Annotated in this window: 142 protein-coding genes, 2 pseudogenes, 3 CRISPR repeat arrays and 2 riboswitches (1 of these 149 running past the window's edge); of the genes and pseudogenes, 51 read left to right on the top strand and 93 right to left on the bottom strand. The window is 48.8% G+C overall.

Annotation, left to right across the window (positions count from 1 at the left end; all coding sequences use genetic code 11):
* Positions 1 to 67 precede the first annotated feature (67 nt).
* Positions 68 to 461: a CRISPR direct-repeat array (repeat unit 37 nt; unit sequence GTTTCAATCCTCTCCCGGAGGTTTTGCTCCGGGAGAC).
* A gap of 166 nt (positions 462 to 627) precedes the next feature.
* The 13 genes from cas2 to B8987_RS12535 form a co-directional block, all read right to left on the bottom strand.
* Positions 628 to 909 (bottom strand): CRISPR-associated endonuclease Cas2, encoded by a 282-nt coding sequence (gene cas2, locus B8987_RS12600; protein ID WP_020373626.1) that lies wholly within the window; start codon positions 907 to 909, stop codon positions 628 to 630.
* Positions 910 to 1,034: 125 nt separating this feature from the next.
* Positions 1,035 to 2,057 carry a type I-C CRISPR-associated endonuclease Cas1c gene (cas1c, locus tag B8987_RS12595; protein ID WP_020373625.1) on the bottom strand — a complete coding sequence of 341 codons (1,023 nt, stop codon included), beginning with the start codon at positions 2,055 to 2,057 and terminating at the stop codon, positions 1,035 to 1,037.
* A 45-nt stretch (positions 2,058 to 2,102) separates the two neighbouring features.
* Positions 2,103 to 2,693: a CRISPR-associated protein Cas4 gene (cas4, locus tag B8987_RS12590; protein WP_026040507.1), complete on the bottom strand. Its 591-nt coding sequence runs from the start codon at positions 2,691 to 2,693 to the stop codon at positions 2,103 to 2,105.
* 2 nt (positions 2,694 to 2,695) lie between these two features.
* Positions 2,696 to 3,664, bottom strand: a complete 969-nt coding sequence (gene cas7c / locus B8987_RS12585; protein ID WP_020373623.1) for a type I-C CRISPR-associated protein Cas7/Csd2 — start codon at positions 3,662 to 3,664, stop codon at positions 2,696 to 2,698.
* A 14-nt stretch (positions 3,665 to 3,678) separates the two neighbouring features.
* Positions 3,679 to 5,370, bottom strand: a complete 1,692-nt coding sequence (gene cas8c, locus B8987_RS12580; protein ID WP_020373622.1) for a type I-C CRISPR-associated protein Cas8c/Csd1 — start codon at positions 5,368 to 5,370, stop codon at positions 3,679 to 3,681.
* On the bottom strand, positions 5,367 to 6,083 hold the full coding sequence (cas5c, locus tag B8987_RS12575) for a type I-C CRISPR-associated protein Cas5c (RefSeq protein ID WP_100217825.1): 717 nt from the start codon (positions 6,081 to 6,083) through the stop codon (positions 5,367 to 5,369). Before cas5c ends, cas8c begins: the two co-directional genes overlap by 4 nt.
* Positions 6,084 to 6,234: 151 nt before the next feature.
* The gene (locus tag B8987_RS12570; RefSeq protein ID WP_020373620.1) at positions 6,235 to 8,469 is read right to left on the bottom strand and encodes a CRISPR-associated endonuclease Cas3''; all 2,235 of its coding nucleotides are present in this window, start codon (positions 8,467 to 8,469) and stop codon (positions 6,235 to 6,237) included.
* A gap of 1,178 nt (positions 8,470 to 9,647) precedes the next feature.
* Positions 9,648 to 11,030 (bottom strand): dihydropyrimidinase, encoded by a 1,383-nt coding sequence (gene hydA / locus B8987_RS12560; protein ID WP_084661659.1) that lies wholly within the window; start codon positions 11,028 to 11,030, stop codon positions 9,648 to 9,650.
* Positions 11,031 to 11,059: 29 nt separating this feature from the next.
* Complete coding sequence (preA, locus tag B8987_RS12555; protein ID WP_020373617.1) at positions 11,060 to 12,316, bottom strand: NAD-dependent dihydropyrimidine dehydrogenase subunit PreA; 1,257 nt, start codon at positions 12,314 to 12,316, stop codon at positions 11,060 to 11,062.
* Positions 12,317 to 13,651 carry an NAD(P)-dependent oxidoreductase gene (locus tag B8987_RS12550; protein ID WP_020373616.1) on the bottom strand — a complete coding sequence of 445 codons (1,335 nt, stop codon included), beginning with the start codon at positions 13,649 to 13,651 and terminating at the stop codon, positions 12,317 to 12,319.
* Positions 13,652 to 13,808: 157 nt separating this feature from the next.
* A complete protein-coding gene (locus B8987_RS12545; RefSeq protein WP_020373615.1) occupies positions 13,809 to 14,696 on the bottom strand; it encodes a nitrilase-related carbon-nitrogen hydrolase in 888 nt (295 codons plus the stop codon).
* Between the two features lie 265 nt (positions 14,697 to 14,961).
* A complete protein-coding gene (locus tag B8987_RS12540; RefSeq protein WP_020373614.1) occupies positions 14,962 to 16,335 on the bottom strand; it encodes an aspartate aminotransferase family protein in 1,374 nt (457 codons plus the stop codon).
* A gap of 132 nt (positions 16,336 to 16,467) precedes the next feature.
* Positions 16,468 to 17,184: a maleate cis-trans isomerase family protein gene (locus B8987_RS12535; protein WP_020373613.1), complete on the bottom strand. Its 717-nt coding sequence runs from the start codon at positions 17,182 to 17,184 to the stop codon at positions 16,468 to 16,470.
* A 131-nt stretch (positions 17,185 to 17,315) separates the two neighbouring features.
* Between B8987_RS12535 and B8987_RS12530 the strand changes: the two genes are divergently transcribed.
* The 3 genes from B8987_RS12530 (at position 17,316) to B8987_RS12520 (ending at position 21,340) form a co-directional block, all read left to right on the top strand.
* Complete coding sequence (locus B8987_RS12530; protein ID WP_020373612.1) at positions 17,316 to 18,782, top strand: NCS1 family nucleobase:cation symporter-1; 1,467 nt, start codon at positions 17,316 to 17,318, stop codon at positions 18,780 to 18,782.
* The gene (locus B8987_RS12525) at positions 18,782 to 19,603 is read left to right on the top strand and encodes an SDR family NAD(P)-dependent oxidoreductase (RefSeq protein ID WP_020373611.1); all 822 of its coding nucleotides are present in this window, start codon (positions 18,782 to 18,784) and stop codon (positions 19,601 to 19,603) included. Before B8987_RS12530 ends, B8987_RS12525 begins: the two co-directional genes overlap by 1 nt.
* Positions 19,604 to 19,759: 156 nt before the next feature.
* Positions 19,760 to 21,340 (top strand): PucR family transcriptional regulator, encoded by a 1,581-nt coding sequence (locus B8987_RS12520; protein WP_081503151.1) that lies wholly within the window; start codon positions 19,760 to 19,762, stop codon positions 21,338 to 21,340.
* Positions 21,341 to 21,855: 515 nt separating this feature from the next.
* On the opposite strand, the gene B8987_RS12515 is transcribed toward B8987_RS12520, so the two are convergent.
* Positions 21,856 to 22,896, bottom strand: a complete 1,041-nt coding sequence (locus tag B8987_RS12515) for a LacI family DNA-binding transcriptional regulator (protein ID WP_020373609.1) — start codon at positions 22,894 to 22,896, stop codon at positions 21,856 to 21,858.
* Between the two features lie 129 nt (positions 22,897 to 23,025).
* On the opposite strand from B8987_RS12515, the gene B8987_RS12510 reads away from it, so the two are divergent.
* Positions 23,026 to 24,528, top strand: a complete 1,503-nt coding sequence (locus tag B8987_RS12510) for a cytosine permease (RefSeq protein ID WP_081503149.1) — start codon at positions 23,026 to 23,028, stop codon at positions 24,526 to 24,528.
* Positions 24,529 to 24,804: 276 nt separating this feature from the next.
* Positions 24,805 to 25,176: a hypothetical protein gene (locus tag B8987_RS19410; RefSeq protein WP_139793552.1), complete on the top strand. Its 372-nt coding sequence runs from the start codon at positions 24,805 to 24,807 to the stop codon at positions 25,174 to 25,176.
* A 372-nt stretch (positions 25,177 to 25,548) separates the two neighbouring features.
* On the opposite strand, the gene B8987_RS12500 is transcribed toward B8987_RS19410, so the two are convergent.
* From B8987_RS12500 to B8987_RS12480, 5 genes are read right to left on the bottom strand one after another with little or no spacing between them, the layout of a single operon-like run.
* Entirely contained in the window at positions 25,549 to 26,382 is an 834-nt protein-coding gene (locus B8987_RS12500) for a carbohydrate kinase family protein (RefSeq protein ID WP_020373606.1), read from the bottom strand.
* Positions 26,375 to 27,271 (bottom strand): pseudouridine-5'-phosphate glycosidase, encoded by an 897-nt coding sequence (locus B8987_RS12495; protein ID WP_020373605.1) that lies wholly within the window; start codon positions 27,269 to 27,271, stop codon positions 26,375 to 26,377. The genes B8987_RS12500 and B8987_RS12495 overlap by 8 nt, the downstream gene beginning before the upstream one ends.
* Positions 27,272 to 27,282: 11 nt before the next feature.
* On the bottom strand, positions 27,283 to 28,206 hold the full coding sequence (locus B8987_RS12490) for an ABC transporter permease (protein WP_020373604.1): 924 nt from the start codon (positions 28,204 to 28,206) through the stop codon (positions 27,283 to 27,285).
* Positions 28,203 to 29,318 carry an ABC transporter permease gene (locus B8987_RS12485; protein ID WP_020373603.1) on the bottom strand — a complete coding sequence of 372 codons (1,116 nt, stop codon included), beginning with the start codon at positions 29,316 to 29,318 and terminating at the stop codon, positions 28,203 to 28,205. The genes B8987_RS12490 and B8987_RS12485 overlap by 4 nt, the downstream gene beginning before the upstream one ends.
* Entirely contained in the window at positions 29,315 to 30,838 is a 1,524-nt protein-coding gene (locus tag B8987_RS12480) for an ABC transporter ATP-binding protein (RefSeq protein ID WP_020373602.1), read from the bottom strand. Before B8987_RS12480 ends, B8987_RS12485 begins: the two co-directional genes overlap by 4 nt.
* A gap of 201 nt (positions 30,839 to 31,039) precedes the next feature.
* Here B8987_RS12480 and B8987_RS12475 point away from each other — a divergent pair, with 201 nt between their 5' ends.
* The gene (locus B8987_RS12475) at positions 31,040 to 32,230 is read left to right on the top strand and encodes a transposase (protein ID WP_020375712.1); all 1,191 of its coding nucleotides are present in this window, start codon (positions 31,040 to 31,042) and stop codon (positions 32,228 to 32,230) included.
* A 187-nt stretch (positions 32,231 to 32,417) separates the two neighbouring features.
* Here the strand turns inward: B8987_RS12475 and B8987_RS12470 are convergent, their stop codons facing one another.
* A complete protein-coding gene (locus B8987_RS12470; RefSeq protein ID WP_020373601.1) occupies positions 32,418 to 33,455 on the bottom strand; it encodes a BMP family lipoprotein in 1,038 nt (345 codons plus the stop codon).
* 455 nt (positions 33,456 to 33,910) lie between these two features.
* Between B8987_RS12470 and B8987_RS12465 the strand changes: the two genes are divergently transcribed.
* A complete protein-coding gene (locus B8987_RS12465) occupies positions 33,911 to 35,773 on the top strand; it encodes an alpha/beta hydrolase family protein (RefSeq protein ID WP_020373600.1) in 1,863 nt (620 codons plus the stop codon).
* Between the two features lie 333 nt (positions 35,774 to 36,106).
* Entirely contained in the window at positions 36,107 to 36,616 is a 510-nt protein-coding gene (locus B8987_RS12460; protein WP_020373599.1) for a PilZ domain-containing protein, read from the top strand.
* 124 nt (positions 36,617 to 36,740) lie between these two features.
* Here B8987_RS12460 and B8987_RS12455 read toward each other — a convergent pair whose 3' ends face one another.
* Positions 36,741 to 37,970, bottom strand: a complete 1,230-nt coding sequence (locus B8987_RS12455; RefSeq protein WP_020373598.1) for an MFS transporter — start codon at positions 37,968 to 37,970, stop codon at positions 36,741 to 36,743.
* A 402-nt stretch (positions 37,971 to 38,372) separates the two neighbouring features.
* Positions 38,373 to 39,548: a M20 family metallopeptidase gene (locus tag B8987_RS12450; protein WP_026040503.1), complete on the bottom strand. Its 1,176-nt coding sequence runs from the start codon at positions 39,546 to 39,548 to the stop codon at positions 38,373 to 38,375.
* Positions 39,549 to 39,871: 323 nt separating this feature from the next.
* Between B8987_RS12450 and B8987_RS12445 the strand changes: the two genes are divergently transcribed.
* Complete coding sequence (locus B8987_RS12445; protein WP_020373596.1) at positions 39,872 to 40,732, top strand: hypothetical protein; 861 nt, start codon at positions 39,872 to 39,874, stop codon at positions 40,730 to 40,732.
* Positions 40,733 to 40,984: 252 nt separating this feature from the next.
* On the opposite strand, the gene hutU is transcribed toward B8987_RS12445, so the two are convergent.
* The 4 genes from hutU to B8987_RS12425 are packed head-to-tail and all read right to left on the bottom strand — an operon-like array spanning position 40,985 to position 46,211.
* A complete protein-coding gene (gene hutU / locus B8987_RS12440) occupies positions 40,985 to 42,682 on the bottom strand; it encodes a urocanate hydratase (protein WP_020373595.1) in 1,698 nt (565 codons plus the stop codon).
* Positions 42,683 to 42,732: 50 nt separating this feature from the next.
* Complete coding sequence (locus B8987_RS12435) at positions 42,733 to 44,058, bottom strand: amidohydrolase family protein (RefSeq protein WP_084661658.1); 1,326 nt, start codon at positions 44,056 to 44,058, stop codon at positions 42,733 to 42,735.
* Positions 44,052 to 45,326 (bottom strand): Zn-dependent hydrolase, encoded by a 1,275-nt coding sequence (locus B8987_RS12430; protein ID WP_020373594.1) that lies wholly within the window; start codon positions 45,324 to 45,326, stop codon positions 44,052 to 44,054. The genes B8987_RS12435 and B8987_RS12430 overlap by 7 nt, the downstream gene beginning before the upstream one ends.
* A 6-nt stretch (positions 45,327 to 45,332) precedes the next feature.
* A complete protein-coding gene (locus tag B8987_RS12425) occupies positions 45,333 to 46,211 on the bottom strand; it encodes a MurR/RpiR family transcriptional regulator (RefSeq protein ID WP_020373593.1) in 879 nt (292 codons plus the stop codon).
* A gap of 513 nt (positions 46,212 to 46,724) precedes the next feature.
* Here B8987_RS12425 and B8987_RS12420 point away from each other — a divergent pair.
* From B8987_RS12420 to hutI, 7 genes are all read left to right on the top strand, one after another.
* A complete protein-coding gene (locus B8987_RS12420; protein WP_020373592.1) occupies positions 46,725 to 48,131 on the top strand; it encodes a purine-cytosine permease family protein in 1,407 nt (468 codons plus the stop codon).
* A 145-nt stretch (positions 48,132 to 48,276) separates the two neighbouring features.
* Positions 48,277 to 50,184, top strand: a complete 1,908-nt coding sequence (gene hisD / locus B8987_RS12415) for a histidinol dehydrogenase (RefSeq protein ID WP_020373591.1) — start codon at positions 48,277 to 48,279, stop codon at positions 50,182 to 50,184.
* Positions 50,185 to 50,349: 165 nt separating this feature from the next.
* Positions 50,350 to 51,126, top strand: a complete 777-nt coding sequence (locus tag B8987_RS12410) for an SDR family NAD(P)-dependent oxidoreductase (protein WP_020373590.1) — start codon at positions 50,350 to 50,352, stop codon at positions 51,124 to 51,126.
* A 67-nt stretch (positions 51,127 to 51,193) separates the two neighbouring features.
* Entirely contained in the window at positions 51,194 to 52,405 is a 1,212-nt protein-coding gene (locus tag B8987_RS12405) for an aconitase X catalytic domain-containing protein (RefSeq protein WP_020373589.1), read from the top strand.
* A gap of 5 nt (positions 52,406 to 52,410) precedes the next feature.
* The gene (locus B8987_RS12400) at positions 52,411 to 52,827 is read left to right on the top strand and encodes an aconitase X swivel domain-containing protein (RefSeq protein WP_040767037.1); all 417 of its coding nucleotides are present in this window, start codon (positions 52,411 to 52,413) and stop codon (positions 52,825 to 52,827) included.
* Positions 52,824 to 55,388 carry an FAD-binding oxidoreductase gene (locus B8987_RS12395; protein ID WP_084661657.1) on the top strand — a complete coding sequence of 855 codons (2,565 nt, stop codon included), beginning with the start codon at positions 52,824 to 52,826 and terminating at the stop codon, positions 55,386 to 55,388. Before B8987_RS12400 ends, B8987_RS12395 begins: the two co-directional genes overlap by 4 nt.
* Before the next feature lie 51 nt (positions 55,389 to 55,439).
* Positions 55,440 to 56,675 (top strand): imidazolonepropionase, encoded by a 1,236-nt coding sequence (gene hutI, locus B8987_RS12390; RefSeq protein WP_020373586.1) that lies wholly within the window; start codon positions 55,440 to 55,442, stop codon positions 56,673 to 56,675.
* Between the two features lie 573 nt (positions 56,676 to 57,248).
* Here the strand turns inward: hutI and B8987_RS12385 are convergent.
* Complete coding sequence (locus B8987_RS12385; RefSeq protein WP_020373585.1) at positions 57,249 to 58,730, bottom strand: PucR family transcriptional regulator; 1,482 nt, start codon at positions 58,728 to 58,730, stop codon at positions 57,249 to 57,251.
* Positions 58,731 to 58,887: 157 nt separating this feature from the next.
* Here B8987_RS12385 and B8987_RS12380 point away from each other — a divergent pair, with 157 nt between their 5' ends.
* Positions 58,888 to 60,174, top strand: a complete 1,287-nt coding sequence (locus B8987_RS12380; RefSeq protein WP_084661656.1) for a cytosine permease — start codon at positions 58,888 to 58,890, stop codon at positions 60,172 to 60,174.
* Positions 60,171 to 60,902, top strand: a complete 732-nt coding sequence (gene biuH, locus B8987_RS12375) for a biuret amidohydrolase (RefSeq protein WP_020373582.1) — start codon at positions 60,171 to 60,173, stop codon at positions 60,900 to 60,902. The genes B8987_RS12380 and biuH overlap by 4 nt, the downstream gene beginning before the upstream one ends.
* A gap of 204 nt (positions 60,903 to 61,106) precedes the next feature.
* On the opposite strand, the gene B8987_RS20255 is transcribed toward biuH, so the two are convergent.
* The 3 genes from B8987_RS20255 to B8987_RS12360 are packed head-to-tail and all read right to left on the bottom strand — an operon-like array spanning position 61,107 to position 64,903.
* Entirely contained in the window at positions 61,107 to 61,523 is a 417-nt protein-coding gene (locus B8987_RS20255; RefSeq protein ID WP_157782315.1) for a GtrA family protein, read from the bottom strand.
* Positions 61,524 to 61,534: 11 nt separating this feature from the next.
* Entirely contained in the window at positions 61,535 to 62,983 is a 1,449-nt protein-coding gene (locus B8987_RS12365; protein WP_020373580.1) for an NAD(P)/FAD-dependent oxidoreductase, read from the bottom strand.
* Between the two features lie 51 nt (positions 62,984 to 63,034).
* The gene (locus B8987_RS12360) at positions 63,035 to 64,903 is read right to left on the bottom strand and encodes a DUF2079 domain-containing protein (RefSeq protein WP_139793550.1); all 1,869 of its coding nucleotides are present in this window, start codon (positions 64,901 to 64,903) and stop codon (positions 63,035 to 63,037) included.
* 321 nt (positions 64,904 to 65,224) lie between these two features.
* On the opposite strand from B8987_RS12360, the gene B8987_RS12355 reads away from it, so the two are divergent.
* On the top strand, positions 65,225 to 65,569 hold the full coding sequence (locus B8987_RS12355) for a VOC family protein (protein WP_020373576.1): 345 nt from the start codon (positions 65,225 to 65,227) through the stop codon (positions 65,567 to 65,569).
* Between the two features lie 78 nt (positions 65,570 to 65,647).
* Here the strand turns inward: B8987_RS12355 and B8987_RS12350 are convergent, their stop codons facing one another.
* Together B8987_RS12350 and B8987_RS12345 are read right to left on the bottom strand one after the other, a co-directional pair.
* Complete coding sequence (locus tag B8987_RS12350) at positions 65,648 to 66,679, bottom strand: hypothetical protein (protein WP_139793549.1); 1,032 nt, start codon at positions 66,677 to 66,679, stop codon at positions 65,648 to 65,650.
* Positions 66,680 to 66,727: 48 nt separating this feature from the next.
* Positions 66,728 to 68,587, bottom strand: a complete 1,860-nt coding sequence (locus B8987_RS12345; protein WP_020373574.1) for a DUF3696 domain-containing protein — start codon at positions 68,585 to 68,587, stop codon at positions 66,728 to 66,730.
* 409 nt (positions 68,588 to 68,996) lie between these two features.
* On the opposite strand from B8987_RS12345, the gene B8987_RS12340 reads away from it, so the two are divergent.
* The 4 genes from B8987_RS12340 to B8987_RS12325 all read left to right on the top strand — a co-directional run bounded on the left by B8987_RS12340 (position 68,997) and on the right by B8987_RS12325 (position 70,925).
* Positions 68,997 to 69,365, top strand: coding sequence for a hypothetical protein (locus tag B8987_RS12340; RefSeq protein WP_020373573.1), 369 nt, complete (start codon positions 68,997 to 68,999; stop codon positions 69,363 to 69,365).
* A gap of 38 nt (positions 69,366 to 69,403) precedes the next feature.
* Positions 69,404 to 70,045: a hypothetical protein gene (locus B8987_RS12335; protein ID WP_020373572.1), complete on the top strand. Its 642-nt coding sequence runs from the start codon at positions 69,404 to 69,406 to the stop codon at positions 70,043 to 70,045.
* A gap of 95 nt (positions 70,046 to 70,140) precedes the next feature.
* Positions 70,141 to 70,587 (top strand): hypothetical protein, encoded by a 447-nt coding sequence (locus B8987_RS12330; protein ID WP_020373571.1) that lies wholly within the window; start codon positions 70,141 to 70,143, stop codon positions 70,585 to 70,587.
* Positions 70,588 to 70,685: 98 nt separating this feature from the next.
* A complete protein-coding gene (locus tag B8987_RS12325; protein ID WP_020373570.1) occupies positions 70,686 to 70,925 on the top strand; it encodes a hypothetical protein in 240 nt (79 codons plus the stop codon).
* A gap of 171 nt (positions 70,926 to 71,096) precedes the next feature.
* Positions 71,097 to 72,135: a CRISPR direct-repeat array (repeat unit 30 nt; unit sequence GTTTCAATTCCTCATAGGTAGGCTACAAAC).
* A gap of 318 nt (positions 72,136 to 72,453) precedes the next feature.
* Here the strand turns inward: B8987_RS12325 and cas1 are convergent.
* The 4 genes and pseudogenes from cas1 to tnpA all read right to left on the bottom strand — a co-directional run.
* Positions 72,454 to 72,703, bottom strand: a pseudogene (gene cas1, locus B8987_RS12320) (CRISPR-associated endonuclease Cas1); the annotation flags it as partial.
* Positions 72,704 to 73,194: 491 nt separating this feature from the next.
* On the bottom strand, positions 73,195 to 77,790 hold the full coding sequence (locus B8987_RS12310; RefSeq protein WP_020373566.1) for a DEAD/DEAH box helicase: 4,596 nt from the start codon (positions 77,788 to 77,790) through the stop codon (positions 73,195 to 73,197).
* A gap of 5 nt (positions 77,791 to 77,795) precedes the next feature.
* Entirely contained in the window at positions 77,796 to 78,737 is a 942-nt protein-coding gene (locus B8987_RS12305; protein WP_020373565.1) for a hypothetical protein, read from the bottom strand.
* 30 nt (positions 78,738 to 78,767) lie between these two features.
* A pseudogene (tnpA, locus tag B8987_RS12300) lies at positions 78,768 to 79,127 on the bottom strand (IS200/IS605 family transposase); the annotation flags it as partial.
* A 141-nt stretch (positions 79,128 to 79,268) separates the two neighbouring features.
* On the opposite strand from tnpA, the gene B8987_RS12295 reads away from it, so the two are divergent.
* A complete protein-coding gene (locus B8987_RS12295; RefSeq protein ID WP_084661653.1) occupies positions 79,269 to 80,726 on the top strand; it encodes an RNA-guided endonuclease InsQ/TnpB family protein in 1,458 nt (485 codons plus the stop codon).
* On the opposite strand, the gene B8987_RS19405 is transcribed toward B8987_RS12295, so the two are convergent.
* Positions 80,715 to 81,455 (bottom strand): hypothetical protein, encoded by a 741-nt coding sequence (locus B8987_RS19405; RefSeq protein WP_139793548.1) that lies wholly within the window; start codon positions 81,453 to 81,455, stop codon positions 80,715 to 80,717. The genes B8987_RS12295 and B8987_RS19405 overlap by 12 nt on opposite strands.
* A 699-nt stretch (positions 81,456 to 82,154) precedes the next feature.
* Entirely contained in the window at positions 82,155 to 82,622 is a 468-nt protein-coding gene (locus B8987_RS12285; protein ID WP_020373561.1) for a GNAT family N-acetyltransferase, read from the bottom strand.
* Between the two features lie 468 nt (positions 82,623 to 83,090).
* Between B8987_RS12285 and B8987_RS12280 the strand changes: the two genes are divergently transcribed.
* Together B8987_RS12280 and B8987_RS20025 are read left to right on the top strand one after the other, a co-directional pair.
* Positions 83,091 to 83,948, top strand: coding sequence for an MBL fold metallo-hydrolase (locus B8987_RS12280; protein WP_020373560.1), 858 nt, complete (start codon positions 83,091 to 83,093; stop codon positions 83,946 to 83,948).
* 47 nt (positions 83,949 to 83,995) lie between these two features.
* Entirely contained in the window at positions 83,996 to 86,563 is a 2,568-nt protein-coding gene (locus B8987_RS20025; RefSeq protein ID WP_020373559.1) for an amino acid permease, read from the top strand.
* A 242-nt stretch (positions 86,564 to 86,805) separates the two neighbouring features.
* On the opposite strand, the gene B8987_RS12265 is transcribed toward B8987_RS20025, so the two are convergent.
* The 19 genes from B8987_RS12265 to B8987_RS12175 form a co-directional block, all read right to left on the bottom strand.
* Positions 86,806 to 87,195, bottom strand: coding sequence for an allophanate hydrolase-related protein (locus B8987_RS12265; protein ID WP_020373558.1), 390 nt, complete (start codon positions 87,193 to 87,195; stop codon positions 86,806 to 86,808).
* A 69-nt stretch (positions 87,196 to 87,264) separates the two neighbouring features.
* Positions 87,265 to 90,882, bottom strand: a complete 3,618-nt coding sequence (uca, locus tag B8987_RS12260) for an urea carboxylase (protein ID WP_020373557.1) — start codon at positions 90,880 to 90,882, stop codon at positions 87,265 to 87,267.
* 19 nt (positions 90,883 to 90,901) lie between these two features.
* Complete coding sequence (locus B8987_RS12255) at positions 90,902 to 91,543, bottom strand: urea amidolyase associated protein UAAP2 (protein WP_020373556.1); 642 nt, start codon at positions 91,541 to 91,543, stop codon at positions 90,902 to 90,904.
* 35 nt (positions 91,544 to 91,578) lie between these two features.
* Positions 91,579 to 92,298, bottom strand: coding sequence for an urea amidolyase associated protein UAAP1 (locus B8987_RS12250; protein ID WP_020373555.1), 720 nt, complete (start codon positions 92,296 to 92,298; stop codon positions 91,579 to 91,581).
* Between the two features lie 81 nt (positions 92,299 to 92,379).
* Positions 92,380 to 92,476: riboswitch (guanidine-I (ykkC/yxkD leader) on the bottom strand.
* Between the two features lie 101 nt (positions 92,477 to 92,577).
* Positions 92,578 to 96,560: direct repeats of the CRISPR family, unit length 30 nt; unit sequence GTTTCAATTCCTCATAGGTAGGCTACAAAC.
* Between the two features lie 311 nt (positions 96,561 to 96,871).
* Positions 96,872 to 97,543, bottom strand: a complete 672-nt coding sequence (locus B8987_RS12245; protein ID WP_202802119.1) for a VIT1/CCC1 transporter family protein — start codon at positions 97,541 to 97,543, stop codon at positions 96,872 to 96,874.
* Between the two features lie 142 nt (positions 97,544 to 97,685).
* Positions 97,686 to 98,897: an RtcB family protein gene (locus tag B8987_RS12240; protein WP_020373553.1), complete on the bottom strand. Its 1,212-nt coding sequence runs from the start codon at positions 98,895 to 98,897 to the stop codon at positions 97,686 to 97,688.
* A 176-nt stretch (positions 98,898 to 99,073) separates the two neighbouring features.
* Positions 99,074 to 99,934, bottom strand: a complete 861-nt coding sequence (gene purU / locus B8987_RS12235; protein ID WP_020373552.1) for a formyltetrahydrofolate deformylase — start codon at positions 99,932 to 99,934, stop codon at positions 99,074 to 99,076.
* 573 nt (positions 99,935 to 100,507) lie between these two features.
* Entirely contained in the window at positions 100,508 to 101,923 is a 1,416-nt protein-coding gene (locus B8987_RS12230; protein ID WP_242940672.1) for an HD domain-containing protein, read from the bottom strand.
* Between the two features lie 369 nt (positions 101,924 to 102,292).
* Positions 102,293 to 102,688, bottom strand: a complete 396-nt coding sequence (locus tag B8987_RS12225) for a YidH family protein (protein WP_020373413.1) — start codon at positions 102,686 to 102,688, stop codon at positions 102,293 to 102,295.
* 43 nt (positions 102,689 to 102,731) lie between these two features.
* Entirely contained in the window at positions 102,732 to 103,112 is a 381-nt protein-coding gene (locus B8987_RS12220) for a YidH family protein (protein ID WP_020373414.1), read from the bottom strand.
* 336 nt (positions 103,113 to 103,448) lie between these two features.
* Positions 103,449 to 103,754 (bottom strand): NIPSNAP family protein, encoded by a 306-nt coding sequence (locus tag B8987_RS12215; protein WP_020373415.1) that lies wholly within the window; start codon positions 103,752 to 103,754, stop codon positions 103,449 to 103,451.
* A gap of 362 nt (positions 103,755 to 104,116) precedes the next feature.
* Complete coding sequence (locus B8987_RS12210) at positions 104,117 to 105,937, bottom strand: putative bifunctional diguanylate cyclase/phosphodiesterase (RefSeq protein WP_084661652.1); 1,821 nt, start codon at positions 105,935 to 105,937, stop codon at positions 104,117 to 104,119.
* A gap of 278 nt (positions 105,938 to 106,215) precedes the next feature.
* Entirely contained in the window at positions 106,216 to 106,761 is a 546-nt protein-coding gene (locus B8987_RS12205) for a hypothetical protein (protein WP_020373417.1), read from the bottom strand.
* Positions 106,758 to 107,684: a hypothetical protein gene (locus B8987_RS12200; RefSeq protein WP_028962141.1), complete on the bottom strand. Its 927-nt coding sequence runs from the start codon at positions 107,682 to 107,684 to the stop codon at positions 106,758 to 106,760. The genes B8987_RS12205 and B8987_RS12200 overlap by 4 nt, the downstream gene beginning before the upstream one ends.
* 21 nt (positions 107,685 to 107,705) lie before the next feature.
* Positions 107,706 to 109,394: a redoxin domain-containing protein gene (locus B8987_RS12195; RefSeq protein ID WP_084661651.1), complete on the bottom strand. Its 1,689-nt coding sequence runs from the start codon at positions 109,392 to 109,394 to the stop codon at positions 107,706 to 107,708.
* Positions 109,391 to 110,458 (bottom strand): hypothetical protein, encoded by a 1,068-nt coding sequence (locus B8987_RS12190; protein WP_084661937.1) that lies wholly within the window; start codon positions 110,456 to 110,458, stop codon positions 109,391 to 109,393. Before B8987_RS12190 ends, B8987_RS12195 begins: the two co-directional genes overlap by 4 nt.
* 354 nt (positions 110,459 to 110,812) lie before the next feature.
* Positions 110,813 to 111,451: a hypothetical protein gene (locus B8987_RS12185; RefSeq protein WP_084661650.1), complete on the bottom strand. Its 639-nt coding sequence runs from the start codon at positions 111,449 to 111,451 to the stop codon at positions 110,813 to 110,815.
* A gap of 64 nt (positions 111,452 to 111,515) precedes the next feature.
* Complete coding sequence (locus tag B8987_RS12180; RefSeq protein WP_028962138.1) at positions 111,516 to 112,142, bottom strand: hypothetical protein; 627 nt, start codon at positions 112,140 to 112,142, stop codon at positions 111,516 to 111,518.
* Between the two features lie 448 nt (positions 112,143 to 112,590).
* Positions 112,591 to 112,914, bottom strand: coding sequence for a nucleoside triphosphate pyrophosphohydrolase (locus B8987_RS12175; RefSeq protein WP_028962137.1), 324 nt, complete (start codon positions 112,912 to 112,914; stop codon positions 112,591 to 112,593).
* Between the two features lie 181 nt (positions 112,915 to 113,095).
* Between B8987_RS12175 and B8987_RS12170 the strand changes: the two genes are divergently transcribed.
* Positions 113,096 to 114,838 (top strand): class I adenylate-forming enzyme family protein, encoded by a 1,743-nt coding sequence (locus tag B8987_RS12170; protein WP_084661649.1) that lies wholly within the window; start codon positions 113,096 to 113,098, stop codon positions 114,836 to 114,838.
* A gap of 86 nt (positions 114,839 to 114,924) precedes the next feature.
* On the opposite strand, the gene B8987_RS12165 is transcribed toward B8987_RS12170, so the two are convergent.
* The 3 genes from B8987_RS12165 to B8987_RS12155 form a co-directional block, all read right to left on the bottom strand.
* Positions 114,925 to 115,104 carry a hypothetical protein gene (locus B8987_RS12165; RefSeq protein WP_084661648.1) on the bottom strand — a complete coding sequence of 60 codons (180 nt, stop codon included), beginning with the start codon at positions 115,102 to 115,104 and terminating at the stop codon, positions 114,925 to 114,927.
* Positions 115,105 to 115,160: 56 nt separating this feature from the next.
* On the bottom strand, positions 115,161 to 115,652 hold the full coding sequence (locus B8987_RS12160; RefSeq protein WP_084661647.1) for a GNAT family N-acetyltransferase: 492 nt from the start codon (positions 115,650 to 115,652) through the stop codon (positions 115,161 to 115,163).
* Positions 115,653 to 115,987: 335 nt separating this feature from the next.
* Positions 115,988 to 116,857 (bottom strand): acyl-ACP desaturase, encoded by an 870-nt coding sequence (locus tag B8987_RS12155; protein ID WP_020373426.1) that lies wholly within the window; start codon positions 116,855 to 116,857, stop codon positions 115,988 to 115,990.
* A gap of 161 nt (positions 116,858 to 117,018) precedes the next feature.
* Between B8987_RS12155 and B8987_RS12150 the strand changes: the two genes are divergently transcribed.
* The 4 genes from B8987_RS12150 (at position 117,019) to B8987_RS12135 (ending at position 121,988) form a co-directional block, all read left to right on the top strand.
* Positions 117,019 to 117,912, top strand: coding sequence for a DUF2268 domain-containing putative Zn-dependent protease (locus B8987_RS12150; protein ID WP_084661646.1), 894 nt, complete (start codon positions 117,019 to 117,021; stop codon positions 117,910 to 117,912).
* 55 nt (positions 117,913 to 117,967) lie between these two features.
* On the top strand, positions 117,968 to 119,530 hold the full coding sequence (locus B8987_RS12145; RefSeq protein WP_242940671.1) for an acetate--CoA ligase: 1,563 nt from the start codon (positions 117,968 to 117,970) through the stop codon (positions 119,528 to 119,530).
* 35 nt (positions 119,531 to 119,565) lie between these two features.
* A complete protein-coding gene (locus B8987_RS12140; protein ID WP_020373433.1) occupies positions 119,566 to 119,772 on the top strand; it encodes a hypothetical protein in 207 nt (68 codons plus the stop codon).
* Positions 119,773 to 120,743: 971 nt separating this feature from the next.
* On the top strand, positions 120,744 to 121,988 hold the full coding sequence (locus B8987_RS12135) for an MFS transporter (RefSeq protein WP_084661645.1): 1,245 nt from the start codon (positions 120,744 to 120,746) through the stop codon (positions 121,986 to 121,988).
* Between the two features lie 203 nt (positions 121,989 to 122,191).
* Here B8987_RS12135 and B8987_RS12130 read toward each other — a convergent pair whose 3' ends face one another.
* From B8987_RS12130 to B8987_RS12110, 5 genes are all read right to left on the bottom strand, one after another.
* Positions 122,192 to 123,682, bottom strand: a complete 1,491-nt coding sequence (locus tag B8987_RS12130; protein WP_020373437.1) for an MFS transporter — start codon at positions 123,680 to 123,682, stop codon at positions 122,192 to 122,194.
* 37 nt (positions 123,683 to 123,719) lie between these two features.
* Positions 123,720 to 124,664 (bottom strand): dimethyl sulfoxide reductase anchor subunit family protein, encoded by a 945-nt coding sequence (locus B8987_RS12125; protein WP_020373438.1) that lies wholly within the window; start codon positions 124,662 to 124,664, stop codon positions 123,720 to 123,722.
* Positions 124,661 to 125,326, bottom strand: a complete 666-nt coding sequence (locus B8987_RS12120) for a 4Fe-4S dicluster domain-containing protein (RefSeq protein WP_020373439.1) — start codon at positions 125,324 to 125,326, stop codon at positions 124,661 to 124,663. Before B8987_RS12120 ends, B8987_RS12125 begins: the two co-directional genes overlap by 4 nt.
* Positions 125,327 to 125,329: 3 nt before the next feature.
* A complete protein-coding gene (locus B8987_RS12115) occupies positions 125,330 to 128,200 on the bottom strand; it encodes a molybdopterin-dependent oxidoreductase (protein WP_020373440.1) in 2,871 nt (956 codons plus the stop codon).
* Positions 128,201 to 128,941: 741 nt separating this feature from the next.
* The gene (locus B8987_RS12110; protein WP_084661644.1) at positions 128,942 to 129,343 is read right to left on the bottom strand and encodes a cupredoxin domain-containing protein; all 402 of its coding nucleotides are present in this window, start codon (positions 129,341 to 129,343) and stop codon (positions 128,942 to 128,944) included.
* A gap of 415 nt (positions 129,344 to 129,758) precedes the next feature.
* On the opposite strand from B8987_RS12110, the gene B8987_RS12105 reads away from it, so the two are divergent.
* The gene (locus B8987_RS12105; protein ID WP_020373442.1) at positions 129,759 to 129,974 is read left to right on the top strand and encodes a hypothetical protein; all 216 of its coding nucleotides are present in this window, start codon (positions 129,759 to 129,761) and stop codon (positions 129,972 to 129,974) included.
* A 7-nt stretch (positions 129,975 to 129,981) separates the two neighbouring features.
* Here B8987_RS12105 and B8987_RS12100 read toward each other — a convergent pair whose 3' ends face one another.
* The 3 genes from B8987_RS12100 to B8987_RS12090 all read right to left on the bottom strand — a co-directional run bounded on the left by B8987_RS12100 (position 129,982) and on the right by B8987_RS12090 (position 132,326).
* On the bottom strand, positions 129,982 to 130,758 hold the full coding sequence (locus B8987_RS12100) for a nucleotidyltransferase domain-containing protein (RefSeq protein ID WP_176213244.1): 777 nt from the start codon (positions 130,756 to 130,758) through the stop codon (positions 129,982 to 129,984).
* Positions 130,759 to 130,792: 34 nt separating this feature from the next.
* Positions 130,793 to 131,731 (bottom strand): D-2-hydroxyacid dehydrogenase, encoded by a 939-nt coding sequence (locus B8987_RS12095; protein ID WP_020376178.1) that lies wholly within the window; start codon positions 131,729 to 131,731, stop codon positions 130,793 to 130,795.
* A gap of 220 nt (positions 131,732 to 131,951) precedes the next feature.
* Positions 131,952 to 132,326, bottom strand: a complete 375-nt coding sequence (locus tag B8987_RS12090; protein WP_020376179.1) for a hypothetical protein — start codon at positions 132,324 to 132,326, stop codon at positions 131,952 to 131,954.
* A gap of 737 nt (positions 132,327 to 133,063) precedes the next feature.
* On the opposite strand from B8987_RS12090, the gene B8987_RS12085 reads away from it, so the two are divergent.
* On the top strand, positions 133,064 to 134,806 hold the full coding sequence (locus tag B8987_RS12085) for an ABC transporter ATP-binding protein (RefSeq protein ID WP_020376180.1): 1,743 nt from the start codon (positions 133,064 to 133,066) through the stop codon (positions 134,804 to 134,806).
* Entirely contained in the window at positions 134,799 to 136,598 is a 1,800-nt protein-coding gene (locus tag B8987_RS12080; RefSeq protein ID WP_020376181.1) for an ABC transporter ATP-binding protein, read from the top strand. The genes B8987_RS12085 and B8987_RS12080 overlap by 8 nt, the downstream gene beginning before the upstream one ends.
* A gap of 166 nt (positions 136,599 to 136,764) precedes the next feature.
* Here B8987_RS12080 and B8987_RS12075 read toward each other — a convergent pair whose 3' ends face one another.
* Positions 136,765 to 137,607, bottom strand: a complete 843-nt coding sequence (locus B8987_RS12075) for a HEAT repeat domain-containing protein (RefSeq protein ID WP_020376182.1) — start codon at positions 137,605 to 137,607, stop codon at positions 136,765 to 136,767.
* A 559-nt stretch (positions 137,608 to 138,166) separates the two neighbouring features.
* Here B8987_RS12075 and B8987_RS12070 point away from each other — a divergent pair.
* Both B8987_RS12070 and B8987_RS12065 read left to right on the top strand, forming a co-directional pair.
* Complete coding sequence (locus B8987_RS12070; protein WP_020376183.1) at positions 138,167 to 138,946, top strand: nucleotidyl transferase AbiEii/AbiGii toxin family protein; 780 nt, start codon at positions 138,167 to 138,169, stop codon at positions 138,944 to 138,946.
* Positions 138,943 to 139,278 carry a DUF6922 domain-containing protein gene (locus tag B8987_RS12065; RefSeq protein ID WP_020376184.1) on the top strand — a complete coding sequence of 112 codons (336 nt, stop codon included), beginning with the start codon at positions 138,943 to 138,945 and terminating at the stop codon, positions 139,276 to 139,278. Before B8987_RS12070 ends, B8987_RS12065 begins: the two co-directional genes overlap by 4 nt.
* A gap of 380 nt (positions 139,279 to 139,658) precedes the next feature.
* Here B8987_RS12065 and B8987_RS12060 read toward each other — a convergent pair whose 3' ends face one another.
* Complete coding sequence (locus B8987_RS12060; RefSeq protein ID WP_020376185.1) at positions 139,659 to 140,399, bottom strand: M48 family metallopeptidase; 741 nt, start codon at positions 140,397 to 140,399, stop codon at positions 139,659 to 139,661.
* 284 nt (positions 140,400 to 140,683) lie between these two features.
* On the opposite strand from B8987_RS12060, the gene B8987_RS12055 reads away from it, so the two are divergent.
* Positions 140,684 to 141,778, top strand: coding sequence for an AI-2E family transporter (locus B8987_RS12055; protein WP_020376186.1), 1,095 nt, complete (start codon positions 140,684 to 140,686; stop codon positions 141,776 to 141,778).
* A 287-nt stretch (positions 141,779 to 142,065) separates the two neighbouring features.
* Here B8987_RS12055 and B8987_RS12050 read toward each other — a convergent pair whose 3' ends face one another.
* Positions 142,066 to 142,806, bottom strand: a complete 741-nt coding sequence (locus tag B8987_RS12050; RefSeq protein ID WP_084661642.1) for a sulfite exporter TauE/SafE family protein — start codon at positions 142,804 to 142,806, stop codon at positions 142,066 to 142,068.
* A gap of 411 nt (positions 142,807 to 143,217) precedes the next feature.
* On the opposite strand from B8987_RS12050, the gene B8987_RS12045 reads away from it, so the two are divergent.
* A complete protein-coding gene (locus B8987_RS12045) occupies positions 143,218 to 144,837 on the top strand; it encodes a GAF domain-containing sensor histidine kinase (protein ID WP_051005460.1) in 1,620 nt (539 codons plus the stop codon).
* Entirely contained in the window at positions 144,821 to 145,462 is a 642-nt protein-coding gene (locus tag B8987_RS12040; RefSeq protein WP_020376188.1) for a response regulator transcription factor, read from the top strand. The genes B8987_RS12045 and B8987_RS12040 overlap by 17 nt, the downstream gene beginning before the upstream one ends.
* Positions 145,463 to 145,519: 57 nt before the next feature.
* Here the strand turns inward: B8987_RS12040 and B8987_RS12035 are convergent, their stop codons facing one another.
* The 7 genes from B8987_RS12035 to B8987_RS12020 all read right to left on the bottom strand — a co-directional run bounded on the left by B8987_RS12035 (position 145,520) and on the right by B8987_RS12020 (position 149,717).
* Entirely contained in the window at positions 145,520 to 145,864 is a 345-nt protein-coding gene (locus tag B8987_RS12035) for a DsrE family protein (RefSeq protein WP_020376189.1), read from the bottom strand.
* 53 nt (positions 145,865 to 145,917) lie between these two features.
* Positions 145,918 to 146,073, bottom strand: a complete 156-nt coding sequence (locus tag B8987_RS19680) for a hypothetical protein (RefSeq protein WP_020376190.1) — start codon at positions 146,071 to 146,073, stop codon at positions 145,918 to 145,920.
* A 219-nt stretch (positions 146,074 to 146,292) separates the two neighbouring features.
* A complete protein-coding gene (locus B8987_RS20165) occupies positions 146,293 to 146,433 on the bottom strand; it encodes a hypothetical protein (RefSeq protein ID WP_020376191.1) in 141 nt (46 codons plus the stop codon).
* Between the two features lie 234 nt (positions 146,434 to 146,667).
* The gene (locus tag B8987_RS19670) at positions 146,668 to 146,817 is read right to left on the bottom strand and encodes a hypothetical protein (protein WP_020376192.1); all 150 of its coding nucleotides are present in this window, start codon (positions 146,815 to 146,817) and stop codon (positions 146,668 to 146,670) included.
* Between the two features lies 1 nt (position 146,818).
* Entirely contained in the window at positions 146,819 to 147,553 is a 735-nt protein-coding gene (locus B8987_RS12030) for an ArsR/SmtB family transcription factor (RefSeq protein ID WP_020376193.1), read from the bottom strand.
* Between the two features lie 14 nt (positions 147,554 to 147,567).
* Positions 147,568 to 148,752, bottom strand: coding sequence for an MFS transporter (locus B8987_RS12025; RefSeq protein WP_020376194.1), 1,185 nt, complete (start codon positions 148,750 to 148,752; stop codon positions 147,568 to 147,570).
* Positions 148,749 to 149,717 carry a DNA-3-methyladenine glycosylase 2 gene (locus B8987_RS12020; protein ID WP_084661641.1) on the bottom strand — a complete coding sequence of 323 codons (969 nt, stop codon included), beginning with the start codon at positions 149,715 to 149,717 and terminating at the stop codon, positions 148,749 to 148,751. Before B8987_RS12020 ends, B8987_RS12025 begins: the two co-directional genes overlap by 4 nt.
* A gap of 454 nt (positions 149,718 to 150,171) precedes the next feature.
* Here B8987_RS12020 and B8987_RS12015 point away from each other — a divergent pair, with 454 nt between their 5' ends.
* The 6 genes from B8987_RS12015 (at position 150,172) to B8987_RS19390 (ending at position 155,233) form a co-directional block, all read left to right on the top strand.
* On the top strand, positions 150,172 to 152,592 hold the full coding sequence (locus B8987_RS12015) for a TIM-barrel domain-containing protein (protein WP_020376196.1): 2,421 nt from the start codon (positions 150,172 to 150,174) through the stop codon (positions 152,590 to 152,592).
* Between the two features lie 32 nt (positions 152,593 to 152,624).
* Positions 152,625 to 153,149, top strand: coding sequence for an MFS transporter (locus B8987_RS12010; RefSeq protein ID WP_084661640.1), 525 nt, complete (start codon positions 152,625 to 152,627; stop codon positions 153,147 to 153,149).
* 339 nt (positions 153,150 to 153,488) lie between these two features.
* Entirely contained in the window at positions 153,489 to 153,848 is a 360-nt protein-coding gene (locus tag B8987_RS12000; RefSeq protein WP_139793543.1) for a hypothetical protein, read from the top strand.
* A 244-nt stretch (positions 153,849 to 154,092) separates the two neighbouring features.
* Positions 154,093 to 154,362, top strand: coding sequence for a transposase (locus tag B8987_RS11995; protein WP_084661040.1), 270 nt, complete (start codon positions 154,093 to 154,095; stop codon positions 154,360 to 154,362).
* Complete coding sequence (locus B8987_RS19395; protein ID WP_242940670.1) at positions 154,359 to 154,886, top strand: IS3 family transposase; 528 nt, start codon at positions 154,359 to 154,361, stop codon at positions 154,884 to 154,886. The genes B8987_RS11995 and B8987_RS19395 overlap by 4 nt, the downstream gene beginning before the upstream one ends.
* On the top strand, positions 154,883 to 155,233 hold the full coding sequence (locus B8987_RS19390) for an integrase core domain-containing protein (protein ID WP_139793541.1): 351 nt from the start codon (positions 154,883 to 154,885) through the stop codon (positions 155,231 to 155,233). The genes B8987_RS19395 and B8987_RS19390 overlap by 4 nt, the downstream gene beginning before the upstream one ends.
* A gap of 277 nt (positions 155,234 to 155,510) precedes the next feature.
* On the opposite strand, the gene B8987_RS11985 is transcribed toward B8987_RS19390, so the two are convergent.
* Positions 155,511 to 156,755: a M14 family metallopeptidase gene (locus tag B8987_RS11985; RefSeq protein WP_084661639.1), complete on the bottom strand. Its 1,245-nt coding sequence runs from the start codon at positions 156,753 to 156,755 to the stop codon at positions 155,511 to 155,513.
* Positions 156,756 to 157,244: 489 nt separating this feature from the next.
* Between B8987_RS11985 and B8987_RS11980 the strand changes: the two genes are divergently transcribed.
* Positions 157,245 to 157,502, top strand: coding sequence for a hypothetical protein (locus tag B8987_RS11980; protein WP_020373864.1), 258 nt, complete (start codon positions 157,245 to 157,247; stop codon positions 157,500 to 157,502).
* Positions 157,503 to 158,086: 584 nt separating this feature from the next.
* Complete coding sequence (locus tag B8987_RS11975; RefSeq protein ID WP_020373865.1) at positions 158,087 to 158,707, top strand: rhodanese-like domain-containing protein; 621 nt, start codon at positions 158,087 to 158,089, stop codon at positions 158,705 to 158,707.
* A gap of 70 nt (positions 158,708 to 158,777) precedes the next feature.
* On the opposite strand, the gene kdpC is transcribed toward B8987_RS11975, so the two are convergent.
* Genes kdpC through kdpF form a run of 4 tightly spaced genes read right to left on the bottom strand, consistent with a single transcriptional unit; the run spans position 158,778 to position 163,223 of the window.
* A complete protein-coding gene (gene kdpC, locus B8987_RS11970) occupies positions 158,778 to 159,365 on the bottom strand; it encodes a potassium-transporting ATPase subunit KdpC (protein WP_084661638.1) in 588 nt (195 codons plus the stop codon).
* A gap of 14 nt (positions 159,366 to 159,379) precedes the next feature.
* On the bottom strand, positions 159,380 to 161,392 hold the full coding sequence (kdpB, locus tag B8987_RS11965) for a potassium-transporting ATPase subunit KdpB (protein ID WP_084661637.1): 2,013 nt from the start codon (positions 161,390 to 161,392) through the stop codon (positions 159,380 to 159,382).
* 28 nt (positions 161,393 to 161,420) lie between these two features.
* Entirely contained in the window at positions 161,421 to 163,115 is a 1,695-nt protein-coding gene (gene kdpA, locus B8987_RS11960) for a potassium-transporting ATPase subunit KdpA (protein WP_084661636.1), read from the bottom strand.
* Positions 163,116 to 163,142: 27 nt separating this feature from the next.
* Entirely contained in the window at positions 163,143 to 163,223 is an 81-nt protein-coding gene (kdpF, locus tag B8987_RS20250) for a K(+)-transporting ATPase subunit F (protein ID WP_076007339.1), read from the bottom strand.
* Positions 163,224 to 163,494: 271 nt separating this feature from the next.
* On the opposite strand from kdpF, the gene B8987_RS11950 reads away from it, so the two are divergent.
* The 4 genes from B8987_RS11950 (at position 163,495) to B8987_RS11935 (ending at position 168,302) form a co-directional block, all read left to right on the top strand.
* The gene (locus tag B8987_RS11950; RefSeq protein WP_084661635.1) at positions 163,495 to 164,862 is read left to right on the top strand and encodes a GAF domain-containing sensor histidine kinase; all 1,368 of its coding nucleotides are present in this window, start codon (positions 163,495 to 163,497) and stop codon (positions 164,860 to 164,862) included.
* Positions 164,863 to 164,911: 49 nt separating this feature from the next.
* Entirely contained in the window at positions 164,912 to 165,580 is a 669-nt protein-coding gene (locus B8987_RS11945) for a response regulator (RefSeq protein WP_028962451.1), read from the top strand.
* Positions 165,581 to 165,628: 48 nt separating this feature from the next.
* Positions 165,629 to 165,729: riboswitch (SAM riboswitch) on the top strand.
* Positions 165,730 to 165,819: 90 nt separating this feature from the next.
* Complete coding sequence (locus B8987_RS11940; RefSeq protein WP_084661634.1) at positions 165,820 to 167,127, top strand: O-acetylhomoserine aminocarboxypropyltransferase/cysteine synthase family protein; 1,308 nt, start codon at positions 165,820 to 165,822, stop codon at positions 167,125 to 167,127.
* 29 nt (positions 167,128 to 167,156) lie between these two features.
* Positions 167,157 to 168,302, top strand: coding sequence for an MFS transporter (locus tag B8987_RS11935; protein WP_084661633.1), 1,146 nt, complete (start codon positions 167,157 to 167,159; stop codon positions 168,300 to 168,302).
* Here the strand turns inward: B8987_RS11935 and B8987_RS11930 are convergent.
* The 10 genes from B8987_RS11930 to cobI all read right to left on the bottom strand — a co-directional run.
* Positions 168,214 to 169,224, bottom strand: a complete 1,011-nt coding sequence (locus B8987_RS11930) for a class I SAM-dependent methyltransferase (RefSeq protein WP_084661632.1) — start codon at positions 169,222 to 169,224, stop codon at positions 168,214 to 168,216. The two genes, B8987_RS11935 and B8987_RS11930, sit on opposite strands and share 89 nt — an antisense overlap.
* Before the next feature lie 175 nt (positions 169,225 to 169,399).
* On the bottom strand, positions 169,400 to 170,062 hold the full coding sequence (locus B8987_RS11925; protein ID WP_084661631.1) for a hypothetical protein: 663 nt from the start codon (positions 170,060 to 170,062) through the stop codon (positions 169,400 to 169,402).
* Positions 170,059 to 170,766: a type II secretion system F family protein gene (locus tag B8987_RS11920; protein WP_084661630.1), complete on the bottom strand. Its 708-nt coding sequence runs from the start codon at positions 170,764 to 170,766 to the stop codon at positions 170,059 to 170,061. The genes B8987_RS11925 and B8987_RS11920 overlap by 4 nt, the downstream gene beginning before the upstream one ends.
* Entirely contained in the window at positions 170,759 to 171,976 is a 1,218-nt protein-coding gene (locus tag B8987_RS11915; RefSeq protein ID WP_084661629.1) for a TadA family conjugal transfer-associated ATPase, read from the bottom strand. Before B8987_RS11915 ends, B8987_RS11920 begins: the two co-directional genes overlap by 8 nt.
* Positions 171,977 to 172,082: 106 nt before the next feature.
* Entirely contained in the window at positions 172,083 to 173,222 is a 1,140-nt protein-coding gene (locus tag B8987_RS11910; RefSeq protein WP_084661628.1) for a cobalt-precorrin-5B (C(1))-methyltransferase, read from the bottom strand.
* 186 nt (positions 173,223 to 173,408) lie between these two features.
* The gene (cobJ, locus tag B8987_RS19665) at positions 173,409 to 174,953 is read right to left on the bottom strand and encodes a precorrin-3B C(17)-methyltransferase (protein WP_176213243.1); all 1,545 of its coding nucleotides are present in this window, start codon (positions 174,951 to 174,953) and stop codon (positions 173,409 to 173,411) included.
* A 13-nt stretch (positions 174,954 to 174,966) separates the two neighbouring features.
* A complete protein-coding gene (locus B8987_RS11900; RefSeq protein WP_084661627.1) occupies positions 174,967 to 175,836 on the bottom strand; it encodes a sirohydrochlorin chelatase in 870 nt (289 codons plus the stop codon).
* 44 nt (positions 175,837 to 175,880) lie between these two features.
* Positions 175,881 to 176,978 carry a cobalt-precorrin 5A hydrolase gene (locus B8987_RS11895; protein WP_084661626.1) on the bottom strand — a complete coding sequence of 366 codons (1,098 nt, stop codon included), beginning with the start codon at positions 176,976 to 176,978 and terminating at the stop codon, positions 175,881 to 175,883.
* Positions 176,975 to 177,781, bottom strand: a complete 807-nt coding sequence (cobM, locus tag B8987_RS11890) for a precorrin-4 C(11)-methyltransferase (RefSeq protein ID WP_020373880.1) — start codon at positions 177,779 to 177,781, stop codon at positions 176,975 to 176,977. The genes B8987_RS11895 and cobM overlap by 4 nt, the downstream gene beginning before the upstream one ends.
* Positions 177,778 to 178,406: the 3' portion of a precorrin-2 C(20)-methyltransferase gene (gene cobI / locus B8987_RS11885; RefSeq protein WP_084661625.1), read on the bottom strand. It continues 112 nt past the right edge of the window; the window shows 629 of its 741 coding nt (coding positions 113–741); its start codon lies off the right edge, out of view; the stop codon is at positions 177,778 to 177,780. Before cobI ends, cobM begins: the two co-directional genes overlap by 4 nt.

The following is a 178,406-nucleotide window of genomic DNA, read 5'->3' as shown; positions in this document are numbered from 1 at the left end:
CAATCCTCTCCCGGAGGTTTTGCTCCGGGAGACCAAAGACCCGCAAAACCCTGAAACCCTCCAACTGGTTTCAATCCTCTCCCGGAGGTTTTGCTCCGGGAGACGGCAACGCCGCCGCCCGAAACCAAACCGGACAAGGGTTTCAATCCTCTCCCGGAGGTTTTGCTCCGGGAGACCGCAAACCCCTCCTTGCCTTCGCATCGCCCCTCCGTTTCAATCCTCTCCCGGAGGTTTTGCTCCGGGAGACTGCGCAAGGGCTTTGGAGAGGTAAGCTGCGGCAAGTTTCAATCCTCTCCCGGAGGTTTTGCTCCGGGAGACCCCTTTAGCATGACCGGTTACCATGTGACCACCTAGTTTCAATCCTCTCCCGGAGGTTTTGCTCCGGGAGACGCCAATACGGGAGGGGCAGGTCCGCATCCGGGGTGTTTCAATCCTCTCCCGGAGGTTTTGCTCCGGGAGACGCCGTATCCGCTAATGGTTGCGGCGTATGGTTTCCAGGGTCGCATTTCGCGAACCCGATTGCAAGAGAATTTTTTAACCCATCAAAAAGTTTTTCATCGCCCAGAAGGATGACGGTCGTTCTGGCGCGAACCTCCCGTCCCCATATCGTCACTTGGGATCCGCGCATCAAAAAATTAAGGGCTCATCGAAATCCACGTACCGATCGATTCCCTTGACCCATGTCTTAGAAGGGTTAACGTGATAGATTCGAATACTGTCTTCATCGGGTTCGACAATCGCTTCAAGTGCGGTCTGCAATTTGTATAACGTCATCTCGTTGACCTGACATTCAAAAACCGAATATTGTACTCGCTGCCCGTAATTCAAACATTGTTGAGCAACTTTCCTAAGGCGCCTTCGTCCCTCCACCGTCTCTGTTTTGACATCGTAAGCCACTAAAATGTGCATGGTTCGCTCCTTTATCATCATTTCACATGTCCTGTTCCGGACCACGTGCCACATCGACTCTAAGAATGATCCCACAGGAATACCTTTTATTTAACTGTCAAAGTACGATACTCTCCTCTTCAGGGTTAACGATACAGAAACGGCTGATAAGATGAAATATCCCCGCGCAGTGCGCGGGCCAATATTCTTGTCTGAATCAGCGGCAGTAACCCAAACGGTACCGTCTGATTGATAGCGGTATGGTGCACGGTTTCTTTTTTGCGTTGCTGATAGGCTGCTAAAAATGTCCGACGAGCTCGGTCCGTCATCTCAACGCGGCCTCCCACTCGTGTATCAAAATCCCCGGGACGAACCTGTCCCCGATTGACTAAGGACAACACTAACCGATCTACAAAATGCGCTCGATGCTCCTCCATGAGGTCTAAAGCCAGTGCGGGACGCCCCGGTCTGAGAACATGAAGATAGCCTTCTTGCGGATCGAGGCCAACCACCTCACAAGCACTTTGACACTCTGTTCGCAATAGAGCATACCCAAACGATAAGAGCGCATTAATCCCATCGCGTGGGGGACGCCGATTACGCCCTGTCATTCCCCAGTCTTCCGGATTCTTTAGAATGAGAAACGGAAAATTTCGAAAATAGATACGAGCCGCCATCCCTTCGACACCTCGTAACCGATTTATTTCTTGAGTTTTGGGCACCATTTTTGCTAGCATTCGTAGGCTTTTCGTCACCACGGTAAATCGCTCTTTACGCTGAGGATCGGTTGCCTCCCGACTCGCCCGCATGTAGACCTGACGCTGATTTAAGATTTTTCCCCATACCATTCGTTGGGCAATGGCGATACCGGCTTCTTCGACCGCCCTGTGCTGCGCCATTCTCAGAAGGACATTACCCGTCGTCGCGCCACGCACTTGCGCTTTGAACCGACCATATTCCGTCATCCAGCTAACCGACTTACCCGTCTCTGCCAAACGATGAATCAAATAGGGACTGAATAAGACATTGCCAAAAGCGACAATTCCTCCTAAGTGGTGTAGCGGCACGCGAATAAGCACAGACCCCTCCGCTTCCACGACAATCGTTTCATGATCGAGATGGGCATAGGAGCCCTGAGTCGTTAAGAATAACGTATTTTGAATAATCATTAGTCGCCTCCCTTGGCCCGGCTCATCGGTTAGACAACCATCGTATTATTCCCCATCCCATGTTAAGGGGCCTTGACCATACAAGGCCGGAAGACACAGATCTATCAGCGAACAATTTGGACACCGTTCACGATGATCCGTTGGCGGCGGAATACGGCCCGAATCCAGCAATGCACGTGTCTCTTCAATCGCTTGCCGCGTCGCATCCCGAAGCGTCGCCGTGAACACCACCTCGCGGCGGCGTCGACTTTCCACATAATAAATGGCTCCCGCCGGAACGACACAATGCAGCATATCCTCCAAACACAGGCCCTGAGCACAGACTTGAAACTCATCGTTTATCCACGCATGCCGGGCGCCACGTTTGTACTCGATCGGATACGGAACATCCCCATGCCACTCGACGACATCGGCGATCCCAGTGAGTGCCAACGGTTCGGACCACAGGTGGACAGCGGTTTCCATCCGGATAGGCCCGTCTCGGACGAATCCCGCATCCACGCGCTGGTGGTGATCGCGTCCTTCGAGCGTGAATTGATTTTCTTCAAACACCTGCTCTTGATGAATCAAGGCACACCGTCGAGGGCAATACGCGAAATGGTTGAGAGCCGATAGAGGAATTCGTGTTTGCCGCATCGTCATCCGCCGAGAACCATTAATTCCACTCCCGCGGGTACCCGGGAAGCATCGACACGAATCTCATAGTCAGCGAATCGCCGCGGATACTCAACCCCATCTTGTCGCTGAATCGTCACCACGTTTCCTAACTCTAACAACGATTGCGCTGGTGCGCACCCTAACATCGCTTGACGTGCCCGTTGATCGGGGTTGGAATCCGTGCCGACATGTTTGAAAATAAAGAGACGCCGAGTCGTCATAACGCCTTTACTGGCTGACCGATCCTGTTCAAACATGTTCAGGAATGCCTCCCACAACAAGGTTAAGTCTTCCTCAGAAAATCCCGTTCCCCCTCGCGAACGTGCGGCAAAATGAGGGCTAACGAATCCCTTTCCGACATAGAGTCCATATGGCACGACGGCTTTGCGGCCCATTGTTCGCAGCTTGTCTTCGTCTTGCTCTTGCTCCCATTGGGCCAGTCCTTGAGCCGTTTGGATATCTTTAACGGGATCGGCCACAGCAACCCGGGTTACTGTTATGTCCATGGTCATAATGGGATCCACGGACCGAGCAAACGATATCTGCACGGGACCACGCACCTGTCCGGCATTGGCGCCAGTACTCATCACGGCCCCAAATGTGCGGACGTCAAAAAAGGTTTGACACATCCAATCGCGGGCCTCATGGACTCGGTGTTTGGAACTTTCTTTTAGTCCTGAATTGCCGTTTGCGGTTGCTTCGTGCGCAAGCTGAATTTTTGTGTTGAGATTCGTGGCGTGTTCTACAAAAATAGCATAAGGCGGCTGGTTTCCGCGCGCGATTTGGACATAATTGCGAATGCGACGTTTAATCGCCACATCAGAGACCAAACCTTGCAGTGTCTCCGGGTCAATCCGTGGTAAGTTGGCCGCATCGGGATCCCCATTCGGATTGCCGTTTTCGACATCAAACACATAGAGAAAGTCATACCGGTTCTGAATTTCAGCCATGATCAATGCTCCTCTCAGTTTTTTCCCCCACGCAATTGAGCTAGTTGGTGATAATATCCCAAGGCAAAGATGGCCTGGTCCTCGAAGGACAGGGACCGTGGGATGGCTGTGATGCGATTGGTCACTTCCATCAAGTGATTCCGAAACCACTGCTTCAGCTGGTTAGATTCTAACCGAGCCAAGTAATATTCCGCGAGGCTCAGCAAACGCCCGAAGACCACGAGAGGCGTTGTACTGGCCGCGCGAAAATAGCGACTCGCCAGCAGGCCTCGGGCGTCTCGGTCATCGGCAGCATATAGCTGATCCATGATCGCTAATAATCGTCCAAGATGGTACGAAACCTCAGGACGATTGGGATCGAGTGCACGATTCATTATCCGGTTCCCTCCTCTGTTTCGATTGAGATAACTTTTCATCACGGCAATCACATCAGGATGTGGCACATTGCCCAACACGATATCATGGCGGATCCGGTTGAGTCCGCGATGGGCGATCGCGAGCGGGATAGGCCGATTAAACACTGCTGCTTCCCAGAGCCCGCGAACGTCTGGCGCCGGCACCTCTTCGTCTTTGCGGACGGTCAATTGCCGCAGAAGAGCGGAAAACGGAGGCAAGCGCGGCAGCCCGCCATCGGGGCGCACCGTTTCGAGGTCCGAAAACCATTGGACAATGTTCTGTTGGAGATTTTCGTAGGATCCCTCATACCAGGATCGCACCATGACACGTCCAGCCACTCCAGAGAGTAATAGCATATAGAAGCGATTGGTCATTGCGACCGGTTCTCCACCCGTCAACACTTGGCGCAGCCCGCGCTCAGCCTCGAACAAGGCCTGCCGTTCCCGATCCTCGTTACGAGGTTGACCGAGAAAAGCCAGCAAATCCTGATCGGCCGAGACAGGCTCTCGATACCAATAGACGACCCGGATCCCGGACAACGTGAGACCTCGCTGAATCAGGGCGTTCAACGCATTTTGGTAGGCCACAGCAACATGTCGTCCAATCGCTGCATTGTTTCCCTGTACTAATCCATACGAAGAAAAGGCATCTTTATCAAAACTTACTAACGCACTGCCCGCGGAATTTCCGCCAACCGCCGCCAGCCCCATAATTTTCGGATGGGTTTGAGCGATCGGGCCCTGCTCTCCTGTCACCAAACAGGTTCCGATGGACTCTTCCCCAGGTGACTGCAACGAACGGCGATAGGCATCCCACCAGGGATGCCAGTCTCTTCGCTCCACCAAAAACTTGCCAGCCATCCGTACCGTAATCCGATCTGTCCCCTTCGCACGTTGGTGCTTTAAGTCGGCCCGAATTTTCTCCAAGATCCAGGGATCTTGTAAACATCGCTCCCACTCGGCCAGTTCCGGTACCTCCGGCTTAGCCTTAGCCAGTAGCTGAAGAAAGGCTCGGTGTTTGGCCGCGTTTTTTCCCTTCTCATCCGGCCAATTCGTCACAACGGCAACTGTTTCAATTAGAAAATGACACCGAGGCTGGCCACCCGCGATCAATTCGGGTTGCTCGAGGTGGGGAGCTTCCGAAAACGTCACGCCGCGATGATTCCGCCCAGAAGGGTCCCCGAGCGCCGTGACTCCTAAATACCGCCCGTCCGGAGCGATATCAATGGCCCAGTGAACTGCTTTCTGGGTATATCCCGGTTGGGTGATGAGATTATGCGTGCGCGCATAATCGACCAATTCACGGATCATGATGACACAACCTCCTCGGATGTATAATGCGGTACCTCGACGACACCCGACCGCACAACACACCGAAACAGTTGGATCTGAGGCGATGCCTCGGGCGTTCCGGGAATTTGCCGTGAGAACACATCGTAGAGCATCCATCCCCAATCAGCATCAAGCGCGATGGGCTTGACTGGGTTATCGACGCGGTCGTCCACCCAAGCGAAATACGCGGGAAACTCGCGACATCCGAGATACGGTTGATAGATACATTGCCCGTGTTTGGCACGTCGCTCAAACTGCGCTTCAAATTTCCGCTGGTAGGATTCATAACCGGGCCAGGGTTCAATATGCGCGAAGACGCGGTAATGCGGCTGTTGTAATGCCATGGTTTGGCGTTGGGTTCGCCCTTTTTGATCGGTCCCGAGCCAGAAAGCATCGCCATCGGCCCAGATCGGTTCAATGTTGGTTTTGCCCGTCATCCATTGACGAATGGTGCGCTCACTTGGCGCTTTGTCTTTGACTTCATTCCGTCGGAGACCGATCCAGCGGGGCATCGTTAAAAGCTCGATCCGATCGACTACCCAGCGGAATTCGGGTTTCCAATAGACCGCTTCGAAGATACCGCGGGCTGCGGACGGCGTGATGACCGGATAGGAAAAGCGTTCGACTTTAAGTTCCGGTCGCGTGAAGCACGCAAAGTCCCCCCAGATTTCGAGTCCCGTCAATCGTCCCACCCCTTAAATTAATTGTACTTTTAAAGTACTTCGATATACTCACATTGTCAATCATTGTAAAAAATAATCCCGTCGTTAAGAGCGGGATTATTGATTTAAATCAATTGGTTTCAATCCGCGGCCGTGCCGTTATCACCTAATGGCAATCGGCTCAACTATACCATAAGCTCCATTGATTGGGCACACGAAGCCCATAACGTGCCGAGTAATACGCCCGATCCCGAAAGATCCACCACCCACTTTCCTGGCCTTGGTCGGACAATACAGGCTCGAGATAAGACCAGAGAGAGGAATCCGGAGACGGGCGAAACAGTCCGATCGAAAGGGGTTGTGCTCGACGGCTCCATCCCCGAGTAAGGCCACGCTGCCGCGCTTCCAAAACTAAGGATTCATAAAGATCGAATGCCTCCGCATAGGGCACCACGACTTGTAGGGTGGTTTCCGGAATGAGCCGATATCGTTCCCCTACACCCGCAAAGTCCCAAACTTGAATCGCCTCTAAGAGTTCGGAATAGGTTTCATGGGGACGTGTCGTCCCATAGACACGCTCCCAATAGAGACGCATCGCCTCCGGTTCATCAAGATGAAAAACGTCCTCACGCCATAAGGCCTTGGCAATTTGCGTCGCTTGTTGATAGGGACCCGTCGGATAGGCATCATCTTGAGGTTGAAAAATCACTACGCGCCCGGGATAGGGCAACCCTCCTTCGCGATTGCACCGACCCGCAGCTTGCACTAGCGAGTCGAGCGGGCCCCACGCCCGGTACACCACAGGAAAGTCGACATCGACACCGGCCTCCACACATTGGGTTGATACGACGTGTGTCCGTAAGCCGTCCTTTAACCGTTTGCGAATTTGGTCAAGCACATGAGACCGATGCAACGAACACATATTAGTTGACAGATGAAAAAACGAGTCATCATCCTCTTCTCCCAACGCCTCCGCCAGTTCTAAGGCATGGCGTTTTAAATTCACGATGGCCAAAAAGGACGGATAATCGCGCAATTCAACGGCCATAGCTTCCCATGATTGAGGCTCATCCCGAAGTTCCCAGTGCACGCGCACGGGCAGCGGCGGCAGAGTGGGCACAATTTCTTGAGGGTCATATTGTGCCTGAGTAATGGACTCGAGAGCCGGCTGTAAACAGCCGAACGCTGGCTGAGTCGCGGTTCCCAGCACCACTGTCGCGTGATACACTTTGCCCAACGCCGCCAGAGCTGCCACTGTTGGCACAACAACAGGCAATGGCAGCGTTTGAATTTCGTCTAACACGATCACGCTATCCACCAGATTATGAAGTTTTCGGGCCTTGCCGGGCCGATTGGCAAACAACGACTCAAACAATTGGACCGTGGTCGTCACAACAATCGGCGCGTCCCAGTTGTCGGACGCTAATCGGCCGCTCCCCTCCTGATCGTCAGCATTCCGCTCCGCAAGACTATGATGTTCAACCACATAATTGACGCCCATTTCCGCCAGTACCGCGCGATAGACCATCGCAGTTTGTTCAATGATATTCAGGTAGGGTAACGCCACGATCACGCGGCGCTTTCGGAATTGCTGGGCATGATTTAACGCAAAAGCCAGCATGGCCAGAGTTTTTCCCGACCCGGTTGGTGCCGTCATTGTCCATAAGTTCCCCGGACGCTCACTCGCCGTCAAGGCCGCGGACCACACCGCGTTTCGGAGCTTTTGAATAGCGGGACTCGCCGTAGAGATTTCCGTGAGACGTGTCACATGTTGTTTAACCAATTCGAGAGCACGTGCGGGATTCAGGTTCGGCGGCCGCTCTCGAAAGGTTTTATGTCCGTCGGGCGTCTGGTTAAAGTGAGCCTCCGTGTCCAAGAAATCGGCATCAACGAGGCACGAATAGATAAAGCGAATGGTTAGCATGAATTCAATGGCCTTGCGGGAGTCCGGGTAGGAGTTAATCACTGGGCGTGTAGGCGCGTTGATGGCAAAACCATCCTCGATAAACCGCGTTAACGTGTCTGTTGCGTCACCTGCCATCACGAATCCCGCCGCGCTCCGGCCTTGGTTTTCTATCAAGTCACGCAGGCTTTGAAAGAATGGGGACGAAAATTGTTGTAACCCCACATGATGTCCCTGAATCGCCAATGACGCGGCCAAGGCTCGCACGGTGAAAGCCCAGTACGCCCCAAGAGTCCAATGGTCGACATGTGCCATCTTCCCCTGCAGTCGTTGTTGGAAACGATCGCCGTACTTCCCGCAATCGTGCAGTAATCCGGCCAAGCCGGCTTCATCCTCGTAACCTAACGGTTTCGCAAATTGGGCCGCCAAATCACGAACCGTCCTCAGATGATCATTCAAGGGCTGTGGATGCCCGCCATGCTTCGGCGCCGTATGTGCTAGATAGATTGCCATCAAATCACCCCCGAGTCTATCGATTCTACAAGTTAGCTCACATCTAAAGAACAAATTCGTGAGGAACTAAGTTGGACTGGAACATAACCAACTAAGTCCATGCATTTTTCACCACACTGGGCAAAAAGTTGTGTACAAGCTCGTCCTTTGGATTTTAATCTATGAGCCCGGCAGTTGCGTAGGGATATAATTCATTCTCAAATCAAAATCTGAATCAATATCGTTTCTGGTCCATTAAAGCATTTGCAGAATGGAAACACGCCGACATAGTGCAAAACCTCTAACTAGTTCCGAGCGAACCGTTTTTCCCGACTGATGCCAACATCGGTGTCATAGAGGACCTGGTAGGTCTTAAGTTATCTATCAGTGTAAATTGTCGTTAGCATTTGCAATGTCATTTCAATTGGAGAATAGAACGAATCGAACAGTTTTCATAGAGATTCGATGCACATTCTTCAAAATTCTGCTCGGATGAAAATATGTGCTCTATTGTCGGTTACACATTTAGACCATGGTCTATGTCAGACACATCAACTAGAATAAACTACGACTATTGTTTAGGAGGTCTCACTCCATTGATACCCAAGCCGCATCATCTAGCTATGGGACACGTTCTGGATCATTGGTTTCACCATTTACATACCTATCACCACTATTCCGCGGAGGACTGTCGGCGTATCCCGACGTATCGGTTTAATCCCTATTCGCATGATCTTTCAAATGATGTCGATAATAGGGTTGAAAATTCCAATAAATTCGGTGGGCTTTCCTCTGTTCGCTCGCCGCAAGGATACCGCCATGGGGTTTCAATTCCTTATAGGTAGGCTACAAACCAATATACTTGCGGAGAAAATTCTGTAAGACTTGCTCTTGTTTCAATTCCTCATAGGTAAGCTACGAACTCTGCTGCATGCTGTTATAAATGGCGGCTTGAATCGTTTCAATTCCTCATAGGTAAGCTACGAACCCTATTTTGCGGCTCTAGGAAAGGATTGTCAATTGGATATTTAATGGAAAGTATTGTAAGTTTATAATGATAAAATCCCTATACCTTTGCTACATAAGGGTTTCGGGATTTTTGGGATTGTCGTCGATCCCCGGGGTTTTTTGCGCTACTGGCGATCGACGACAACAAATGGGGCTGTGGAAGAGTAAAAATCTGAAATTCACATTGTTTCTTAAGGTTTTACGAAATGGTTACGGACGAGAAATTGACCACGACCTGGTTTCCCAAAATATTGCCCGTTGTCTACGATTTTCTCTCCGCGAGAATACACATAGCGAATAGCCCCTTGGGTTACGCGTCCCTCATAGGGATTGTAATCGACACGCATATGATGGGTTTTCGCACTCCAGAGCATACTGCCCTCGGGATCGAATATGACAAGATCGGCATCAGAACCCACCGCGATAGTGCCTTTTCGGGGAAACAATCCAAAGATTTTTGCCGGTGACGTGGAGGTAATTTCCACAAAACGATTTAAGGACATGCGTGATTGACGCACTGTTGCATCATAAAGAAGGCTCAGCCGTGTCTCTACCCCAGGGGCCCCATTAGGAATTTTGGAAAAATCATCGCGTCCTAAGATTTTTTGTTCCTTCATGCAAAACGGACAATGATCCGTCGATACGACTTGCAAATCATTCCCTGCAAGCCCACGCCATAAATGTGGGGCATGTTCGTGAGTGCGTAATGGCGGCGACATCACATATTTAGCCCCGTTAAATCCTTCTTCTTCATAATTGGTATAATCCAAAAATAGATATTGAGGGCAAGTTTCTGCAAAAACGGCCTGTCCCTTGTCTCGGGCCATTGTCACTTCATCTAATGCCTGAAGTGCCGACAAGTGGACAAAATATACCGGGCTGTTCGCCATCTCTGCTAGCGCGATGACCCGGTGTGTGGCTTCCGCTTCTGCTTGTGGGGGTCTGGTCAATGCATGATATTTGGGTTCGGTATGTCCCTTAGCCAATGCTTGTTGGACTAAGACATCAATGACGCTGCCGTTTTCGGCATGCATGGCAATTAATGCTCCAATTTCCCCCGCTCGTTGCAAGGCTTGAAAAATTTCCCCATCACTCACCATAAAAACACCGGGATAGGCTGTAAACAATTTGAAGCTTGTAACCCCTCGGTCCACCAGCCATCCCATATCGGCTAATGTGGCGGGGGTCACTTCACTTAAAATCATGTGGAACCCATAATCAATGGAAGCTTTACCTTCGGCTTTGCCCAACCAGGTTTCAAAGGCTTCTTGGGCACTATGCCCACGCTGTTGAATGGCAAAATCAATAATGGTCGTCGTGCCACCAAAAGCTGCAGCCCGTGTGCCCGTTTCAAAATCATCCGACGATGTCGTGCCACCAAATGGCATATCAAAATGTGTATGCACATCAATGCCACCAGGCAATATCAATAATCCCTGGGCATCCAGTACGTCATCAGCCTGAGCGCTCAAGTTTTTCCCAATCTGCATGATGACACCATCGTCAATCAATAAATCCGCATGATAGTCATCGACAGCAGTCACGATATGCCCGTTTTTGATTAATGTTTTCATCCCACAGTCCCTCCATTCCCCAATAGTTGTTACGACAACGACGTGAGCCGGTCTTGGCGCTGGCGCCATGTTTCCACAATACCCAAATCATGCTCCTGCATTTCAATACACCCCGGCACGGGACACACTAGAGCACACAGATTACAACCGACACAATCTTCTTCCCGTACCACAGGGGCCTTCATCTCCTGGCCCTTGTCGATACATTGATGACCCCCATCATCACAGGCCACATAACACAGATTGCAGCCGATACACTTGTCTTCATGGATCTTGGCCACCACTTTATAGGAATAGGACAGGCGTAAATCGTTCCAATCGCCCACTTTATTGGCAGAACGACCGACAATATCCTGGACTCGGGCTATCCCCTTATCGTTCAAATAATCATTGAGCCCCTCTATCATCGAATGAATAATGCGAAAGCCATAATGCATCGCCGCGGTACAAACCTGAACGGCCTGTGCCCCCAAAAGCAAATATTCCACGGCATCTTGCCATGACTCAATGCCGCCAATGCCCACCAAAGGCACTTTCACTTTCAAATCGTTGGCCAAAGCGGATACCATATAGAGCCCAATGGGTTTTACCGCCGGTCCACAATATCCTCCGTGAGATCCACGGCCATCAATTTGGGGACGGGGTAACCATGTGTCGAGATCGACCCCCATCACACTGTTTATGGTATTGATTAGGGACAGGGCATCGGCCCCACCTTGCACGGCGGCCCGTCCGGGATTTCTAATATCGGTAACATTGGGGGTCAATTTGACTATCACGGGTAAATGGGAATCGGCCTTGGCATAGGCCGTAATTTGCTCCGTGTATTCTGGTACTTGCCCAATCACAGAGCCCATTCCGCGCTCATTCATGCCGTGTGGACATCCAAAATTCAGTTCCACACCATCGGCCCCGGTATCTTCAACCCGGTGCATCATGTCTTTCCATACCTCAGGGACTGAAGGAAGCATTAACGAAACCACAACGGCATGTTTGGGAAAGCGTCGTTTCACTTCCGCAATTTCCCTCAAGTTATCCTCAATCGGCCGATCGGAAATTAATTCCACGTTATTGAGCCCCATCATCCGGCGATTGCCATAATCGATGGACGCCAAACGGGAACTCACATTAATGACCGGCTCCCCAACAGTTTTCCAGACGGCCCCACCCCATCCCTCATCAAAAGCCTTCATCACTTGATAAGCCGTGTTGGTTAACGGGCCTGATGCCAACCAAAAAGGATTGGGCGAGGAAATACCGGCAACATTGACAGATAAGTCGGCCATTTATGCGCTTTCCCCCTTTGCATAACGCTTAACAATATCCCAGGCCGCTTGCTTACCTTGTTGCACCGCACTCACAACGGTGGCCTCGCTGGGCGCTAAACAATCGCCAATGGCGTAAACACGAGGTCGGGATGTTTCGAAGGTGAGGGGATGAACCATGGGAACGTCCCCTTTTTGCTGAATGCCTAAAGCCGCCCAAGGACTCCTCAAACGACTTTGTCCGGTGGCAATAATCACGCTATCACACGCTATCTCAAAATCACTGTCCTCTTTCACCACTAAGGGCTGATGACGTAAGGATTCGCCTGAGGTGTTGGTTTGCGCTAAAGCCGATTGCCTACAGTGCACCCCTTTAACCTGGGTCTCTCCAAGAATCGATGTGACAACCGTCCACCATTTGTAATTGACGCCTTCCAGTTTTGCAAAAGCGTATTCATACGCATACGCTGGCATAGCGTCTTCTCCACGCCGGTATAAAATGGTGACCTCAAGAGCGCCGAGGCGTTTGGCACATGTGGCGGCATCCACCGCCGTATTGCCTGCCCCAATCACGACGACTCGGGTCCCCAAATCGACGGACTGATCCTCTCCCATTTTGGTGAGGGCAATCAGTTCAAGCGCGTTATAGACCCCCTTCAACTGCTCTCCAGGAATTCCCAGGGGTGGAACGGGCCCAAGACCCACAGCAATAATCAGGACATCGTGACGCGATTTCACCTCTTCCCAGCTCAGGTCTTGGCCCACCTTTACGCCATAGTGGAACTGCACCCCTAGCGCCTCAACTTGCTGGACCTCCCATTCGCTCACCGCCAAAGGCTCCCGGAATTCGACAATGCCGTAGGTATCAAGACCTCCCGCCTGTTCACGCGCTTCGTACACCGTCACCGGACATCCATACCGCCGTAATTCGGCAGCCGCGCCTAATGCCGCCGGACCGGCCCCGACAATGCCAACATCAGCATGCGCTTTTATGGATTTAGCAGGCAAAGTGGGAAACCCCTGTATCATGGCATAATCCGTAGCTACGCGCTGTAAACGGCCAATACTGACCGCACGCGAGTCCTTCGTCCTGACACAAGCCCCTTCACATAACACTTCGGTTGGACAGATGCGAGCACAGGTACTGCCCAAAATGTTGGCATCGAAAATGACCCGCGCCGCCCCTTGTAAATGGCCTTCGGCAATATGCCGGATAAATTCAGGGATATTAATCCCCGTGGGACAATGGGCCATACACGGCGCATCATAACAGTAATAACAGCGTAACGCTTCATCTTGCGCTTCCTGACGCGATAACGGCGGAACGACTTCTTCAAAACCCAAATGGGTCGGCATCAATGCACAAACCTCCTCTCCTAAGATGTTGACCCGTTTTCTTACGGTTGTGGGGTTAACCTTTTCCCCACAAAGCTTGCTAGCCAAACATGGGGTGTGTGCCATGATTGACGCAGGGCATATAAGGTCACGTTATAACGATAAAGAGAGTAGACACTTACAAGGCGGTTAAGGGATCATACGTTTCGGGACGGCGATCACGGAAAAATTGCCAGGTGTTGCGCACTTCGCGAATCAAATCGAGATCGGCATCGCCAATCACCACTTCGGACTGATCTGAGCTGCCTTGGGCGACAAATTGTCCCCGGGGATCCACCAAATAGCTTTCACCATAAAATTCTCCCATGTTCCACGGGGCTTCGACCCCTACCCGGTTAATCGCTCCCACAAAATAGCCATTCGCCACGGCATGCGCGGGTTGTTCTAACTTCCAGAGATACTTGGAGAGGCCAGCGACGGTGGCGGAGGGGTTAAAGACGATTTCGGCTCCATGAAGGCCTAGGGCCCGAGCCCCTTCAGGAAAATGACGATCATAACAGATATAAACCCCAATCCGGCCGACCGCGGTTTCAAACACGGGATACCCCAAATTGCCGGGACGGAAATAAAATTTTTCCCAGAATCCGGTATCGGGACTTGGTCCCGCCTGCACCTGGGGAATATGACTCTTCCGGTATTTGCCGAGGTATTGACCATCGGCATCGATGACAGCCGCTGCATTATAGTACACGCCTGGTTGCTCTTCTTCGTAGAGCGGCACAATTAACACCATTTGGGTTTCTTTGGCGACACTTTGCATCATCTTTGTGGTCGGGCCATCTGGAATCTTTTCCGTCAGCTCATACCATTTCGGGTTCTGTTCCGCACAAAAATAGGGACCGACAAACAATTCTTGTAAGCACACAATTTGTGCCCCGCGCGATTTGGCTTCGTAAATCATGCCAAGATGTTTATCCACCGCATAGGCTTTGTGCACCGAAACCGGTTCTTCACCCGGTACTTCGTGGTGGGATTGGATGAGGCCCACGCGGACAATATGACTCATGATCTGATTCCCCCCATCGACTGTTGTCAATTTTTTGGTTTAAATCTTCTCACCCGCTTTAAAAGGGGCAGACAATGACTAAGGGCTAAGACTTTGTGCGAATGTCAAAACGTGTTAAGAAGGCAGCATAAAGACTAATGCTTTCGAGAGGGCCATGCTCTTCTTTCACTATACGGACTCATCACGCGAATAACAGCTGACACGAGAACGAATTTTGGTGAATAAAACGCGACGTTTTGTCTGGGCCAATTGCACAAAATACCGTCTAACGATAATGAATGCGGGTTGGTGGTAGGCTTTTAAGTTGGGGATATTGTTCCGTTAGGTGCTTGAGAGACGTTTTTAACAGGAGAAGGGCGTCTTGGACTTCAGTGCGCGTGACCGATAAGGGCGGAGCAATCCGGAGCACATTGTGATAGAGGCCACCTAACCCTAGCAACAAGCCCTCTTGGCGCGCTAATTCATGGATGGATGACGCCAATTCCGGCGCCGGTATTTTGTTTTCTCGCACAATTTCGATCCCCTGCATGAGCCCCATCCCGCGCACATCGCCCAGCACCGGATATTGATCCGACAGGTCTTCGAGCCCTGTGCGAAGGATTGTCCCAACATCCCTGGCATTCTCCACTAAATGTTCTTCGTCAATCACGCGCAAGGTGGCTAAAGCGGCTTGCATCGAGACGGGATTGCCGCCAAAGGTGGAAATCGTAGGTCCCCGGTAGCTCTGAGCGACTTCGGGCGTCGCAATCGTTGCCCCAATGGGCATACCATTAGCTAATCCTTTGGCAAAGGTCATGATATCCGGAGTCACCCCATAATGTTCAATACCAAAAGGTTTACCGGTACGCCCAAAGCCTGTTTGCACTTCATCGTCGATAAAGAGCCCCCCATGGCGGCGAGTGATCTCGACGGTTTTTTCAAAGAAGCCCACGGGTGGAGTAATAAATCCCCCTACCCCCTGAATGGGTTCAGCAATTAACGCGGCAATCCGGCCTGATGTGCTGGTTTGAATAAACTCCTCAAGATCCTGGGCGCAGTCGATGGCACACATATCGGGAGTTTTACCAAATGGGCAACGGTAACAATAGGCATTGTGGGTATGGCGGATCGGTAAATGCATCCCGCCTCCGGCCAATTTCCAATCCGCCTGTCCCGTGAGACCCATAGTCATATGAGAACGGCCCGAATAACTATGGCGCAACGCGATGATATCGTGATTTCCGGTGGCTAATTGCGCCATCACCAAAGCGGTTTCATTGGCTTCCGTACCACTCGTGGTGAAAAAGCTTTGACTTAAGGGGCCAGGGGTGATCTGTGCCAGACGCTCAGCTAAATCCACCATCGGCTTGGTTAAATAAAGCGTAGAGGTATGAAGAAATTGCTGGGCTTGCTCGACAATTGCTTGCACGACTTTGGGGTGACTATGGCCCACAGAGACAGTCAATATTCCTCCAAAAAAGTCCAAATAGCGCTCGCCGTTGGCACCATAAACATATCGGTCTTGCCCGCGCACAATGGTGAGCGGGTTTTGGTAATATAAACTGATTCCAGGGACTAGATAACGTTTTTGCCGCTCAATGAGATCCATTCCACCCGTATCAACGGGAGTTTCGGCAACCTTGGACGCGTCGTGGGTCATCTTTTGGCCCCTCCTTTTGACATCATCAGCTCATCAATGAACTGAGGATTATGCTAGCAAACGGCTGTCTTCAAAACATTAGACAATCTGTCATGATTTTTTCCTTCTCGGTTATTCCCTCTGCAGATTTAACTACCTCCCAAAAAGCTGTCCATAACGGGTTAAAGACGTCGTCGACACGTCAAGCCGCTTTAACCCCCACCACAACGTGGCCTGGACCGAGTCAATCACGGGTTTGTGGCTCTGTCTTTCCCATGTTCTCACCACCACACTGCCATTCATATTGGTGCAAAAAATCACGGAAGCCTGGGCGTTATCATCATCAACCTCTTGAAGGCAGGTGAGAATCGTATTCGAGCTAATGCGGGCAAAATCGGTATTTTGAGTTAAATTCAAATGACACTCTTTGATCACGTCGATAGCCATGGCGGCAAAATTTCGCATAATACGCTGGTTAAGTTCTTCAATGTATGGCGTCACGAGGCTAACGGTCCTGACACATAAAGCCTTTGTGGCTTCTATCGTCGCCTCAAACGCCGTAATCACCGGACGCTTGGCGACAGATGTTAAATGTTCGCTGAGCGTCTGATCCCAATCGACTCCAAGCCATCCTCCGCTCGTTCCATTCCAGATCAGTTCATCGACCTCGGCACTTAAAAGCTCATCACAGGCCCGGTCAAACGCTTCCCATGCAAACTGCCGAAAGGATGTCTCGTTGGCCTCAATTCTCACCACCGGCAGTCTGGCAAAATGAAGACTCACCCCGGGTACCCAGGAAATGAGCTCATAACTGCGCGGCTCCACAATGGTATTCGATGATGGCAGGATTATGCCGATTTTCCTCTGCATCTCTGACACAATGTCTGCATATTCCCCCTAAATTTCTGACATTTTGTCCATAATGTTCGGACATATTTTCGATTATTGTGGAATTGATTCTAACACATTTTAAACCTCAACTGTGAAGGGAGCGATGATTAATGGCGGCGATGGAAAATGATTCGCGGTTAATGAATCCCGATTTACTGCCGGTTCCCGCGGAGAAACAAACGTGGAACATGTATAATTACGCAGCCCTGTGGATTGGGATGTCGCACAACGTGGCGACCTATCTCTTGGCCGCAGGCTTCATTGCCCTCGGCATGACCTGGTGGGAGGCCATTTTAACCATTGTGCTGGGTAATCTCATTGTCTTAATCCCTATTCTGTTGAATTCCAACCCCGGAACCAAATACCGTATCCCGTTTCCGGTTTTAGCCCGGGCCTCGTTTGGCGTATATGGTGCGACCATTCCCTCCATACTCCGAGGACTGGTGGCGGCAGGATGGTTTGGGATTAATGCCGCTATTGGGGGTTCAGCCGTCAACTCCTTATTTGGCCTCATAATCCCTGGATGGAATCACTGGGCCCAACATGGCACATTCGTGGGATTAACCTTGGGCGGCTGGATCGCTTTTTTGTTGTTTTGGTTTCTCAATGTCTGGGTCATCTATCACGGGATGGACGCGGTGCGTCGTTTCGAAAATTGGGCCGGTCCTTTAGTATTAATCTTGGGGCTGCTGTTACTATTCTGGGCCCATCATGCCGCTCATGGCTGGGGGCCTATGATTAATGAAAAGGGCAGTTTGCATACGTTTTCTCAATTTTTTGTGGTGTTTATCCCCTCGTTGACAGGGGTCATTGCGTTCTGGTCGACATTGTCTTTGAATATTCCTGATTTTACCCGCTTTAGCCGCTCGCAAAAAGACCAGTTATGGGGACAAACCTTAGGTCTTCCCACGACCATGACCCTATTTTCCTTAATCGGGATCTTGGTCACCTCGGCATCCATTGTCATTTACGGCAAAGCCATTTGGGATCCAGTGTCCTTAATCATGATGTTCAAAAACCCCCTTACCGAAGTAATTGGACTCGGTGCGGTGATTATCGCCACCTTATCCGTCAACGTTGCAGCTAATATTGTCGCCCCGGCCTATGACTTGTCTCAAATCTTTCCCCGGATGACATTTGAGCGCGGGGGCTTGATTACCGCCATCATTGGCATATTGATGTTTCCCTGGCTTCTCCTCTCCAATCCCCACATTTATATTTTTAGCTGGTTAGGCATTTACTCAGGATTTCTCGGTCCCATTGCCGCGATCTTAATCGCCGATTACTGGGTTTACCGCAAGAAAATCCTGAATGTCGCCGATCTTTATCACACCCATGGCGATTACACCTACACGGGAGGCTATAACCTTAATGGCATGATTGCCATGGCAGCCGGGATTCTGATTGCGCTGATTGGACTGGCTGTCCCTGCACTCAAATGGCTTTTCAGTTATGCCTGGTTTTCTGGATTTGCCGCTTCATTTATTGTCTATTTAATTCTGATGAACCGCTCGCAGGCGTCCTTAGCGACAACCGAATCGACCCCGGTCATCGCGTTGGACCGAGGTGGCCAATAATGGATCTTGAGCTCACCAATCAAATTGTTGTGATTACTGGAGGCAGCCGCGGCATTGGCTACGCGGTTGCCGAAGGTTTTTTGCAAGAAGGGGCCCATGTTGCCTTAATCGCGCAAAACCGCGACCGATTAAAGGCAGCACAAAACCGCTTGCAGGCACAATTCCCTCATCAAGACATTTTGGCGGTTGTGGCCGATTTATCCGCTGAAGATGAAGCAGCAGGGGCCGTGTCACACATTCTTTCCCACTTTGAGCATATCGACGTGCTGATTAATAACGCGGGCAATGCCCCGGGCCGACTCCTTGAGGATTTAACGGATGAAATGTGGGAAAAAGCGCTCTCCGTCAAGTTTTTAGGTTATGTGCGCATGATGCGCCAAGTGCTGCCCATCTTCCAAGAACAGGCCCACGGCGTGATTGTCAATGTGATAGGCAATGACGGCACCAAATACCCGTATTGGGAAATTACGGGAACAGCCGCCAATGCCGCCGATTTAGCCGTGAGCCAGGCTCTCGCCAAACAATATGGGCGCTATCATATCCGGATTAATTCCGTCAATCCGGGACCCGTGGAAACCGACCGCTGGTGGAACTTAATGGCAGACTTCGCCCGCGATCATGCCATGACTCCACAAGAAGCCCATGCCCTGTTTTGCCAGTCGATTCCCATAGGCCGCATTGCCACGCCCCAAGAAGTAGCCAACGTGGTCCTCTTTCTAGCATCACCCCGGGCCAGTTTTGTGCATGGCACGGTCATCGCGGTCGATGGGGATCAAGATAAAAGTGTCATTGATTGGCTGTCTTTTCACAAAGGATCCTGATCCATCATCAATGCCGGCTTTTGTGCGCTGGACTGAATTCCTTGGGTTTCATCAGGTTTTCGTCCATGTTCCTCTCTATGCATGCCTATAATGTCTCATATCCATCATGTCCCATGACTCAAACGGTACACAGGACGTTTTAGAAAGGGGGCCAAAATGATGTTACGCGTCCGGGATGTGTTAGCGAGGAATCTCTTCATGCCCGCGTATGTGGTCGCGGGCCATCAGGGGCTCGAACGCCCTGTCAAATGGGTGCACGTCGGAGAAATCCCTAACATCGGCAATTATCTCCGAGGCGGGGAGCTGGTTTTGACCACAGGCTTAGGTCTTGGCACACCCGAAAATCGGAAGATGTTTATGGATGGGCTCATCGGGGCGCAAGCCGCTGGTCTCGTCGTGGAACTTGGCACCTACTTTGAGGAACTTCCCCCCGATTTGCTCGAAATGGGGAACCAGCATGATTTCCCTTTAATTGTTTTCCCTCACTCCGTGCGTTTTCTCGACTTATCCCAAGAAGTGAATAGTCTCTTATTGAGCCAGCATCATAAGATTTTAGAAGATCTCGATGCCTTGTCGAGTTGTCTTCGTAAAGTGCTACTAAATACCGAAGGGCTTCCCAGCTTATTTGGCACGAGCTACGATACCCTAAAACGCCCCATCGCTTATATTCCTCGTGATCATGGTACGCCCATGCTTTGGGGTGAGTGGCCCTTTGCCGTACTACCGTATCACGATGAGGCCCCACATCCCATTTTCTGTCCCCATCCCCTGCCTCATTTACGTCAATCGATCACGGTGTTTGGCCACACCGTCGGCGATGTATTGTTTTTACTCCCGTCGTTACAGGTCGATGAATACTGGTATTTAGCTCTAGACCGGGTCACGACGGCTGCCGCTCAGGAAGTCATTCGCGCCGACACATTAGAAAAACGCAAACGGCACGAGGAAGGAGTCTTGCTGGAACAGTTGCTCTTTAATCAAAATCCGGCACCCGAACTGATTAGACGATTTCGCTCCCGTTACAATTATGGACATCATAAAAGCTTTCGCGTCATGCTCATGGAGAGTACCGCCCGTGAGGCAGCTGGTACCCTGGCGGGTTTGCTCCGGGACTTATCTACCCTATTCACAACCGCGGTCATGGAACACGAAGAGCGCCTGGCTACCGTCGTGATGGGACGTACTCGGGATATCGAACGCTTACCCGAACGAATCCGGGCATTTTTTACCGTTCATCCCACCTTATCCGTGCCGTCCACGGGGATATCAAGTACGCATCACCCCATTGAAGACATTCACCAGGCCTTTGGGGAGGCTCATGACGCGGCCACCATAGCGCGCCTCAGCCCGCCTGGCCCCGCCATTCGGTGTTATGAAAAATTGGGCGCCTACCGCTGGATTTTGTCGACCCCCATTACCGAACTGGAACAACGGGTGATTCATCCAGAACTCGATCCCTTGTTAAACTCGTCAAAGAAACATACCCATGGACTGTTAGAAACCCTGGAAGCACTTCTCATGCTCCAAGGTTCCAAAGTCGATGTCTCCCAAGTCTTAGGAATTCACCGCCAAACTCTTTATGCCCGTATCCGTTCCCTGAAAATGTTATTAGGGGATGACTTTATGGCCTTTGAACGCCGGGTGGCCTTGGAAAATGCTATTTTGGCCTACCGTTATGTGCGCCTGCATAAACATATTACAATCCCGATTTCATCAAATATTCGTCATTCGATGTAAAATTTCTGTTTCATAGAAAAAACTTATGTCAACTTAAGAGAATTAGAATAAATTCAAAACATGTAATTTCAGGTCAGACTTGTCTATATATAGTCAGATCGCAATCGGTTAACAAAGTTATAAAAATGGCCGACGTTTGCCTTAATTAGTGAGTTCGAACGCGTAACCATAGTGTGGAATACCTCTCCGTCATTGGCCCGAGGACCGTCCGCGTGCACGGACGATGCAATATCCATAAATTTGTTCACGACCATTGCCGTGCTCACTGGATATGAGTATCGTACGTCTAAATCATTATAGGTCCTCAGTTCTTATTCATCTTATTAAAATGAGAGTATTCCTTGCACGTTCCTATTGTCATTAAATTCAATGATTGAGTTACGTCAACGTGCAAGACTATCCAAACAAGCATTCATTGCTAAGACAGTTGCCCACCGACTCACTTCATCAAGTATCAACAATCTTCCATAGTTATTTCATGACAGTGATTTAATGACCACGACCTAGAGCAAAGTTCATATGGTGTTATGCGGCACTTCGATGAACTTTGATCCTCGTGGTCTATAGGTCGATTCTCGAACAACTACATGTGGCGCCAATACCTCAGGATTATTATGTGCCATAGGATCTTGCATCAACTCGTATATCATAGTCCATGCTTGATGTGCTAGTTTGTCTATTTCACCATCAATAGTCGTTAATGCAGGACAGAGAAATTGACTCATTTTTACATTGTCAAATCCAAAAACCGACATATCCCTTGGAACGTTCAAACCTAAGTTATATAAACCATGCAGTACACCAATAGCAACATAATCGCTTGCAGCCACAATCGCCGTAATAAGAGGAGAAGAACTTACTAGTTCACGGACTATTTGGGAGGCTCTCTTGGGAGAGCCATAGGATGAAAAAACTAAGGCCTGCTCAATTCCTAGCGTTCGAGTGGCTTCAATAAAACCCTGTCGACGAAGACGTGAAGTTTCTGTCTCGTGAGCTCCACTTATAAATGCGATATGTTTATGTCCGAGTTGATAGAGATAGTCAACTGCTTTTCGAGTTCCACCATAATGATCAACAGCAATTGATGGCACCGACTGAAGAATGTTTCCAACTATAATTGTTGGAATTCCATTTCGTTGAAGAATTCCACACTCAACTGCCAATGGTTCAGGATCCTTATCCCATCCCGCGGCAAATAGTATGCCGTCGACCCCGCGCTGAGCTAACATACGAAGCATCGCAGGCCCATGCTGTGATTGACGCTCCGTATCTGCCAGAATAAGTTGATAGCCAGCCTGAGATAGATGCGCGGTTAATGCTTGACTTAATTCTGCAGTAAACGGATTGTCCAATGTGTCGACGATGAGGCCAATAACATGACTAGATTGCCGCCGCAAGGACCGAGCTACCAAGTTAGGCTGATAACCCATAGCTGCCATAACACGTTCCACACGGGCTCGTGTATCCGCTTTGACACGACTATCCCCATTGAGAACTCGCGACACAGTTGTCACAGACACATGTGCGCGCTTCGCTACATCTTGCATTGTCGACATGCCCAAATATCCTCCAAACATAATGAAATCGATTGCATTTCATGAAAATATTAGTATTATGAACATATCGTCCCATAAACCCATGATTTTCAAAAAGTATATGGTTATCACCAACTAATTGGAGGGCTGATGATGAATAATGAATCGAATTCTGGCCCATCTCCCTTATTGTACAACGCGGATATAGCCCCAGTCTCGCCAGAGCGAAAGACGTGGAACGCATGGGCCTTGTTTGGAGTTTGGGCGTCAATTGCTTCCCCAAGCTCGATGTTAGTTGGAAGCGCAGGGATTGTATTCGGTTTTAATTGGTGGCAAGTGGTTACCATTGCTCTTATTGGGGATCTCGTTACACTTGTTGCATTGATTGTGCAATCTCATGGTGCAATCATATATGGGCTAGCTGAACCTCAGTTAGATCGCACCCGCTTCGGTATATGGGGAACCTTTATACCCTCATGGGCTCGATTTCTCGTCGGGCTCGGTTTTTGGGGCGTGCAGACTTTTTTAATTACTGAGGCCCTTGTTAGTCTGTGGATTATAGCAATGGGTCACCGGACTGCTTTACTCGCACTCCATTCACTAAGCCCAGGTATGTTAGTAACTCACTATCCACTTCTATTCTGGACAATGTTTGTCATTGCTACCAGTGCACAATATGTCATTTTGCTTAAGGCTCAACCTATATTATCTGCCCCTTCATTAAAGTGGCTGAGTCGTTGGATGCCATTACTATCAATCGCGGTATTAACTTTCGTGTTTATTGATTTTGTGAGCCGTTATCCGATTGCCTTAACACAAGCAATGAATCAACCTGCCGCACCACTCACATCAGCCATTATCCCAGTTTTACTTGTATTCCTTTCATCAAACATTCATGCTACCCAGGTAATTAGCTGGCCTGATATGATGCGATTCGGTACATCCGTCCGTGCGATGTTATTAGGCCAATTGGGTCTTCCGATCATTTACACTATGACAATTATTTATGGTGCTTTAATGACAGGTGTAGTTCATTCCCTTACCGGTCATACAGTATACGACCCTATTTTGTTAGTGGCTGGTTTCTTACATCCCAATTGGCTTACTATCATTGTCCTATTTTTCTACGCAGCACTACTTATGAATACTAATATTTTCAGTAATTCCATACCGCCGGTCTATGATTTGAATAATACGTGGCCTAAACACTTAACATGGACTCGAGGTGTTACAATAGTTACTATTCTTGGAATAGCAATTGGAGCGTGGTCCTTGTATGCACAAGGAGCGTATAAATATTTTAACACTTGGATTCTCTTTGTTGCTTCACTGTTGGGACCCTTCGCTGGCGTGATTATCGTTGACTATGTATTGATTCAACGTGGTCATCTCAATGTTTCGGACATATATCGTCTTGACGGTCGATATTATTTTTATCGGGGATTCAATATTCGGGCCATTATTGCAGTAGCCGTCGCTTTATTCGTAGTTTTTATGGGCCATTTTGGATTGTCATTTCCCGGATGGACTTATTTAAGTAAAGCTTCTTGGCTAACCGGAGCGGTCATAGCTGGACTGTGTTATATGATTATAATGCCTCGACAACAAATCGATGTATCGAAGTCCAAAATCAAGTCGAAAGGACTCGTATAGTAAATGATAAAAATATTAGTGTTAAGATCGTCCGAAAATACTACGTTATTCTCTGATTTATGTACTGCCTATCCAAACATCGAGTGGGTTGATATTGTGATGCCCTTTCTTCCAGGACGAGGGGAATCGATTGAAGAACGCACGAAACTTCTAAAAACAGTTAAGGAACTAATTCAACCATTTAAGAATTGGGATGTGATTTTTTATGCACGTGCTTATGGTGCCTTTTCTCCATCTGGACGAAGTGCTCTCCATCAAACGGTAGGTGGCCCTATTGTGACTGCACCCGGCTCGGTACTTGAATTTGGGACTGAACATCAATGGACATCGTGGTTTATTCTGACGCCCTATGGGCAATCACGACATGATTTCGAAGTGCAGTGGGCCATGTCGCATGGTCTTCAAGTTGATGCCTCTGCTTGCTTAGGCTATGATAATGGTGTAGATATTGCACGGTTAACTGTCGAAGACTTAATTCCTGCCGTATTAACAGGGAATCGATCACCGGCCGACGGAATTTATTTGGCTTGTACGATAACACGAACTATAATTATGGGAAATGATTTACGTAAGCACACGACGAAGTCGTTTGTTTCCGCTACAGATGCCATGCTCTGGTCCTTACAACAAAAATACCATATAAGATAGCCCTAATAAAAATTGGCAGTAGGGCCGAGATGCCTCGCAAGGCAATATTGCCAATGTTCGGTAACAAATTTTTGTAAAATTGGCCTAAATCCCCTGTTCTAGGCAGAACACGCTTTGAAACCCTTTAAAGGTCTAAAAAACCATGACCGCTAGCAATCTTAAAGATCTGCCCTCGGATTAAAATGACTCGGCCACAGGCATAAAACCGGATTGACTGATAGGCAGAGGAACCGTCACTCACTGCCAGCTTCGTGATATGTTATGGGAACAACGAATTGGGTAGAACGATCCCGCATAGCCCTGAGTATAGTTAAGCAAAGTTACAGATCGAATCCACGAAAAGCCCCACAATCTGTTTCTTGCTCGAGGATATCAGTCATTAACATGATTCCAAAAAACCGCACCCAAATGGCCACAGACTTCAACCCCGCGTAAAATAGCGTGTGTGGCGGCTTCAATAGGGCTATAATTTTTGGCTAACATTGCGGCAAAACTTCCAGCAACCGCATCGCCAGCGCCTGTGGTATCGATAATATCGCCCGGGGGAGAAGGAATCTGCCGTCTCTCAGAGGGTAAGATAATATCTATCCCTTCCGCCCCGCGTTTTAATAAGACAGCGGGAGAATGAGGAGCCCCTAAGGCATCCCACTCCTCTTCATTGGCTAACAGCCAATCGGCATATTCCAACACCGCAGTGAGTTGCGGAGCAAGGCGAGGGTGGGAGGCATCAAGCAAGATCGTCGCTTCCTGGTCGCGGGCCCATTTCATCCAGGCTATCACCCGCTCGACTCCGTCATCACGGGCCAGAAGATATCCCGAGACGAGCATAATACAGGGTCGTAACGAAGACGGCGGCCATGACAACGGTCCGCTTCCGGCATCCGTTAATAACGCGCGTTCCCCGTCATCTCGTACCACCGCGACGACCTGCGTCAACGGGTCTTGTTCAGTCAAAAGAGGGAGGATAATGTCTTGTTGGAGGATCCAATCTCGTAAAAATTGGCTGCGTTCATCGTGACCGATTTGGGTAATTAAAGCGGTCCGTACACCCTCTTTGTTTGCACTGACCGCCATGTTTAACCCCTGACCCCCAGGCCCCGCAAAAATCCGTGCGGGCACATCGTGGCCAAAGGCCAGCGGTTTGGTGATGCGCACCACGGTATCCCATGCTGTATCGCCTAAAACCAAGACATCGATATTAGCCATGAAGGGCTCCAGCCACTTTTCCGGCTAGGGCCGCATTGGCTTTCAATAATGCCATATTGGCTTTTTGCAACTGCTCTCCAGCCCTCCTATTTAAATAATCCAACAAAAAGGGCGTGGTGGCCTTCCCCGAAATTCCTTGAGCCCTGGCGTGTTCCAAGGCCTCTTGCACAAGATGTTCCACAAAATCCGGATCGACTGGCGAAGGCCCAGGCTGCACTAGCAGTAAGGCTTGTGGCAATTTCAAATCCCGCATGGTGTATACCATGCCAGCGACTTCGTGGACATCATGGACCGTCCCGGATAGCCGAAGACCCGTGGAGGCGACATAAAAACCGGGGAAATCACGGGTCTGGTAGCCAATGACAGGAATCCCTAAAGACTCAAGAAATTCCATAGTTTTTGGCAAATCCAAAATACTCTTGGCCCCCGAAGACACCACCACGATGGGACAAGACGCCATCGCATAAAGGTCTGCAGAAACATCCCAGGTTTCAAAAACCCCGCGGTGGACGCCCCCAATGCCCCCCGTGGCAAACACGTCGATGCCCACATGATGGGCGATATAGGCCGTGGCCGCCACGGTTGTTCCTCCATTTTTACGACGGAGGATGGCCGGAGCTAAATCACGAATCGAGCACTTTTCGGCGTCCACCAACATCTCTTCCCACTCAGAAGGCGCGAGCCCCACCACCACGTCACCATGAAGAAGGCCGATGACCGCTGGAATGGCCCCGGACGAGCGCACGGCTTGGGTCATATCCTGAAGTGTTTCAACATTCGCCGGATAGGGCAACCCGTGCGTTAAAACCGCAGTTTCCAACGCCACCACCGCACTTTTGTTTGCCAAGGCCTCTTGCACTTCGGGATGAAGCCTCATATGTTCCAACATGCCCCTCACCTCTATAAGGACTCATCTTGATAGGGAATGCCGTCAGCGGCTGGGGGCGTTGTACGGCCCACAAATCCCCCTACGGCGACCACTGTTAATAAATAGGGTACCATGAGAACAATGTCCGAAGGAATGACCGTGCCTTGCAGTTGAATACTGGCCGCCGATAAGAAGCCAAACATGAGAGCCGCCCATAACACGCCTTTGGGACGCCAATTCCCAAAAATCATCGCCGCTAAGGCAATGTACCCGCGTCCTGCCGTCATATCCACATTGAAGCTGTTCAAGACGCCAATTGATAGATAGGCTCCCTCTATTCCCGATAAAATGCCGGATAACACAATTCCCGACAAGCGGTAACGACTAACACTTAAGCCGGCACTGCGCCCCGCTTGGGGTTTTTCTCCCATGGCTCGCAACCGAAGCCCCCAGGGTGTATAAAACAGCAGATATTGTGCCGCGAACAAGACGGGGACTAATAAAAACGTCAACACATTCTCTTGCGCCAAAGCCGGCCCGATGACAGGAATCCCCCCAAGCCAGTGAATGTCAATCGTTGGTAATGAGGGCGTATTAGTCGGTGTGCCATTATACCCATAAAAGGCATCTAACAGGTACCCCGTAATGCCTAAAGCCAATAAATTGATGGCCATGCCTACCACAACTTGATCCGCCTGCAACCGCAACGTCGCCCAGGCGAATAACAGGGCCATGACCACACTACTCAAAACCCCCATGATGAGACCAATCCAGGGACTATTGCCAATATTGGCGAAGACCACGGAGACAAACGCGGCAGTCAACATCATCCCTTCCATGCTGATGTTAATGACCCCTCCCCGTTCTGAAAACATCCCGCCCAATGCCGCATAAATGAGGGGAACAGAGATGGTGACGGTCAATGTCCAAAGCTCCGGATTGGTAAAAAAACTCACAGTGTTCCTTCCTCCTCGACCACGGCGTGGGTTATTGATGGAAACGGGTCTGCAGGTGGGTTGTCATTTTTACGAAACCACCCCATTTTTTGTCCTAACCCGTCAAACAACCGATCAATGGCCACCATCAACACAATGGTGCCTTGAATCACATAAGCAATCTGGGCGGGTATATAGGCATTCATTTGCATGTAGCCCGCACCACTTTGCAGTGCTGCAAACAAAAAGGCAGACGGAATAATTCCCCAAGGATTGTTGCGGGCCAGTAAAGCCACCACAATGGCCGTATAGCCATATTGATTAGCAAAAGAGTCAAAGAGTTGATGCGATACCCCACTAATTTGTAGCCCCCCTGCCAGGCCGGCGAACATTCCTGAGAGCATCATGCTTATCACGGTGAGGCGGGGAACCGATACCCCAGCCAACCGGGCCGCTTTAGAATTTTTTCCCGTCATTTGAATTTCGAATCCCATACGGGTCCGGAATAAAAGCCATGCCGCCACAATAATCCCTGCCAAGGCAAAAAACAATGCCTCCGAGAGTTCTGTTGTGGGAACCAAAATGGGAAGAGTCGCAGAGGCTTCAATGGGTGGAGATTCGGGAATACTACCGGGCAGCATTAAGGGCCCCTTTTCAATGAGGTAATGGCCAAATTCAATAGCGGCATAACTGAGCATCATCGTGGTAATGACTTCATGAGCTCCCCGGTAGGCTTTCAAAAGACCAGGAATTAAGGCATAAAGTCCACCAGCTACGACGGCAGCCATAATCAAGACCACCAGATGAAGGCCCGGAAGCCACCGTCCACCCATGGCTCCCACCCACGCGGCCGCGATGGCTCCCATCCAATATTGACCCTCGGCACCAATATTAAATAATCCCGCGCGAAAAGCGATAGCAATGCCCAAGCCCATTAACGACAACGGAACAAAAATGACGAGAGTGCTCGCGAGATTACTGAGGTTTCCCACTGAACCGGCCCATAATGCCGAGAGCACGGTCCATGCTGGGTAACCCGTAACTTGAGCAATGAGGGCGCTAATCACAAGGCCCATAATTACCGTGAATAAAGGCTTCAGCCATGGGCCTAAGATCATACGCGTACGGCTCATAAGACAAGCTCCTTGGGTTGTTGTCCCGCCATCCAGAGTCCGAGTTGTTGGCGATTAAAAGCATGACGTTCAGCCTGTCCAGAAATTTGACCCCGAAAGAGGACGACAATGCGATCAGACAACCGCATTAACTCATCTAATTCCAATGAAATAAGAAGAATGGCGGTTCCGGCCGCTGCCAAGGCGATTAACTGCTGGTGAACATATTCGATAGCTCCCACATCGAGTCCCCGCGTCGGTTGGGAAATCACGAGAATGTGCGGTTTTCGACTTATTTCTCGGGCTAATAATAACTTTTGTTGATTACCTCCCGATAATGCCCGGCATGGTAATTCAATATTCCCCGGCCTGATATCAAAAGCCTTGACAGCCGCCTCGGCGTGTTGCTTGGCCACATGCTGATCAATCCCCATGCCCCGTCGATAAGGATGCCGGTAATAATCCCGCAAGATAAAGTTCTCCCAAATCTTTAAATCCAGCACTAATCCTTCTTCTTGCCGGTCTGCTGGCACGTAGCCAATGCCCGCCTCAAGCCGCTTCCTGACCGAGAGCTTTTCGATAGGCATTCCATTCAACAACATCTCACCGTCATCTAGCTCTCTTATCCCCACGATACTTTCGGCCAGCTCTTGCTGCCCATTGCCCTCAATACCGGCTACACCCAAAATTTCTCCTTTATGGAGTGTAAAGGTTATCGGGCCCAGTGAATGAGTTGATGGCGTAGCACGAAGCCATAGGTTCTCAAGACGCAAAACGGGATCGCTTGTGCCCTGGTACGTGCGGGTCATGGTCAGATTCACATCCCGCCCCACCATCATCCGGGCCAGTCTTTGTGCATCCGTGTCTTTTGTGAAGGTCTGATCAACAACCCGTCCTCGGCGAATCACCAGAACCCGGTCGGAAATGGTTAAGACTTCATCTAATTTATGACTAATAAAAACCACTGAGAGTCCCATTTGGGCAAATTCAAGGATCGATTGAAATAATCCCAGGGTTTCTTGTGGCGTCAGCAAGGCTGTGGGTTCGTCGAGAATAAGAATTTTTGCTCCGCGGTAGAACGCTTTTAAGATTTCTACCCGTTGTTGCTCGCCCACCGTTAAATTTTCGACGAGACTCGAAGGATTAATATCAAGCCCAAATTTGTCGGCTAGTTCGCGGACTTCGCGCTCAGCTCGCCCTTTATCCAGCTGACCCCAAAATGTTTTGGGTTCATGTCCCAAAATCAGGTTTTCCATCACGGTCATCTTGTTGATCAACATGAAATGTTGATGGATCATCCCAATACCGGCAGCAATGGCCGCCTGCGGGTCTCCTAACCGAAGGCTTCGATCATTGACCATCACACTACCCGTGTCCGGCCGCAAGAAGCCCGACACAATTTTCATCAGGGTCGATTTGCCCGCACCATTCTCCCCAAGGATAGCCAACACTTCCCCTGAATCTACCGAAAAGGAAATGTGATCATTAGCGATAAGTGATCCAAAATGTTTGGTCACATCGTTCACATCAAGTTGGGCCATGATTCGTCCTCCTTAGTGCGGCCCGCTCAAATCGGATAATTCTCAAAGGAGGGTTTTTCATAACTCAAAACCCGCGACTCCCAAGGGGTCTGTAGCCTGAGAGAAAATATTTCCCCCTGAATCGGACGCAAAAAGGAGTTCCTACCATCCCTGGCGAAGTTTTAGTTACCCAACCAAACAAGCCAAGAGGAGGAACTCACCATGTACTCTATTCGCCAAGCATCGTTCTTTTCCCTGCAGGATTGGATAAAAGATACCGAATGGGATGACCAGTTGCAGCGAATTTTAGATCAGGTACCCCTCAGCCCCGCATTGGCGGCATTACCACCACCGGCCCGCACGGGCCGCCCGGAACAGCATGATCGACCGACCATGATCCGCGCTTATATAGCGAAAGCGGTGGAGCAAATTCCCACCACCGAAGCCTTACGGGCTCGCCTGCGCCGCGATCCCGTGTTCCGCTGGATTGTCGGCTATCGCGGGAAATCCGATGTCCCCTCGGCGGCGACCTTCTCGCGTCTGTTTAACCAATTGAGTCGCTGTACGAGCCTTCAAGTCATCCATGCCCAACTCGTTGAGACGGCACGGGAACGCCATCTCGTACCGGATGACGTGGCGGCGTATGATGCGTCCGACATCCCCGCCTATGAGAAAACGCGTCGGCATGCCGACGCGCAAGATCTCGAGCGGGCTAGTTGGGGGATGAAGACCGGGCCCAAGGGCCAGAAATATCGGTGGTTCGGCTACAAGTTGCATCTGTCGGTGGCGGCCGGGAGCCTCTTTCCGTTGGCTGCGCTGACCACGACAGCCATGGTGCATGACGTGAACATGGCCCGACCGCTGGTCCAGATCACCACCGACCGGAACATGGGGCAGCAGGTGGCGATTTTCGATGCCGGGTACGATCAGGCGACCCTGTATCAGGATCTCCATGCGCAAGGACTGATTCCCATTATCCCGCTCAATCGCCACGGGGGTGAGGCACCCGAGGGTCGCAACACCCTGGGGCGTCCAACCTGTTCCATGGGTTACCCGCTGACGTTAGCGGGCTATGATGCGACCACGGAGACCCAAAAGTTTCGATGTCCCCATGCGACAGGACATGTCGAGTGTCCCATGGGCATGGCATGGTGTTCCCCCTCGAACTATGGCTATGTCCAGAAAATGGCGATTGCTGACAATCCCCGCGAAGTGGGGCGCATCGTGCGCGGAACGGCGACATGGGATGCCCTCTATAACTTGCGGACGAGCGTGGAACGGGCCTTCAGCTACCTGAAGGAACAACTGAATCTCCGCACCGTCCGCGTGCGCGGACGACGAAAGGTGCATACCCATCATCTCTTCGCAGTCATTGCCTTGGCCGCGACGGTGCTGGCTTCCACCGTTTCATAGCATTCCGCTCCTATCACGCCTCGGCGGTGAGGCGAGCGATCCGGGGTCGTTCGCCGGGCATCGTATTGCCATGGCGCGAGAATCATCCTTTCCGAACCCGTGTCAGAACGTTGAGAAGGGTGTCATCATTGGAAGGGACAGTTATCCACAGTCGTGCTTCGTCGAGTTATGAAAAATCCTCAAAGGTCTACGGTATCGTGGTGGGGGGAACAATTTTTCCCGAGCGAATCGCTTTTTCCGACTGCAACACTTGTTGGACAATGCTTGCGGGAATAGCCGAAATCGGAGGCGCCATGCCCACCCCATTATTGGATAAACTGTAATATTGAACGCCCGGTTTTAACGTTCCCTGCAACCCGTCTTTGATCGTATCGAAGGTAGCGACTTGAATGCCTTTTTCTGCACTGGTAATCACCGTATTGGGAGCGAGGTAATTTTGATTGGCATCGACGCCAATCGCATAAACATGAGCCTGTTTAGCTGCGGTAATCACCCCGAGTCCGGATCCTCCGGCAACCTGAAATATAATGTCTGCGTGTTGGGCAATTTCTGATTGAGCATAGGTCTGCCCGTTATTGGGATTGTTAAAGTCATTGGTATATTTCAAGAGTATCTTGGCTGACGGATCGACGGCATGAACGCCAGCATAAAATCCCGCGATGTAGGTATTGACAGGAGGAATCGATTCACCGCCCACGACTCCCAACGTATTATAGGAATTGATATGGGGCAAGGCATGATCTTTTTGCACCAAACCCGCCAACTCACCGACGAGATAACCACACTGCTGGGTTTCGAATAAAGAGGACGTCACATTGGGGCCTGGGACTTCATCGTCAATAATCATAAATTTGGTATGGGGAAATTCTTTGGATACTTGCTGCACAGCTTGGGCCATTAAAAAGCCCACGGCGATGACCAAATTGTAACCTTGCTTGGCATAGTTGGTCAGAAAAGGCACATAATCCGATTCAGTTTCTGATTGAACAACCGATGTCGTGACACCCAGTTGATTTTTCGCTTGCATCAGACCGAGATATGCCAGATGATTAAAGCCGTGATCATTGAGGCCACCGGTATCCGTAACTAATCCGACTTTATACGACTTGGCTTTTGCTGATGAGCTGCCCGGGGAAGAAGCTGCAGGAGAGGTTCCGCATGCAGCCAATAAACCACCCGTAAATATGGTGGTCGTAATCAAGGCAAGCGCACTTGATTTTCTCATAATGTCCTCCTCAATAAGATTTGAAAGACGCGACAAAATTAGGAATGTGGGAAAGTTGGATACCTCAAATGGGTCTTCTGCTCGCTTAATGTGGCGGGATATTTCTGGACATAAAGAGAGCAGACATCAGATGTCTTATAACACCATTAATAGTAAAGAAAATTAGGTAAGGGTGCAATCATTGGACAAGTTTTTGTGCAAATAACCTAAAGAAAAAATTACTGACAAACAAACTATACGGGAACACCATGTTGGCTTATAGGACACGATGAAGATGGTGTGATGATTCCCAGTTCTTCCGAACCCAAACGACGGCTAGCAGCACAAAAATTAGACGGCTGGTTGCCCACTTATCACAATGGGTGTATGATTCCTGTCAAAATTATTCCGTATAGGTTCCCGACGATGACTTCATAACAATTATTCTCACATGAATTAAGAAAGAAGGCTCTGCCATGGTATCCTCGCCTCTTGACCGGTCTTCGTTAACCTCGTTGTGCTATTCTCCGGGCCAGCATCTCCTGGCTTACTGGGAAATTCGTGCCGATCTGGCCGCCAATCAGTACGTGTCGACACTCCATACCTTGAACCCCGACACCGGGGATTCCAGCGTCCTGACCCACGTAAAGGGCAAGCCCTTAGGTCTCACCTTTGGACCCGGTGACGCCCTATTTTATCATTTAGGATCGTCCCTATACCGGGTCCATCTAAATGGCCACGTTGACGAGATCGCACAGTTTCCCGGATCGATCCGCTCATTCACAATCCAAGAAAGTACTGGTCTCGTGATTGTTGCCGTGCATCTTGAACCTGATCCTCAAGATATCTGGGTGTTTCGCACCTTGCCCTTTAAACGAGATGGCCAGGGTTTCCTCGTCGGTCAAGATACCCTTTGGCAACTCTCGCTAAGTGGAGACTCGCCCATTTATCTCGAAGCTTTTTGTGGTTATACCCATCCCCTATTATCTCCTGTGGCCCCGACAGTTTTAGCCTTAAGACGAACTCAAGATGTCCAAGATCTCTTAGATACCACCCTGGTCAAGATCCATCTCAAAACCCAAGAAACTATTCCCATCACCGCGCCACGGGCCATTATGGCCATGTCGTGGGCTCCACATGGTGAGCATTTTGCCGTCATCGGCAAAGACGGCACCATTGGCACCCCTATAGCCCCTGTTCTTTATGTGGGCAAAGACGGTGAGAACTCACTGACTCCCTTATACCAGCCGGAAACGGGATGGTTAGGCGCCAGTGACGGGGCCGACTGGCGGGTAAGTCTCGCGTCAGCGCAGCTCAAATGGGTCAATTCCACCCAAATTTTAGTGTCTGAAACAATTCATGGCGCCAAACGTTTGGTAACGGTATCTCTCCGTGGAGAACACGCGGTGTTAACCCTTCCCACCAGGGACTTCGTGGAAGGGCTCGGAACAGACACCCAAGAATATTATGCGATTAGCCATGATTTTACCCACTTTGATGAAGTGGTCTCCATCACCCCGCCCACGATGACTACTCTCACACACCATCATGAAGAGCGCCTATGTCCGCCCGAGGAATATTGGATTGACACCCCGGGTCAAGACCGGGTTCACACCTTTGTCTTAGAAGCGAAACATCGTTACCGGGGAAGCATTTTAGCGATTCACGGCGGCCCTTATAATGCCTTCACTCACCAGCCCACCATCCTCTATCATGCTTTAGCCCATTTAGGATTTCGCGTCATTTGGGCCAATCCCCACGGCAGCATTGGCTATGGTCCAGAGTTTGCGTCGTCCCTTCAAGGACACTGGGGAGAACGAGACGAAAAGGACTGGCAGGCGATTGTAGACTTTTTTATGGATTCCCATACTTCTTTAGATCAAATAGGAGTGATAGGCACAAGCTACGGCGGCTATATGGCCACGTGGCTAGCAGGTCGTTGGCCTTCTCGCATCAAGGCCGCTGTCATTCAGGCGCCTGTGGTGAATCAACTCGATATGTTATGGGCATCTGATATTGGCTACACCTTTACCCTAGAAGGTTGTCAAATTACGTGGGATAATCCAGATGAGGCGAATCTCAAACTGTGGCAGAATTCGCCTTTACGATATGCTCATCACATCACCTGCCCCGTCTTAATCTTACAAGGTCTCGACGATCAGCGCTGTCCCGTGTCCCAGTCCTCGGCCTTATATACGTTACTAAAAACCCGCAATGTCCCCACGGAATACGTCATCTATCCTGGCGAGAGTCATTTAATGACGACTCAGGGACGTCCGAAAATGCGTCAAGACCGTTTTGAGCGAATACTACACTGGTTTGATCAATGGATGGAATAGATGGGACCGAAATCTTTTCCATAAATGGTAGGGATTTTAGGATAACAGGAAGTGCGTTCATTAAGAGCCCATCGCCCGAAATTTTCCTACTAAGATGGTCTATGTTGATTTTTTCTTCCATACCTTCTCTGAACCATTTTTCGCATATTTTGCATGACACACAAGAAAAAGCAGGAATTTTGATGATTTTTGGCGAAAACCCAAGAGTATTTTTAGTCGAAAGGAGTTTTTCGCATCGCAGGCCTTTACAAAGGACTAGTTGTCAGTATTCAGGCAGCCGATCAAGAATGGCACGGTACTATATTATGGCATTTCAAGCAGTCGATTACGATATTGCTCGATGACCCGTTTCCCAGTGATTTACCCAAAATACTGACTTTGTGGTGGACAGAACCAGAAACACAAACCCGCTGGAAACAGCAGGTGACTATCGACAAGGTAGAACATGAACGCACATTGACTGTCTTTGAATATTTGACACCTCAAGGTCTTGAACAACGTCAGGCAGTAAGGTATTCGTTGTCTCTCCCACTAACCATCCGAACCGGTCCTTGGCCGTGGCAATTTATCAAAACGCACACCATCGATGTCTCCCTGACCGGCCTTCGTTGTTTGCTCCCCGTTTCATGGCCCCCTAAACAAGAGCACCCGGCAACCATTTCTCTAGATCGCCAGGTTATTCACATGGATTTACATCTTTTACGCACAGACTTTGATTCTCAAGGCCACTATCAAACAGCGTGCCAGATTATCTTTGCCTCGACACATGATCACAACCAGTGGAAGCAGTTTCTGCTTTCGATTCCTCGGGTGGGACGGGGACAAATGCGGATCACGCATTAATTTTCGCTTTTTAGAGTCAATAGCTTCGCGAAGAAGGCCGAAACCCGGGAGTTGTTGTCCGTACGTCCCAAGTCTCGACCTCATCCACACCTAAGGAAAACAGAAAATGCTGTCTTATTCGGCTTTAATCACTCACAATATTGCTCGTACGAATCGGTTGGGTCCATAATGTCATAAGAAAGGCTAATACAGCTGGCAATCCAATTCCTATAATCCCCGCTTCATGATAGCCCTCATGGAGTAAGAAACCAAATAGAGGTCCTCCCACTAAAGCGCCCACATTAAAGACCAGTAAGAGCCACCCCGTCACCGTACCGGCAACGACATCCGACACGGAATCTTGTCCCAAAGCCGAGACGAGATCCACATAAACACCCCAACCCGCCCCAAAGAGAAATGTGGCAAAAATCAAAAAGCCTACCCGTCCAATACCACTAAATACAAACAAACTGCCTAACATCACCAGCAGGGACGCGACACTCACCAAGGGTTTGCGACCCCACTTATCCGCCAGATACCCGAGCGGAAACGCCAAGAGTAACCCGCCTAAGCCTTCCATTGAAGCAATCGTTGCCGCTTGGGATTTGACCAAATGCAAACCAAACAATAAGTAATCGGAAAAATAACTGCGGAAACCAAACAAGGTAATGCCAAAGAGAAAAATCGACAAGGATAAAAATAACACGTTGCGGGTGAAAATGTTCCGAAAACCCGCGCGTCTGGCCGTGACGGTTTTATAAACCGGAGGGATAATCCACGCAAAGAGTGTCAATACCAGGACACTCAAAAGGGCTGAGATGACAAAAGGAATCTCTACGTGCGGCAAAAAAGGCGCAATCACATACGGACTGAAAAACACCCCGGCCCCAAAGAACACGGCAAACACGGACACCCCCCGGCCCCGAGTCTCAAAAAAGATGTCTCCGAGCAAGGTAATGATCGCGGGTTGAAACATACCTACCCCAAATCCTACCAAAAGCCGCATCCAAAATAAGGTCACCACATTCGGCGCATAACCGGTTAGCAAAGTGAAAATCGTAAAGACGGCCACGGCAATCATCACCGTCCATTTCACCGAGAAATAATCAAAGAGTACACCGCCAATTAAGCTAAACACCGCAATACCCAATGCATAGGCAGTCCCGATTAAGCCCAACAGAGCCAGATTGTGGGCATGAATGTCTTTAAGAATATAAGGAGATCCGAACGCATATAAGCTGGTATCAAATCCTTCGAGCAACGCGGGTAGTCCAGCCACGAGAACAATCACAATAAACATCGCTTGGCTGTGCTTCGCGCGAGCGCGTAAGGTGTCTGTTCCCTTAACAAGTCTAGGACTGGCTTCTTGACTCATTTTGTCATCTCCTCTCATGACACCGACAATGTTTCACGATATAGACAGTGACAGATCAGTCTTTCTGTTCGTTTATCTACAGAGTTGGGTTCTGAAACATCAGAAATTAGATTGCCGCGCGAAAAATGTGTGATAGACCAGAGTGTGCTAGCAAAGAGATAACCTAAGAACCTGCGTTAAAGGTGGAATAGGACGTCTGATCCACAAGCTTTATGGGAGATGACTTAGATGAAGAGAGGACTTGCCGGATCGTAGTTGCATTAAACAAAACAATTTCAAGTAGAGCAAGAACCAAATTTAGGACAATGGTTCGTTGTGTAAGACCATTCGAACCACACCCAAAGCAACAAATCCATGGGATGACAATCTGAAGACCCTATTAGAATTCAATGACTTGCCATTTTAATTGTCTTGTGTCATGCCATCAAAATTTTCCCTAACGGCTTGTTGTAATCCCAAATCCGACACATAACGTGCACCCATCGTGGCTAAAATCCCGGCACCATCGATCATGGCCTGCCGTCCCGCTTCTGAATCCGCCGCCGCACAAAAGCCATGCGTGTGCGTCACTAATCCATCGCCCAATCCAATATTGGCGTGAAAGGACGGCAAAACATGACTCACATTGCCCATATCTGTCGAGCCGTGTGCTTCCGCCATTGTGACCGGCATTCGGTCAAATTCTCGAAAGACTTGATCGGCCAGGGCGACGAGAGACGAATTATGACGAACATTGTTATAAAACGGCACAAAGCGCGACCAACGAAATTGGCATCCGGTTCCTCGCGCCGCCGCCTCCGCTGCGTGTTCCACCCACGTCAACAGATCATGGACGCGATCTGCATCCTTGGAACGGACCAAGATGCGTGCACTCGTATGCTCTGGGATCACATTAGGGGAATCTCCTCCATGGGTAATAATGCCGTGAATCCGGTCAGAAGGTCGAAAACGAGGACGCAGCGCATGAAGCATTTGATAAAACATGACGACCGCATCTAACGCATTAATCCCTTTCTCAGGCGCGGCCGCGGCATGCGCAGCCACCCCAAAGAAATCCACATCGATTCCCTCCCGTGCCAAGTACTCGGGCGCTACTTCATCTTTGGCGGCAGGATGAAGCATCATGGCGATGTCAACGTGTGCAAAAGCTCCCTGATCTAATAAGAAAATCTTTCCGCCTCCGCCTTCTTCACCGGGACTGCCAATGACCATAACATGTCCTGCCCGATTGTGATGTTCGAGCCACGTGGCAAGAGCTGCACCCGCCCCCACCGACATCGTGGCAATCACATTATGTCCACAAGCATGTCCCAGCTCAGGCAATGCATCATATTCCGCAACAAAGGCCACCGTTGGTCCATGATGTCCGACAATGCGGTGGGCTACAAAAGCCGTCTTCATTCCCGCCACTTCGCGGTTGACCTCAAACCCTTGCTCTTCCAGCCAGTAGGTTAACAACGAAGCAGACTCCACTTCTTCGAACTTTAATTCATGCAGCCCGTGAATGGCATGGGCAATATCCCACAACTGTTCCGCTTTGGTCGCCACAATCTCTTTGATTTCTTGACTAATCATCATGAACCTCCTTCTGTCATCTCATTTCGTTTGAGAGAGATACAGCGTGAGGATAAATTTACACTGCCGGTCCTCTGAGCCCTCTCCGGCTTTTCCTCCCATTATTGCGCGGGCACTATAACCTTGTCGCCCCCTTAGGCAATACTCTTGGGTGAGACGCACAATAGCTTGTACCGAAAACAGTTCAATAACTTTTCAGCCAATATTCGGTTTCAGATCATCGACCAGGTGAGGTTGTTTTGTACAATGGACTCCATATAGTATTAAGCCTCATGTGCCCAGATAGCCCAAGATCGTCAAATGACAAAATGAGAGGAGAATAGGACATGATCCGTCGCTCCTTACTGGCGCGCTGGATGTTGATCACAAGCAGCGTGGTTGCATTGTCTTTGATGACTTGGGCACTCTTTTCTTTATTCAACGTGAAAACACCAGAACCTGCGCGGGTCATGCCCGTGGCCCATGCCGACCCACAACATCAAGAGATATGGCTGATTGCGGGATCTGCCCTCGAAAAACTTGCCCACTTCTCCGCGGCTCAGTCTGTGCTAGATCATCCTTCAACATGGGTCAGTCTATCGCTGAGTGGGCGCGGGATTCCTTATGGTTGGCACATCACCCCATTTGTGCACTTTGCCAGTGAAGCGGCGCTCGTCAAGGCCCTTCGTCACGGAACGGTGCCTAAAGGAATCAAAGGTCTTGGTTATGATAATGAAGGGTGGAGCCTGACTCCCCTCATTGAACAACAACACCCCGCTCAGTACGTGGAAGCAGCGGCAGCCATCGCGCACCATCATCACTGGGCCTATTTGCAGCTAGGGAATCTCCCTGTTCATGGCAGTCCTGTAGGCGGTGCGCGTTTTGCTCAAATTATCGATTTACAAGTTCAAAGTTCAGAACGCATCCCCGCGGTGTATTTGCGCCGGGTTCGGGCATTAGTTGCCGCCGCTCGTCATCTCAATCCTCATGTCCTGGTGATTGCCGGACTCAGCACCAATCCCCCGCCAGGCACTCCTGTTTCTTTAAACGAACTGGAAACAGATATTCAAGAAACGAGAAGATTTGTCAATGGATACTGGCTCAATATTCCCACGCCCGGTCTCGCTTGTCCCCGCTGCGGGCCACAAAATGTTTCTCTGGCCGAGAAACTCCTGGCATGGATTGCCCATCAGCATATTAATTCTTAGGTTGGTCCCCTGTTTCAGCCACCTGGTGTATAAAATGAGCGATTCACCTGTCTCGTCTATGCTCAAAAAATCCTCTATTCTGTCAAACAACCTTCTTAGCCCGATCGCTTCGCCTTTTTATCCAGTTGAACCCATAGCATAGAGAGCAAAGCAGACAAAAAGAAAGCGGAAAAGGATTGTGCCTCTTCCGCTAAAACTCATGACCTTCTTCTATAAGAGATATAACGACTTGAACGGTTCCTACCCTATGGGCTAAATCATAGGAATATTGGTATTTGGTCCCACAAACGGCGCACGCATGCGGTCTTCATGTGCCTTCATAGTCTGCGTGGCCAAATCATATCCAGCATCCGCATGCCGAATCACGCCAATGCCCGGATCATTAAAGAACACCCGCGATAAGCGTCCCGCACTATCCTCACTCCCGTCCGCAACCACGACAGCGCCCGCATGCAGAGCATAACCAATCCCGGTACCTCCTCCATGATGAAAGGAGACCCAGTGAGCACCCGAGGCGGTATTTAATAAGGCGTTGAGAATCGGCCAATCGGCGATCGCATCAGAACCATCTCGCATGGCCTCGGTTTCGCGGTAAGGAGAAGCTACAGATCCGGTATCATGATGGTCGCGGCCAAATACGACGGGGGCTGACAGCACACCTTGTGCCACCCATTCATTAACCTTTGTCGCGAAAGCGTCGCGCTCCCCTAAGCCCATGTAGGCGATGCGTGCGGGAAGGCCTTGGAAATGAATATATTTTTGAGCGAGGGTAAACCACCGGGTTAACAGCGGGTTATCGCCAAACATCTCAAGGGCTAAGGCATCTAACTGGTAAATTTCTTCAGGCTTTCCGGAAAGAACCGCCCAGCGAAACGGGCCTTTGCCCTGATTAAACAAATCCCGAATATAGGCGGGAACATATCCGGGGATGTCAAAGGCGTCGGTGACTCCTTGATCGAACGCTTCTCGGCGAATATTATTGCCATAATCAAACGTATGAGCTCCCGCTTTTTGAAGCTGCAGCAGATTTTGAACATGATGTGCAATGGAACGTCGAGCACGCTGTAAATAATCCACTGGATCCGCATGGCGCAAGGATAGGGCTTCGCTGACGTCGAGTTCATCAGGAATATACCCGATAAGGGGATCATGTGCGGCCGTCTGGTCCGATAACACATCGGGAATGATCTGGTTGGTGATTAAATAGTGTAATAACGCATTGGCATGACAGTGGACCCCAATTGAGAGAGATTCAGCCGCCTGTTTTGCCGCCAGTGCCCGGCTGACAGCGGCTTCGATACTGTCATAGGCCACATCAAGATATCCGGTGTCGAGGCGTTTTTGAATCCGTTTTGCATCCACTTCAGCGATTAACGCCACGCCATCTAACATTTTGGCTGCTAAGGGCTGTGCTCCGCCCATTCCCCCCAATCCGGCCGATACATAAAGGCGCCCTTTCAAGGTGCCATCAAAATGTTTACGAGCCAAAGCCGCTAATGTTTCGAAGGTGCCTTGAATCACCCCTTGACTACCGATATAGATCCAAGAACCTGCCGTCATTTGTCCAAACATGGTTAAACCCTGTTTTTCTAACCGGTCAAACTCTTCCAAGGTCGCCCACTTTCCTACTAAGTTGGCATTGGCAATCAAGACGCGCGGGGCCTGGGGTTGGGTCTTAAATATTCCCACGGGTTTTCCCGATTGGATCAATAAGGTTTCGTCATTTTCCAACGTTAATAAACTTTCCACAATCTTGTCATACGCGGGCCATGACCGCGCCGCCCGTCCGCGTCCTCCATAGACAATGCGCTCTTGAGGGTTTTCCCCGACGCGCGCATCGAGATTATTCATCAACATGCGCAGCGCCGCTTCCTGCCCCCATCCTTTGCAATGCCGTGTTGGCCCCACGGGAGCTTGAATCCCTACGTGCTGGAAAAAGTCCCTTTCCATTGATGGCGTCCCCCTTTCAATCGCTTGCCTCAGCGACTGGGCAATGATTGTTACCCCCAGCGCTGAATGAGATCTTGAATTCTTACAACCAACTCCGTCAGATTTTCGTTTAGCCACTGACCATCACGTACCAAAGGTTTGCCCTGAATCACAACCTGGCGAATCGCTTGCGGCGTCATCGCATACACGATATTGGCCAAGAGGGTTTCGGAATTCCACGGCAACAGTGACAGATGATTGAGATCAATCCCCACAAAATCAGCCCATAAGCCGTCCGCAATTTGACCCGCGGGCAGCCCCAACATCTCAGCCCCCGCTTGTGTCCCCATGGTCCAAACGTCCTGGTGTGACACGCTGGTGGCATCGAGTGTCCCCACTTTTTGGAGCAACGCGGCCATCCGCATTTCCTCAAAAATACTGGCCCGGTTGTTACTGCATCCCCCATCCGTGCCGAGCCCCATGCGAACCCCCGCTTGCCGTAAGCGAGGAAGTGGGGTAATGCCATCTGCTAAAAACATGTTGCTGGAGGGACAATAGGCGAGATGAGCCTGGGCCGCCCCCAAGAGCTGGATATCCTCGCCATTCACCCACGTCAGGTGAATGGCGATAAGGTGATCGGTGATCATCCCCAGATCGGCCAGATGCTGCACGGGCGTTTTCCCGGTCCGGGCCAGACTTTCGTTGACTTCAAACGGCTCCTCGGCAATATGAATGTGATAGGGGGTCCCCAGACGCCGCGCCAAATCCACGCCAGCTTGGATCATCTCATCCGACGCGCCGTGCACACTGTGGGGGGCGGGATGGATGAAGACCGCGTGATCCGGAGCACAACGTGCCGCTAATTCTTCTGTCCGGTACACCGCGTCATCAGGAGTTTCCCGGTAGGCTTCCGGTGCCCCGTCCCAGTCATAGAAGGTCCGAGCCAGGACCAGACGAATGCCCACGTCTCGTGCGGCTTGAATCACCGCCCAGTCATTGTCGAGGCCGTGATTATGCACATAAAAGAAATCGACAACCGTGGTAATGCCGTTTAAGACCATTTCCGTAAACGCCAATTTGGCTCCTAAGTAAATCGCCTCTGCATTCAGATGTGGCGTAATGCGATATAAGGCCCTGTCCCGCCACACTAAAAACGGCTGATCCACCGCGATGCCGCGCAGTAAATGCTGAAAGGAGTGATTATGGGTGTTAATGGTGCCCGGCACCATGGCCTGTTGCGGCCAGCAGATCCAGCGCGCCTGAGGAAAAAGACGCCTCAAATCCTTCTCGGGTCCCACCCGAACAATGGTGCCCGTGTCGTCATCGACCACGACGCCATAATGCGCCACAAATTGATTATTCACCCACATCCAGGCCGGCTCATAAACGCTCAGCATCCCGTCACATCCTTTGAGAACAGCGGATATGCGTTCCTAGACGCAACAGCGTCCCACCGCATGAGCGCTCGCCGCACAATCTCGGCCGCGAGCATAATATCCTCGGTATTAGCCGACTCGTCGGGACAATGGCTGTAGCCATTACTACGCACAAACAGCATACCCGTCGGCACACGTTTGGCCAGATGGGCCGCATCATGCCCGGCCCAACTGACCATGGTGGGATGCGGCACACCCATCTCCTCGATCACGCCATGGAGTAAGGCTTGCACGGCCTCATCCATGGGACTCGGTGCCTGATCTAAGATGATTTCGCGGGTCAGGGACAAATGTAAACGCGAACCCAATGCCTGCAAACGCTGCCAAAAGGTGCTGGTGACCTCCGCCAAGATTTCGAGTTGAGGAGCACGCCATTCCACCATGAATTCGACCCGCGAGGGGACAATGTTGATCGAATTGGGAAACACGCGAACGTATCCGACGGTACCGACCGCACGATCGACGAATTGTTGGCTCAATTCTTGGAAGAGGACCATGGCTTGAGCAAATCCCTGCACCGCATCACGACGAGCGACATAGGGTGTCGTTCCCGCATGGTTTTGTTCTCCGGTCAACGTGATCAGCTGCCGCGTAATCCCGGTAATGGTGCTCACCACTCCCACGGGGAGTCCGGCTTCATGAAGTCTCGGTCCTTGTTCAATATGAGGCTCGAAGAAACCTTTTAAGTGTGGCATGTGAACCCCGGGATCATGGAGCGCAGGAGCCCCCGCTTGATGCAGCGCCTCTCGCACAGAATAGCCGGTCTCATCAGTGACCTCCAGGACCGTGTCCCACGACAGGATGCCTGTCAACAGGCGACTCCCTAACGTGGAGAGGCGAAAAGGATTGGGTTCTTCTCCGGTTAATGCTAACACGGCCAGGGTATGGTGGGGCCTGTATCCTTCTTCCTGCAATGTTTGCAGGGCTTCTAATCCCAGCAGGACTCCGAGGGCGCCATCATAGGCGCCGCCGTGCACCACCGTGTCCAAGTGGGAGCCTACGGCCACAATATCTAAAGACGCCCCTGGGAACAAAGCCCAGAGATTCCCTGCCGGATCGGTGCGGGTCACCAGTCCCGCCTTCTCCGCTTCCCCTAAAAACCATTGCCTAGCCGCCCGTTCCGCCGCACTGCCAAAGGGTCGGGTAATGCCTCCCGTGTCATCTCGTCCGATAGCGGCAAGGGCATCAAGCCGTCGTTGCAGTCGAGATGAGGCCAAAATATCTGGCATCAGGTCTCACTCCTTACTTTTTGTGTTCGTCCGCGACCAATAGACCTGCAAACGCTGATCCCGTTCTTCCAGTTGTTCCAGGCGTAAGCGCACCCCGGGCAGTTCTTGGGCCACTTGGCGGACCAGGTAGTTCATCACAAACATAGGCGCCACATAGGAATCAAATAACGAGGCGGTGGCCACCGGCACCACCAGTACGGGATCGGCAAAGGCCATCACAGGCGACATCCACCGGTCGGTGAACGCGGCCACAGTCAAGCCGTCGTGATGCGCCGCTTCGAGCCACTCCATCAAGGCCCGGGAATAGCGGGGAAACACCCAACCGACAATCACCGTGTCTTCCGGATTCCACCCAGCACAGTTATCCCATAAGGGAGTGCCCGGTGTGGCCACCTCGATGCCACTACGAATCTTGCCCAAACAATAGGCCGCATAGGGAATCAACGTACTCGAAATGCGGGCCCCAGCTAAAATGACGCGGGATTTGGTCGCCACCAAATTCACGAGCCGGGTCATCGGCTCACTGTCCAAGATTTCGGGTAGCGATTCCAAATTGGCCACTTCTTGCGCCAAGAGTGGGTCCGCATCGTCGGGAATACTGGGTCGTAAGTAAACGGTCCGTTCGGGGGCACGCCATTCTTCGCGCACAAACTCTTGCAGCGCATGCACGAACTCGCTGAAGCCCCCAAAGCCCATACTGTGGCAAAACCGAGTAATAGAGGCTTGGCTCACGCCGACGGCCTTGGCGAGGTCTCCTGAACTCATAAAGGACGCTTCGCGTAAATGGAGGGCCAAGTAATCGCCAATTTGCTGATGCGTCGTCGATTCACTCGACGCCGCCCGAATTCGGTCCATAAATCCTTCGATACTCTGTAAGGGTTTCATCGAATACATATCCTCATTCATCAATGCATAATGTGTGAATCAGATGTTCCACCAAATTGTAGCACAAAGGAAACATCTGAATCACCTCATTCCGTTCATTATTTTAGGCGAAACTGATTTATTCAGAAGCCGGTAAAATTATCTCCTATCTTTACATTTACGACATATATTTTGTTATATTTATTCGCATATTTTTGTGCTTAAGTCACAAATAACGAACAAACACGATAAACCTTACATTAATCTGTTGACAGCATCTCCCGATTGTTTTTACTGTAAACCTGTAAGTCTTCATTCTTCTTGTTGCCAAGATAAATGACTCCATTCATGCTGTGTTGGCTTAATCTATTGTTTCCGGCGCATGATTGTCATGACCAAACATTGTATTCATCCTCAAATCTCCATGGCGTTCGGTGGCTTCCATTCAAAACATCCATAATTTTGGCCCTCACCGAAAGATACCTTCTTTAGCACTTAAGGCAATCACTGATGACATGATAGGAGGAGAACAAAATGAGCGAGTTATCTGCGGTCGAAAAGGCGATTGAACGCCATAGTTACGATGTCATTCCCCTCACGGAACGGCACGGCACGCCCAAATGGTTGTTTTTCATGTGGTATGGTATTAATGCCCAAATTTTTGTTGTGGCCACAGGGGCTTTGGGCGTACTGATTGGACTGAATTTCTGGGGGACGGTACTGGCCATTGTCGTCGGCAATCTTGTTGGCAGCATTTTTATGGCGCTGCATTCCGCACAAGGACCCAAATTGGGCCTACCGCAGATGATTCAAAGCCGGGCGCAATTCGGTTTTTATGGATCCTTGTGGCCATTATTCATTGTGTGGGCCATGTATGTCATTTTTGCAGCGACCAATATTGTGATGGCTGGGCAAGCTTTTCAAGCTGTCTACCATGGCTCTGTCAATCTCTGGGCGGCTATCATGACGATCCCCATGATTCTCATCGCGATTTTTGGCTATGACTGGATTCATTATGGATTTCGCTATGCAACCTGGCTTTATTCCATCGTCTTTATTGTGCTCACCATTATGCTGCTGGTTCATGGTTTGCCCGCGCATGACCTCGCCCATGGGAAATTTACATGGGGCAACTTTTTCTTAGCACTATCCATTTACGCCACCTGGCAAATTTCTTATTCCCCCTACGTCTCTGATTACTCTCGGTACTTGAGTCCGAATCTTGCCACCCACACATTTTGGGCAACATTTTGGGGGACAAACATCGGGTCTATCTGGCTTATGATTTTAGGAGCCGCCTTAGCCGCTCTCAATCCCGCCGCTCAGACCCTTTCCGCCATTCAGGGTTTAGGCGGCCATAGCTGGGGGACCATTATTGCCTTATTACTCGGCATAGGGCAACTGATTCCCGGAGCCGTTAATATCTATGGCGGAGCCATTGTGACGCTTTCCGCTGGGAGCAATATTCGTCCCTTTGAATCCACGCGCATGTTACGAAGCATTGTCGCACTAGTAGTGGGCATACTTTCGGCCCTGATCGCAATTGCTGGTTCCGGTCATTTTATGACGAACGTGGAAAATTTCCTCCTATTCCTCATGTATTTCTTGATTCCCTGGACCGCCATCAACCTCACCGACTTCTACTGGATTCACCGAGGTAATTACAAAATTGCCGATTTGTTCAGTCCCAAGGGTGTATATGGTCGGTGGGGATGGCCTGCGCTTATCGTGTATACCGTGACCTTTCTCATCGAAGTCCCGTTTATGAACACGACCGTATACCAAGGCCCCATATCCAAAGCCCTCGGAGGGGCCGACATTTCCTGGATTATCGGTCTTATCGTTGCGGTACCCCTTTACTATTGGGCAGACCGGAAATGGGGTAAAAAAGATGCCATCAGCTCGGTTTTAACCGATAGAGAACCGCAAATCGTGGAATAGCTCTTTACAAGCTATGACATTATCCACTCTTATATTTTTACGAAGAAAGAAGGGAACGGGTTAATCCCGGATTTGTGTGATAACCATCAGGCATTGGAATAGACTGACGGACTCAGAACGCCAGAACCTTCTCATACGAGGAGAAATGCGTTATCCAGATATTCAAGCCACTGTGGAAAAGATTTTGCAAGAGGTCCAAGTGTATGGCGATGAGGCATTATGGCGTTTAGAAGAGGAACTCGACCATGTCGATCTCCACTCCTGTGGTCTTAAAGTCACCGAAGCTGAATTCGTCGCCGCAGAACAGCACTTACCAGATCATCTCAAAGCCGCGATAGATCGCAGTGTTGCCAACATCAAACACTTTCATCTCAAGCAGCTTCCCCAACAGGCATGGTCAACCGAGATTCTTCCTGGAGTTCACGTGGGCGAAATCACCCGCCCCATTGCCTCCGTTGGACTATATGTTCCGCGCGGGAAAGGCTCTTTCCCCTCAGTCATGGCGATGCTCGGCGTGCCCGCGGTCATTGCCGGAGTTCCCCAAATTATTGTGGCCTCCCCACCTGATTCCCAAGGAACCATTGATCCCGCTGTACTCTATGTGGCCAAGCAACTGGGCATTTCCCATGTCTTTCGTTTAGGCGGAGCGCAGGCCATCGCGGCGCTGGCCTTCGGGACAGCGTCTGTCCCCAAGGTTGCCAAAGTTTTAGGTCCTGGCAGTGCCTATGTTGCTGTAGCCAAACAACAATTAGCGGGCGTTATTGATATCGGATTGCAGTCAGGCCCCAGCGAAGCGCTCATCATTGCCGATAACCGGGCCGATCCCAAATGGGTCGCCCTCGACTGGATGAATGAAGCAGAACATGGACCCGACTCTACCGTTTTTCTCCTCACCCCCTCTGTGACCTTAGCCGAGCAGGTAGCCGGTTTCGTTGGGGAATATTGTAAACAATTGCCCAAACCCCGCCGTCAATTTGTTGAACAGGTGGCAGAACGAGCAGGCATTCTCATCACTCCAGATCTCTTTACAGCACTTGACTTTGCCAATGATTTCGCCACCGAACACCTCGTACTCCATGTTGCCGATCCGGATACCGTCCTCCCCCACATTCGTCATGCTGGCGAAATTCTTATTGGCCCTTTTACACCCATTGCAGCGGGCAATTTTATGGTCGGACCTAATGCGGTCTTGCCCACAGCGGGATTTGCCCGTAGTATGTCAGCACTTAGTGTTCGCGATTTCTTACATGTCACATCTGTACTCAAGCTTTCAAAAAGTGCTCTAAGTGAACTGGCTCCCGATATTGTCACGTTAGCGGAATATGAGGGTTTTCCCGCTCACGCCCTCTCGGTTACTGGCCGTGATTTGACCTTGTCTGGGGTCGAGCCAACAACCAATTCGGAACAAGAACTCGGTATATTCTGGCGAGAAAGTGCCAAAGACCGGGTCCGTGTCACAAGGCAAACACGGGAATCGGTCATTGACCTGCAACTATCCCGCGGTCCTCGAGATGAGGCGTTAAAGGAGCATCTGCAAACGGGGATCCAATTTCTGAATCACATGCTTGAAACGATTGCCTGGCGCGGGCAATTTAATCTGGCGGTTACGTATCATGCGTATGGCAATGGTTATCACTTAATGCATGTCATTGCTGAAGATGTTGGCCTGACTTTAGGCCTGGCCTTTCAGCGTATGGCCCAAGAACATTTGGTCTCGGGTATTGAAGGATCAGGGTTTGCCGTGGGGATTATCGATGAAGCCGAGTCCTTTGTGGCGCTTAGTCTCGAAGGGCGCCCCTTTTTGCAATGCGAATATGACCCTGCCGTACGTCAGCTCGAGCACGTTGAGGATATGCTCACCACAGACTTAGAGAATTTCTTGTCCGGTTTCGCTCAAGGTGCATTGGCTACGCTTCATGTCCTGGTCCGCCGGGGCCACGACCCCCACCACCTGTGGGAATCAGTTTTCCGGGCACTGGGAGAAGCCATGAATGCTTGCTTACGGCCTAATGCGTTCCGGCAAGGAACCACACCGGGCGTTAAAGGCATTTAAAGCCCATGGCACAATGCTTATGTGTTAACAAAAACCCCTATCACCTGATGGTTACCTTTCTGAGAACCTTTAGGGCTAAGGATGGTTGAACAGATCGGGGAAATTCCCTAACGACGGAACACGAAATTTCCCATACAGACTTAGTGAGGAGTGCGACACGCCGGGATGAAAGACGCAGTAGAGCAGATCATGTCTTTAAAGAGCCAAATCGCTCTGGTGACAGGAGGAAGTCAGGGCATTGGGGAAGAGACAGCTCGAATCTTAGCAGAATTAGGAGCAACCGTTGTCATTTGTTCCCGATCACCAGAGCATCTGAAGTCCGCTCAAAAACGCCTCGCGGATACAGGTCAGTATGTCCATACAGTTTTGTGTGACATGAAAAGCCCAAAACGCATTGCCCAAATGGTCCAAGAAATCGAAGAGCACACCGGTCCCATCAATATTTTGGTGAACAACGCGGGCATCGACATTCCAATGCCTGCCCTTGAAGTAACGGAAGATGCGTGGAATACCATCATGGACACGAACGTTAAAGGGGTTTTCTTTTGTGCCCAGCAAGTTGCCCGCTATATGAGTCGGCGTAATCACGGGGTAATTATCAATTTAGCGTCCGAACTGAGTTTTGTGGGAATGGTTCCCTATGCGGTTTATGCGATTAGCAAAGGTGCAGTCGTCCAGTTAACCAAAACGTTGGCCCTAGAGTGGGCCCCTTATCATATCCGTGTCAATGCGGTAGCCCCTACATTAGTCGCAACCCCAATGCTCGACACGCTGTTTAGTGATCCCAAGACCGCCGCAAGCCAATGGATTGATCATATTCCGCTTCGACGATTAGGCACAACCACAGATGTTGCGCAAGCCATCGCCTTTTTAGCGTCAGAGAAGGCTTCTTTTATTACCGGAACCATTCTTCCGGTCGATGGCGGTCGACTATGCCACTAACAGAGAAGATCCCTAGGACCTGTACTCATTACGGAATCAGCGTCAACCCTCAGGAAGGAGATGTGTTATGGTTTTAACCGAAGAAGAAACCGCCATGCTTGAAGGGGAATACGGCGAAGGAACGGCCTTAGCCATGCGCATACAAGTCGGCATTGGTGAAGCATTTGACGCCCAGCGGATGGTTCCCATTTCTAGAGCTCATGTCGCGCTTAGTAATCAAGAAGCTGATCTGTGGTTTGTGGAAAAACTTCTCCATCTTGGGGCCTCATGCCGTGTTCCTCCAACCGTCAATCCCGGCTTTGATCTATCCTACTTTTCCACTGTGACCACGGTGAAATCCGAGGACTTGGAGCAAATGGCGCAAACAGCTCAAGCTTACCGGAACATTGGAGCCATTTTAAATTACAGCTGTACGCCTTATCTATTTGACAATATTCCTCGTTTGCATGAAATCGTCGCGTTTTCGGAAAGCAGTGCCACTCCCTATGTGAATGCGGTCTACTATGGGGCCAGGACGAACCGTGAATCGGCTCAAAGTGCTTTGTGTGCGGCGATTACCGGACGTGTTCCGGAATACGGGTTATTGTTGCCTGAATCCCGATACGGAACGATCTTGGTCCAAATCGAGGCTTCATTGCGGTCGGATTTCGACTACCAACTCCTTGGCTATGCGATTCCTAAAAAGATTCATGGCGAGATCCCCGTCTTTATCGGTATCCCAGAAAACGTCACCCCTGAAGCCCTCATGAACCTCGGGGCCGAACTTAACACCGCCGGCGCTGTTCCCATGTACCACATTTTGGGCGTCACTCCCGAAGCCCAGAGTCTTGATCAAGCGACAGGATATCGAAAGGATCTGAACACAGTCGTGATTACGGACAAGGATTTAGAACGTGTCCATGATCAAATTTCCAAGAAAACGGGTCCTATTGACTTTGTGATGCTGGGGTGTCCGCATCTTACGCTCAAACAAATTCAAAACATCGCCCAGATGGTGCATGGACACAAACTACGTACGGAACTGTGGCTCAATACATCGGCTCATACCCGTCTGTTGGCCGAAAGGCTCGGTATCGCCCAAATTATCGAAGAAGCTGGTGGCCACATTCTCCAAGACTCCTGTGTCGACCAGCCAATATGGGCTCATCTTGCCGGAAAAACGGGTGCCACCGACTCGCCTAAATGTGCCTATTACACGACAAGGCGTTCCATGGATTTCGTCATTCGTAGCATCGAGGACTGTGTAACGGCAGCGATAAAGGGGGAAATTTCATCGTGAATTCTATGCACTACTCAGACGCGTTTCATTGCCATAAAATATCGGGAGGAATGGTCGAGGCTCCTTGTATTATCTCTCCCGACGATATCTGTTTTTACCTCTGTGATCCCAAAACCGGCATAGTGCTGGAAGACGGTCATGCCTTAAAAGGCCAGAGTCTCGCTCATAAAATCGTCATTTTCCCCAGTGGCAAGGGTAGCTCGGTGGTTCAAACCGACGGTCTCTATCAATTAGCTATGAACGGCAATGCTCCCAAAGCCATTGTCGTCCAATACCCGGATACTGTGCTTGTGGCCAGTTGCATTATTCTAGATATTCCGATGGTTGACCGCGTAGATCCCGCCTTTTATAACCAGATCGATTCAGGCGTGATGCTTCATCTCGATGCCGACGGGGAACTCATCCGCGTGATGCCAACGTGAAAATTTCCACGCCATGTCTCTGTGCCGAACAAAAGCATAAAATCATCCAAGCGCTCCGGCCTATTGTCGGCCAAGATGCCATCATTTCTCGTTCAGACGCACTAGCCGCCTACGGGTATGATGCGACGGGACAGTTGGGATATCCGGAAATGGTCGTCTTTCCCCCGTCAATCGATTCCCTGCGCCAGGTTCTCGAAATTCTCGAATCGTTTCCGCACATTCCTATTGTCGTCCGGGGTTCGGGGACGAATTTGTGCGGCGGCACAGTTCCTACAATGGGCGGTATTGTCATTGCCCTGGTCCGCCTTCAGAGTTGGATGCATCACGATCTTATCAACCGCTATATTGTCGTCGAATCCGGTGTGTTAACCGCGTCAATAAACCAGCGACTCAATCCTTTCGGATATCATTATGGACCAGATCCGGGCAGTTATCACATTTCCACAATTGGCGGCAATGTTGGCGAAAATGCAGGAGGTATTCATGGCGTGTCCTATGGTGTGACCACTCAACATGTCCTGCAAATGCATGTCTATATCGGGGATAAAGGGCTTTTGACGCCCACCATTCACGACTACCGGACCACCCTTGATATGACAGGGTTACTTGTTGGATCAGAAGGCACATTGGCTATAGTCGATACCGTTGTTTTAAATATTCTGCCGAAATGGCCCCACGTGGCCACGATGCTCATCACGTTTTCAAGCCTACCCGAGGCAGCCGATATGGCTATGGCCATTTTACGTGCCCCTCTTTCCCTAAGCGCCTTAGAACTTTTGGACCAGGCGTCTTTGAAGGTGATTCAACCCCTCATGCCCGACATGGATTTCGGGGATGCTCGAGCGGCATTATTGATCGACATTCACACATCGCCAAATCGCGTGCTTCAAGAGTCAACAACCCTAAAAGAGCTCGCGATAAGTCATAGGGCTCTAAAGGTTCACATGGCCGAAACAACTATCCAATCCGATTCTTGGTGGAAAGGACGGCGGGCGCAATATGGGGCAGCAGCACGCCTGGCTCCTAGATTATGGGTCCAAGACGTGACAGTACCTCTATCGCAACTCCAATCCCTTTTACAACGTCTTGAGCAAATTCAATCGCACTATGCCATGCCCATCATTACCGTTGCTCATGCGGGCGATGGGAATCTTCATCCTGATATTCCTTATCACCCCAGATCCCCCAAAGAATTCGCCAATGCACAGGCCATGGTCGGCGAAATTCTCCAAGAAGCCGTGGCTTTAGGCGGAACAATATCAGGCGAGCATGGCATTGGCCAAGAAAAACTACCCTATTTGGGACTCATGTATGGGGCTGAGGAACAACACATTTTTACAGCCATTAAACAATGTTTTGACCCACGCTGCCGTTTAAATCCCGGTATTGCCATTGATATGACGGCCCATCAAGATCAGCACCACTCGCATGGGAGTTCTCCCGCTTCCTTTGCATCCCTATTGTCTCCTATCCCTTGGCAGCCGACGGATCTTCACGAACTGCGTGAGATCATTCAACACGCGTGCCGTAGGCATCTCACGTTAACTGTTCAAGGCATGGGATACTGGCAGAATATCTTGCATCCTGAAGAACAGATGGTTCAATCCTTATCTCTTCGCGCCTTTGATTCCATTCATGAATTTGATCCCGCTAGCTTGTCTATCACAGTTGGTGCGGGAATCCGAAATGATGAGCTGACCAAGTTTCTCGCCTCTTATCATCTTGCGCATCCATTGCTGAATGCTAATCCTCACGGCACGCTTGGAGGCCTAATCAGCCGCCATGCCAGGTCATGGCATCATAGTTATCAATTTGGATGGCGCGAAAGTCTCTTGGCAGTATCGGTTATGGATGGACAGGGTCGACATCTCAAATTCGGTAGTAAAGCGGTCAAGGATGTTGCCGGCTATGATGTCAAAAAATTGTTCATCGGCTCTTGGGGAGCTTTGGGCCTTATCACATCGGTCACCTTAAGGTGTGAGGTCATGCCCCACATCATTTTCTTGGGCATCTTTCGGGCCAAATCCCTTGAGCCATTATTAAATCTCGCCATCGAGTTCGGTTCTCACGCGTACCGGCCTGAAGCAATCTTTTTAAAACGCTGGTCCCTTACCGATCCCGAACTGGTAATCCGTGTCTTGGGTCCTCACTACGCTGAAATGATGAGATGGGCTGAACATCTTGCCCTCTCCTATCAAGCCGAGTTGACATGGCAACAATCTGGTTCACAAGATGACTTTGATATAGAGCGAGAGTCTATTATTCATCAAGCATGGCAACAATATGTCTCCTGCTATGAAGGCGGGGTCTGGCCCACTGATCTGCTCAATCTTATACCGGTGTTAGTCGATCATCTATTTACCTTGTTCCCCGCATCGGGGGCATATGAAATTTATGGCCAACTTCCTTGTCCCAAGATGCTACCAGGTCTTCACCGGGTATGGCATCCCAACGAGAAATGGAGCCTCCCCTATCCCACTTGGCAGCCCTATGTCCGGGGCCTTAAACAAATCTTTGATCCCGAACAGATCTTGACAGTTCCATGGACCTTAAGCCTATAGAATCTGGCAGAATATTGCCGAGAACCTGAACCAGACAGGAGCTGAATCATAATGTATCATCTCATTATTCACGGAACCATTTATCCGGTCACCACGCCCCAGGCGCCCAGACGGGGCGTAGAACTCGGCAATCAAGCTATTGTGCATGACGGGGCGATTGTCATCAAAGACGGTCTTATTAAGGCACTCGGACCCACAGAGGATGTTCTACAAGCTTATCCCAATCCAGAACAGGTTGTGGATGCGCAAGGCCGTATTGTCATTCCGGGTTTTGTAGACTGCCATACTCACTTACCCTTTGCGGGTTGGCGAGCCGATGAATACCGAAGTCGTCTTTTGGGCCAATCCTATCAAGACCTGGGCCGTGGTAAAGGCGGCATTGCCCGGTCGAGTCGCCAACTTGATACCCAAAGCGATGAGGAGATCCTCACCTTTACGGAATCGTTAGCACGCGAGATGTTATCCACTGGGACGACCGCGTTTGAAATGAAGAGTGGCTATGGACTTAGTGTCGAAGGAGAACTACGTCAACTCGCACTCATTCACCGTCTAAAACATCGCCTCGATCAGCGCATTACCGCCACAGGGTTGTTTCTTCACGCGATCCCGCCAGGATATACTCCAGATAACTGGGTCGATGTCGTCATTCATGAGCTTCTGCCGGCAGCATACGAGAGACAACTCCTTGATGCTGTCGATGTGTTTATTGAGTCGACAGCTTTTACGCCAGAGCAAGCACAGAGATTTTTACAAGCGGCGCAACGTCTCAATTTAATTCTTCGGGTACATAGTGATCAATTTTCTCAGATGGGAGGAACCGCCTTGGCTCTGGTGCTCGGTGCCCGCGGCATTGATCATTTGGATCATATTAGTTCCGAAGATGTCGTATCCTTTGGTCATTCGCATTCCGTAGCCGTACTCTTGCCAGCTGCCACCTATAGTATGAATCACAAACCCTATCCTCCAGCTCGGGCGCTCATCGATCACAATGCGGCAATTGCTATCGCCTCAGATTTTAATCCCGGAACAGCACCGATTTCTCATATGCCGCTCATTATCTCATTAGCGGTGCATCTTTTTGGTCTCACACCTGAAGAAGCCCTAAGTGCCGTCACAATTAACCCGGCATATGTGTTAGGGATAGAACGAGAAGTCGGATCGCTCGAAGTCGGAAAACGTGCCGACATTCTAATTCTAGACACCGATCAATTAGAAAGCATTCCATATCGAGCAGGGCATAATCCAATTTATCAGGGATTTGTTAATGGAAATCTAATTCGATTGTAATAAATCGTGACGCGGCCACGACATTAAAAGAGGCAGCTTCGCCGATAGTTTTATCAGTGTACTATAAAAGAGAGAACCATGTCCGATCATAATTCATCCCAATGAATTTAAGCACAATCCTTTGTTCCCAAAAGTTGGTCTCAAATCATCCTTATTGGGAAAATTACGGGCCTCGGCGTCACCTGAATTCTTAATGCCAACTGATTATCGCGATAATGTTGTCCTTAACCCCAAGTTCCGTCCCGCGGAGATTTACCGGATGTGAGAGACCCAACGACGGCAACTTAAAAACTGTGATTACATACGACGATGATATTTTTGGAACCGTTCGGATTATGGTCAAAGCCCATGTCTGCCTGTTTAAAGAACAAGGTCCGGCCAACACACTCTCAGACATAACGCCAGGAGACTGCTAGTTTAGAGTCTGGTCACTAATGCCGATGGCTTTATCCGTTGTCACGTTGTCGGTGCACAATCTTACGATTGTTCTTTGAAACGGACCTCGTTCTAGAAATACTCGGAGGAATTGAAGTTTGTTAACCCCTACATTAACTTATCCTTGTACAGTCATGACTATTTCTCGAAATATGGCATCATCCGAATACCTAGCTGGAGAACAAATTGTTCTTCGGGATCGTCCAACCGAACTCCCAAGATTTCTTGAATTCGCGCAAGGCGATAGAGAACCGTATTATAGTGCGTATATAATTGTGTTGCCGTGTCTTTAACCCGCCGGCATTCCAAGTACGTTTTCAACGTCAACAACAAATCCGTATTATTTTGCCTATCATACTGCAATAAAGGTTCAAAGAGGCTACGACAAAAAGCTGCTGCTTTAGGGTTTTTTCCCAACTCATGAAGTAATAACTCGGCTCCAAGCTGATCATATCCAAGAAATCCAGAGCCTTGTTTTTCAGTCGCTATGGTTCTACTAACTCGAGCCTCATTAATGGCTGTGTGAACGTGTTGCCAATCTGTATGTTCAGCGCTTAATCCTCCCACAAATGAAACATCTAACGCATCGAGGATGCCGCCAATCCGGGAAGTTACAATGTCTGAGCGTTCAATAATGAGAATATCATCGCCCACTAAAGTTCCTCGAGCGGCTAGTGAAGGTTCCATTTCCACAAGTTGGGACCACACTTCCCACAATGCTTTATTGATAGAAACAATCGATAAGATGCGGAATTGCGAAGGCAAATGAATTCCTAATCGTCTAGACCATGACTCAATTTCGTGATTATCATAATGATGACCGTGAAACCAATCGCGAAAAAACATATCGCGGTATTTTTGTTCAACAGATAAGGTAATTTCTTGGTGTACGAGAAGTACCGATAAGATATTTCGAATAATATAAATATCTCCTTGATGGCTCGGCTGGTTATCTGACGTTGGACCAACGGCCAATAACATCGTTGATCCTGTAGTGTGTTCTGGCATCGTCATAATCTTCACGGTACCGCCCGCTTTTTCGGGCATGGGGTTTCCTAGTCGCCATTGTGATAGAAAAGAGTCATCAAACCCTTCATTTGCTAAGATTTGTCCACGCGATGAAAGAACCGCTAACGGCCGATTAAAATGTCGCCCTATTTCATGCACCACAGCGGTTAACCCATGATCCAGGCCTAATCGCATTAAGCTCATCAAATGATAATCAGATGTCGTCCGTTCATTAAGAATGTACTCAACAATTTCGAATACAGCCCGAGAAAAAATCACATGCTCTGGCAACCACACAATTGGCAGATGATATTTTTGTGCTGCCTGTAGCAATTCAATTGGGATCTCTTCGACAAATCGGCCTGGTTTAAACGCCAAGGTCGCTACACCAATGTCGGCCAATTGTCTGACTAAGTCGCCCCATATGTGGGGTTGATCCCGGAAAATAAAGCCCGTGGTAATCAAAAAATCTCCGGGCTGAGCCCACATCGCAATATCAGGCACCGCCATGACATTGGCACTCAATACTTGCTTAGATTGACCATTACCTCCTACAGCGATTGTTGCCCCATCCAGACTAGGAAGACTTAATAAGTCAACCACAGACGCCATATCACAATTCCCCCGGAATCTTTTCTAACATTTTTACCTATATTAGAACACACATTCTATTGTAGTCTAACCATAAATGTAAGACCTTGTATTTAATTAATTCACACAATGACAATTTTATATGATTTCATGTAAGGTTTATGTGGAGGTGAATGACATGGTCAAGGAAGAGCATTCTTTTCTTGAGAACGAGTTTGAACATCAACCTGTTCCAGAACAACGACGTAAATCGCTGTTATCGGTTTCGTTAGTGTGGATCGGATTTCCCATGGTTATTACTGGCGCCTTGGTAGGCGGAAGTATTGTCAGTGCTCTAGGATTTCGTACCGGAATTCTAGCCATGCTACTTGGCAATTTGATCCTATTCGCTTATGTCGGCATGCAAAGTTCTATTGCAGCTAAAACTGGTATGTCTTTTGCGCTAGTGGCCACTCGCGTGTTTGGTCCTAAAGGTTACCGCGTAACATCCGGTTTATTATCGACCATTGTCATTGGCTGGTTCGCCGTGCAAACTGGATTAACCGGCGCCAGCTTACACAGTTCACTGGGGACCAGCGTCTTTTGGATAGATATTCTCGCGGGCATTCTTTTCATGGGCATTACGATTATTGGTGTTCGCGCTCTTTCGGTCATCGGTGCCCTATCTGTTCCCTTCTTCCTGATTTTAGGACTCTATGCGGTGAATATTGCGCTTACCCACACTACGTGGTCCCAAATTTTTCAATTCGCTGGCCATCCCGCTAACGGCATAAGTTTTGGACTTGCAGTGACAATGGTCATTGCGCTATTTATTGATTCCGGCACTATGACACCGGATTTTACTCGGTGGGCTAAGTCTCCTCGAGATGCGGTGATTGCAACATTTACAGCTTTTCCATTTGCTAATTTCATGTCCATGTTTTTTGGAGCGGTGGTCACCGCCGCCGGAGCCTCTTCCAATGGCGACTTTTCTGCGATTATCGCGCGCTTGGGACCGGTAGGAGGTCTGATTGCTGCGGCATTCTTGTTTGTCAATTCTGGCTCTGTGTGTTCCCATTGTTTGTACAACGCCGCAGTCGGGTGGTCTCAGATCCTAGGAAAAAAACTACGCTGGATGGCTTTCGTATTAGGAATAGTTGGCATTTCTGCGGCTGCCGCAGGAATGTGGAATTTGCTCGCGACTTGGCTCTCTTTCTTAGGCGTTATTGTTCCGGGCATTGGAGGAACAATTATTGGGCATTTTACTATGTTTAAGAACTCGGACGTTACCGTCCCTAAAATCGCTTTTGCTAGCTGGGGCGCTGGGGCAGCATCATCATTATTGGCCCATATCGTTGCGCCAGGCTTATCAGACGCTGTGATTGGAATGGTTGTAGCCTTTGGAGTTTACGTTCTCGTCGCTCCGCAATTTGCAGCGTCCAGAGCCATTGCGCCTCGTATGACGATTGAGGAGGATTTGTCATGACCAAACCAACACAGTTAGTGTATTCAGACCCTTATTCGTGGCCATTTGATGCATCCTTGCAACCTACCAATACAGCATTGTTAATTATTGATATGCAAAGAGACTTTTGTGGTAAGGGCGGATATATCGATATGATGGGTTACGATATCAGTTTGACCGCCCGTGCCATTGACCCGATCCGGCGTGTTCTTACCGTTGCCAGAAAAATACCAGGGTTTACAGTGATTCACACACGTGAAGGCCATCGACCAGATCTCTCGGATTTGCCCGCTAATAAATTATGGCGAAGTAGAAAAATGTCAGCCGGTATTGGAGATCCAGGACCCCTAGGACGCATATTAGTTCGCGGAGAACCAGGATGGGACATTATTCCCGAACTTTATCCTGAGCCGGGTGAAATGATTGTCGATAAACCGGGAAAGGGAGCCTTTTTTGCGACAGATCTAGATTTGATTTTGAAACTTCGGGGAATCAAGAATCTAATCATTACCGGAATCACGACGGATGTCTGTGTTCACACGACAATGCGTGAGGCGAACGACCGCGGATACGAATGCGTACTATTGGAAGATTGTACGGGAGCTACTGAACTTAATAATCACATGGCTGCCATTAACATGGTGCGCATGCAAGGCGGTATCTTTGGGGCAGTGAGTAATTCCGAGGCGGTGATTGAAACGTTAAAAGAGCTTGTTCCAACGAGTACAAGACAGCAAGAAGCTGGATAGATGTGCAACGACGTCATATAAAGTACCGGAGCAATTTCTCCGGTACTTTCATTTTTCCTACATATTGGTAATTGAATGGTACATTGTGACAACCTCAAAATCTTGTCGCAACAATATACATTAGACAAGCTGCTCACATTGCATATCCCGGCTAATTAGGAATTCACAATTGCTAACGATATTTGCACTATGTCACTAGAGTCATTAATCCTTCAATAGCCCAAATGTTATAAAATTGTTCAATGAAAAGTTCCAAATAAATGCAACACCGAGACCAATCAACATACCTAAAGGAACGCTCCAATGGCACATTCCTACGAATATGTATAGACTTAATTCATTTATTCCAAGACCAATACCCGCTATAAGAGCGAATATCCAAAATTGACGAACGATTCGAGGATATCGATTTCTAAAAGTCCATTGTCGACTTAGGGGGTAATTAACGATTATTCCAACAATAAATCCGAGAGCCTGACTTACAATAAAATTAATTGACAGAAAATGAAACAACAGCACACTACTTGTCCAAGCACATGCTGCTGATATTGCCCCGGTAACGCTGTATTTCCATAATCTTTTCGTAATCTGAGAATTAACATGGATGCTATATTTAGTCATTAAGCTGAGCCTCATATATTAATCTCCCTTGGTACTAATCGTTCTTCTCCTGTCTCTTCCAAATATATTGCGTCTCCATTTACCGCCCACAAATCGTAATTAGCTCCCAATATGTTTCGTGCAGCTAATAACCCTGTCATCATTGCATGATCCTGATTATTGTAACGATGCATGCCGTTTCGCCCAGCGACTTGAAGATTTGTGCACGTACGGGCTAATTCACTGACAATAACTTGAACATTATTCTCATAAAAGTCGTCGTAGACTGGATAAGCCTTTTGCACGCGCACAACTGTTCCATCAATCACTTTTGCCGATTGCAATAATCCCAATTTCCGTAGTTCTCGTTCCGCAAAGTGCAACAAATTTTCGTTGTCCATCATCCATAAGCTGTCACCTTCTGAACAAAAATACTCTAAACCTAGACACGAAGTGTGGGAATTTGGAACCATATACGGGCTCCAATTTCCAAAATTTTGAATTCTCCCCACCTTGACGGACGGATCATGGATATAAATCCAATTGTCCGGAAACAGATCTGGTGAATCAATGATTAATGCCACAGTCAAAAAATCTCTGTATCTTAACGCTTCAGCAGCCTTAATTACCTTAAATGCGGGAGCTGGATTTAGTGCTGTCACCAATGATTGTAATGGCATTGTGGATATCACTTTATCGGCTTTTAACCGCACAACTTGATTATCCAAATTTTTCGCTTCAACAGTTGTTGCTAATCCAGATTTATGGAATATCTGAGTCACCTTATAACCCATAAAAACTTCTGCCCCAAGTTGTTTAATCTCCTTTGTCACTTTTTCCCACAACATACCAGGACCAAGTTTGGGATAATAAAATTCGTTAATCAAGGTTTTTATTACTTCGTCATCCTTCAACGAATTCGGAAATACAGAAGTTTTTATTGCGTTCCATAGATTCAGCCCCTTAATACGTTGGGCTGCCCAGTCTGCGCTAATTTCGTTACACTTCATTCCCCATACTTTTTCGGTGTAAGTTTTAAAAAACATCTCATATAATCGACGTCCAAAGTGATAGATAACCCAGTCTTCAAATGTCAAGAATTGTTTTCGCATTGACAACCTAGCTTTCATATAGTCAGTGACGCATAAAGTAGTATTTAATAGGCCCATGTTGCGAAATGCGTTGCTCGCTCTCAGTGGATAATCATAAAATTTTCCATTGTAATAAATTCTTGAGATTCGTTGTCGTTTCAATAGGTCATCACCTAACATTTCTACCCAGAAATTGTTAATCTCTTGACTCTTTGAAAAAAAGCGATGACCTCCAATGTCGAACCGGTAATTAGCATACTCGACAGTTCTCGAAATACCTCCAACATACTCAGGATCTTGCTCAAAAACAACAACCTTGATGCCGTGAAGAGCCAATTCGTAAGCAGCGGTCAAACCTGCTGGACCAGCACCTATAACAACAACTTTCATTAGTTATACCTCCTAGTCTGCCTTTCGTTGCTCACCGCACATTCCCATACATCAATGGGCAGCCAATGGGTGATAATGAATAAAAATATTGCTTATATCAAATCCGTAACGTCCATTAGTGAGAATAGAAAGGGGCATAATTTCCACACGCCGAACACTAAACTTAACTGACGATGATCCCGAGGATATGAGCATTTCCCTGTGGTTTCCGACTTGGAAGCACCCAACGGATTCCTTCGATGCAGATGAGAAAAAAGTGGTTAGCGTTATTTGATAGTATCCGGGATACATTATAAAGAAAAGATTTTCTATGATTGATCCAGGTTTTCCCCGAGGTATCTCAACATAATACTTCCGCCAATTAATGGTACCCTGTGTCACATTTTGGGTCCACAAGGGAACAGCCCACGAGCCATTCATTGGTTCCCATCCCCATGCATCAGGAGAGGGATTTGGGACCGAAAACCTCCGAATTCCTTTTAAAATAAACAAATGATCTTGATGATAGGTAATATGGTATCCATTATGAATAGCTTGATATATAACATTAGCTAAATAGGGACGAACTGGACTTCGCGCAATGATAGCTGTTGGAACGTTCTTTTTTTTACTTGCCTCGTCCCACAACGTCGGTAGCGTGTCTACAAGACGACCAGGAGCCTGATCGGTTGCGATTCCGACAACTGGATACCGATAAGCCCAAAGCCCTAAGTGATTTTGCGTATAAATGACATTACTCATGGGGATTTGGCTAAGAGCTTGTTTGACTTGAGCTACATAATTATTGTGAATAGTCATGAGAGGGACAATAACCACCGAAATAAACATTACTTCTAGAAACATTGTAGATACAAAAGTAGCAAAAATAACTAGATTTCGACGAGGTTTAAATCGTAAAAGCGCCTCAATTAATGCCAAGAATACCCAACCTGATAAAATTACTTGATATTGATCATTGATAGCTTGTTGAGCAGCAAAAGAAGAAATTGCATTGAAAATAAAAAGCGATAGCATTGCCATTACGCTGGCCGAGCCTAAAAACACAAAAGCCAAGACCGGACCAAAAATTAAAAAGGCATAAACGCCATCATGCGACAGATGTTTCAAGACATCCGAGAAATGTCGAAAGATACCAGTAATAATCCCCCAAAAATTATGACCCAAATATCCATACAGACTTAAGACGAGAGATTCGTTAGCTCCAGGAAAATACGTAGGAAGAAGCCATTTAAATTCTATTACTAAAGTGAATATGCTAAGGAAAATAGCGATAATACCGTCCTTTACCCGGTGTTCCCATAAGATAAGACCTATTCCCCACCCTCCTATAGAAATTAAGACTACATTCTTTGCCAAAATTGCCGACAATAGCAATATGTAATAAAGACTAGGGTTATGGGCTCGATAATAATAATAGGCCCATATGATTAAGGGCAACGCTATAAAATCTGGATGGAAATCAAATTGACTACCCCCGATAATCGCTGGATAAAGTAAAAATGTTACACTGACAAACATCGACTGCCATCTTGATAATCCTCGTAAATTGCCAATGCGATATAACCCCCACGCTGCTATTCCTGTTCCGAGTGCCTGCACAACAAATAAAAAGTATGTTCTTCCCAAATAGCGAAAACCGTAAGCCAATGGATAAAGCCAAAGTGAACCATCCACAGCAAAAGCAGGTGTTTGAAAGACAGAAGAAAAAGCCCACCAATTTCCATGAGAAATTTCCCACAGTGTTTGTTCTGCGTATCCCAAGTCCATTGTGGTCGCTTCTAGGTTCAAGTATTTGTGTACCGACACGAATACTTGAAAGGCACCAAACAACACGATAATAAAGACAAGAAGAATAGATGAGAAGTTTTTTATCGAACTATGGGATATGTCCTTATTTATTTTCCACTTCGCCAATTCCAAATATAACCCTATCCTTCCATGGATTTAGTCATTCGGTATGCGTATTTATGAACTCTATAACTATTTATGATCAGTTTATTGTCAAAACAGTTCGGCGATTGTCGTTTTTCCTGTCTAAATAAGTAAGATCAGTCAAATCTCAGCTCTGTTTTGGTATTCTCCACCAAATAACCCAATTCCTTCTGTTTCGACAACACTTTTTATAAAGACACCCTCAAATTCGGGACCCCAGTCATTTAACACCTGAAGACATATCCTAATCCAACCGAGCACGTCATAATGGAGCTGTAGGATAAAGAAAATTCATAGGGGGCATAATAAATGGATCAGCCACAGATTCACCGCGTAGATCATATTGCTGTTCGCGTTTCGGAACCTGAGGCGCTCGCACAGTTCTTTACCGATGTATTAGGACTTGAGCGGAAAGGCACGTCAACACGGGCTCTATTTCCCCTTCCTGGCGGGGTGACCATCGCAGTTTTTCCAATCGGAGCTAACCAGGGAGGCATTGGCGAACGAACAGCCTCATTAATTCCCGACCATATTGCCATCGCCGTGGATAGCGTGAGCGCAACCAAGCAATATTTGGAGGCAAAAGGGTACGAATTTGATGGGGACATGATGATTGCTCCCGGTGGACTATGCCTCCAATTTGTCGAGGTTTAATCATTTTCCTGGCTAAACTCTCCCAGTTGAGCAAGACATCAGGATTTTTCCTGATGTCTATGTTTTCATTAAACCTTATCATAAAGGGATTCTTATCTTGCTCGTTTGTGACAAAGAGCTACCGTAAGGGGGAAGCAATAGCGGCGGACGATAGTCTTGCCAGACTAGTTCGACGTCATTTTCCATAACCCAATTTTGAGTTCGACGATTGAACTTGGATAAATCAATGCCTCGGTGCGATCGCCACCATCCCTGTTGAGTCCAGAAATAGCGGTCATGAAATTGATAGGGCAAGTCATATTTCCATTGGATATCTAATCCATATTGACCCTGCCAATTCTTGCATCTTCTCTCAATGTCTTTGATATTCTCTCGAACCTTGACGCATTGACACGAAGCCTGACCTTCGTTGTGTTTACATTTTGGAAACGTCTTTTCCCTATAAAGATGAAGCATCACATGACCTTGGGCTTGATAGTCTTTAAATGTGCGAATGATCCACTCAAGATTATTAGGGTAGCGAGATCCTTGTTGATTCCAATAGGTGACGAGATTGCGATCATAAATGTGAAGAGATTCTGTCCACCTAAAAATTTGACTCCACACTTCCGAGGCAAATTGATCGCGTGTCCAAATCTTGTTGGAGTTTTTTGTCGGTGGGAATACGCGGTAATTTGTAGGCCCATTCATTTGAAGCCCGCCAAAAATTATTACTTCGGGTGACTTGTAATGATCTGTTTGGGGAGGGAGCTCTTGTTGTTCATGATGCCAGCCTTTGTCTATCAACCACTGCACTTCGTCACGGGCCATCTCGTGAGCTCGCAGTACGGGATCAGACGAACACTCTTCCCCTGACGACAAAATTACCCAATGATCCGCATTAGCATTGTTTCTCAAATGACACATCAGGCGCTTAATGAGTTCACGATCCGTTTGCGGCCACTGAGAGATCCGTTCCGTTACCGCTTGATCGATAACGGGATCCCTAAGGATTAACCATGGATTTTCATGAAGTAATTTATATACAAGGATTAAGGCTAGACGCATTCGGGAATCAGAAATAGCTTCTTCGTAGACACTCGGGCAAAGCACCATGAGTTTCATCATCATCCCCTCCCTACTACCCAAAAGGCCTATCACCGCCGGCTCCATGACGGCTCACAAATTTCCACCAAACAATTCATCGAAGCCTTCTTCGAAAAATCCTGACGGCCAGGGATCCAGAAAATTTCCTTGTTGATCCAAACGAATTGCGGAACATTGACTTCCATCCGGGGTCTTTTGTACATAGATCACCGAAATGCTTTCGGGGGACAATTGGCCTATGCGAATCAAACGGCGCAGACGTAGCAACAAATTTTCACTATGCGTTTCAATGATATATTGATTATGAGCTATGCCTTTCGCAAAAATGGATCCGAGTTCAGCTTGTAACCTAGGGTGAATGTGCAGTTCCGGTTGTTGGACCAAAACAATTTTTTGATCTACTGCCAATATTTCTGTGATAATCGGCAAAATCTGACTAATCCCGTATCCCAACTGGTCCATCGCCACATCACTATCAAGAATATTGTCGTGCAAAATGACCTTCGATAACATGGATAGGTCACTATCCAAGACAGGCTCGATGCGCAGCGTATAATTTATCCCCATTTGCATTAAGGCCTCATTGAGTTCATCCAATTTGTCCGGATGACGCCGTAATATCTCGATGGTCTGTTCACCAGACAAGCCTACGCTCACAGCATCCTCTTCGGCATTTGTCACGATTGAGCTAAATCGTTGCCGCATTGGACCGATAAATGAAATGTGAGACGCTATCGTTTCTACCGCGCCATTTAAGGTATCAACCAAATCCTTCGGATTCATAAGCTCAAATAAAACTTCACCATCGTTCCAAAGCCCCTCGTTTTGTGACTCGTTTTGGGATTTGTGCATTTTCATGCGATATTCCCAATCACTCAATAAAATTCGTAAGACAGCACCACCCCATGGCAGATTGTCATAGTTCGTTCCTATCGCAGATCGGAAGTGATACCAGAGATCTGAGAAATCAGGAGACCATAAGAATTGATTTTTCCTTCGTAACTCCCACGGATCCCCGGCTTCGTACAATGAAAAATATTGTCCCCACCACATGAGATGATGGACCGGATCGGGATCCGATAAGATATCAATGCTATCCCTTAAAACTTTCGCAAATGATTTGATTGTCTCCGGATCTCCCAACTCAAAGATCGCGACCGGATCGTCTAAAAATGGCTCATAAATGTCGCCCTGGTAATGCTCGACAAGATTCCGAAGATTTTTCGCGGCAAGCGTTGGATTAGCATGAATGAGGTTGACCCATCTCTGAAGTTCTTCCACTACCGGTTTCCATTTATTTAACGCGCGTTCCGTCAGAGATTGCCAGAGACGAAACATTGTTAAAGGTATGGTCCCGTGTTGTTCGGCTGCCCATGCCTTGGGCACTTCAGGCTCGAAATGCGCCTTCGGTGGAAAAATGAATTCGTGCATGCGCCCGGTATGGTGGTCGCCCGAAGACTGCACGGTCCTTTCCGGCGAATCCGGTGCATGAATTCGTAATAATGGATTGACCGCGTCTCCCACGTAAATATCTGTTTTCCGGTGCAAAATCACCTCATGGGTGTTATCCCACTGGAATTCCCACACCATCCCGACCTCAGTGTCATGACGCGCCAAAACACTTTGCAAACTGTCTTTCGAGCTCTCACTGTCTAATTGCAGAAAAACCCCTAGTTTGAGCGGCAAGGAAAGATTGTGTTGGTGAATGAGAGTATGGAAGTGCCGGAGAGAAACCAAAGAACCATTCACCATCAGTACCTGTAAAGACTGGGGATGGTGCAATGACTGGGCCATCAGTAATAAGGCTTCGAGCAAAGCACTTTTTCCCTCACTATTGGGTCCGTATACGAGGGTAATTGGGGCCAGGGGGATGTGCTGTCCTGATCCGAAAGCCTTGAAGTTTTCTATGTACAGTTTTGTTAAGCGGTGCATAAAATCTCTCCTAGGTTTCATCGAGTATAGTGCAAGGATCTTGCCATATGTTGTTTCTCCATGCATTATGGAAATACCTTCTATATTTAGGTATATCGTGCCAAAACAGTTCGATAGCGAATTTCACTGACTATCTATCGCTGATGCTAAGCGACTTGTGTTTCTGACTTTCCTCTACACATCTTCTCAGAATCTCTTGGAATGCATAGAAACCTTCGCATAAAGCAGTTGACACTGGTAGTATGGTAGTATATTATACGTCTATAAAGCGTAACTCACACCAAGGCTATGCTAACGGAACACGTAAGACAGCAACGGCGCAGAATATAGGCATTGTTTGGTTTTACCAATCGTCAGCAACAAGGCGCACACATGAACTCACAAATTTCTACCACAAGGGGTGAACTTCATGCTCTTTGACGGTTTGGTTGCGGAAGATTTTCGCCCGTTTATTCCTCCCGGCCCCGAGTCCAAACATTTTCGGGGAAAATGGCACTGGACGCACCATGCTTTACAACGCTGGTCAACCCGTGGAGGAATCGTTAACCCTCGACAATTCGAAAAAGAGGCCACTTATACAGGAGCTTTTTCGGAAACCGAAGGGTGGGGCACCCCCAATTGGGTAGCAATATGCGCACGCCACGGCCGCGGACTGTTAGTGCGAACCATGGTTCCCCGTTCCTATTGGGATGCCCAAATCGCTCGTTATTACCGGTGGACAACGCAGATATTCGATATCGAACTGTCCCTCCTGTTTGAACGATCTTACCGCTTGTAAAAAGAATGTTCCCATTCTATTGATGAGGTGAAAGACTTATGCCCACATTAGACGAATTATGGTTTCACGCCACGGAAGATGACTGGAAACGTGCCTTAGAACAATACTGGTCCCACGTGAAACCACAAAATCTTGCCGTCGAGCGCCGATTAAACAATTTACCAGAGGGCTTTCTCAATTCTATGGATACGCAACAATTCTATCAGTTTCTGTATGACGAGTATTTTCCATGGAAGTATACCGACGGACGCATTTTGGTTCAACAACGCAAACGCCTGGCTCGTTATGTGACGGATGATCACGCTTTGGCGTCTTTAGAAAATATTCTCGCGCAGTTAGTACACCTAGATGTCCACGACATCAAACATGCCTTGAGCGTGGTCATGCAAATTCACGGCATAGGTCCATCGGCCGGTTCGGGATTGCTGTCATTACTTTACCCGACTCACTTTGGAACGGTAGACCGCTTCGTCGTAGAAAATCTGAAATCCGTGCCCAATGCTCCTTGGGCCAGGAAAGTCGGCTCAATCAAACCGAATGACATAAACATCCTTGATGCATCATTAGTCATTGAAGCATTCCGCGATATGGCCGCAACACTCAATAACCGCTTTAGAACAACATTTTGGACTCCACGAAAAGTCGACATGGTGCTATGGGGAGTACGACCTCAGGGATAAACATCTGACAGATAAGAGCCTTCCCCATTGTCTCCAATTTTTCCCTACAGTTGCATCACTAGGCACAAAAATTCTCAAAAGGTGGCGAAGCATTTATGAAATGGACGATTTGGTCAAAACAAGAACTGACAGAATACGTTCGGATGATGTTCATTGAGGAGTTTTCTTCAGCCGGGTTCACCATAAAAGAAGAAGGAAAACAATTGCATCTTTGGGAAAGCAATGGAACGCACTGGAATCTTTTCATTCGCAGTTCGCGTCGTCGAAATTACCCGTTTATCCAGAAAAAGCAGACCGCATCATCCCCACGCTGGTTAATGGCTCTGGCCCATTTTCATTCCTCCCAAGAAGACCCCGACAAATTTCTATTCCCTGATCATGCGTGGAATGGAGCGGTGTATCCTTTAAAATCTCGAGACTATGAAGAAGGACGCTCTCAGCCAGAATGGGGCATTGATTTAAGTGCCCGGTCATACGGAGAGCTACAGCCCTACCGCTGGGAGCAAGTAGTCAGAAACAACGGGATCTTTTATTGGCCTTAATCACATCAACATCCAAGCATTGTCTAACTCAAAACGAGAACCCGGGAATTAAGGAACAACACGATTCGCACAACAAATTAGTTAGGAGGTAAATTCTCATGGAGGAATTATCGGGACTGCCATGGTACAGCAAAGTATTTTGGATCACTGCCGCGATTTTGTATGGGTTACTGAAACTATCCGTCCGAATGTTTCTGTGGCTCCTACGAGTAGTCATGTTTACCGTACGGATCGTTTGGTGGCTTGCCGTACGCATTCTCCTCATCGTTTGGGTCATATTTCTTTCATACAACATTGGCTATCAACTTACAAATCGGGATTCCGACTATATAATATGAAGAATCATTGTTTATATCGGCCAATCAAGCTAAATGACGTTGTGCCCGTTTCATCACAAGGTCATTTAGCTTATTTCATATACCACCATACAGGTCCTCATGAAAATCTATTACTTGACCACCTGGCGGTCGCCAATGCAGTTTCAATTCTTTCACAAGCCATATTGCCATGTTTCAATTCCTCATAGGTAGGCTACAAACGTCCACACGCGCCATACTTTGCGTCGTCCAGAGGACTTGTTTCAATTCCTCATAGGTAGGCTACAAACTTGCGCAACTGCGCCCACCGAAAGGCCGTTTGAGCGTTTCAATTCCTCATAGGTAGGCTACAAACGGGAGATGACCATGCCGTTAATGATCCGTTCGGTGCGTGTTTCAATTCCTCATAGGTAGGCTACAAACCGCGCCGGATGATTCCACGGTCACGCCGCGCGATTGGGGGTTTCAATTCCTCATAGGTAGGCTACAAACTGGCACGATGCAATCTGGGTTTTCGGTGCAAGGCCGGTTTCAATTCCTCATAGGTAGGCTACAAACCCAACTGATAGTCATCAACGATAAGGTTAGGGTTCAGAGTTTCAATTCCTCATAGGTAGGCTACAAACCCGTCCTCCGATGCCCATACGGAGACCATGTTTGCGGTTTCAATTCCTCATAGGTAGGCTACAAACTCACAATTATATCCCTAAGTTATTGTGTTTAAGATGTTTCAATTCCTCATAGGTAGGCTACAAACATCGGAGGGTGTATTCTTCGACATACCACTGGAGGTTTCAATTCCTCATAGGTAGGCTACAAACGTAGATAGTTTCGGGAAGGAAACCGAAGCGGACGGAATGAGTTTCAATTCCTCATAGGTAGGCTACAAACCATCTTTTTCGTGGCCGTTCGTGCGAGCTGGATCGTGATGTTTCAATTCCTCATAGGTAGGCTACAAACCTATTTTTAAACACTCCTCGCCATCATAAATATTTTTAGAAGTTTCAATTCCTCATAGGTAGGCTACAAACCAAGACTCGTGCTCCCGTGCTGAGTGGCACTTTCCGTTTCAATTCCTCATAGGTAGGCTACAAACTACGAAGGGGGACGATACGAATGATGATGGAAGTGTGTTTCAATTCCTCATAGGTAGGCTACAAACGAATAGGTAATCATACTTATAGCCATATGAGATTGATTGGTTTCAATTCCTCATAGGTAGGCTACAAACCCCATTTTGCGGCTCTGTGACAGGATTGTCAATCAGAGACTATATGGCAATAGTTGGAAGTTGTTAACGATAAAATCCCAAAAAGGTGATTGCATAACGCTTTCGGGATTTTGGGGATTGTCGTCGATCCCCGGGGGTTTTTGCGCTACTGACGATCGACGACAAATTCACCGATGCCTAGAGAATAAATCCGTCTTCACCTTTCGACTCCCCTAGACGAATTCGGGAATGAGACCACTGATTCTCCAAGACATACATAACGAGGTAGTCTTCTCAAGGGTTAGGGTTAATAATATCCCCGAGTTCACGTTGTAATTTTTTGAGTTTCCCCTCGGTCAATTCGCCTTCCACAAAGGTTTTCCGGGCCTTTTCCGACATAACGATTCCGCCCTCTAGGCGCCCAAAATCCTTAAGCGTTATCATCCGTTTCGCAATGAGGGTAAAAATTAGCCGATCAACGATTAGGTTTGAAAATCTCGGCGATATCGAGATGCAAAGAAAATCGTCGGTCGTTCGTCGCATGGAGATAGCCGATGCGGGGATCCACATGAGTTTTATAAATTTCCGCTGACGCATTCAAGATGTGATGAGCATCATGAATCATGTTGCTAAGAAGCAAAATAGCAGGGATTCCCTTGCTTTAGCGGTGATGACGTTGACCAACCCTACCAGCGCCTGAACCTTCCAATGGGTTGTGATATATACTTCATCCATCAACCGCTTGAAATATCCAGCAACACAAGTTCAAAAAGAGATGTGATGATCCGTTCTGTCAAAGTCACCAAACAATAATGCGTGGACAATGGTTTTTCATTCAGCGTTCAACCTTCGCAATTACCTTCCCAATTGATCCACTGGATCAATTCATGGATTTTGTCGTCGATCCTTAATGCAAAACCTATGGGGATCGACAACAATCCCCAAATCCCGAAAGCAATACGCAGTAGCCTTTTCGGAATTTTATCCTCAACAATCTTCAAAATTTCCAAAATGCAGTTGGTAGTCCACCTATGAGGAATTGAAATTCGTAGTTTTTTGCGTTTGGGTTTGGAAATAGTTTTAAACTTGAAAATGCCCAGCATCTTGATAAATTTCTCGAAGAATCTGGTACACGTTGCCCCGGTGCAATTGGTGATGGATAAACTGATTGTTGTATGTTCTTAGGCATCCATAGCAACTGGACTGTTCATCACATCCGCAGGAACCGTTTACCCGTTCCATTGCGACCTTTAGACAAGCCATGAACGCATCGGTGTGTTCTAATTGCGTCACAAACCCGGCACCTCCCGGAACATTATCATAAAGAACAATAGACATGGGATTAAAGCGATCGCCTAAGGCATTAATATCGGACATAGGGATATCCAAAATTTGCGCGGCCGCGTATTGTATCGCATAGGCAACTCCAAATGCTGTGGCCACAGATGACGAGTGATATTGAGGAAACTCGATTCGTAAAATATCTGTCATAAACTCATGTCCTAACGCGACTGGAGTCAACGCTTTTCCAGTACAGACCCTGCCCCAATGCGTTTTATGAGGTTTTCTGACCATTTTCGTACTCGCCATGCCACATTCTGGACAAATATAAAAACCTTGACTTCTCTTTCCTTCAGAAATCACAACAATTCGTCCCGGTGTAACCCTGTGGACGATAAAAGGAAGGTCATCCAAAGTATCCTGCTCGAGAATCGCATTATCTTTTTCATTAATGTCATTAACTAAATAGGGCCGTGTGGAAAAGATACGATCCAACCGGCGTGTAGGATTCTGCGGTTCTTTATAGCTTACAAATCCAAATACAGGAATAATATAGTCAAAACATTCCATTTGAGCACAACATGGAGATTGCCAAAACGTTTGACCTTTTGGAACCCGTTGCAGAATTCCATGTTCCATACATCGCCTATAATGAAATTGGGGTAAACTTATTTCCGGTACCTGTTTTAATGCTTCGGAAGTCCACACCTTTTTATTCGCAATAACCTGCGAGGACGGGGCAAACTCAGAAATCGCATACGTCAAATCCCGTTGAAGGGTCACGTCATGTGATTCAGTCGATCGGGTTATCAATTCTAATTCAACCACGTCTACGGGAAATCCATACTTTGGAATGACAACTTTCCGGGATAGAAAGGTTAACACGTTTTCTTGCTCGATTCCCCGCGCCCGTTTCAAGGCCCAATCTGCAAGATGGTAGTCCCGCTTAGCGCGGGCCGCATCTTCTGTATCTCGGGCCATACGCCAATCGCTCACAGTTTCCGTCACCGCTCGCACTAAACGCCCATTGTTCGAAAAGATTTCATCTTGCCAAAGATTATTGGCGTGTCCATGCACCTCTTTAGGCATGATGCGCAAGAACATATTCCGAAGTTCTGTTTGATTCATTTGGATAAAGCTGCGAAACGAATCAAGAAACTGGGGATGGTTCATATCATTGAGCAACTGCCGAATCGTTCCGAATTGAGATTGGTGACTTGGTACGCGGAAGTACGATGAAAGAAGGACCGCCATCCAGTGCCGAAAAACCAAGACCTCATTGCCTATTCGAATTACAGGTACAGACGTCTCTCCGCGAATCATCCGTGTGGGATGATCAAAATGATAAAGGTCATGAGGTGAGCGCCCACAATAGGTTAGCGCAATCCCAGGCATCCCAGCTCGTCGTCCAGCACGACCGACACGCTGTGCATAATTAAAATTCTCTGGCGGTACATTGCGCAAAAATACAATATTCAAATCTCCTAAGTCTACGCCCAACTCAAAAGTTGTTGAGCTCGATAATACATGGATTGCACCCTCTTTAAATTCCTGTTGAAACTCCAGTGCCTTGTTGCGTTCAAGTTGCGCTGTATGTTCTTCTACGCGCAGATGGCTGGGCAAATCTTCTTGATAGAGTTGAGTATAATGATTATCGGCAAGATCTCCATCCACTAATCGACGCATTTGTCCCCGGCATCGATATTCCGAACACATGCCATCTAAATAGACAGGGCTGATGTGACGACAATCTGAGCAAATCCACAACGAACAAGCTGAAACATCGTCTATATTTACTAAAGACCATCGCCACCATTTTAAATTCACGCGGTATCCTTCATGCGTGACAATGAGAAGTGGTTCTATATCGTGCTGTGCACGCTGTTGACGTTCGATCAATACAAAGATTTGCCGCAACAACTTTTGAGCCAAAGGTTTAGCAGACTGCCAGTCCGCCGGGTCATGACTGTGACTAAGAATCTTTGCCAACGTTTCTACTCGTTTCGTTTTAGGCCCATCAATCACACTAATGCCGTGCTGAGTGGGATGGGGGGCAAAGACGGCTACCGACTGGGGTTTATATTCATCCAACTGGCCCCAGTCCCAATCAATCTCGTCGGACGGCATTTCTACTGCATGATCTTGAACAAGAGATGTTAATATCCATTGTGTACATTCGTTAGCTAGTTCTGCTGATAAGCCCAGCGGTCCAAAAACGTCCTCTAGACGACACCACGAAGGCAATAGGACCGTCCCTCGCAACAATCCTACTTCCGCCAAAGGAGGTGGTGCCTCATCCCCTAGCAACTCTTTCATCACATCAATCCACGCTCGCCGGCTTCTAGAACGGTAACTACTCGCTTCACTCAGAAGCCGATGGTCCTGTAGATATTTGGCATAAACCGTCCATGCATCTTCTAAACTGATATCATCGGGATCAAGACGGGAATGGCGAAGCGCATCATATAAATGATGACGCCGAACAATGGTCTCGTAGGAATCTTGCAAATACCATGCAAAAAATGCCGCCCTATGTCGACTATCACTAAACGCAAGAACCTTGCGACGAGAGGGGGGCAACTTCGCATGAATCGCCGTGGCAATTACGGCGTGGGGACCGTCCGCCCCATGCAATACATCACGAATAATATTCATTTGGTGTTTTCCGCAAACCAAACACGTCAAACGATCGGAGTTCTCATCTATCGCGGTTTGTTGCAATACGATTAGCGTTTCATGGGAGCATTCCGGAGCTGCCTGAAGCCCAGCCGTTCCACAAATCACACACAAAGACCACAAAATCGGCCGATCTGACTCAGTTGTATCCGCTATCAAGTCATTCATTGCTGTTCCCACATCGCTTCGGCTCAAAACCGATGTCCGCGGTAGATAATATTCGGGTGCATATTCCACATGACTCGGATCGGTAATAGCTAAGTCCCACCGAAACTCCACAATCCTCCCAGACAGATAATGTTGGCCACAGCTTTGACAAATTGCTAGATCGAAGCTCAAGCCAGGCGCTTCACTAATGCCGGTCAATAATAGTTGAGGACGGTAATCAGGTTCAACAAATGTTATGCGGACGCCTTCTAAAGCCCGAATGAAAAAGTGATAACGTAAAGGAAACAACGGTCCATCATGATCCTGAGCTAATGAAATCAATTGTACAAACGAATTAAAGTGTGATTGACGTTCGGGTCCTGTGAAATCTGGGAATATTTGGGAAGCCAAATCAGTGGTTGTCACGGGCCCCTGAGATAATATTTTTACAAACTGATCAAACCGACTATCCGTTACTAATGCCTGAATGATGGATTCAGGATGTTCTGGTAGTTCGTCGAACTGGTTTAGCCGTTGCTGGTAGGTTCCCGGATTACTTGCAGACTGCGGTTGGATTACCAGAGGACGCTCCGTGCCAAATATCACATCGCGCGCCTCAAAAGGTTCGTTAAATAAGGTTTGCGCGAATTCCGCCACTTCCTTCGCTCTACCAGGGCCATCTGCTAAACTCGCACTGGTAGCTATACAAGTAAACGGTTCACTCGCCCCACCTTGTTGCAACCGATCCTTCAAGCGGCGGAGGAGCATAGCCATTTCCATACCTTCTGCTCCGCGATATTGGTGCGCCTCATCTAACACCAAAAACCGCCAAAATGCAGCCCGTCCATTGTCAAATAATGCACTATCTTGAGGCCGTAAAAGCAAATATTCCAGCATCGAATAATTCGTAATCAAGATGTCAGGTGGCGTTTCTTGTATTTGTTTTCGTGTAACCAACTCAAACGGATAGGCTGAGTAGGGTTGCCGAAAACGGTCCTCGGAAGAATCTGGGGTAGCGCCAATATATTGTCCAAAACTAAATCGGAACCGGGATTGCGTCGTTTCAAGCCTTTCGGCTATCGTCCCCAACCTTTCGCGCTGATCGGCCACAAGAGCATTCATAGGATACAGAATTATCGCACGCACTCCCGGAATATGCGTAGTTTCCCGTTGAAATTCTAGATATAAACTGATTAGGATTGGCAACAAAAAAGATTCTGTTTTACCGCTGCCGGTTCCTGTTGCAATAATGGTGTTGCGCTGGCGCAAAGCATTACGAATCGCATCTTCTTGATGCTGATACAATGGTCTATCGGCAGTAACCGCTTGAAGAAAACCGGAATCCCAACGCACGGCAGGGCATTCTTCGTGAAGAAGTTCCGTTAGACTTATTCCTCGAGCAAAGCGCGGTAATGATTCTAAAAACGGTCCCTTAATCAATGTATCTTCTGCCAAAGTCTTTTCAAAGGAATGGCGGATTTCTGGATCACGAAATGGAAAGGTCGTACGCAGATACCGGAGATAATGTTCGCCGACATAATCAAAGAAATCTTTTTCAACAAAGGGTTCCATCGCGATCACTCATCCCATAGGATTAATCGATTAAGATGTTCTTCAGCGTGTTCAGCCCAATGGCTTTCTAGCATAGGACGTCGGCACTCCTCACACTGGACAATGGGCGGCAAATGCTGTTTCATGAAATCTTCTATTTGGCTGACACTCGTTAGCGTAAATAGTCGAAGAGACGTCTTTGCCTGCTCATTCGCGTGTTTTTGTTTCTGGTGCCGAGCCATCTCACTACTCATGCTATCTATCATCTGATTATCGCGCACATAGTCATTACAGTAGGGACACACATAAACTCGTCGTGGTAAATCCATATTCACACCCAATTGGATAGCATATTGTTGGTAATCAGGATAATTGGTGACCATGCGAAAGGAAGGCTGATGAGTCTGGACATGTTCCCTGAGCATGTCGTTGTCCGCAAATGTCTTCTGGCATCGTAAGCATTGACCCTGGCGAAACCAACGAATCACTTCAAAAGGCGAACCAGATTCTCCTGGGATATTAACAGTCAATTCGAGCGTTTGGTCTGTCAATGCAAACCATGTTGCACATTTGTAGAAAGGGACGATCAATTCGCCCTCTTTAGAACTCTGCAGAGTCACGTGATTAGATCCTCCGCTGATGGTGATCTTACGCGGTTCTCCCCCAGTGTTTAGTCGTAACATCCAGTCCGAAGACAATGACATCACTGATTTGGGAAGTGAAATGAGATGATGGACCCAATGTGTCTCTTTCGTGTCGTCCTCGCTTTCAACGGTCCAATATATGCGACGTAGCGTAAGCGGCATCACAACCGAAGACCGATCTTCAATATCTTCAATTGTCCACGCTAAATGATCCCACTGAGGCCCAAAAGGAATGAAGTACGTTATTTCATGGGTTAGAGGATTGTTCTGAACCAATACAATATCGGGATTATCATTTTGAGGATGAACACAATGCCCGCGCATGCCCCTTCTTAGGCGATAGCCAAGAGGGGGTCAAGCGGGCGGCGGCCTCTTGGCCGCCTTGCGGGGTTTTTCTTGCGTCCCTTGGGCTTCGACGTAACGTTTCACCGTCTCCAGCGAGGCTTCACCGACGCTCCCGACATAATATGCGCGATGCCAGAAGTATGGCTTCCAATAGAATTTCGCTAAATGATCGGCAAATCGATTGCGCATCTGCCGCGCACTGGCGGACTTAAGATTGTTAATCAAGGTAGACAGGTTCAGCGCAGGATGGATACCCACCAGCAAATGGACATGATCTGCTTCCCCCCCGAACTCAATCAGGGTACAGCGCCAGTCGTTCAGGATTTCTGCGAACGCCTCTCGCAAGGCCGCGAGGAGTTCTGACGTTAATGTCTTCCTTCGCTATTTGGTCACGAAGACGATATGTAGCCGAAGAGAGTACACTGCATGTGAGGCAGACATCATTTCTGTGTCATTCATAGTAGCTTAATGATATAATAGAAGTCTGAGTCAACGCAAGGAGGTGAGGGCATGCTGAACGGGTATAAGTTTCGCCTGTATCCGAGTCCAGAGCAGGAGCCGATCTTGCTCCAGTGGATCGGGTGTCAACGCCTCATCTACAACGCCAAAGTGCAAGAAGATCGCTATTTTCGCCGATTTCAGCGGCGGATGGTCGGGACTGTGGGCGAAGACATTCCTGTCGACCAACAGTACAGCCGCTTCATTACGGCAAAGACCGCATTCCTCCGCCAAGTGCCCTCCCCAGTGTTGCGCAATGGCGCGGTGCGCTGGCGACAAGCCTATCAACGGTTTTTTAAGAAACTGAGTGGTCGCCCAAAGATGAAGCGGAAATCCGGGCGACAAAGTGTCTGGCTGACCTCGGAGTTGTTCGAATTTCGTCCGATAGTCGATGACACCCCCGGCGCGGTGTGCGGGTATCACCTGCATGTCGGTACCGACAAATTTCCCGTCGGGATCATCCCGTATGTGGCCCATCGGCCGCACGCTGTGCCGGCTTCGATATATCTTGCCATCGAAGGGGGACAGTGGTGGCTCTCGTTTGCGGCGGAGGATCTGACCGTCACGATTCCCGGCAAGGAGGGAGACGCGGCAACCGAACGCATCGCCGAGGATTTACGGCACCTCTCTGCTGACCAACTCGCCGAGCGCACGCTCGGCGGAGATCGCGGGATTGCCAAGCCCCTCATGACCTCCGACGGTCACGTGTTTGATCTCCTACCGGTGCAGCAAACCCGAATCCAGAAAGCGCGGCAGCAGCACCGACGCTGGCAACGACGGGCTGCCCGCAGAAAAAAAGGTTCGCAAAATCAGAAGAAAGCCTACCGAAAAGTGGCTCACTACCCCCAGTACGAAAAGAACGTCCGACACGAGTATGCGCATCAGACCAGTCACGCGCTTGTGGTCCACGCAGCCTACGACCTGTACGTCTTTGAGAATCTGCCTATCCAGCAGATGACCAAACGGCCCAAAGCAAAAAAAGACGCCCAAGGCCATTTTCTGCCCAACGGGCGGGCCGCGAAAGCGGGCCTGAACCGGGCTATTCTCGCCTCGGCATGGGGACAGGTGGTCATGTTCACGCGCTATAAAGCACGGCGCCGAGGCAAACTCGTCATCACGGTTCCGCCCCAACACAGTTCGCAGGAATGTGCTGAGTGTACATTCACTGCCCCGGACAATCGGCCTTCCCAGGCTGCGTTTGTCTGTCAACGCTGCGGACACAGGGATAATGCGGACCACAATGCCGCCCGCGTGATCAAAAAACGCGGGATTCAGAAACTCCTGTCCGGAGAACCGCTTACGACATCGCGTAAAACGACGCGGATTTTTCGGACACTAGGGCCGGAACGGTCCGAAGTCACGCCTGGGGAGACTCACATAAGACGTGCTCCGTCAAAGACGGACATGCACAGGTCGCAGAACCAGGAACTTCGCGGAGTGATCCGGGAAACCCCCACCTCAACCCGATAGGGTTAGGTGGCGGGAGAGTTCATTCAGAAGATGTCCTCGATGTTGAAAAGTGATTAGAGTTCCCGTATCCTCATGTCGGTAAGAAACATTCTTCAAATCCTTTGCCCACCGAAATGACAAAGACGATAATAAGTGATCATTTTCATCATAAAAGCGTACAAAATACCATCCCGTATTGGTAGGAATCCGTGGCAGTTCAGGCACTATTCCTTCGGAAAACAGCAGTTCTTGGCGAGCCCACCAGGACTCTTGACCTTGCTCTAACCCCATGACAATTTTCCGAGTCCCGGTCCATGTTCCGCCAATCTTAGGTTCTTCCATAAACCACGGAACCGCACTTTCAGAGGCTTCTGCCAAAACATTGCCAAGCAATTCGGGCTGGATGACGTTATCTACCCATTTTCGTATCACCTGTTGATTGGCATCCAATATCTTGGTGTGAGCAATGGATTCGATGAACCATCCTTGAAATCCGTCGATGAAGACCGTCTGCGGGATAGCCGAAGGTTGTGAATTAACATGGTAATCCATAGGTACAACAAGTAAATAAGGTCCGTCTCCTTGAATATTCTCTACGTACCGGCCCCGGTTAAGATAAAGACGAAATGCCAATACGCGATCTGGATGAGGAGGAAACGTTGAGGTCACACGCCCATTATGGATAGAGACTGGCAATTTGGTCACCACCACTTCATGACGGCGATTGGTCCTCGGTGCATTGCGATGCATGTTCGGTATTACGACTCGTTGGGTAGTGGGCAGTATAATCCGCCACCCCATACCATAACGTTCACAACGCAATGTCGGTTTCGATGATAAAGTGCGCCGAGATGAAATATGTTGATATCTGCGTGCCGGTCTTAACAGAGTAGACCTATGTCGGGAATGTCCTAAATTCCTTATGGGTGGTTGGGTATGAGGCTGGATAAGGTGCGATGTCTGTTGTGGTGTAAGTGATTTTGGCACCTCGACACTCTTAATATCTTCCTCGATGTCATTTGACTTGCTCATCAAATCGGATTGTGAAGCGTATTGAGAATTTGTATCGAACAGCATGGTAGCGTCGGATGCTAACATATTTGCAGGCGGCAGAGAAAAAGGAGACGAAGAAAATTCATTTTTTGACTGTAAATCGATAACGTCCTCAGGAACCATTGTCTGTTTCTGAGCGTTCTTAAGTTTCCACAAGACGCTCCCCATCACCAGTAATGGGATAACAAGCCACCATGATTTTTTCATCACGTCGCCTTCTTGATAAAAAATGTCTTAACAGGAATATTGTCACACTTTTATCAATTATACCGCTTAATTGACAATACTGTTGGTTATTTACGCTTGTGCATCCCACTAAATCTACACGTTATTACCGCATCGCGCGCTGATGTTCCGTCGCCAAAATGGTTCAGGTTGATTGCCCTTAGTATTTTATTACTCTTGATTTTGACCTCGCTCGTAGAGGACTTTTGCTGGCACGACTTTTTCCATATGCCGTCCACAATCGTCCAGAGAAGAAAAGCCATAATGTTTATAAAGGCCATGGGCATCACGCGTGACCAAATAAAATCGTCTTAATCCTTGCAGATCGGGATGATCCATAATCGATTCCATTAACCACTTACCCAACCCTTGTCCTCTATAAGGAGTCAAAATAAAGACATCGCATAAATAAGCGAAGGTCGAAAAATCTGATATAACCCGAGCAAATCCCAATTGCGTATTGTGCTGATAAATCCCAAAACATAACGAATGCTCCAAGCTTTTCTCAAAAACATCCCGGGGCAATCCTAAAGACCAATACGCTTCATGATGGAGATAAGAAAATATAGTTTCCTTGTCAAGCAAGGCCGGATCCGTGGATACGATAAAAGAATCCTTCATCCGTGCGAATGTTTGCATCCTGTCCGTGTTTACTCCTTTGCGGTGATGTTGTTCCTCTAAGGAATTTATAAGACTCTATGGCATTCGTCAGCTCTCGCAATTCTTCCTGCTTGCTGAGACCATTATCCAATGCAGAAATAAGCCTACCATCTTTTATTTGTTCTCTATAGAAATTGCGGCGATATTTATACAAGTTTTCTGGATTATTTTGTGCCAACACACAACGTCAAATCTTCCATCACTGAGTATAATTTCTTACGTAGATATGATATTTAATGTCATTTTAACGCCTTGTAATCTGATGTTCCTAACATTGTATTCAAATATCTTCTCATTACGTGTTACATTGATGCCCGATGCGTAAGGTATGATGCGAAGTCCCGTGAGAGATATGCGGCACCATTGATCAATGTGTTCTTTACAATACCCGTCGATCCACACACGATGCGTGATGTTCACCTCGTCAACATGAACAGGAGGAACCATGTGAAAAATATCACAGATCACGTGTTTGTCTTTACCAGTGTGGTGCAACAACTCAACAGCATCGTCATCATCGACGATGATTATCTTGTTGTCGTGGATCCCGGATTTTTTCCTGGTGAAATCGCAGCGCTTCGTAGCTTTTTAAAGCCCTATGAAATTCCCTCGCGAAGTCGTCTACTCATTCTGACTCACTCCCATTTTGACCACATCGCGGGAGTTCCATATTTTCCGGAATATGCAGTCGTGACCTCTAGTGCGTGGGACCGCGACAATGAAGAACGTGCCATCCGGCAACTTGAACACTTCGATACCGAATTCTATGTCGACAGGCCGTGGGAACAAGGATCCTTACCATTCGCAAAAATCCACTATCCTGTGCACCACCACGAAACCGTCGGCCCCTTTCAGTTCTTCCATACTCCGGGGCACACTCTTGACAGCATGAGCTTTACCTATAAGAACGTTCTGTTCGTTGGCGACTATTTATCAAGTCTAGAATTCCCTTTTATTAATGCCTCATTGCCCGATTACAAGCACAGCCTTCAGGTAATCACCGAATTGGTTCAACAATCGTCCATTACCACTCTCATGTCCCAACATGGACCGCCCGCTGATGGAACCGAAATTTCGGCACGGATTGACTCAGCTCATGGTTATATTGATGACTTATGCCACCTCGTCGAAACCGCAAAGCAACAACATGACGCCTGGTCTGATGTGCTCGCCCAAGCCAATTCCCTGTTCTATCAAGGTCGTCCTATACCCCTAGGACTCAAGTCAGCCCATGAACGGAATCTCAAAACGATTTGGGAGGAATACCATCAGTCCCTACACCCGTCATCATTCCCGAAAAGTTAAAAGACGGAATCGAAAAATACGCATTGAGCCATGAAGGAGGAATTTCTATGACCCGTTCCGAATCCCAGACCTCGTCGTTACCCCGCAATGCGGTGAATTTTTGGCATGTCTTAGCTCAAGGTCTCATATCAAATGGCCCCTTGGCCTCCATGGTCGCCGCGTTAACGGCCGCTGCTGGATACGCCTTAGGCGCCTTGCCCTTAGCCTATTTATTAGGGGGTCTCATGGTGTTTTTGTGGATCAATACCCCCTATCAATTTTCCAAGAAGCTCGCAGGTGCCGGCGGTATGGCATATTTTGTGGGCCGCAGTATGGGAGGACGCTGGGGATACTTGGCTGGGGTTGCCTATGTAGTCTATTATGCCGCGCTCTTGGCCACCAATATTGTCTTTTTCTCCTTATTGGTACAGTCTGTAGCCCCTCAGCTTGGATGGAATATGCCCACTCAGATGGCGTATGTCTTTACCATCTTGTTCGTCATTCCTTCCACCATTCTGACCTATCTGGGCGTCCGTTCCTCCCTCAATTACGGTGTGATTACGGCCTTAGTCGAAATGGTTATGCTCCTGATTTTAAGTGCGGTCATTATCTTTTCTCCGCACACCATCAATACCGCCGCCGTTTATCATCCGGCTTTAGCTGCTCATGGCATTAGTGGGTTAGCCGTCGGCGCCCTGGTCGCATCCTTTGGCATGTCGGGTTCCACAGCCGCCGTCTATTTGGGAGCCGAAGCAAAAACGGCTCACCGGACCATTCGGGCAGCTTTGTATTTAGCTTCCGGCCTTGTTGTCCTGATGTTTATCATTGTCTCCTATTCCCTAACCGTCGGCTGGGGTTACTTACACATGAGTCAGTTTGCACAGTCCAGCATTCCCGGCCTCCTTATCGTCCAACATTATTTAGGATTAAAAGCCGAATTGCTGTTTGTTCTTTTCGTGCTCAACAGTCTTATCGGGATGAATGTCGCCAGCACAATCGTGGTGACCCGCATCACCTTGACTTTTGCTCATAGTGACTTGTGGCCCAAATTTCTTGGCCGGATCCATCCTAAATATCAAACGCCATATGCTGCTGTATTAACTGTAGGCGCTGTTGCCGTCCTTGCAGGGCTCTTAGCCGAAAGTATTTTGGGACTCTCCAACGCCTTCTTGGTCTTAATCCTCATTGCCACGATGGGAGAGTTTCTTGGTCATGCGTTGGGTAACGTCGGCTTATTGAAATTTTATGACCGTAGCGCCCGTTATCATGTGATTGCCTTTGGCATATTGCCCGCTCTGTCTTTAGTCTTAATCGCCTTTGGGGTGTTCTTTACCTTCTATCCCCCTATAGTGCCTGCCGTATATGCGCCCATTATCATGATTGGTTCTCTGGTTCTTGCCTACTTTCACTATGGATATCACTTGCGAAAACGAAGCCAGCCTTTAAGTGAAGCGGTGCTGCTTCACTTTAGCAGTGATCATCCTGAACCCTTAGCAGAGTTTGAAGAAGAAAATCGAAGTCGAAGCGGAATAACAGGATCCCCTGTTATTCCCTCTTCCATGTTTGAGAGGTATTTCGATGAAGGGGACAAAAGCATGGCATTTCCGGAAACACACCTACCATCCTCAACAACATGGCTCCATAGGCCTCTTCACAAGATTTTCCGCTATTCAGACGGCATTGTCCCCAATCTGGCGGCCTTAATCTATATTTTCGCGGGCTATTTTGGGGGCTGGTTCTTACTGTTTTCCCGACACATCGCGCTCTTTGTTCTCGGGATTATACTATTAGCCCACAGCATGATTATCTCGGCCTATTTCTTTCACGAGTTGGTGCATCACACCATATTTCGCTCAAAATCCACGAACGCACGCATGATGACAGTCATGAGTTGGATTAATGGAGGCTGCTTATCCTACCTTCCCAGGGCCGAAAAGAAACATCTGGCCCACCATTTTCAAAAAGCCGATGTCATCTCCTTTGACTTTCGCGCCTGGTTACACAAACATCCCCTCTTCGCCAAGATGGTCATGCTGTTAGAGTGGGCATATTTTCCAGCCGTTGAGATGCTCATGCGCGGGGTGATGGTTATTCAACCATTTTCACAGCGCTTGCCTCACCGTTACCGCGTATTAACCACCCTCATCATCCGGAGCGCCTTATGGTTGGGCATTTTATGGTGGCATTGGCCAGCCGCTTTGGGGTATGTTCTCGCAACCCTGTTGTTTATCACCGTGCTTCGCTTTATCGACGCGTTTCAGCATACCTATGAACCTATTGTGGCAACACCCGGAGCGCCCTCGCCGGAAATTCCATCGCGGAGTAGAACTTACGAAGAAGAGAATACCTATACCAATTTGCTATCACAAAAGTGGCCCGTTTTGAATCTCCTCGTCCTCAATTTTGTTTACCATAATGTCCATCATGCCATGCCCAGTATGCCGTGGCACCGCTTACGCCAGTATCACGATCAGCATTATGTGCAAGAGGCGAAACCGTCCCAAATTCTGCCGTTTCGTCAACAGTTGATCTGGTATCACCGCTACCGTGTCGCTCGCGCTGTCACCTCAGATTATGGGAATATCGACAGTGGATTTGTCGGAGCGGTAGGTGTCTCATTTCTCACCGTACTATAACTCTCTTTTCTTTCCGATTAATGATTATCAAATCAGGGGACGGTGGCGAACTAACGCCACCGCCCTACCTGTTATGGAATGCATTCCCGTATCCGGGAACGACTCAAAATGCGCTGCTGCATCTTGAGAAAAACCCTATTAAACAACAAATGACACAACAAAAAGTGACGTCCTACAAATCTGTCAGGAGAATAGCGAGACCCCCATCATCTTATTCTTCTGCGCTCTTTCTTTCCTTTTTTCTATTTGTTCCCTGCCTGCAAACTGTCTCGGTAAGCTCGCCATCCCCCATACGATGAAATATCTGGGTAACCTTCGCATAGTTCTCTCACCGATAAAATGCCGCGCATCGCATGACCATCACTCAACCAAATAGATCCGGCATAGAGACCAAGCTGCCGCTCATTGGCCATGATTTGCGGCCACAGGCTATGAGGAATCTCATATATTTCCCCAGGAACGGGGTACCCATCTTCGAAAGGTTGCGCCATCACCATTGCGGGATAGCGATCATCAATGGAAAATAACCGGTAAATAGGGGCTGTGACGGCGTCTTTGATATAGTTGGCTCCTTGCATCATATCGTGCATAGATAAACCTCGCATCAATTCTCCATTAACAAAAATTGTCATCCATTTGCACCCCTTCTGGTCAGTTCGTATCGCAGCGTCCTTAGAAATTTCTCATAATGCCGTCATAATTTACTCACGATCGACCAGGTCGATCAGCCATTGACCCGGCCGCACTTGATCTCCAGGTTTCACATAAATTGCAGCCACCACGCCAGAGGTAGGTGCGACAATGGCAAACTCCATTTTCATGCTTTCCAACACCACCAGCGTCTGAGCGTCCGTGACCTCGTCACCCACTTGAACTAAGACTTTCCAAACACTGCCGGGCAAGGTGCTCGGTACGGCGGTTCCAAGTACCACGTGCTCTGTTTCTTGTGATAAGGCCGCCGTATCTGCCGAAACATATTCCGCCACACCCAAAGCACGCCATCGGTCGCGTTCGGCTTGAAAGCTCTGTTGTTGACGCCGGCGAAAGTTTTCGACACTCGTCTGAATGTGGTCGAGTTCTCGCAAGTAACTGCCCAAGTCAAATATCGTCTCCTGGATATCGACCTCAAAGCGTCCGCGAAGAAAATCTTGCCGGAGTTGGAGGAGTTCTTCTGCAGACACCGGATAAAATTGAATTTGATCGAAAAAGCGAAGCAACCACGGTCGGCGGGGTTGAAAACTTTGGGTCGTGCGCCATTTATTCCACATTTGCACTGTCCGCCCAACAAATTGATAGCCTCCGGGTCCCTCCATCCCATAGACACATAAATAAGCGCCACCGATTCCCACCGCGTTTTCCGGAGTCCATGTGCGTGCCGGGTTGTACTTAGTGGTAATAAGGCGGTGGCGGGGATCGATCGGCGTTGCCACGGGCGCCCCGAGATAGACATCTCCGAGCCCTAAAACGAGGTATGTTGCTGAAAACACGATGTCTTTGACATCGTCGATCGCATCAAGACCGTTAATCCGGCGGATAAACTCCAAATTGCTCGGACACCATGGCGCATCCGGCCGCACATTTTGTTGGTAACGCTTAATGGCCAGTTGGGTCGCGGGATCATCCCACGATAACGGTAAGCGAACAATGCGCGAGGGTACGGAGATGGATTCCAACGGGGGAAGATAGTCATTGACCTGACGCACGATATCCGCCATTTTTTGGAGAGTCATTCGCCGAGGATCGAAATGAATATGCAGCGAACGAATCCCTGGCGTCAGATCAATGATGGGCAACTCGTCAATGTTTTGCAGGGCCGTCATTAACGCATGGACCTGAAAGCGCAGTCGCAAATCTAATTCCATCGGACCATATTCGACTAAGAGCGCTTGGTCGCCATCGGCCCGGATCGTCATCGCAAATGGAGACGACCGCGAATTTTGGTAAAGCAACGGGTAATTTGGTGTATTGGCTAACTGGCCTGACTCAGCAAAGAGACACGCGGGTAATGCTCTCATGTCTTCTGCCAAATGCTGAAGAAAATCCTCCTGTTGGGTTAAGCACTGTTCCGCTTCTTCTATGGTTAATAGCCGAAAGGAGATGGTGTCTCCCGGCCGCAATTGCCCGATTTTCCATAATTCTGCCGTGGCCGTCGTCACGGGACAAACAAACCCACCGAGACTCGGACCATCAGGCCCTAAGAGAATCGGCATATCCCCCGTTAGGTCCAATGTGCCAACAGCATACGCGTTATCATGAATATTAGAGGGATGAAGACCCGCGTCGCCCCCATCTTGGCGCGCCCAGGGAGGTGGGGGACCAATAAGTCGTACCCCTGTGCGTGAACTGTTGAAATGCACTTCCCATGTCGTCTGCACGAGCAGAGGCAGGTAGCTCGGTTGAAGAAATTCGGTTGAGCAATGGGGACCGGGAATGACGCCAATTGTCCAATGATGGCTCATGGCGGGTTGTTTCGTTGACGGCAAAGTGCCCCGAAAGGGCTTGATTGGATCCTTGCGGCATATTCCAAGAACATCGCCGACTTGTAACGCACGACCGCTATGCCCACCAAATCCTCCTAATGTGAAGGTGGACCCGCTCCCTAACGTTTTGGGAATATCTAATCCTCCCGCTACCGTAAGATAGGTCCGCATGCCATAAGCAGCTTCGTCCAGCTGCAATACCTGCCCCCGTTTGGCCATCATGGGATGATATAAGGGTATGGGCTCCCCATCGAGTCTTGGATTCATGGGTGCTCCGGTTACACAAAACCAGATATCATCACGGAAGCGGTAGGTCCCACCGCGTAGGGTCATTTCAAGACCTGGGGCGCCTTCCTCATTACCTAACAACAAATTGCCCAAGCGAAAAGACAAGGCATCCATCGGACCACTCGGAGGGACTCCCACCTGCCAATAGCCAAGACGTCCAGGCCAGTCTTGAACCGTGGTTTGTAAACCCGGATTTAAGACTTCTAAAGCAGGTTCGGCCGGATTAAAATCGGCAAGGAACTGCGTAAACACTGTTCCCTCAATGACCGCTGGTTGTTCGAATAAGGATCGTAAGTAATGGCGGTTTGTCGCCACGCCATAAAAACGGGTATGGTCTAAGGCCGCGCGCATTTTTCTAAGCGCTTCATCCCGTGTTGGACCATGGACAATGATTTTCGCCAACATGGAATCATAATAGGGCGAAATCACAATACCGGGACGAACCCATGTATCGACCCGGGCAAAGTCCGGAAATTCCACGGTATCAATAAGACCCGTGCTGGGACGAAATTGGTTGCCCGGGTCTTCCGCGTAAATTCGGACTTCAAGACTATGTCCTTGGGGTTGCAACGTATCAGAAAACCCGTCAATAAAATCTCCAGCAGCTTCCTTTACCTGCCACTCTACCAAATCGATACCAAAAATTTCTTCCGTAATGCCGTGTTCCACTTGAAGCCGCGTGTTGACTTCCAAAAAATAAAACTGGGTTGAATCCACATCATAAATAAATTCGATGGTGCCTGCATTGCGGTAATGCACGATTTCAGCTAACCGTTTAGCAGCCTGTTCCATTCTTGCACGGACTTCAAAAGACAACCCGGGGGCTGGAGTTTCTTCCACGACTTTTTGATTCCGGCGCTGTAACGAACAATCTCTTTCGCCTAACGTGACAATCTCGCCGGTTGCTTGCCCAAAAATTTGCACTTCAATATGTCGTGCCTGGGGAATATATTTCTCAACGAACACCCCACCGTTGTGAAAGTGAAGCGCGGCAACCCGGGTAACGGACTCAAAGGCTCGCGTTAATGCGTCCGGGTCCTGACAGATCTGCATTCCAATGCCGCCACCACCGGCCGTGGCCTTTAACATCACCGGATATCCAATATCCGATGCGACTTCAAGCGCTTGGTCCAGGTTCTCTAGTAATCCTGAGCCGGGAACAATCGGAACACCCGCTTGTTCCGCAATGGCCCGGGCGGTATGTTTTTGACCAAACATGGCGATGTGTTCCGGAGAGGGACCAATAAAAGCGATGCCTTTTTCTAAACATTGTTGGGCAAACTCCGCATTTTCGCTAAGAAATCCGTATCCGGGATGCACGGCGTCCACCCCCATGGCCAGGGCCGTATCGAGAATTACGCGTGCATTTAAATAACTTTCCGGAGCCGGGCCTTCGCCAATACACACCGCCTCATCCGCCACGTCGACATGCAAACTGTCCTGGTCAGCTGATGTATATACCGCAACCGAAGCAATGCCCATCTTCTTCAATGTCCGGGCAATACGGACGGCAATGGCGCCACGGTTGGCAATTAGCACTTTGTTAAACATGGCTCTCCCTCAATTCGGATTAATTTTCCCAAATCACGAGACGAATGGGCGTGGGATTATAGGCGTTGCAGGGATTATTCAGCTGAGGACAATTGCTGATTAAAACCAGGGTACGGGTGAGAGATTCTAATTCCACATAGCGACCGGGAGCCGAAATCCCATCAGCAAACTCTAAAGATCCGTCAGAGGTGACAGGAACATTCATAAAGAAATTGATATTGGGTGCTAAATCGCGCTTTTGTAAACGGTCATCATAGCGGGATAACTGCAACATAAAGGTATCGCGACAATTATGCATCCACTCCAAAGACCGGTCATAGCGCACCCCATTACTTTGAGCGGAACAGGCTCCGCCGACGGTGTCATGACGCCCGCATGTATCGGCCACAATGCGCAAAAGCGCCTTGCCCGACTCGGCACGGAGGATCGTCCCTGTGGTCAGATACAAGTTACCTTGTCCCGTTATGGTCGCGATGGCACTGTAATGATCTTCAAGATTGTCAGCATCATAAAATAAGGTATCGACAGCTTGATTGCCTTCCAAATCGATAATCCTAAGGACTTGCCCGGGTTGCAATGTGTGCGTCCATCCTTCTCCCGAAGGCAATATCCGGTCATAAATGGCGTCTTCCACTTTACGCGGACTTTCAATCAAGGGCATCTCGTTCATCCTTTCCTCTTCTCAAGCTTTTTTATCTAGGCATTACGCAGGGCATAATACTCCCAAGTATTTTCAAAAGCCCTGAGGTTTTCTGGACAATGTGTGACACAAATGTCATCACCGCCCACCGGATTCGCTGGCAAAATGTCAACCTGTACTGGGGTCGATGGATAGGTGGAGCGGGGATCCAAAGGATTTGGCGTATTCGACAAAATAAGCAATAAATCCATATCGGTCCGCAAGGTCACCTGACCCCCTTGGGGACAGTGGTTGGGATGAAATATCAACTGGCCATCATCGTCCACCGAAACTTTCGCGAAGAGATTGACAGGCGGAACCAAATCGCGCAAAGTCAAACCATTTCGCACCAGTTCAACAGCAAAATTCTCTTGACCACTGCGAAACCACTCATTGCGCTCATCTTGATAACGGGTGACACCGTATTTCCTATCGATATCATGGCGGAAACTATAGCCACTTATGGTATCATGCCAACCCACGGTATCGGCGGTAATACTCGCGAGCACCCGCCCGTTATCACTCATGAGGACATTCCCTGCGGTTAAATAGGCCGTGTGTTGAGCTTTCAAGGTATCTGGCATGTTATACCGTTCACATGGATTCCAAGCATTATAGAGCAACATCGAGAGATTGGCACCGCCTTCTAGCGCGGTAAAGCGTAACAACTTGCCGCGGCCCACAATTCCCGACCATTTGCCTCCAGGTCGCAAGGTTTTACTCCACATAATTTCCATTTGGCAGAAACCTCCCTGTGATAAGAAGATGGCGTTTTATAAAAAAGCCTGGGAGACTCCCAAGACTGCCGTCTTGATGAAATCTCCCAGGCTTTTATCCTTCCGTGTAGCTCAATCGTGAGCCGTTTGCTCTTGGACCAGTCCTAGTCTTCCCAGCGGAACCCTAGCAAACCTTTGATGAAATTTGTGCTTATGGTAGCAGACCACTCATCCATTGTCAAAATGTTTCCGCAATCTTTGGTTATCTTAACAAAAATAGCATCTATGGGAAAGACTCATGTTTCAATTCCTCATAGGTAGGCTACAAACACAAAACTGGACACGCCAGGAATGTTGACGGCCTGTTTCAATTCCTCATAGGTAGGCTACAAACCCGACAACCCGCCTGGGCGAAGCCCTTTATCAGCGGTTTCAATTCCTCATAGGTAGGCTACAAACAGGGGGCTTGGTGCAAATCGTGGATCTCACCACCGGGGTTTCAATTCCTCATAGGTAGGCTACAAACTCTCGACATAACCGCGCCGCATCTCCTCGGAAATATGAAGTTTCAATTCCTCATAGGTAGGCTACAAACTTACCAGATTGGGCATATGCGATGGCCCAGTCAGCTTGTTTCAATTCCTCATAGGTAGGCTACAAACTCTCGCTGAAGCTCATCTTTTTAGCCGAGAACGACGCCGTTTCAATTCCTCATAGGTAGGCTACAAACGATCCGATACCCCTTGTATCGGATCACACAAAGATGGTTTCAATTCCTCATAGGTAGGCTACAAACTCAATCACGCGCTGGTTGCTGAGGAAGTTGGTGGCGTTTCAATTCCTCATAGGTAGGCTACAAACCAGCAGCCTATGGGGGATCCCCGCCGGTGACGGTGGAGTTTCAATTCCTCATAGGTAGGCTACAAACTTGGTCTCACTTGGACTATCCTAATCTTAGTGAGACGTTTCAATTCCTCATAGGTAGGCTACAAACTACCGCACCAGCATTAAGTCGGCTTGGGATGATTTGGTTGTTTCAATTCCTCATAGGTAGGCTACAAACTGGGCATCCGCGCTATTCGGGTCGCCACCAAAGTCTTGTTTCAATTCCTCATAGGTAGGCTACAAACGCTACCTGTGCCATCGCCGGTATCGAGGAGCAGAGTTCGTTTCAATTCCTCATAGGTAGGCTACAAACCCCCGGGCTGTCCCGAGCAATTCCACCCAGCTCATGACCGGGTTTCAATTCCTCATAGGTAGGCTACAAACCCAAGGTCCTCTCCTCCCTTCCAGACCATTACCAGAATGTTTCAATTCCTCATAGGTAGGCTACAAACGGCGCTTGCTCCGGATGGGGTTCCAGTTTGTCGCCGTGTTTCAATTCCTCATAGGTAGGCTACAAACCAATACGTCGCGCACGTGTCCCCGATGTGGACTGATCGAGTTTCAATTCCTCATAGGTAGGCTACAAACGCGGAGGACGGGAGCCGCATCAACATCGTGCACCAGTTTCAATTCCTCATAGGTAGGCTACAAACGTCATACTGCCCCGAAGCCACCATTGCGGTTGCAATCATCGTTTCAATTCCTCATAGGTAGGCTACAAACCGAGCGATTCTGAATGCGGACCCCGCAGACACTATTGCGTTTCAATTCCTCATAGGTAGGCTACAAACTCTAGATTATACCTCGATACCGGGAGTTGCGAAGATGGTGTTTCAATTCCTCATAGGTAGGCTACAAACATGGCCGACGATGATTGCGGCGCAGCCGAAGAGGGTTTCAATTCCTCATAGGTAGGCTACAAACATACCGGTTCAGCAGGAAAAGACCGCCGACCAGGACAAGTTTCAATTCCTCATAGGTAGGCTACAAACTCCGACATCACTGAGCCAAACGGATTCGTGATCGAGGTTTCAATTCCTCATAGGTAGGCTACAAACCCGGGCTCTACGCCTCCGGTCACGACGCCTACCGTTGATAGTTTCAATTCCTCATAGGTAGGCTACAAACTGGGAAACACAGTCTATTACTGCGATACAGATTCTTGTTTCAATTCCTCATAGGTAGGCTACAAACTCCTGCAAATGATGATGGGGTTTTGGTCGAATTCTTCGTTTCAATTCCTCATAGGTAGGCTACAAACTCTAGTGATGTCGGCTGGGGTTGTGAAGCTGGCGGGCAGGTTTCAATTCCTCATAGGTAGGCTACAAACGACGTGGCTCCTACGCTGGAGGCGGTGGCATTATGAAGAGTTTCAATTCCTCATAGGTAGGCTACAAACGTTAAAATCCGTGCCGTTTATGGCTATGTCGATTTTTTGTTTCAATTCCTCATAGGTAGGCTACAAACTAGCTGTAGCCAATTCTGATCACATCCTTTCTATTGTTTCAATTCCTCATAGGTAGGCTACAAACATGATTGCGCTGGCGATTGTGTTGGATCGTGAGATTGTTTCAATTCCTCATAGGTAGGCTACAAACACCCCGAGTCGAAACCTCCACCGTATCGGCGCTGGTTTCAATTCCTCATAGGTAGGCTACAAACGACACCGACTGCCGAAGAGGTATTGTTGATGACCGGTTTCAATTCCTCATAGGTAGGCTACAAACACTTCTATCTCTTTGACAGCACGTTGTCCACCTACTCGTTTCAATTCCTCATAGGTAGGCTACAAACCGATCATCACGGCACTCAAAAAGGCGTTCGATGTTGTTTCAATTCCTCATAGGTAGGCTACAAACCGTCATCATCCCCAGTCGGCACCACGGCCTATTCGGGTTTCAATTCCTCATAGGTAGGCTACAAACTGGATCCGTCAAGGTGTACGTGGTGGAGCTTTTCGGAGTTTCAATTCCTCATAGGTAGGCTACAAACATCAAGTTCGGGTTGCTGATTTGCGGATTCGCCGAGAGGTTTCAATTCCTCATAGGTAGGCTACAAACCCGGACGGCTCGTTGGACATCTTTGAAGCTGCTTTCGGGGTTTCAATTCCTCATAGGTAGGCTACAAACGAGAGCTCCGAGACGCCGCCTTTGATGCCGGTGAGGTTTCAATTCCTCATAGGTAGGCTACAAACTCACCGTCCCGAACGTGAGCGATTTGTGGAAGGACGGGTTTCAATTCCTCATAGGTAGGCTACAAACTCAAGCGAGCCACATCCGGAAGCTTAGGCAGTGCGTTTCAATTCCTCATAGGTAGGCTACAAACCAAAGAAATCCCTCCTTTAGATCGGGAGCCGAAGGTTTCAATTCCTCATAGGTAGGCTACAAACGGTTCAGTCGTAGAGGAGGGTTAGCGTGGTTACTGATTGTTTCAATTCCTCATAGGTAGGCTACAAACGCTGGCAACGCAGTCGAAGTTGATCGACGATCTGGATGTTTCAATTCCTCATAGGTAGGCTACAAACGTCGGAAACCCGGGCGAAGGAGTGGGAGACGGCTCAGGGTTTCAATTCCTCATAGGTAGGCTACAAACTGGTGGTGTACAATGCCGGCCAAGACTGGATGTATGTGTTTCAATTCCTCATAGGTAGGCTACAAACCGGACAGAACTCCATTCTGTCCGATACGGGATATATTAGTTTCAATTCCTCATAGGTAGGCTACAAACTGAATCTGATATAATAGAGGTATGGAACCTATTGTGTGTTTCAATTCCTCATAGGTAGGCTACAAACATTCCGTGATCATTGAGATGGGCATGGGAGCCACGGCGCGTTTCAATTCCTCATAGGTAGGCTACAAACTGTCTGAGGCGTGGATCATGAATGCGGGCGATACCGAGTTTCAATTCCTCATAGGTAGGCTACAAACCCGAGGACCGGCCAGCCGGGTGGGATCTTTTTGATGTTTCAATTCCTCATAGGTAGGCTACAAACTGGGTGCCGCTTGTTGCGGATGCGCCGGTGCCGGCACCAGTTTCAATTCCTCATAGGTAGGCTACAAACGTTCGGCTAAGCGTTTGCGGTCCTTTTCCAGTTCGAGGCGTTTCAATTCCTCATAGGTAGGCTACAAACGATCCTGCACCGAACTGACGACGCGGAAAAGCTCGGTTTCAATTCCTCATAGGTAGGCTACAAACCCGGACCACGTGTGGGACCCGGACCAAGAGAATCCGAATGTTTCAATTCCTCATAGGTAGGCTACAAACGCGGAACTGGCCGTCCCGGCCCTCACGGATTTGCGGGTTTCAATTCCTCATAGGTAGGCTACAAACGGGAAAATGATTCATTTTTTTAGCTCCTTTGGTCCGTTTCAATTCCTCATAGGTAGGCTACAAACCCATTTTGCGGCTCTATGATTGGGTTGTCAACGCCGATGTTCATGGAAATTTTAGGAAACTTTATGGACACAAATCGTGAATAGCTTGTGTAGTAAGCATTTCGGGGATTTGATGTGTGTCGTCGATCCCCGGGGGTTTTTGCGCTACTGGCGATCGACGACAGAAATCCCAACCTTATGGTTTTTGAGGACTAGAGATACAAATAGTTAAGATTTGCCCATATCCAAGTATTGTTTTTTAGAAGACAATCGATATCGTAACTGACTTCTCTAACACTAAGGATTTTAGCTAACGTCGTACTTAAATGGAACTAAACAGCAGCTGCATGAACCAACTGTCCAACTAAGGCCGTGATAAGCATTGCGGCACCACCGCCTAAAAACAAGCGAAGAGCCGGCCTTAAAGGAGGTGTTCCTGAAAGACGTGCACTGAAGATTCCGGACCCTATCAACCCGATTAAAGTAACCGTAACAATCAAAATCACCCGGCTAGAGGCTGTTGTTCCCAACATCCCTAAAAACGGCACGAGCCCCCCTACAAAGAAACTCGTTGCCGAGGCAATGCCAGCTTGCAAGGGATGCGCCGCCGTATCGGGCCGCTGACCAATTTCATCACGCAAGTGAGCTTCTAAGGGACCTGCCGCATGAAGAGCAACGGCCACTTGTTCAGCCAGTTCCCGGGAGAGACCTCGTGATTGATAGATAGCGGTCAATTCGCGCAACTCGCCTTCAGGATCTTCTTCTTGTTCTTCTTCTTCCCGGCGTCTATCGGCCAATTCCACATCACGCTGGGAACTCACCGACACGTATTCCCCGGCTGCCATTGACATCGCACCCGCAACTAATCCGGCTAATCCTGCCGTCATAATCGCGCCCGGACCCGCGCCACTAGCCGCGACGCCCATCATCAAACTGGACACTGAAACCAAGCCATCATCCGCACCCAAGACGGCCGCGCGCAGCCAACCTGCCCGCCCCGCCAAGTGCTCCTCTTTACGTTTTTTCCCGGTTTTTTGATGCATCCCCTGACTGATGGTAGACCCCCCTAATGGATTTCGTGCCTCATCGTTTTTTAGTGTGAACACTCCTGGTCTAAGCTAACCGTGGGATAAAGACTTACGACTTTTAACCTTTTACACACAAGACTTGCTTTAATTTCACAACCGGTTCAATCAAATCGGCTTGAGCCTGGATCACCGCATCAACATCTTTGTAGGCCGCCGGGATTTCATCAAGCACGGTCTCATCCTTTCGGCTTTCGACGCCCTGGGTTTGGGCAATCAAATCATCGACAGTAAATTGTTTTTTGGCTTGATTGCGACTTAGTCGTCTGCCCGCTCCATGCGAACAGGAATAATAAGAGTCGGGATTGCCTTTCCCCCGGACAATATAGCTCGCCGTGCCCATGCTCCCTGGGATAATGCCGAGTTCTCCGGATTTAGCGGACACCGCCCCTTTACGGGTTAGCCAGTAGACCCGGTTTTCTTCAACCACTCGTTCCACATAATTATGATGGCAATTAATGATCTGTTTTGCCGCCATATTCGCAGGAAGAAACGGCTCGATGGCGCGCCATAATAAAGCGAGCATCATATCCCGATTCGTACGCGCATAGTCTTGCGCCCAGGAAAGCGTTTCGACATAAGCCACAAACGATGAAGAGCCTTCGATCAGCCATGCTAAATCCTTGTCGCCAAGAATATCGCCCCGCTGTTCCGCTTCCTGCCTCGCTAAAGAAATCGCGACCTCTGCTAAACTCTTCCCCACATTGCGCGAACCGGAATGCAGCATAAGCCAGAGAAATCCGTCATCGCCAATTTGTAATTCGATAAAATGATTGCCCCCTCCCAGGGTCCCTATTTGTTTCCACACGGCTGCTTCAACGCGGTGCTTCGATTTATTGGGAAGGTGGTCGTGAAGGGTCAGATTGTTAAAGCGTTCCCGCAGTTCTCGAAGACGCGGCGCAAACGACTTGCCGGTATCAAGAGCCAACACCTGGTCCAGTGCGCGGTCATGTTCATGCGCATTAAAACCAACGGGAATGGCTTCTTCAATCGCGTCGCGAATGAGACTGAGATTGTCTGGTAACTGGTCTGCTCGTATGGTAGTTTGTACCGCGGCCATTCCACAACCGATATCGACGCCTACCGCCGCGGGAATGATAGCGCCAGTCGTCGGAATCACACTGCCCACTGTGGCCCCTTTTCCCCAATGTACATCAGGCATTATCGCAATATGCCCGGCCAATATCGGCAGTTCACTCATCGCCTGAATTTGTTCCCGAGCTTTGTCTTCAATCGGGGTATCTTGAGCAAGCCATAATTTGACATTATCCATAGGCATATACCCTCCCGGCCACGCCGTTTCCAAAATGTCCATAGCAGCCATTTTTGTTGTCACAAGATGCCCGGCTAATTCTAGAAGAAAACATGGTGATACAGCGTGGCTTTCAAGCCCTTTCTCTACTGCTTATGATAGCATGAGTATCCCCAATAATTGCCAAGAATCTGCCCTTAAATCGGAAACACAACGGTGCGGTTTCCATATACCAACACCCGGTCTGCAACATGCCATTTCACAGCACGGGCCAATACAATCCGTTCCACTTGACGGCCAATGCGTTTAAAGTCATCCAGCTGGTGACGGTGGTCGACCCGGTGCACATCTTGCTCGATAATCGGACCAGCATCTAGCTCAGCCGTCACATAGTGCGCGGTCGCCCCAATTAACTTCACGCCACGCTCGTAGGCTTGATGATAGGGCTTAGGTCCCACAAAAGCTGGCAAAAACGAATGATGAATGTTAATAATCTGCGCAGGATACTGGGAGACAAAATCTTCGCTTAAGATCTGCATATAGCGAGCCAACACCAGCGTATCGATCGCATAGTCACGGACGAGCTGATGCAGTTTTTCCTCACTTTGCGCTTTTTGCGCCGGAGTGACAGGAATATAATAAAAAGGAATTCGAAAATGCTCGGCAAGTTCTCGTAAATCCTCGTGATTGCTGATAATGACGGAAATCTCAGCATGAATATCACCGCGCTCCGTTTGCCACAACAATTCATTCAAACAATGATCTTCACGCGATACCAATACCGCGAGATGATGTGCCCGGTCCCGTTCTGTCAGTCGCCACTGCATATGGTATTCGAGAGCCAACCGGTCAAATTCGGAGATGAGCTTCTCGTGGTCAAAATCCCCACTATGATGCACCATATCAAATTCTGCCCGCATAAAAAATAGTCCGGCAGGCCCTTCAGAATATTGATCAAAGGATGTAATATTGCAACCATTGCGTGCTAATACATGAGAAATCGCCGCAATAATGCCTGGTTGATCCAGACAGGCGACCAATAAACGATACCCTTTCACGGTTTTTCTCTTCCCCCTTGAAATTCCCCTATCCCTCTCGACAAAACTCGATGATAGCGTGCTGATTCATCCTTAAAGCGTGACGCTGTCTCAGAGCTCCACAACGTAAGAAACATCCCTACCCAATTTTTCCCTGCGTTCTCGATCTCGATGGGTATACAGCGTGGAAAGAATACGCTACGTCTAAACGGTCTCGGATAAGGTCACGCCATGGATCATATGGATTATAATGATGTGCTCTATCATACCATTAATTTAATTGCCAGAAGATTATGCCCGTTGAGATTCACTCGAGCTTCCTAGTTCTTGCATCGGCAAAAGCCTAGTCATATCAACGTCATGTGAGAAGATGGGATGAAATTTCGTCCCATACGCTCCCAAGCCCACACTCTCTGCGGCTGATTTTTTCCCTTGTTACTCAGGTTGTAGCCAAACCTCGTCCTTCGGCTAAGAAATTCGGCTTCCTCTTTTTCTCGCCTCTCTTAGAGGATATAGGGAAGAAAGAGCGCAGATCGTGTTTAGACGTTAACGATGAGTAGACTTGGGGAAAATTTCTATGAAACCTATCCTCACCTATGTACGGGACAGAAGCTGAATATCTCCCGTGTAAATAGACAATTGATAACGGCGATCATAACGTGTGTCATCATTTCGTTCATCGATTGTCAGCACACTGCCTGTTAACGTCATCGGCGCAATGCGCGCATTACGGCGGGTAATCGCTGCCGATAGGCCGTCGACCAATTGAAATATGCGCAACATAGGTTTCAATGCCGAGGGAAAATCTGCCGGCAAATCGGATTCGCGAGTATGATGGTAGCGAACAATCCACTCGACATCGGTCGAGACATGATAATCCCTACGGGCCCAGTCGGCACTCCGACCCGCATGAAGAAATCCCGGTTCAAATGTGTCTTGAGGGACAAAGACTTGGCCGACCTGGAGCGTGGGTTGGGCTTTGCCCACATCATGAAAGATGAAAGCTTGCACCAGCGTATCCTTATCAATGCCGACCAACTGAAATACGCCGATGGCTTTGAGTTCGGCCATAATCCGCAAACCATTAATCACGTGGCGGTAGGTTCCGTCGGGAATAACCCGGGTCACGCGCGCTTTCCCACTCTCCGGATCGTAGACATCTTGATATTCCGGTGAGGATTTGAGCTTTGCTTCCACTTTGCTATTTGGTAGGGTGAGGGCAAAAGCCATTTCCAATTCTTGTTGTTGATGGTGAGCCAAGGCCTCCGCTTGTTTTTGTGCAGTAATATCCATAAATGTCACTAAAATGGCTTGCAACGTACCCTGGTGATGAATCGTACCAAACTTGAACAAAACATCGCGGTGATTGGGTAATCGCAATTGGCGTTCTCCGCGTGTCGCGGCCCCCATCAAGGCTAACGGAATAGCACTGCCTTTTAAGTAATCGGTGATATGAGAAAACAGGTATTGTGCCAATTCTTCATAAGGTTTACCCACGACAGCTTCCGGTTTGACATCGAGGATTTCTGCTCCTGCGGGATTCAGCATCCGGGTAATCCCATGATGGTCTACAACGATTAGACCCGTGTACAGCGCATCGAGTATCTGTTGCTGGAATGGTTCGAGGGAAAAATTGGCTGAGTCTTCAACTGGGGAACGGTGAGAAAAGATATTCCACTCCCGGGGAACAACGCCGATAAGCTTCCCCTTATCCACCACGGGAATTGAAGACCAGTCAGGATGATTGTCAAACAAAGGACCTAAGAGCTCGGTTGAATCATCCGGAGCCACGACCTGGGTCTCTGCGAGTGGGACCATAATCTCTTGTAGTGTTTCGCCCGTAAGGTTTTGAATATCTTGAAGACGAATAAATCCCAGTAAAGTCCCCTCAGATGTGGTCACATAAAGCATCTTGTGCGGAGAAGTTTTGATGAGCCATTGAGTGACTAATACGGAATCGGTCGGCTGACCGCTCAAAAAATCACGGTCCATGATAAATCCAATGTTCATTGCAGCTATCCCCCTTTCACCTACTCTATGGGATATGACTATTATGGTACCCATAAGATGGTGCCACGGGAAATATTTAGTGGAAATTCAAGTCTGATTGAAGAATCCATACCCCATTAACAAAGATCCCCCTTTCATCCAAAGGGGGATTCTTGGGGAAGAGATGTCTAGATTTTGTTGATGACACGCTACACCCATGAGTATGAGGACCTGTCATTTTCTCGGCACCGAGGTCAGAAACCCCTGATTTCTCTTTACCCAATAGCGCATTTGCCGTGTCTAATGTTCCCTACACCATGTCAAGGCATTCAATCTGTTGCCGTTTATTGGAAAACAACAAGAAAAGAACACACCGGAAAAATTGCTCTCTTAAAACAACAAGTAGATGCTAATAACCAAACTGAAAAAGACCATAACAACACCCAAAACCATAGGAGTATGGGCTCCAATGAGATTAAGGCCTTTATGGAACCCGTCAAAAATGCGCCGGTAGCGAACAATGGCCACCACTTGCACCATTACCGCAAAGAACGATAAGGTCGCGCCCAAATAGGGACCAATGCGAATATGGCGGGGTAAATAAGCGCGGAATTGTGGCGCCACGAGATATTCCAACAGGCCGAATTTGGTAATCACAAACCCAAAAGTGACGAGCGCAATACCGGTACGAATCCAGGACAATAACGTGCGCTCATTGGCTTGCAGCACGCGGGGATCGGTATACATCGCAATTTTTTGCGCCTGATCTTCATGGTGTTGTCCCATTCCCATCTTCCTCCACAAACATTTTGTCTTATCGTTTTTGAATCTAAGACAGCAGATAGATCGCCAATAACACAATCCAGACCAAGACAATCGATCCAAAAAATGTGGGAGCTTTAGACCCTCGACCATCTTCCGCTCGGTGCCACCTGGTCATATTGCGGTAATAACGAACCAAGGCCACGACCTCGAGAAAAGTAGCCATAAGCGACAAAACACCCCCCACTACATGCCCAGAACGAACCATAGGGAGCAATTGAATCTGGTGGCCAGGGTCCAGCACTTTATCGATAACAGCAGCTTTACTCAATAAAAATGCAAATCCCATGAGATACAAGGCCATGCGCATCCAGCTCAATAAACTGCGTTCATTGGCTAACAACACGCGGGGATCTGTGTAATACAACCTGCGATCATCTTGGGTCAACGCTCACAATACTCCTTAACCTCATCATCTCATTGGACATCTCAGAATGGTATCTATGAATTTTGATTGGCCCACCCAAAAAGCCTATGAGTGCAAGAATCTCTCCTGATTGTACGCGACCACAAGATTTTCGCATAGATTCACGCAATTCCATTTGCTTATACCCGATAATCCCGAAAGGATAACCAGTATATAAAAAGAGCACGTCATAAGAGGAGTAACCATAAAAAATCGTCCCCAATCATTTGAGGACGATGTCAGCTAATAAGATCGGGAGATAGCGTCCCAACAACACCTTAGGGTCATCGCAAATCATCCGTAAGATAAAATCCCGGGTTAATCCAAAATGCGCAAGATATTATCATCCATTTCCATAATAAATGTTCCCGGTTGAGCGGTTTCCACCATGCGGATATAGCCGGCATCATCACGTACGCGCGCAATCCATTGTTCCAGACTCTCTAAACTTTCATGACGGCATGTCCATAAGATTTGACGTTGATTCCCGGTAAAGGGATATAAAGCGAACATCTGGTGTTCGGAAAGGGTATTGACATATGCCGTGACTTGTTTGGCCCAGGTCATGGCGTCTAGTACACGTTCAGGTCGCATAACCGCGGAACGGACCCAAATGTAAGCCATCTATGTTGCCTCCTCATCGACAAGAATGAAATACTTAGGCAGATGATGCACAAAAATCTCAGGTATCCTACGGCGCCTTCGCATAAGAATCCTCAGAATGTAACCCTTGACTCAGCGTACTCTACCTTCCCTATCGTCGTCGATTCGGAATATTCCCCATCTTATAATCCAAAAGGCATGGATAAAACTCCTCATAAAGCCAAAGACCTGGGAACAGATGCTTACGGTTTCGCCACGTTGATCTAAATCCAGCCCACGCTTGCCTTGTGGTCTCCAGTTTCAAACGCCCCAATAGGCTCACGTTAACGGACGATTAGGAAGGTAGAACGGCACTGAAATGCGCTCGATTCATCATCCATTCGTCATTCATCTGGCATAGAATCGTCAAAGTGCAGTTGCCAAGAGACAACCTCATGGGCTGGCAAGGGATAACTAATGGCATATCCTTGCCAGCCTGTGACTCCCCAGCGTGCCAGAGCACGTCCCTGTTCCAGGCTCTCCACGCCTTCGGCGACCGTCGGCACATGCAACGTCTGAGCAAATGCCAAAAGTGCTTGTAGAAGGCGACTGCCCGCTATACTCGCCCAATCCGCTACAAACTGAATATCTATTTTGATTTGACGGATCGGTAACTCGCGGAGATGAACCAACGAACTAAATCCGGTGCCAAAATCATCCAAAGCAAAATGATAGCCGCGTTGATCAAGTTCAGACACGGTTTGTTTCACCGGATCCATATCGACCAGTAAGGCAGATTCCAAGATTTCAAAGGTTAATGCATGCGGTTTAACGGACGGCCACTGCTGATGGTATGAGGCCAGTAAAGACAAGAGACTTGGATCGCGCAAGTCCATATAACTCAAATTGATGGCTACATGTCCGGTCCAGCCATGTTGATGCCAGTGGCTGATATCTTGGAAGACGAGGCGCATAACCCGATCATCGAGTTTCCTTAGCAAATGATGTTGGGCAATCGCTGGCAAAAACTCCTTAGGAGCATATAACCGACCATCAGAGCCCTCAATTCGCACCAGAGCTTCCCATTCCCAAATAGTATGAGATTTCGCCTCAATAATCGGCTGATAGAATACCCGGACCCGATCCTGTCTTAAGGCTTCATCCACGAAAGCAATGCCATCCGCCGCTTTGAACTGCGCCGGATGGATGGGATCGAGCAACCAGGATTGCCTGGCCCGCTTAGCCGCATAAAGGGATTGGTCTGCTACCTGCAACAAGGTATCTGTATCTTTCCCGTCTTGTGGAAAATGGGCCCAGCCAAAACTGGCCGAGACGCTCAAAGGATGGTTGGGTATCACGGCAATTGGTACCGTCAGAGCATCTCGCAAGGTCGCAACAAGGTCACTCACGGAATTGTGGGGATCCCGGCACACGATTAAAAATTCATCCCCACCCCATCGACCAATCCAATCGCTTTGGTGAAGGCATTGACGCCAGCGGCGTGCCACGATTTGCAGAACCTTGTCTCCGGTCCCATGACCATATTGATCGTTAATCGGCTTAAACCCATTGAGGTCGGCGAAAATCACTGTAAAGGGCGTGCCTTCGCCCATCCAATCCTGAATGCGTTCTTCCGTGAAATCGCGATTGGGGAGCTGCGTCAACCCATCATGCCGGGATGTAAAAGCCACCTGTGTCGCACTCATGATAAACATTTCAATGACCATGCGGCGAAATATAGCATCATCTTGTTCGGACCATGTCGTGTGAGTCCTGCCCTGCCTTGACGCATTTAAAACTTCACGCATTAACAAAGCATACGCCGCTTGAAACTGGGGTCCATAAATACCCCGGGACAGATGCCCGAGGCTCACGGTTTCCGCATAGGTGATGGCTTTCAGATCCTGCGGATTGTCCCGCAAACGCTGCAAATGCTCCCACAATAAGGCTCGCATCCGGTCATAGGTTGTCCGTTTCCGGATGAATCCATCGAGTTCAGGAATTTGCTGAATTCGGGCATAGAACCTCGTGACCGCCTCGTTGGCAATCGTATCCCAGGGGAGGGCATTAAATACCTGCTGATCATGATGATCCCAGCCGAGCAGATCGGCAAACCCTAGAACATCATCGACTACCCCAAACAATTGCGGGTCCGAGTACAGACGATATTCATGATTGGCATTGGGATCATCCCAAGAATCCTTGATTGACCATCCATGTCCCATCTTATTGGCATCCTTTCCTTCGGCATTGTCCCTTTGATCTGATGGCCATTGCTATGCCGTTTATTTTCCTAGGGATAGATGTTAATAAATGTAGGCAAGTTGATGACAATTCGGTAGGGCCATATGGCCTGTTCGGATGGACTATTTGTTGGATTTTGACGAATGCTGTCAGGATAAACCTGTTTGAACGGCGGTGCATTGTGAGAATTCTTGGTAAATAACCATAATAAAAAGCCTCCCCGCCGCAGCGAGGAGTTGAGATAAGCCAGAGACTTTTTTTAGCACCAACCGTGGCGGCTTAACACATTGGCCACGACACCATAGGACATGAGCACCGTGACGATGAGCCCTAGCCATGCCCAGTTCTTCCATAAAAGGCGCCAGGCTAAGCCCCCTAATAACCCCATAGCCAAAATGGATAAATCCGTTTCCACATAAAGCGGTTTATGGGCGTCAACGAACACATTCACGGCACCGTTCGTCCAGATGAGTCCAACGAGAGCATTGCCCACCAAAATCATCATCGCCCCATATCGGGCCACTTTTTGGTGCACCTCTAACGACTTGTGAGGCAAAAAGATCCCGACGAGTCGTTCCACCAAGACATCGGCTTGCACGAATAGGGTAAGCGTCGCAATCATCCCCAACACGGTTAATGCCCATGTCAAAAGAACATGCCAGCCAATACATCCCTTCTTGTCGGCCGCCTGAATGATCTCAAACAAGGGAGAAGACATCAGGGCGAGATAGACGCCCATTAAAATCAGCATCACCAGCCAGCGCAACCCCAGTGCCTGGGAACTCTCAGATCGTCCCGCTATCATGAGGGTTTCACCTGAATCCTTTCAGAAAGAGGCTGTTGTCCCATGAGATCGTCCCGGGCCATAGCGATGAAAATGAGCAGAGGCAGGATCATCCCCGGTGTGGGAGCAATGCCCGTCCATATACCGCCACATGCTTGGGGCACAATCCAAATGATGGCCATCACCACCAAAGACAGCCCAAAGGCATAGCGCCACCGTTTTAACCAGGCGATTCCTACAGCCAGCATAATCAGCACGAGAAACAAATTGGTCATCAATGGGTGATGAAAGCTCAGCATCACACCATCATTGATACTGGCTTGAAGCCATGAAGGTTCGGAGCCATCCATCGTCACTAAGCCAAACACTTCAGCGAGACGCGGACCATGCCAAAACCCAGCTCCTGGCAGCCCTTGTAGCCCCGCCATCATAATCCACAACCACCCAAGCCCTTGCCGCACACGGTAGACAAGCTGATGATTCTCCCACCAAGCTGAGGGCATAATCACCAAAAGGGTAGCCATCGCATAAAGAAATGCTGTACCCGGCGTCCCTGTCAGAAGGCTCCCCGTCCCATTAAACAAGTTGCCAAAGCCTTCTGCCACGCCCCAGACAATAACCGACCAGATCACAAGCACAAATGATGCCACAGTGCGCCCCGTGTTGTGACCCCATGCAATGACAAGAGCTCCCCCTATCTCGAGGGCGGCGATAACATCAGGCCATATCATGGGTGCCTTAAGCCACAGCGTATCGGCCGCTTGCAACAGCCTTTGAATTCCCAAGGGCTGCCAGGCTTCAGCAGGAGGCGCCAAAATATCACTCACGAACAGCGGGCTATGGATCTTGGGTTGCAGCATCATGAGTCCAGAAAGGGCCCACATGAGAGCAACCGCCATCCGGATCTTGGTGCGTAATGAGACCGACGAGAACGCGCTATCCATCTCATGAGACCTCCCAAGGCATTAGGGTAAATGATGCGGAGTCCACGTCGTGCCATTATTTTGGCTATCCCAAAGGATCGTCATCTGATCTTGGCGCGTCATCACCATGACATGGCCATTATTCGCGACATCCAAGGCCACCGGCGTACCCGCTGGCAAATGCATAATCTCCTCATGCCATGTATTTTGGCTCCACGTCCAGGCGTTAATATGACCCGACGCGGTTAACGCATATCCCACATCGCCGTTCACGCTGACGGCAGCATAAGGATTGCCCTGAATCTGTAAGGGAACCGTCGCTCGTTGCCAGGTTTTCCCGTCATTGCTTGTCCTATCCCATATCAACCATTCTTGACCGTGATGCGTCCATACCACGGCAACTTCGCCTTGGCTAGCACTTTGCCATGTGGGCGCCATCACTAATAGGCTCTGATGAGCCCACGAGGTGGGCACAGGCAATGGCACCTGAGTAAACGTCTTGCCGGTCCACGACCATAAATAGGCCTTTGAACCACTGTGAATCTGTCCTCCCATCCAAAGACCTTGCTGAGGTTGTTGACTTAAAGACGCTTCAGGCATCCACGGCACATTATGGGCCAGTGTTGTCCATGTTTGACCGCCGGTGGTGGTTCTTAAGAGTTCGTGATCGCTGATGACCCATGCGGTCTCTTGTGACGAAGCCACCAAGGGATGTAAAGCGCGAGGCGGTAAGGGGCCTGGGATCACCAAAGGCGCACTCCACGTTTGACCACTATTAGTGGTCGTGCGAAGGACGGGATCGACCTGATATCCATAAGCGCCCACCAGCGCCCACGCTGAGTTGGCACCTGTCGGCTCAACCTCAATGCCGCCCCTTTGCGTCATGGCTTCTGGCGTGACAATCTGCCAGGTATTACCTCCACTAAGGGATCGCTCCACCGTGCGGTAACCTTGATAGGGACTGATCGACCAGGTGCTCAGGCCATTGCCGACTAATGCATAGGATGGTCCAATGCTTTGCCAGACTCCTTGCCCTAGGTTATTGCTGGGATTTGATACGTCAGGCAAAGGTTGATGCAATATTTTGGCCACGTAGGTGGCCAACAATTGTGCGGTCCCGCCGATATATTTCGTCTGAGCCTCAGGGTTACTCAACCAAACTTCACGGCCTTTAGGACTAATTAGCCAAAATACATCCGCATGCTGGACCATTCCGTATTTGGGGACATGCACATATTCATAATAATTGTGCCATACCCGGGACAACGTCGAGACCGAAGGCGAGGTCAAATACGTGAAGTTGGGTACGGAATTTAGCCCATGTTCGGTATCAAACGCTTGAATGTCCTTTAAACTATGAAATTCAGGATTCGCATCTACCGCAATAATTTGGACGTGCGACGCTAAAGGACCCAGAACATGGTTCATATCGACTAACTCTTGCGCTTCGAGCGGGCAATCCCACCAACAGACGGGATCAAAAAAGGTCAGGACGACAACTTTGCCTCGGTATTGGGTTAAGCTGACTGGCTGTCCCTGGGCATTCAGCAACTGAAAATTAGGAGCCGGTTTATTCACGTACGTCATGCCATCAGCAGCTAAGGCTTCTGTCGCAGCCGCCGTCAACTGCGTACTGGGCGCGTTCTGATAGACCCGGGATAGCCCCCAGCCTGCAAAGGCTGCCACGGGCAATAAACCAAAAACAATCCATTTTCGTTGTGATTTTTTCATGACATTGTCCGCCCTTTCGCTGGCGTCGAATCCATGAAAAGACTTCGACCGAAAATGGGCACCGTTGCCAGGCGTGCATAAACAGCCAAAGACAATAACACCAGCACGCCGCTATTGGGATCGGTCCCCATGCCCCCTAAAACCCCAAAATCTTGCCCAAGCCACCACGTGGCAAAGGTCACCACCGCGGTCAACCACCACGTAACGACCGATTTGGGCCGGATGAGCCATAAAATGGCTAGGATGCTGAAGGTGATCACCAGCACGGCATTCCAAAGGGCAGGATGAGCGGCTAAGGAATTTGCCCAGGCATACAGAGGTTCCGAAAAAATTCCCGGTTGCGGCATTTCCGCCATACTCAAGACATAAGCTGACATACTTTGACCTTGCCAAAATCCCGAGGCCGGCCATGCTTGCAATAACGCGGATAAGCCCCATAAGCCCGCCAAACCATACTGAAAAATTTTGGTGGGTCGAGAAGATTGCCAAAAGCTTGGAGAGAGCAAGAGTAAGAAGGCGAGGAGGACATACAAAATGACCGATCCCGGACTGCCGCTTAACCACGATCCGCCACTAAAGAGACTTCCCATGGCTTCTCCGCCAATCCACACCACCAGCCCCCACGCCACCGAGAGCCATAAGCCAACACGTCGCCAGCTATCCACACTTCCTAACAGAATCAATAACCCGATGTCGATTTGAATCCAAGTGGCAAATTCATTCCACATGACTGGGTTAATGCCCCACAGGCGTACACCAATCTCAATGAGACTGCGTAACAACGCGGGTTGTCCTTGAATTAATGGGGCTAAAAATCCCCCGATAAATCGAGTGATCATGAGTGGTTGGGCTTGTAATAATCCATCTAACAGCCACAACGCGCCCAGTCCTCGGGCGAGCCATTCGTAAGCCACTGGGAATGACGAGACCCCGTCGTGTTCACGATGAAGGCGTAGCCGTCTAAATAAAGCGACAACAACAATAGTCAATGTGATGATTGCAAGAATCCAAAATAACCGATAAAAATCTGCCTCCGCCACCGGCGGGGGTAGTGGATTGCCCATATTCACCGTTCAATCCCCTCCCAATTCCCTTAAAAATGACGATATCAAGAACATGGGCTATTAGAACTCATGCTCCCGCGCTAGATGATTCATCCTAAATCCTATAAGCATCAGTGCAATTTCTCGTTAAAAAGTTTAGCACTAAACTGAGCTATGTCACACAACAGGAAAAATATCGCAAAACTCACGATGCCTATCCTCATGACGAGAATGAACAAGGAAGGTATCGAGTTTTGGGACCGGTATAGGCTATAATAAGTCGGTCAATACTTTCAAAAGAGCGAAAAAATAAAGAGACTCAGCCGTAACCCGCCGACTCTCTTTATTATGGATCGCCATGAAAGATTTCGAGGTTTAGAGACCGGGTGCCAAATATGGCACAAAGTTTAACGGGCTAGAAGGTCTTAGGACGGTCATTTCAGGAAAACGAATGTTAAAGATAGGCTTTTCGGATGGAACAACAGACCATGTCAAGTTCTTAGCCCGCTGTGGCAGGGCGGGTCTTATAAGCCATTCAATGAACAGGAACTGATTATTGGATGTCATCGATTGTCCCTTTACGTGGTAATTTCTACTGTCTCCAGCAATCTGTAGGGTGACTTGAAGGAGTCCTTGTTCTATGGCCTGTTGACTCGTTAAGTAGCTTAACACCAAACTATATTCTTGATAACGGATGGTATGGGTCAAGAGCAGGCGATAGTGATCCCATTCGACTTCCAACATTAAGGATTCCGCGTCCACAGGAAGTTCCGGTTCTAATATTTCGGGAGCCTTCTCCAAATCGGGATTTCCTAGCATGCGAAAAATCCATAAACTTCTCGCCACAGCGTCATTGTCCTCTCCAAGCCATTGACGGAGTGTTTTGACATTGGGTATATTCTCAAAATCTTGACAGGTCTTTCGTCGTTGGATTAGCTGAACGAGTTGCTGATCGATTTGGCGTAATTCATCACTCGGTTCATAAGGTGTATCACCAGGCCGGACAATCCACATAAGATTTCCCTTCTTTCTTCCCAAGGTTGTCACAATGTTTCACGGTCTTTATGATGATTGTGCTTTAGGCAAGATCCCGCGGGTGAAAGCGTTTGGGCACATCAATAGCGATAATGGAACGATTACGTGGTGGCTCCGGAAAAAACTCTACCGGTTCAGCAGGACTCAGTGTCCACGTTAATTCAAACCAGTTAGCGGGTAATGCAGGACTGACCATCCAGTGATAGATGTCGTTGCGTCTATGATTTCCCAGAAAGGGAACGACCTGATAAGTTTGATCCCCTCCAGAAATCTTAAGCTCCGCACCCAATTTGATAAATGATGAGGGCTTAAGAGAATAGATCACGGCTTCAACCAACGAATGAGTCGCATATTGAAAGGATACCGTTAACAGACAGGTCGCTTCCGACCACGATGCAGACCACATCAATGGCCATACGTCGATGGGATTTTCCTGATTCTCCACGTTATGAATGGTTGTTACCGGTCGTTTTTCCGGTGGGGGAATTTTATTCTGACTCCTTTCGAGGGTGGCAAAAACAGCGAACAAAATGTGATGGGGAATTTCGAGTTCTTCTGTCCACGCTTTTATGACATCCCGCGAAGGAAAGGATACCTCGTCGAAGGCTATGCGCCGGGCAATGAGTCGCGCTAATTCATAATCAAGTTGGCGCGCTGTTTCATCAGCCATCGAAATCTCTCCTCCTTATTAAACCGCATCATATGAAAACTCATATGGAAGTTTTTGGACTTACCAGTAACGTTATCGCAAACACAAGAAAAAGTCCTGGATGTTAACAAGTTTTTGAGTAACTTTTTTGGACATCACTACGTAAGTGGAATTTAGCGAGGTAGGATAAAGGGGCCTACTCGCCATTGCTCCGCACGGATTAAAGTTACGTCTCGTGGCGTTTCATAATGGGAGATAAAAGAAAGATTCTACATATGTTAAAACGCTCTAGCGAGCAGCGAAAACAGGTAATATTTGTAGCATTCCCCATATAGAGGATTCCCCATATAGAGGATGGCGAGAGGATCGTTGTCATACAAGACAGCGATCCTCTCGCCGTTTCAAGCTTTCAAAACCCAATTTAGCATTTATCTTTTAGATCATCGAAGCCTTCATGACCCGTGTGCCATTAATCATCGACATCGATTAGAAAGATGCCCTGGTAAAATCCTCCCCGATGTTGACGCTTTGCGTCTTGAATTTGTCGAAGTTGTTGCCACGTTCGCCCGTGAACTACCGCTAATGCATCAATGACTTCTAATAAATCCGCCAATTCTTCTAAAGCCGCTTCATCGGTACTTGCGGTGAGATATTCTTGTAATTCTTCTTGCAGTTTGGCTTGCAGCATGTCTTTTTTCTCTTCTGGATCAAGTATGCGAGTCCGGAAGGATTTCCCCGTGGCTTTGATGATCTCGGGAATATTATCACGTACCAATTTGTTATATTGTGGCATTTTTATCCTCTCTCACGACAGAAAAATAATTTAAGACTTAATTCGCGATGGCCTGTCGATTTCCTGCCAAGGTCGTGCTAAATCGTAATATTGAAAAATAATTCAAATCGATTCATCATGAACTTAACTAATCAGGAAGGAAATGGCGAAATGAATTCTTTTTGCGGAAAGGATGGTTTGAATGGTGCATCCTGTAGAGGACCGGCGGCGGTATCTCATGAACCTTGTGCCCTCATGGACCCGCCGCACCATTGCACGTCATTTGCATGCTGTTACGCAGCTGTATTCGCAGCGCCCCTTTCTTGTTTCCCCCAGGCGCAATCTGACGTACCAAGAAACATGGGATGAAGCGTGGATCTTGGCCAAGGCATTGCTTGCTCTTGGGGTAAGAAGGCGAGATCACATCGCTTTATTACTACCCAATGAACCTGAATTTATGACTTTGTGGATAGCCATCGACATTGTTGGAGCGGTAGCCGTCCCACTGAATACCATGCTCTTGCAGCATGAACTAAACTACATTATTCAACAAGCTGATGTACGCATCCTCATCTTTCAAGACAACATAGGCCGGATCGATCACGAACACATAATCGAAGAATTGTGGCACGCCTCACGCCATACCCACAGTCCTCTAACTCTCGAACACATCATCATGATGTCTTCAACACCAAGCAAAATAAACCACGCCACACCGTTTATGCCTTGGGAACGTTTTGTTTCGGAAGGAAATAAGATTGCGGATGACGAATTGGAAACTCGATGGCGACAGAGTCGCTACCCGGATGAAGTCGCTGCAATTATCTATACGTCAGGATCAACTGGGCACCCTAAAGGAGTCATGTTAACCCATGATAACTTCCTTCGCTGTGCATACAGTACATGTTTGAGTCGAGCATTCGAAGACGGCCGACGAATTTTTACACCTTTACCACTTTACCATGTTTTTGCTCTCGAAGAAGGCGTCTTAGCATCCTCATTTGTTGGAGGAACTCTCATTCTCCAACCTCAATTTCAGCCCACGCAAGCTCTTGCTTTGATGGCGCAATACCAGGTACACGACGTGTTATGCGTGCCCTCGATGCTCATTAGTTTGGTTAATCACCCCGATGCGGATCGCTATGATTGGTCTCATCTTTATGCGTTAATGTGTGCGGCAGCGCCTGCTCCTGTACCCGTTTGGCAAAAAGCCGTTGACATTTTTGGCTTAACTGAAATTTGTACAGGCTACGGTGGAACAGAAGTCACCGCTTCCACCACGCATACGGAGGTCGGTGATCCCATCAGTGTCGTTGTCACCCGAGTGGGCCGCATAAAACCGGGCGGAGTATCGGGGTTGCCAGAATTTGACGGTGCCAATGTGGAATATAAAGTCATTGATCCTGACACTGGCCAAGACCTCCCTCCCGGCAGTATTGGGGAATTGACCGTGCGAGGAAATATTGTAAGTCGCGGTTATTACAATAAATCAGAAGAAACTTTGGCCGCTTTCGACAAAGACGGCTGGTTTCGCAGTGGAGATTTAGGACGGATCGATGAACATGGCTATATTGAATTTTTAGGACGCAGTAAGGATCTCTTCAAAGTATCTGGAGAAAATGTAGCCCCCAAAGAAGTCGAAGAAATTCTTAGTCAGCATCCAGCTGTCAAACAAGCCTATGTTGTGGGCGTCCCGGATCCGTTGACAACTGAAATCGGCGCAGCATTTATTGAACTCCATGAAGGAGCAGACGTGAGTCGGCGAGATTTATGGAATTGGTGTCAGAACTCTCTTGCCCGGTTCAAAATCCCTCGATATATCTTTTTCGTTAATGCAGAAGATTGGCCGTTAACAGGCTCAGGAAAGATACAAAAATTCATCTTACGAGACCGTGCAGTTTCCCTCATCAATCATAAATCGTCGACATTAGGCCATGTCGAATAATTGGGCTCATCCGCGTAAACTGCTCCAACGCCATTCCAATTCTTGTTAAATAATACGGGTTTACGCGGATATTCTTATTCTCAAAATTATTCGGGATGTCTATGAAATAATCGGCGTAGATGGCGGGACTGGTGAAGAGCGGATCCCCAAATCCACAAGATCGCAAACCAGGCAAATGTTACGGTGGTGGCAAAAAGACTATGCATTTGTTGGCTTTTGTAAACGATCTGTCGCCACGTCACCGGCCGTGATGCGTTATCTGGCATAGTTCTCTCCCTTTAGACAAAAGTATATGAGGGGCTAGATAGTTCCCAGCGGCAACTTAAATACGGCGCATGTACCGTAGGGACACCAAGTTTTCTCCGTCGATTTGAGCATAAGCCGGGATGACTTCCTGAAAAACAAAACCCCGAGATTCGTAGAAGGGAATACCTTTGAGATTACCAGGAGTCACGGACACCCACTGAGTTTTTGCTCCCTGAGCCCGGCATTCTTCTGTAATGGCATCTAACAACCGGGATCCGATTCCGTGATAGCGCCACGAAATATCGACATAAAGGACAAACAACTCGCATACACCCGCTCCTGTCATTCCTCCTGATCCTGCACCAAGAACGGTATCATTGTCCTTGGCGACCCACCATTCGTGACGCCTCACTTCGCTCAGAATGCGTGGCGGTTGGTAAAATTGGTTGATAATCCGAGTGATATAAGATGACGGCAGCAGCCCCCTGTACGTTTCCCAATAGGATTCTTGGCACACACGGCAAATCCCTAGGACATCGTGTTCGTTCGCTTTTTGAATGACCATCATCGCCTCGAACCGTCCTTTTCCTCGAGCTGTAGAGAAATTCCCAACACTATAGGAAAATTTCACGATTTTTATTCCCGGCTTAAACTGTTGACTTTTGGAAGAAGGTACATCGCGTGATTCTCACATAACGAATTATATAAAAAAATACCTAGGGAACCCTAGGTTTTCGGTGAAGCCATTGCAAAATCAACGATCTGAACCGGCGCACCAAATCGATGGAAGGATAATCTCGTGGTGTGCAAACATTGAAGAACATTAACTGACAACCCCATCAGCCAATGCACAAATAAATGTCATCCGTGAGAGCCTGAATATCTTTGATGCAACGGGATTCTTTACGCTTGTGCCGTTTCTCGTTGCGCGACACGCCCGAGTTTAGACAAATATCGATCCAAGGTTTGCCGAGCATCTTTCGTACTACTTGACACGTCATATTGCAAAATGCCCCAGAATTCTAAAACGACTCGCAAAACGCTGTGATAGTAATCTTTCACCCCATAGTTGGCATATTGCGCAATCACTTTGAGTCGTTGGCGGAAATTTGGCATCCCGAATCCGGGCATCACAAAGCGCGGAATCACTCGGCACACCGTGGCAATGCGCGATGGATCCTCTTCAATGTAGGCTTTTGCCGCATCACGGTAAAAGGCATAATGCAAGGTCTCGTCTTTGGCCACCGCACGCAATATCGTCGTCAATACCGGATCTTGCGCCTCGGCCGCTCGAGCTAAGTTCAAATAAAAAACACGGGTAGCCAGTTCTTGCAAACTCGTATAAATCATCATCGCAAAAGGATCCGTGGCTTCTGCTTGCCACCCGGCCTGAATCACATTTTTTCGAATGTGATCACGCATATCGGGATCCCCATTGCGACTGAGAAGAAGATAGACATCCAAAATGCGAGCGTGTTGGTCCTCTTCCCGCGTCCAGGTGTGAATAAAATGCTTGAGAGCGGAGGGAGCGTCAGCAAATACTGCTTGCAATCCTGTGGTAAACCATGGTAAATTGATCTCGGTAAGCATGGCTGTCTCAACAGCCATCGTCAATTCCGGGGAGATTGTGCCTTGATTTTCATTCCATGGTTCATCGATAAAATTGCGTCCTCGTTCCCACGGCAATAAACGATGATAACCCCAGTCGACCTTGTTGCTAAGTTCCAAATGCCGCTGGTACAAGGTATCCAGGGTGCTATTGAGAAAACCCATAATTCTGCTACACCTCTTTTACGTTTGATTCAGTCTAACACAAGGTAGCCAAGAAGTCATGAAGAATTTTCGGAATGTCGTGGCAGTCGCAAGACGGGTCTAATGTTTCATTTTTGTCTCTTTTGTTTTGTGTCTAAAGATCTAAAGAAAGGAACCTATTTATGCATCCCTTTGTCATTTATCCAACTCTTAGTATTCTTGAAGATTGGTGCCATAAAACCTATAAGACCCCGTCATCATTGCTGCAGGCATTGAATGTTTCGACGTTACAATGGGAAGAGTTAACCGCGTTTGGGTGTGTGTCTTTAGACACGGATGGTGACACCCTTCAGTCCCTTTTGGATGCCTTGAACACGCTCCGCATTCAAGACTTTGTGACTGCACGTCTTCATCACATCACCAGGCAATATCCGTTAATTCATCCCTTAACCATTAAACTGTGGCCCATGGATCCTGGTGATGAATTTGGCCGGGATAAACTGCAAGGCGTGTCGGCATTTACGACCTATCAAGGCGAAATTTCGCTCGTCATCTATCCCCAATCCTGTTCTCTGCCCATTGTCGAATCCACCATCGCGCATGAATATCATCATCATTGGCGCATTCACGCCCTCACCCTTAGCGAAGCACACGAAACATTGCTCGAACGCATGATTTTAGAAGGGCTCGCCGATCATTTTGCAGAACATGTGTTGTCCAAACCTGCGCCCGTTCCGTGGACTCGCTTGTTAACCTTACAAGATGCCGAAAATTTATGGCCTTTATATCGTCAACACCTCTTTGTACAAGGGAAGGATGCCAGCCAGTGGCTTTTTGGCTCCCCAGAACTCCATCTCCCCTTATGGACAGGATATGCCTTGGGATACCAGATCATTGAATCATACCGTCAAAAGCATCCTTTGATCCCGTGGCAGAGGCTAACCACACAGTGTGCAACCGCCTTTCTGGAACTGGCCAATTCTTTCGGGGACCGCGGATGGTCTTCCCCACTCGTTGGTTTGGGTCCACAGATCATGCAAGGCCGCTTGAATGCCAGGATAATAAGGGGTCTTTAAGGCATCTAAAAGCTTCGTCAATACGGTATTGGCTTCACGCATGTCCCGCCACATTGTGCGTTCACTTCGAAAAGGTTTACCCACCGGACCCGAAGCCATTTTTTCCATGCTCGCTCTTTCCCGAATTGGCGCCATTCACATAGTCGTCTTTGCTGGATTCGGAGCTGCGGCCTTAGCCCAGCGAATTCAGTTAGCTCAAGCCACCGTATTAATCGCCAGTGATGTCTCCTATCGCCGCGGAAAAGTTATTCCCCTCTATTCCATAGTCGCCGAAGCCTTAAACACTCCCCATTCGCCTATCCACACTCTCATCTGGCAGCGAAGGACGGACAAGGCGCTCCCCGCCGTACCAGCACGTACAGTTCTGTGGAACGATCTGCTACAAGCCGCCCCAGGCCACACGTCGGAAGCGATTCCGCTGGAATCGAACACGCCGGCTTTTATTCTCGCAACCTCAGGAACCACCGCACGCCCAAAATTAGTCGTCCACATGCATGGTCCTTATCAAGTCGGTATTCTTCACGCCTCCGCGATTTTATATGGCTTGTCCCATCACGATGTGTGGTGGTCGACCTCAGATATCGGATGGATTGTTGGACATAGTTTTATTGTTTACGCACCCCTTCTCGTCGGTGCGACCACTATCAGCTATGAAGGTGCACTGGATTTCCCCTCCCCTGAACACTTTTACCGTATTATTGCCGAACATCAAGTCAGTGCGATTTTGACTGCGCCCACGGCCGTTCGCTTGTTAATGCAATACGGAACCGATGTCGCACGCAAACACGATGTGTCAAGTGTGACCCGTGTATTCTCCGCCGGGGAACCACTGAACGCGCCGGCTTGGGAATGGCTTCAACATGACGTTTTTGACAACCGGGTTCCCGTCATTGACCACTGGTGGCAAACTGAAACGGGAGGACCCGTCATCGGCAATCCCTATCCATTGGGTCTATTGCCGATTAAACCAGGCTCTGCGGGAATTCCCCTCCCAGGTTACGGCGTTGACATAAGACAGCCCGACGGTACCATAGCGGGCCCCAACGAGCCCGGCAGTCTGGTCATCACTCATCCATTTCCCGGACTCACTCAAGAATTATGGAACGATTCCGAACGCTACCGCACCTCATACTGGGAGCAAATGCCTGGCGTTTACGTGACAGGAGATGCCGCCACCATCGACGAGGACGGCTATGTGTGGGTGAGTGGCCGAGCGGACGAAATCTTGAAGATTGCGGGACATCGCATTGGCACGAGTGAAGTGGAAACGGCCATTTTGCGACATCCTGCAGTGGCAGAAGTGGGTGTTACAGGAGTCCCTGACCCCTTGCGAGGGGATGTGATCGCTGCGTTCGTCGTCTTGCGTCCGGGGTGTGAATCCTCGCCGCAACTGGCCGATGAAATCCGCCACACGGTGCGCCGCGAACTGGGAGCGGTCGCCGTAATCGGCACCATCGAATTCGTCAAGATCTTGCCAAAGACGCGTAGCGGAAAAATTATGCGTCGAGTATTGCGTGCTGTAGTTCGCCAGGAGAATCCGGGAGACGTCTCGACCATCGAAGATCCCAACGCCATTACGGCATTAACAGACCTGTGGCATCACGATCACGCTAAATAAACCATTATCTCTTTCGGTTGATCCAAGAACGTTCATTGACCTCACTCGTCGCAACCGCCTTCTTTTTCATGGCCCACGTCGAAGAAGGCATTCAAATTGCCGATCTGGGGGCCGACCTTAATGGCCACCATCATGAGCATCGAGACAATGACACGAGCAACGCATTTTTAGACTGGGTCGGTGGATTATATCCTAGCGTCGCGTCACGCACCATGACGATTGCCTGGGACCATGCGCTCTGAGGACTTTATAGGATGTCGTCCAAATTGATTAACATTGGTATTCCAAGTTGACATTCCGACTCAGCAACTGGATTAGAATCTCAATTAAACTAATTAAAAAGCCGAGTAGTTTCGCCAAGAGCTGCTCGGTATTTTTTCTGAGCCAAAGTAATTTGAAATACCTTCCCTCTTGCAGGGACCACTCCAACATATTCGATAGTCGTAAGATTTTATCGCGGAAAGAAGGCCCTGTAGACGTTTTTGGAGATCACATGCGACGTGGTTCTCCGGACGCAGGTCTTCACGACCGACAAAAAACCTCGATCGGGCTGCGCCTGGGTGCCTTGATCCTTCCCCTTGTGGCCTAGGATCGTGCAATGTCGGCGCTTTGTGTTGGAATTCGTCAAGAGGCACAACGCTCCAATTTAAATCGCTTACCCAGGGGCCAGTGCGACGCAGCAGAATGCAACCGCCCCAACCCTTCTGCAAAATCAAACCAGCAATCGAGCAGGCGAAGACGGGTATACTCCAATAGCCATAAACCGCAAGAAGCAAAAGTTAGAGCGTCTTTGTGTTCATACGGCGATAGGTTTGTGGAATAATCGAGTGGGTTTTATAAGGAGTGCGAATGGCTGTCGCCATGACGAGAATAAAAAGGCATTCCTTCCAATACGGTCGCGTTTAAGCCCTTTTTCTCCCTTTTACGGGATGATAGTCTCATGAGTGACTCCCATTAGTCACACCACCCTGTTCGCAACCAGGTTAACTAAGGAAGTTCATCATGATCTCAACCTGGGCAGAAAACTTTCCAATCAAACAGCAAAAAGGGATCAAGAAATACATCATGGCTTCACCACGGATCCATATTATGAGTATAAATCCTGAAAAATTATCAGTCTACACATTCCACGAATTTTTTTCTATGATAAGCCAACCCCGGGGTATGGTTTCCGCTTTATTTCTTAGGATTCTTAGGAAAGGAAAGGCTATGGATGATAAAATCTTTCATAACCCGCGGATCCCTCCGTTATTCACCGTTTCGCCGGTTCTTTTTCGCACGGAGCATTTTACTGTTCGGTAATGCCATGACTCCCGTTGCTCTAGCGTTTGCTGTACTTCAGGCTCCTCATGGGCAACGCCTGTTAGGAGATATCTTGGCCGGTGAGCTTCTTGCCCATATCATCATGCTCCTCATTGGAGGACATCTCGCCGACCGTTACCGGCGAGACAGGATCCTCTTGTGGACAACTCTGGGATTCGGATTATCTCAACTCTGTATTGCCATTATTGTGCTCACAGGGACAAATTCCACATGGATTCTCCCCTGGGCGATCATCCAGGGGATTTTGACAGCATTTTCGGAACCCGCACTGCGCGGCATTGTCCCCGAAATGGTTGATACCGCACATCTTCAACATGCTAATGCTCTTTTGAGCGCCGCGCGCGGTTTCGCTCGTATTGTCGGGCCCGCAGCAGCGGGATTTCTCGTCGCCACTTGGGGCGGGGGCTGGGCCATTGCTGTCAATGCATTCAGCTCTTTTGTCGCTAGCCTCTTGATCATCCGCATTCACATTCCTCGTGCTTGGAAGAGCACAGCCCCGTCCATTGTCCACGAGATGCGACAAGGATGGGTATATTTTCGCGAGAGCCAGTGGATTTGGCCTATTACCCTCGCCTGGGCCTTTCTCAATGCCTTACAAATGGGGGCTTGGCAAGTTCTTGGTCCCATTATTGCCCAGCAAAGCTTCAGATCGACAGGATGGGGACTGATACTCAGCTTTAAAGCCGCTGGCATTCTTATTGCCGGTCTTGTTCTCACTCGGCTCCGGTTTTCGCATCCTTTACGTACCACCATGTTGACCGCGGCTGTGGGTGGCGTGCCCATGATTATTTTAGGGCTGGAACAGAGCGTGCCGTCTCTTCTTACAGCGGCTATGGTAGCGGGCTTAGGACTTGGGATATCCACGACCCTATGGGACAGCGCATTGCAACAAGGAGTTCCCCGTGACAAAATTTCCCGGATTATGGCCTTTGATGATATGGGCGCATTTGTTTTCATCCCTTTGGCCGAAATCATCTCCGTGCCCATTGCCCACACGTTCGGTCTTTATACTGTGGAAAGAACCGCGGGTTTCCTGTTTCTCATCACAGCTCTAGCGCCTCTCACTTGTCATGGCGTTCGCACCATGACAACACACGATATTGAAGCCTGGGCTCTTAAACAGCCTTTGTCATAATTCCATGTGGCTCTTTCCTCGAACCGCATTCGAGAAGTCCTCGTGCATGACACACCACTCATGTGTCAGTCGCTTTTCTTCTCCTCGGTAAAAAATATTGGCGGTGCCTCTTCACTAGCAGAAGCACCGCCCAAAGATAAGCATTCTCCATCCTGAATGCGCAGCAGAGATTGGAGCCTTTAGATCTGGGATGGTTGATGTGACTACCATTCCAGCGGCATTTTCTCCACGGTTGTCGATTTTTCTCCGGCGGCTACCCGAAACACAGAGAGTAAGGAAGCTAGCAAAGAGAGCGCCACGAGGACATAAAGAGCATACCGGGTTGCGGGAATCCATGGTCCTTTAGGTCCCCCAGCCCGCTCAACCCCGCCATTTAAGGCCAGGAAGGTGGCCATAATGGTGCCCGAAATCGCAGTGCCCATCGCCATTCCTAAGGAACGGGCCATGTTTAAAATACCGCCGCCTACGCCTAAACGTGAACTAGGTAAACTCCCCATGACCGATGAATTGTTTGGCGGCGTGAAGATCCCAAGGCCTGCTCCGACTAAAATCAATTCAATAATCATAGGCACTAAACTGGCATGGATGGCTACGGTCCAAGCTAATCCCACAATAGCTAAGCCCGTAAGTGCCATGCCTCCGGTCGTCAGAAGCCGCGGTCCATAGCGATCGGCTAATGCCCCCGCTTTAGGCGCAGCGACTGTCATTCCAAGGGGGACCGCCGTTAAAATAAGCCCTGATACGGCCGAGTCAAAGTTTAGTACCCGCTCAAAATAGAAAGGCATTAAAAAGAGAACCCCGAACATGGCCAGATATGACAGCAGTCCGGTAAAATTCCCGATGCTAAATACCGGGATTTTAAACAGACGCATATCGACTAAAGGTGCGCGGAATTTTAATTCCCGCCAAATAAAGGCGAGCAAAAAGAACAAGGCTCCAGCAAACATTCCGAGAATTCGTGGCGATCCCCATCCCCACGACATGCCTTCGGTCAATGCCATCATGACCAACACTAAAAACGGGGTCATAAACAAAGTGCCCCACCAATCAAACGTGGTCTTTTTCCCGCTTAATTTGTCTTTTGGTAAAATCATCGCAGCCATGGCCGTGCCAATTAGACCAACGGGTACGTTCACATAAAATATTGCCCGCCAACCAAATAAGGCAATCAACCCGCCACCAATAGCTGGGCCTAAAGACAAACCAATCGCCTGCGCCGAACCTTGAAATCCAATGGCCCGCCCTCGAACAGAGGGAGGTACCGTCGCTGTAATAATGGCCACCGAATTCGCCTGAAGCATGGCGGCGCCAGCCGCTTGAAAGACCCGGGATACAATGAGCATAGGTAAATTAACAGCCGCACCACATGCTGCAGATCCGACAATAAACACTAAAAATCCAAAGGTGTAAAGGGGTCGGCGTCCTAGCATATCCGCTAAACGCCCAAATAAAGTTAACAAGGTGGTCAACGTTAATAAATAGGCAATGAGTACCCAGCTCACTAAGGAGGCACTGGCGTTAAAATAGGTGCTCATGTCGGGTAAAGCCACATTGACAATGCTCGCATCCAACGCGGCCATAAAAGCGCCAATACAGACAGTTGACACGACTAACCAAATATAGTTCTCGCGTGTGGTAAATCGTGTCAGAGGCATGGAATGCCAAATACTGCGAATACCTGTTGCCTTAGCCACGCGGCTACACCTCCGAGGTTGTATTTAATCCTATCCGTTAACGAGCCACTTGGGAAGGTCTTTTCGGCTCGTCGGCAAACCAAACTCGAGAACTATGTGTGGCATCTCCAAAAAACATCCAGCGTTCAACCATTAATCCCAAGCTCCCGCTGACCAAGGCCACCACCGCTAGGTCAAATCCCGGAACGGCCACTAACAAGATCGCCGGAATACCCCACAATAAAAGACCCATAAGCCCATAGCCCCATGCACGCTGTGCAGGCGTCAAGGCTGGCCAAATTTGAGTCTGATGGCGATAAGGGGGTTTAGTGGTACCCGTGTCCATCACCCGGTAGGGCTTTTGAGATAGACCTGTGCCCGTGCTAGACATCACCATATGCTCTGCTTCGCGGAAATTGCGAATTTGCAGTGCTTTTAACACAGCCGTAATCACCAGTACCACCATAAGCGCCATGGGCAATCCCGGGATATTCTCATGAAGCATTCCACTGATGCCCCATGCCCACAAGGTTCCACTTAAGGCCGCTGCGCCAAAGAACATCAGCACCGTCAGTGGAGAGTGCCAGCTTCGCATCGCCCGGATCGTCGCATAGAGCATCGCCGTGATATAGACGGCCGCGACGCCAAAAACCGCGGCGATAACGCTCAGTGTCTGCCACAATCCTGAAAGCGGCAAAGCGACCAAATGTACCAAAACGGTTAAGGCCACCACCATCATGTACAATCCCGTACTGAGGGCTTCCCGGCTGAGCCATGAGGTTTTAAGCCGGCGCAAGACGTATTTAGCTCCCTGAAGCCGGTGCATGTGGAAAATCGAAGATAGCCCACCAATACCGCCCGTAATGAAGGCTGTCCCTTGAAGAATAAAAATCATCTTAGGATCATGAGGCTGGGTAAACAGAAGTATGGCAGCTATACTCATAAGGCCCACCGATAATCCCTGCAGTAACGTTAAAGCTAAAAGCGGCCAGGTTGGTCTCATAATTCGCTCGCCTCCAGTACCCGTTCGATCTCATCATTGGTGACCTGGTGGGGAATGGGTCGTCTCGGCAGATAATGAACGGAAGGCCGTGCACCGAGTTCGGGCAATAGAGTAAAACCTTGGCGTTGGGCCACTAATTTGGACACTTCAGAATCGGGATCGTCTAAATCTCCAAAAGTTCTCGCGTGTGTCGGACAACTTTGGACACAGGCCGGTTGCCGTTCATTCGCTGGCAGGGTTTCATCTTCAATACGGTCAATGCATAACGTGCATTTCTTGACCACGCCTTCATGCTCGTCGAACTCCCGCACCCCATAGGGGCAAGCCCACATGCAAAGCTGGCAACCAATACAAGCATCGTAATCAATTAATACCACTCCGTTATCTGCCCGCTTATAAGATGCCCCGGTGGGACAAACAGGGACGCAAGGAGCATCATAGCAGTGCATACAGGCTTTAGGCAGGTACATCACCGAAGCCATAGGATATTCTCCCGCTTCCACGGACAGTACACGATTCCACCACATCCCATCGACTTCGCGGTAAGGTTCGTGGTCCGGGACAGGCCCAAATTCTCCTGACGTATTATGCTCTTTACACGATACTTGACAACTTTTGCACCCCACACATTTATTGAGGTCGGTAATAATCGTAAGCTGCATCGTTTAACGGGCTCCTTTCCGGGTGGAATAACGTAAGTGGGTCAATTGGGTCATCTCAACCTGCTTGGGCTTTCTTGCTGCCACTTTCGGCCAGACCTCATGAAGTTCGGATGGATAAATCCGCACCCGGGTGTCATACCAACCGGCTTGACCAGTGATAGGATCATTGTTAAACAAGACTCCCGACTCACTGGGCAAGGTATCGGGAACAATATGGTTAACAAGAATAGCGCGTTGACTTTCGGGTGCCTTGGGATCGAGCCCCCAAGATCCTGGGGCCTTGGCAATCGCATTCCACGTCCATACCGTACCGGGTTCGACCGCGTCGGAAAAACGCAAGGTGGCCGTCATCCGTCCCTGGCGGGATTCCATCCAAACCCATTGCCCATCTTTTAACCCCAGTTTGGCAGCTGTTTGCGGATTGACAAACAAAGGATTTTCATGCAGCAATTGCCGTAACCACGCATTTTGGGATCCCCACGAGTGGTAGTGGGTCATGGGCCGTTGCGTAATCATCACCAATGGATAGTCCTCAACCGGAGCCATCACCATCTCGAGCGGCGGATGCCAAAATGGCAAGGGATCAAAGTAGGTCACGAGGCGTTCCCGTAAGGCTGGATCGGTGGGTTTCTTTCCTGGCCACAACCCTTGACCTGCCAGTCGGAAGGTCTGCAACGCATCCGAGTAAAAATTCAAAATGATGGGATCACTAGTCGGATTAAATTTGACTTCTTTGGACCAGTTGAGGTACTCCACATTCGCCATACGATAATACTTCCGGCCTTCCGGTAGCGGCTGGAACCAAAACGCTTTGTTTTTGGCGTAGGCCTCCAATTGACGCGGGTTGGGTTCCCCGACCAACTGAGATTTACCATCGCGACCACGAAATCCAGCCAAAATCCCCACACCCGATCCGGGTTGAGTTTCCCATAACTGGATAAAGTCTTTATAAGTCTTGTAGCGTGGTTTCCCATTTTCCACGAAGCCGGGCAACTGCAAACGGTTGGCCAATTCGATTAAGGTATCGGCTGCAGGACGCACTTCACGCGGAGGAGGAACAACGGGTTGACGAATGGAATCTGCGGGTCCTTCCGGTTCCGAAATCGGCCGGTCTTGCAAAGACGAGGCGTCCCACCTTTCGAGATAGGTCGTATCCGGAAAAACAATATCGGCAAATGCTACCGTTTCCGAGTCATAGGCATCAATGACCACGACATGAGGAATTTTATAGTTCCCCTGTTCGTCTTTAGCTGTTAACATTTGTCGGGTTTCGAGTGTGTTCCAGCTCGAATTCCAAGCAATGTTGGCCATATAAATCATCAGAGTATCGATGCCATAGGGCCTTTGATCATGCGCATTGCGGATAACGTTTTGAATCACACCGTGCGCGGCCAAAGGATATTTCCATGAATAGGCCTCATCAATACGAATCGGCGTATCACCTTCAACAAGCAAATCGTCAGGCGAGGTGGGATATCCCAAAAGAGGTTTGGGGGCAGCCTGATTGGGCTGATAGTCCTCCCGATTGGGAGCTGGGCTAACTGGGGGCGGTGATGCTTTCGGATACGGACTCTTGTAACGAAAGCCCCCTGGGGTATCTATCGTCCCTAACATCATCATCAAATCAAACAATGCCCGAATAGTCTGAAATCCATTGGTATGCGCCGCTAATCCCCGCATCGCATGAAAAGCCACGGGTCGACCGACTGTGTGACTATGATGTGTTCCGTAAAAATCTGTCCAGGGTTCAGGTAAAATCACCGGGTGTTTCATGGCCGTTTGGCCCATCTCTAAAGCTAAACGCACTATGGTTTTACGCGGGACATGGGTAATCTGTTCTGCCCAGCTCGGGGTGCATGTGCGCAACCGGTCTTTAAGAATTTGAAATGCCGGCATAAAGGTTCGGCCCTCAAATGTGTAGGTTCCTTCCAATTGTCCCTGACCTTGGGCCTCTTTAAATGGGACAAATTGACCTGAAGGCATCACCACCATCATATCGCCGTTCTCAGCTTGCCAAATCCGGCCATCACGTTCGGTCCCTGGGGCTTGTTCCACTAATGCGGCGGCATTGGTATAACGACGTAGAAATTCCGCGTCATATAATCCTTGTTGGACAAGGACGTGCATAAAGGCCATCAGTAACGCCCCGTCAGTGCCTGGATGAATGGGAACCCATTCATCGGCTAAGGCCCCATAGCCGCTGCGTACGGGATTGACCACGACAAAACGTCCTCCACGGTCTTTTAACTTGGCAATGGCCAATTTTAGCGGATTCGAAGGATGATCTTCCGCCACCCCAATCAGTATAAAAAGACGCGCATGCTCCACATCTGGCCAGCCAAACTCCCAAAAACTCCCGCCAATCGAGTACATGCCCCCTGCTGCCATATTCACCGAGCAAAATCCCCCATGCGCGGCCCAGTTAGGGGTGCCAAATTGTTTCGCCCAGTAACCATTAAAGGCTTGCATCTGGTCGCGGCCCGTGAAATAGGCAAGCTTGGCCGGGTCCGTATTCCGAATCTCCCTTAACCATCCTTCCACGGTGGACAAGGCTGTTTCCCAGTCGACTGGTACAAGCTCCCCTTCGCCTCGTTCACTACCCGGCGCCCGCATGAGCGGGCTGGTCAATCGGGCCGGGGAATATTGAGTCATGATGCCCGCTCCACCTTTGGCACACCATACACCGTGATTCACAGGCGATTCGGGTATACCCGAAATAAAGCGAATACGCTCATCTTCAACCGTCACTTCGATGCCACATCGACATGCACACATGTAACATGTCGTATGCACCCTGCGCGTTGATGCCGGCGTCGGTTGCGGGATCACGTTAAGTTCTTCAGCAGTTTGCACATTCTCGGCATCTACCGCCATAACTACGCCCCCTCCATGGAAACATAAATTCTTAGGTTCATTGTAACTAGTCCTTTTTAACCTTGGCGTACAGAATCATTAATGGCTCTTCTCGTCATTTCTGATAGCTCAATAAAATGGCAATCACCACGTCAGGTATAATATTTTTTATACTGAAAAACAAAAATAACTAGTCCTCATGCATTAGGTATTCATGGAGTCATCGGCCTTAAGAATGGATATCGACCTCAAACGAGACCCCAGCCTCTATTTCTACACCAAAGAAGGCTTTCCCCTAACAGGAAAGCCCAGTCTCCAAGTCTCCACAGATGGAATCTCTCGGGTTTGAAGGCCGAAGATTTTGGCGGAATCATTATCGCTGCGTCGGCGGATCATGGGACCCTTGGAAGTCTTCCTCCGAACTGAATCCTGAACCGTCTAGCAACAGGCGGGGTTCAGCCGCCACTACGCCTTGACGTTCCCTGGAGGAAAACGCGACGGCGATAGGCGCTCCGATGGGGCACGAAGATCGTTCCGGGACGAATTGCCCCGTACATCTCTTTCTCGAGAATGTTTACCGCACCGACCTCGAGACGGTTCGCCTGATAGTCACAGGTTTGACAATGGTCGGTGCGGCCCCCCACATGGTTGAGATGGCCACGATGCGGACACGTTTAGGACGTGTGCGCTTCATTAACTTTGGTCAGTTGAATGCGTGCTCGTTCGCTCTTGGTAAGTGCGTCTATGCATTTTCCGGCTGTCTTATGAGTGAACCGAAATGGTTCCATGGATGTAGGTCATGGTTTCGGATTCGATAATAAATGTTCCAGATGTTTTAAACGTATACTCCCATTTGCCGCCTTGGTTTAAATCTGGTGACCGAGCCACTAAATGTCCTTGATGCAAGAGATCTAAATGATCTTGTCCCATGCCATCAAATACAAATGTCAGTGTTTGTCCTTGCGCGATATGAATATGAGAGGGATGAAATTTTCCATTGGATAATACCACTTGTGTGGATGCTCCTTGCGTCGATGATGGGGACGTCATCGATGACGATGACGAAGATGAAGACATAGCTTGGGAAGATGATGCTTGGGCACCACACCCTGCAATAATGACAGAGAGCGCCAGAGCGGGTAATAGATAACGGATATGTGCCATAAAAAGTCATCCTTTCTCGGATCTTCGACTGATCTTTATGAGACCTTAATTTTGGAAACTCGACGTTTCCCAAATAGTTGGTTTCAAAAATATTAGGAATTATTCTTTGGTTCGAGAGCTCTTGGGGAATTGTGATTCTCAACAGTTTTGTTATACTACTTAATGTCGTTTATAACAAGATGTTCATCAGTCGAAGACTTATTCTTTGTGTTGGAAATAGGGATCTTATACCATGAGCCGTGTCCAACAAAAAATCCTCATCACATAGGTCAAGATGCAACAAGTTTCTCATCAACCGTCGAAAAGAATTTTTGAGGGATTGACAACTTAAGTGATTACACATGCAGTAAAATAATAAAGAAGTAGACGTTAATCATTTCAGTCAGTTATCAGTTATTAGTAAGGAGTGAATACTGTGCTGCGATTGCTCGTGCTTATTACGCCATTATTTTGGGCTCTGGTCTTCTATCTCATTTGGCAACGACAAAAACACCGTGCTCAAGAAGAAGCCAAATCATCCACAACTTTGGGCAAAAAAGCGCGGCACAGCAAATTAGCACCCGTTATCCCGCTATTTCCGGATCCGCCTACATCGCGCAAAGCCCATCCCAATGATGATCACCACGAATAGGTCATGGTTAAACGCTCTTTGGGGAACTTTGAACGATTTCCGGCGGGGTTTGCCATTCGGCTAGGCAACCTCCTACGGGCCTCATTATTTCGCCGACGAAGTCTGTTAATAGGCCTATACGCTCCTCAAGCGGTAAGCCGTTCGCCAAAATGGTTGCCGCGAATTTAGCGATGTCGGGTTCGCGTTTTACAAAATCGCCGAAAAGATATTTGGGTTTAGGTTGCCACCATCCGTGATAACGGTAATAGCCCTCCAAGGCCATGGGCAAAATAAGCCCAATCAGATACGATGCTGCGGCCACATCTGTCTGGGCGCACCCCACGATATCTTTGAGCAAGTCGCAGAGATGATAACGCCATAGATCTCTCTCTTCATTAGACCACGGCGTTCTCGGGCTTTCCCATTTTTTACGTGCTATATCCCTTAAATGCGTAAGAATCCCTGCGTGATCCACGATAATTTTTCCGTACACAAACATCCACACAGTAGCCGAATTGTCCTCGTCAAACTCTAGGAGAATCTGGGAAACTGGATTCAAAAAGAGTTCAAGTTCCTCCCCGTTCCAGGATAATAAACGGCGCTGCCTCCAGTTTCCATCATGCACGACAAAAAAATCCCAGTCGCTATACTTGTCACTGGTGCCCATCGCTCGCGAGCCCGTTAGAAGAATTCCTTGCAAATGATCTCCCAGTTCTTTTGTCATTGCTTTAAGGACGTAATCAATCACGGCGTCTTGATCCATAAGCCCTTCCATTCCCAATGTCTTCCAACAAAAGTCTCGCATCCGTTCGCTCATTTTGACAGCAGATTCCTTTAATTTAATATCCCCGTTGCCGGTCGACCCACCCATTTAATGGTTCTTGATTGATATAGCGCTCGACGTTGTTCACAAAATAGTGAGCCACATATTCATCGATACTCGGTCCCGCAATGTGTGGTGAGATACGTACTCCTGGCAAGTCCCATAAAATATTGTCAGACGGCAATGGTTCGGTTTCGAACACATCAAGCACCGCTCCGGCAATTTGACCCGTTGTCAAAGCATCAACTAACGCTTGTTGATTGATCACTTCACCGCGGCCAACATTGATTATCAAAGCGTCGGGTTTCATCGCTTGCAGTACTTGCTGACCAACAACCCCACGCGTTTTCTCGGTAACGGGCAAGGTAATCACCAGATAATCCAATGACTGCACAAACAAAATCCATTGGTCTGAACTAAATGCTTTATCTACCATTTCGGGTTTAGGCTCACGGCTTAATCCGTAAACTACCATATCGAATGCCCGCGCCTTACGCACCAATTCTTGTCCAATCGATCCCAGTCCCGCAATGCCAATGCGCTGGTTTCTTAAGGTTCCTACAGCCAAAGGTTCCCAACGATGGTCTCGTTGTTGCTGGCGCAGACGATCGAGTCTGCGCACATGAGCCAACAGTTCGGCAAAAACGAACTCGGCAATCGATGACCCGAATTGATCCACAATTCGAGTGATCATCACCGTGGGAGGCAAATCCGGGTTGCTGACCAAATCGTCAACGCCCGCTCCCATCGATTGAATCCATCGTAACTGGCGTGCGTGACGAAACAGGTGAGGAGGAATTTTCCACCCAAAGACAATCTCCGCAGATGGCACAAGCTCTTCAAATTCTTCTGAGGTTCTCGCCGTAATGATCTCTCCGGGACAGTTCATTTCCTTCAGGATTTCACCGATTCGTTCGTGTCCACTGCGGTAGACAATAATCCTGGGGTGTGCCAATTTTTTCTCCCTTTCTGTCTTTTTTCTCTCTTTTTTGTCTTGATATCGTTCAGACAGTGTAAGATGTCCTGAGCAGGTTTATCATTCGCTTTTCCTTAAGGACTGGAGTCTGTTTTGTCTCACTCACAATCTCCTTGTCTTTAAACGTCTTTAAACCGTGACAAATTTTCTTGTCCAATGTAATGAATTTTTATTATTTTATTAATGATCCAGCTCGTTCTTAGACGCCCCGTCCTAAGAGGTTTTGTGGCGTTATAAGGGTTAAGGCAAACTGTCCATTCGCTAATATTTCATCGACGACAGCAAAGTGCGTTTCCTTGGATGCTGTGCGCACCACAAAGTGCAAATGCATCCGTGAGAGACCACGGACCACATACTGATCTGGTTCATTGATGGTAAGATGAACCTGTTCAGCCTGCTCCCGTGATGTGAATAAAGGAATGACCTGATGCTCGTGATAAGGAATCGTCCATAAAGTTCCCGTCAAATGATCTTGTTCCCACTGCATCAGGGCCCAATAAGGATTTCCGACGACCGTTTCATCCGGCAACAAAGCCGATAACAGGCGTGTCATATCATTGTCTTGCTGATCCATTGCCATGAACCCCCTAACGCAAATGGCTGTAGCATAAATCTATCGTACACTATAGCCTTGCCTTATGGGTGCTAACGATAATTTTTCCGGGGTTTTGCATCCAATATAGCCATTCGCTGTCATGCATCACATGTCATGATCATGCCACAACACTTGCCAGCATTGTGAGTTGAAAAGTTCCGGGTGTATGAGGGATCCCTCATAAAATCGAATACCCCAAATTTCTTCGGCGTGATAGTTGATCAGCTAGACCATTGAGTTCAACGCGTCACAGCATACAAAACCGAGGCAAATATCGCGAATCCTGTAAAAATAGTGGTTAAGAGATGAATCGTCATAACCTCCTTGAAAGATCGGGTAGTGGTTCTCGTGCCCTATAGACACTATTTATTTTTTATTATCTTTTGTGATCCCAAGGTTGCCAAATCCTAACAAAGAATTTATCGATAAATTTGTTAAACCGTTCACAATGTCAAGCTGGAGTGAGAGATGACAATCCCGATATCGCTTGTATACCGATTCCATAATTATCGAAGATTATGGATACTTTGTGGTAACATGGATTTTAGCCTGTTCTTTGGTGTTTTGGAATGACGATGTTCCATGACACCAAAGAAGAGGACTTTTATTGGCCAGGGGCGTTTGGCATAAAATTCGGCGCTATTTCCTAAATGGTGACTGGCAAACCGTTAGACAGTAAATAGTTGTGGAATCATGGAATTGAGGAGCAATCAATTATGGGGCACCGTCTCGTTCGCGATTTTTTTCGTGAGCATCTCCGTCAATATCTGTTGGCTATCGCGAGTATTGGGATCGCGAAGGTTATTCAAGTCCAAATTCCTTTTATCATTGGGGAATTTATTGACCAATTTCATCAGGGCATTACCCCCATACTCATAGAACATTACGCCTTAAAACTGGCCGTGATATCGGCGCTGTATGTCGGTCTTTTTGGTGTGGGGCAATTTACTATCGGAAAATTAGCGAGAATATTTGAAGGAAATCTGCGTCAGCGGCTCTTTCAGCATTGGGAAACGTTAGAATTAGAATATTTTAGCCAACACACCGTGGGCGATCTGCTGTCCCATGTTCTTAATGATGTCCCGGCCATTCGGCAAGCGTTAGCCGGAGGCATTAACCAAAGTCTGCAGGCCATTTTTCTGTTTGCGGCGACCCTCGTGATGACCATTAAGGATATTAATTTAGGCTTGACGCTTGTGAGCCTCATCCCTCTCTTATTGATTCCGGTCGTGGTGGTGAAATTGGGTCCCAAGATCCGTCACCAGTCCCGCGTCGTGCAGGAATCCCTTTCACGGATGTCCGATTTAACGGAGGAAAGTCTGCAAAGCATCCGTTTAATCAAGTCTACGGGGAACGAGGTCATTGAACGCCGACGTTTTACCACCAAAGTTGATACGATCTATGACAATTCCATGCAACTTGTCCGCCTCAATACCACCTTTCAGGCTTTAATTCCGTTGCTCAGTGGGATTAGTTTTGCGATTACATTAATGTATGGGGGATATTTAACGCTGCACCATGACATTTCGATTGGGGCTTTTGTCGCTTTTACGGTTTACTTGAGCATGATGGTCCGTCCCTTAATGCAATTCGGTAACGTGATCAATATCTTTCAAAATTCGTCAGCATCTTTATTGCGAATCCAAGTCCTCTTAGAAGCCGAACCACAAATCAAAGATCCCCTTATGCCAAGAGTTCTGCCGCAAAAAGGCGCCATCACATTTCGTGATCTCAGCTTTTGCTATGATCACAGTGATCATTGTGCGCTACAACATATCCGTCTACGCATTCCGCCAGGCAGCATTCTTGGCATCGTTGGACGCACCGGAGCAGGCAAAACGACCTTAGCACGATTACTCTTAAGGGAAATCGATCCGCCCCCCGGAACCATTTTCATTGGAGATACCGATATCCGCGATGTCAGCCGCGAGTCCTTGCGTGATTATATAGCCTATGTTCCGCAAGATGGATTCCTGTTTTCTCTGAGTATCGGGCAAAATATTGCGTTTCCCCTGCCCGAGCCAGATCTGCAAAAAATCCAGCAAGCCGCATCTGAAGCGAATATTTTAGCGGCTATCCAAGCGATGCCCGAGGGCTTTTCCACCATCGTCGGCGAACACGGCTTGACGTTATCTGGGGGCCAACGTCAACGAATCGCCATCGCGCGGGCCCTAATGAAAACCCAATCGCAAGTGATTATTCTCGACGATTCTCTCAGTGCTGTCGACAGCGTCACCGAATCCGTTATTTTGGATACGTTAAAAAAGTTGCATGACCAAGGTCGCACACTAATTATTACCAGTCATCGTCTTTCCGCCTTAAGATTGGCCGATCACATTATGGTTCTCGACGATGGAGAGATCATCGAATATGGTACCCACGCCCAACTCTTAGCCCAGCATGGTTTTTACGCAAGACTCTATGCCATCCAGTCGCAAGGAAGTGAACAGCATGCCTAATCAAGATTCGAAAACGCCACGTGTTCCTACCCATAGTCCGATAAAGGGCTTGCTTGTTTATGCGATACCCTATACGCGTCTTTTTGCTGGGGTCATTGCCCTGGTCATCTTGTATAACCTGACTCAAGTCATTCAACCGTATTTAGTCAAGGTCGCCATCGATCGCTATTTGTTGGTCAAAAATTCGGTTTTATCCCCTTTAATCCAAATCGGGTTTCTCTATCTCGCTATTACATTGGTGGGATTGTTAGCCAATTTGTATCAAACCCGCGTCATCGCGTCAGCAGGACAGCAAATCGTGAGGCAAATCCGTATCGATTTGTTTTCTCACATTGAATCGCTATCTATGGATTATTTTGAAACGCATGATACAGGCCGTCTTATCACTAATGTGGCAAGTGATACCACACGCATCAGCCAGTTTTTCACACAGTTTCTGTTGAGTGTCATTCGAGATGGTTTGACCATTATTTTGGTCATGGGCGCCATGCTACTGTTAAACTGGCGTTTAGGCTTATTAAGTGCCCTCGTGATTCCTTTAATTGTGCTGATTTCGGCGATTTTTCGACCTCGTTTGCATAAGATTTATAACACAACCCGTTCACGGCAATCCCGGTTAATTGGCTTTATCGCGGAAAATTTGTCGGGCATGCGCATTATTCAAATCTTTCATCAAGAAAAAAAACAGCTCGATGCATTCAATCAGCTCAATTTGCCATATCAAAACGCCAACGTCAACGAGTTTCGCTGGGATGTGTTATTTAACCGGAGTTTTGACTTGCTCGGCAATTTAGCCGTCGCGTTTATGGCGTGGGCAGGAGGATTAGCTGTCTTCCACCACAGCATCAAAATCGGTGTCCTTTATGCCTTTATTTCCTACATACAGCAGTTTTTTGAACCGATTAATTCCCTGACTCAAAACTGGAATACCTTGCAATCGTCCATGATTTCATTCGAACGGGTCAGTTCCGTGTTGGCAACTTCGCCGACCCTCAAAGACCCCGATCCCCCTTATCCTTTAAATCCGTCCTCAGTCCCACTGTTAGGCCAGGTCGATTTTGATCATGTGTCTTTCGCATATAAGCCGGAAGCTCCTATTCTTCAGGACATTAGCATGCATATTGCTCCTGGACAATTTATTGGCATTGCTGGCGAAACAGGTGCTGGCAAAAGCACGTTAATCAGCCTTTTGGCCCGGTTTTACGATGTGAGTGAAGGAGCTATTCGCATCGATGGGATTGATATTCGCCAGATTCGGCAAGATGATTTGCACAAGATTGTGGCCGTCGTGCAGCAAGATGTAAATCTCTATTCGGGGACGATTGCCGATAATATTCGCCTTTTTCGTGATGACATTTCTTTAGAACAAATCGAAGAGGCGTGTCGCATTACCGGAGCCGATATCTTCATCCGGAGGCTCCGCCAAGGCTATGACACATGGCTGACTCCCCATGGTGCCAACTTATCAACGGGTCAGCGACAATTGTTAGCCTTTGCTCGCACCATTCTTCTCGATCCCAAGATTTTAGTGCTTGATGAAGCGACAGCCAATTTAGATGCCGTCAGTGAAATGGCAGTACAAAAGGGCTTAATGGAAGTGGCTAAAAATCGTACCACCATAGTCATCGCCCACCGTTTATCAACCCTGCGCTATGCTGACCGCATCTTTGTGCTAGATCAGGGGCGTATCGTGGAATCCGGTACCCATGATGAATTACTCGCCCATAATGGGTATTATGCGCATATGATTCACAAATCGGCGTGGATGCTGGAACCTACGGGGTCGGCGTAATAGGGTCGCCGGACCGAAATGAGATCGCACAAGCCGAGAAGCTTTCGTTTGTGATGTCCACAACCTGCAGGGATACGAAAGGCTCGTCTGCCGACCATAATCCTGCAGCAGTCTGGATTTCTTATCATTACCGGGTCTTACGTGTTAACAACCTAGACGGACAGCGCTACTTCGTATCATTAAAAGAAACCCCGAGCCGAAAATCTGGTAGCCGTTTTTGTAACTGTCTCACGGCAGAGTCCACAGCGCGCCTGACGACGGAGATCGGGTCGACGGACAACTGGGTCAATATCCCTTCTGCGATCTCTGGGTACTTAGCCCCCTCGGCCGCAGAAAAGGACATAGCTGCGTTCCACCGCGCAAAGATATCAGGCATGGTAGCCCATTGACTAATGTGCGCGATGGTCTCTTCGGGATAATACCTAAGAGTGCCATCACCGATAGCAAATGGTCCCATATTCTTTCTAACATAAGGGTCGCTGTCACGAATGAGATCATCCATTAAGGATAGAAGGGGAGAGCACCATTCCGGCTTTCGCGCACGAGATGCCATCTTGGCAGATATCGCTACGGCCCGACGGACTTTCGCGGAGTCGTCCTGAGTCCACATCTTAAGAGTAGGGTAGAATCCCTCAAAATTTTGGCTCAATATTTGACCACAACCACTTGCGGCCCATTCCCTCACTTCCCAATTGTTATCGTTGCAAAGATCCTTGAGCATTGATGACACGTCTATTGGAAAATCTGTATGGATTGTCGGCAATAGCTGCGAAGCCATTTCACGTCCTGTTGGTGTTTGACTATCGATGAGATCGATACAGACTTTAAGCATATGGCGGGGATTTTTTATCCGTTGTACGATTAAGTCAATCGCTCTCTCCTTGATTTTCGCATTCGGAGATGGCCTATGCGACGACTTCATTTCATTCAATATGATGATAGATTCCGCGATGGATTTCTGCTCAAAATATTCCAGGAATGTACGTTCCCAATCGTCATAAGAACTCACCCTTGCCACATCTCCTTGTCCTTCACCACGACTCAATCACGCCTAGTGCACCGCTCCCTCTTAAATATTCAATCATAGAATCAAGATGTCTCACATGGAATTATCAAATAGTCTAATCACGTGAGGGTTTTTCATAATTTCATAACTTGAAACCCATTACTAAATGGTCTCTGCCACTTCTAACGTTATCACCATGGTTTCAGAGAGAGTGACCACGGATTCCCGGCCAATTGACGGCAATGGGCCGCAATAGACTATGTTGCAGCAGGCTTTACCCTTTATCTCTAGCATACCACCATCACAATACTTTCCAGCAGTCATTCATCCACGTGATGAAGAAGAGCTTCCCCTGCGTTTCGCCGAACCTTGACGACTATTTCAGGGTTTAGACCGCACCACATTATTAGGAATTTTGGATTTATTTGCCAGTACCGTGGCGCAGCGATAAATCCGATATCCGTCCGGTTTGTCACTTACTCCCGTGATATATGTCGCAATCTTCTCGGTATAATATAATTAAGTGAGGAAGATCTTCTTAAAAACGGCTACGAGGCCGACGATGAAATATGTTGTACCTAAATTTGCACTTTATGTGACGCAGACCTCATCAAACATATCAGCGTCTCCTCAATGCATTGGCATGACCAATAAGGCGGTGATAATACTGTACGAGCAGAATCTTCCAGCGGGCACCCTCGCCGTGGCGAGTGCTTTGCGAACATGGTCGGCTATGAACCAATTCTATTTATCTGGAAGAACTGCATTGGCATTACATTTGGGTCACCGTCAATCGAAAGATCTTGACTTTTTTACTCGAGACCCGCGGGAAACATTACCAGCCCTTCCAAAAATGGATACTATGCTTCAACAGTTTTCTTCGGTCCAATGGGAACTCCGAACGGCCGATCAAATTCAGTTTCGACTCAATAACGTGTCTGTGACACTGCTGGCTTATCCATTTCCGCACCATTTTCCCTATCACGTATGGTGTGGATTAGCTGTCGCTGATGCCCGAGATGTCGCTGTACAAAAAGCCTACACCATAGGACGCCGCGCGCAGGCTCGAGATTACTTAGATATTCATGCCGTGTTAACACATAATGTCATATCCTTTAATGATATCATCCAAATAGCTCAAGAGACTTACGGCGAAGCCTTTTCTGCCCGTTTATTTCTCCAACAATTGACCTATACCAAAGATCTTCCAGACCGTGATACCGCTTTATCGTTATTAACAACGCCACAATCTTTTGAAACAATCACCGAGGATCTCATCCGCCAAGTTCAAACATGGGCCACTCGACGATTTCAACCGCCAACGCGAGGACCACGACTATGAAACTGCCCGAAAAACTCCAACGTCTGTTTTACCGGTATCATGCCGATAGGTTAGACACCACACGACACGCCTTAATCATTATTCCCACGGTCTTGGCCGATGGGACGTTAGAGGATTGGGATTGGCTCTTTGATGTCTACGGATGGAACACCCTCCAGCAATGGATTCGAGAACCACTCCATGCGCGGATGCTTCCACCTGCCATGGAGCGGTTTTGGACTCTCGTTCTCGATGGTGTGCCCCGCGAAACCCCGCGCTGGCAGGGCGGCAATGCCCTCCGCAGAGTCCCCCCCGATGCGCTGCCCGATTGGTTTCCCACGGAGTTAAGGTAGACACGGGCCCATGACCATATCAAGTGTTGTTTCCAAGGGTGATTTTCTGTGGGAAATCACTGCAAGGCTTTTCAAGGGGCAGGCATCTGCTCGAACGTCACCTGTTTTGCGGTTGTCCGTATCGGGAACCCTCCCATTAACCCCTACTCGGCCTAGTATCTCATTTCTTCGCCATGAACGACGCAGAAATCAGACGCATCTTGATAACAATTGATGTGTCGCCCCCGTCGTAAAATTCTTAAGCCATAACATCAAAACAGGCCACTTGGTTTTCAAATTCGGCGAGGAACACCTCTAGCATTTTGCTGACATCAACAGGATCTTATAGCAATTTGAAGAGGATAATCACGTGCACCCCACGGTAAAATATTTTCATTGTTTTACCATTGAAGTTGATGGCCATAGTCTTTGAGCCACTTTTTATCATTATGATAATCCGGAAGAATTTGACGGACAGCATTCCAAAACGGTTTCTGATGATGCGGATAATTTAAATGGGTCAATTCATGCACAAGCACATAATCAACAACGCGAACGGGGGCTTGCACTATGCGCCAATTGAGGGCAATCAAGCCATCTTGACGGCAATATCCCCAGCGACTACGATATTCGTGAATTTTGACATGTTCAGGAAATCGTCCAAGTTGGTTGGCCCATGAGTGAAGACGCGGTATTAAAGTCGCCACAGCTTGTTGATAATACCACTCAATTACATGGTGGCGTATCAATTGCGATTGATCCTGATGATCAGTGTCACCCATTATACCGACGATAAGTTGGGCGTTTTCCTTGCGCACTATGGGCCAGATTTGATCATGACGAAAAGAAAGGGTCAATGGTTCTCCGTAGAATGAAAATAATTCGCCTTCGCGAAAAGTTTTGGCCTCATACTGCTTTAGAGTTTGATAATGTTTGAGAATCCATGGGATATTTTGCTGAACAAAATTCTTTGCCCGTTCGAGGGGATATCCGGGTGGAACCAGTACCGTTAATGATCCATCCGCTTCAATTCTTAATGCCGCTCGGCGCCGATTAGGCCGCATAATGACATGATACATCAAATGAGTTGTTCCACTCGTCATCTCTTGTGTGGCAATAATTTGTCCTTTGATTTGGCCCATTAATCCTTCTCGAGCTCCCCTCTTTCTAATATCCCTACGCCGCAATACCATAGGAGTTTAAGGTAAATGCCAAAAACCGTACGCTTGTGTAACATTTCTCCCTATCCACCAGGACCCTTGGAATAAGCATCCACTAGTATAACAAGACTGGAAGCCATAGAGCATGGCAAGATTTATGACGCATTCATAGGGGATAAAGTTTTGGCTATGGCACAATAAGAATCAACGTCGTGTAGAATTTCCGTCAAATTCAGACGAAAACCGAATTCAATGGAGGGTTTGTCATGAATATGGTTCCACCTCTGGCCCCTATGAAAAACAGTCGCCTCGTGCGCGTCAAAGATAGTTTAATGGTCGTGATTTTAGCCGGCATCATTATTTTCGCCGCAGAACGCATCTTAAGCCGGTTACACGAAGTCGTCATTGTCCTCGTGCTTTCGGCGACCATTGTCATCATGTTAAATCCACTCGTGAGATTGCTCTCGCGCCGCATGCGACGCGGCTTGGCAGTTCTCATTGTGGTTTTAGGATCTCTTGTGGTATTTTTCGGCGGCATTGGCGGCCTATCCTCAATTATTGTCATTCAGTTACAGGTTTTAGCGAAGCAATTACCTAGTGATGTGGAACGTCTCATTCCGCTCGTCCTGACCTTTCTCAGCAATGCCGGTATCCATTTGAACATCCAGCAAATCGAACACACAGCGCTTCAGCATGCCTCAGCCGCCTCTTCAGCAGCGATTCATGACACCGTACGTGTCTTAACCAGTATTGTTAAAGGACTGGTGGATACGGTATTAATCATTATTCTCACGGTTTATATGTTACTGGATGCCCCACGCATTGAAGCGTCGTTAGAACACCTGATTCCTCCAGGTCCCCTTCCCGCTGTTCTTGCCGTGGAACAGACTGTTGCCCGCGTGGTCGGCGGCTATGTGCGAGGACAACTCTTATTATCTGTCCTCATTGGATTGGCCTTTGGTATCGGCACGTCCATCATCGGTCTCCCCGATGCCGTCACTGTCGGAGTCATTGCCGCGGTCGGAGAACTGATTCCTTTGCTTGGTCCGGTAATCGGATCACTGTTGCCCCTTATTTTCGCGTTATTGGATCACCCCTCTCTTCACGTCCCCGAAGTCTTGATAATGCTCTTAGGCATTCATCTTCTCGAATCGGATGTCCTCGGACCGCGCATTATGCGCGACCAATTAGGATTACATCCCATCATTTCAATTATTGCGCTATTAATTGGTGCCACATGGCTAGGTATTTGGGGAGCTCTATTTGCCGTACCAGCAGCCGGCATTGCAGTCGCAGGCATTCGCGCCGGAGCAGGTGCTTGGCGTGCTTATGCCAGCTCATCGCCTAAAGATGCCCTGTAATGCCTTAGCAAGAAGGAGACAGGATATTTGAATAAGAAAGTTCGGTCAAGCAAATCCCGTGTTTGACCGAATTTTCCTCGACTAGCCTTCTTACCCCATCCAAAACCCGCGACCAGTGAATGCGTTCATGTCACGCCAGCTATGGGCTTTGTCACAGCATTCGGATTATGAGGTGTTTGACATCGTCTATTACGTGCCGGTAATTGGATTGTCGGAGGGGAGGCAATATCCAGTGGTATCCCTTTTGCGATGGCACATAACCTATTTCCAATATCGGGGCTTGTTTCTTACACAGGAATCATTAATTTTAAACCCACCAAGGTGAGCACGACCAATACCACTTCTTGAAAAAGTTTTGCATTAATGCGCAAATGGACCTTGTTGCCTATCCATAATCCCAATAACATGGCGGGTAACAAGGCTAGATACCCCAGACCAATGGGAAGGGTTAACAAACCCAACGCCACATATAAAATGCCGCGCAGCACATTATTCATCCCCGCAACCAGTTGCATCGTGGCACGAAATTGACGCTTGTCCAATTTCCGCAATTGCAAATAGGCTACCAAGGGCGGACCCCCTCCACCATAGAGACTGCCAGCTAATCCGCCTAATAATCCTAACGGAATGGCCCAAAGCGTGCGGATTTTGGGTAACTTATCTAATTTTACCCATAAGGCATAGAGCACATAGACGAGGATGAATAAACCCAAAATAAATGTCACGCTGCCCGGTGAGGCCTTTTTGAGGATGAATCCGCCAATGAAAACACCTACACTAGCAAAGGGCAACACCCACAATACATCGCGCCACACCACTTGTTTCGCGTCATAGGACCCTAGAACCAGGGCGGCCGTCAAATCCAATAAAAACACCAGGGGCACAGCCAACTTTACCGGCATTAGTAAAATTAAGCTGGCCACGGCAATTAACCCGGATCCAAACCCAATCGTACCGCGAACAATAAAGGCAATGACCACGATAAAGAACGCTACACTATAAAGACTCAGGCTATGAAAAATTCCCATCGTCTTTGCTCATTCCTTCTTTCCTCTCGGCCATCCCGGCCATGACTTTCGGGATCGTGCCGGGAATTCTAAGCAAATAACGGCTTGTCTCAAAGACAAACCGTCACCAACAATATTCGATCACGTTATTCAAATTTGATCAAATCATTACCCCAAGGAATCTGTCAAGTCGCCATTCCGATCTGAACCAAAAATTAGACTTTTGGCCAATATTTCGGAATATGGTCCCAACCCGTCAAAATCCCTTGACGATACCTTGAGAAACATTCTTGTGTCCTAATGACGGGCAAACGGGGAAAATCCAAAATAGAACTTTAGTCGTAAAGGGACGATTTGAGCAGGTTAAGGACGCGTCAACACGGTATAATCAAGCCATCAAACGACAACCAGATAGGAGTTTCGGTGACAGCCATGTCCATGAGTGCAGAACGCATCCACCTCTTGAAAAATATTGCGGAGGCCTTAAATGAAGCAACGGACATCGATACCACCGTCACCCGGTTGTTAAATCTTACGGTCCATTCATTAGGATTACAAACCGCATGGATTTTTCGGTACGATCCTGCCCGCTTGTATTTTGTTGAAATGGGCGCGAGCGGGCTTCCGCCCGCGCTAGCCAACAATGACGCCCATGCCTTGAAAGTCGGTTGGTGCGAGTGTCAGGATCGTTTTGTGCGTGGACGTCTTCATACGGCTGTCAACATTGTGCGCTGTAGCCGCCTGCGGGATGCTTCTGGAGACAAACAAGGATTAGTTTTTCATGCCAGCGTGCCCTTACGTTCTCACGAAAAACCTCTAGGTATTCTCAATGTGGCATCCGCGGGTAAAAAGCCGTTTTCTGCAGATACCTTAAGCCTATTAAGGATTATTGGTTACCAAGTCGCCGTAGCTTTAGACCGGTCAACGCTATTGTTAGAACAATCCCGGTATGCCGGTCGTCTCCGGGCTCTAGCCAACTTGGCCAATCATCTCATTCTCACCATGGATACTAACGACATTTTGAATCAGGCCTGCCAACAGTTGGCCCACATCTTGGATTATGATGCGGTCGCCATATTTAACACGTATGATACCATGACTCTTGTCGCCCAGTGTGTTCGTGACAGCACATATGAAATGGCCTATCGTTATGACCAGAACGATTCAGATAAAAATTTATCATCGCCTCCCGGTCTGTTAATATCGGACGACGTATCGGGATTGTGGCAAGAGATTCCCCAAACACCCTACCGGATCCGCGCTGAAAGCCGACAAATCCGTGCCTTTCATCCCTTTGACCGTGATTTGCTCATCACGGCGGCATGGCATATTGCGGCAGCACTAGAAAATGTGCGTGTTTATGAAAAGTCCCGGCAAGAAGCCCAGCAACGCGAACGACGCGTGCTAGCGGCGACACTCCATGATTCCGTGAACCAACGCCTCTTTTCGGCTCAATTATTAACCCGCAGTGCAGCGGTCTTGTGGAAGACAGAGCCCGAACATCCCAAAATTGAAGAATTTTTGCAACGGATTAGTACCCAACTCGTGCAAAGTCAAATTGAAATGCGCCAGCTCATCGGCGCCTTGCGCCCTCCCTCAGCTGCCAAATGGATTAACCAATTAAAAAATGACCTGTCCCATTTGACCATGGCTACCGGTCTTCATTTCGATATATCTTTACCCGATCAGATTCCGACATGGTGGAACCGGGAAGCGCTTTATATCTTAAAAGGCATTATTGATGAAAGTCTTCATAATACCTTGCAACACGGTCAGGCCCACCATGTACAGTTACACTTAAGTTATGATGATCAAAACCTTTATCTGCATATCGAAGACGACGGTAAGGGATTTGATCCCGCGGCTACCGAACCGGGATATGGATCCCGTACGATTCACGAACGGGTGCTGTCTTTAGGAGGCCAGATCTATATTCACAGTCAACCGGAAAGCGGCACCCGCATTATGGTTACACTGCCGTTACAGCCGTATTTTTATTCATCTCCACCACAAGAGCCAAAGGAGACATCTCATCATGAGAAGAACCCTTAGCATTCTCATCGTCGATGATCATCCGGTCGTGCGCGAGGGACTACGCACGTTTCTCGACTTAGCTCCTGACGTAAAGCAAATTTGGGAAGCGGATACGGGGCACAAGGCGTTAGATTTCGTCAACCAGTATTCTCAGCAGATTGACGTGATTCTCATGGATTTAGTGTTAGCTGGAGAGATGAGCGGCATTGAAGCCATTCTTCAAATTCATAAAGTGAGTCCCCATATCCCCATTATTGTGCTGACATCGTATCAAAATGTTGAACGGATCCACGCTGCAATCCAAGCAGGTGCCAAAGCATATCTCGATAAGAGCGTCGATCCCGATCGCCTTGTCGCAACAATTCATCAGGTAGTCGAGGGAAAAACGGCAAATGTTATGGATCGAAACTTAGATTATGCAGGACTTATGACTCCAGAAGACAATATTCCATTAACGTCCCGCGAATTTGAGGTATTAAAAGCGTTGGGACAGGGAATGTCCAATAAAGAGATTGCCAGTTATCTAGGCATTACCGAAAAAACTGTTAAAGTACACATGTCTCACATTTTTGCCAAATTTGGTGTGTATGACCGGACTCAAGCACTCATTGTGGCATCACGACGAGGATTAATCAATCCCTAACGACTCTGAGAGCCAGGGGCATTAGGGATTGATTGACGAGATATCATCACTAGAAATCTAAAATGTTAAAATTTGATAACCATAGCGAGAGCGTGCAATTACTTCTTGACCACCAATGACATAAAGATCAGCGGGGAACATGTCATCTTTGGTCAGTTCTGCGGTTTTCATGGCGTTCGTACAGGCAGCTAACCGAATTCCAAGGCCCTGTAGTTCTCGCAATAACGGACCAAAAAGGTCTGCGTATTCACCATTCTTGCGGAAGACTTCAATGCCGGTGCTTAAAGCTAATACTTCCACATTGACACCATGCTTGGCCATTTCACGAGCCATGTGCAAAATTCCCCGAACGCTATAGGGTTCAGAGGTAAAGCGGGAAAGCACTATCAAAGCCGAACGCATCGAATGTCACCTCCATTGTGATAAGCTCCCCTCGAGTCCACTCCGATCGATGTTTAAAGGACATGAGCAAGATTATGAAGTCCGGCAAAAATCAATCCTAATACGGACCAGCCTCCTACTAATCCCAGTCCTGCCAATACCAAGATGACCGCCTTATCAATGAATGTTTTCGAATCAGATTCATCAAAGTGTAAATTTTGTTGCGCCATAGTACACCACTCCTTTCACCTGCGCAACTTGATTATATATTACCACTACACAATAGTTTAAGTTATTTGATTCACAATTAATTTTGCTTATTGGGGTTTCGGTTAAAACGGAACAATAGATTAGGTACCTACTCATCCGACGGCGATAGTGGCCGGAGATGACCTTGCCAGACGATTTCCGGGACCTCGAAGAAGTAGTGTTCCAACATGGTAATGTGGTCATGCCCGAGGGGTGAGAGACGCACCGCGGTTGCTCTGGCGCATCAATGCAATCGCCTGTTCCATGTATCGCGTATTCCGCATCACAACGGCATTGACGACCAACCTCACCTCTAAACCTTCGCGGTAGGCTTTATGCAATTCGCGACGTCTCCTGTAGAACACTGCCCGGGCGGTATACCCGGGGCTGCGAGCGAAGCGAGGAATGCCAACCGAGCAGTCTGGTAATTTGAACCGGCTCATCGTTATTGCGCGGATGATCATGCGAAGAGGACCATTGTCTAGATATTTATGGCTAAACCGTTCCCGTCCACCTGGTGGGCAGTGCCGCGGATTTCCGCTCCTTTGACGTCTTTCAGATTCCCTTGAAATAGACTAACATCCAACTTTCCGCAATGCCGTCACTGGTCGTTCCCACAACGGAGAACTCGCTTTCTCAAAAATTTCAGCACTCACGACGTCCCACGCATTCGGAAGAACCAATGGTCCGGTACTGCCATGCAACACACCAAATGTGACCAGCACGTTAGCCCTCCTGGTCCTCGACCGGTAGCTGACCACCTTGGTGGGTGATGGGAGGCCAGGACAACCCAAACCACTCTTTCAGGGCACGACATCCGTCATCTGTGACCCACACGATGCGGTCCGCCGTCGTGCGTCTCACCCAGCCCTGAGCGAACAGCCATCCGGCCAATTCTCGGCCGACTTGGCCGGCTGCGTGATACCGGCGCTCACTCCAATCCAGGCACGGGCGCACCAGCGGGGTGCGCTGGTGCAAATCCAGTGTCCACCCCCACTGGGCCGCCTGCTGCTCGCCGCGCGACGTAAGCGCCAACACGTCATACACGGGATCAAAAGTGAGCCACCCCTTGACCACCATAGCCTCGGTCAGATTCGTGCCGAGTGTCCCGGCCAAGTGGTTGTAGCAGGTCCGCGCCGCCCGCAATTGAGCTTGGTGCGTCGATGTCCTGAGCGAACGCACGGGTTCCGGCGGGGCCAAACTCATCAACCCTTCTACCACTTTGGCGACTTCGGGACTGGCCAGCGCATAATAACGGTGCCGTCCGTGACGCCGAACTTGCACGAGCCCCCCAGCCACCAGCTTCGCTAAATGCTCGCTCGCTGTGGCCGGGCTGATCCGCGCCGCCCGGGCCAACTCCGAAGCGGGGAGTTGACGACCGCTCATCAGGTGGACCAACATGGTGGCCCGCGATGCGTCACCCATAAGAGCTGCCACCGTATGCAATTCCGGATCGCTCACGGATTATGTCCTCCTCAAGGATTCCTTAGCGTCGCCACCCAATGACGGCGAGCCCAGAGACCTCCCAGCACTGCTAAGGCGACAATAGCAATAAAGGCCCAATAATACAACATCGCGTCATATAATCCCACCTGCTGGGCGGCCAGGCCGATGCCGAGCACCGGTGCTCCGACACCGCAATAGATGACGACATAGAAGCTCGACATCACTTGGCCTTTGACATCCGAAGGTGCGATGCGTGTCACTGTGGCCATGCTCCCGAGGAATGCCGTACCCTGCCCGACGCCTGCCACCACAGTACTAACGAGAACCATCCACAAGGCATGCGCGGGCACCGCCAGCACAATGCCGCCGACCGCCATGACGATCATAACAAGCCCCACCGACATCGCAACGGTAGGATCCATGACACGCGTGAGGAGTTGGGTTATCGAAGCCGAGGCGAGCATGAGAAACACCACGCTACCCGCCACCGCCCAGTTCGACACGTGCAAGAGCCCTGTCACGTAGCTCGGAGCCAACGACATAAAAAAGGCCGTCACGGACCATACAGCGAAAGCGGTCCCCCCCGCCAACCAGAAAATCGGACGGATCCCAGAGGGAATGCGGGGCCAAATCCAGTGTAAGGTTTCGGAGGCCCGTGACCGCGTTTCCCGCACGTGCAGGACGAACGCCAGCCCGCCGCCCACCAACCCCACCACGACAATGAGATAGGCCAGGCGCAAGGGTTCCGGTCCGTATTGGGCGAGCAGTCCTCCCAACAAGGGACCGATTGCCGTGCCCCCGCCAGTGGCCAGAGTGGCCACGAGTGACGCCCGTCCGCGGGGTCCCTCTAATTCCGCTAAATGGGCGGTGGCCGCACCCGAGATAAGGCCAGCCCCGGCGCCTTGGGCCGCCCGGGCCAAGAACAGCCAGGCAGCCCCCTGGGCGCCCAGAAACGCCAGCGCGCCGACGAGGGCCAATCCGAGTCCAGCGGTGATTACTGGTTTTCGACCCCGTTGGTCGGACCATTGGCCTCCCACCAACAAAGTGGGGATCAGGAACGCCACATACACCGCAAAAATGGCGGTAATCGTCGCTGTCCCAAAGTGCCAACGCGCTGCGTACACGGCGTAAAGCGGATCGGGAACATTGGCACCTACCATGACCCATGCCAACACAAAACCCACGATCCCAAATTCCCGATGGGGATGGTTCATACAGAGTCCCTCCCTTCATCAAGGGCCACCGCTCGTCGAACCATGGCCTCCGCCTGTAATTGAAGCCACCAGAAGTAGGTGGCCCAGCCCCCATAGGGAACCCAACGCTCACCCCAGGCCCGAAGTTCGTCGCGCGTTAGGCGGCGGCGCGGATTGGCGTGGCGGCCAACGAAGCTTTGCAATCCCGAATCCCCATCCGGGAGTACCTCAAGATGGCCAAACCCGCGTAACGCCACGATAGCCGTGGTCCATGGTCCAATCCCCGGAATTGCCTCCAGTTGGGCCAAGGCCGCAGCCGCATCCGCTGCGGACAAGGTAGGCTTCAGGTCTAAGGTCCCGTCATGGATGGCATCCGCGGCCGCGTAGATCGCCCGGGCTTTCGTCTGGCTGAAACCTATGGCGCGCAAGGCATCAATCCCCTGCGTAATCACCCACGACGGTTCCGGAGGAAGAGGAAAAGAACGCCCCAACTCTCCTCCCACTGTCACGGTCCGCCCACCGCGGTCGACGAGTCGCTGTTTGATAACCCGCGCTTGTTCGACTCCAATGAGTTGCCCTGCTACGGCCCAGAGCAGAGCTTCCCATGGCGACCCGAGGAGAATGGGTCGAAACCCGCGATGCCGCTGCACATAGGATCCGAGTGCGGGATCCCGTGTGCTAAGATGTGTTTCGACCCCGGCCCCATCAACGTCGAGGACGAGCATGCGGCGCATGTGCGCGACGACGACCTTAACCAAGCTTGAGCTGAGCGTCTCTCCCCAGATGGTCAGGGTGAGAGGTTCCTCAGACAGCAGATTCTCCCGCGCAACCTCCACGACGACGCCGGAGCTGATATCCAACGCTCGTTGGAATCCGTGTTCATGTAGGCGCTCTACAATCGCTGACGGTGATGTACGGAGATAAGCGAGCACCAGGCCGAAGCCATAGGCGCCACAGGGGGTAAGACTCACGGTGTGCCGATTCACGCGTTTCGCCTCCTTGTGCCTGACCCATGGCGGCCTCTGCATAGCACCAACTCCCGCTGTCGCGTTGCTTCTTCATATGTATCACGGCGCCCGTCGATTCTGCGCCCAACGGCTATCCAAATTCTCACAATTCATCCCTCCCACGGTTGCGGATGGCCGGAGCCATCACTGGGATCGTATCGTGTAGATAGTTCGGTTCCCGCCGAAATGGGAAAATACATCGCGCGGTTCAATTTTCGGGCGATGTCTAATGTAACGGTAGATACTTCGTCAAGATTGGTGCATTCGGGATTCAAACGTAGAAGAGGTTTTCTATTATTGCCATTTTCGTTCCATTACTACAGAAACCCCTTAATTAGAGATTTCATGGATGTTGTTAACGTTGCCCTATCAGCTAACATGCTATAATTCCCATATTCCAAAGGTCTATTAATTTGTTTAAGGACTGGATGCGATGACCATTGACTGGGATGTCAAGGACTCGACTTTAGAAATCCGCTACGGTCAGGAACCCATTATGTGTTTAGCTCTCAACGAATGCGCTCATATTACCCCAGGGCCTCTTTCGATTAAACACATTATGGCATGGGACATTGTTCGAATGCCTTTTGCCCAGATTCATGATATGAATTCATGGACAAGGTCTGGCAAATCAACTGGACAGGAAATCATCTATCTATACCACCAAGACACAAGGTACTCCATGAGTTTCAAACTTACCCTGATCAATCCCTGGCATCTAGAACTCGAAATCACAACCTCAGCGGCCGGTTTTCTACGGATCACATGGCATACGCCATCTGAAGAACTATGGCAGGGATTTGGCGAACATACTCATAGCATCCGTCCTCCTGCGCAATTTGACAGCTGGGTCGAAGAAGGTCCGGTGGGACTTGGTTGGCTCTCAGGATGGCTTAAAAAAGCTCCATTCGTGCCCTTTCCCAAAGGCCCTTATCCTTCTTATGCCTCTATGCCCCTGTGGCTCAGTTCAGCTGGCTATAGTGCCTGGTTTACGTCTTTCGAGCGCATACGCTGGAATCTCACGCACACAAAAAGGCAGGCCACGATTTGGAGCACTATGACCACGCTACATATTATCACTGGCCAAACGCCCAAAGACATTTTTTCCCGGCAATTTTCGGTATTGGGACCTCCCGCTTCTGTACCCTCATGGGCCTTAGCTCCATGGAATGACAGTATTCGTGGTCAGGCACGGGCTACACGCCTCGCTCATTTTCTCAGGAGCCACCGCATTCCCTCTAGCGTTATCTGGATTGAGGACTGGATGGGATCCAACGAGAACCGTCGCCGATTTTGGATGCGGCCGTTAAAACACACGGTCGATACCGAGCTATATCCTCATCTTCCCCAATTGGCCCGGACCTTGCACGAACAAGGCTTTCGACTCTTAGGATATTTTTGTCCAGAAATTACCTATGGCACCGATTTATACCGTCAAGCCCTTAATGACGACATCCTTGTTAAAGATAGCAAGGCTGAGGTCATGGCCATCAATATTTTGGGCATTCGGCATGGGCAAATCGATGTCACGCATGAAAATGCCATGGCATGGACCCACCGCTATTTATTATCGCCAGCTTTAGCCCTAGGGTTTGATGGATGGATGGTCGATTTTGGGGAATATCTGCCGCTTGAGGCCCAATTGGCCGATGGGACTAGTGGGCATATATCTCATAACCGTTACCCGCTCTTATGGCAAAAAATTCACCGCGCGTTTTGGGAACAACAGCGTCCAGACGGGAACTTTGTCTTTTTTGTCCGCTCGGGGTGGATTGGCAGCCACCTGTTAGCTCCCGTAATCTGGGGCGGTGACTCGGACACGGATTTCAGCGAAGCCGATGGTTTGCCCACCGTCATTCCTGAGGCCTTATCCGCACAAATTTCCGGGTTCTTCTATTGGGCCACAGATATTGGCGGTTATATGACGTTCGGATTGACACGGCCGCGCAGCCGAGCGTTATTTCTCCGCTGGCTCGAAGTGGCCAGCCTGTTGCCAGTTATGCGAACGCATCATGGAACAGCCGCCCCGAGAAATTGGCATTTTGACAGCGATGCTGAAACCTTGGCTATTTATGCCCAATACGCGCGCCTCCATACTTCCTTGTATCCTTATTTTTATCATCTAAGCAAAGTGGCTACGGATCAAGGGCTTCCCCTCATCCGGCCTATGTATCTCGAATTTCCTGCAGATCGTATTTGCTGGGGACTAGACCGGCAATTCATGTTGGGTGAGGGGATACTCGTTGCTCCGGTCCTTACCCGAAAATCTTCACACCACCGCTTTTATCTTCCGGAAGGGCGATGGCGTTGTTGGTGGAGTGGAGAAATTATCGAAGGACCAAAGTGGGTGGAGCGCTCCGTGCCTTTAGACCGACTACCATTATTTATCCGCCATCCCTTTGTGGTCCCTTTATTGGAAGGTGTTCCTCTGACAGATTCCGTCCCAACCGAAGATACCTTTTCCTCACCTTCAGAGAGAGGGTCGTGGCAAATGGAGGGTATTGTCGACTCGCTGGCCCGGATTACCACGGGACCTGGAGTCGATTTACATCAAGCACTCGATTATCTTGCGCTGTATGTCTTTGTCTCGAAAACATCGTGGCAACAACAGATTACTTTACCCGACGGCGGAATCCTTGACTTACAATATCAGCCCCTCAGTAAAGAGGCCAGGCCCGGTCCTCTTTTATCGCCTCCCCATTTTGCCAGTCATTTCCCTAAGCATTACACTTTTGCAAAGGCTATCACCGTGGCACCAGACATGACCGAGACGATTCAACTGACGGAAGGAATTTTAACATTACACCCGTCAGCTGATAGTCGAAGACGTCAATATATCGTACGCTGGGGATAACGTCCCAAATGGTGGAATTGAGGTGATAGAGGGTGATCCGCCCCACATGGTACGCGCTAGGAAATTTAGGTAGCAATATTTTTAGTCAAACCTTTGCGACCTTTATTCTCTTTTTCTACATTGACCATTTACATGCCCCTCTAACTGGGATCACCCTGGCCATGACCATTCAAAGTGTCTGGCATGCGGTTCTTAATCCGCTCATTGGACAAATTTCCGATCGCACGAAAAGCCGTTATGGTCGCCGGATTCCTTATATTGCAGGAATGAGTATCCCCTTAGGCCTGATTTTCTTCCTGCTTTGGCATCCCCTCGTGTCGCAGAAGGAACTCTCCCTGTATTTTCTGATCATGGTTTTGTTGTTTGACTTGACCTATCTCACCGTCGTTCTGAATTGGACGAGCTTGTTCCCCGAAATGTTCCAGACTATTGGAGAACGCACCCGCGCCCAGTCTCCCCGCCAAATCGTAGGGGTTATTGCCTTATTGATTGGCGTCGCCTCCCCACCATTACTCTATGGGCATTGGGGATGGACGGTCATGGGTGCCATCTTTTAAGCCCCTTAAGAAGACGAGACAATCGCGATCTCTCCTGGTAGGATAATTATCAGTTCAGAGGAGAGAGTGTGCACGATGAGTCAAACCTATTCACCGGAATTCAAGCAACAGATTGTTCAAGAAGCTCAAGACACGCAAAATGCGCCATGAGTCGCTCGTCGTCATCAGCTGAGTCCATCCATGGTGCGTCGTGTGGTGCGTGAGGCTGTCAAAGCAGCGCACCATCCCCACGATCTCATGAGTCTGGTAGACGAAAATGAACGGTTAAAAAATTACTCGGGGAAAAAGATCTGCAGATTGCCATGCTTCAAGATCTGCTGCAAAAAAGGGGATCCGTCCGTGACAGCATGGTGTGAACACGTGATGGACTGGCATCACCGCGCTCCCCAGGTGTCCCTTCGCCGATGGTGTGCGACGACTCGCCTTTCACGGGCCCCCTGTTATGCGTGGCGTCATCGCCAACGCCATGCTGAACCGGATCGGCGCCATCAGGCGCCGGGTCGACCTCCGCGAGGATACAGCGTCACACAAAATGGCCAGAAAATCGCCGATGGCCCGATGATGGACGGGATGACCGATATTCTGACGACGGAGAATGCGGCTTATGGGTATCACAAAATCACATGGGTCTTGCGACGACGCTATCATCTACAGATTCGTGTCAAAAAGGTGTATCGCCTCCTTCGACAGGGACCCTGATTATGGCCTCAGCGAAAACGCCGCATCCGGCATCCGCGCCGGCTGGCGCGGAACCGCATCATTACGGCTCCCAATCCACTCGGGCAAACGGACATTACCTATGTGTATATTGCGGGTGAGGATCGGTTTTTATATCTCCAAGCCATTATCGATGTGTGTGACCTTTTAAGCCCCTTAAGAAGACGAGACAATCGCGATCTCTCCTGGTAGGATAATTATCAGTTCAGAGGAGAGAGTGTGCACGATGAGTCAAACCTATTCACCGGAATTCAAGCAACAGATTGTTCAAGAAGCTCAAGACACGCAAAATGCGACATTAGTCGCTCGTCGTCATCAGCTGAGTCCATCCATGGTGCGTCGCTGGGTGCGTGAGGCGATGAAGGCGGCCCACCATCCCCACGATCTCATGAGTCTGGTAGACGAAAATGAACGATTAAAGAAATTACTCGGGGAAAAAGATCTGCAGATTGCTATGCTTCAAGATCTGCTGCAAAAAAAGGGGATCCGTCCGTGACAGAATTGTGTGAACACGTGATGGATTGGCATCACCGCGCTCCTCAGGTGCCCCTTCGCCGATGGTGTGCGACGATTCGCCTTTCACGGGCTACCTTTTATGCGTGGCGTCATCGCCAACGCCATCGGGAACCGGATCGGCGCCATCAGGCGCCGGGTCGACCTCCGCGAGGATACAGCGTCACACAAAATGGCCAGAAAATCGCCGATGGCCAGATTATGGACTGGATTACCGATATTCTGACGACGGAAAATGCGGCCTATGGGTATCATAAAATCACATGGGTCTTGCGACGACGCTATCATCTACAGATTAGTTTCAAAAAGGTGTATCGCCTCCTTCGACAGTGGCACTTATTATGGCCTCAGCGAAAACGCCGCATCCGGCATCCGCGTCGGCTGGCGCGGAACCGCATCATTACGGCTCCCAATCAGCTCTGGCAAACGGACATTACCTATGTGTATATTGCGGGTGAGGATCGGTTTTATATCTCCAAGCCATTATCGATGTGTGTGACCGCATGATTATTGCCTACCACATGGGACTCCATTGTCAGGCGACGGATGTTGTGCGAGCCCTAAAACACGCGGTGATCCAGCGTCAATCGGAATGGCAGACGCCTCCCGTTCTGCGGACCGACAATGGCCCCCAGTTTATCGCCGAGGCATTCGAAACGGCTTGTGCCACCTATGGTCTGGAACATGAACGCATTCCGGTGGCCACGCCGAATAAAAACGCCTTGATGGAGTCGTGGCATGCTCAGTTGGAGCGCGAGTGTCTCACTCAAGAATTTGCCACATATGGCGAGGCCTATGCGGCCATAACGCGATGGATTGCCTTTTATAACCAAGATCGGCTGCATGGGAGCTGAGAATTTTGGTCCCCGGCGACGATGCGACAACGAGTCGCTGGAGGGCAAGCGACCTGGATGCCCGTCAAAGTGTAGAAAAGCGAGACTTTTGCACTGGGGGACAGGGGCGAGGTGACGCCCTGGCCCTGTCCCCCAGTCCCAGCCCGTAGGGCTGATATGATGTCCCAATGCGTATCCGCGTGAAAGAGATCGCAAATGTCCAAATTTGGGGGGCGGAATCGCATCTTGCGCGAAAAAGCTTCACCGCTTTGAGCGAGGGCCGCGATCGAAATGTCCATTACCGGATCTCATTCAGGACTAACCCGACTAGGGTCCGTCCGGCATCGTAGATCGTTGCCGGATCCAGGACGCAGAGACGATCTCGAGCTAACTGCCCCAATTCCTGCCGAACGTTCATGGCGGTGGGTAGCACGGGTCCCCCGCCCCGGTGGAGCTGGGAATACTGCGTAGCAATCGTCAGAAGATCCGCCATGTAATTCTCCCAATCTACCGATTGGACCGGATCCAAACTCCGCAGGACTTTGGCCAAGCGGTGCCGGATGGTAGCGCGGTCTGCATCCCGTCGCTGGTAGAAATAGCGCGGCGATGACAGGAGCGGATCGTCGCTTTGCGCCAAGTCTTCATCCGCAAAGGCTGCCTCCAAATCCTCCCACAACTGTTCCCACGCTGCCAGGTGACGCGCCCCCAGGTCCCGTCGACGAAGGTGCCCATCGTCCGGGTGGGATGCCCAGTCAAACAAGGGCAGTTCCATGACGAAGGAGAGGCAGGACGAGCCCACATAATCGAAGCTGGCGGCGCCATTATCATAAAAACTTAGGGACCCACGTGGATCGAGCTTCCGCAAGTAGTCGATTTCCAAGCGGGCGTGCGGGAGCCCAAACACGCCGTCGGCATAAGTCTCCACATACGGAATGGGACATGGCGACAATGGTCGCAAACCATGGGTGCACAAGGTCTCACTGATACGTGGGGCGAGCGAGGCACCTTGGGGCGAAATCAGGGTGTAGGCGCCTGGAAAGACGCTATTGTGCAACGACATGAGTACCTCGGGTTGTACAACATCCAATAATCGCTGCACTGCCTCCGTTTCGGGCTTCGGCTGGTCGAAGCGCACGTCACCATAATCCAGTGGAAAGGTCCACTCCACTTGCTCCGACGGCGCGGGACGATACCAATGGTCAATCATCCGCTCCACCGTGACGATACCAGACCACCACGCTTCATTTTCCCGCGCGCCATCCAGGTCCCAGACAGGCACGAGATACCAACATGCTCTCTGGTTGGGAGAATAGCGATCAATAGCCTCCCGAACCACCGCTTCTAAAATCAGTTCCCCCAGCGGCTCATTCGGATGGGAAAAGCCCAGGAACACGGCCCGCCGGGATTGACCGGGAATTTTGAACGCCGGAATCGGATGTCCGAACCGAGATGTGCCCAGTCTCAGCTCTTCTGCGTTCCCAAATGCCGCCTGGATAGACGCCCGAAGATGCGCGATAAAGGCATCAATTGGTAGTAATTGCATCGGTCGATTCCTCCACTCGTGTACGCGTTACACAAGGTATTGATGACATGTTAACCCAACAATCGAGATAAGCCGCCGAACGCCTACTAATCCTATGGATTGTCTCTAACTTCCCAATATTGTATGAATTACCCTAGTTCTCCTCAATGTATATAATGTAATAAAATATGCTGAGGTCTGTCGGAATCAAATCTAGCAGTATGATGGGAAGCAATCCCCCTCCCCGTTCGGCAGGACTTGCCGTACTCCTGTCGAATCCACAAGCTTCCCCGACGATACTGCGTGGAGGGATGTCTCGGGATTTTATATGAACGTGCGCTTCGGCATACCGGACTCGCTTGTGTGACAGATCCCCGTTAGGGATCGTTCCACTTTCTGCCATCGATGCTGCTGGAAGAAGGTATTGGGAAACAAAGAGCCACCTACACGACGTTATGAGGTGATTTCTGGTATGGGGGGCTCCAGCCAACTATGGTGGAGGAATACAATATGCTCACCCTAAAATCTCTGAGCCGCGCTATCGATATCCTATTAATCCTTTTGGCTCTTGTCACGATAGTTTATGAACATGCCGCCCACATTATTTCCCTCGTAGCATTTCCCGTTTTAGGTATCATTTCCGGTACGTACTATGCTAATCGAAATCGCACACTCTTTCTTATACTGCAATTTTTATTTTTATATTTATTAGTAGCGGAGGCTACGTTCTGGATTGTTTTCCAAGGGCATAGCTTAGCATTTCCGTAGAACGAGAAAAACTGAAAATGCTGATAACACATCTTTTCCACTAGTCAAGAGGGTAGAAAGTCCGATAGTATTCTTTTTTGAAGACTAAAACGTTAAATAGAATGCCACATCTTGTCGATAAAACTAGTCAATAAAAAAATGCGTGAGCCAATCGCAAAACACCGTCAAAAATGAACCATCCCTTAAATGACAGAGAAAAGTCTGTAGAGATCGCAGATCGCACTCAATATGCAGAATGCCCCACAATGATCCCATTAGTGAGCAGATGGATTTCAGATGCGGACAGTAGATCGGAGAATTCTAATGCCTCTCCGAATTCTTTAGTTGCCGCCCATGTAATCTTTGGCTCTCGTCGATTTTCTTACAACCAGCTGGGCATGCTACGAAATAGGACAGAACGGCCAAAAAGTTCAGGATAAATTGTCCCAGGGTATGGTTGACATTGTCATAAAATCCTTCACAATATACCCTATGAGGTATGTTGTGCCCTGTGACAATGCAAGTAAGCCGTTTCATGCTAGCTTTCGGACCCTTTCTTGTGCACGGGCAGGGTATCAAATCAATTTTTCAAGGAGTGATCGACCATGGCAATTTTAACCGCAGAAGAATTTGTGTCTCAGGTCGAACGGGGCATGGCGCTATTCTTGGACATTAATCCGCCCCAAATTTACAGCAAGGGTCACCCAGCTGGCACCTATAACTTTCCGTTTCACCGCCGTGCTTGGGGTGAAGAGGTCAAACGAGCCTTAAATGGCCAAAATCCGCCTATTGGTCTTTACGCCGACAATCCTGCTGTTATTCAGGCCGCCGTCGAAAGTTTGGAACAGGCTGGTTTAAATGTCGTATTTACGTGGGATAAGGGGCTTCAAGCGTGGCAAGATGCCAAATTGCCGGTCGAACGGGTCATTGATCTCACTGTCGATGAATTGCGCCAAAATCTCGACAAGTACGTCGTTATCGATGTACGTGAAGCCTACGAATTGCGTACGGGCAAGATTCCCGGAGCCTTGCACATTCCCATGGGTCAAATTCAAAATCGTATCAATGAACTCGATAAAGACAAGACTTATGCTATCGTTTGCGCATCGGGTGGTCGAAGCTCATCTGTTGCCGCGTGGATGTCACAACAAGGTTACAACGTGGCCAATGTCGTCGGTGGAATGTCATTGTGGCTCGGTGGAGGGCACCCGGTAGAGCGTCCATAAGCGCATACCAGGTTCAAGACAAAGCGGCTAGATCAACCTCTAGCCGCTTTGTCTTGTTCACCGGTTACAGCTAACTGGACTGATGAGGGTGCAATGCTTCGTAAACTGCTAAATTTAATTCCACGACATTAACCCGATCTTTTCCGAAAATGCCGAACTGGGGTCCCAGAACATGTTGATCGACCAGTCGGGTCAAAAATCCTTCACTCAATCCTGTGGCTTTGGCCACCCGTGGAATTTGAATGAGAGCGGACTGGACTGTAATATCGGGGTCTAATCCGGACCCTGAGCTCTCGACCAAACTAATCGGAATTTGAGACACTTTAAGCCCCGGAATACTCGCTTGCAAGGCCTTGATGCGTGCCTTGACATGTTCCACGAGTAATTTATTGGTGGGACCTAAATTACTGGGGCTAGAAGCTTCCGGATTATAGGGCGGCGTGGTCGCCGATGGCCTGCCCCAAAAATATTGTGGTTGATTAAAATACTGCCCCACATGCTGCGATGCCACCACTTGGCCATTCACCCGAATTTGAGAACCATTGGCCTGATAAGGAAAGAGAATCTGACTTATTCCAGTCATCACCAGTGGATATCCTAATCCTACCAGTAACCAGGTTCCCAATGTCACGCCAACAATCGGTCGCAACCATTTCATCACACGCATCTCCTTTACGCCAATCCAAATAAGCCCAAGATTCGGTCAATGCCCCAAATTCCAATAAAGGGGATAATCACGCCAAGAATTCCCCAGTTAAAAATATTTCTCGCCAACATTTTGTCCGCACTTTCCGCGCGGTATTTTACTCCTTTAATCGCAAAGGGAATGAGTGCGGGAATAATCAGCGCATTAAAAATCAATGCCGATAAAATGGCTCCATGGGGCGTCTTCAGTCCCATGATGTTTAAGGCTCGTAAGCCCGAAAGTTCAGGTACGGCAGCAAACATCGCAGGAATAATCGCAAAGTATTTTGCGACGTCATTGGCAATCGAAAATGTCGTCAAGGCTCCTCGCGTAATCAAAAGCTGCTTCCCGACCATAACCACATCCAGTAATTTAGTGGGATTCGAATCCAAATCAATCATATTACCGGCTTCTTTTGCCGCCATAGTTCCGCTATTCATAGCCAGCCCCACGTCGGCCTGAGCCAAAGCGGGTGCATCATTTGTCCCATCTCCCGTCATCGCGACGAGCTTCCCTTCCGCCTGTTCCTTTTTGATAAGGGCAATCTTATCCTCCGGTTTCGCCTCCGCGATAAAGTCGTCAACTCCAGCCTCTTGAGCAATTACGGCAGCCGTAATTCGGTTATCGCCTGTTGCCATGACGGTGCGAATTCCCATGGCACGGAAATCCGCAAAGCGTTCCTTTAATCCCGATTTCACAATGTCTTTAAGACGGATAATGCCTAGCGCTCGCCCATCAACTTCTACCGCCAACGGCGTTCCGCCATCTTTAGCCACCAGTTCCGCATTGACCTCTAACTCATGGGGTGCATCTTGGACAATGGCACGAATCGCGCTGACCGCACCCTTACGCACTTGGCGACCATCCGCTAAATCAATCCCGCTCATCCGCGTGTGCGCAGAAAATGGCACAGGTTCTCCAGTGTATTCGGGCAAAGTATCCAAATGAAGAATTTTTTGAGCCAATTCGACCACCGATCGACCTTCTGGCGTCGTATCCGCTAAAGAGGAGATCAATGAGGCCTCAGCTAATTCTTCCACACTGACTCCTGGTACCGGCAAAAATTCGGTTGCCATACGATTACCAATGGTAATCGTACCTGTCTTATCAAGAATAATGGTATCAATATCCCCTGCCGCTTCGACGGCGCGGCCACTTTTTGCTACAACGTTCACCAATGAAACACGATTCATCCCAGCAATTCCAATCGCCGAGAGTAACGCACCAATAGTTGTAGGAATTAAGCAAACCAGTAAAGCGACCATGGTGGTAATATTGGCCGCATGCGGTCCGAAATATCGGGCAATAGGAACCAATGTCACAACCACCAGAACGAAAATCAATGTGAGCACACCAAGTAATGCCGATAAGGCGATCTCATTAGGAGTTTTTTGTCGTTCTGCTCCCTCGACCAAAGCAATCATGCGATCTAAAAATGTCTCTCCGGGATTAACGGTAATTTCCAGTACGAGCCGATCGGATAACAGGACCGTTCCGCCAGTCACCGCATCCTCCTTGGCTTTGACTACCGGAGCGGATTCACCTGTAATGGCCGATTCATCAACTGATCCCACACCTTCCAACACCACTCCATCACCAGGAATCATATCCCCAGCTTCTACTATAACTCTACTACCTCTCGTCAACTGCGAGGAATCGACCATGGTCGTACTCCCATCAGGCTGTAATACTTTGGCCCGAGTCGAAGATTTTGTTCGTCGCAAGAAGTCAGCTTGCGCACGTCCCCGCGCCTCCGCATAGGCTTCGGCAAAGGTTGCAAAGAGAATTGTCATCAACAAAATCACAGCCACCAGAGTGTCATAACTCCGACCTGAGGCGCTTTTAGCCACAATATCGAGCCAGATCACAACTGCTGTCCCCACTTCAACCACAAACATTACGGGATTGTGAATCATTTCCCGCGGGTCAAGTTTCCGAAATGTGTCTTTGAGAACACTGCCCACATAATTCTGGGAAACCGGGTCGTCTTGAACTGCCAAGATATCAAACTCCTCTCTTCACACACGCTCAAAATAAATGATGGGCTAACATGAGATATTGTTCGGCGATCGGACCGAGTGCCATGACGGGAAAGAACGTCAGGGCATTCAAAACAATAATGGCCCCAAATAAAATGCCACCAAACAACGGGGTATCCGTATGCATGGTACCCGACGTTTCTGGAACTGAGCGTTTGTTTAGTAAGGATTCGCCGATAAGAAGCATTGCAACGACAGAGGCGTAACGGCCAATAATCACAACAATGCCTAGCGCCACTTCGTAAAAGGGCAAGGAGGCCCCTAATCCCCCAAAAGCCGATCCATTATTGGCTGCCGCTGAGGTAAATCCATAAAGAATTTCTGATAATCCTTGGGGACCGGGATTAAAAATTCCTTGCAATCCTTGCGGGGTTGCCACCGCAATGGCACTGCCCACCAAAATGAGTAAGGGATGCAGCAAAAACGCGATCGATGCCAACGATACTTCCCGGGTTTCAATTTTTTTACCTAAGAACTCAGGGGTACGTCCCACCATCAATCCCATTAAGAAAATGGTAATAATGACAAACATCAACATATTCAGAAGGCCAACACCTTTGCCACCAAAAACCATATTGAGAAACATCCCCAAAAAGAAGCTCAGCGAGGACAAAGGCAAATAACTATCGTGGGCACTAGCGACCGATCCGGTGGTAAAAGCCATGGTCGATGTTTCAAAAATACTGGTTCCTCCAATACCAAATCGTAACTCTTTGCCAACCATGTTCGCATGCGAATGAAGGCCCAGGGCATTAATCACCGGGTTTCCAGCCATTTCCGGAAAATAAATCAGCGCCAACATGATGACATAAAAACTGGCAGATACCCCAATTAATGTCCAGGCGAGCCGCTTCCTTCTGGTCATTGCGCCAAACGCATAAAAGAATCCAATAGGCAAAAGACCCATCGAAATGACTTCGATGACATTAGAAAAAGCGGTCGGATTTTCCAACGGATTCGCGCTGTTGGCATTGGTATATCCCCCACCATTTTGGCCTAGATGTTCAATAGCTTCCCATGATGCAATCGGCCCTTGGGGAACCGTTTGAGTTTGGCCGGTAATCGTGTGGATATGGAGATAGGGTCCTAGGGATTCCGGTACTCCTTGACCAACGAGTATTAAAGTCACTATCACCGATAAGGGCAATAACAGGCGAGTCACCATTAAAGTGAGATCGACAAAAAAATTCCCAATCTTTCGTCCGCTCAGCATGCGAATAAAGGCAATGCCAGCCGCTCCACCGGTTGCGGGCGTGACAAATTGTAAATAAGATAACACCGCGAATTGCGAAAAATAGGACATGGTATTTTCACCGGAATAGGCCTGCCAGTTGGTATTGGTTGTAAAACTCGCGGCGGTGTTAAAGGCCAATTGAGGATTGATATCGGGAAAATGTTGAGGATTAAACGGTAACGCGCCTTGGACGCGTAACAAAAAATATGCGCCAATCAACCAGGCAAAGTTCGTCAATAATAACGCAATAGCATAGGACTTTGCCGTCATAGTACTATCTCTTTGAATTCCCATCACGCGAAATAGCGCATTTTCAATGGGTTTCAAGGGTTTATCGAGGAGTGTCGGTTCGAAAGTAAAGACTTTAACAATATAGTTTCCTACGGGTTTGACCGTAAGGGCAAAGACCGCAAAAATCACAACCCACGTCATCACTGTCTGAATAGACACAAAACACCCTCCTAAATGATGACCATATTAAAAACGTTCGGGATGAACAATGACATACAGCAAGTAAATCATCAGCGCCACTGAAATACCCAAAAGAATCCAATCCATAAAAATCCTCCTGACCTTACAATTTGCTCAAAAATTGGGTTAGCAATACTAACCCAGCAAAGAGGAGAATACTTAGCCCGACCATTTCGATGTCCAACACCGTAAATGCCCCCTTTCTTTGCTATCAGCGCTGGGGTTGCCTTAGTATAACAGCCCCCTCATAAAGAAATCCGTAAAAACTCGGGGACGCAGCATAAAAAATCCGTAAAAAAATTGCTGATATCCATGGTATAGTCAAAGATATCTAGCTGAACATCTAAGAGGTCCTAATATGCGTAAATCATCTTATCGAACATTGAGTCTGTCCCCGAGGCCTTGGCGATGGACAGCAACTCTGTTTGCTATGGCTGGTGTTGCCATTACTATCCTGTTGTTTCACCAATTTCTCTCGCCGCATTTACCGACAAAATGGCACGATCCAGCTTTAGCCATTATTCTGCTCATTGGGACAGGATTTTTTTCGTATTTAGTGTTTGGCATGTTATCCCAGCAACAGATAGCTGTTCTGGAAGCTAATCAGCGGTTAGAAAAACAGCGGGATGGGCTTAACGCGCTGCGGGAAGCCTCCTATGCCATGACAACCGTGGGTGACTGGACTGATATCGTGCAAAATGTGGTGGATGTGGCACGACGCCTGACCGGGGCTAAATATGCGGCATTAGCCGTTCTTGAAGATGACGAGACCTATACAATCCGGCAATTTTTTACATCCGGGGTTAGCGCCGATCAAATTCACCAGATTGGACAATACCCTACTGGCCGCGGGCTATTAGGAGAAGTCATTCGCCACCGGCGCCCTATTCGTTTGCAGCGTCTACAAGACCATCCAGCATCCATCGGATTTCCTCCCCATCATCCTCATATGGAAAACTTCTTGGGATTACCCTTATTGTACCAAAGTCAAGTTATGGGGCATTTATATCTCACGGAAAAGGCGGATGGTTTCACCGCTGACGATCAGGCCATTGTGGAGTTATTTGCTAGACAAGCTGCTGCCGTTATTGCTAATGCCCGTTTTTATCAGGAACGAGAAGTGTTCGCAACGCTCAAGGAACGGGAACGTATTGGACGGGATCTGCATGATGGCGTCCTGCAAACACTCTACGGGATTACGCTGTCTTTGGACAATCTTGTCGATAGCCACGATACCCTGGATCAGGATACCGCTACCGAATTAAATCGCATCAGCGAGACCTTAGGCTTATTAATGACAGAGATTCGTTTCTTTATTCAAAGTTTAGAATCCACGTCGATCGACTTTCGCATTGCTCTCGCGGATATGCTACGCCGACTCGGACCCATGGATGATATTACCATGACATTCAACGACGAACGCTACCTGGAATTACATCCGGATAGAATTCATGATTTGCTCTTAAGCATCCAAGAAGCCGTGTCCAATGCCCGCATTCACGGACATTCCCATCACATTGTGATTGAGTGGACTAGTACCGATGAATTCTACCAGGTTACCATCAAAGATGATGGAGAAGGTTTTGTTTATCATCCAGATACCACCCACACGCATTTTGGCATTCGCAATATGACCAAACGAATCGAGCGATGGCATGGACAAGTTCACATTGATAGTCAGCGGCATGTTGGGACGACTGTCACCCTCCAGATTCCATGGCTATAATGATAATTAATTGGGGTTTCATGATTGATTAAAAGGGGGCCCATTACCTATGGCCAATGATAACGCCATACGCGTAGCAATTGTCGATGACCATGAAGTGGTCCGCATTGGATTACGCAATATGATTGAACGCCAGGACGATATGAAGTTGGTACAAGAATGGGACTCGGGTAAGGACGCGATTGAGCAAATTCCAGGTCAGGTCGATGTCGTCGTGCTCGATGTGCGGTTACCCGATGTTAATGGGTTGGAAGTTTGCCGAATTCTTAAGACCAAAGATCCGCACCTGCAAATTATTATGCTGACATCATTTGGCGGACAGGATTTGGTGGTTGATGCAGTCAATGCCGGAGCCTCGGGTTACTTGCTCAAAGAAAGCCGCGGCCGAGCGGTTATAGATGGAATTCGCACGGTAGCTCAAGGGGGAGCATTATTTGGGCCGGAAGTCACTTCTCAATTGCTTGACCGCCTCCGTAATCCCAAAACGACTGTCGATCCTGTCGCCACACTTACAGCCCAGGAACAAAAGGTTTTAGAATTGATTGCCCAAGGGCGAACCAACAAGGAAATCGGCCAATTAGTCTTTCTCAGCGACAAAACCGTAAAACACTATGTGAGCAATATATTAAGCAAGTTAGGATATACCCGGCGTTCTGAAGCCGCGGCTCATTATGCCCGTTATATTGCTCAGGAAACAACCGAACAAAATTCGAATTAATCTTGACTAATTTATTCATATTTCCTATTCTAATTATCAATTATTCACCTCTTATGGAGAGTGGCGGAGGGACTGGCCCAATGATGCCCGGCAACCGGCCTTAATGGTTATGGTGCCAATTCCTGCAGCAATTTGCTGAGAAATGAGAGGCCGACACGCATTGCCGGCTTTGCCGGCTATTTTTTTTACACCATAAGGATTTACCCAACTCTTTAACCATTAAGGGGGACAGAGAATACATGGATGAACAGCAATGGGATATTGAAACGATGGCCATTCGTGCAGGATACCGCCCAGACCAAGAGACCTCCGCTATTGCAGTGCCTATTTATCAAACGGTAGGCTATGCTTTTCACGATGCTTCCCACGCGGCACGATTATTTAACCTTGATGAGCCCGGCAACATATACACCCGCATCATGAATCCCACCACTGATGTCTTGGAAAAACGCATTGCTCTGCTAGAGGGCGGCCAGGCGGCTGTGGCTTTTTCCTCCGGAATGGCAGCCATTACCGCGGCAGTCCTCAATTTATGCCGCGCGGGCGATGAACTGATTGCGTCCCCGTCATTATATGGAGGCACTTGGACGTTATTTACCTCAACTCTGGTTGACTTCGGCATAACGGTACACTTTATTTCGGAGGACGAGTTACCGGACGCCGATCGCCTAATTAACGACCGAACCCGTGGAGTCTATGTGGAATCTATAGGTAATCCAGCGTTGAATGTCACAGATATCAAAGCATGGGCAGAATTCGCCCATCGGCACAATATCCCTTTACTGGTTGATAATACCTTCGCTACCCCCTTTTTAGAGCGTCCACTCGATCATGGGGCAGACATTGTTATCCATTCTTTAACCAAATGGATTGGAGGACACGGCACATCTCTTGGGGGCATTGTGGTGGACGGCGGCCGCTTTGATTTCAACACCGAGAAATTTCCGCAGTTTTCGCGCCCGGACCAAAGTTATCATGGGCTTGTCTTTGGAGAACAGCCTAATAGCTACGCAACACGACTACGGACCAAATTACTTCGGGATACGGGCGCAGCGCTTTCCCCACTTAGCGCATTTTTGATATTAGTGGGTCTGGAAACCCTTCCCGTTCGGATGAAAGCGGCATCGCAATCCGCTTATTATTTGGCCACCCAACTGCAAAAACATCCCATGGTGAGTTGGGTCAACTATCCCGGTTTACCTGATAACCCGTCCTACCCACGAGCGCAAAAATACCTTCGCCCTGGTTATTTCGGGACTATGCTAAATTTTGGTGTAGTCGGCGGACGGCCAAATGCTGAAGCCGTCATCAACGCCCTTAAATTGTGGCTCCTTGTCGCCAACGTCGACGATGTCCGTTCCATGGCCATCCATCCTGCTTCGACCACCCATCAACAGTTATCTGCTGAGGAGCAGGAACTCGCTGGGGCGGGTGGTGATCTTATTCGTCTATCTGTCGGGTTAGAAAGTGCCGAAGATTTATGGCATGACCTTGATCAAGCTCTGTGCTCTATTCAAGTTCCTGCAAACCCCATCCCTCACGCATAAGTTATAGGATTCGGCACGAGAATAACGGCATGACACAGTCAAAACTTTGGCAGTCGACGCCGTTTTGGGCATTATCCCTTGGTCTTTTTCTCAATTCCTATATTTACGGTGTGGCTGCCTCCCAAGCGGTATGGCTTAAAGGCCACACCGTCCTGCTTTTAGCATGGGGTCCGCTTCTTCTCGCATTGGGTATTGGCCTAGGAGGCGTGTTAGCTGACTATCTAGGCCGCTTAAAACTGTTAATGGGAACACCCGTCCTGTATATCAGTGGATCTTTACTAATTTTGTGGCGTCCCCATATTCTCGGTCTTTTGATCGGATCCGCGCTCCTTCTAATTGCTGGAGGCATTGAAAGTAACACGCTGTTAACTTATGCCCAGGAATTGATCACCCCCAGCTTACGCGTCCAGGCCTTATACACGGAGCTCAATTTCGTCAATTTGGGAGGATTTGTGCTCGCCATTTATACCTGGATTGCGCCCAAATTGCCTGCGCCGTTCCGTCAAAATGCCGTAGCCATTGTGCCGCTGTTGTTGTCTGTACTCTCTTGGGTTGTGCGATCTCAACTCGTCGAATCCGCGTCGTGGGAATGTCACCGAGGCCAAAATATGACCTATCCCCAATTCCTTAAATTTTTTCCTCGCCTGCTCGTGTCATCGGTGTTTTCCCTCACCAACACGTCAGGTTTTTCCCTCTTGACTTATGCGTTTGGCACGGTGTTTTTTCCGCGCATTTTTCCTGTCTTCCTTCTCATCAGTACAGGTACCGCGGTTATGATTGGCCTTAGTGCACCGATTGTTGCCAAATGGCCCGTGAACCGGTTTCTCGTCTATGCCTACCTATTAGCTGCGGTGTCCGCCACTGCCGTGCGTCTTCATCCTAATCCTCAAGGCAGGCACTTTTGGCTCTTCATCATAACCTTAAGCGCGGGAACGTCTTTGAGTTATCTCGGAGAGGACACCTTTAAATCTGCCCATTGGCCCGATTTTTATCGGAGCCGCTTTACCGCTATCTCTCGTATCATCGGCCTCATCGGCTATATCCTCATTCTATGGGCTTTAAACCGCCAACCCTTTAACACCTTTCTCACAGTAATTGCAGGACTTTGGTGGATTGGATTTTTGAGTGCGCTGGTATGGCACGTCTTCTATGGGACAGTTTTAGTACAGGAATAGGTTCCAAAATCGTAATACAGAATAAATCAACATGATGCACTTGTTTAATGCGCCAACCTGCTTTAGTAGCTAGGATTTTCAACAGACGCAAGCTATATAATCGTCCTTGATGCGTTGTCAACTGGACTTCAATGGCAAATAACTGGGCCCAGAGATCTAAATCGGCGTCAGTTGTCACCAAAACCAGCCGGGTGGATTCGTGACTCGCGCGCGTTAACCGCTTCAAAAGGAGCAAGGTGGTTTCAATCGGAAAATTTTCAATCAACCGGATAAGACTGATGACATCAAATCTTCCATCCGGCAAGGACTGTAAAATATCGCCAGCCCATAATCTGATCTGAGGATGTTGTAAATGCTTGGAAACGCGCGCAATAGTATAAGACGTATCGACCATAGTCACTTCGACCCCAGAAGTCGCTAAAGTCAACGCTAATGTTCCACTGCCACCCCCAACATCCATCCACCGCATAGGTTGGGATATGGGCACATACTTCAAAACATAAGTATTGATTGGCAAGCTCGATTCTCGTAAACGGTCATCTTCTGAGGATTGAATACACAACGTGAGTTCGGTAGGTGAATAATTGGCCGCCAAGTTTAGCCATCGTCTCATCATATCCATTCGGTGGATACGGCGGGCAGGCAGTGATACGCCAGCCCAATACCACCTATCTGCTAATTGTCTAACATATCCTAAATCTTTGAGAATAGAAAGCAGGGATTTCCAAGAGATTGTGAGATTGTCCTGCAATCTATCTAAATCCTCGCGTCTAGCTCCCCGCTGTAATGCCTGATAGAGTCCCGATGCAACCACGGCATACAAGACCGCATCAATGTAAAAGTCTTGTTCCATTAATGCCCATTCCGCAATCAATGTCATTCCCCTTTCCCAGGCCGATTCCTCGGTGCGTGCTTTACACATACGTTGGTACCGCTAAAACGTGCACGGTCACCACCATACCGAGTGAAATGAAAAGAACAGGAAGCTACGAGGGAAAGAACTGATGACTTTCACAGAGGTTTTTTTCGGTCGGATATTTCACAGTTTTTCTCGGTTCAGTCCTTTTTTCTACAAGACACATAGACATTAGGAGACTTTAATGGGCTAAGACGGACCAATTTTTGATCGCCATGACAATCATCGGGCCCACAAACATCATCAGAACATTGAGCAGCAATAATGCGGGTAAAAGGGTCAACCATAACGGATCCGACTGCTTTTTTAGGGCCTCTTCTAACGCGAGTTGTTCTTCCATATCCCAGGCCTGAGAAATTGCATCTTCGGCTTGAAGACCGTTTTGATAGCCGTACGCCATCATCGTGGCGACCAAATCTCCTTCCGGCCCCGGATATTGGGTCCGAAATGTCAGAAGAGCCGAGGAATCCGCTCGCTGTGCACCAATCAATTTCGCCAAGTAACCAATATCTAAAGCCACTTCTGGCACCGCTAACACGGCTTGATCAACCGCTTGCCAAAACGTCATTCCTGCCGTCAAGAAAAAAGCGGTGGTTCGCCAGAATCGCACAAGGCTCCAACGCTTTTGGCGTATCATTTTACGGCTAAGAGGTGCTTTCCATTCGCCCAAAAACCCTAATAGGCTTATCCCCGTGAGTAACAGCGCACCGGTTAAGGTAGGGTGCCATAACCATGGGCCAAACAAGCCACCAGCTACCCATAATAGGGATGTCAACCTTAATGTGCGCGAACGCCAGACCATGACCACAATCCCCAGGAATAAAGCCGAAATCATCGCGGTCATGGCCGCACCTCATTGCGAATATGCCAAGAAAAAATCTGTAACACCAAAAAACTAATGATCCCGGATAAGATTAGCATCACATGTCCTAACCCTGTCCCAATAAATACTCCATAAAATGTCGGAATAGCCATTTTCAATAAGAGAAGAACCACATAAGGCGCCAGTGTGAGGATGAAGACGGTTGATTCTAACGTCATTTCTTCTAGCCGCCGTTGAAATCGCCACCGGCGTGATAGCGCCATGTGTTTTATCACATGTTCGATAATGTTCTCTAACGACCCTCCATAACGATCAGCCCATTTAGCCGAACTCGCCACCACCCGTATTGCATCAGTAGACCACTGCAACGACAATTCATCGAGCACACGTTCTGGTTCCGCATACAGCTGAATTCGGGAATCCGCCCGTCCCAGGTCATCTAAGGCATAGGCTAAACTCCCCCGGGCTTTTAACATTCGGCTGAGACGCCGCAAGAACAGTTCCGTTTCCTGTTCATTCAATTCTTGTCGCTGGCGTTGGAGACGACTTGTCCAAAACGTATCTAATCCCCAAACCATTAACAACGTGGACATTGCCACAATGTGACTGGGAAGTATCAAGGAGACAAGACTACCTAGAGACAATAAAACCGGTCGGTAGGACGATAGAAAGCCTGTGACACTAAGGCCCAGCAGCCCGGCACTCAATAGGATAGCACTATGCATGAAATGTCCCTACCTTAACAAATCCGGGGTGCGGTTCTTGTTGATATTGCCAAATAATATTCATAGTATCTTGAAGGGGTTGTTGAATGGATTCCACACGCCGAACACCATCAGGGTAACGGCGAACATAAATGATGACATCTAAAGTTTCTCGAATTTGCTGCACTAACTGGTCAAACGGGATACCTAATTGACGTCTGGAACACATCCGAGCTAAGCGAAAAATCGTCGCCACGCCACCTGATTGACTGTGCACGGTGGACAAACTCCCAGGATGTCCTGTCGACATCGCTTCAATGAGTTCCATAGCTTCTTCGCCGCGTACTTCCCCTACAATAATGCGGTCAGGGCGCATACGCAGTGCGTTAATCATCAAATCATGAATGGAATAATTCCGGTGTGCTTCCAAACTTACCGTATTGGCATGGTGGAGGTTAAGTTCCCGCACGTCTTCAATCGTAATTAAGCGTTCCCTATCATCCACAACAGCCGTGAGAAGGCGCAGTAAAGACGTTTTTCCTGACCCAGCCCCTCCCGCCACCACAATGTTGCGGCGTTCCCGAATAAAGGTCACCAACTCCTCCCATATTTCTGCAGTTAATGTTCCCCCTAACAAATAGTCATCTAATGTGAAAGGTTTGTGACGCGCCCGGCGAATGGTTATGGCTGCTTGTTCGGATATAGGGGGAAGCACACAATGAATCCGAGATCCATCCACCAACTGCGCATCACACACCGAAGTTTCCGTATTGAGTACTCGACCCGCACGGCTCGCTAAACGTTGGGCCAAAAGCGTGACATCTTCTTGGCTGAGAAATTTTTGGTCGACCTGGTCAATATGTCCGGCACGCTCACAAAAAATTTCTTCCGGTCCATTGACCATAATTTCGGTGACCCGGTCGTCAGTTAACAACGCATCCAAGGGTCCTAGTCCTGTAAGCCGGTTTAACAGGGAACGGCGATACAGAGTCATGGATGCGATATCCAATCCCTCCTCGGAAATCACCTGGTTAATTGCCTCTTCCAATTTCCTCAGCCGTTCGCGGTCCCAAACCAAATGCCTAAGCAATTCCGGATACTGGGATTGTATCGCTTGCTGCCAGCGGTCTACACGCACTCCCATGGAGGTGGATTCTTCCTGAGCACGCGTTTCCCAGATTGTCGATGATGAGCGAGTAGCATCATCAGGTTTCCATGAGTATTGGTTCATGCCTTAACACTCCTCCGTCATGGTGTTTTCCGCATTCAGCATAACGAAGGTTTGTGCCATATATCCTGTCAGACTAAGACACATGGGACAGGAGACTTAAGAGGGATTATGATACGCTGGACGATAGAATATGTCCCTGTGCATCGAGGAGATATACATCGACGACAACACCATCGCGCAACTTTGTAAGAATTTGGTTCCGCGCAGAAAGGGTCAATTGTTTTAGAAAGCGCGGATAATGGCGTGCCCGGTTAACAATTCCTCCTGCCGTCGTCAAATGCTGCATGTCTTCCATCACCGATGACTTCACTCCGCTGTCTCGCGCTAAATTCAATAACCACGTTAGGTCCACGGAGGATTCATAGGCATGAAGATCCATCGCCCCTTGCGCGACTTTGGTTAATTTTCCGGGCATGGCTGCAAAAATGACGCGTGTCACCGTCGGTCGAATATTAATAACATGTAAAGCATGTCCCAGAAACCGGCCAATTTCGACGACAGACTCCGGGGGGAAAGACGTAAAATATTGATCGGCCCACTGTTTAGAACGGCTTCCAGGAACTAAAACCACTTGATCATGATTCTCACAGGCCACTTTGGTCGCTAATACCACGGATGCTTTCCATGATGATAATGAATACGGCCGAACCAAGCCAGTTGTGCCCAAAATGGAAATCCCACCCACAATGCCCAAACGCGGATTGCAGGTATTTTGGGCAATGTCTTCGCCATGTTCTACCGCGACCGAAATCTTTAGACCCGCGTAAGACGAGAACCACGACGTGTCGAATACCGTTTCCAACATTTGCTGGGCTTCGTGCAAAATCATTTTTTGTGGAATGCGGTTAATAGCAGGAGCACCAAGACGTAAACCAAGTCCCGGTTTGGTCACACGTCCTACCCCTTCTCCCCCTTCCAAAACAATACCGGGAAGGGCAGTCCCTTGCACGGTCACCGTGATGAGTGCCCCATGTGTAACGTCTGGATCATCCCCACCATCTTTTTGAATCGTGCACAGCGCATGCTCTCCCTGTACCGATGCGGAATACACGGGGAGATGCGCTCTTTTGCCAATGGGCAACGTGACGGTCAAATCCGAAGGAAGGGGTTGGCCGGCAAGCAACCATAACGCTCCTTGTGTCGCTGCCGCAGCACATGTTCCGGTGGTAAACCCTTGTCGCAGACGCTTTTTGACGCCATCAACATCAACGTCCTCATAAATCGATCCGAGATATAAGTCGTCCACTAGGCTTTACCTCCCGCTGCCGTCTCAATACACGCCAAAAAGTCAGGATCTGATCGCCTGTATACAATATCCCCTGTTTACTATACAGGAGAAAGAGGATTTACACGCTCCTTGGTTGATCGGACTTTCTCACAATTGGGACATAAATAACCGCTCACGGCACACATTAGCCTTTCCCATTTCAGTCTAGGTCGGAGAATGCACGCGAATTTTACTTAAAATGAGCTGCTCCAATGCCTCTAATGAATTGACATGGCCCCCTCCCACATCTTCCAAGTCGCCGGATTCCGGTGCGCGGTGAACGACCACCACGGGAATTCCCCGGTCTAGCGCCGGCTGTACTTTGTCATGTAAATCATAACTACCCGCCTTTGTGACGACTAGCTTCGGCCGATATTGATCATATAATGCTGCATTTATAGATTGGGAAAAGGGACCCATCATGGCGATGATTTGCTGCGGAGCAAAACCTAGCGTTTCCGCCTTGTGAATAGAGGACGATTTTGGCAAAATCCGGATCACAGGGTTCACTTGGGGCCTTGGCAAAAGGACTTGCGCATACACATCAAGAAACTTGATGCCAACCATCAATAACACGGTCCCAGACATCGTTGCGGCAATCTGGGCAGCGTCCTCATGGCTTGTCACGGGATAAATCAACGAATGCTCACGAACTAATGAGGACCGGGCATACCTCACATAATCAACATGAAGAGTCTCACTAACGGTCTTAGCCAGGTGATGGATGGTCTTCGCATCGGGATGAGCCGCATCGACAATATAGTTCACATGGTGGTGCTGAACAAATTCCGTTAAGCTTCGATAATCAAAACTGCCGTGATGCACCTCGACGCCAACAGGCCAAGGATGGTGGCTGGGAGCATTTTGATAGGACAGGGTCACCGGTATCCGGCGAGCGGCAAGGCGTTGTGCAATTTGCCGGCCCTCAATCGTGCCGCCCAATACCAAAACCCGAAGGTCCGGTGAAGAATAATAGCCACGTGGCGTTATGAGACGCTCGTGCCACAGATACGTTTGCGAATTCCCAATCAGGACAAGGCTAAACATGTCAATTAAATGGGTCAATAGATGTTCCAAATCGGTCAAAACCACCGATTCACCACTCCGGGAAACGTTTCGGACAATGGCCACGGGCGTTTTAGGGCTACGGTAGCGAAGGACAATATCTCTGGCTTCTTCAATCTGATGCTGACGCTTCGCACTCCTGGGATTATATAAAGCGATCACAAAATCCCCCTGGGCTGCATGCTCAAGACGCTGTTTTATGGTGTTCCACGGCGTCATTAAATCGCTCAAACTTAATACCGCAAAATCATGCATAATAGGGGCTCCCACACGTGCTGCAGCCGCTTGCAAGGCAGAAATTCCAGGGACCATTTCGATAGGAGGCGGATTTACTGGATTATGTTGGCTTAAATACTCAAAAATCACGCCGGCCATCCCATAGATTCCCGCATCGCCACTTGACACCACCGCAACATCATATCCGTCTAGGGCATATTGCACAGCGATGGCTGCACGGTCAACTTCTTGTGACAGCTCTTTGGCGACAATAATTTGACGCTGTGCATCCAAAACCGGCTTCAAAAGCTGTAAGTAACCATGGTATCCAATCACGACATGAACTTGCCTTAAAATTCGTGTTGCAAGCGGTGTCATTAATTCAAGATCGCCAGGCCCCATGCCAATGATATAAAGGGTTCCTGTCATTTTTCTGGACCTCCTAATGATGATGAGCATGTCCATGGTGATGGTCATGATGATGGTCATGATGATGGGAACTTGGGTAACGGTGCACTGCCAAATGGCGCATCCATTCAACATTGTAAGCGGTATGTTCTCCCCGGAGCACTTCGTGCACTCTTTGCGCAACGATCTGAATAATTTCCTCTTCCAGACCAAAATATTGGGTCACAGACAGCTTCACATCGGGATGTTGCGCAGCAAACTCGTATGAAACCCGTTCAATTTTTTTAAATAAGGCTCCCGTAAACAAAAAGTAGGGCACCACAATAATCTTTCGCGCGCCTAATTGGTAAATCCGTTGAAGTCCTTGTGGCAAAGAAGGAAAGGTAATGCCAATAAATGCATTTTCTACCAGGGCATATTCCGTGCGTTCCCAAAGCATGCGAGACATTTGATAAAAATGTGCATTCGCCACCGGATCGGAACTCCCTCGGCCGACAAAGAGAATCCCTGTATCCGGATCAGCGGCAAAAGACGCTAAGCGGTTTAAGATTACGGTCATAATATCGGGATGAAATCCCAAATGATCTCCATAACGAATATGGAGATCGGAATAGGTTTGTGCAGCATGCGCTAATTCATGGGGAATATCCTGCATTTTGTGTCCGGCATCGAGTAACATAACCGGTACTGCCGCCAGATTTTTGACGCCGTTGGCTACCAATTCGTGAATGGTCTCATCAATCCTGGGGCGGGCAAATTCCAAAAATGCCCGGTATACGGGGATTGTCAAAGACTTTTTTAATATTTCGTCCACCTGTTTTACCATTTCATCAAATTGTCTCGATCCTTCTTCATCGCGACTGCCATGCCCTATCAGCAACACTGCGTCGACTGCTTCACTCATTATCCATTCCTCTTTTCTTGTTTTGAGATACCTTGAAATAGGCGTTAATCCAATGCGTTCAACAGCCCAACAGCCATTGTCACCCGTTCTGATTTGACCTTTCGGACAATCAAATCCCCTCCCTGTGCCGCTAAAATGGCGGCCGGTTCTGCTACGGCCATGGCACCGGTGACATGAAAGACATGAGGATTGTGCGTGGCCTGATGAAGGACGACTGTGTTTAATTCTTTCGCCGAGAAATATACAACGGGCCAGCCATGCGACGTGGCAAAAGTCCTCAACGCCAAATCTCCTTGCTTAATATCAATGGTTGCCAGCTGCGCCACACTGTCCACAGCAAGATGGTGTTCCGTAAATGTTTGGACCAATAGTTGTTCAAAATCCTCTGGGGGAGTATTGCGGCTAAAACCTATACCTACGCTCAAGACCTTAGGATGATAAATGAGAATAGGTTTGTTCCCGGTGGTATCGGGCGGCGGAACATGACGATGAGTAATCCAGATCCACCCTTTCATTTCATCCATGACGGGCTTGGGGACGGAGGTCCAACTATCGTAGACCCGAGATGCAAAATAATCACGATAATTCCAGTGTAAGGGACCGCTTTCTTGAATCACACCAATCGGTTCGTTATCCAACATCATACGCGACATCACAGGAATCGTGGTGGAAGGGTCAAGAGACCATTCCCATTCCTTTCCAATCATATCTAAGGCTGGCACTCCTAAACTCTCAGAGCCGGTCGTTATGACGGGAATTGCTTGTAATATCTTGGCCACGTCATACGTCGCTTGGTTCCCCCCTCGGCCATGGCAAGACAAAAGGCAAATAGCATAGTGTCCCGCATCATCCAAGACAGTCACACTGGGATCGGAATACTTATTGCGAAGGACAGGGGCGATGAGTCGGACGACCGCTCCCACGGACATAACAAATATCCAGTGATCATAGGCATGAAATTTGTCTCTTACAAGATCTTTCAATGGCCTGTTATAGATGTGCGTCGAGCCCATTGAGGGAAGGACCGCATTCCTGAGGCGATCCGGGATCCAGAGATCGAACACTTTGTGTGCACGCAAACGCTCGATAAGACGTAATCCCGCGCGCGAAATCAATACCGCTGCCCATGTTTCGTTCCTCATGTCGTCGTTCCTCGTTTATCCTCCTGTGGTTGTCGAAATAAATGAGAAAACGCAGGATCATACAAACGTGAACGAATATCCGAAGCATACTCTTCAATTGCTGGACCCGCCAAAATCAAGGCATGCCGATGAATCCGGTGATGACGTAAATCTTCCGATAACGTTTTCACCGTGCTCCAAATAATCTCCTCATCCGGCCACGTGACTTTATATGCCACGACTAACGGATCGGACTCTTTAAATCCGGCATCGAGGAGTTCACGCGTGACTTTCCCCGCAAGGGCTGCACTTAAGAAAATGGCCAAGGTTGCCGGAAAACGGGCCAAATGAGATAAAGATGCGCCTTGCGGCAGTTCACTGGCCCGCCCTTCGACCCGTGTCAAAATCAGGGTTTGCGATTTTCCTGGTACGGTTAATTCTTTCTTCAACGTGCTTGCCGCGGCGAACACCGAACTTACGCCGGGGATAACTTCAAAGGGAATGTGATGGGTGGCCAATGCCCGCATCTGTTCGGCAATCGCACCATAAACCGCGGGATCTCCGGAATGTAAGCGGGCCACAACATGATGTTGCTGGACCGCTTGCACCATCACACCGATAATTTCATCCAAATGATGATCGCTACTGGTAACAATGTGAGCCGAGGAGCGACAATACGAAAGAATTTGCTTGTCAATGAGTGAATCCGCGTAAATGACCGTATCGGCCTGTTGAAGAATGTGCATCCCCCGAACGGTTAACAATTCCGGATCGCCAGGACCTGCCCCGATAATGTACACCGTTCCCGGTTTAATCTCTTTCATGGGTTCCCTGCCTTCATAGGTTTTTGACCATTGGGAGAAACGATGAGAAGTGACATATAAGGTAACGGCCTTTCTTTTAACATGCTAATATCCGTGATCATTTCTTCGTCATCCAACCCAATATGGGATAAATAGACGGTATTGGTCAACAACTGGCGTGACGCCAATAAATTATAAACCTCCTCAAATACCTGAGCCACTTTCAAAATAACGACCGTATCACACAGATCAAGCGCTTTGGCCACTTTCTCGAGATTATGGGAAGCCGGAATAATCGCCAGGGACTGGTGAGATTTTGTTAACGCATGCCCCCACCGGGCGGGGCCAGCAAGAATCGAGGATATGCCCGGCACGATACGGACCTTGACCTCGGGACATTGGGTTTTAACAGCCTCAGCGAGATAGGAAAAGGTGGAATAGAGTGATGGATCGCCTTCCGTCACAAACACGACATCGGCCGGTTGTCGCAAATACAATAAGCTTTGGTCAGCCGCTTCTTCCCATGCCTGATGTAGCAGCCGAGGATCACGCGTCATGGGAAATCGTAATCGCAAGACGGTTTTCTCCGGTCCTAAATATGGTGCGATAATCTGCTCGGCCCGGCCACGATGACCATCGGCACCGT

The organism is Sulfobacillus thermosulfidooxidans DSM 9293 (assembly GCF_900176145.1).
GTDB classification, from domain to species: Bacteria; Bacillota; Sulfobacillia; order Sulfobacillales; family Sulfobacillaceae; genus Sulfobacillus; species Sulfobacillus thermosulfidooxidans.
The sequence above is the reverse complement of the archived record's forward strand: the minus strand, read 5'-3'. Positions and strand labels throughout refer to the sequence as shown.

Bases quoted from the DNA above. Each gene is read 5' to 3' on its own strand.
- cas2 (WP_020373626.1), bottom strand. From the start codon at position 909: ATGCACATTTTAGTGGCTTACGATGTCAAAACAGAGACGGTGGAGGGA.
- cas1c (WP_020373625.1), bottom strand. From the start codon at position 2,057: ATGATTATTCAAAATACGTTATTCTTAACGACTCAGGGCTCCTATGCC.
- cas4 (WP_026040507.1), bottom strand. From the start codon at position 2,693: ATGCGGCAAACACGAATTCCTCTATCGGCTCTCAACCATTTCGCGTAT.
- cas7c (WP_020373623.1), bottom strand. From the start codon at position 3,664: ATGGCTGAAATTCAGAACCGGTATGACTTTCTCTATGTGTTTGATGTC.
- cas8c (WP_020373622.1), bottom strand. From the start codon at position 5,370: ATGATCCGTGAATTGGTCGATTATGCGCGCACGCATAATCTCATCACC.
- B8987_RS12570 (WP_020373620.1), bottom strand. From the start codon at position 8,469: ATGGCAATCTATCTAGCACATACGGCGCCGAAGCATGGCGGGCATCCA.
- hydA (WP_084661659.1), bottom strand. From the start codon at position 11,030: ATGAAAACATTAATCAAAAACGGGCATATCGTGACTGCTGTCGATGAC.
- preA (WP_020373617.1), bottom strand. From the start codon at position 12,316: ATGGCCGACTTATCTGTCAATGTTGCCGGTATTTCCTCGCCCAATCCT.
- B8987_RS12550 (WP_020373616.1), bottom strand. From the start codon at position 13,651: ATGCCGACCCATTTGGGTTTTGAAGAAGTCGTTCCGCCGTTATCGCGT.
- B8987_RS12545 (WP_020373615.1), bottom strand. From the start codon at position 14,696: ATGAGTCATATTGTCCGCGTGGGCCTCATCCAATCCCACCACGAAGTA.
- B8987_RS12540 (WP_020373614.1), bottom strand. From the start codon at position 16,335: ATGACCCACGACGCGTCCAAGGTTGCCGAAACTCCCGTTGATACGGGT.
- B8987_RS12535 (WP_020373613.1), bottom strand. From the start codon at position 17,184: ATGCAGAGGAAAATCGGCATAATCCTGCCATCATCGAATACCATTGTG.
- B8987_RS12530 (WP_020373612.1), top strand. From the start codon at position 17,316: ATGGCGGCGATGGAAAATGATTCGCGGTTAATGAATCCCGATTTACTG.
- B8987_RS12525 (WP_020373611.1), top strand. From the start codon at position 18,782: ATGGATCTTGAGCTCACCAATCAAATTGTTGTGATTACTGGAGGCAGC.
- B8987_RS12520 (WP_081503151.1), top strand. From the start codon at position 19,760: ATGATGTTACGCGTCCGGGATGTGTTAGCGAGGAATCTCTTCATGCCC.
- B8987_RS12515 (WP_020373609.1), bottom strand. From the start codon at position 22,896: ATGTCGACAATGCAAGATGTAGCGAAGCGCGCACATGTGTCTGTGACA.
- B8987_RS12510 (WP_081503149.1), top strand. From the start codon at position 23,026: ATGATGAATAATGAATCGAATTCTGGCCCATCTCCCTTATTGTACAAC.
- B8987_RS12500 (WP_020373606.1), bottom strand. From the start codon at position 26,382: ATGGCTAATATCGATGTCTTGGTTTTAGGCGATACAGCATGGGATACC.
- B8987_RS12495 (WP_020373605.1), bottom strand. From the start codon at position 27,271: ATGTTGGAACATATGAGGCTTCATCCCGAAGTGCAAGAGGCCTTGGCA.
- B8987_RS12485 (WP_020373603.1), bottom strand. From the start codon at position 29,318: ATGAGCCGTACGCGTATGATCTTAGGCCCATGGCTGAAGCCTTTATTC.
- B8987_RS12480 (WP_020373602.1), bottom strand. From the start codon at position 30,838: ATGGCCCAACTTGATGTGAACGATGTGACCAAACATTTTGGATCACTT.
- B8987_RS12475 (WP_020375712.1), top strand. From the start codon at position 31,040: ATGTACTCTATTCGCCAAGCATCGTTCTTTTCCCTGCAGGATTGGATA.
- B8987_RS12470 (WP_020373601.1), bottom strand. From the start codon at position 33,455: ATGAGAAAATCAAGTGCGCTTGCCTTGATTACGACCACCATATTTACG.
- B8987_RS12465 (WP_020373600.1), top strand. From the start codon at position 33,911: ATGGTATCCTCGCCTCTTGACCGGTCTTCGTTAACCTCGTTGTGCTAT.
- B8987_RS12455 (WP_020373598.1), bottom strand. From the start codon at position 37,970: ATGAGTCAAGAAGCCAGTCCTAGACTTGTTAAGGGAACAGACACCTTA.
- B8987_RS12450 (WP_026040503.1), bottom strand. From the start codon at position 39,548: ATGATGATTAGTCAAGAAATCAAAGAGATTGTGGCGACCAAAGCGGAA.
- B8987_RS12445 (WP_020373596.1), top strand. From the start codon at position 39,872: ATGATCCGTCGCTCCTTACTGGCGCGCTGGATGTTGATCACAAGCAGC.
- hutU (WP_020373595.1), bottom strand. From the start codon at position 42,682: ATGGAAAGGGACTTTTTCCAGCACGTAGGGATTCAAGCTCCCGTGGGG.
- B8987_RS12435 (WP_084661658.1), bottom strand. From the start codon at position 44,058: ATGCTGAGCGTTTATGAGCCGGCCTGGATGTGGGTGAATAATCAATTT.
- B8987_RS12430 (WP_020373594.1), bottom strand. From the start codon at position 45,326: ATGCCAGATATTTTGGCCTCATCTCGACTGCAACGACGGCTTGATGCC.
- B8987_RS12425 (WP_020373593.1), bottom strand. From the start codon at position 46,211: ATGAAACCCTTACAGAGTATCGAAGGATTTATGGACCGAATTCGGGCG.
- B8987_RS12420 (WP_020373592.1), top strand. From the start codon at position 46,725: ATGAGCGAGTTATCTGCGGTCGAAAAGGCGATTGAACGCCATAGTTAC.
- hisD (WP_020373591.1), top strand. From the start codon at position 48,277: ATGCGTTATCCAGATATTCAAGCCACTGTGGAAAAGATTTTGCAAGAG.
- B8987_RS12410 (WP_020373590.1), top strand. From the start codon at position 50,350: ATGAAAGACGCAGTAGAGCAGATCATGTCTTTAAAGAGCCAAATCGCT.
- B8987_RS12405 (WP_020373589.1), top strand. From the start codon at position 51,194: ATGGTTTTAACCGAAGAAGAAACCGCCATGCTTGAAGGGGAATACGGC.
- B8987_RS12400 (WP_040767037.1), top strand. From the start codon at position 52,411: ATGCACTACTCAGACGCGTTTCATTGCCATAAAATATCGGGAGGAATG.
- hutI (WP_020373586.1), top strand. From the start codon at position 55,440: ATGTATCATCTCATTATTCACGGAACCATTTATCCGGTCACCACGCCC.
- B8987_RS12385 (WP_020373585.1), bottom strand. From the start codon at position 58,730: ATGGCGTCTGTGGTTGACTTATTAAGTCTTCCTAGTCTGGATGGGGCA.
- B8987_RS12380 (WP_084661656.1), top strand. From the start codon at position 58,888: ATGGTCAAGGAAGAGCATTCTTTTCTTGAGAACGAGTTTGAACATCAA.
- biuH (WP_020373582.1), top strand. From the start codon at position 60,171: ATGACCAAACCAACACAGTTAGTGTATTCAGACCCTTATTCGTGGCCA.
- B8987_RS20255 (WP_157782315.1), bottom strand. From the start codon at position 61,523: ATGACTAAATATAGCATCCATGTTAATTCTCAGATTACGAAAAGATTA.
- B8987_RS12365 (WP_020373580.1), bottom strand. From the start codon at position 62,983: ATGAAAGTTGTTGTTATAGGTGCTGGTCCAGCAGGTTTGACCGCTGCT.
- B8987_RS12355 (WP_020373576.1), top strand. From the start codon at position 65,225: ATGGATCAGCCACAGATTCACCGCGTAGATCATATTGCTGTTCGCGTT.
- B8987_RS12350 (WP_139793549.1), bottom strand. From the start codon at position 66,679: ATGATGATGAAACTCATGGTGCTTTGCCCGAGTGTCTACGAAGAAGCT.
- B8987_RS12345 (WP_020373574.1), bottom strand. From the start codon at position 68,587: ATGCACCGCTTAACAAAACTGTACATAGAAAACTTCAAGGCTTTCGGA.
- B8987_RS12340 (WP_020373573.1), top strand. From the start codon at position 68,997: ATGCTCTTTGACGGTTTGGTTGCGGAAGATTTTCGCCCGTTTATTCCT.
- B8987_RS12335 (WP_020373572.1), top strand. From the start codon at position 69,404: ATGCCCACATTAGACGAATTATGGTTTCACGCCACGGAAGATGACTGG.
- B8987_RS12330 (WP_020373571.1), top strand. From the start codon at position 70,141: ATGAAATGGACGATTTGGTCAAAACAAGAACTGACAGAATACGTTCGG.
- B8987_RS12325 (WP_020373570.1), top strand. From the start codon at position 70,686: ATGGAGGAATTATCGGGACTGCCATGGTACAGCAAAGTATTTTGGATC.
- B8987_RS12310 (WP_020373566.1), bottom strand. From the start codon at position 77,790: ATGGAACCCTTTGTTGAAAAAGATTTCTTTGATTATGTCGGCGAACAT.
- B8987_RS12305 (WP_020373565.1), bottom strand. From the start codon at position 78,737: ATGCGCGGGCATTGTGTTCATCCTCAAAATGATAATCCCGATATTGTA.
- B8987_RS12295 (WP_084661653.1), top strand. From the start codon at position 79,269: ATGCTGAACGGGTATAAGTTTCGCCTGTATCCGAGTCCAGAGCAGGAG.
- B8987_RS19405 (WP_139793548.1), bottom strand. From the start codon at position 81,455: ATGCATCGCAATGCACCGAGGACCAATCGCCGTCATGAAGTGGTGGTG.
- B8987_RS12285 (WP_020373561.1), bottom strand. From the start codon at position 82,622: ATGCAAACATTCGCACGGATGAAGGATTCTTTTATCGTATCCACGGAT.
- B8987_RS20025 (WP_020373559.1), top strand. From the start codon at position 83,996: ATGACCCGTTCCGAATCCCAGACCTCGTCGTTACCCCGCAATGCGGTG.
- B8987_RS12265 (WP_020373558.1), bottom strand. From the start codon at position 87,195: ATGACAATTTTTGTTAATGGAGAATTGATGCGAGGTTTATCTATGCAC.
- uca (WP_020373557.1), bottom strand. From the start codon at position 90,882: ATGTTTAACAAAGTGCTAATTGCCAACCGTGGCGCCATTGCCGTCCGT.
- B8987_RS12255 (WP_020373556.1), bottom strand. From the start codon at position 91,543: ATGCCCTTGATTGAAAGTCCGCGTAAAGTGGAAGACGCCATTTATGAC.
- B8987_RS12250 (WP_020373555.1), bottom strand. From the start codon at position 92,298: ATGGAAATTATGTGGAGTAAAACCTTGCGACCTGGAGGCAAATGGTCG.
- B8987_RS12240 (WP_020373553.1), bottom strand. From the start codon at position 98,897: ATGGATAATGTCAAATTATGGCTTGCTCAAGATACCCCGATTGAAGAC.
- B8987_RS12230 (WP_242940672.1), bottom strand. From the start codon at position 101,923: ATGAACATTGGATTTATCATGGACCGTGATTTTTTGAGCGGTCAGCCG.
- B8987_RS12225 (WP_020373413.1), bottom strand. From the start codon at position 102,688: ATGGGACAACACCATGAAGATCAGGCGCAAAAAATTGCGATGTATACC.
- B8987_RS12215 (WP_020373415.1), bottom strand. From the start codon at position 103,754: ATGGCTTACATTTGGGTCCGTTCCGCGGTTATGCGACCTGAACGTGTA.
- B8987_RS12210 (WP_084661652.1), bottom strand. From the start codon at position 105,937: ATGGGACATGGATGGTCAATCAAGGATTCTTGGGATGATCCCAATGCC.
- B8987_RS12205 (WP_020373417.1), bottom strand. From the start codon at position 106,761: ATGATAGCGGGACGATCTGAGAGTTCCCAGGCACTGGGGTTGCGCTGG.
- B8987_RS12200 (WP_028962141.1), bottom strand. From the start codon at position 107,684: ATGGATAGCGCGTTCTCGTCGGTCTCATTACGCACCAAGATCCGGATG.
- B8987_RS12195 (WP_084661651.1), bottom strand. From the start codon at position 109,394: ATGAAAAAATCACAACGAAAATGGATTGTTTTTGGTTTATTGCCCGTG.
- B8987_RS12190 (WP_084661937.1), bottom strand. From the start codon at position 110,458: ATGGGCAATCCACTACCCCCGCCGGTGGCGGAGGCAGATTTTTATCGG.
- B8987_RS12185 (WP_084661650.1), bottom strand. From the start codon at position 111,451: ATGTGGATTGTCCGGCCTGGTGATACACCTTATGAACCGAGTGATGAA.
- B8987_RS12180 (WP_028962138.1), bottom strand. From the start codon at position 112,142: ATGGCTGATGAAACAGCGCGCCAACTTGATTATGAATTAGCGCGACTC.
- B8987_RS12175 (WP_028962137.1), bottom strand. From the start codon at position 112,914: ATGCCACAATATAACAAATTGGTACGTGATAATATTCCCGAGATCATC.
- B8987_RS12170 (WP_084661649.1), top strand. From the start codon at position 113,096: ATGGTGCATCCTGTAGAGGACCGGCGGCGGTATCTCATGAACCTTGTG.
- B8987_RS12165 (WP_084661648.1), bottom strand. From the start codon at position 115,104: ATGCCAGATAACGCATCACGGCCGGTGACGTGGCGACAGATCGTTTAC.
- B8987_RS12160 (WP_084661647.1), bottom strand. From the start codon at position 115,652: ATGATGGTCATTCAAAAAGCGAACGAACACGATGTCCTAGGGATTTGC.
- B8987_RS12155 (WP_020373426.1), bottom strand. From the start codon at position 116,857: ATGGGTTTTCTCAATAGCACCCTGGATACCTTGTACCAGCGGCATTTG.
- B8987_RS12150 (WP_084661646.1), top strand. From the start codon at position 117,019: ATGCATCCCTTTGTCATTTATCCAACTCTTAGTATTCTTGAAGATTGG.
- B8987_RS12135 (WP_084661645.1), top strand. From the start codon at position 120,744: ATGATAAAATCTTTCATAACCCGCGGATCCCTCCGTTATTCACCGTTT.
- B8987_RS12125 (WP_020373438.1), bottom strand. From the start codon at position 124,664: ATGAGACCAACCTGGCCGCTTTTAGCTTTAACGTTACTGCAGGGATTA.
- B8987_RS12120 (WP_020373439.1), bottom strand. From the start codon at position 125,326: ATGCAGCTTACGATTATTACCGACCTCAATAAATGTGTGGGGTGCAAA.
- B8987_RS12115 (WP_020373440.1), bottom strand. From the start codon at position 128,200: ATGGCGGTAGATGCCGAGAATGTGCAAACTGCTGAAGAACTTAACGTG.
- B8987_RS12110 (WP_084661644.1), bottom strand. From the start codon at position 129,343: ATGGCACATATCCGTTATCTATTACCCGCTCTGGCGCTCTCTGTCATT.
- B8987_RS12100 (WP_176213244.1), bottom strand. From the start codon at position 130,758: ATGCGAGACTTTTGTTGGAAGACATTGGGAATGGAAGGGCTTATGGAT.
- B8987_RS12090 (WP_020376179.1), bottom strand. From the start codon at position 132,326: ATGGATCAGCAAGACAATGATATGACACGCCTGTTATCGGCTTTGTTG.
- B8987_RS12085 (WP_020376180.1), top strand. From the start codon at position 133,064: ATGGGGCACCGTCTCGTTCGCGATTTTTTTCGTGAGCATCTCCGTCAA.
- B8987_RS12080 (WP_020376181.1), top strand. From the start codon at position 134,799: ATGCCTAATCAAGATTCGAAAACGCCACGTGTTCCTACCCATAGTCCG.
- B8987_RS12070 (WP_020376183.1), top strand. From the start codon at position 138,167: ATGAAATATGTTGTACCTAAATTTGCACTTTATGTGACGCAGACCTCA.
- B8987_RS12065 (WP_020376184.1), top strand. From the start codon at position 138,943: ATGAAACTGCCCGAAAAACTCCAACGTCTGTTTTACCGGTATCATGCC.
- B8987_RS12060 (WP_020376185.1), bottom strand. From the start codon at position 140,399: ATGGGCCAAATCAAAGGACAAATTATTGCCACACAAGAGATGACGAGT.
- B8987_RS12055 (WP_020376186.1), top strand. From the start codon at position 140,684: ATGAATATGGTTCCACCTCTGGCCCCTATGAAAAACAGTCGCCTCGTG.
- B8987_RS12050 (WP_084661642.1), bottom strand. From the start codon at position 142,806: ATGGGAATTTTTCATAGCCTGAGTCTTTATAGTGTAGCGTTCTTTATC.
- B8987_RS12045 (WP_051005460.1), top strand. From the start codon at position 143,218: ATGTCCATGAGTGCAGAACGCATCCACCTCTTGAAAAATATTGCGGAG.
- B8987_RS12040 (WP_020376188.1), top strand. From the start codon at position 144,821: ATGAGAAGAACCCTTAGCATTCTCATCGTCGATGATCATCCGGTCGTG.
- B8987_RS12035 (WP_020376189.1), bottom strand. From the start codon at position 145,864: ATGCGTTCGGCTTTGATAGTGCTTTCCCGCTTTACCTCTGAACCCTAT.
- B8987_RS19680 (WP_020376190.1), bottom strand. From the start codon at position 146,073: ATGGCGCAACAAAATTTACACTTTGATGAATCTGATTCGAAAACATTC.
- B8987_RS12025 (WP_020376194.1), bottom strand. From the start codon at position 148,752: ATGAACCATCCCCATCGGGAATTTGGGATCGTGGGTTTTGTGTTGGCA.
- B8987_RS12015 (WP_020376196.1), top strand. From the start codon at position 150,172: ATGACCATTGACTGGGATGTCAAGGACTCGACTTTAGAAATCCGCTAC.
- B8987_RS11995 (WP_084661040.1), top strand. From the start codon at position 154,093: ATGAGTCAAACCTATTCACCGGAATTCAAGCAACAGATTGTTCAAGAA.
- B8987_RS19390 (WP_139793541.1), top strand. From the start codon at position 154,883: ATGATTATTGCCTACCACATGGGACTCCATTGTCAGGCGACGGATGTT.
- B8987_RS11985 (WP_084661639.1), bottom strand. From the start codon at position 156,755: ATGCAATTACTACCAATTGATGCCTTTATCGCGCATCTTCGGGCGTCT.
- B8987_RS11980 (WP_020373864.1), top strand. From the start codon at position 157,245: ATGCTCACCCTAAAATCTCTGAGCCGCGCTATCGATATCCTATTAATC.
- B8987_RS11975 (WP_020373865.1), top strand. From the start codon at position 158,087: ATGGCAATTTTAACCGCAGAAGAATTTGTGTCTCAGGTCGAACGGGGC.
- kdpC (WP_084661638.1), bottom strand. From the start codon at position 159,365: ATGAAATGGTTGCGACCGATTGTTGGCGTGACATTGGGAACCTGGTTA.
- kdpF (WP_076007339.1), bottom strand. From the start codon at position 163,223: ATGGATTGGATTCTTTTGGGTATTTCAGTGGCGCTGATGATTTACTTG.
- B8987_RS11950 (WP_084661635.1), top strand. From the start codon at position 163,495: ATGCGTAAATCATCTTATCGAACATTGAGTCTGTCCCCGAGGCCTTGG.
- B8987_RS11945 (WP_028962451.1), top strand. From the start codon at position 164,912: ATGGCCAATGATAACGCCATACGCGTAGCAATTGTCGATGACCATGAA.
- B8987_RS11940 (WP_084661634.1), top strand. From the start codon at position 165,820: ATGGATGAACAGCAATGGGATATTGAAACGATGGCCATTCGTGCAGGA.
- B8987_RS11935 (WP_084661633.1), top strand. From the start codon at position 167,157: ATGACACAGTCAAAACTTTGGCAGTCGACGCCGTTTTGGGCATTATCC.
- B8987_RS11930 (WP_084661632.1), bottom strand. From the start codon at position 169,224: ATGTGTAAAGCACGCACCGAGGAATCGGCCTGGGAAAGGGGAATGACA.
- B8987_RS11925 (WP_084661631.1), bottom strand. From the start codon at position 170,062: ATGACCGCGATGATTTCGGCTTTATTCCTGGGGATTGTGGTCATGGTC.
- B8987_RS11920 (WP_084661630.1), bottom strand. From the start codon at position 170,766: ATGCATAGTGCTATCCTATTGAGTGCCGGGCTGCTGGGCCTTAGTGTC.
- B8987_RS11915 (WP_084661629.1), bottom strand. From the start codon at position 171,976: ATGAACCAATACTCATGGAAACCTGATGATGCTACTCGCTCATCATCG.
- cobJ (WP_176213243.1), bottom strand. From the start codon at position 174,953: ATGACAGGAACCCTTTATATCATTGGCATGGGGCCTGGCGATCTTGAA.
- B8987_RS11900 (WP_084661627.1), bottom strand. From the start codon at position 175,836: ATGAGTGAAGCAGTCGACGCAGTGTTGCTGATAGGGCATGGCAGTCGC.
- B8987_RS11895 (WP_084661626.1), bottom strand. From the start codon at position 176,978: ATGAGGAACGAAACATGGGCAGCGGTATTGATTTCGCGCGCGGGATTA.
- cobM (WP_020373880.1), bottom strand. From the start codon at position 177,781: ATGAAAGAGATTAAACCGGGAACGGTGTACATTATCGGGGCAGGTCCT.